Origin of the sequence: Micromonospora vinacea (genome assembly GCF_015751785.1) — a bacterium.
GTDB classification, from domain to species: domain Bacteria; phylum Actinomycetota; class Actinomycetes; order Mycobacteriales; family Micromonosporaceae; genus Micromonospora; species Micromonospora vinacea.
In genome coordinates this window covers 1,700,057-1,930,742 of the sequence record NZ_JADOTY010000001.1, presented here as the reverse complement: position 1 = coordinate 1,930,742, position 230,686 = coordinate 1,700,057, and the positions used below count along the sequence as shown (strand labels likewise).

Genomic DNA, 230,686 nt, shown 5'->3' with positions numbered 1-230,686 from the left:
CGAACAGCGAAGCGGTGATGACGTTCAGCGGCACGGCCAGCCGGACCGCCTCGTCGACCGTCCACCGACCCTCGCCGGTGTCCTCCGTGTAGCCGCTCAGGTCGGCCAGCTCCGGGTCCTCGTCAAGCGCCCGGTCCAGTAGGTCGAGCAGCCAGGAACGGACGACGGTGCCCTCCCGCCAGGACTTGATGACGCCCGGCACGTTGGTCACCAGCTCCGAAGCCGCCATCAGCTCGTAGCCCTCGGCGTAGGCGTGCATCAGGCCGTACTCGATGCCGTTGTGCACCATCTTCGAGTAGTGCCCGGCACCGACCGGGCCGGCGTGCACGAAGCCGAACTCGCCCTCGGGCTTGAGCGCGTTGAAGATCGGCATCAGGCGGTCCACGTGCTCCTGGGAGCCACCGACCATCAGCCCATAGCCGTTCTGCCGGCCCCAGACGCCGCCGGAGACCCCGACGTCCATGTAGCCGATGCCCCGCTGGTTGAGCCGTTCGGCACGGGGGGCGTCGTCGCTGAAGCGCGAGTTGCCGCCGTCGATGATGATGTCGCCCTCGCCGAGCACCTCGGCGAGCTCGTCGATGGTGGCGTCGGTGACACCGGCGGGCACCATGACCCAGACCGCGCGCGGCGACTCAAGCTTCTCCGCCAGGCCGGCGAGGGTCGTGACGTCGCTGATCTGCGCGTTGTGGTCGAAGCCGACCACCTCGTGCCCGGCCGAACGCAACCGCTCCCGCATGTTGCCGCCCATACGGCCGAGTCCTACCAGGCCGAGCTGCATGTGTTTCTACCTCCGTGGATCTGGTGTTGCTGGGCGCGATCAGCGCGAGACGCGGATCGGCATGATGAGGTACCGGTACCCCGGAATGACCTCGCCATCCTCGCCGGCGGGAGAGATCACCGCGGGCTTGAAGGCGTCGACGAAGGAAAGCACGGCCGTCTGGGCGCCCAGGTTTGCCAGACCGTCGATGAGGTACTGCGGGTTGAAGCCGATGGTCAGCGGGTCACCGGTGAAGGTGGCCTCCATCGCCTCGCTGGCCCGCGCCTCCTCGGAACCGCCGGCCTCGACCACCAGGCCGTCGGCGCTGAAGCTGAGCAGCACCGGGGTGGTCCGTTCGGCGACCAGCGCGACCCGCTTGACCACCTCGATCAGCGTGCTGACCGGCACCCGGGCCGCGGCGTTGTGGGTGGCCGGGAAGAGTGACCGCACCGGCGGGTAGTTGGCGCCGTCGAGCAGGCGGCTGGTGGTGCGGCGGGTGCCGCCGGCGAGGCCGACCATGCCCTCACCCGCAGCGCCCTGGGCGAGGGCGAGGGTGACCTCACCGCCGAGCGGGCCGAGGGCCTTGGCGGTGTCGTTCAGGGTGCGGGCCGGCACCAGGGCGTTGATGCTCACCTCGGGGTCGTCCGGCCGCCACTGGATCTCACGCAGCGCCAACCGGTAACGGTCGGTGGCGAGCATCGACAGCGTGTCGCCGGACAGCTCGACCCGGACACCGGTCATCATCGGCAGCGTCTCGTCGCGACCGGCCGCGATGGCCACCTGGGACACGGCGGTGGCGAACGCGGCGGCGTCGACAGTGCCGGCGCTCTGCGGCATCTCGGGCAGCGCGGGGTAATCCTCCACCGGCATGGTGGGCAGGGTGAACCGGGCGCTGCCACAGACCAGCTCCAGGTGCGCGCCGACCGCGGCGATGTCGACCGGCTTGGCCGGCAACGCCTTCGTGATCTCGGCGAGCAGGCGGCCGGAGACGAGCGCGGCGCCGTCGGCGTCGCCCTGCACCTCGACGGTCACCTGACTGGAGACCTCGTAGTCGAACCCGGAGACCCGCAGGTTGCCGTCGGTGACGCGCAGCATCACCCCGGCGAGCACCGGTACGGATGGCCGGTTGGGCAGGCTCTTCGCGGTCCACGCCACAGCCTCGGCGAGCGCGTCGCGCTCCACTCGGAACTTCATCAATGCCTCCGCGTCGACGTCAGCGACAACTCTCTCATGCCGACCGCTGCCTACCGTCCCGCCCGACCGTGCGGGTACCCATCGCACCTTAGGGCGCGGGGGTATCGGCTGTGCGCCCGACCCCATGGATCGTGTCGATGCTGACCGGCTGATCCGACAGCGTTCGGCCCGATCCACAGAAAGCCCAACGGTGATGATTGGTTTTTGTTCTCTTAGAAGAGATAACTCATCGTCTTCATCGCACCTGTGCAAACTGTGGAAAACCGAGGTCTGCGCAGGTCAGACAGGTTATCCACCGGTGATTTAGCTGTGGAGAACCGGGGGTACAACCGGCTTGTGTGTCCACAGCCCGGCGACGGCGGCCGGTTGTCCACCGTTGTCCACCGGTTGTCCACCGGTAATCCACCGACTTTCTCCCCAAGCCTGTGGATCGCGGGGAAGATCACCATTGCCGTCATCCCCAGAACCTTCAACAGCCCGTACACAGGTTGATGATGATCGGTGGATAACCCGACCGTCGTCCCCAGGCGTCCACAGCCTTGTACACAGGGTTTCTCCACAGCCTGTGGGTAACTGGCGGAGGACGGACCGTAGTTATCCACCGACGGTGGACAACGAGCTGTGGACAACGAGCGGGGATCGAGGCGGTCACGGCCTCGATGCTGTGGTCTCCACCATGTCGAGAGTCCAGCTGACTGACGGAAAAAGAACGCCCGACCGGAGATCCGGCCGGGCGTGTCCTGTGGCTGTGCGCCGCCGTACGGCGGTCGTACGCCTCAGCTGTTCTGCTTGATCCGGTTGGTCAGCTCGGCGATCTGGTTGTACAGCGAGCGGCGCTCCGCCATCTGCTGACGAATCTTGCGGTCAGCGTGCATCACTGTGGTGTGGTCCCGGCCGCCGAACGCCTGCCCGATCCGGGGCAGCGACAGCTCGGTCAACTCCCGACAGAGGTACATGGCCACCTGGCGGGCGTTGACCAGCACCCGGGACCTGGACTGCCCCCGCAGGTCCTCCAGGCTCACCCCGAAGTAGTCAGCGGTCGACGCCATGATCTGGTCGGCGTTGATCTCCGGGCCGGCACCGTCGGGCATGAAGTCCCGAAGCACCTCCTCGGCCAGCGACAGCTCGACCGTCGACCGGGTCAGGCTGGCGAACGCGGTCACCCGGATCAGCGCGCCCTCCAGCTCCCGGATCGAGTTCGACACCCGGGAGGCGATGAACTCCAACACGTCCGGCGGGGCGTACATCCGCTCCTGCGCGGCCTTCTTCTGCAGGATCGCGATCCGGGTCTCCAGATCCGGTGGCTGGATGTCGGCCAGCAGCCCCCACTCGAACCGGGTTCGCATCCGGTCCTCCAGGGTGGCCAACTGGCGCGGCGACCGGTCCGAGGTGATCACGATCTGCTTGTTGGCGTTGTGCAGGGTGTTGAAGGTGTGGAAGAACTCCTCCTGGGTGCGCTCGCGGTTCTCCAGGAACTGGATGTCGTCGATCAACAGGATGTCGACGTCGCGGTAGCGCCGCTGGAACGCGCTGGTCTTGTCGTCCCGGAGCGAGTTGATGAAGTCGTTTGTGAATTCCTCGGTCGAGACGTACCGGACCGAGCGGGCGTTGCCGAGCGTCGTGGCGTAGTGCCCGATGGCGTGCAACAGGTGCGTCTTGCCCAGCCCGGAGTGCCCGTAGATGAACAGCGGGTTGTACGCCTTGGCCGGCGACTCCGCCACCGCCACGCTCGCGGCGTGGGCGAAGCGGTTGGACGACCCGATGACGAACGTCTCAAACATGTACTTCGGGTTGAGCCGGTTGCCGCCGGTGTCGGAACCGGGCAGCCGGCGGTCGTCACGGCCACCGGGCCGATGGTCCACGGCGCTGCGACCCGGGCCGCTGTCCGTTCCGCTGTCCCGGGGGAGCGAGCGGATCACGTGCTGGTCGCGCGGGGACGCCGAGTCGTCCCGGTAGCGGGGCTCGTAGGGACGGGTGTCCGGGCCGGGCGGGTCCAGGCGGGCGGCCTGCTCGTCGTAACCGCGCCGGTCCGGGCCCGGTCGGGGCGACCGCATGGGCTCGGCGAAGGCCGTGCTGAACAACGCCTCCTGCCCGTCCCTGCTGGCGGGGATCAGCCCCGAGCGATGCCCGTCGACGGACGGCGCGAGCGGTGGTCCCGCCGGCGCGGGCGGCGGACCCGGATCGGGCGTACGCGGCGCGGGTGACTGCTCGGGGATCATCGCGTCGGCCGACGGCCGAGCACCCTGGTCGTCGTCGAAGGGCGCGACGCCCGGGCCGTCGATGTCGAGCGGCGCGGGCTCCGGGGCGCTGCGGTAAACGGTGCCGGCCGGTCGGCCGGTGGCGTCCTCGGCCACCCGGACGGTGACCGCGACCTGGATCGGTCGGCCGAGTCGGCGGGTGAGCGCCTCGGTGATCGCCGGGCGCAGGCGTGACTCGATCACGTCGCGGGTGAACGCGTCCGGAACGGAGAGCAGTGCGGTGTCCTCGACGATCGCCCGCAGCCGGGTCAGTCGGAGGTAGGCACGCTGCTGCGCGGAGATGATCTCGTCGGCGAGCTCGTCGGTCGCCGCTAACCACACTGCGGCAAGGTCGGTCGTACCGGCCACCGTCGTGCCACCCCCTCGCTTCTGCTCCCGGCCGCCGCTGTCTGCCAGCCGGCCGTCCCGGGCCCGCCGCGTTCGCGGGTGGAACAACACCCACCCGGACGGTCGACCGGTGGTCATCCACAAGTTATCCACAGCCTGTGTACCGACCGATTGTGGCCGCCGCCGGCCGCGGGTGGGACCTGCCCCCTGCCTGATCGGGCGCTGAAGCGGGTTCACCGTGCCGAACGATTCACTGCCTTGTCCGGTCTTGCCTGCGCGACGACCGGAGCTTCCGACGCTCACCGCAATCGGGCACGGTAACAGCGTTGTCCCTGCGCCATCAACCGGCGACGCGGCGGCGCCCTTGTCGGCATCAGCGAAAACCGCCCTCCGGCCTCGGGCGCGTCCCGTTGTCCCCTGCTCGGGGTGTTTGACGGTCATTGCCCCCCTGCGTAGGCTGGAACGGTTGCTTTCTCGCCCTCTGCTAGGGTGATGGGTGCTTGCTGTCCGCGGTCGCATCCCCGCGTCGTCGAGGTCCCGCTCCGCCGGACAGCACCGATCGTGGGCCACCGTCGAGGTGGCCTGGACCACCACACGACCCCGGCGATCCCGTCGCGCGGGGCGCGTACGAAAACGGAGAGCCTGACGTGAGCAAGCGCACCTACCAGCCGAACAACCGCCGGCGCGCGAAGACCCACGGCTTCCGGCTGCGCATGCGCACCCGTGCCGGCCGTGCCATCCTGTCGAGCCGTCGCGCCAAGGGTCGCACCACCCTGTCGGCCTGAGCCGACCGGGCCGGTCCAGGGGACGTGGGCAGTCGTGCTGGCCGCCGCGCAGCGACTGCGGCGCAGCACTGACTTCGCCGCAGCGGTTCGCGGTGGCCGACGTGCCGGACGTGGCGCCGTCGTGGTCCATCTGGCCGTGCCGGTGACCGTCGACCCCGACACACCGACCTCGCCGGAGCCGGTACGGGACAACAGTGCGGAGCAGTCGTCCGTACCGTCCCGTGCCGGCTTCGTCGTGTCCAAGGCGGTCGGCAACGCGGTGACCCGTAACCGGGTCCGGCGCCGACTGCGGGCGCTGGTCCGGGAACGGTTGACCGCCCTGCCCGCCGGCAGCACCCTGGTCGTTCGGGCGCTCCCCGCCGCGGCGCAGGCGTCGTACCCTCGGCTCGCCGCCGACCTGGACGCCGCCATCGCGGTCGCCCGGGCGCCCCGCGAGCGGCGGTCCCGATGAGCGGCACCGAGCAGAGCAGCCCACGCCCGTCGACAACCGGTGCCAAGGTGCTGATCGCGCCCATCATCGCGTACCGTCGGTGGATAAGTCCGGCACTGCCGGCTCGCTGTCGGTTCTACCCGTCGTGCAGTGCGTACGCCCAGGAGGCGGTCGTTCGGCACGGCGCGCTCCGGGGAGCCGTGCTGGCGGCCCGGCGGTTGTTGCGCTGCCACCCCTTTCACCCTGGTGGATATGACCCGGTGCCGGAGCCGGGCGGCCGCCGTCGTGCTGATGTGACTGGAGCCCCGAATTGAGTCTGAGTCTCGACTGGATCTACTACGCGATTTCGTGGATCCTGCTGACCTGGCACTCTGCCTGGGACGCCATCGGGGTGCCCGTCGGCGCGGTGATCGGCACCAACTTCGCCTGGATCCTGTCCATCATCTTCCTGGTGGTCACCGTCCGGGTGATCCTGTTCCCGGTCTTCGTCAAGCAGATCAAGTCGCAGCGGGCGATGCAGGCGCTCCAGCCCAAGGTCAAGGAGCTTCAGGAGAAGCACAAGGGTGACCGGGAGACGCTCCAGAAAGAAATGATGGAGCTCTACAAGAAGGAGAAGGCCAACCCGCTGATGGGTTGCCTTCCGATGTTCCTTCAGATCCCGGTCTTCCTGGGCCTCTTCCACGTGCTGCGCCGGCTCGACCCGGACAAGAAGAACCAGACCCTCTACGGCTGGACCGCCGACCAGTTCCAGAGCGCCTCGCAGGCGAAGCTCTTCACCGCCCCGATCGCCGGCAAGTTCGGCTCCACTGCCGACGAGCTGGCCAGCCTCGGCGCCAACGGCAGCACCGTGAAGATCATTGCTGGTGTCCTGGTGCTGGTCATGATCGCGACCACCTACCTGACCAGCCGTCAGATGATCCTCAAGACCGGCTGGGCCGAGGACCCGCAGCAGCGGATGATCCAGCGACTGATGCTCTACGGCATCCCCGCGTCGCTGCTGATCTCCGGCGCGATCTTCCCGATCGGCGTCATCATCTACTGGGTCACCAACAACCTCTTCACCCTCGGCCAACAGCAGTGGGTGCTGCGGAAGTTCCCGCCGCCGGTGACCGCCAAGAAGGCCGTGGCCCCCGCCGGCCCCCGCAACCCGGTGCAGCCCGCCAAGTCCGGCGGCCTGTTCGGTCGTGGCAAGGCGGCCCCGCCGGCGCCGGTCAAGGCGACCGCGCCGAAGGTGGCCGGCCCGAAGCCGGGCGCCAAGCCGATGAACAACCCGAAGAAGAGCCGCCCCGCCAAGCGGCAGGGCTGACCCGGGAGGGCCGCCGTCGGATCACCGGCGGCGGCCCGTTCCGCACCGCGCAGCCGCCGTATGGCCGGCGCCGGGCGGAACCGACCGCGCACCGCGCGGCCACGGGCGACACTGCCCGTACAGACGTGCCTGTGGGCACCGGCGACCTCCCGCCGGCCCCGGGAAACCAGTCGGACCCGACGGTCCGGCCGAGCGAGTACGGAGATGAGACCGTGACCGAGACCAGCATCCCCCGCGCCGAGCAGTCCCTGGACGAGGAGGAGACCACCACGCTCGCGGTGGACGGCGACGACACCGAAGCCGACGACACCGAGGCGGACGACGACACCGACACCGCCGCTGGCACCCGGGCGAAGAAGGCTGTGGGCGAGGGCGACCTGTTCCGGCAGAGCGAGATCGCCGCCGACTACGTCGAGGGCCTGCTCGACATCCTCGACTACGACGGCGACATCGACGAGCTGGTCGCCGCCGGCCGCCCGATGGTCGAGGTGGTCGGCGAGCGACTGCAGAACCTGGTCGGCCAGCGCGGGGCCACCCTGGAGGCGCTCCAGGAGCTGACCCGCCTCGCCGTCTTCCGGCAGACCGGTACGCCGAGCCGCCTGCTGCTCGACGTCGGTGGCTACCGGGCGAACCGCCGCAAGGAACTCGCCGCGGTCGCCAAGAACGCCGTCGAGAAGGTCAAGGAGTACGGCGAGCCGGTCCGCCTGGAGGCGATGTCCGCGTTCGAGCGCAAGTGCGTGCACGACGTGGTCAACGCCATGTCCGGTGTGGCGAGCGAGTCCGAGGGTGTCGAGCCGAACCGGCGCATCGTCGTACGGCCGGCGGACTGACCGGGTGACCCACGACGACATCACGGCCGACGCCGTGACCGGCCCGGGCGGCACGCCGCCCGGGCCGTCCGCTGTCCGCCCCGCTACCTCGTCCGACGCCGACGGCGGATCGACCGGGCCCGACACCGCCCCGTCACCGGCCGACGCGGCGTTGCCGCCCGAGCTGGCTCCGGCCGCGCTCACCCTCTTTGGTGACCGTCTCGACCTGGCCGCCGCGTACGCCGAACTGCTGGCCACCGACGGCGTGGTCCGCGGCCTGATCGGCCCCCGGGAGGCACCCCGCATTTGGGATCGGCACCTGCTCAACTGTGCTGCGGTCGCCGAGCGGATCCCGGCCGGCGCGACGGTGCTGGACGTCGGCTCCGGCGCCGGTCTGCCGGGTCTCGTCCTGGCCATCGCCCGCCCCGACCTCACTGTCACCCTGATCGAGCCGCTCGCCCGAAGGACGTCGTTCCTGATCGAGGTCGTCGAGCGACTCGGCCTGGCCAAGTCGGTCCGGGTGTTCCGTGGCCGGGCTGACGAGGCCGCCAGCGGTTCGAGCGGCCGGGAGCCGATCAGTGGGGACGTGGTGACCGCACGCGCGGTCGCGCCCCTGGATCGGCTCGCCGGCTGGAGCCTCCCGTTGGCGGTTCGCGGTGGTCGCCTGCTGGCGCTCAAGGGCTCGTCCGCTGCGGCCGAGATCGAGGAGCACGCCGAGGTGGTGGCGCGACTCGGCGGCGGGCAGCCGGGCGTGCACCTCTGCGGCGTCGGCGTGATCGACCCGCCCACCACCGTGGTGGAGATCGTGCGCGAGCGGATGGTCGGCCCGCGTCCGGCGGCCAAGAAGCGCGCCCGGGGCGGACGCTCCCGCCGAGGGTGACACTTCGCGCCATCGGGCTTCCGGCCGGTGGGTTGCCTCGTTGTACCGGTACGGATGGACGAGGGGATGAGAACCCGACGTGGACCGGCCGCGCCCGTCCGCCGTAGGCTGACCGCGCGTCGATAGTGTGAAGCGGGTGACGGACGTCGCGGGTCTCCGACCGCTCCCGTGGGCCGTACGCTCCGGGTTGCGGGCGTGGATGCGGCCAAGTTGACCGGGGCGCGGACCGACCATCCGAAGCGGGCAGGGATGACAGGTGCATGACGACGGCAGGTACGACGATCCACGCGTGACCGGGTCGACCAGCGATCCCGTTTCACGTGAAACCGACTACCCGAGCTGGTCGCCCGGCGCGACCGGGCCATCGACCCGACCTACCGACAGCGATCCGCCGGCAGCGCTCGACCCGCCGTCGGGCGCCGGGCGGCCGGAGGGCTCGGCCATTCCGGAGCCGGCGAGTGGTCGTCGCGCGCCGGAGGCGTCGAGTCGACCGGTGAATGCCGCCGAGGTGCGGGCGGCCCCGGGTCGCCGCAACACCGCCGCGGCGGTTCGTTTCGAGCCGGCCGTCCCGCACCAACCCACTGCGGCTGTCGTTCGGGACGCCGCGCCGGTGGTCGCCGACGCGCCGGTCGCTTCGACCGAGTCGTTGGCTGCCGTGGCGGCCGACCCCACGTACGTTTCACGTGAAACCCCGACGCGCGAAGAGGATGACCCACCGTTGGCTATGGAGGCGATGCGCGCCGTGCAGATCCTGAATCCCAGTGGCGAGGTGACCATGCCTCGGCCGGACCGGACCCGGGTCATGTGCGTCGCCAACCAAAAGGGTGGCGTGGGTAAGACCACCACCACCGTCAACCTTGCGGTGGCGCTCGCCCTGCACGGCAACCGGGTGCTCGTGGTCGACCTCGACCCGCAGGGCAACGCCTCGACCGGGCTCAACGTCCCACACCACACCGGAATCCCCGACGTGTACGACTGTCTGATCAACAGCGTGCCGCTGGCCGAGGTGGCACAGGCGGTCGAGGGCATCCCCAACCTCTGGTGCGTACCCGCGACCATCGACCTGGCCGGCGCGGAGATCGAGCTGGTGTCGGTGGTGGCCCGGGAGTCCCGCCTGGACCGGGCGATCGCCGCCTACCCGGGCGAGTTCGACTACGTCTTCATCGACTGCCCGCCCTCGCTCGGCCTGCTCACGGTCAATGCTCTGGTTGCCGCGCAGGAGGTGCTGATCCCGATCCAGTGCGAGTACTACGCGCTGGAAGGGCTCAACCAGCTGATCAACAACATCAACCTGGTACGCCAGCACCTCAACCCGAAGCTCGACGTCTCCACCATCCTGCTGACCATGTACGACCGTCGCACCCGGTTGGCCGACGCCGTCGAGCAGGACGTCCGGAACCACTTCGGCGACAAGGTTCTCCAGGCGGTCATCCCCCGCAACGTTCGGGTGTCCGAGGCACCGAGCTACGGCCAGTCGGTGATGACCTACGATCCCGGTTCGCGGGGCGCCACGAGTTACTTCGAGGCCGCCCAGGAGATCGCCGAGCGGGGCGTCAAGGAGCCGGTGGGCCGGAATGCGTAGTGCGGACAAGTCGCTGGGAGGCGTGGCATGAAGAACCGTCCTCGGGGCGGTCTGGGTAGGGGCCTGGGGGCGCTGATCCCGACCGGGCCGGCGCCGGGTGCCGCTGGCACCGCGACGGCCGAGCCGGAGTACGAGCAGACGGACGACGCGGGAACCGTCGCCGTCGACGCAGTACCCGCCGGAGCGCCGGTCCGCGAGCCGGAGCCTGTGCTCAGCCCTGTGCCCGGTGCGCGATTCGCCGAGATCCCGGTCGACGCGATCATGCCCAACCCGAAGCAGCCCCGCCAGGTCTTCGACGAGGATGCGCTGGAGGAGCTGAAGACCTCGATCCAGGAGGTCGGCTTCCTCCAGCCCATCGTCGTTCGGCAGCTCGACGACGAGAAGTACGAACTGGTGATGGGCGAGCGGCGCTGGCGGGCCGCCCAGGCGGTGGGGCGGGAGAGCATCCCGGCGATCGTCCGGGACACCCGTGACGACGCCATGCTCCGCGATGCCCTGCTGGAGAACATCCACCGGGCGAACCTGAACCCGCTGGAAGAGGCCGCCGCCTACCAGCAACTGCTGGAGGAGTTCGGCGCCACCCACGAGGAGTTGGCCCGCCGGATCGGCCGGAGTCGTCCGCAGATCTCCAACACGATCCGACTGCTGAACCTGCCCGCACAGGTGCAGCGCCGGGTTGCCGCCGGCATCCTGTCGGCGGGGCACGCCCGCGCTCTGCTGAGCCTCGACGAGGCCGAGGCGCAGGAACAGCTGGCCCTGCGGATCGTGGCCGAAGGACTGTCGGTTCGGGCGACCGAGGAGATCGTGGCCTTGGCACTGAACGACGGCCCGGCGAAGGGTCAGGCCGCGAAGCGGCGACCCAAGGCGCACGCGCCGGCCCTGACCGATCTCGCCGATCGGCTGTCCGACCGGTTCGACACCCGGGTGAAGGTCGACATCGGCCGCAGCAAGGGCAAAATCACAATCGAGTTCGCGACGGTGGACGACCTGGAGCGGATCGTCGGGATCATCGGAGTGCAGCAGGAGGAGAGCGGGGAGGACTGAGCCCGCCCGCTCGCCTACGGCCGCGCTACCCGCCGGGGGCGCGGCCGTTCTGCATCTCGGGGTCGTCGCGTTTCACGTGAAACAGCCGACAGCCGCCCTCGGTGGATCGGCGTGCGCGACCGACCGTCGCCGCCCTCAGCTCGCTCAACCAGTCGACGTCACCGCGACCACAGGGATGAGGACCCCGGAGTACGTGGCGGACGGCTCGCTCTGACCCTGCGCGTCCGAAAGCACGGTCGGCGGGCGGGGCGGTGCCAGGCGATGGGTCGGGTTGGCTCTACACGCCTCACAGAAGGCCCCGGCATGGTCCACTCGGCCACAACCACCCCTTGTGTCGCTCGAAGCGCCAGCGAGCCGCTGAGTGGCCGTAACGGGTCTCCGTGGTTATCCCCGGGCGGTCGGATCTTTGGTCGCGGTCGGTCGGCTCGTCGCATCCCGCGTCAGCGACCCCCGGGGCGAGTCAGTCGAGTCGCGAGCGCCAGGCGTGATGGCGTGCCCTGCGCCCTCTGTTTCACGTGAAACAGAGGCCCCGCCCCGGCTGGTGCCGATCGAATCCCTGATCTGAGTGAACGGTCCGACGGGGTCGTCGCGTCGTCTGAAACGGCGACGACCGGCACTGCGGTTCGATCTGGCCTCCCCGCCGAACGCTCCGAGCGGCACGGGCACCGGAGCCGAGGGTCAGAGCTGATGCCCTCCGGGCGTCCTGCGAGTGGACGAGGGTCGTCGCTGGCGCAACTCCTCGAATGGACAAGGGGTCAATGCGAGGCGCCCCCGTTGAGCCGATGAGCGGTCGGGGCGGTCGTGGGTTCCGGTGGCATCCGGAGCGATCGCGGCGCACCCGTCCACTGCCGGCCTCGGTAGCCACCGATTCCGCCGATTTGGCGGTTCGCGGACAACGACCGACCGGCCGAAAAGTTATCCACACCGGTTGTCCACAGGCACCCCCCGTTTCACGTGAAACAGCGCGTGGGAGCGGGTGTGAGCCTGTGGATGACGGGGTGTGTTGAGGATCTCGGCAGCCTGTGGATATCGCCTCTCGGTGCCCGCGCGACCACGCGGGGCCCGGTCGGCGGCGGGCACCGATCCGGTGGCCCGGACCGCTCAAACAGGTAGGGACAGCGGTGCCAGACTCGGTTAGGGTCAGCGTCGTGCACGACACCCCTCCCTCAGTCCCGGACTTCACCCAGTGGCCGTCATTTCCCTTCGAGGGTGACCTCCACGTGAAGCAACTCGATGATCCGGTCCCGGTCGAACCGCCCCGGAAGGGCGAGGGTCTCCGGGAATGCACCGCCTGCAACGCACCCGACGACGCCTACATCTGGGTGGGCGAGCGGTGGAGGGTCCGCGCCATGGACCGGCCCACCGGCCTGCCCATGGTGCTCATCCTGGAATCGCGGACCCACCTCGACCTTGGCGACCTGCCGAACCTGCTGGCTGCCGAGTTGGGGGTGATGACCGTACGTCTGGAGCGGGCTATCCGGTCGCTCGACGGCGTGGCACGGGTGCACGTCAATCGCTGGGGCGACGGCTCAGCGCATCTGCACATGTGGTTCCTCGCCCGCCCGTACGGCCGCCTTCAGCTGCGGGGCACGTTCCTGTCCCTGTGGGACTCGATCCTGCCGCCGATCTCCGAGGCGCAGTGGCGGGAAAATCTGGCGCTGGTCGCCGCCTGGCTGGCCGAGTTCGGTGGCCGTCCGCTCGCCGAGCCGCCCCGCATTCAATGGCAGGCGCCGTCCAGTCTGCTGGCCCAGTCCGCTGCCGCGGATGCTGCCGCGGCGGAGGCCGCCTCAGCGGCAGCGGCCGGGGTGGAGGCGGTCTCGGTCATCGAGGCGGCAGAGGAGATCCCGGAACCCGCGCTCGACTCCACCTCCGATTCGACGGATGCGGACAGCGCGCCTCCGGCCGAACCAGTCGTGGACCCGGGGGTCGGCGACGACTCGACGGCGACCACCGTCACCGACCGGACGGCTGCACCCGCTCGGGCGGCCACGGTCACCGGTCCGGCGACTGAACCCGCTCGAACGGCATCCGCCACCAACCCGCCCGGCACCCCGACGTCCGGCACGGCGGCGTCCACCGCCGGGAACTCCACCGAGCCAGCGTCAGGCAACGCCGCCAGGACGCAGACGCCGTCCGGCGGATCTCAGGTCGGCCCGGCGGAGACGCCGCCCACCGACGGCCCGGCGAGCGGAAGCGGCGACCGGGCCGGTCCCGGCAACCCGGCTGCGACAGTCCCCACCAACGGCGGCGCCTCCGGTGCGGCAGCCAGCAAGACCACCGCCGAGAGCGGCGTCGAGGGCAGTCCGGACGCGGTGGTTCGTACCAACGGCAACGACGCACCCGACGTACGCGCCAGCCACTGATCCGGAACCGGCCATGAGGTTGCCCTATGGGACCGACCTCATGGCCGATCCGCAGGCGGGGCGCTCGACCGAACGGGGTGGCGGGTAGGTCAGTGCTTGGTGAGGCGGGCCGCTGCGCGGCCGACCAGGGTGCCGAGGAGTCGGCCGAAGTCCAACCCGGCCGCCTGCACGGCGAGCGGCAGCAGTGACGTCTCCGTCATGCCTGGCGAGACGTTGACCTCCAGCACGTGGGGCTGGCCGTCCGCGTCCACGATCACGTCGACGCGCGAGAGGTCCCGTAGACCGAGTGCGGTGTGCGCGGCGAGGGCGACGTCCGCGACTGTGGCAGCCACCTCCGGGGCCAGCCGGGCCGGTGCGTGCCAGGTGGTCCGCCCTGCCGTGTAGCGGGCCGCGTAGTCGTACACGCCGTTGCGCGGCACGATCTCCACCGGCGGCAGCGCCTGCGGGCCGTCGCCGAGGTCGACGACGGAGACCGCCACGTCCATCCCCGGCACGTACCGCTCCACCAGCGCCGTGGAGTAGTAGGCGAAGCAGCCGACCATCGCGGCGGGCAGCGCGGAGGCGTCCCGGACCACCGCCCCGCCCAGCCCGGACCCGCCCTGCGCCGGCTTGACCATCAGGGGTACGCCCAGGCGGTCGACGATCCGGTCCAGGACGGCGACAGCGCCAAGCTCGGAGAAACGGTCGTGCGGAAGCGCCACCCAGTCCGGGGTGGGGATGCCGGCCTCTCGGAGCACCGCCTTGGCCGAGGGCTTGTCCCAGGCGACCCGGGAGGCCCGGGCGTCGCAGCCCACGTACGGGATGTCGCACAGATCCAGCACCCCGCGCAGTGAGCCGTCCTCGCCGGTCGCGCCGTGCAGCGCGATCACCACCGCGTCCGGCGGATCGGCCGCGAGCGCCGGCAGCAGGGCCACGTCCGCGTCTCGCAGCTCGGCTTCCACACCGACGGCGCGCAGCGCGTCGAGCACCCGACGACCGGAGCGCAGCGACACGTCCCGTTCATAGGAGAGCCCACCCGCGAGCACCACGACGCGGAGGTCGGCCGAGATGGCGGAATCGGTCACGAGGAGGTGCTCGGCGGTCGTAGCCATGCCGGCATCATGCCAAGTCGGGCCCGGGCACGTCGGAGCCGGCCCGGCCCCGTCGACCGGCGGCGCCACCCACGGCGCCGAAGACCCGGCGCATCGCGATCTCCTGCTCCATGACACCGGCGAGTCGGCGGACGCCCTCGCGGATCCGCTCCGGCGGCGGGAAGCTGAAGTTGAGCCGCATGGCGCCGGTGCCGGTGCCGTCGGCATAGAAACCCGTGCCGGGGACGTAGGCGACCCGGGCGGCGACCGCTCGCGGCATCATGGCCTTCGAGTCGAGCCCGTCGGGCAGGGTGGCCCACACGAAGAGACCGCCGGCCGGGGTAGTCCAGTTGGTGCCCTCGGGCATCAGGTCGGCCATCGCGTCGAGCAGGGCGTCCCGGCGTTCCCGGTAGACCTCGCGGTAGACCTTGAGCTGCTGCCGCCAGGGCATCGTGCCGAGATAGGTGGCCACCGCGGCCTGGGCGAAGCCGCTGGGGCAGAGGATCTGCGCCTCGCTGGCGATGACCAGCTTGTCGCGGACCGCGTGCGGCGCCAGGATCCAGCCGACCCGCAGGCCGGGGGCGAAGGTCTTGGAGAACGTGCTGAGGTAGAAGACGCCATCCCGGCGGCGGGCCCGCAGCGGGGCCGGGGCCTCACCCTCGAACCCCAGCTGACCGTACGGGTCGTCCTCGACGACGAGCAGGCCGGCGCGCTCGCAGATGTCGAGCACACGCTCCCGGCGCTCCTCGCTGAGCGTCACACCGGTCGGGTTCTGGTAGGTGGGGATCGTGTAGAGGAACTTCACCCGCTGACCCGCGCGGGCCAGGTCGGCGATGGCCGTCTCCAGCGCCTCCGGGATCAGCCCGTCCTCGTCCATCGGTACGTGGACGACCTGCGCCTGGGCGGCCTGAAACACTCCGAGCGCACCGACGTACGTCGGCCCCTCGGCGAGCACCACGTCACCCGGGTCGAGGAAGAGCCGGGCCACCAGGTCCAGTGCCTGCTGCCCGCCCACCGTGACCACGACGTCCTCCGGGGAGGCCCCGCACGCGGCGTCGATGCCGGAGAGCGACATCACCTCGCAGATCCGCTCGCGCAGCTCGAGGGTGCCCTGACCGATGCCGTACTGGAGGGTGGTCACGCCGTGCTCGGAGCCGAGCCGGCCCAGCATCTCGCCGACCGCGTCCAGCGGGAGGGCGGCGATGTACGGTGCGCCACCGGCGAGCGAGACGACCTCCGGACGACTGGCCACCGCGAACAATGCTCGAATCTCGGAGGCGGTCATCCCGCGTACCCGCCGGGCGTACCGGTCGGTGTAGTCGTCGAGTGTCGTGCCGGTCATGACCTCACCTCGATCGCTGCTCGGGTGGTTCCCGCCCCGGGTACCCCGCACACCGCTGACCATGGCCGCAGGCACACCGATTGTCGATCCTAGTCCGCCAGGGACGTGCTGCGGCCGTGCCGAGGCAGATCGACCACATGGCGGACCGTCCCCGCCGTCCCCCACTGGGGTGGGCATCTGCGCGTCCCCTCCCGTATCGCCGATCGGCGGCGTACGATCGCTCGTCGGGGGCAGGAAGGCGGCGCTGTCGTTCCATGCCGGTCTCACCACCGAGCCTATTGTGGGGATGCGCCATATGTCGCGACGTCTGGTCAGCCTGACCCTCGACACGTTGGAAGACCTCCCGAGCCCGTGCCGGCAGTGCGTCTACTGGGAGCTCGATCCGGTCTCCGCGGACCGGGCCTGCGCCGCCGGCGATCCGGGCCTGGAGAAGGAGGCGTGGGTCTCCCAGACGCTGTTGGAGTGGGGCTCCTGCGGCAAACTCGCGTACGTCGACGGCATGCCGGCGGGCTTCGTGATGTACGCCCCGCCCGCCTACGTGCCCCGTTCGATGGCGTTCCCGACCTCACCGGTCTCCGCCGACGCGGCCCTGTTGATGACCGCCAACGTGGTTGCCGCGTTCTCTGGCGGCGGGCTGGGTCGGATGCTGGTGCAGGGTGTCGCCCGGGACCTGACCAAGCGCGGGATCAAGGCCATCGAGGCGTTCGGCGACGCCAAGTTCGGCGACGCTGACGATCCGGCCGGCGGTTGCGTGGCCCCTGTCGACTTCTTCCTCTCCGTGGGCTTCAAGACCGTCCGTCCGCACCCGCGTTTCCCCCGGCTGCGCCTCGAGCTGCGGACGGCGCTGAGCTGGAAGTCCGACGTCGAGTACGCGTTGGAGAAGCTGCTCGGGTCGATGAGCCCGGAGACCCTGCTCCGGCCGGTCCGTCCGGCCCCGGCCACCCGCTCCACCAACGGCTGACGCTCGGCGGCGGATCAGTCCACGACGGTGCCGGCGGTCACCACGGCACGCAGTTCGCTGACGTCGAGCGATCCGGTCGGGACGTCCCGCTCGATCGGGTAGTACATCCGCTGCACCGCGGCCACGATCGCCTCCACCACCCGGTCCCGAAACCGGGGGTCGACGAGGTGGGCACGGTCGGTCGGCGAGGTGAGATAGCCGACCTCGACCCGGACGGCGGGCATCCGCGTCAGTCGCAGCAGCTCCCACGTCTTGGCGTGGGTACGGCAGTCCCGCAGCCCGGTGCGGGCGACGATCTCCCGCTGTACCAGCCCGGCCAGGCGTTCACCGGTCGCCGAGGTCACCCCGTTGTCGGTGCCGTAGTGGTAGGTAGCGACGCCCTCCGCTTCCGGGTTGGCGTGGCCGTCCAGGTGCAGCGAGATGAACACGTCGGCGCCGAGCGAGTTGGCGAGCAGGGCCCGGTCGGTGTCCGGCAGGCAACTGTCGGGCGACGGGCCCCGGGTGAGCTGCACCCGCACCCCGGTGGCGGCTAGTCGCCCCTCCAGCCGGCTGGCCAGGTCGTGCACCAGGTCCGCTTCCGTCCAGCGCAGCGATCCGTCGGGCACCACCATCCCGGGGTCGGTGCCCCCGTGCCCCGGGTCGATGACGACCGTCTTGCCGACCAGCGCCGGCCCGGACTGCCGGATCGCGTCGGATTCGCGGAGCCACTGCGGACGCCCACCGACCACCTTGCGGCCGATCCGGCGGAGTGCGTTCATCGTGTGTGGGCCGCAGGATCCGTCCGGGGTGAGCCCGACCTCGCGCTGGAACTGGGCCACCGCCCGCGACGTCCGGACACCGTAGATGGCGTCCGCGCGGCCCACGTCGTACCCCATCTCCAGCAGTCGCTCCTGCAGTGAGCGGACGTCCTCGCCGGTGAGCGGTTCGGGGACCCCGTGGTAGAGGGTGCGGGCGCCGAGCCGCCAGCGGGCGGCGTCCAGGGCGCGCCAGGTCTCCGCTCCGACCCGGCCGTCCACGCTGAGCCCTCGCGACTGCTGGAACGCGCGGACCGCCCGCTCGGTGTCCAGGTCGAACTCGTCGGTCTGTGGGCCGGCGGCCGCGAGCAGCTCAAGGCCGGTCAGGATGGTACGGATCTCCGTGACCGCTGGTCCCCGGTCACCGGGTCGGATCGGACGCACGCACGACCCCCTCTGCACGACGCTGGCTGGCCGGGCGGCCCAGGCTTGAGGCTATGCGCTCCGGGGCGGTGAGGTGGCTGGGGCCAAGAAATCCGTCACGGTACGGCCGGGAAGACACCGAACCCCGCACCCGGTGAGCGGGTACGGGGTTCGGTTGATGTTTCTACTGGTCAGAGGGCCGATTCGATGAGCCGGACCAGCTCGCCCTTCGGCTTGGCACCGGCGATCGACTGCACCGGCTGGCCGTTCTTGAAGACGGTGAGCGTCGGCACCGACATGACCCGGTAGGCCCGAGCGGTCTCCGGGTTCTCGTCGATGTTGAGCTTGACGATGGTGACCTGGTCACCCATCTCCCGGGCGATCTCCTCGAGCAGCGGCGACACCTTGCGGCACGGACCGCACCACTCCGCCCAGAAGTCCACCAGCACCGGCTTGTCGGCCTGCAGCACGTCAGCGACGAAGCTCTTGTCGGTGACCGCCTTGGTTGTTCCCACTATGCCCCTCCTCCGGGATGTTCCTTGTTTCAGCTGAGCGTCGCGATGAACCGCTCGGCGTCGAGCGCGGCGGCACAACCGGTGCCGGCCGCGGTGATCGCCTGACGGTAGGTGTGGTCGACCACGTCACCGGCGGCGAAGACACCGGGCACGTTGGTGCGGGTGCTCGGGGCGTGGACCTTCACGTAGCCCTCGTCGTCCAGCTCGACCTGGCCCTGGAACAGCTCGCTGCGAGGGTCGTGACCGATGGCGACGAAGACGCCGGTCACGTCCATCACAGTGGTCTCGCCGGTGTGCACGTTGCGGACGCGTACTCCGGTGACCTTGCCGTCCTCGCCGAGGATCTCCTCGACGGTGCTGTTCCACTCGACCTTGATCTTCTCGTTGCTCAGCGCCCGGTCGGCCATGATCTTGCTGGCCCGGAACGAGTCGCGGCGGTGGATGATGGTCACCGACTCCGCGAAGCGGGTGAGGAAGGTGGCCTCCTCCATCGCGGAGTCGCCACCGCCGACAACCACGATCTGCTGGTTACGGAAGAAGAAGCCGTCACAGGTGGCACACGCGGAGACGCCGTGGCCAAGGTATTCCTGCTCGCCGGGCACGCCCAGCGGACGCCACGCCGAACCGGTGGACAGGATGATGGATCGCGCCCGGTAGGCGGTCTCGCCAACCCAGACGGTGCTCACCGCGCCGGAGCCCGCGTCGCCGGTGTCCACCAGCTCGACCCGGGTCACGTCGTCGGTGAGGAACTCGGCGCCGAACCGCTCGGCCTGCTTGCGCATGTTGTCCATCAGCTCGGGGCCGAGGATGCCGTCGGCGAAGCCGGGGAAGTTTTCCACCTCGGTCGTGGTCATCAACGCACCACCGGACTGCACGCCCTCAATGATCAGCGGCTTCAGGTTGGCGCGTGCGGCGTAGACCGCCGCCGTGTATCCGGCCGGCCCGGAGCCGATGATGATCAGGTTGCGGACCTCGTCCACTGCCGTCTCCCGAGTTGTGTGTGTTCGGCGTCGGCGCGAGCACCGATGCTGATCCGAGTCGCCGACGCCTGGGTGGGGCCGGCAGCTGACTTCCAGAACGTCATCGTACGAACCGGGGATTCCCGAGCCGGGCATCCGGTGGGTCAGGTCACGTGGGCGGTCATCGTGCCATCGACCGTGGATTCACCCTACCCGCGCCGAATACCGGCTGTCCGAGCCGGACCCGGGCACTCCGCACTCCGGGCCGCTCACCCAGACCCACCGGGCGCCGGTCGCATCGGTGAAACGAATGACCAGCGCCTGATCGTCCTGGAACCTCGCGTAGTCGACCACCTCGACCACCAGTGGGGTCGATCCGTGCTCCGCCGCGACGCTGGCCAGACACGTGGTCAGCGCGACCTCGTCGCTCAGCCGGGCCAGTTGGTCCGACCCGTCGGGAGACCGACGGCGTTCGCCCTCGGCATCCACCTTCGGCTGCTCGCCCGGCGTATTGCCGGTCGCCCGGCTGGCAGCTGACGTGCTCGGCGCGTCAGTGCCGTACGCGTCGCCGAGGGTCTGCGGGGTGTAGTTCGTACCACTGCGCAGTGCCGGCCCGGTGGTGCGGACCGTTCCGGCCCCCGCGACGCCCTCGGGCGCGCTGGCCGGCTGGTTCATGGCGTTGTCGCCGCCGGAGTCGTCCGCCGCGCGCATCGACAGCTGGTTGAGGCCCAGTGCGACCGCGAGGACGGCGATCGTGGCGGCGGCCACCGGTGCGCCGCGGCGAGCCCAGCCACGCCGGCGGCGGCCCGGTCCGGTGGGCGCCCGGCGCCCCGACCCGACGGGTGTGCGGCCGGCCAACTGCCGACCGGCCTGCGCCGGTACGACGAACGATGTCGCCGCCTCGCCGTCCGGATCGCCGTTGGGCGCGTCGGCGGGTGCCTCCTCGGTCGAGGTGTCGTTCGACGGCTTCGCGGAGGCCAACGCGGCCAGGAGGCGGTCGGTGATCGCCGACGGCATCTCCGGGGACGGTTCGGCCCAGCGGGTCAGGTCCCCCCGGACCTCGGTCACGGCGGGGGCCAGCAGCGCGTACGCCTCGGCCCAGGACGGGTCCGCGACGACCAGTTGGGCGACCTCGTTCTGCTGCGGGGTGCCGTCCAACGCCCCGCCGAGGTAGTCAGCGAGGAGGTCGAGGTCGACCTCCCGGAACCCCTCGGTCGTCACGTGTCCTCCTGGTTGGCGTCCCGCCGGTACCGGCCCGACCCCGATCCGACGCCTTCCACCGGGCCGGGGTTCCCCGGCGTGACGCCGGGCACGCCAGTGATCGGGACGGCGTGGTCCGAAGGCGTCCCGACGACGGCGGGGCGGAGGTGCCCGAGCAGTACGGCGAGCCGGGCCCGGCCCCGGGCACAGCGGCTCTTCACCGTTCCCTCGGCGACGCCGAGGATGCGGGCGACCTCGGCGACCGGATAGCCCTGTACGTCGACCAGCACCAGTGCGGCGCGTTGCTCAAGGGGCAGCGCGGCGAGCGCCTCGCGGACCACCAGCACCGTGTCGTGGTCCGTTGCCGGTGCCGCCGGCTCCAGCCCGCCGGTGCCGTCCTCGGCCCGGTTGCCGTCCGGCAGCGGCACTGTGGGGTGCGCCTGCCGGCGTCGGATCCGGTCCAGGCAGGCGTTGACCACGATCCGGTGCAGCCAGGTGGTGACGGCGGAGTCGCCGCGGAACCGGCCCGCCGCCCGATGCGCCGACAGCAGGGCGTCCTGGAGGGCGTCGGCTGCCTCCTCGCGGTCGCCGAGCGTCCGCAGCGCCACCGCCCACAACCGGTCGCGGTGCCGGTGGAACAGTTCGGCGAAGGCGTCCCGGTCTCCGGCGACGTGCGCGCGCAGCAGCTCCAGGTCCGTTGCGGCGGCACGCCCGCCCATCACCGCGTCCAGCGAATGCGGTGCCCGGATCGTGGCGCCCGGCTCACGACCCCTGGACCGTAATCTCCTGCACCCCCAGCTTGAAGCCACCCTCGGCCGGAGCCAGCTCGGTGATCCAGAACAGCAGGTACTGGTATTTCTGGTCGGCGTCGAAGCCGTTGAATGTCATGGTGGTGCCGTCGTGGTCCTCGAACGGCTGGCCGATGGCGGTCTTGTAGTTCGCGACCAACTGCTTGTCACCGTTGGTGCTGGACGGCGGGTTGGTCGTGCCGGCGAGCAGTTGGGCGGACGCGCCGGTGGCCGACAGGATTGCCTGCACCGACTTGACGGTGCGCGGCTCGCCGAGGTCGATCCAGACGCCCATGCCCTTCTTCAGGTTGCCGAAGTTGGGCCGGTCCCGGTAGGTCTCGGTCTCCCAGCCCTTGTCCTCGTCACCGTCGATGACCTTCTCGGCGCCGTCGACCTCACTGCGGTTCTTGCTGTCCGGGTCGATGATCCGGACGTCCTTCACTGTCAGCTTGCGCGCCGCTGTGGCGGCCGGGGTGGCGTTGCCGGCCGGGGCACTGGAGGTCGGCGCGGCGACCGGGTTGGACTGCGGGTCCTCGTCGTCGCCGCCCAGCGCGATGATCCCGATCAGCAGACCGACCAGGGCGACGGCCAGCAGACCGGCGATGCCGACGGCGACCTTGCGGCCCCCGGCCGCGGCCAGGGGCGACGGCTCTTCCCCGGTGTCAGCGGCGAACCGCAGCGGCCCGCTGTTGTCGAGGTAGTGCTCATCCTCGGCGGGCACGTCCAGTCGCGCCAACTCGGCGGCGAGCACGTCGGAGGAGGGCGGCGCGATCTCGGCGTCGAGCAGATCCATGGTCAGGTCGTCCAGGTACGCCGGAACGCCCGCCCGAACCTGGCGGGGTGCGGCGATGGCACCTGCGGCGTCCCGAACGGCGTCCGGGATGGCGGCGCGGCCGTGGCCGGCGGTGGCGCCGTGCAGCGGTGCCTCGGCGTGCGGCCAGGAACCGGTCAGTGCGAAGTAGAGGACCCCGCCGACCGCGCGGATGTCGTTCTCCTGGCTGTCGGCGCCGTCGGTGCGGGCGTCAGCCAGGACCACCCGGCCCTCGTCACTGATCATGACGGTGCCGGGGTGGACGTTGCCGTGCACCATGCCGGTGGCGTGCACAGCGGCGAGCGCACTCGCGACGGCGTTGCCGATGGCGGTGGCCCGAGCCGGGTCCAGGGGGCCGTCGGTCGCCAGGTCCCGCAGGGACTGCCCGTCGACCCACTCGCGCACCACGTACGCCCGGTCGGCCTCGTCGATCGCGTCGTAGACCCCGACCAGGTTGGGGTGGATGACCCGGCTGGCCGCGACGGCGGCCTGAAGCATCTCGGTGGCGGAGTCGCCACCCGGGTAACGCAGCACCACGGCGACGGGACGGCGCAGGATGACGTCGACTCCGCGCCAGACCAGCCGACCCGCACTGTCGTTGTTGATGTGCTCAACCAGTTCGTACCGCTCGGCGAGGACTTCACCGGCCGTGGGAGCACCGAAGGTCATGACCGGAGGAGCGCTTTCGTCCGCCTCCTGACCCTCGCCGACCTGGGTCACCCGTCCTCCCTCGGTGATCGTGTCGATCGATGAACCCGAACTGCTGGGCATGTGGCTTCCCGCTCTGCCGTTGAAGGAACCGGCCGACCGGTGTCGACGCCCAGCGTCGGCCCCTGCCGTACCCGTCGAGAGCGACCTTACCCGGGTTGCCCGTCTCTCCGACATGTCATCTTCCCGCCGTACCTGGCGGGGTTCCGGCAGTCGGCGAACTCGTCCGGTTACGACCGTTGTCAGCCACGTTGCTGGCACATGTACTAGCTAATCTACGGCTTCACCGCAAGTGACCGACGCCGGGGCTGGGCTGGCGTGGCGCTCGCGTTACCTCGTACGTTCCCACCGATCGGGTTGCCACCCTCAGCCGTACGGCTGGTTATCCACAGCCTGAAGCGGTGGTTGACCGGCGAATCGCGGAGTTATCCACAGGTGCATCCCCAGCCTGGTGATCCGCAGTGACGGTCCGTATGAGTGTCAACTTGTTGTAATCGGGTGCGAACGTTCAGCGACCGAGGCGGCGGCGGACCATCCCGACCACCTCGGTGATCTCCCCGATCTTCAGCAGCATGGCCAGACCCAGGTAGGTCCCGCCGATCACCGCGCCACCGATCACCAACTGGAAGATCGCCTCCAGGCGGCTGGGGGTGTCGTCACCGGGCAGCAGCTTCACCACCAGAAGGCCGACCACTGCCGAACCCAGCGCCGCAACCGCGACCCTGCCGCCGGTCCGCATGATCTCGCCGAGGCCGATTCGACCGACGCGCGGCCGAAGTAGCCAGGCCGAGCCGATCGCGGCAGCCAGATAGGAGACCGTGTTACCGATCATCATTCCCGCACCGGCGAAGCTCGCCGAGAAGGCGACGTACAGCACGATCTGCACCCCGATCCGGAGTGCCACCACCGGGATGTTGATGAGAGCCGGCGTGCGGGTGTCGGGCAGCGCGTAGAACGCGAAGGTGAAGAGCTGGCTGACCGCGAACGGGACCAGCGCGAGCGCGGCGGCGAGCAACACGACGGACGTGGCGGTGGCGTTGTCCTCGTTGAAAGCGCCGAACCGGAACAGCGTGAACGCGATCGGGGTGGCGAGGACGGCGTAGCAGACCGCGATCGGGGCGAGCACCGCCGTGACCGTGCGGGTACCCCGGGAGAGATCGGCGGCGAGGTCGGCGTACCGGCCGTCGGCGGCGGCCGCGCTCATCCGGGGCATCAGTGCCGTGATGATCGAGACGGCGATGATGCCGTGAGCGGTCATCAGCAGCAGGAACACGTTGTTGTAGATCAGCGGGCCGGCGGCGTTCTCCTTGCCGGCCCGGTTCAGCAGGTTGAACAGCACGATCAGGCCGACCTGGCTCACCGCGACGTAACAGATCATCCAGGCTCCGAGCCGGCCCAGCTCGCGTAGCCCCAGCTCACGGAAGTCGAAGCGAAGCTTCCAGCGGAAGCCGACCTTGCGCAGCGCCGGCAGCAGGCCCATCGCCTGGATGGCGACGCCGAGCAGGGTGCCGCCACCGATCAGCAGGATCCGCCCGGTGGTCATGTCCTCCGGCTTGACGATCTCCGCACCGAAGATCGCGATGTAGAGGCCGGCGGTGCCGATCACCACCAGGTTGTTCAGGATCGGTGCCCACATCGGGGCGGCGAAGTGCCCCCGGGTGTTGAGCACCGCACTGATCAGCGCGCTCAACCCGGAGAAGAAGATCATCGGCAGCATCAGCCGGGCAAGCCCCGTGACCAGCCCCGAGTAGCCGTCGGCCGACTCTTCCCCGCCGTAGAGCCAGGTCAGCGGCGATGCCAGCAGGAGAGCGAGCAGGGCCGCCGCGCCGAGCGCGAGCACCGCGAGGGTCAGCAGTCGCTGCGCGTACGCCTGACCGCCATCTGTGTCGATCTTGCGCCGCCGCACCAGCACCGGGATCAGCACGCTGGTGAGGACGCCGCCGAGTAGGAACTCGTAGACCATGCCGGGCAGGATCTGCGCGGTGGTGTACGCGTCACCGACCAGTGCACCGCCGAGCGCGGCGCCGATCACCAGGTTGCGCAGGAAGCCGGTACCCCGGCTGACCAGGCTGCCGACCGCCATCACCGCGCTGTTGGCCGCCGCGCTCGCCTCACCAACCTGCTCCTGCGGTGGCGCGGTCGACTCCATGGCCGGCTGGTTCAGCGGCTCAGCGGAGATGAAGGTGGCGCCGTCCCCGGGACGGGCGTTGGCACCGCCATCGTTCGCGGCGTTGGCGCTGCGGTAGAGCCCGCCGCTCATCTCCAGCCTCCCAGGGGTACGTCGAGCCGGACACCGACCCGCACGCCACAGACCATAGTCAACCCCCACCCGTTACCCGCGCCCGGCGGATCGGATCACACCCCGGCCCGATAAGCTGGCGATCCCATGTCCGAAGCCTCCGCTCCTCACGCCGCCGACCGCCGCGAACTCACCGCCGCGCAGCGCAACGCCGTCGCCGAACTGCTCCGGGTGTCCCCGGTCGCCGACGAGTTGGGCCGCCGCTTCGTCCGCGCCGGTCACGAGTTGCACCTGGTGGGCGGTTCGGTGCGGGATGCCCTGCTCGGTCGACTCGGCGACGACCTCGACTTCTGCACCGACGCGCACCCCGACGAGACCCTGCGGATCATCAAGGGCTGGGCCGAGTCGATCTGGGAGACCGGTCGCGAGTTCGGCACCATCGGCGCTCAGCGCGACGGCCTCCGGCTGGAGATCACCACCTTCCGCGCGGAGTCGTACGACCAGGTCAGCCGCAACCCGGTGGTGGTGTACGGCACCAGCCTCGACGAGGACCTGAAGCGGCGCGACTTCACGATCAACGCGATGGCGGTCAGCCTGCCCGACCACCGGTTCACCGACCCGCACGGCGGGCTGGACGACATCTCGGCCAAGGTGATCCGTACCCCGAGCACGCCGGGTGAGTCGTTCGGTGACGACCCGCTGCGGATGCTGCGGGCGGCCCGGTTTGCCGCGCAGCTGCGTTTCGCCGTGCACCCGGACGTGCACCTGGCGATGACCGAGATGGCCGCCGACCTGGACCGGATCACCGCCGAGCGGATCCGCGACGAGTTCACCAAGCTGCTCTGCGGCGCGGACCCGATCACCGGGCTGCGGCTGCTTGTCGACACCGGGTTGGCCGAGCGGTTCCTGCCGGAGCTGACCGGGCTGAAGCTGGAGATCGACGAGCACGCCCAGCACAAGGACGTCTACGAGCACACGTTGACGGTCGTCGAGAACGCGATCTCCTACGAGGAGGAGGGCTGCGACTTCATCCTGCGGATGGCCGCCCTCCTGCACGACGTGGGCAAGCCGGCGACGAAGGCGGTCGGGTCCGACGGCCGGGTCAGCTTCCACCACCACGAGGTGGTCGGCGCCCGGCTGACCAAGGCCCGGATGAAGGCGATGCGGTACCCGAAGGAGGTCACCGCGAAGGTGACCGCGCTGGTCGCGCTGCACCTGCGCTTCTACGGGTACGGGCGGGGCGAGTGGACCGACTCGGCGGTGCGCCGCTACGTCGCTGATGCCGGTGACCTGCTGCCCCGCCTGCACAAGCTGACCCGCTCGGACTGCACGACCCGCAACCGGCGCAAGGCCGCCCAGCTCGCGGCCGACTACGACGCGCTGGAGGATCGGATCGCCCGGATCGCGGCCGAGGAGGACCTGGCGCGGGTCCGACCCGACCTGGACGGCAACGCGATCATGGAATTGCTCGGCGTACCGCCGGGGCCGGTGGTCGGGCGGGCGTGGAAGCACCTCAAGGAGCAGCGCCTCGAGCACGGCCCGCTGGATCGCGACGCCGCCGAGGCGGAGCTGCTGCGATGGGCCCGCGCCGAGGGCCTGATCACCTAGGGCTTCGAGCCCTGCGAAGACGCCGACGGGCGCCACCCCTGAACCGGGAGTGGCGCCCGTCGCGTACACGGTCAGCGGGTCTCGACGGCCTTCCCGTCGACGGACGCGGTGCCGTTGCCGGCCGGAGTGGACGCCGAGCCGAGCCTCGCCAGCAGCCCGGGCAGGTCGATCCCGGTGAGGTCGCTGCCGAGTTGGAGGCCCTGGGCCACGTTGCCGGCCACCGACCTGGTGAGCGACGACGCGCCGTCGGTGGAGATGACTGTCATCTTGTCGATCGCCCCGATCGGCGCACTGGCCGCCTCGACGACCTGTGGCAGCACCTTGACCAGCAGGTCCAGCACGGCCGCCTCGCCGTACGCGGCGAACGCCTCGGCCTTGCGCGCCATCGCGTCCGCCTCGGCCTCACCCTTCGCGAGGATGGCCGCGGCCTCGGCCTGACCTTCCCGCTCCACCGCCTCGGCGATGGCGGAGCGCCGCCGCTGCTCGGCCTCACCCTCCTTGGCGCCTTCGATGGCGTTCGCCTCGGCGAGCGCGGCCCGCCGGGCCCGCTCACCCTCACCGGTGAGGCGGGCCTGCTCGGCGGAGGCCTGCGCGGCGGCGATGACGGACTGCCGTTGCGCGTCGGCGTGCAGCACCGCAGCGTTGCGGGACGCCTCGGCCTCCTGCTCCACCTTGTACCGGGCCGCGTCGGCCGGCTTGCGCACCTCGGTGTCGAGTTGGCGCTGCTTCAGTTCGGCGTTGCGCTCGGCCACCTTCTGCTGCTCGGAGAGGATCGCCTGGTCCCGCTCGGCCTGGGCGAGCGGTCCGGCCGCCGCGGACTTCGCCTTGGCCGCGTCGATCTCGGCCTGGATGCCGGCCTGCTTGAGGGCCAGGTTGCGGTTCGCCTCGGCGATTGCCTCCTCGGCGAGCAGCCGCTCCTGTTCGGCCTGCTGCCGGGCCCGCGCCTCGGCGATCGCCGCGTCCTTGAGCACCCGGGCGGCCTCGGGTCGGCCCAGGTCCTGAAGGTAGGAACCTTCGGCGAGGATGTCCTGGAGCTGGAAGGTGTCCAGCACCAGACCCTGGTTGGTCATCGAGTGCTCGGCCTCCTCGGCGACCGCACTGGCGAACGCCGCCCGGTCCCGGATGACCTCCTCGACGGTGAGCCGACCGACGATCGACCGCAGCGCGCCGGCCAGCACCTCCCGGGTGAAGTTGTCGATCTCGTCCTGCTGGTGCAGGAACCGCTGTGCCGCGGCCCGGATCGCGTCCTCGGTGCCGCCGACCTTGACGATCGCCACGCCGTGCAGGTCGGCGCGGATGCCCTGCTTGCTCACCGCGCCCCGGATGCCGACGTCGATCCGCCGGCTGGACAGGTCGAGCGACTGGAGTTTCTGCACCACCGGCAGCACGAACACCGATGCGCCCAGCACGACCTTCTGCCCGGAGTTGTCGGTGGACCGCGCACCGTCGGCGGTCTGCGTGGTGCGGCCCTTGCGACCGGTGACGATGAACGCCTCGTTCGGGCCGGCCACCTTGATCCGGGAGAGCACGAAGAGCACCAGGATGAGCGCGAGGAGGACCGCGCCACCGACGGCGATGAGTAGGGCCATATGAGGAGTCCCGTCTACGAGGGGGAAGGTCAGTAGGTCTCTACGTGAACGCTGGTCTCGCTGAGCGCCTGCACGACGAAGACCTGGGCGCCGATCGGGATCGGCTGGTCCGCGCGGGCGCTGAGCTTGACCGGTTGGCCGGCGAGGCGAATGCGAACCTCGCCGTACCCGTTGGCCGGCACCGGGGTGACGACCAGGCCGAGCGCGCCGACCAGGTCGTCACGGGTGGGGGTGGGGTCGGTGCGCATGTTCCGCGCCGCCCGGCTCAGCCGGGACGCCAACCAGCCGGTGGGCACGGCCGCGAGCACGCCGCCGGCCACCGCCCCGACGACCATGCCAGGGGTACGCGCACCGAGCAGCTCGTTGACGATGGCCGCGCCGAAGCCGAACGCCCCGGCGAAGCCGGCCACCGTCTCGACCGAGATCGGCCCGTCCACGTCGGCGTGCCCGAAGTGGAGCAGCTCGGTGCCGAGCAGGGCGAGCGCGAGCACGCCGATGCCTGCCCCGCCGATGATCAGAAAGATGAGCGTCCCCGTTGCCACGACCTGCACGGTATCGACGCCGCGCAACGCCGAGCGGCCCACCGAGACGCGGAGATGATCTATCGATCCGGGCCGCCGAGGAGTGGCGTTCAGCCCGACGCTGGTAGCCGGGCCGGCGAAGGAGCCCGCACCGGGGAGAATGGGTGGATGCGCTGGACTGTGCTCGACTCGCCGATCGGTGAGTTCTCCGTCGCCACCGACGGCACGAGCGTGTGCGGGGCGCACTTCGGCCGGGTGGACGCGGCGGCCGACGAGCCCGGCGACGCGTTGTCCCGGAAGGCCGTCGACGAGCTGCGGGCGTACTTCACCGGCGAGCTGACCGCGTTCACCGTCCCGGTGTCGGCGCCGCGCGGCTCCGACTTCGAGCGCGCCGTGTGGCGGGAGATGACCCGGATCCCGTACGGGGAGACGCTGACCTACGGCGAGGTGGCGAAGATCGTCGGTGATCCGGGAGCGGCCCGGGCGGTCGGGGTGGCCTGCAACCGCAACCCGGTCCCGGTGATCGTGCCCTGCCATCGGATCGTCGGCGCGGGCGGAAAGTTGGTCGGCTTCGGTGGGGGCCTGCCCCGCAAGGTCAAGCTGTTGGAGTTGGAGGCCGGGGTCGCGCTGCGGCACGCCTGGTCGGGAGCCTGACGGCCGGAGTGGCGGCCTCCGGCCGCGCCTCTGCCCTGGACGTATGAATTCGACCGATCGGTCGATGTGGATGATCCGTCACAACAGCGACGATCGATCGTCAATGCGTCAACAACCTCGGGGGACCCATGACTGAGAACCAGGACAAGACCGTCGACCGCCGCCGTCTGCTGCGCCGAGCCGGCACTGTCGCCGCCGGCGTCGCCGGTAGCACAGTTGTTGGCGCTGCCGTCGCCGGCCCGGCCCAGGCCGCACCCGGTGACCCGGTGCTTCAGGGCAGCGCCAACAGCGCTGGCGCCGCCACCACGACCCTCACCAGCACCGCAGCCGGGCCGACGCTGCGATTGGCGAACCCGGCCATCATCAGCGAGGACGGCCTGGCTCTTGCCCGGCCGTCGCTGCAGCTGGCGCCGAGCGGCGACTACCTGCACCAGGATTCCCAGCCCGGCTCCGTCGGCATGGACAACTACGGCAACCTGCAAGTGGTCGCCGGGCAGTACAACGGCGAGGCCCTCGTCGATTACGTGCACACCAGCGGCAACTCGAACCGGATCGTGCCGATCATCCCGCAGCGGGTCATCGACACCCGCTCGGCCGCGGGGCGTGAGCGGATCGTCAACCCCTCGTCGACCACCCTGGACAGCACCGGTCGTCTGCGCGAGGGGCAGACCATCCACCTCGACCTGACGGATTTCGTCTTCTTCGGTGACGCGGTGTTCGGCAACATCACAGTGACGACCACCGCCGCCCCGGGTTTCGCGCGGGTCTTCCCGTACGGCGCCGGGGCGGGCAGCGTCTCGACGATCAACTTCCAGGCCAACCAGTCGCTGTCGAACGCGTTCATGTCCGGCATCGGCTTCGACGCGGACTACATCTCCGTCTTCGCGAACAAGACCACCCACGTCATCCTCGACGTGGTGGCGTTCGTGATCGGTATCGGCGCCGTCAACCCGGCGTACCTGCCGTTCTCGTCGGGCGCGCGTACCGCCGAGGCGCTCGCCGACCGTACGGCGCGGCGTGCCGCCAAGGCGAAGCAGGAGTCGCCGAGCTGGAAGTGAGTCGATCGCCGTACCCATCGGCGAGGCACTGAACGCGACGAAGGGCCGGGTCCGTACGGACCCGGCCCTTCGACCTGCTTGCTATGTCAGCGCGTCAGCGCGTGACCTCACCGGCGATGAACTCCTCGACGGCCTGGTGGGCGTCGTGGTCGGCGTACTGCACCGGCGGGGACTTCATGAAGTACGACGAGGCCGACAGGATCGGGCCGCCGATCTTCCGGTCCAGGGCGATCTTCGCGGCCCGGACCGCGTCGATGATGACGCCGGCCGAGTTCGGAGAGTCCCACACCTCGAGCTTGAGCTCGGCGTTGAGGGGGGTGTCGCCGAACGAGCGGCCCTCGAGGCGGATGTACGCCCACTTGCGGTCGTCCAGCCACGGCACGTGGTCCGACGGGCCGATGTGCACGTCGCTCTTGCTCATCTCGTGCGGGATCTGCGAGGTGACCGACTGGGTCTTCGAGATCTTCTTCGAGACCAGCCGCTTACGCTCCAGCATGTTCATGAAGTCCATGTTGCCGCCGAAGTTGAGCTGGTAGGTGCGCAGCAGCTCGACGCCGCGGTCCTCGAAGAGCTTCGCGAGGGCGCGGTGCACGATGGTGGCGCCGACCTGGCTCTTGATGTCGTCACCGACGATCGGCAGGCCCGCGTCCTCGAACTTCTTGGCCCACTCGGGGTCGGAGGCGATGAAGACCGGCAGGGCGTTGACGAACGCGCAGCCGGCGTCGATCGCCGCCTGGGCGTAGAACTTGGCGGCCTGCTCGGAACCGACCGGCAGGTAGCAGACGACGACGTCGACCTGCGCGTCGCGCAGCGCCTGCGCCACGTCGACCGGGGTGGCGTCCGACTCCTCGACGATCTCGCGGTAGTACTGGCCCAGACCGTCGAAGGTCGGACCGCGCTGCACGCTCACGCCGGTCGGCGGAACGTCGCAGAGCTTGATGGTGTTGTTCTCGCTGGCGACGATCGCCTCCGCGAGGTCCATGCCCACCTTCTTGGCGTCCACGTCGAATGCCGCGACGAACTCCACGGCGTTGACGTGGTAGTCGCCGAAGGCGACGTGCATGAGACCCGGGACGCGGTCGTTCGGGTTGGCGTTCCGGTAGTACTCGACGCCCTGAACCAGGGACGAGGCGCAGTTACCCACACCGACGATGGCGACGCGGACGGAGCCCATAGCGTCTGCCTCCTTCTTTTCTGTCACGGCCGCTCATTCCTGGTCTCTCCAGGCGGAGGCGGGCTGTTGTCTTCTCGTCGGCCGCCGGCTGTCCCGGTGTTCGGGACCGTCGGGGCTCGGCCGGAGCGCTCGTTGGCGATGAGCTCCTCCAGCCAGCGGACCTCGCGCTCACAGGCATCAAGGCCGTGGCGCTGCAGTTCCAGCGTGTAAGCGTCGAGGCGCTCGGCCGCCCGGCCCAGCACGTCACGAAGCCCTTCGCGACGCTCCTCGATCTTGCGGCGGCGACCCTCCAGGATGCGTAGTCGGGTCGCCTGGTCGGTCCGGGCGAAGAACGCGAAGTGCACCCCGAAGCCCGTGTCGTCGTACGTCTCGGGCCCCGCCTGTGCGATCAGTTGGGCGAAGCGTTCCTTGCCTTCCGCGGTGATTTTGTAGACCACCCGACCTCGTCGGCTGGTCAGCGCGGGAACCTCCTCGGCAGTGGCGGGTGTCTCAGCAGCTTCGGTGATCCATCCCGCCGCCTGAAGCCTGCGTAGCGTGGGATAGAGCGAGCCGTAGCTGATCGCCGCCCGGATCGCGCCGAGTTTGGCGGTCAACTCCTTGCGCAGCTCGTAGCCGTGCATCGGAGACTCCTGCAGGAGGCCGAGGATGGCGAACTCGAGCACTGGCCACCCTCTCTTTACCCTCCGGCGTGAAGTGGTAACCGCCGCGATGTATCGGACCGATACATCGCACGTTAGCGGGTCGCGCCGGCCAGGGCAAACCCCCGTTCCGAGGTGCTTCCGTCACGGATTGTGAGCGTGGTCGCCTGCTCGGGCCGGACCGCGTACCCTTCTCCGCATGCGTACGCAGCGCCAGGTCGTCGACTACTCGCTTCAGAAGCGAGCAGTGCTGCGTGAGCTCCTGGCCGGCCGAGTCGGCACGTACGACGTCTGCGACGCGTCGCCGTACCTGAAGAACGCCGCTCGGTTCCACGGCGAGCCGACCGACCGGCGCTGCCCGATCTGCCGGAGCGAAAACCTGACCCTCGTCCACTACATTTACGGTGACGAGCTCAAGCAGTCCGCCGGCCAGGCCCGGACACTTACCGAGTTGCCCGTGCTGGCGATGACGCTGCGTGAGTTTCAGGTGTTCGTGGTGGAGGTGTGCCTCGGTTGTGACTGGAACCATCTCGTCGAGCAGTACCTGCTCGGCCGGGACGGGCTGACCGGCGACAGCGACGGCACGAGCGAACAGGACGCGGCGGGCGCCGAAGGCACCGGCCGGCGGAGGCGAGAGGCGCAACGGTGATCTCAGCTGGTTGTACCGGCCCCGGGGCCGCAGGTGAAACCCGGGACGGTCGACCGCTTGTTGGTCCGATTGGCCCGATTGATACGGCAATGACCCTGGTCGGCTGGCACCCCCGTGCCGGCGCCCCGGGTGAAGCAACTCACGGCAACCCGGTGGCGGCGCAGCCGCGCCCCACCGCGACCGGCAGGGTGTGAGGAATGAACTCGTACGGCGATCCCAGTTCTGCGCGCGGACGGACCCAGCACATGGGTCCAGACGGTGACCCCGGACCGGGCGCGGACGACGCGTACCGCAGACCCGGCGGCAACTCCGGCGGAAGCGGCTGGTCAGCCCCGGAAGGCGGCGCGGCAACCCCGGGCCGCGCCTCGGTGACCCCGCGGGCGGCCGGTGGTCGCGCCGCGGTCGGCGGCTCGGCCTCGGTGCCGCCGCGTGGCGCTGCGGCCGCCGGGTCCGCCTCGGTGGGTACGGCAGCGGCCGGCCGGGCCGGTCGAGCCTCGGTCCCGGTGTCACCGGCACCGGGCGTGGCCGCTGGCCGCGCCGGCGCCGGTCGGGCCTCGGTTCCGGTCTCCCCGGCGCCGGGAGCACCGGCAGGCCGGGCCGCTGTCGGTGCCGCCGCTGTCGGTGCGGCCTCGGTCGGCACCGCCTCGGCGGGTCGGGCCAGCGTCGGCTCCGCATCGGTCGGTGGCCGTGCGGCGGTCGCCCGGGCGAGCGTCTCACCGGTCTCCGGTGGTCCGGGCGGTCCCGGTGGTCCGGGCGGTCCCGGGGGGCCAGGCGGTCGTGGGCCAGGCGGTCGTGGGCCGGGCGACTCGGGCGCCGCCGCAGCGCGGGCGAAGAAGCGCAAGCGGATGAACCTGCTGATCGCCGGGTTCGCCGTCTTCATCATGCTCGCCGGCATCGGCGTGGTCGGGTTCACCTACTACTCGACAAGCGTGGTGCTTCCGGACGAGATCACTCCGCCGCAGGCGACCACCCTGTACGCCTTCGACAACAAGACGATCATCGCCAAGGTGGGCGATCAGAACCGAACCCTGGTCACCATCGACGACATTCCGGAGTACGTGCAGAACGCGGTGGCCGCGGCCGAGGACCGGAACTTCTACCGGCACTCCGGTGTGGACTACAAGGGCATTGCCCGTGCCGGCTGGAACAACCTCTCCGGCGGCGACAAGCAGGGTGCCTCCACCATCACCCAGCAGTACGCCCGCAACGCCTATGACAACCTGAAGGACGACACGTACGCCCGGAAGGTGAAGGAGGCGATCTTCGCCTCCAAGCTCAACGACGAGTACACGAAGCCAGAGATCATGCAGCACTACCTCAACGTGATCTACTTCGGCCGGGGTGCCTATGGCATCGAGGCTGCGGCGCAGACCTACTTCGGCAAGTCGGTGAAGAAGCTCGATCCGGCCGAGGGCGCGGTGCTCGCGGCTCTGATCAAGCAGCCGGAACCCAGCTCCACCCACCAGGGGTACGACCCGGCGATCAACCCGACCGCGGCCCAGGATCGCTGGAACTACGTGATCGAGGGCATGGTCAAGGAGGGCTGGCTCGGTGTGCCCGGCAAGGAGCCGCGGCCGGCCGCGTACCCGACGAAGACCCTCAAGGCCCCGAAGAAGGGCGGCATCGGCGTCGACTTCGGCGTCGACACCCCGTACGGCAATGTCATCAACTACGTCCGGCAAGAGATGCGGGACAGGGGCATCTGTGTCGAGAAGGACACGGAGGTGACAGATGCCAAGCCGCTGTGCTCCCAGGCGTTGATGGCCGGCGGTTACCGGATCCGTACCACCGTCGACACCAAGATGCAGGCGGCGGCGGTCGCGACGGCCCAGCGCAAGTCCAAGGGCTCCGAGTTGGCCGGTGAGCGGAGCAACATGATGGCCGCGGTGGTGTCGATCGACCCCACAAACGGTCGGGTCGTCGCGTACTACGGCGGTGACAACGGCACCGGCACCGACTATGCCGGCAAGAACACCGACTCCACCGGGGCGATCAGCGGCGGTCACTCGCCCGGTTCAAGCTTCAAGATCTACACCCTGGCGGCCGCGCTCAAGGAGAAGAAGTCGCTCGAGTCTCGGTGGAAGGGCAAGGCATTCAAGCCGGAAGGCACCGAGTTCAAGGTCAGCAACGCGGGCGACGACAACCCCGACTGCGGTAACTCCTGCACGCTGCGGGTGTCCACGCTCAAGTCCCTGAACGTGCCGTTCTACTACGTCACCGAGGAGATCGGCGCGGACAAGGTCGTGGACATGGCCAAGCAGGCGGGCGTCACCACCATGTGGCGCACGGACACCAACCCGGCGAAGGCCTACGACCTGACCAAGACCGACCCGAAGGACATCACGCCGGAGCCGTTCTTCAACGTGGTCGGCTACGGCCAGTACCCGATCACGGTGCTGGACCACGCCAACGGCGTTGCCACCTTCGCCAACGGGGGCGTCTACAACAAGGCGCACTTCCTCTACTCGGTGGAGAAGCAGAACCCGAACACCGGTAAGTGGGACAAGGTCTACAGCGAGAAGCTCGACTCGAAGCGGCGAATCGAGAAGAGCGTGGTGGACGACGTGACGTCGGTGCTGAAGGACTACCCGGCGGCTGTCAACCACCGGCTCGACGACGGCCGCAAGGCGGCCTCCAAGACCGGCACTTGGGAGCTCAAGGGCGGTAGCGAGGACAACGGCGACGCCTGGATGATCGGTTACACACCACAGTTGGCCACCGCGGTGTGGGTGGGCAACCTGAAGGACCGGAAGCCACTCATCCTCAAGGATGGCCGTAAGGTCAGCGGTGGAAACCTCCCGGGCGAAATCTGGGAGCGGTTCATGGACGAGGCGCTGAAGGGCAAGCCCAAGCTCGACTTCCCGCCGGCGGCGAACATCGGCGATCCGGATTCCGGAAACGGTGAAGCGCCGCCACCGCCACCGCCACCGCCCAACCCGGGCGGCCAGCCCGGCCAGGGCACCCCCTGTAATCCGCTGATCGACCTGTTCTGCCCCGGTGGCAACCCTGGGGGCACTCCCGGCGGTAACCCCGGGGGCAACCCTGGCGGTAATCCCGGCGGTAACCCCGGCGGCGGTGGCACAGGTGGTGGTGGCGGCGGGCTGTTGCCCAGCCTGCCGCCCAACCGGGACTGAGCCACACCAACGCACGCCGCCGCCGGCCGGACGACCTGTCCCGGCCGGCGGCGGCGTTTTCGTACCCCGAACTCCGCGCCGGGACGGGACGGGCAGCCCTGTCGTACGGCAGGATGCCTCTTCATGAGCACCCAGTCGACGCCCGGCATCGACGACGCCGGAACCACCGATCACCCGTCCCGCTCCGACGGGTTCGTCCGCGGCATCTCCAGCGTCATCGGCGGGCCGTTGGGCGACCACGCGACCGCGCTGGACCGGCCGGCCGGTCGGGAGCGTCGCTTCTGGACCGCCGTGCGGATCGTGCTGGCGTTGGCGTGCCTCACGCTTGCGTTGCACTGGGTGCAGAAGTCGCCCTGCCAGGACGGCGCCTGGCAGAACAACGTCCAGTACACCCGGTTCTGCTACACCGATGTCCTTGCCCTCTACTACGCCGAAGGTCTCAACGAGGGCAAGGTGCCCTACCGCGACCACCCGGTCGAGTACCCGGTGCTGACCGGCTACTTCATGGGGGCGCTGGGCCTGCCGGTGCACGCCATCGGCGACGGCGACCCCAGCATCAACCAGGGTCAGTGGTTCTACAACCTCAATGCGCTGGTGCTGAGCGCGCTCGCGGTCGCCACGGTGGCGGTGATCCTGGCGTTGCGCCGACGACGACCCTGGGACGCCGCGCTGTTCGCACTCGCCCCGGCGCTGGTGCTCACCGCCACCGTCAACTGGGACCTGCTCGCCATCGGGCTGGCCGCCTTCGGCCTGCTGGCCTGGGCCCGTAAACGACCGGCCGTGGCCGGCGTGCTGCTCGGGTTGGCCGGCGCGGCGAAGCTCTGGCCGCTGTTCCTGCTCGGGCCGATCCTCATTCTGGCGCTGCGGGCCGACCGGGTTCGTGCAGCGCTCGTCGCCATCGGCACGGCGATCGCGGCAGTGGTGCTGGTGAACCTGCCGGCCGCGCGGGCGTACCCGGAGAACTGGGACCGGTTCTTCGAGCTGAACACCACCCGGCCGATCGACTGGGGCACGCTCTGGTACATCGGGCGCTACCTGGACGGCAAGGTCGGCAACGACCCCGCCAAGCTGGGCCCGTTCGAGTGGCTGAACGCCAACATCCCGACCCTCAACACCCTCTCGTACGCGCTGTTCGGGCTGGCCTGCCTCGGCGTGGCCGTGCTGGCGCTGCGGGCGCCGCGCCGACCGCGGCTGGCCCAGCTCGGCTTCCTGGTGGTGGCGGCGTTCCTCATCTTCAGCAAGGTCTGGTCGCAGCAGTTCGTGCTCTGGCTGCTCCCCCTGGTGGTGCTGGCCCGGCCGAAGTGGGGCGCGTTCCTGGCCTGGCAGATCGCCGAGGTCTGCTACTTCGTCGCCTTCTACGGGGAACTGCTCGGCGCGGCAACCAGCAAGCCGATCTTCCCGGAGGGCGTGTTCGTGCTGGCCGCAACGTTGCGACTGGCCACTGTGGTGGTGCTCTGCGTGTTCGTCGTCAAGGAGATCCTGCACCCCGAGCAGGACGCTGTGCGGGCCACCTACGCGGACGACCCGGACGGCGGGGTTCTCGACGGCGCACCCGACGCCCCCTGGATAGACCGATGGCGCCGCCCCGCAAGAAGCGAGCCCTCGGTGGAACCCATCACCACCTGACCCCTTGGGCCGAACGCGACCCGGACCAGGTCAGGGTTTTCGGGGAGCCCGCCCGGCTCCGGGCGGTCAGGCTTGATCCCTGCGCCGGGCGGTCTCCCCCGAAAACCGCCCTAAGCCTCAGAGGCGATAGACGACAGCGTCGCCGACGTCCTGCCGGCTGATCCCGAGCGACTCGACCGGCGCGTCGATGCTGATTTCCCACGGCGTGCCGACCACCTCGCCGCGCAGCAGCACCACCGTGCGGACGCCGAGCGTGCGCAGGTAGTCGACGCTCGTCTGGTCCGGGAACGACTGGCTCACCCGACGAACGTCGTCGAGCTGGCGCGGCGTGAAGCCGCTACCGCCGTTGACCACGTCCGGGAACCCGTCGGTCGACCAGAGCATCACATGCTGGTCCAGGCTCTGATTGCTGGGCAGCACCAGCAGCGGCCCCTGCGCCGACCGCATCGCGGCCGGTTGGGTCGGCACCACCGGATGCGGGGTGGTGTTCAGGCCCTCGACGGTGACCAGCAGCAGCGGCAGCAGGGTTGCCATCCGCAGCCACGGCCCCGGCCACGACGGGATCCGTTGCGCTGTCAACTCACGCACCCGGTCGGTGAGCGCGGTGACCGCACCCGCCGCGAGCAGGCCGAGCAACAACGTGGTCCAGAGCATCAACCGCCCGGGGGTACGCAACCCGCTCCAGCCCGGCAGATGCTCGAAGAGCGGCACGTAGGTGAAGGTCCCGTCGAAGAAACGGGTGCCCATCGCGAAGGCCATCGTCACCAGCACCCCGGCGAGCAGCAGCAGTCGGTGCCGCAGCCGCCAGACCGAGAAGAACAGCCCACCCGCGGCGAGCGCGTACAGCACGAAGCCCGGCAGCAGGGTCATCTCCGGATGCCAGGGCAGTGCCGCCCGGGCCCCCTCGTGCAGCCCACCCCAGATCCGCGACTCCCCGGGCGCCGTCACGAAGCCCGTCGCCGGCGGCGAGAAGAGGCTGATGTCGCCGATGGTGCGTTCGGCGTACGGGTGCAGCTCGGTCACCTTGAAGAACGGCACCGCCATCAGCAGACCGACACCGGCGAACAACACCCCGCCGAGCACGTCGGCGGCGAACAACCGGCGACCGAACGGAACGGCCTGCCCGGTGCGCAGCCGCCGCGCGTAGAAGAAGACGGCAGCGACCAGTACGGCACCGGCCAGGAAGTACGCGAAGGGCAGTCCGATGCCGAACCCGAGGCTGAGCTGCCAGGCCGCCACCAGCCAACCGGCGTAGACCCAGCCGTCGTGCCGGCGCTCCGGCCGGTACCCGTGTCGGAGGGACCACCCGTGCCCGCGCGCCAACATCGCCAGCGCCAGCGGGATCCCCCCGTTGGAGAGCACGTGCAGGTGCCCGGCCTGGGCCAACAGCCACGGCGCGTAGGTGTAGCTCACCCCGGCGACGGCCGCACCGATCCGGCCGGCCCCGAGCTGTCGGGCCAGCGCGTACGCCCCGAACGTGGCGAGCGCGTGCGCCAGCACGAACATGATGTTGTAGCGCAGCACGGCGTCCTCGGGACCGCTGCCGAGCATCCCAGCCGGGGCGTAGCCGAGCAGCGTGTCGGAGAACGCGAAGCTCCACAGCTCGGGGAAGAACGTGTTCGACTGCCACAGGCGCGCCGGGTCGGCCAGCAGGATGTGCCCGGACCAGGCCATCTGCCAGGCCTGCAGGCTCGGATCCCAGTAGTCCTGGGGAAGTGTGTAGCGCGGATAGCGCAACGTCGGCCAGGTCATCAGCACGGCCAGTGCCAACGCGCCGAGGGCGGCAAGGGTCCACTCGTGGATCAGGAACCGACCGACGGCCCGGCCCACCCGAGTGAAGATGGAGGGCCGCGGCTCCGGTGCGGAGGCGAACGCCTCCCAACGCTCCGGGCCGACCGGCTTCGCCTCACCGTCGGCCTTGTCCGTGCCGTCGGCGTCACCCGCCTTCGCGCCCTTGGCCGGTTCGCCGTCCTTGGTCGATTCGCTGTCCTTGGCCGGTTCGCCGCCGTCCTTGGCCGGTTCGCCGTCCTTGGCCGGGCTGCTGTTCTTGGCCTGGCCATCGTTCTTGGCCGGGCCGTCGTCCTTGGATGCGTCGGTGCCCTTGGCGGTGCGGTCGCTGGCTGCGGTGCCGCCATCTGCGCCGTCCTGCTTGGCCGTGGCGGCCTGCTTCGCTGTGGTGCCCTGCTTCGCCGCGGTGCTCTGCTTGTCGCCGCGCCGGGCCGCGTCCTTGGCGGGACCGTTCGTCGCGGGGCCGGCCTCGGGGCCGCCGTTCGAGGCGGCTCCGGTCGTTCCGCCGTCGCCGGGTGCTGGCTGGTCCGGGGTGGTCTCGGCGAGAGTCTTGTCAGAGGTGCGAGCCGGCTGGGTGGGGGTGCCCGCCGCGGCCGTGGTGGCCTGCCGGCTCTGGGCGCCGGTGGAGGTGGGCCGGGCGTTGCCGGTCCCGGGCTGTCCGCTCGTCATGCCGCCGGGCTCTCCGCTCCGAGTTGCTCACGCAGAAAGTCGATGTCGGCGGCCTGGCCGGCCACACCGCCCGGCGTCTCGACGACCACCGGCGCGCCGGCTGCCCGGATCACCGCGACCACCAGCTCCGGGTCGATCGTCCCGCCGCCCAGGTTGTCGTGACGGTCCTGGCCGGAGTTGAACGCACCCTTGGAGTTGTTGGCATGCACCAGGTCGATCCTCCCGGTGATCGCCTTGACCCGGTCGACCAGACCGAGCAGCTCCTCGCCGCCTGCGTACGCGTGGCAGGTGTCCAGGCAGAAGCCCACCTCGTAGTCACCGATGGCGTCCCACAGTCGGGCGAGTGCGTCCAGCCGTCGGGCGCAGGCGTTGTCGCCGCCGGCGGTGTTCTCGATCAGGACCGGTACGCCGAAGCCGCCGGAGTCCGCCGCGTACGCGAAGGTCTTGCGCCAGTTGTCGAAGCCGACGGCCAGGTCGTCGCCGGCGTTGACGTGCCCACCGTGAACGATCAGGCCCTTGGCGCCGATGGCGGTGGCTGCGGTGGCGTGCCCGAGCAGCAGCTTCCGGCTCGGGATCCGGATGCGGTTGTTGAGAGTGGCCACGTTGATGACGTACGGCGCGTGCACGTAGAGGTCGACCTCGGCAGCGCTCAGCCGCTCGGCATCTTCACGAGGCTTGGGCGCCTTCCAACCCTGTGGGTCGGAGAGGAAGAACTGCACGGTGTCGGCGGACCGGGCGGCCGCCTCCGCCAGCGGGTCGGTCGAGTCGACGTGGGCTCCGATACGCATGCGAGCGAGCCTACGTCGCGACCCCGACGGTCGGGGCGAGGGCCGGGGCGGTGTCGCGTCACCAGGCGGACCGACGATCGTTGATGGGTTTGAACCGGCGACCAGCACCCGGTGCCCGCCAGCGGCGCGAGCCTCGCACCTGGCGACCGGCGGTCGACGGCCGATAGCGAGGTCACCCCCGCCGCGCGGCCCGGCGCAGCGGGGGCGACCCCATCGCACACCGGCTACCGAGCGACGACGATTCTCGGAAAATTGTGCTTTTCCCCCCGACACGGTACGAGTGCTGTTGTATCGTCAGATAACAACACGATAAAGCTCCGCGGGGCGTCTTCGGTCCAACCTCATCGGTGTGGTCGTTCCTCCCCAGGTCCCACCCAAGGAATGCGGACCGGACGCCCCGCGGCCTCGTAGACGGGGGTTCACCACCGACCGGTTGACGGTCGGACGGTGGGCCCCCGTCGGCACGTCCGGGTACGGACCCGACCGCCCCGGGCATGATCGTTGGGACCGGGTATCCTGGTCAGGTTGTCCGCGTCCGGCCGGGTTCCCTCGGCGCGTGCGGGCGGCGACACAAGACCTCCTGCCACGGAAGGACCGTGGCCGCTTAGCCCACAGGAGGTGAGCACGTCTTGCGTCACTACGAACTAATGGTCATCCTCGACTCCAGCCTCGAGGAGCGCACCGTCGCACCGTCGCTCGACACGTACCTGAACGTGATTCGGACCGCGGGTGGCTCGGTTGAGAAGACCGACGTGTGGGGCCGCCGGCGCCTCGCGTACGAGATCAACAAAAAGGCCGAAGGCATCTACGCCGTCATCGACCTGCAGGCCACGCCTGCAGCGGTGGCCGAGCTGGACCGTCAGCTCCGGCTCAACGAGTCCGTGCTGCGCACCAAGGTCATCCGACCGGAAATGCGCTAAGAGCATCCAACCCCGGTTCGTCCGGATCAGCCTCCGCGACTCTGTCGTACTGCTCTGCGAGCCTGTACGACGAGACGCTGAGTGCGCGAGGAGATGGTCATGGCAGGAGACACCACCATCACGGTCATCGGCAATCTGACCGATGACCCCGAGTTGCGGTTCACCCCCTCCGGGGCTGCGGTCGCCAAGTTCCGAGTCGCTTCGACGCCCCGTTTCATGGACAAGGCGTCGAACGAATGGAAGGACGGCGAGCCGCTGTTCCTCGCATGCACCGTGTGGCGGCAGGCCGCCGAGCACGTCGCCGAGTCGCTGCAGCGTGGCGCTCGGGTGATCGTGTCGGGTCGGCTGCGTCAGCGGTCGTACGAGACCCGCGAGGGCGAGAAGCGCACTGTCATCGAGCTTGAGGTCGACGAGATCGGCCCGTCGCTGCGCTACGCCACGGCGAAGGTGCAGAAGATGTCCCGCTCCGGCGGCGGTGGCGGCGGCTTCGGTGGCGGCGGTGGCGGTGGCAACCAGGGTGGCGGCGGAGGCAACTTCGACGACCCCTGGGCTTCGGCTGCTCCCTCTCCCGCGCGTGCCGGTTCGGGCGCCAATTTTGACGAGGAGCCACCGTTCTAATGGCGCCTAGCGCTCGCGATCGCAAACCAGGAGCACGTGCAACGGCCAAGGCTGCGGCACTGCGCAAGCCGAAGAAGAAGGTGAACCCGCTCGACAAGGACGGGATCGCCTACATCGATTACAAGGACACCGCGCTGCTGCGCAAGTTCATCTCCGATCGCGGCAAGATCCGCGCTCGGCGGGTGACCGGCGTCACCTCGCAGCAGCAGCGGCAGATCGCCCGTGCGGTCAAGAACGCCCGTGAGATGGCGCTCCTGCCGTACACGGCCACCACCCGCTGAGAGGAGGCACCGATATGAAGATCATCCTGACTCAGGAAGTGTCCGGCCTCGGTGCCCCGGGCGACATCGTCGAGGTCAAGAACGGCTACGGCCGTAACTACCTGCTGCCGCAGGGCTTCGCGATCGCCTGGACCAAGGGCGCGGAAAAGCAGGTCACGGTTATCAAGCGGGCCCGTGGGGCCCGCGAGATCCGCGACCTCGACCACGCCAACGAGGTCAAGGCTCAGCTCGAGGGTCTCAAGGTCAACCTGAAGGTCCGCGCCGGCGACGGCGGACGGCTCTTCGGCTCGGTCACCCCGGCCGAGATCGTCGACGCCGTCAAGGCGGCCAGCGGCCCGGTCCTCGACCGGCGTCGGCTGGAGGTGCCCGGTCACATCAAGTCGACCGGCACCTACCCGGTGAAGATCAAGCTGCACCCTGAGGTGACCGCAGCGTTCAACCTGAACGTCGTTCAGGGCTGACGTCCGCAACACCACCACGAGGGCCCGCACCGAGCGATCGGTGCGGGCCCTCGTGTCGTACCTCGTCCAACCCGGCACCGCCGGTGGGCTGAGGCGGCCGTCCGCGCGCCTGCCCGGCTGCCCCGACCTGCCGTCCGTCCGGTCTGATCCCGGCCCGCCGACGCGTCACCCGATGGGCTGGCCGGTTACCGCGCTGATCAACACCGTGGAGAGGCCACCACCCACCACCGCGGCGGCAACCGCGATGGTCGCCGAGCGCCACGTCGTACCGACCCGCCGCAGCAGCGCCGCCACCACCAGACTGCTCACCAGTGCCAACCCGAAGCGCGGCGAACCGGCCAGGAGTGACTCCAAGGCGCGGGACCGGGCCGAGTCGCACCCGCCCCCACTGATGTCGGTCACACAACCAGCCGGCGCCTGGCTGTCCAACGTCAACAGCCACACGAAGATCAGCATTGCCGGCACCAGATAACAGGCGGCCGTGTACAGCAGTGGCCGGACCGACCCACCCGGATCTGGATCCAGAAGGTCGTCCTCCAGACGCCGCGCCCAGGCACCCGTGGCCGCCGACTCGACCCGCCGACGCACCGACGCCGTTCCCACCGCAGGCCGGTCCGCCCGACGACGAGGTGCACCCGCTCGCGGCACACCCGTACGCGGCGCAGGCGCGCTGCGCGGTCGCGGAGCGGTGTATCCCACCACCGGAGACCGGGGCGCCGACGTCTGAGGATCCATCCAACGCGGGTCGTCATCCGCCAGCCGAGTGCCGGACCAGAAGCCGTCCTCCCGGCTCGGCCACCCCTCGGCCGCCACCGGGCGATCGGAGCGCGGCGCCAACGTACGGTCCCACTGGTCGTCCTCGATCGCGGACCGCTCCCACTGGCCGGTGCGGTCCGACCGCTCCCAGCCACCGACGCTCTCCGCCGCCGACCACTGCCCGCTCAGATCCCCGCTGTCCGCGCCGCTCGCCGGCGGCCAGGCGTGCACGCCCGAGGCGTCCCACGGGTCCACCGCTGGCGGGTACGACGGTTCGGGTTCCGCCGCCCGGTCCGATCCGCGAACCCACGGGTCGGCCGCCGGACGGGACCAGGACTCCTCCGCCGCGCGGCGGCTCCGCCGGCTGCGACGACTCGGCTCCGGGTCCGGAACCTGCTCGGCAGGGGCGGCCTCCAGATCCCCGCCCGACCAGATCACCTGTGGACGGCCGGCGGGCGCGCGGCGGGGACGCCGGTCCGAGACAGCACCAGAGACCGGCTCGTCCTCCCCGGCGTCGGCCCGTCGGCGACCCGCGTACCCCTGATCCTGCGGCCGGTCGAGCGTCCACTCCCGGGTGTGGTCCGAATCCGGCGCCGGGCCGATCGCTGCCTGCTCACGCCGACGCGTCTCGCTGCCCCGCCGACGACCACCCGACGACTCGGCGGACCGCCGGCCCGCGCCGGAGGTCCGCTGCTCGGGCTCGTCCTCGTCGTCATCGTCCGGTGCCGCGTGCCGACCGCCGCCGTCCGCGTGCCGGACCCCTGACTCCAGCGCCCACCGGGGCAGGTAGGCGTCGACAGGCTCGTCCTGGCCGCGGTCCAACGCACGCCGTCGGCTGGAGGTGCGGTAGCGCCCGTCCTCGTCGTACGGATCAACCGGAACGGACGCCGCGCGCTCACCCCACGAGGCGGTTGGCTGGCGCTCGCGCGGGCTGCCATCGCCGCGTCCCCAGTCCCGGTAATTCACGGCCGGAGTGTGACCCTTCTGAACCGAAAGCGGAATCCGCTGTCCAGGTGTAGCCGTTCGCTGGAGATAGTACGGGACGATCGTGTCACAGGCCCGACCGAAATATTCTCCTCCACAGGCTGGGGAGCATGTTTACGCAGGTCAACGAGTTCTGGCCAAGAATTCCCCAACGGTTTTCCACAGGCTGTGCACACGCTGCGCACATGCTGTCCACCGGGATCCACAGGTTGTCCCGAGGCTCGTCCACCGGCGTTGTTGAGTCTCTGACCTCGGGGTCCGTATGGTTGGCCCTCGACCGCCGGCGATGGCCCCCGATCGACCGGCCCGGTCGGAGGAGAAGTGTCAGACCCCAGCGGTAGAGCTGGGACTGGATCCGGCGCAGTGGAGGGGGGACCCGTGTCGGTCACCGACGACATGCGGGCAGAGCCACGCTCCGGCGGAGGCCAGCCACCCGGGCAGCGGGATGGCCAGTTCGACAAGACCCCGCCCCAGGACGTCGCCGCCGAGCAGTGCGTCCTCGGCGGCATGCTGCTCTCCAAGGACGCCATCGCCGACGTCGTCGAGATCCTCAAGACCAACGACTTCTACCGGCCGGTGCACGCCACCATCTTCGACATCATCCTCGACATCTACGGTCGCGGTGAGCCGGCCGACTCGATCACGGTCGCGGCGGCGCTCGCCGACTCCGGGGATCTGGTACGCATCGGTGGCGCGCCGTACCTGCACACCCTGATCGCCAGCGTGCCCACCGCCGCCAACGCGGCGTACTACGCCCGCATCGTCAGCGAGCGAGCCGTGCTGCGCCGGCTGGTCGAGGCCGGCACCAAGATCGTGCAGCTGGGCTACGGCACCGCCAGCGGCGGCAGCCGCGACGTGGACGACGTCGTCGACCTGGCCCAGCAGGCCGTGTACGACGTCACCGAACGCCGGGTCAGCGAGGACTTCGCGGTTCTTGCCGACATGTTGCAGCCGACGCTGGACGAGATCGAGGCGGTGGGCGCACAGGGCGGCATGATGACCGGTGTACCCACCGGCTTCAGCGACCTGGACCGACTGCTCAACGGCCTGCACGCCGGACAGCTGATCATCGTGGCGGGCCGGCCTGGTCTGGGAAAGGCGCTCGCGCTCGACACCCCACTGCCGACCCCGGGCGGCTGGACCACGATGGGTGAGGTCGAGGCGGGCGATCAACTTCTGGCGGCGGACGGCAGACCCACCACCGTCACACACGCCTTCGACGTCATGCACGACCGCCCCTGCTACGAGGTGGAATTCTCCGACGGCACTGTCATCGTGGCCGACGCGGAGCACCTGTGGAAGACCACCAGCCGCGCGAGCCGACGGCAGGCCCCGGTGCGGCAGAGGCGGCACTGGCCCGAGTCGTCGCTCGCCAACGTGCGTGCGGCACATCAGCGGCTGAGCTCCCTGCGGAACCAGCCGATCACGCTCTTCGACACGATCGAGCAGGTTGGGCCGGAGTTCCGGCACGTCCTGCACACCGTCGCCCGTGGGGTCGGGTCGGTTGGCCGGATCAGCCGTCCCATCGTCCGCAACGGCAAGCCGCAGAACTGGACTGCACCCGGCTATCCGGCCGGTCCGCTTCTGAGCGCCCTTCTCGAGCGAGCCGAGCGAAAGGTCAATGCCGGCAGCCGGGTCGACCACGACGGCGTCGTCACCACTGCCGAGATCGCAGCCACGCTGCATACGGACACCGCCCAGCAGCGGCTCAACCACGCCGTACGGAACTGCGCTCCCATCCAACTCCCGGACCGTGAGCTGCTGGTCCCGCCCTACACCTTGGGGGCGTGGCTCGGTGACGGGCACAGCGACGCCAGCCGCTTCACCACGGCAGATCCGGAGATGGTCACGCACCTCGAGGCGGACGGCTTCATCGGGCTGTTGCGTCAGGTCGGGGTGGCGGGGAACAAGCACATCCCGGGCGCCTACCTGCGCGCCTCGGAGGCTCAGCGCAGGGCGTTGCTCGCTGGGCTGATGGACACTGATGGGACCGTCGCCCCCGCCGGCAACCTGCAGTACACGTCGACCTCGAAGCGGCTGGCTGACGACGTACGCGAACTCATCGTCAGCCTCGGCTACCGCTGCACCGTCAACGCGAAGCCGGTGCGCGGCCGCACCCGCGAGTCGTCGATCGCGTACACGTTGAACTTCTCCACCCCGGATGTCATCTTCCGGCTCAGGCGCAAGCAGGATGCACACGCCGAACGCCGCCGCACCGCCTCCGACGTTCGAACGAGCTCGCGCTTCATCGTCGACGTCCGGCCGGTCCCCAGCGTTCCGGTGCGGTGCGTGACCGTCGACAACGACGAACACCTGTACCTGGCCAGCCGGGCGATGATCCCTACCCACAACAGCACGGCAAGCATGGACTTCGCCCGAAACGCAGCGATCCGCGCCAACCAGGCGGCCGCCATCTTCTCGCTGGAAATGAGCAAGGTCGAGATCGTGATGCGACTGCTCTCCGCCGAGGCGCGGGTGCCGCTGCACGTGCTGCGCAGTGGTCAGCTCTCCGACGACGACTGGACCAAGCTGGCCCGGTGCATGGGTGAGATCAGCGAAGCACCGCTCTTCGTCGACGACACGCCGAGCATGAACCTGATGGAGATCCGGGCCAAGGCCCGCCGGCTCAAGCAGCGGCACGACCTCAAGATGATCGTGGTCGACTATCTCCAGCTGATGACCTCACCGAAGCGCACCGAGAGCCGCCAGCAGGAGGTCGCGGACCTGTCCCGTGGCCTGAAGCTGTTGGCCAAGGAGGTCGAGTGCCCGGTGATCGCGGTCAGTCAGCTGAACCGTGGCCCCGAGCAGCGCACCGACAAACGACCTCAGCTGTCCGATTTGCGTGAATCTGGCTGCCTCACGGCGGAGACCCGAGTGGTTCGAGCGGATGACAACACCGAGATCACTTTCGGTGAGCTGTTGTCCAGCGGCGCAAAGGACATCCCGGTCTGGGCGTTGGACGAGAGCCTTCGCTATACGCCTCGCACCATGACCCACGTCTTCCCGAGCGGCATCCGCGAGGTGTTCCGGCTGACCCTTGCATCGGGCAAGCAGATCGATGCCACAGCGAACCACCCCTTCCTCGCGTTCACCGGGTGGGTGCCGCTCGGTGAGCTGTCGCCCGGAGACCGCATCGCCACACCACGCCACCTACCGCCGCCAATGGTTACCCGCCCATGGGCCGACGCGGAGGTCGTCATGTTGGCTCACCTGTTGGGCGATGGCTCGTTCGTGCGCCGCCAACCCATCCGATACGCAAGCTGCGATGAGCTGAATCTGCAGGCTGTGGCGGAGGCCGCGAAGCACTTCGGGATCAACGCCGTGCGCGACGACTATGCGGCGGCGAGGGTGACGACCCTCAGACTGCCTGCGCCCTATCGGCTGGCTCGCGGACGGCGTAACCCCATCGCGGCTTGGCTTGACGACTTGGGCCTCTTCGGCCTGAGATCACACGAGAAGTTTCTCCCTTCGAGGGTTTTCAGCCTGCCCAAGGCGCAGATCACCGCCTTCCTACGGCACCTGTGGGCCACGGATGGTTCGGTGACCATCAACGGCTCGGGCCGCGGAGGGCGTGTCTATTTCGCATCCACCAGCCGACGAATGCTCGAGGACATCTCTCGACTGCTCCTGAGGTATGGCATTACAGCCCGGCTGAAGGTCGTACCGGTCGTGGGGCATCGCCCCCAGTACACGCTCGACATCTCCGGTCGGGACGACCAGCTGAGATTCCTGCGCGAGATCGGCGTCTACGGGCAGCGCTCGGAGGGCTGCGCCGCTCTGCTCGCTGCTCTGGAGTCGACGGAGAGCAACACCAACGTTGACACCGTGCCGCGCGAGGTGTGGACCAGGGTGAAGGAGATTCTGGTCGAGCAGGGCATGACTCACCGTGAGTTCGCCAAGGCCATCGGCACCCAGTTCTGCGGCAGCACCCTCTGGAAGCACGCGCCAAGCCGCTCCCGGCTCGCGGCCATCGCCGGCGTCCTCGACGCGGCCGACCTCGACCTGCATGCGACCAACGACATCTTCTGGGACTCGATCGTGTCCATCGAGTCGCTCGGTGAGCAAGAAGTGTTCGACGCGACTGTGCTCGGGAAGCACAACTTCATCGCCAACGGCATCGCCACCCACAACTCGATCGAGCAGGATGCCGACGTTGTCATCCTTCTGCACCGCGACGACTACTACGACAAGGAGTCGCCGCGGGCCGGGGAGGCGGATTTTATTGTTGCCAAGCATCGGAATGGGCCCACCGACACCGTGACCGTCGCAGCCCAACTGCATCTATCGAGATTTGTGGACATGGCCATCGGATGAGGTTTCGGCTGCCAGGGGCGCACATCGCACGAGCAACAGGATGATCAACTGCAGGGCTTCCACCTCGACACGTCAGCTGGTCGGCTGAGCCTTACCACTTAAGTCGTAAGTCGAATGTGGTCCTGCGCCAGATGGCGTGGCTGCGCTGCTGCAACAAGCTCTCGGGCATGAACCAGAACGATGCACCAGCGCAGACTCCTTCCCGGTCGTACCGGTCCCGGTCGGCATTCCGCCTGCGGCGTCTCGGTGCCGCCCTGGCAACCGCGGTCGTCGTCGGGACGGGCGTCGTCGGCTGCGGTGCCGGTGCCGGCCAGGAGCCGGCCCCGACGAGCGACGCCCCGGCAGCAGCCGTCGAACCGCGCGTGTTGAACGCCAGCGACGTGAACGCCTGGCTCGACGAGATGCTCCCGGCCGCGCTGGAAGCCAATGACATCGCCGGGGCGACGGTCGCCGTCGTCAACGACGGTGAGACCGTCACCACCCGGGGGTACGGCCACGTCGACACCGGCAGCGAGGGCACCGAGCCGGTGCCGGTCGACCCCGAGCGGCACCTGTTCCGGATCGGATCGGTGTCGAAGCTCGCCACCGCCACCGCCGCGATGCAACTCGTCCAGGACGGCAGGGTCGACCTCGACGCCGACATCGCCGCCTACCTCGACTTCACCATCCCCCGCAACTTCGACGAGCCGATCACCCTGCGCCACCTGCTGACCCACACCGCCGGGTTCGAGGAGCGGATCGCCGGCCTCATCGGCAAGGAAGGTACCCGGGCCGACCTGCGCGAGGCTCTGGTCACCGACCCGCCGGAGCAGATCTACCGGCCGGGCACCGTGCCGGCCTACTCCAACTACGGCAACTCACTCGCCGGGTACATCGTCGAACGGGTCAGCGGTATCCCCTTCGAGGAGTACGTCGACCGTAACGTCTTCGACCGCCTCGGCATGACGTCGTCCTCCTTCGAGCAGCCGCTCCCCGCGGACCTGGCGGGCCGCGTGTCGAACGGGTACGACAACGCGTCGTCCCCACCCGGGTACTTCGAGATCATCGGCACCCCGCCCGCCGGCTCGATGAGCGCCTCGGCCCCGGACATGGCCCGGTTCATGCTCGCTCACCTCGGCGAACCGGTCGGCGGCACCCCGATTCTGGACGAGCCGACGCTTGACCTGATGCACCAGCCGGCGCTTGACGCCACCACGCTCGGCACCCTCGCGGGTGCACCCCGGATGACCCTCGGGTTCTTCGACGAGAGCCGCAACGGCCGTCGAATCCTCGGCCACGGCGGCGACACCCCCTTTTTCCACAGCCACCTGCAGATCTACCCGGACGAGGGCGCCGGCCTGTTCATCTCGCTCAACAGCACCGGCACGTCGGGCCTGGCCAACCACCAGCTTCGGCAGAAGCTGACGAAAGCCTTCGCCGACCGTTACTTCCCGGCGGTGCCCGGCGCGGCGGCGAACAACGTGCCGGCGACCGAGCTGGCCCTCCCGACCACCGACGCCTCGGGCACGGCCGAGCGGGCCGCGATGGCCGCCGGCACCTACGAAAGCTCCCGCATGATCAAGAGCAATTTCCTGACCCTGATCGGCCTGTCCGGGCGTACCACGGTGAGCGTCCGCGATGACGGCCGGCTGCTGCTCGAACCGCGTCCGATGGCCGATTCCGCTGCCGTCTACGAGGAGATCGAGCCCTGGGTCTGGCGTGAGGTGGGCGGGCAGGAAACGATCGCGATGCGAGCGGTAGACGGCCAGGTCGAAGTTATCGGTTTCGACTCCGCGTTCGCCCTGGTGCCCGTCGGGGCCGCACGCAGCACCTACCTGGCCGTCCCGGTGATCGTCGGCTCGGTGGTCATCCTCCTGCTCACCGTCCTGGCCTGGCCGATCGGGGCGATTGGTCGCCGGCTGCGGCGGCGGGCACCGCGTGATCGGGCTGGACGCACCGCGCGCATCCTCAGCCGCGTCGGCGTCGGCTGCGCCCTGCTCGCGGTCGGCGGCTGGGTGGGCAGCTTCGTGCTCATCATCGGCCTGGAGGATCTCTCCACCGCCTCGTTGCGCACCGTGCAGGTGGCCCAGCTGATCGGCCTGCTCGGGGTGGTCCCCGCAGCGGTCCGGCTGGTGGACGACGTCCGCCGGCGGGTCGGCTGGTCGCGAACCGCCGGCGGCGCCCTGGTCCTGCTGGCCCTCGTCGGTACGGGATGGTTCGCCGTCGAGTTCATGCTGCTCTCGCCGAATATCTCCTACTGACCGTCCCGTCCCTACCCCTCCCGATCCGTCTCGATCTATGAGCAGAGGATGCTGACGCGGTGAACGATCACATCGGGGGCGGCCCGCTCACCGCCGAGCCGACCGATCCGGCGGGCGCGCCCCGACTCACGAAGCGGTTGGACGTACTGCTCGCCAACCTCGGGGCGACTGGGCCGTTCGCCCGGGACTGTCTGCTCGCGGTCTGCGTCGCCGGGGTGACGTTCACGTTGATGGCGGCTCTGTTCTTTGTCGTGACGTCACCGGGCGAAATCGTGGTCGACCCGGTGCGGGCCTGGCTGCTCGTCGCCCTCGGGGTCGGGCAGGCACTACTGCTCTGCCTGCGCCGGGTCCGCCCGCTGCTCTGCCTCGCCGGCGTCGTCGGCCTTCAGGTCGCCATGATCGCCTTGTCCCCACCAGACGCGACGATCCGGGTACTCGCGCCCTTCGTCGTCGCGTACACCATTGGGGTTCTGCTGCCGGCCCGGACGGCGTTCGTGCTGGTCGGCGCGGCGGTGGTGGTCGAGGCGGCAGCGGCATTCGGCACCGCCGCCGTGACGACGCCGGACCTTCTGCTGTCGGCTGTCGGCCCTGCCGGGTCGAGCGCACTGTCCAATCTCGGCGCGGTCGTCGTCGGTAACTACGTGGCGACCCGTCGGCGCTACACGCAGCTGTTGCGCCTGCAGGCCGCCGAGGCGGTCCGGGCCCAGCAGGCGAAGGTGCGGTCCGCGATCGAGGCGGAACGCGCCCAGATGGCTCGGGAACTGCACGACGTCGCCGCCCACCACCTGTCCGGAATGGTGGTGCAGGCGGCGGCGGTCCACCGGCTGATTGACCGGGACCCGGAGGCGGCGAAGGCCGGCGTGGCCTGGATCCGGTCCCAGGGCAAGGAGACCCTGAACAACCTGCGGCTGGTGGTCGGGGTGCTGCGAGGCACCCCGGCCGACGGCAGCGGAAGCGGCGACACAGCCGGCCACGACGGTGAGGGGAGCGTTCCGGTGCCGGGGCTGGCCGTGCTCGATGACCTGGTCCGGACCGCTCGGGACCTGGGCGCGCCGGTCGAGTTCGTGGGCGTTGGGTCGCCACGTCCGGTCCCGCCGATCGCCGACGTCGCCCTCTACCGGATGGTGCAGGAGTCGCTGTCGAACGCGCGGCAGCACGCGCCGGGCGCGCCCGTGCTGATCACCCTGCGCTACCTGCCGCGCGAGGTGTCGCTGGCGGTGGTGAATGGTCCGCCAACGCGGCGTCCCGAGCCGGCGGTGCGCACCAGCAGCGGGGTCGGGCTGATCGGCATGCGGGAACGAGCGCAGTTGATCGGCGCGCGTTTCGCGGCCGGGCCGACGAGCGAAGCCGGCTGGTCTGTCACAGTGACGCTGACATCAAAGGGAAGTGATTCGTCGTGACCGGTTCTGGGACTGGGGCTGACGCTGGGACGATTCGAGTGATGCTGGTTGACGACCAGGCGGTGGTGCGGGCCGGCTTCCGGGTGCTCCTGGAGCAGGCGGACGACATCGAGGTGGTGGCGGAGGCGTCCAGCGGATCGTCTGCGGTGGCGGTGGCCGCCCGGCTGCGTCCCGACGTCATCTGCATGGATGTCCGGATGCCCGGCGGTGACGGACTCACCGCGACCCGCGAGATCCTCGCCGACGCGCCCGAGTCGCCGCCAGCCATCCTGGTGGTGACCACGTTCGACCTCGACGAGTACGTCTTCGGCGCACTCGAATCCGGGGCCAGTGGCTTCATCCTGAAAGACTGCGAGCCCGAGGACCTGATCGATGCGATCCGTCGGCTGGCCAACGGCTACGGTCTCGTCGACCAGGTCGTGACCCGCCGGGTGATCTCGGAGTTCGCCAGGCGGCGACCGGCGGCACCGCCTGAGTCCGCAGCGGCGCGCCAGCTCACCCCGCGCGAAGCCGAGATCGTACGGCTGCTCGCCAAGGGTTTGTCCAACAACGAGATCGCCGACGAACTCTTCATCGAGACCAGCACGGTCAAGTCACACCTCGGGCGGGCGATGACCAAGATCGGCGTACGGGACCGGGTGCAGACCGTGGTGTGGGCGTACCAGAACGGGTTGGCCCCGAGCTGACTGTCAGCCGAGCAGTGGGAACCAGCCCGCCGACTCGCCCAGCTCCAGCCGGTCCCGGTCGGTCAGCGGGACGCGCCCGGTGGCCTTCAGCAGGAAGTCGTTGTCGTCCCACGCGGTGGGTCGAACGGTGTCGTCGCTGAGCAGGCCGTCCATCGTCGCCACCGCGACGCGTACCGCCAGTGGGCCGGGCGGCGGCGCGTCGGGCAGTTCCAGCGTCAGGTCCAGGTGGTGGACGGCGGCCTCGGTGGTCAGGGTGGCGAGGAAATCCGGTACGCGCAGCACGTGCCCCTGCGTGGTCACGTACCCCTCGGGGTCGGCTGACGTGGCGGCGCGGACCGCCGCCGGGGCGGTGTCCCGCCAGAGGTCGACGATCCCGGTCGGGCGGTCGAAGGCGGCAGCCGATCGGCGTACCCACCAGGCGTGCCGGGCGGCCTCGTCGCCGCCGCCGGGGAAGTCACGCCAGTAGCTCACGTCGTCGACGTCGGCGGGGCCGTCGGCGGGGCTGGCCAGTGTGACAAGTGCCCGCTGGGCGTCGCCAAGCACGTGCAGGAGCAGGTCGGCGATGAGCCAGCCCTGACAGCGGGTGGCTCGTTGCAGGCCGGCGTCGTCCAGGTGACCGACCACCGCGGTGATCCCGTCGTACGCCTGGGCCAGCGCCTCGTCCGGTCGGATCGCGGTCATGCGATTGAGCCTCGCATGAAGCGCCGCGCCCGCCAACGATCAATGGCCCGGGTGATGTGCCCGGGTCGATACGTGGATCGACCCGGGCGGAAGGTCGGCCTGGATCAGCCGAACATCTCGTCGAGGAAACCCTTGCGCTTCTTCTGCCGGTAGTGCCCGTGGTAGCCGTGGTGTTGCTGCTGCTGGTGGCCGTAGGCCGGCTGCGGCGGGTAGCCGTGGGCGGGCGGGGGCGGCGGCGGGACGGCGCCGTAACCGGGCTGGTGCGGCGGGGGCGGCGGGGGCGGGTAGCCGGCCGGCTGCTGCGCGGGCTGCCCGGGGGCACCTCCGGTCTGTTGGCGGCTCCAGTTGGCCTCCGCCTCGAACAGCTTCTCCAGCTCGCCGCGGTCCAGGAAGATGCCTCGGCACTCCCCGCACTGGTCGATGACGACGCCGCTGCGCTCGTACTGGCGCATTTCTCCGTGACACTTGGGACAGGTGAGGCTACTCATCGCCCGACGGTACCCGGTGGACCTATGCAGTTGCTGTGAGCGCCTCGGTGACTTCTTCGTCGGACACCTCGTGGAAGTCGTCGTAGTAGACGCTGACCGCGCCGAAGTCCGCCGGACGTTGGGCACAGATGATCTGGTCGGCCTCGGCGGCGAGCAGCTCGTACGCCTCCTGCGCGCCGACCGGGACCGCGACCACGACCCGGTGCGCCCCGAGGTGGCGGACGACCTCGACTGCGACGCGGGCGGTCGCGCCGGTGGCGAGGCCGTCGTCGACGATCACGGCGGTCCGCCCGGTGAGGTCCAACTGTGGGCGGTTGCCCCGGTAGAGCCGTTCCCGGCGTTCCAACTCGGCCTGTTCCCGGTGGCGGACCTCGGCGATGTCGTCGCTGCTGAGCCGGCTGGCCACCGCGTCGTTGAGCACCTGGACGCCGCCCGGACCGAGGGCGCCGAAGGCGACCTCCCGGGCCCACGGCATGCCGAGCTTGCGGACGACCAGCACGTCCAGTGGCGCGCCGAGCCGCTCGGCGACGACCCGGGCGACCGGCACGCCGCCACGGACGAGGCCGAGGACGACGACATCCGGTTCGCCGATGAGTGCGCTGAGCCGTTCGGAGAGCACCCGGCCCGCGTCGGCCCGGTCGCGGTACGTCGTCATGCCTTCAGGTTTACGCCCTGACGCGGCGTTCCGCCCGACAGTTACGCCGAAGTGGTCCGACCGGACCGCTCGTCGGGGACCGTGGCGGCCGCCGTGTCGTCCGGGCGGTGCAGGGCGGGGGCCCAGGTCAGCAGGGCCAGCGGGTACAGCAGGTAGCCGAAGCGGGTCGTGGGCATCAGGGCGATGGCGGCGAGCAGCCCGTACCCGCAGATGAGCGCGGTGGCGACGGCGGTGCGGGGCGGGCGGCGGGCGAGCCGGACGGCGATGGCCACGCCGGCGGCGACGAGCAGCGCGGCGGCGATCAGCCGGCCGGCGGGTAGCGCACTGGCGATCAGGTAGCCGGGGAACGGGGACTGCGCAGGGCTGGTGACCAGGCCGTGGCCGAGGGGGAAGCGCAGCACGTTCTCGGTGAGGGCGTCGCGGTCCACCAGCAGCGCCGGCAGTAGTGCCGCGACGGGCAGCCCGATGGCGCCTGCGGCGACCCGGGTGCCGGCGCGCCGGGTCAGACCCCAGACGATCAGGACCAGGGCCACCGGCCAGGCGAACAGCTTCAGCGCGCCGGCGAGCCCGACCGCGAGGCCGGCCCGGCCGGGTCGGTCGGCGGCGGCGAACGCGAGGGCCAGCAGGCAGAGCGCGAGTACGGGTAGGTCGTCGCCGCCGGTGGCGAGGGTGAGGGCGCAGATCGGCAGTACGGTGGCGGCCTGCACGCCGCGCAGCACTGCGGCGTCCCGTCGGTGGGCTGCGGTGGAGGTGGCCTGGCCGGTGGTGGCCGGTGTTCGGCGCAGGGCAGCCACGGCCAGGGCGAGCGCCAGCGCGGTGCCCACCGCGAACCAGACCCGGGAGTCGGTCCACCATGTGTCGAGCAGTGCTCTGGGCAGGCCGAACATCGCCATGCCGGGCTGGTACGGGGTGTAGCCCATCAGTTGCTCGCCGGGTGGCAGGGCGGCGATGGCATCGGGTCCGAGGTAGGGCGTGCCGTGCTCCAGGAGGCGGCTGCCGGCCTGCTCCACGACCAGCACCTCCTCCTGCGCGCGGTCGGTGCGCCCGCCGGCCCGGTCGATGCTCTGCCAGGCCAGGGGCAGCAGTGTGGTGGCCGCCCAGGCGAGACCGGTGACCGTCCAGCGGGCCGGCAGACCGGTCAGCCGGGAGGTCGGGGAGCGTCGACGCAGCAGGAGTTGGACGATCACCGTCAGTGTTGCGATCAGGTAGCCGACGGCGGCGACCGCGCCCCAGGCGCGGTGCGGCAGCAGTGTCGACGTGACAGCGGTGATCGCGGCGAAGATGGCCGAGACGGCGTAGAGGCCCAGGTCGAGGGCGAGTCCGCCAGCGGCGTTGTCGAGCGTCCGCCAGTGCCAGCGACGGCGGCGGGCGGTCGGGTCGTCGACGATCACGCGCGACAGTCTGGCAGACCGGGCTGGCCGCGTAGTGGGCCGATGCCTGCTCAGGCGGGCAGGTGTGGCAGGCGGTCCGGCCGGGAACGGCCGGCCTGGCGGCGGTTCTGGCTCAGCCGGATCACCGCCCCGGCGTCGTGCAGCGGCGCGGCCAGGGTGCCCGGTCGGCCGCCCGAACCGCGCTGCATCGCCGCGAGCAGGGTGCCGGACGGCACCGGCCGGGCGAACAGGTGCCCCTGGCCGGCGACGCAGCCCAACTCCCAGAGGGCGCGCCGCTGCGGCTCGCTCTCCACCCCCTCGGCCACCACGTCCAGGTCGAGGCTGCGACCCAGGTCGAGGGTGGAACGGATGACGGCGGCGGCCTCTGCCGAACTCTCCATCGTCGTCACGAAGCTCCGGTCGATCTTCAGCTCGTGTACCGGGATCCGGGAGAGCAGCGACAGCGAGGAGTAGCCGGTGCCGAAGTCGTCCAACGCCAACCGGACTCCCTCGTCGCGTAGCCGGCTGAGCACCCGGTCGACCACGTCGAGTTGGCTGAGGGTCAGCGTCTCGGTCAACTCCAGGACCAGCCGGTCCGGTGGTAGGTCGTGGGCGCGCAGACGGGCCAGCACCGAGCCGGGGAACCGCGCGTCGAGCAGGCTGCGCGGGGACACGTTGACCGCGACCGGTACGTCGAAGCCGGCGTCGCGCCAACTGACCGCCGCGATCAGCGCCTGGTCGAGGATCGCCTCGGCGAAGGCCGGTAGCAGGCCCGAACGTTCCACCGCCTCCAGGAACCGCAGCGGGTCGATCATGCCGTGGGTGGGGTGGTGCCAGCGGGCCAGCGCCTCCGCGCTGGTCACCTCACCGGTGCCCAGGTCGACGATCGGTTGGAAGTTGACCACGAACTCGTGGTCGGCGACCGCGCGCGGCAGGTCACCGCCGAGAGTGAGGCGGCCGAGATCGGCCGTGTCCCGGGTCGGGGCGTACGTGGAGATCCGTTGCCCGGCCCGCTTCGCCTGGTACATGGCCACGTCGGCGCGGCGCAGTAGCTCGGCCATGCCGCCGTTGGACGGGGCGCCGGAGATCCCGCCGCTGGCCTCGACGCTGATTCGCATGCCGTCCAACTCGAACGGCTCGTGCAGGGCGGCGAGCAGCGTCTCGGCCCGGTGCGCGGCCACCGCCGGGGCCGGCAGACCCCGCAGGAGTACGGCGAACTCGTCGCCGCCGAGGCGGGCCACCAGGTCGGTCGCCTGGGCCGCACCCCGCAGCCGGTTGGCCACCTGCACCAGCACCTGGTCGCCGGCGGCATGCCCGAGCGTGTCGTTGACCTCCTTGAAGTGGTTGAGGTCGATCAGCACCAGCGCGGTCACCCCGTCGGCGTGCCGGGTGCTCAACTGCTCGGTGCCCTCGTCGAGGAGGTGTCGGCGGTTGGCCAGGCCGGTCAGCGCGTCGTGCGAGGCCGCGTACGCGTGCTCGTCGGCGGCCCGGGCCAGCTCGGCGTACGCCTGGGCGTTGCGGACGGCCGTGCAGAGCGCCGAGGCGAAGGTGCGCAGGGTGTACTGCTCCCGCTCGGAGAGCTGCACCGGGCCGCGGAAGCGCAGTCGGAGCATGCCGACGTCGACGGTCCGGTCGTGTCCTTCCAGCGGCGCGGGGACGATCGTGCCGTCCACGTCGGTGGGCGTGCCGGTCGGCCCGTCGAAGGTGATGCCGCCGGTGCCACCGCGCACGGTGCGGCCGCCGTCGCGCAGCTCGATCTCGACCTCGTCGGCGGAGAACAGCTCGGCGGCCTGGATGACCGCGGTGGTGAGGACGTTGTCCAGGTCGACCACGTTGAGCGCGTCGGTGGTGCGGGCCAGCCGCTGCCACGCCTGCTGCTCGGTGCGGCCTCGAATGCGTGCGGAGTAGGCCAGGTGCAGGCTCAGGACCAGAGGTGGGACGGCGAGCAGTAGCCGGGGGTCCATCCGGATGATCAGCAGCGTGCAGGCCGCAACGGCGAACCGCACGGCGAAGCCAGCGAGCCGAAGGTCGAGATTGCTGCGGAAGTGCTTCGCGATCCTGGTCTGGGAGGCGAGTGCGATGACCGGGATGGCGAGCAGATCGTCCAAGAGCGCCGCGACCAGGTAGGCGAGCGCCAACGGCCCCAGCAGCATCAGGGGGGCCGTCCCGGTGGGCGGCCAGGTCCAGGTTGTCATCGCGAGTGCCGTGCCAGCGCCCCAGGCGACGATGACGTTCTTGCCGATACCGAAGGCCAGCTTTATCGGTGTGAGGCGAAGCGAGGCGAGGGCGATCCCGACTGCGGTGCAGAGCACGACCACAGAGGTCGGAGCGATGGCCGCACCGACGATGATCGCTGTCTCGTTCCAGCTGATCGACTGAGTCGTCGACCGGATCCGTACACGAGCCTTGACCAGCGTGCCCAACGCGATCATGAGCGTGAGCATGAGCAGGACTGCGGCGTCGCTCACCGTCTCCAGCTTCGCCGAACGCCATGCGGCCGGAAGTGACGTGGCGACGATGACCGCGGCAACAACGACGACGAGACCGACGAGCAGCAACAGCCGCCGATCGGTCTCAATCTCTCGTCGCTGAGGAAGGGTCATGCCGCTCCCGAAGGACTGCCTGCGCGTTCTCGCAGCCTACTGCTCGGGCCCTCAGAAGTCCTGTGTCGAACTTGTCAGTTCCAGTCGGTGCCACGCATCGCGTTGCCCCCTTCTCCCGCTGCGACAATTGGAGTACCTGTCCCGTGATGGGGAGGTCTTCCTCCGAAAGGCAGCTTAAGAGGCGGAAGGGCAGGCTAGAAGAAATAAATGTCGGTATGCGCAACATTAGCCAAGTTGACGCCCGTTTATCACGTTCTGTCCATCGTTACTGAACGGAGTGCGGTCGAGCTTGCCGGCGTTGGATTCAAGTGGCACCTTGCAACTGCGGACGGTATCTGACGAGGTTATGGGACTCCTTATTCGTTGAGTCTGAGGGCTCCTCAGGAGTTACCTCATCCGGAGTTTGGTCAAGCGTGAGGGCGGCATGGGCAGAGTTGGTGCGGCCGAGGGCGCCCAGCGGGGCAGGTAATGGCACCAGCCTTCGCCCGGGTTCTTGGCGACGACGGGTGGATAATCGCGTTTCGGCAGGCGGGGGTGCAACTTGCTGCCGGCACCGTGCGGTCCTGGACTGGCATTCGCGCAGCTCCTCCCGTCACTCCTACACGCCGAACCGTCGTTCGTATCGCCCCGTAAGCGGTGCGCCACCCCACGGGGTCGTACACTCCGTTGCGTGATCGGCTGAATACCTGATACGGCTGGCGGGGGCGGGTGGAGATTCAGGTTCTGGGCGGCCTTTCGGTGCAACTGTCTACCCGCACGCTGCGCCTTGGTACACCCAAGCAGCAGGCAATCTTCGCAATGCTCGCCGTTCAGCCCGGTCGACTGGTGACAGTGGACGACCTCGTCGATGAGTTATGGGCCGATCGCCCACCGCGATCGGCCGTAGCGAATGTGCGGACCTATGCCGCCAATCTGCGCCGGACTTTCGAGGCTCACCCGGCCGGTCGTGACGCCATCGCGCGCCAACGCAACGGCTATCGGCTCGTAGTCGACCCGGAACGGGTGGATGTCTTTCGCTTCGAGCTGGAACGGAACGCGGGTCGGGTAGCGCTGGCGGCTGGCCAACTGGACCGTGCCCGCGAGCTGCTGGGGCACGCCCTGGCTCGGTGGCGGGGGCCGATGCTCGCCGGTGTCCCGCTCGGGCCCGTCCTCACCTCCCGGACTATCGCCGCCGAGGAGGAGCGGCTGTTGACCGTGGAGCTTCTCGCCGACGTGCAACTGAGATCGCGCCGGGACGACCTGGCAATTTCGCTGTTGCGCGAAGTGGTGGCCCGCCATCCTCTCCGTGAGCCGACCCACGTCCTCCTCATGCGGGCCCTGCACGAGCGCGGGGACAACGCGGAGGCGCTGGCGGTGTACGAGGAGATCCGAACAACACTGACCACGGAGCTGGGTGTGGGCCCCGGGGGCAACCTTGAGGAGTTGCGCCGCTCCATCGTCACGGCGATGTCGCGCCCAGGTTCCGGGCGGGCCACCGTACGGGTTGCGGGAACTGGCCGGGCGCGCTCGGTAGCGGCCGGGGCGGGTGTGCCGGTTGGCGCGGCATCGGAGGAGGCGCATCGGGTCATCCCGGTGGATCACCTTCCCCGGGCGGTCACCGACTTCGTCGGCAGGGAGGACGTGGTGTTGCGGCTGCTGGCGGAGACCCGGCGGGTCGAGGAGCGGGTTCCGGCCGTACACATCATCGACGGCATGGCGGGCAGCGGGAAGACGGCCCTCGCCGTGCACCTCGCCCGTCGGCTGTCCGATCGATACCCGGACGCCGCGTTGTTCATCGACCTGTGCGGGCACGGTGACAAGAACCGGCTCGAGCCGGCGGGCGCTTTGTTCACCCTGCTTCGACAGCTTGGGGTGCCGGCCGACCGGGTTCCGGTGGAGTTCGACGACAGAGTGGAGTTGTGGCGACAGGAGTTGGCGCGCCGCAGGGCAGTGGTGGTTCTCGACAACGCCGCGAGCAGCGAGCAGATCATGCCCCTGCTTCCGGCGGAGCCGACCAGCGTCGTGGTGGTGACCTCGCGGCGACGGCTCTCCCATCCGGATGCCGGACCGTCGCGGACGCTGCCGGTGATGAGCCCCCACGAGAGCGTGGATCTGCTCCGTGTGAGCGTCGGCCGGGACAGGGTCGAGGCCGAACCGGAGGCGGCCGCCGAGGTGGTGCGTCGGTGCGGGTACCTCCCTCTGGCGATTCGGCTGGCCGGTGCCAGGCTGGCGCATCGGCGCGGCTGGCGGTTGGCGGACCTGGCCGGGCAGATGGCTGGCGACGCTCCAGTGCTGCACCATCTGGCTCAGGAGGAGAGCACCGTCACCGGGGCCTTCGCCGCTTCCTATGAGCCGCTCACGAGTTCGACCAAGCGTGTCTTCCGGTTCCTGGGTCTGTACCCCGGCAGTCGCTTCGGCGTGCCGGCAGTCGCCGCGCTGACCGGGCTGACGATCACGGAGGCTCGCGCGGCGCTCGACGACCTCGTCGACAGGAACCTGGTGGAGGACCTGGACTCGACGCGATATCGACTGCACGACCTCATGCGGCAGTACTCCATCAACCTGTGCTCGGGTACCGACTCCTCGCACGACCGTCGACTTGGACTGACTCGATTGTTCGACTTCACGCTGGAGGTCGTCCTGAAGGTCGCCGATCTGCTGGAGCCGGGCGTCATCAGATCCCAGGTAACGCACATTCCGTCCGGACAGGTTGAGCTCGTCGAGGCCATTGGAGAGCCGACCGCTGACTGGTTGGAGGCCGAGCGGACGGACCTGGTGACGATGGTGTTGTCGGCGCACGAGTCGGGGTTCTACCGGCACTGCTGGCAATTGGCCCGCGCACTCTGGCGTTTCTGCTACATCCGCGGCTACTTCGAAGACATCATCCTGACCCACCGTCATGGGCTGGAGGCGGCGGAGGCTACCGGAGACGTCGATGCGCTCGCACTGATGAACAACTACCTGGCATCCGCCTACGTCCGTACCGGGAACAAGCAGGGGGCACTCGATCACCTGACACGTTCGGTCGAGCTTTCCCGCGACTCGCCGGACCTGCTGAATCCGGCCCGGTACCGCGCGAACCTCGCCGCCGTCTACTGGTGGAGCGGTCACCTGTCCGAGTCGGTGAAGCTCGGTTTCGAGTGTTTGCGCGACTACAAGGTGTACGGGAATGTCGGCGGTTCGATCCTGCTGCCGAATCTGGGGTTGGCGCTGACGGCTCTGGGCCGCTACGAGGAGGCGCTTCGGATACACCGCCTGCATCTGTGGTGGGCCCGGACGAACTCCGACGAGTTCCACACGCTCAACGCGCTCAGCCACATCGGCGCCGTACGCCTCCGGATGGGTGACCTTCCGCAGGCGATCCGCATCCTTCTGGCCTCGTTGGCCTTACGTGATCGCACCGGCCACCGGTACGCCGAGGCTGAGGTGCGCAACGACCTCGGGATCGCCTATCGCGGTCTGGGTCGTCTGGTGGAGGCCCAGCAGGAGCACGAGTTGGCGCGGAATCTGTCGATCGGTTCAGGGGAGCGACACGTCGAGGCGGCCGCGCTGAACGAACTCGGGCGGACCCTGCTGGCGCAGGGGCGGAGTGGCGAGGCGTTCGAGGTGCACCAGGAGGCGTTGCGGTTGGCTACTCGGATCGCGCACCCACACGAGCAGGGTCGAGCCCTGGCCGGGCTGGCCGAACACTTCGTCCGCACTGACCCGGTCGAGGCGCGGCGGCACTGGGAGCGGGCGTTGGCGATCTTCCGGCGGATGGGTGTGCCGGAGCGCTTCGAGGCCGAACGCCGTCTCGCCGAACTGGCTTCCTGAACGGTGGATTCGGGGCCCTGACCAGGCAAAACGGCTCTTATCGATTTCTTATCGCCGGGCCCGGTAACTTCTCGGCCGTATCGGCGAACGGGGGAGGTTCTGCCCGTGGGCAGAACCGGGTCGTCGACACGCACCCGCTGCCGGGTCCCCCCAGCGACCTCGGCGGTGGGTTGGTGAGGGAGGAGCGGCGTCGGGGCCGTTGCGCCGTCAGCACCCGGTGCGGCCGTCAGCGTGACGCCGCTCCTTCCGACCACCGTCGTACCGCACCGATAGGCTCACGACCGTGACCGAACCTGCGCAGCTCAGCCACGTCGATCGCGCCGGCGCGGCCCGCATGGTCGACGTCTCCGCCAAGGCGGTGACGGGGCGGCTGGCCGTCGCGGCCGGCCGTTTGCGGACCACACCCGAGGTCATCGACCTGTTGCATCGCGACGGGCTGCCCAAGGGTGACGCGTTGGCCGTCGGGCGGCTGGCCGGGATCATGGGGGCCAAGCGCACTCCGGATCTGATCCCGCTCTGCCACCCGATCGCCCTGCACGGTGTCACAGTCGACCTGACGCTGACCGCCGACACCGTGGAGATCACTGCCACTGCCCGCACTGCGGACCGCACGGGGGTGGAGATGGAGGCGTTGACGGCGGTTGCTGTCGCCGGTCTCGCCCTGATCGACATGGTCAAGGCGGTCGACCCGGCGGCCTCGGTGGAGGCGGTCCGGGTGCTGCGCAAGGAGGGCGGCAAGACCGGCGAGTGGGTTCGTCCGGAGGACCGGCCGTGATCCGGGCTCGGGTGATCGTCGCTTCCAATCGGGCCGCGGCCGGTGTCTACGCCGACACCAGCGGGCCGCTGCTCGTCGCCGGCCTGCGCGAGTTGGGCTGCCAGGTCGACGAGCCGGTGGTGGTGCCCGACGGTGAGCCGGTCGGTGACGCCTTGCGGGCCGCCCGCGCTGACGGTGTCGACGTGGTGGTGACCAGCGGCGGCACCGGGGTGACCCCGACGGATCGGACACCTGACGTGACCCGTGGCCTGCTGGATTACGAGATCCCCGGCATCGCCGAGGCGATCCGCGCGCACAGCCGTGACCGGGTGCCGACGTCGGTGCTGTCCCGGGGCCTGGCCGGGGTCGCCGGCCGGATGCTGGTGGTCAACCTGCCCGGCTCGACCGGCGGCGCCCGGGACGGTCTGGCCGTCCTCGGGCCGATCCTCGGGCACACCGTCGACCAGCTTCGCGGTGGGGACCACTGACCGGTGCGCGCCAGGCCCGGGCGGGTGTCGGTCAGTGCCGATAGGCTCGGCCGGTGAGCACGGAAACCGCACCCACAGCGGATCGGGTCGCCGCACCTCCGCCAGCCGGGTGGGAGGAAGCGCGTTCGCGGGTCTACGCGGTCGGTCTGGCCGCCGCGCTGCCCGCCACCGCCCGACCACTCGTCGACACCGACGGGTCGACCCTGGCCGAGCCGTTGACCACCCGCACCGACCTGCCGGCGTTCCCCACCTCCAGCGTCGATGGCTGGGCGGTTCGCGGCCGCGGGCCGTGGCGCGTCGTCGGTCGGGTCCTGGCCGGCAGCACCCCCGCGCCGCTCACCGAGGACGACACCACAGTCGAGATCGCGACCGGTGCGATGGTGCCCGAGGGCGCCACCGCCGTGCTGCGCGTGGAAGAGTCGTCAATCGCTGACGGCCTGGTCAGCGGCGTTCCCCGGGAGGCGCCCGAGTGGCGGAAACCCGGCGAGGAGGCGTACGCCGATGAGGAGTTGTTGCCGGTCGGCACGCCGGTCGACCCGGCGGTGATCGGCCTGGCGGCCGCCTGCGGGCACGACACGCTGCGGGTCCGGCGGGCGCCGCGTGCCGCGCTGCTGGTCTTCGGCGACGAGTTGCTGACGGCGGGTCCGCCCGCCGCCGGTCGCATCCGCGACGCGCTGGGGCCCGCGGTGCCGGCGTGGCTGCGACGGTACGGCTGCCAGGTCCGCCCATCCGACGTGGTCGGCCCGGTGGCGGACACGCTGCCCGCGCACGTGGCGGCCCTGCGCTCGGCGCTGTCCAACGCCGATCTGGTCTGCACCACCGGCGGCACGATGAACGGCCCGGTCGACCACCTGCACCCGACCCTGGAGGCGCTCGGCGCCGACTACGTGGTCAACACCGTGGCCGTCCGCCCCGGCTTCCCGATGCTGCTGGCCCGGCTGACCGGCCCCGACGGGCGCGCCCGGTTCGTGGCCGGGCTGCCGGGCAACCCGCAGTCCGCCATCGTCGCGCTGGTGTCGTTGGTCGCCCCGCTGCTCGCCGGCCTCCAGGGCCGGTCGATGCCGCTGCTGCCGCAGGTCACGTTGGCCGAGGCGGTGCCCGGTCGCGGCGACCACACCCACCTGGCGCTGGTCCGACTGGACCGGGCCGCCGGCGTCGCGTTCCCGGTCCGCCACGTCGGTTCGGCGATGCTGCGCGGCCTGGCCGGCGCGGACGGGTTCGCGGTCATCCGACCCGGCACCAGCGGCGAGCCGGGCGACCGGGTGCCGATCGTGCCACTGCCGTTGTTTCCCGGGGAGCGTGCGTCGTGACCGCACCAACGATCACCTTCGGCGAGGTCACCGACCAGCCGCTGGACCTCGCCACGCACGAGGCGGCGGTCGCCGACCGCCGGGCCGGCGCCGTGGTGTCCTTCCAGGGCGTGGTCCGCGACCACGACCACGGCCGCCAGGTCACCAGCCTGGAGTACGAAGGGCACCCGAGCGCCGCACAGGTGCTCCGCGAGGTGGCCGCCGAGATCGCCGCTGAGCCCGACGTCTACGCGGTCGCGGTGTCGCACCGGGTCGGCCCCCTGGCGATCGGGGACGTGGCACTGGTCGCCGCGGTGAGCACCGCGCACCGGGCGGCGGCCTTCGCGGCCTGCGCCCGGCTGGTCGACGAGGTCAAGGCGCGACTGCCCATCTGGAAGCGGCAGGTCTTCACCGACGGCACCGAGGAATGGGTCAACTGCCCCTGACCGCTCAGCGGTGGCCGTTGACCACCACTGCCCTGGCGAGCCGGTCGCCGTAGAACGCCGGCTCCGCGCCGGGGCGCCAGGGCAGCGCGGCGACCAGCACGATCAGCGCGAGCGCCAGCGAGTTCTCCATCAGTGCACCGAACAGGCCGTCCTGGTAGTGCGACATCTCCGGCAGTTGGTGTTCGTACGGCCAGATCGGCGAGATCAGGAAGAGCAGGTAGAGCCCGATCGCGGCGACGCCGTGGCGGAGCCCGGTCAGCGTCGGGTACCAGATCGGCGGCCGTAGCCCGTTGACCCCGGGTAGACCGCCGAAGACCGGCCCCTGGCCGGTGCGCTGCGGCATCCCCCGGCTCGCCTCGCGGCGACGTACGGCGGCGTCGGCCAGCACGATGATCGCCGGGATCACCCAGACCAGGTGGTGCGTCCAGGAGATCGGGCTGATCACGTTCGCGGTGAGACCGACAAGCGTGAAGGCGGTCAGCTCGTCACCGTCGGCGCGGGAACTGGCCGCCCGGGACAGGCCCAGCGCCAGGACCAGGACCGAGAAGGCCAGCCACAGCAGCCCCGGGGTCTCGATCGAGTCGTACAGCCGGGCGAGCAGACCGGCGAGGGACTGGTTGGGAGTCATGTCGGCCGCGCCGACCCGTTCGGTCTGCCACAGCACGCTGCCGAAGTAGGTCCGCGACTCGTCACCGACGATCGCGAAGGTCGCCACCGTCACGCCGATCGTGGTGCCGATGGCGGTGGCAGCCACCCGCCACTGACGGGTGATCAGCAGGTACGCGATGAACAGCGCCGGGGTGAGCTTGACCGCGGTGGCGAGGCCGATACCGGCCCCGGCCCAGGCCCCGCCGTAGATGAAGCGCAACAGCGGGCCGTCGGTGGCGGCGTAGTGGGTGCCCCGGCGGGACCGCCAGCGGAGGCCGATCAGGTCAGCCATGATCAGGGCGAAGAGCAGGATGTTGACCTGGCCGTAGCCGAGCGTCTCCCGGGCCGGCTCGATGGCGACCGCGAGGGGCACCGCCACGGCCACCGTGAACCACAGCGGCCACCCCAGCCGGTCCACGATGGGTCGGAGCAGCCCGGCCAGCACCAGCGCCAACGCGGCGATGCTGGCGGCGGCGTTGACCATGCCGGCCGCGCCGATCGGCAGCTGCGCCATCGGCAGCATGACCAACCCGGCGAAGGGTGGGTAGGTGAAACCCAGGGTTGTTCCGGGCGCGATGAACTCGTAGAGCTCGTGACCGCTCGCCCACCACACCACGGCACCGTGGTAGATCTTCATGTCGAAGAAGTTGTACGGCCGCCCGAAGGTGCCGATGGCGAGCCATGCGGCATAGGCGACGGCGGCCACGATGGCGCCCCGTACGACGTTCCTGCGATCGATCCCGCGCGTCACGCGGTCGATCCCGCGTGTCACACGTTGGATTGGGGCGAGGCGGTCCGCCCGTCTACCGACAGCCGTCGGCATGGCGTGGCCACCCCCGTACCAAGGTCGTCCTACCCGTCCAGGTCCTGCACGGAGCCTAGAACGGCGCCTCACGTCAGTGCCTCCCGCGTTATGCGACCGTGTCCGATCCCACACATGTTTTTGACATTTCCACCGCGTTAACGCCTACCGGGTGGTTCAGGTAATTCGTCGCCTTAGCGGGGGGTGGGGGTGAGACAGAGACGGATCGACGCAGGTCAGCCGGGAAGTCGACGTGCGGTGGACGCCGAGCGGACGGCGATGCGGGCCTCGCGTCGGGCCGTCCGGACGGCACGTTGCATGGAACGTCGAGAGTGGCCGATGCGATGACCCGTCCGCCACCGCAGACCGGGCTTGCCGCCGGTGTCCGCCGCGGCGAGCAGCAGACCGCCGAGGAGCCCGAGGTTCTTCAGGACGTGAATCTGGTTGTTGTTCTTGGCGATCGGGTCGTCGTTGTTCCAGAAGGGATGCCCGGCGATGGTCACCGGCACCAGCGTGCCGGCGAGGACCAGCGCCGCCGGCCGACTGAACCGGCCGGTAGCCAGCATCAGACCCGCGCTGACCTGCACGGCCGCGTTGAGCCGGATCAACGTCTCGGTCTCGGTGGGGAAGCTCGGGTGCGCCTTCTTCAGCACGGGTGCGACCTTGTCGGTCACCGGTTTCGCGGCCACCGCCAGCCGGCCGGGGGCGCGGAAGTTGCGATACCCGCTGACCACGAAGATGCCGCTCAGCATGGCGCGGGCGAGGGAGCGTACGGGCGTCATGGATCAGTCATACCCCGTCGCGGCGTTTGCTACCCCGTCAACCGCAGGATCGGATTGGTGTTCGTACACGTACGCCACGCCGAATCGAGCGACAGTCACTGATGGACGGGAGCTGGCGGGTAACGTCGCGCGGGTGACCACGCTGCGGCTACGCCCCGAGGACCCGGCCGACGCCGGCCCGGTCCGCCGCGTCCTGGCCGCCGCCTTCGCCCGCCCGGACGTGGCGACGCCACCGGAGGTCAGCCTGGTCGACGAGCTGCGCGACACCACCGCCTGGTTGCCGGAACTGGCCATGATCGCCGAGTACGGCGGTGAGGTCGTCGGTTACGCGCTGCTCACGAGGGTGCGGCTGCGGCCGGAGCGGGGCTCGGACGTGCCCGCCCTGGCGCTCGGCCCGGTGGCGGTCGCACCGCACCGACAGCGAGTCGGGCACGGCACGGCGGTCGTGCAGGCCGCCCTGGACGCCTCCACCGAGCTGGGCGAGCGGCTCGTCGTCGTCCTCGGCGCCCCGGCCTTCTACCGCCGGTTCGGGTTCGGCCCGGCGAGTGAGCTGGGCCTGACCGGCCCGTGGGCCGGCCTCGGTGAGCCCTGGCAGGCGCTGGTGCTGCCGCCGTCCACCAGCGAGGAGGGCACGCCGCCGCGCGGTGAGGTGCTCTTTCCGGCGCCCTGGTCGAAGGTCTGACCGGGCCGGCCCGTGGTTGGCGGTCAGGCCGGCTGGGTCCGCAGGTACCGGCCGAAGTGCGGGACCGTGAAGGCGACAGTGCCCCGTTCCCCGGAGTAGATCAAGCCCTTCTTGATGAGCGCGTCCCGGGCTGGGGAAAGGCTGGCCGGTTTGCGACCCAGGGCACGGGCGATCTCCGCGGTGGGCACCGCGGCGTCCATGTCGTCGCGGACCACCGCGCCGGGCTCGCCCTCGACCGCTGACATCATGGCCATCGCGCGCATGTACTCGCGTTCGGCGGGAGTGGCCCGTTCGAACCGGGACCCGAAGAACCCGACCGCCAGTTCGGCCTCCGCCTCGGGCGCCGCGACCCGCACGTCGGCCGCGGTGATCGGCGAACGCGGCGCATGATCCCAGGTCGCCTTGCCGTACGCCTGCACGAAGTAGGGGTAGCCGCCGGACTTCTCGTAGAGCAGGTCAAGTGCCTTCTGCTCGTACTCGACCTCCTCGCGCTCGGCGGGCGCGCAGAGCGCCCGGTCGGCGGCGATCCGGTCGAGCCGGTCGATGCGTTGATAGCGGAACAACCGCTCGGAGTACGACTTGGCGGCGCTGAGCACGGCCGGCAGGTGCGGAAGGCCGGCGCCGACGACGATCAGCGGCGCGCCGAGCTGGGACAGCTCGTGACAGGCGGCGCAGAGCGCGGACACGTCCTCCGGGCCGAGGTCCTGCATCTCGTCGATGAAGATGGCGATGCCGGTGCCGACGTCGCTGGCCACGGCGGCGGCGTCACTGAACAGCTCGACCAGGTCGATCTCGATGTCGCCGGAGTCGGCCCGGCCGCTGGCGGCCGGCACGTCGATGCCGGGTTGCCACCGGTCGCGCAGTTTGGTGGCGGCACCGGACCGGCCGGTCGGGGTGGACCGCTGGGCGAACGCCTTGAGGACGCCGAGGAACGCGTCGATCCGGTCTGGTGCGCGGTGGCGGGGGGCGAGCTCCCGGACCGCCATGTGCAGCGCGGCGGCGACCGGTCGGCGCAGCGACTGATCCGGTCGGGCCTCGATCTTGCCGCTGCCCCAGAGTCGGTTGATCGCCTGCGACCGGAGGGTGTTGAGCAGGACCGTCTTGCCGACGCCCCGCAGCCCGGTGAGCATCAGGCTGCGCTCGGGTCGGCCCCGGGCGATGCGCTCGAGCACGATGTCGAAGACGTCGAGCTCCCGCCCCCGCCCGGCGAGTTCGGGCGGACGCTGGCCGGCGCCCGGCGCGTACGGGTTGCGGACCGGATCCACGCATCGCAGATTATCGGGCCATCTAGCTGCGAGGCTAGACATGGATAGATGGGGCTACCGGCGTGTCGAGACCATCGACCACAAACTAGGGCTGTCTAGCGTCCACGCTAGACAGCCCTAGTTTTGGCAATCGGACCCTATCGGCCGGATCGGGCTAGCGCTTCTTCAGACAGAGCACGTAGTCGAACAGGTCGACCGAGTTGTCGTGCACGTAGTTCGCTGTCGCCTGCGGCGCGAGCGTCTCGCACCGGTCGCCGTCGGTGGTCGCCGGAATCCGCAGCAGCACCTGATAGGTGTTCGGGCCGCACGGCACCTTGCGCAGCTCAGCGTCGTCCTCGCTGCCGTCGTTCACCACGCAGTCACCCCGCGCGAACTCCTCGTCCGGAGTCGGCGCGGCCGACGTCGGGGCGTCGCTGGGCAGAGCGGGTGGCACGACCGGGGCGCTCGTCGACGGGGTACGCGCGGCGTCGCTGCCAGCGTCGGCCACCTTCCAGACCGCCCAACCGGCCAGGCCGAGGCACGGGCAGAGGACGAGCAGCACCACCACAGTGATGATGAGAGCGACGTTGCGGCCGGTCTTCTTCACCGGCGCAACGGGTGGCATCCCGTAGCCGCCGGGCGGCTGCTGACCCCACGGCGCGGGCGGCTGACCCGGCATCGGGCCGGCCGGCTGACCGGGCATCGGGCCCGCCGGTGGGTACGGCCCGGGCGGTGGGAACGGCCCGGACTGCGGCGTCGGCCCGGCCGGCGGGTAACCCGGCCCCGACGAGGGCGGGGTCGGGCCGGCCGGTGGGTACGGGCCGGGCGGCGGGTATCCCGAGCCCGAGGTGGGCGGTGGCGCCCACATCGGCGTGGTCGGCGGCTCCGGGTCGGTGGGCGGCGGCGCCCACATGGGTGCCGTCGGTGGTTCCGCGTCGGTCGGCGGCGGACCCCACTGCTGCCGGGTCGGGTCCTCCGCGGCCGGCGGGGTGCTCCACTGGGGCAGAGTCGGGTCGACCGGTGGTGAGCTGTCCGGCCCGCTGGGCGGGCGCTGGGACTTGTCGTCCGGCTGATCGGAACCCGCAGGTCCGTAGGTCGTCATGTCATCCCCGGGGGTGGGTGGTCTCAGCGTTGCTTGAGGCAGAGGACGAAGTCGAGAGTGTCCAGCTCACTGTCGAAGAAGTACCAGTTGGTGTAGCCCTCTACCTTGCCGCACTTGGCTTCGGCGTCCCGCTCGCCGCTGGTCGGGCCGTCGATCCGGCTCAGCACCTCGTACGACTTGGCGGTACAGCCGCTGATCAGCAGCTTGGGCTTGCCGCCGGCGGTGCCGTCGTTACGGACGCACTGGCCGACCTTCGCGAACCGGGGATCTGCCGACGACTCCGGCGCGGCGGCGCTCGGCGTGGGCTCGACCGCGTCCGCGCTGGGCTCACCGGCGGCGGCCGAGTTGCTCGGCGCGGCTGCCGGCGCCGGGTCGCTCTGCCCACGGCGGAACCAGAACACGCCGGCGGCGGCCACCACCAGCAGGACGACGACGGCCAGTACCGCGATCAGCGGCCCTCCACCACGTCGGCGTGGTGCCGGAACCTCGCCGTACTGCTCGTCGGGCCGGTACGGCTGCCCGCCGTAGTTCGGGGTCGGCTGGTACGAGCCGCCGTAGGGCGCGCGGGGCTCGGGACCGTAGGGCGGGGTGGGTGGGCCGCCGTACGGCCCGGGTCCTCCCTGCGGTGCGGGTGGGTACGACGGGACCGCCGGCGGGTAGGACTCCGGCGCGGGCGGGTAGGGCTGCTGCCCCGGGTGAGCCGGCGTCTCGTCGGGTCTCTGCCCACGCCACGGCCCCGGGTGGCCGCCCCCCGGTTGTCCGTAGTTCGTCATGCCGCCCTCCTGCACGAGTGGTGAGAGGCCGGCCACCAAAGCGGGACGCGGACTCCGAGGTCACCGTAGCGTGGTCCACTGATGAGCTCACCTTCACCGAGCGCCACGGCCCTCGGCGGCCGTCGCGCCAGCGCCACGCCAACCCTGATCTGGACCGCGTTGATCGTGGTCTACCTGCTCTGGGGGTCGACCTACCTGGCCATCCGGATCGCAGTGGAGACACTGCCTCCGCTGCTGTCGGCCACCCTCCGGTTCGCCGTGGCCGGCCTGATCCTCGCGGTGGTGCTGCGACTGCGTCGAGGTCCCGGCGCGCTGCGGGTGGACCGACGGCAACTCGGCTCGGCCGCGCTGGTCGGGGTGCTCCTGCTCGCTGGTGGCAACGGTCTGGTGGTGCTCGCTGAATCGGGACCGCCGGGGGTTGCGGTGCCGTCCGGGATCGCTGCGCTGTTGGTGGCCACGGTGCCGCTGCTGGTGGTGCTGTTGCGCTCGGCCACCGGGGACCGGCCGCCGATCTGGACGTTCGCCGGGGTCACGGTGGGCTTCGTCGGCCTCATCCTGCTGGTGCTGCCCGGCGGTGGTTCGGCAGCGGTGCCGCTGCTCGGGGCGTTGACAGTGGTGGCGGCGGCCGCCTCGTGGTCGGCCGGGTCGTTCCTGTCCGGACGGATCCGGATGCCCGCCGACCCGTTCGTGGCCACGGTGTACGAGATGGTGGCCGGCGCGCTGGTGCTGGCGGTCGTCGCCGCCGGTCGGGGCGAACTGGCCGACTTCCACCCGGCGGAGGTCAGCACCCGGTCCTGGTTGGCACTGGTTTACCTCATGGTGGCCGGTTCGCTGGTGGCCTTCACCGCGTACGTCTGGTTGCTGCAGAACGCGCCGATCTCGCTGGTGTCGACGTACGCCTACGTGAACCCGGCGGTCGCGGTGGCGCTCGGCGCGTTGCTGGTGGCTGAGCCGATCACCGCACAGGTGCTGCTCGGTGGTGCCGTCATCGTCGTCGGGGTCGCCCTGGTGGTGTCCACCGAACGGCCGCGTCGGGCGGGCACGGGATCACGTTCGGGGGCCACGCCGGTGCGCGACCGCCAGTAACGTCCGGCCCATGTCGGCCGCCGCGCTGGTGTCGATCGCGCTGCTCGGTGCGCTGGTCGGCCTCGTCGTACCCCCGGTGTCGTGGCGCTTCACCACGCCGGACGCCCGGTCACGGGCGTTCCCGGGGCGGCAGCCGGTCCGGCGGCCCTGGGGCGAACCGATGGTCGCGGCCAGCGTCTTTGTCGGCCTCGCCGTCGGCGTGGGTGACGACCCGGCGTTGCCGGTCTTCCTGGCGGTCGCGGCGGTCGGTCTGGTGCTGGCCCGGGTCGACCTGGCCTGCCTGCGGCTGCCCGACCCGTTGGTCCTCGTCGCCGGGACGCTGGCCCTTGGTGGTCTGACCGCTGCGGCGCTGCTGTCCGGCACTCCCGGCCGGCTGCTCGGCGCGCTGGGAGGTGCGGCGGTCGCGGGCGTGGCGCACGTGCTGCTGGCAGTGCTGCCCGGCTCCCGGCTGGGTTTCGGGGACGTGAAGCTCGCCGCCGTCCTCGGCCTGCCGCTCGGCTGGTCGGGTCGGGATGCCCTGCTGGCGGGGCTGCTCCTGCCGCATCTGCTGCACGGCGGCCTGGTCCTCGGTCTGCTCGCCGCCCGGAAGGTGCACCGGAACACCCTGCTGCCCCTCGGCCCGGCCCTGCTGGCCGGCGCCTGGCTCGCCGTCCTCCTCGACTAACACACCCCGCCCCACCCCGCCCCCGCCCCCCGCCTCCGTCGATCTTGCAGTTTCTGCGCCGACATAAGGAGCATCCCACGCACAACGGCGACCGAAAGTGCAAGATCGACGGGTGCCGGGTGCCGGGTGCCGGGTGCCGGGTGCCGGGTGCCGGGCGGGGACGTCGGTCAGATCAGGCGGAGTTGGCGGTCCTTGGGGCGGCGGGGTTCGGCTTCGCCGAAGCGTTCGAAGAGGCCCGGGTCGATGGTGCCAAGGAACGGGGAGGGCGCGCAGTCGCGCTCGGTGCCGTGGCGGGTGCGACGGGCGGCGTGACTCACGTACAGCCGGTCCTGGGCCCGGGTCAGGCCGACGAAGAACAGCCGACGCTCCTCGGCGACGGCGTCCTCGTCAGGGGCCGAGCCCGGCCAGCGCAGCGGCAGCAGCCCATCCTCGACGCCGACCAGGAAGACCACCGGGAACTCCAGGCCCTTCGCGGCGTGCAGGGTGAGCAGCGTGACCGCCTCGGCGCGCGGGTCGAGCGCGTCCACCTCCGCGCCGGTGGCCAACTGCGACAGGAAGGTCTCCAGGTCGTCGCCGCAACGTCGGGCCAGCGGGGTCAGCAGGTCCACCGCCGAGCGGACGTCCTCGGGACGGACCGTGCCGCCCGCGCCGTCCAGGGTGGGCACTGCGAACCGCTCGGCGACCACCTGACCGGCCAGCCGCACCCGGGCGGCCAGCGAGCCGGCCAGACCGTCGGCGTGCCGTAGCTCGCGGGCGATGGCAGCCACCCCGGGCCGATCCCGCAGCCGGTCGTGGGAACGCTTCTGAACGGGGATGTTCGCCCGGGTCAGGGCGTCCACGATCGGGGCGGCCTGCGCGTCGGTGCGGTACAGCACGGCGATGTCGGAGAACGACAGCGAGGTGGACCGGCCGTCGATGCGACCCGAGTCCAGCGAGCGGTGCGACAGCCCACCGACCAGGTCGTCGACGGTACGCACCACGAAGTCGGCCTCCTCGGCCACCGACGCCGCCGGGTAGCGCCCGACCAGCGGGGCCTCCGGGTCGAGCCGGGCCGGGTCCAGTCGTCGGCCCCGGACCAGCGAGGACGGCGCGATGGCCTGCACGGCGGCGGCCAGGATCGGGGCCGACGAGCGGTAGTTGCGGTTGAGTCGGACCAGCCGGGCGTCGGTGAAGTCCTCGGAGAAACGCAGGAAGTAGCCGACGTCGGCACCCCGGAACGAGTAGATCGCCTGGTCCGGGTCGCCGATCGCGCAGAGGTTGCCGTCGGCCGGGCTGAGCAGCCGCAGCAGCTCGTACTGCACCTCGTCGACGTCCTGATACTCGTCGACGAAGATCCACCGCCAGCGGTCCCGGTACCGCTCGACCAACTTCCGGTCGGCCCGCAGCAGCTCCACCGGCAGGGTCACCAGTTCGTCCAGGTCGACCAGATCCTGCTTGCGGAGCAGCGAGGTGTAGGCGGCGCTGTCGTCGCCGGCCTCGGCGCGGGCTGCCGCCCGCTCGGCGTCGTCGGCGATCCGGAAGTCGACCGGAAGGCCTGCCGCGTCGGCGTTCTCCCGCAGGATGGTCAACCCCAGCGCGTGGAACGTACCCACTGTGACGTCCTCGGCGACCGGGCCGAGCAGGCCGTCGAGGCGGTGCCGCAGCTCCTCGGCGGCCCGGCGGGTGAACGTGATCGCCAGGCAGTGCTCGGGAAAGACGTTCAGCTCCGCGCAGAGGTACGCGATCCGGTGGGTGAGCGTCCTGGTCTTACCGGTGCCCGGGCCGGCCACGATGAGCAGCGGGCCGCCGGGTGCGGAGGCGGCCACCCGCTGCATGGCGTCCAGTCGGTCCAGCAGGCCGGTGCCGACCTCCTCCATGCCGGAGAGCATCGGCTCGAACGGCTCGTGCGGAGACGGCGGCGACGCGATCGGCGGCGCGGGTGCCGGGGTCGGCTTCCGCTTCGGCTCCGCCTTCGCCGCCGGGCGCTTGGCCGCGACCCGGGGAGCCGACTCCGCAGGCCGTCGCTGCGCCGGCACCGGTACGTCGAACAGTGTCTCCTGCGCGCCCAGCTCGGCCCTGTCGAAGAGCGTGATCACGCCGTACTCGCCGTCGTAACCGGGCACCCGGCGCACGTCGCCGCGCCGCAGCCGCCCGATGCCCTCGGCGAGCAGCTCACCACCGGCCTGCGCGATGTCGCTCAGCGGCGTGGTGGTCAGGATCTCCAGCTCCGGGCCGAGTGCGGCCAGCAGCTCGTTGAACCGCCCCTCGACCTTCTTCGACCGGGCACCCACCTTGTTGATCTCGCCGAGGATCTCGGCGAGCGGCACCAGGTGGGTGACGTCCCGCGCGTGCGCCGGCCGGTGCCCGTCCGGGCGGTCCGCCAGCTCCTCGATCCGGCTGAGGACACCCACGGTGAGGGGTTTGCCGCACTCGGGGCAGCGCCCGCCGGCGGCCCGGGTGCGCTCCGGAGACCAGTTGATCCCACACAGCCGGTGCCCGTCCGCGTGGTACTTGCCCTCCTCCGGGAAGAACTCGATCGTCCCGGCAAGGCCGTCACCGGTACGCAGCGCCTCCCGAACGGCGAAGTAGTTCCGTTCGGTGGTCAGCACTGTCGCCTCCCGACCGAGCGCCGGCGGCGAGTGCGCGTCCGAGTTGGACACCAGTTGGTAGCCGTCCAGGCTGCCGACCCGCCAGTTCATCGCGGGGTCGGAGGAGAGCCCGGTCTCCACGGCGAAGATGTGCTCGGCCAGGTCGGCGTAGCAGTCCGCGATCGCGTCGAAGCCGGACTTCGAGCCCAGCGCGGAGAACCAGGGCGTCCAGATGTGCGCGGGCACCAGGTAGCCGTCCGGGCTGGCCTCCAGGGTGATCTCCAGCAGGTCGCGGGAGTCCAGTCCGAGGATCGGTCGGCCGTCAGATCCGAGGTTGCCGATCCGGCCGAGCGCGGTGTTGAACCGGGCCACCGCGTCCAGGTCCGGTAGGTAGATCAGGTGGTGCACCTTGCGGGTCCGGTCGTCCCGCTTGTAGATGGTGGAGATCTCCACGCTCAGCATGAAGCGGACCGGGTCCGCCTCCGCCGTCCCGGCGAGCCGGGGTGGCAGCCGCCGGGCGATGTCCCGTTCCGCCTCCGGGTCGAGCCGGTAGAGCCCTGGCTCGGCCGGGCGCAGCGTCTCCCGCAGGTGGTCGTACCAGGCGGGGTGGGTGAAGTCGCCGGTGCCGAGCAGGCCGATGCCCTTACGCCGAGCCCACCACGCGAGGTTCGGCAGGGTGAGGTCACGGCTGCACGCGCGCGAGTACTTCGAGTGGATGTGCAGGTCCGCGACGAATGGCGGTAGGCCACCGGGGGGTACGGCGCTGAACGGGGGCACGCCGCATCCTGTCACGCCCGCCGCGCCGGCCACCCGCCGCCACGCGCGGACGTGACCTCCGCTATGCCGAGCGCAGCTCGACCAGACTGATCTGCGGCTCCGCCCCGACCCGGACCGGAGGCCCCCAGAAACCGGCGCCGTTTGTCACGTAGACCTTGGTGCCGTCGACCTCGCCGAGCCCGCTGACCACCGGCTGCTCCAGCCCGACGGCCAGGTTGAACGGCACCATCTGCCCGCCGTGGGTGTGCCCGGACAGTTGCAGGTCGACGCCGTAGCGGGCCGCCTCCTTGGCCGCCAGCGGCTGGTGCGCGAGCAGGACCACGGGGCGGCTCGGGTCGCGGTCACCGAGGGCGGCGGCGAAGTCCGGCCCGGCGGCGAGGCCGGTGCCCACCGCGGTGAGGTCGTTCACCCCGGCCAGGTCGAGCACACCGCCCCGGGCCTGGATCTCCTGCCGCCGGTTCTGCAGCACCCGCAGACCGAGCCGGTCGACCTCCTGGACCCACTCCTCCACGCCGGAGTAGTACTCGTGGTTGCCGGTGACGAAGAAGCTGCCGTAGCGGGAGCGCAGGTCGCGCAGGGGCGCGGCGGCCGAGCCGAGTTCGGCCACGGACCCGTCGACCAGGTCACCGACGACAGCGACGATGTCCGCGTCGAGCCGGTTGATCGCGGCGACGATCCGCTCGGTGTGCGCCCGGCCGCGCAGCGGGCCGAGGTGGATGTCGGAGACGGTGGCGATGCGCAGGCCGTCCATGCTGCGGGGGAGCTTGGCGAGCGGAATCCGTACCCGGTCGAGGTGGGGCGGGCCGAGCGCCGTGCGGATGCCGTACCCGGTGACGCCGGTGGCGGTGAGGCCGGCGAAGATGGCCGCCCCACGGGCCAGCAGCAACCGACGGGACGGGTCGTGGTCCGGTGCCGCGACAGCACCGGCGGCCGGCGGCTCGGTCGGCCCGGCGGCACCGACCAGCACCGGCTCGGGGGCGGCGGTGGTCGGCTCCGCGGCAACCACCCGGCGGCGCAGCACCAGCCGGGCTACCAGCATCGGGACTTCCAGCACGACCAGTACGACAAGCAGGTAGAACATCAGCGCGAGCCACAGGTAGCCCGGCCAGGCGAGCCAGTAGAGCCCGGCCTGCGTCCCGGCGAGGGTGACCGGAACGAGCAGGGCCAGCACCAGAGCGGCGATCCCGCCGATCCGTCGCCAGCGGCCCGGCGTGGTGGTGTCCCGAACGAGCCGCTTCCACAGGTAGAGGTGGATGAGACCGGTGACCAGCGCCAGGACAGCCACGAACCCCAGAACCGCCATCATGTGTGCGCCTCCCTCAGCCGCCCGCGAACGGGGGCAGGACATCGATCGTCGCCCCGGCCGGTAGGGGTGCCTGACGATCATGACAGGTGACGCCGTTCACGAGGAAACTCGCCACCCGCAGCACGGCGGCGAGTCGGTCGCCGTGGCGCTGGGTCAGCTCGGCCGTGAGGTCGTCGAGTGACCGCCCGGCGGGGACGGCCTCCTCGGTGCGGCCGACGGCGGCGCGGGCACCTGCGAAGTAGCGGACGGTCAGCGGTGTCCCCTCCACGCTCAGCCTCCGATCGCGGACATGGGGCGGGTCGGCTGGAGGAAGGTGGGATCGTCGATGCCGTGCCCGGCGCGCTTGCCCCACATCGCGGTACGCCAGCGCCGGGCCAACTCGTCGTCGTCCGCGCCGCCGCGCAGCGCAGCGCGCAGATCCGACTCTTCGGTGGCGAAGAGGCAGGCGCGGACCTGGCCGTCGGCGGTCAACCGGGTGCGGTCGCAGTCCCCGCAGAAGGGGCGGGTGACGCTGGCGATCACACCGACCCGGGCGGGGCCGCCGTCGACCAGCCAGGTCTCCGCCGGTGCCGCGCCACGCTCCGCCGGGTCGGGGCTGAGAGCGAACACGGTACGCAGGGACGCCAGGATCTCCTCGGCGGTGACCATTGTGTCGCGGGCCCAACCGTGCTGGGCGTCCAACGGCATCTGCTCGATGATCCGCAGCTGGTAGTCGTGATCGAGGGCGAAGCGGAGCAGCGCCGGCGCCTCGTCCTCGTTGACACCACGCATCAGCACTGAATTGATCTTCACGGGGCTGAGCCCGGCGGCCGCCGCCCCGGCGAGCCCGGCCAGCACCGCGTCGAGGCGGGGGCGGCGGGTGAGCTTGGTGAACCGGTCCGGGTCCAGGGTGTCCAGTGAGACGTTCACCCGATCCAGGCCGGCCGCCCGCAACGCCGGGGCCAGCCGGTCCAGGCCGATGCCGTTGGTGGTCAGCGAGACCCGGGGGCGCGGTGCGAGGGCGGCGACCTCGGTCACGATGTCGACCAGCCCGGCTCGGATCAGCGGTTCACCGCCGGTGAATCGCACCTCGGTCACGCCGAGCAGCTCGACAGCCACCCGGACCAGCCGGACGATCTCCTCGTCGGTCAGCAGCTCGGGGCCGGCCAGCCAGGGCAGACCTTCCGCCGGCATGCAGTAGGTGCAGCGCAGGTTGCACTTGTCGGTGAGGGACACGCGCAGGTCCCGGGCGACGCGGCCATACCGGTCGACGAGGACGCCGTCGGTCCCCGGGGCGGCGCTCACCTGTCGACCGTAGCGCGCTCGGCCCGGCCCAGGACGGCACGGGCGGTCTGGACGACCACATCTCGGTAACTGGCACCGAAGAGTGCGGTGTGCACGAGCAGCAGATGCAGCTGATGCACTGGCACGCGGTCACGCCAGCCGTCCGGCAGCGGCCAACTCTCCTCGTAGGCGGCCAGCACCCGATCCAGGTGGGGGATGCCGCCGAAGAGCGCGAGCTGGGCGAGATCCGTTTCCCGGTGCCCACCGTGCGCGGCCGGGTCGATGAGCCAGGCGCGGTCGTCGACCCCCCACAGCACGTTGCCCGGCCACAGGTCGCCGTGGATGCGCGCGGGCGGCTCGTCGCCGCCGAGCCCGTCGAGGCGACCGATCACCTGCTCGACCAGAGCGGCATCGGCGCTGGTCAGCGCGCCACCGTCGACCGAGCGTCGTAGGTAGGGGACGAGGCGGCGCTCGGCGAACCAGGTCGACCAGCGCCCGTCGGTGAGGGTGTTGTCCGCAGGGAGCGAGCCGATGAACCCGGGCCAGCTGGCACCGAAGGCGGTCGCGCCCGCCCGGTGCAGCCCGGCCAACTCCCGGCCGAAGCGCTCCGCGGCCTCCGGCGTCGGTTCGCCGGGCTCCACCCAGTCGAGCGCCAGCAGCTCCGGCAACACCACGATCACCTCGGGTACGCCGACAGTGCCCGCTTCCCGCAGCCAGCGCAGGCCGGCGGCCTCGGCGGCGAAGAAGCCCTCCGGCGCCGGTCGGTCGGCGCCCTCCGGCCAGGACTTGGCGAAGACGGAGTGGCCGTCGTCGAGGGTGAGCCGGGCGGCGGCGCAGATGTCGCCACCGGCCACCGGCGTCTCCCGGAGCCGCTGATGGGTCCGGAAGGTCGGGAGGTGTGCCGGATGCGCGCGCAGGTACGCCAGGTCCATCAGCGCACGGTAACCGCTCCTTACGACAGCCAGGTGTCGCCCGACGACATCGGCACTCTTTCCGCACTCGTAGGTGTGGCGTGAGCAGGGAAAACACGTTCAGTAACTGTGGATAAGTCGCGTGTCATCCACAGGGGTGGCAGGGCCAGATGCCCCCACCGCAGGCTTCCGACATGACCTCGACCGAACGCCCGCAGCTCGCCGTCCGCTCACCCGCCGACCTGATCGCCGCCGTGCCGTACCTCCTCGGGTTCCACCCCACCGACAGCGTGGTCGCCGTGGCGCTGGTCGGCCGGCAGATCATCTTCGCCGCCCGGGCGGACCTGCCCGACCCGACGGATACGGGCGGGCTGGCCGGGCATCTGGCCGGTGTGATCCGCCGGCAGGGCGCGGAGGCCGCCACAGTTGTGGGTTACGGGCAACCGGAGCGGGTCACCCCGGCGGTGGACGCGGTGCGCGACGCGCTGAACGACCTCGGGCTGCACGTGCTCGACGCGCTGCGGGTGACCGACGGCCGCTGGTGGTCCTATCTCTGCGCCGAGCCCGACTGCTGTCCACCCGAGGGCCGCCGCTACGACCCGACCGTCAATCGGGTGACCGCCTCGGCGGTCTTCGCCGGTCAGGTCGCACTCCCCGACCGGGCCGCCCTGGTGGCGCAGGTGGCGCCGGTGGACGGCCCGGCCCGGGACTCGGCCCGCGCGGCCACCGCCCGCGCCGAGGTGAGACTGGCCGAGTTGATCGAGCAGGCGCCCGAGAGTGACCTGCTCGGGGCGCGGGCGCTGCGCGCTGCCGGGGTGGCGGCGGTCCGCGAGGCCCAGCGCCGGCAGCGGCGTGGTGAGCGGCTCGACGACGACGAGGTGGCCTGGTTGAGCCTGCTGATGACCCACCTTCCGGTGCGCGATCACGCGTGGGAACGCACCGACGGCCGGGACCGGGACATCGCCCTCTGGACCGACGTGCTGCGCCGCGCCGAGCCGGAGGTTGCCGCCGCCCCCGGCGCGCTGCTGGCGTTCGCCGCCTGGCGCGCCGGACAGGGCGCGTTGGCGGCGGTCGCTCTCGAACGCACGCTCGACCTGCACCCCGACTACTCGCTCGCCCTGCTGCTGGACGACCTGCTCCGGCGCGGCGTGCCCCCGGCCGAACTGGACGGCTGGCCGTCGGTCGGGATGCCCGGGGTCATCCGCCCCCGCAAACGGAGTCGACGTGGCCGCCGCTGACCGACCCCGCCGCGCACGCGGTAATACCGACGGTGCCACCGGAATTGATACGCTGGCGAACATGACAGTGAAGCGCTCCGTGAGCCTCCCCGACGACGTCGCGGAATGGCTCGACCAGCAGCCCAACGTCTCGGCGGCCATCACTGCGGCGGTGCGGGCCCAGATGGACGGCACGCACCTTCATGAGGTGCTGCGGCGGGCCGGCATCGAGGTGACCGAGGCGGGTAGGGCGCGGTGGCGGGAGAGGCTGGCGACACCCATTCCGGCGGACGCCCTGGCCGAGGGGCGCCGGATGCTGGGCAGGGCCGGATGAGCGATGAGATCGCTGTCGTGTTCGACGCGTCGGCCTTGACGGCCTACCTCGAGGGCAACGTCTCGGTGGGGGAGTTGATGCTGGAGGTCGCCGACGAGGGTCGGCAGGTGGCCATTCCGGCGACCTGCCTGGCGGTTGCCTTCGCGAGCGTGGCCGACGAGATCGACGCCGCGTTACTGGGCGTGATGATGACCGCCCCGATGATCCGCCTGCTGCCGCTCGACGCCGAGGACGTGCGCGACACCGGCAAGCTGGCCCGCGCCGTGGACGGAGACATCTCGCTCGGCCATGCCGCCCGTGCTGCACTCACCCACGAGGCGCACTACGCGACCGTCCAACCCGAGGCGGCGGCGAAGGTCCTCCCCACCAGGTGGAGCATTCTCGACCTGGCGTGACGGGCGACCGGGCGAAGAAGCCGTCGACGCGCGGCGTCTCGACTCCGCTTCACGGATGTCGGGTTATCCCCGCTGGCGGGACACCCCGATATCAGCAAACCCGAGTCGATCATGGGTCAGTGCGTGCCGGGGCGAGACCTAGCCGACGGGGCCGATCTTCTTTGCCAGGCCGACGAAGCCCGCCCAGGCGGTCGGCTCGAAGGTCAGCGTGCCGCCGTCCCGGTCCTTGGTGTCGCGCACGAGCACGACACCGGGCAGGTTGTCGGCCACCTCGACGCAGTTGCCGCCGTTCGAGCTGCTGCGGGTGCTCTTGCGCCAGCGGGCGCCGGTCAGGTCATCCATGCTCGCGCTCTCATCAGGTCGATGGTCAGGTCTCGCGGTAGCGCTAACGACCTCACGCTATCCCAGACCGCCCAGAGTGGAGCAACCTCATTAGTGAGGCGTCCGGCCGCCTGGTCGTCGAGGTAGCCGACATCGCCGCCGTCCGGTGTGCTGGCGATGACGAACGGCCCGGCCTGGCCGGGGTGGAAACCGGCCGTCAGGGGGAGGACGTGGATCATCACGGCCGGCCGCTCGGCGAGCGCGATCAGATGGTCGAGCTGGGCGGCCATGATGTCGGGTCTTCCCCGACGCAGCGCGGCCTCGTCGATGACGAAGACACTCAACGGTGGCCGAGGCCGGTCGAACACGTCAGCCTGGCGGCGGAGGCGCGTCTCCACGTGGGCCTCCAGGTCGTCGTCGGCCCAGAGTCCGCTGCTCAACACGGCTCGCGCGTACGCCTCGGTCTGTAGGAGACCGGGGATAACCGCCGACTCGTAGTACCGGAGACCCACGGCCTCACGCTCGATATCCGTCCAGGGCCGGAACCACGCCGGCTCGCGCCGCTTGTACAGGTCGGGCCAGAGTTCGCCCTCGTCGCGGCCCAGGACCTCGGCGACCTTCGACCGGTGCCGAGTCTGCGGAATCCGTCCCGGGTTCGCCCACTTGGCCGCCGTCTTGGGATCAACCCCGATCTGGGCGGCGAGGCTGTCGGCGGTCAGGCCGGATTTCGACATCGCTTCAGCGACTGCGCGATTCATCCGTGTCCCCTCTAGTTCGTCCGAGACGTCCACAGGAGATATTGCTACGCAGTGTATTCGGCTGGCAACCCTTGGAAGTGTGCGTCTGAGACGGCGCGGCCGGCAGGGACTACCCGAGACCCGGCGGTCGCGTTCGTACCGGGGCCGCCTCGTGGGCGAGCACTCAGGGGCGGCCCCTCCCAACGACGAGGAGGAGACATGCCGGACAAGCCGGAGCCCACGACGCGGCGCGAACCAGTGCGGGCTGGCCGATGACCGACGACACGGAACACCCCCTGCTCAAGCCAGCCTGGCGCTGCCGCACCTGCGGGATCGCCTGGCCCTGCTCGGCCGCGAAACTGCGCCTGCTCGGCCGCTACCGCGGTCGACCCGACGAGCTGATCGAGCACCTGAAGGCACTGCAAGCCGAAGCAACCGAACACCTCACCGAGCTGTACGGCGGCAAGACTCCGGAGGGCCTGACCGAACGTTTCACCGGCTGGGTCAAGGCTCGATAGCCCCGCCGACTCCCGCCCCGGCGCTGATCCCTCGTCCCCCGAGGTCGATCGCCCGGGGCGGGTACCTCCGGCGTCGCCCTCCGTCGAAGGATGTACGCGTTGCTCCTGTCCACGGCCGACGCGGCAGGGCCAGCGCCGCCGGAGAATTGATCTCGTGGCTGTTCTCCGTGTTGGTACGACATGACCCCCGAGTTGCTGCTGTCGCTGGCCGGGCTGGCGTTGATCGACAGCACCAGCATCGGCACCCTCTTCATCCCGGTCTGGTTGCTGCTCGCCCCCGGGCCGGTCAACGTCCGGCGGATCCTGGGCTACCTCGCCACCATCGCGGCGTTCTACCTCGCTGTGGGGCTGCTGCTGGTCTGGGGCGGCAGCACGTTGGGCGACGCGCTGGGTGGCGCCCTGGACAACCGTGGTGTCCTCTGGGCGCAACTCGTCCTGGGCGTGGGGATGCTGGCGCTCAGCTTCCGCTACGACGGCAAGCGGCGTCCCCGTACCGGTGGTGTGTTGCGCTGGCGGGACCGGGCCACCGCCGGAGACTCCTCGGCCCGCTGGTTGGTCGGGCTGGCGCTGCTCGCGGCGCTCGCCGAGGTGGCGACCATGCTCCCGTACCTCGGTGCGGTGGGCCTGTTGGCCACCTCGGGGGTGGGAGCGGCCAGCGTGGTGGGGTTGCTCACCGGATACTGCCTGGTCATGGTGCTGCCGGCGGTGTTGTTGCTGGGTGCCCGGGTGGCCCGCCCGCGACTGGTCGAGCCGGTGCTGGCCCGCCTGAACACCTGGATCGTCACGAAGGCGGGCAGCGCGTTGGGCTGGATCCTCGGCATCGCCGGTTTCCTGATCGCCCGCGACGCCGCCGCACGGCTCTCCCTCTTCGACCTGATCGATCGGATCGGGCGATGACGGGCCGCTCGGGTCAGGCTGGCTGCTGCACAGTGATCCGGTGCGGCCCGGTGTAGACGTTCATGGTCCGCCCGCGCAGGAAGCCGACAAGTGTCATTCCCGCCTCGTCGGCCAGTTCGGCGGCGAGGGTGCTCGGGGCGGACACCGCGGCCAGCAGCGGCAACCCCGCCATCCACGCCTTCTGGGTCAGCTCGAAGCTGGCCCGCCCGGAGACGAGCAGCAGGTGCCCGGCGAGCGGCAGTCGTCGTTCCCGCACGGCCCAGCCGATCACCTTGTCCACGGCGTTGTGCCGGCCCACGTCCTCCCGGAGCACCACGAGCTCACCGTCGGGGGTGAACAGGCCGGCCGCGTGCAGCCCGCCGGTCCGGTCGAAGCCGCGCTGGGCGGCGCGCAACCGGTCGGGTAGTTCGGCGAGCAGCGCGGCCGGCACGCTGAGCGGGTCGGCCGCGACCGGGAAGAGCGACCGGGTGCGTACCGCGTCGATGCTGGCCTTGCCGCAGACCCCGCAGGAACTGGTCGTGTAGAAGTTCCGGGACGGGTCGGTGGTCGGTTCCGGTACGCCGGGGGCGAGCACCACGTCCACCACGTTGTACGTGTTCGGTGTCTCCGCGCCGGCGCAGAGCTGCGCGGTCAGCACGTCGTCGGTCGACCTGATCAGCCCTTCGGTCAACAGGAACCCGATGGCCAGGTCCAGGTCGTCGCCGGGGGTGCGCATGGTGACGGCGAGCGGCCGGCGTTTGCCGGGGCCGGCCGCGCCGACCCGGATCTCCAGCGGCTCCTCCACGGCGAGCGTGTCCGGCCGGCGGACCGAACCGCGCCCGGCGGTCGCCGCGTCCAGGTCGATCCGGAGTACGCCCCGTCGATCAGTTGCCCGTCCCATCCCGCCATCCTCCACCCCACCCCGACCCCACCCGCCCTCAACCCCGCGCGTTGATCATGAGGTTGTCCGCGCGTGTCGTCGGCGTGTCGAGCGACAACTTCATGATCACCAGGGCGAGGGGTCGGGCTGGCAGGGTCGGCGCGACCGAGCGGCGGCACGGCTACGGTGGCCGGATGGGGACGTACGCCGCCGTGGTGCTCGCGGGTGGGGCCGCCCGACGGATGGGCGGGGTCGACAAGCCCGCGCTTCCGGTCGGCGGCCGGCCGATGCGTGACCGGGTGCTGACCGCCGTCACCGATGCGACGCCGCGGGTGCTGGTCGGCGCGGCCGACGCCGTGCCAGCGGGTGTGCTTGTCGTCCGGGAGGACCCGCCCGGCGGGGGCCCGGTCGCCGCGGCGGCGGCCGGCCTGGCACTGCTGGATCCCGACGCCGGCCTGGTCGCGCTGCTCGCCGCCGACCTGCCGCTGCTCACCCGGGCGGCGATCGGCGACCTGCTGAACCACCTCGACGAGGAGAACGTCGACACCGAACCGGCGGGTGGCGGCTCTGCTCCGGCATCGCCAGCCCACAGCGGCCTCGCTCCGGCCCACGGTGGCTTTGCATCGCCGGCCCGCAGCGGCCCCGGCGACGGCGAGCGGAGACCTGACGGGGTGTGTTTCGTGGACGGGGACGGGCGGCGGCAGTCGCTCTGCGGTGTCTGGCGGGTCGCCGCGCTGCGGGCGGCTGTGGACCGGCTGACTGTCGAGCGGGGTGGCAGTCTGGCCGGAGCCCCGGTCCGGGCGCTGCTGGCCGGTCTCGTCGTACGGGAGGTGGCCTGGTCCGGCGAGGGCCCGCCGCCGTGGTTCGACTGCGACACTGACGAGGACGTACGCCGGGCGGAGGAGTGGGCGCGATGACGGTGATGGACGACTGGGTCACGGCGGTCTGCGCCGAGTTGGACCTGGACCCGGCCGCGGTGCCGGTGCCGGCGGTGCTGGACCTGGCCCGGGACGTCGCCCACCAGGTGCTGCGTCCGGGTGCACCGGTCACCGCGTACCTGATGGGGTTGGCGGTTGGCCGGGGCGCGGAGCCGGCGGACGCTGCGGCGCGGCTCAGCGCGCTGGCGGGCGCCTGGCCGGTCGGGTTGGACGCCGAGCCTGCGGACCCCACGGCCCTCTGACCGCCGCTGTCCGATCCCGGTCCGGGCTGATTCGACCTCCGGGCGGCGTGGGTAGGGTGATCGTGACGGACGGAGGCGATCATGACGGCTGACCACCCCTCGGCGCCGCACGGTGAGCTGCCCGGCGCTTCGACTGAGCCGGCGGAATCGATCCTGCTCGACGAGCCCAGCACCACCGACCTGCGGGCGAAGGTGACCGAGGCGTGGCGGGAGTTCGCCCGGGCGCTCGCCGTACGGCTGCGGGAACTTCCCGTCGGCGCGCACCTCGACGTGACACTGGACCCCACGGCCTCCGGCACCGGGGACGCCGTCTACTCGATAAGCGTCGACGTGGACGCGGACCGGGTGTTGTCCGCCCGCGCGGTCGGGAACGCAGCCCTGCCGGCGGGCTACCGGCTGGACCGGGGTGCGGTGGCGGACATGGTCGCGCTCGGTTGGTCTCCGCCCGGGGTGGTCGCCGGCTCCGGCGGTTCCTTCGGGCTGAACGCCACGACGGCCGAGTCGACCCAGGTCGCCACGCTGCTCTCCCGCACGCTGCGGGACGTCTACGGTGCTCCGCACCCGGCGTTCCTCGTCTACCTGGTGCACGACGCCGAGGGCGAGCCGCTGGCCGTGGAGCCGCTGGGCACCGCGCGCAGCGAGTTCGGTCCGGACGCCGACGTCGAGGCGGACCTTGAGGAGGCGTTGGCCGAGGCGGCCGCCGCGCAGGTCGAGCGGGACGACGTGCTCGACCTGGCAGACCGGGTCCGTACCGTGGTCTCCACGATGTTGAAGTCGGACACCGACCGGTTGCAGATCGACTCGGACGGCGACATCACCATCCGCGCCGGCTCGGCGATGGTCTTCGTTCGGGTGCGGGACAACCCGCCACTGGTGGACGTCTTCTCCCCGGTGCTCACCGAGGTGGAGCCGACCGAGCGGCTCTACGTGAAGCTCTCCGAACTGACGAACCGGATGCCGATCGGTCGCCTCTACTGCGCCGACGACACGGTCTGGGCGTCCATTCCGGTGTTCGGTCGCAACTTCCAGGCGACCCATCTGATGCTGGCGGTGCAGGTGATGACCGGCCTCGCCGACGAGTTGGACGACCGTCTGCACGGCGAGTTCGGCGGCAAGCGGTTCTTCGGTGAGGGTGACAAGCCGGTCCGACGCGACGAGTCGGAGCACCGCACCGGCATGTATCTCTGAGACTCGGTCAGGCCACGTCCAGCAGGGTCTTGCCGACCGTCGCGCGCGCCTCGATGGCGGCGTGCGCGTCGGCGGCGCGTTCCAGCGGGAAACGTTGGCCGATGAGCGGTCGGAGGCGGCCGGCCGCCGCGTCCGCCAGGGCCTGTTCGGTGTACGCCCGCAGCCGGGCGGGTGGCACGTCCGGGCGGATCACTGTGACCTGCCGTGCCGTGGCGGCCTCCGCCGACACCGGGGCCCACTCGCCGCTCGCCAACCCGAAGCTGACCATCCGGCCGCCCGGGGAGAGCAGGTCGAAGGCGGCCCGGGCCACCGGACCGCCGACCCCGTCGAGCACCACGTCGACCCCGCCGACCGCCGCGCGGACCTGCTCGGCCCACTCGGGCAGCAGGTAGTCGACGGCCAGCTCGGCGCCCAGGCCGGGTAGCAGGTCCACCTTGCGTCGCCCACCGGCCGCGCCGATCACCTGGGCTCCGGCCCGGGTCGCGAGCTGCACCAACAGGCTGCCCACACCGCCGGCCGCGGCTTCCACCAGCACCCGGTCGCCTGGGCGGACGCCGACCGCCTCGATCAGCATGGTGGCGGTCCGTCCGTCGGCCAGCAGCGCGACCGCCGCGTCCAGCGCAAGCCCGGCCGGCACCGCGATCGGCGCGGACGCGTCCACGGCCGCGCGTTCGGCGTAACCGCCGGAACCTCCGGTGGCGCTGACCACCCGTCGCCCGGTCAACGCCGGGTCGACGTCCGACCCGACTGCCGTGATCACCCCGCCGACGCCGTTGCCGGGGATCAGCGGTGGGGTGAGGCGGAACGGGCCGGGGCGACCGGCGCGCAGTTGCGTCTCGATGAAGGTGATGTTCGCGTGCACGACGTCGATCAGCACCTGGCCGGGGCCGGGCACCGGGTCGGGTGCGGGGCCGGCCACCAGCACCTCGGGTCCGCCGAACTCCCGTAACCAGATCGCCCGCATGACAGTCCCCTCAGCCTCGATGGGCCGTCTGCCCATTCGGGGTCAGTCCATCTCCTCAACCTCGGTTGAGGTCAAGAGGTGCCGGCGGACGGGCCGACGCCGGGCGATTCGACCAGCCGGGAGAGCACGATGGTGCTGCGGGTGGAGGTCACGAAGGACTCGGCCCGCAGCCGCTCCAGCGCGGCCTCCAGATGGGCGATGTCGGCGGCGCGCAGGTGCACGAGCGCGTCCGCCTCCCCGGAGACGGTGTACGCGCCGACCACCTCGGGGTGTCGGCGGGCGGCCACGCCGATCTGCGCGGGGGTGGTCCGGCCGGCGCAGAACAGCTCGACGAACGCCTCGGTGGTCCAGCCGACGGCGGCCGGGTCAACGACGGCGGTGAATCCCCTGATCACGCCGGTGGCGCGCAGTCGGTCGACGCGGCGCTTGACCGCTGGGGCGGAGAGTGACACCCGAGCGCCGATGTCGGCGTACGACGCGCGGGCGTCCGCGACGAGTAACGCAATGATCCGCTGGTCTACCGCGTCTATCTGCAACGTTCCGCCTCTGGGAAGCAACACTTGTGGCTGTTTTCAAAGTTCCACGGTACCTACTCTTGGTGACCGTGAACCAGCAGCGTTTCCCGCGAAAGCGGACATATCTCATGTGCTCGCCGGAGTACTTCGCGGTCGAGTACGCGATCAACCCGTGGATGGACGTCACCACCCCGGTCGACCGGGACCTGGCCGTCAAGCAGTGGGACCGGCTGCGCGAGACGCTGGTCGGCCTCGGCCACGAGGTGCACCTGCTCAGCCCCGAGCAGGGCCTGCCCGACATGGTCTACGCCGCCAACGGCGGCTTCATGGTGGACGGCAGCGTCTACGGCGCCCGGTTCAAGCACGAGCAGCGGGCCGCCGAGGCCGCCGCTCACCACGCCTTCTACGAGGCGCAGGGCTGGCGGTTCATCGCACCCAGCGAGACCAACGAGGGCGAGGGCGACTTCGCCTACGTGCCGGAGGCGCACGGCGGGCTCATCCTGGCCGGGCACGGCTTCCGCACCGAGATCCCGGCGCACGCGGAGGCGCAGGAGGCGTTGGGCCGCCCGGTGGTGTCGCTGCGCCTGATCGACCCCCGCTTCTACCACCTGGACGTGGCGCTCGCGGCCATCGACGACACGAACGTCGTCTACTTCCCGGGCGCGTTCTCCGCGGCCAGCCAGCGGGTGCTCACCCAGCTCTTCCCGGACGCGGTGATCGCCGACGACGAGGACGCCATGGCCTTCGGGCTCAACCTGGTCAGCGACGGCGCGAACGTGGTGCTCAACAGCGAGGCCACCCGCCTGGCCGGCAAGCTCAAGGCGGCCGGGTACACCCCGGTCCCCGTCGAGCTGGCCGAGCTGAAGAAGGGCGGCGGCAGCGTGAAGTGCTGCATCGCCGAGTTGCGGCACTGACAGGCGAACGTCTCGGGGCCGGTCTCCCAGTGGGAGACCGGCCCCGAATCGTGCTCCGGGTGGGCGTTCAGCCCAGCGTGGCCAGCTCGTTGATCAGCACGTTCGACATGACCTGACCGTCGCGCTGCACCTCGCGCAGGTACCACTTCTGCTGCGGGGTGCGCGGCTGGTTGAACTGCCAGATGCCGCGCGGGCTGTCGATCTGGCCGATCTTGCCCAGGGCCAGGTTGACCTGCTGCGGCGTGGGCTTTCCACCGGTCAGCTGGATGGCCTGGTCGAGCACCTGCGCCGCGTCGTACGACGCCATCGCGTAGGTGGTGGGGGTGACCTGGTACTTCTTGCGGTACGCCGAGGCGAAGACCCGGTTCGAGGTGTTGTTCAGGTCGGCCGAGTAGTTCAGCGCGGTCTGGATGCCCAGCGCGTTGTCCTTCAGGTTGTCCAGCACGGTGCCCTCGGTGAGGAAGCCGGGTGCGTAGATCGGCCCGGCGAACTTCTCGCGCAGCTGCTTGATGAACTCCACAGCGGCCGCCCCGGCGAAGAAGCAGAAGACCGCCGTGGGGTTCTTGGCCAGCGCCTTGGTGATGTCCGAGGAGTACGTCGTCTTGCCGGGGGTGGAGGTGGCGTTGGTGTAGGTCACCGCGTCGCGGATCCGGGAGTCGCTCGCGCCGAACTCCTGCCGGAAGCCGCGGACGACGTCCGGGCTGCCGACGTTCTCCGGCATGATGATCGCGATCCGGCCGTTCGCCGGCAGTTGCTCGCGCAGGTAGCGGCCCAGCGCCTTGCCGGCCTCGTCGAGCACGTACGAGGTCCGCCAGATGTAGAACACGCTCTGCAGGCTGCTCGGTGAGGCGTTGGAGCCGATCAGCGGGACCCGGGCCTGCTCCACGGTGTCCTTGATGCCGACCATCACCGCCGAGTTGACCACGCCGGTGAGCGCCAGCACGCCCTGCTTGAGTAGACCCTCGACGGCGGCCTTGCCCGTCTTCGCGGTGTCGCCCTCGTCGGCGGTCAGCAGTTCGACCGGGTGGCCGCCCAGCCGCTGGTCGTGCAGGTCGAGGAAGAGCTGGAAGCCATTGGTGATGTCGTCGCCGATGCTCTTGAAACCACCGGCCTGCGGCGTGATCAACCCGATCTTGATCGGGCTGCGGTCGGCCGTCGACTCGGCGTCACTGTCTGAGCCACACCCGGCGACGAACCCGGTGGTACCGAGCGCGGCCAACAGTTGGAGCGCCCGCCTGCGATTCATCTGCGACACCGAGTTCCTTCCAAGGAGCGTTACAGGGCCGAACACCGCCCCTCCGGCGTTCTACCTGGTCCGCGACGCTGCGTCAATGGCTAGTGATCATCGTGCAAGGACCGCAACACAGCAAGCACGTGAGGCCAGGCGACGGCCTCCGGGTCGATCAGCCCGAAATGCTCGCATCCAGGCAGTTCAACAAGGGAGATATCGGAACCGGCGGCACGCGCCTCCGCGACGAAATCCCGGCTCATCTCCACCGGAACCTGGAGATCGTCCGAGCCGTGCACAACCACTGTGCGTGTTCGTATCGGTACCAACATCCGTGGATCCGCCGTCGCGTACCGGTCCGGGACCTGCGCCGGGCCGCCGCCGAGCAGCGCGGCGACCGCGCCCGAGTCCAGATCTCGCCGGTACGCCTCGCTCAGATCGGCCACCGGCGCCAGCGCGAGCACCCCGCTCACCGTCGTCGGGGAGGTGGCCGCCGCGAAGAGAGCCAGGTGGCCGCCGGCGGAGTGCCCGACCAGGATCGGCGCGGCCCGGCTCACCCGGCCGGGCAGGGCCTCGGCAGCCAGCGCCGGCAGCTTGGCCACCCCGGCCAGTACGTCGGTCAGGGTGCCCGGCCAGCCCCCTCCGGGCTGCCCGGTGCGGCGGTACTCCAACTGCGCCACCGGGTAACCGGCAGCAGCGACGGCCGCAGCCAGCGGGCCGGTGTGCCGCCGGTCGTACTCGGCCCGCCAGAACCCACCGTGCAGCACGACGACCAGCGGTCGGGCCGGCCCGGTTCCCGGCGGGAGGCGCAGATCGGCCACCTGATCCGGGTCGTCCCCGTACGCCACCGTCTGGTCGGGCTCCGGTGCGGGCCGGGTCAAGACGGCGCGCGGGTCGACAGGCATGGCGCGACGGTAGCGCGCCCCGCCCGGGTGGTTCGGCCCCGGGAGTCGGTCCCGGCCGGCATGGCTCGCGCCCGCTGGGTAAAGATGGACCCCATGACCGAAGCGCGCTCCGCTGGACAGAACGACGAGCCCGGCCCCGACGACTCCGGCCACTCCGGCACCGTTGTGGTGGTCGGTCCGGACGGCCGGCCGATCGGCACGATGCAGACCGACGAGGGCCAGGGTGAGGACCCGACCCGCCTGGTCGAACAGCCGGCCAAGGTGATGCGGATCGGCAGCATGATCAAGCAGTTGCTGGAGGAGGTGAAGGCCGCACCTCTCGACGACGCCAGCCGCAGCCGGATGCGGGAGATCCACGAGCGGTCGATCGTCGAGCTCAAGGAGGGCCTCGCCCCCGAGCTGCGCGACGAGCTGGAGCGCATCTCGCTGCCCTTCGCGGAGGACAAGGCTCCGAGTGAGGGCGAGCTGCGGATCGCGCACGCCCAGCTCGTCGGCTGGCTGGAGGGCCTGTTCCACGGCATCCAGGCGGCCCTGGTGGCCCAGCAGATGGCCGCCCGGGTGCAGCTGGAGCAGATGCGCGGCGGCCGGCAGGCGCTGCCCAGCGGCCCCGGCGGGGTCGTCCCCGGGATGCCGGGCATCGGCCAGCCGGGCGGCGGCGAGGGTCACAACACCGGTCAGTACCTCTGACCTCAGTCCACCCCGAAGACCTTCTCCAGGTACGCCGCCACGCCGTCCTCGGTGTTCGCCGTCGTCACGTCGTCGGCGACCGCCAGGACGGCGCGGTGCGCGTTGGCGACCGCCACGCCACGACCGGCCCAGGTCAGCATCGGGACGTCGTTGGGCATGTCACCGAAGGCCAGCACGTCCGCCGCGGCCACCCCGAGCTGGTCGCAGTACCAGGCCAGCCCCGCCGCCTTGGTCACCCCGGCCGCGGAGATCTCCACCAGCCCGGAGGAGGACGAGTGCGTGGCCTCGGCCAACCCCGCCACCGCCGTGGCGATCAGCTCGGCGAAGGCATCCGGGTCCTGCTCGCCCGCTCGGGCGAGGAGCTTCACCGCCGGCGCCGAGAGCAACTCCTCCGGCGTCGCGATCGGCCGGATGCCGTTGGCGTCGGCGTCCCAGCGCAGCGGGTAGTGCGCCTCGTGCCGCATCTCCCGGCTGTCCAGGATCTCCACAGCGAAGCTGATCCCGGGCACCTCGGCCCGTAGCCTCCGGGCCACCTCGGCCAGGTGGTGCGGGGCGAGCGGGTCCGCCCGCACCACCTCGTCCTCGAACGGGTCGTAGACCACGGCGCCGTTGGCGCAGACCGCCGGCAGCGGTCGGGCGAGCTGGTCGTACACCATCTTGAGCCAGCGGACCGGACGGCCGGTGACCAGGACGACCGGCGTGCCTCGCGCGGAGATCCGCGCGAGCAGGTCGGCGGTGCGAGGGCTGACGGTGTGGTCGTCGCGGATCAGCGTGCCGTCGATGTCGGTGGCGATGAGGCGGGGCGTGTCTCCCATTACCGGGACAGTAGCCGGTCCAGGTACACCGCCACCCCGTCGTCGTCGTTGCGCAAGGTCACCTCGTCGGCGACGGCGCGCAGCGTGGGGTGCGCGTTGGCCACGGCCACCCGCGACCAGCCGGCCCACTCGAACATTGGCAGGTCGTTGGGCATGTCACCGAAGACCAGTACGTCGGCCGGGTCGACCCCGAGGGTCTGCGCCACCACTGTCAGCCCGGTCGCCTTGTCGACGCCGGGCGGGCAGATCTCGATGAAGCCGAGCCCGGCCTGGGTGAGCGTGGCGACCTGCGGCGGGACGATCCGGCGGGCCACGGCCAGCAACTCGTCCACGTGGTGGTCGGCGGTCCGGGCGAACGCCTTGATCACGTCGCAGGCGAGGCACTCGTCGCGCGTGCGCGCCTCGAAATGGTCCTGGTAGGGCCAGTTCTCGTGGTAGTCGCCCCACAGCGGGGCGTCGTGCTCGTCGGACGCCTCGACCATCACGGTCAGCGGGCCGACCTCCGCCTCAAGGTCGGCGAGGAGCCGGGCCAGCACCTCGGCGGGCAGCCGCTCGTCGCGGAGCACCACCGGGCCGGTCGGGTCGCTCTGATCGACCACCCGGCCACCGCCGGCCATCACCAGGAAGTCGGCGGCGCGGATGTCGTTGCGGGTCAACTCGGTCAACCGAGGGCCGCGTCCGGTCGCGCCGACCACCGGAATCCCGGCGGCGCGCACCCGGTCGAGCACCCCATGGGTGTACGCGGAGACGGTGTCATCGCTGCGGACCAGCGTCCCGTCGAGGTCGGTCGCGATCAACTTGGGCAGTCCCGGGCGGGTCATGGTTCCTCCTTCGCCCGCCGCCGTCGCACCTGCCACGGCCAAGGAAACCGAGGCCCGGGCGTGACGGCGGGCAGCAACCGTACCTCGCGGAACGGGTCGCATCCATGGCTTCCAGGCGAATCGGGCGCCAACCCCGGGCACCCACAAGATGTCCTCCACCGTCCGCGCGATCTTGCACTTTCAGTTGCCGTTTTGCGGGTTTATGCGCCCTGTGTCGGGACAGCAACTGCAAGATCGACGCGGTATGGGGTGGGGGTGGGGGTCAGGAGTGGGGGTCGGGGCGGGCGAAGGGGGCGGCTGGGGTGACCGTCAGGTCGGCTGGGGCCGGGAGGCCGTCCTCGACCGGGTGGTGGTCTCGGCGGCGGCGCCAGGGGCGCGCTGCCGGGGCGTCGGCGGGACGGTCGTCGTCTGCTGGCCCGGCGAACGCGCCAGCGGGTGCGGCGGGCGCCAGCCGCAGGGCGGCGGCGAACAGCACACAGGCGGCGAACGCCATCACCAGCCCGCGGCCGTACTCGACCTGGAAGCCATCCTGAGGTGAGTAGAAGAAGTTTCGCTGACCAGGGTTGTCGAAAGAGGCGGTGGCGGCCACCAGCAGCGCCAGCAGGGCACCGGCCACTGTGAGGCCGGCCAGCCGGGCGTTCGGCCGCACGGCCGCCGTGCCGCGCAACGCCAGCGCCACGGCGCAGACGAGGGCGAGGAGCCCAACCAGGTAGCCAACCCCGAAGCCACCGACCTCGGACACCCCGGCGGGCACCTCGATCGTCGCGTTCCCCTCGGGCCCGCCGTTCGGCAGGCTCATCACCAGCCACTCACCGACCAGCGAGGCGATCGCGGCCACCGCGCCCAGACCGGCCAGCAGCAGAGGCAGTCGCGGATCCCGCGCGAAGTCGGCCAGGGACCAACCGAAGCGGCGTCGCGGGGCCGGGTCGACGGCACCCCACTCGATCACGGCCGGGGACTCGGACCGGTCGCCCTGCCGCGGGATTGGAAGCTCCTCGGACATCGGCCACCCTTCCGCCGGTCACGGACCTGGGTCGCATCATGGCACAGCAAGCTGGTGGTGACAGGGATCGCAGGGCTGGCGAGCGCGCCGGTCTGTCGCTCGGCGGTCGCCTTTCCGCTAGCGTTTGCCTCATGCCTATCCGTACCGCTTCAGCACAATGGCAGGGCAATCTCACCGAGGGCGCGGGCACCATCCGCACCGGTAAGGGCGGCCTGTCCGGCAACTACTCCTTCAAGTCGCGCTTCGAGGAGGGTGAGGGCACCAACCCCGAGGAGCTGATCGCCGCAGCGCACGCCGGCTGCTTCTCGATGGCGTTCTCCAAGGGGCTTGCCGACGCGGGCTCCACGGCCACCTCGGTCGAGACCACCGCCAAGGTGCACCTGGACAAGACCGACGCTGGCATGACCGTGACCCGGATCGAGCTGGAGACCGTCGGCCAGGTCCCGGGGATCGACGAGGCCGAGTTCCAGAAGCTCGCCGAGGCCGCCAAGGCCAACTGCCCGATCTCCCGCCTGCTCTCGCCGGGTGCCGAGATCACCCTCAACGCCCGCCTGGCCGCCTGAGCGGGCAGACCCAGACCGTACGTCCACGGAAGGAGCCTCCGCCCGGTCCCGGGTGGTCGCTTCTTCCGTGCATGTGCGGGTGACGGCCCCGGTCGTCCAGCAGGACCGGGCCCCGTGCCCCCGCGTCGGGCACAATGGGCGAGGTGCCGGTGGAGATGAGCCGTGAGCGCTTCGAGGAGTTGGTCGGCGAAGCCCTCGACGAGGTGCCCGAAGAACTGCTCGGCCTGATGAACAACGTGGTGATCCTGGTCGAGGACGACCCGCCACCGGGCGAGGTCGACCTGCTCGGCCTCTACGAGGGGCATGCGCTCACCGAGCGCGGTTGGGACTACTCCGGCGTACTGCCCGACCGGATCTTCATCTATCGCCGTCCGATCCTGCGGATCTGCGACAACGACGAGGACGTCATCGACGAGGTGGCGGTGACAGTGGTGCACGAGATCGCCCACCACTTCGGCATCGACGACGCGCGGTTGCACGCGCTCGGCTGGGGCTGAACCCCGCCGCTCGACGCCCGCCCGTGCCACACGAACGCGCCGCGCCGCGCCGCCCGGTCGATGGCCGGTGCTTGCCGAGGTCGCCTACCGTCGGTGCAGCGAACGCGACCCTATTCAGGAGGCCCTTTCATGCGCAGCGAGCTGTTCTCCGCGGAGAATCTGGAGAAGGAGTCCGCGCAGCCCGGCATGCGGTTGCAGAACTCCAAGATGTTGAAGATCGAGCTCAACGGCGAGGCGATGGCCCGGGTCGGGTCGATGGTCGCCTACCAGGGGAACGTGCAGTTCCAGGCACTGGGCTCAGGCGGGCTCGGCAAGTTCCTCAAGCAGAAGCTCACCGGCGAGGGCGTCCCGCTGATGAAGGTCTCCGGCCAGGGTGACGTCTTCCTCGCCGAGCTGGCCAAGGACGTGCACATCATCGACCTGGAGCCGGGCGACGCCCTCTCCATCAACGGCAGCAGCGTGCTCGCCTTCGACTCCACCCTCCAGTACGACATCAGGATGGTCGGCGGCGCCGGGATGGCGTCCTCGTCCGGTCTCTTCAACTGTGTGTTCAGCGGCTACGGGCGGATCGCCATCACCACCAAGGGCACCCCGGTCGTGCTGAACGTGGACGCCCCGACGTACGTCGACCCGCAGGCCGCGGTCTGCTGGTCGGCGAACCTCCAGACCGGCTACCACCGGGCCGAGCAGCTCGGCCTCGGCACACTGCTCGGCCGTCGCACCGGCGAGTCGTTCACGATGAGCTTCGCCGGTCAGGGCTTCGTGGTGGTGCAGCCGTCCGAGGAACCGCCGGTCCTGGGCAGCGGCCAGCAGCAGCAGGAGGGCGGTCTGCTCGGCGGTCTGCTGAGCTGATCGGCAGTGGCGCGGGGCGCTCCGATCTTCGGGGGCGCCCCCGCCCCGCTCAGGTCAACTCACCGGTACGCAGGCGGGCCAGCCAGGCCGCCGCGTCGGCGTAGTCGACGTCGGAGAGGCCCGCCGGCGCGGGCACCGGGCGTTCGCCCGCCTCGGCCCACCGGTGCCGGGGATAGGAGCCCAGGAAGCGGACGTCGGCACAGACCCTCCGGAGCCCCTGCAACGCCTCGCCCAGGCGTACGTCGGCCACGTGACCGGTGCAGTCCAGGAAGAAGACGTACCGGCCCAGCGCCTCGCCGGTCGGACGGGACTCGATCCGGGTCAGGTTGACCCCCCGGACGGCCAACTCCATCAGCACGGACAGCAGCGCGCCGACCCGGTCGTGGGCGATGTAGACGGCGAGCGAGGTGAGGTCGTCACCGGTCGGCGGCGGTGGCGGCCCGGGGCGGGACACCAGCGCGAACCGGGTCACCGCGTCAGGGTGATCGGCGATCTTGTCGGCAAGTGTGGTGAGTCGGTGCCGTGCGGCTCCGATCGGAGCGCAGATCGCCGCGTCGTACTCACCCGCGCCGGCACCGGCGGCGGCCGCGCCGTTGGAGAGCACGTCGACCACCACGGCGTCGGGCAGGTGGTCGCGCAGCCAGCCCCGGCACTGGGTGGACGCCTGTGGATGGGCCGCCACGGTGCGGATCGACGTCAGCGAGGTGCCGGGCCGCGCGGCGAGCACGAACTCCACCGACAGGATCACCTCCCGGGTGATCACCAACGGCTCGCCCTCGGCCATCTCGTCCAGCGTGACGCCCACCGCGCCGCCAATCGAGTTCTCCAGTGGCACCAGCGCGGCGTCGGCGTCGCCGGCGCGGACGCTGTCCAGCGCCTCTCCGACGCTGCGGGCGGGCGTACGGGTGCCGCGCTCGGCGGCGGGTACGGAGCGCAGTGCCTGCTCGGCGAAGGTGCCCTCCGGCCCGAGGAAGACGAAACGTGTCGGCGGTGTTCCCGGCATGCCGATCAGCCTACGCACCCGGCCCGATGGCCGGGCCGGCGTCGCAGGCGAGGGTGCGGATCCCGGCCGGGCTGGTGGCGCGTACTTCGATGGTGCAGACGTCCGTGCCGGCGGTGACCAGCACCGGGGCGGTGGGTTTGCCCCGGGTGACCACCTGGAGTTCCTCGTGCCCGGTCACCGCCAGCACCGTGAACTGCCAATCAGCGGCACAGAGTGGCCCGGTGCGGACCTGGACCCGGACGTTCGCCGGTAGCACTCCGGCCTGGCCACGCAACAGTTGCAGCACCCGCTGGCCGGTCGGCCCGTTGCGGCAGGCCGTCGCGACCAACCCGGCGTCCGGGGTGGGCGTGACCGTGCCGGGAGAGGGCGCGGTGGCCGGCGGGGTCGTCGGCGTGGTGCTCGGGCCGGGCGTCGTCGGGGTCGCGCTGTGGGTGGGTACGCCGTTTGGCTCCCCCAGCCCGGGTGGGGCGCCACAGCCGGCCAGCGCCGTGACGACGAGCGCCATCGGCAGGACTCGGGAGATGGTCCGCGTGGGAAGACGGTCGGCTGCCCGGCCGGGAGCCGCAGGTGGGGTGTGGATCGCCCGCGGTGCGAGGGGCGCGGGGCGGGGTGGGGTGAACGGCACGGGCCGATCCTCGGGACATCGGAGAATTCGTCGCGGCCGGGGGTGGCCGAGCCCATCGTAGGGTGAGCGGCCGGTCGGGTGAAGGTCAGCCGGTGACGCGATGCCCGGCGCGCTGGAGCGCGGCGGTGCCCTCGGCGAGCCGGACGGTCGGCACCAGCAGGTAGTCGGTGTCGAACGTGGAGAAGGTGACGGCGCTGACCCGGGCCTCGGCGAGCGGGTCGACGAGCGCGGCCAGGCTGCCGGTGGCGGCCAGCGCCACCGGGGCGGTGACCCGGAGGCAGCGCCAGGTCGTTTCCAGCACGGCCTGCGCAGGTGCCCGGTCGGCCGGGCAGATCACGGAGATCCCGTCGGAGGTCCAGCTCACCGTCACCACGTCCGCGCCGCGCAGCCCACTCGACAGCGCGTACGGCACTGTGGTGCCGGCCGGCAACCGGCACACAGCGTATTCCCCCGGCAGCAGAGCGATATCGAGCATGAGGGCACCCTACGGCCTTCGTGTGGGCCCACCCCGGCAACGCCGCCTGCGGCGAAGGACACACTCCGCCGCAGGTCAGACCTCGGAGAAGAAGGTGAGTGAGCCGGCGACGGTGCCGTCGGTGAGGACCGGGGTGGAGATCGCGTCGACTGTCGCGTCGGAGCTGTTCGCCGTGGCGGCCTGCACCCGGAGTAGTCCACGGGCGAGGCGGCCGGAGGAGAGCGCCAACAGGGGCGGGATCTTGTCGATCTCGGCTTCGGTCAGCTCGCCCCGGTTGGCGGTGAAGTCGAGCAGGCGGAGCCCGCCGTCGAGCAGCGGTCGCCCGATCAGCCTGTCCGGCTCACCGAGACAGAGCAGTTCGCAGCCGGCCGTGGAGATCGCCACCACCCGGGTGTCGGCGTCGATCAGCAGACACGGCTCGTCGGCCCGGGAGACTGTCGACGACCATTGGCCGACGTTGTCGGACTCCGGCTCTGTCGAGGCCCGCGCCGCCGGCACGAACGCTTCCGAGAGCGAAAGTTCGACGTGGGCCACCGCGCCTCCTATGTGCACCGATCGACTGTCCACGCTAGCGGGTCGCCGACGGAATCACCGAGCGCACCGGGTCACCGGGGCGCGCAGCGTGAGCCGAGGCGACCGGTGACGGCGCGGAGACCGGTGAGGTGTACGGGGGGACCGGAGCCGCGTGGCGTCGCCGGTGACGTTACCGGCGGTGGGCCGGCTTGTCAGCGGCCGTTCGGCCCTCGTCGTACCACCGGTAGTCGGCTGTTGGACGGTACGTGCCGTTCAGCCAGGTCCCGGGGTGCTGTGCGACCCGGGAAAGCTTCTCGGCGGTCGCGGGGCTGATCCGGCTGCCACCGGCCACGAGCAGCCGGTCGAGTTCCCGGTGGGTGGCCATCAGACAGTCCTTCGGAAGGCCGTAGACGCTGATCACGCCGGAGCCGACGAAGGTCAGCACCGGCGTCACCGGAACCGGTAGCCCCACCGCCTCGGAAAGGGCCTTGCTGGCCCGCTTGGCGTCCCGGCGGGACTCGGCCACGTACGGGGGCCGCTTGCCGTTGATCTGCACCACGTCGCCGGCGACGAGCACCCTGGCCCGGCCGTGGTCCGCGATGGTCACGGCGAAGAGGCCGCTCGGCCCGATGGCGAGGAACCCGGCCCGGTCGTCCTGACCGCGGTCGAGGACGTCTGTCACGTCGGTGCGCGGCCACTCGATGACGTGCCAGGCGGGCCCGAGATGGTCGAGTTGGCCCAACGCCCGTGCCCCGGCCGCCTCCAGGCGGCGTGCACCCCGCTCGGCCCGACGGCGGCGGGCCCATTCGAGTGGTGTCGGACGGGCCGGTTCGAGAACCCCCGGCGCCTCGACGCGGGGGTGAGGCACCGCGACGGGCGGCAGTGCCCGAGCGGACGGTACGGCTCGTCGTGCGGGAAAGACAGTCATCGCGACCTCCGGCAAAAGGTCCCTCGAAGTTATGTCCTCACTACCCTACGTTGCCAGTACCGGTGTTCGGCAAGCCGGAGCGCCGGAGTGACTGTGGATGAATGCCATATTCATCCACAGTTCTTTTCTCGGATGCCGCTAAACACTGCCCTACGCTGCGGGAGTGACCCACTACGTCGACAGCGAAGTCGGGCGGCTCGGCACCGTACTGCTGCACCGACCCGGCCCCGAACTGGCCCGGCTCACCCCCCGCAACAACGACTCGCTCCTGTTCGACGCGATCCCCTGGGTGGGACGCGCCCAGGAGGAGCACGACGCGTTCGCCGCCGCCCTGCGCGAGCGCGGCGTCGAGGTGCTCTACCTGGCCACCCTGCTGGCCGAGACGCTTGCCGTCGCGGACGCCCGGGCCGAACTCACCGAGCAGGTGCTGCGCTCCCGACGGCTCGGTGACACCCTGCGGGCCCGCGTGGCGGACCACCTCTCCTACCTGGACCCGGCCGCCCTGGCCGACGTGCTCACCGCCGGGCTGGCCCACGAGGAGTTGCGGATCAGCTCGGAGCGCCCGGGCGGCTTGGTCTACACGCTGATGGACCGCCACGACTTCGTCATCGACCCGTTGCCCAACCTGCTGTTCACCCGCGACTCGTCGCTGTGGATCGGCGACCGGGTCGGTGTCACCAGCCTGGCCATGCCGGCCCGCCGCCGCGAGACCACCCTGACCGACGCCATCTACCGCCACCACCCCCGGTTCGCCGGCACCGAGTTCGTCTACCGCCCCACCCTCGAGCACCTGGAGGGCGGGGACGTGCTGCTGCTCGCACCCGGGGTGCTGGCGGTCGGGGTGGGCGAGCGGACGACCCCGGCCGGCGCCGAACGCCTCGGCCGGCAGGTCTTCGCCGCCGGCCTGGCCCACACCATCCTGGTGGTGCCGATCGCCCAGAAGCGCGCCACCATGCACCTGGACACCGTGTGCACGATGGTCGACGTGGACGCCGTGCTGATGTATCCCAACATCGCGAGCGCGCTCTCCGCGTACACGGTGATCGCCGGCGCTGACGGCGAGGACCCGCGGGTGGACGGGCCGGCACCGTTCCTGCGGGCCGCCGCCGACGCGATGGACCTCGACCTGCTCCGGGTCATCGACACCGGGCTGGACCCGGTCACCGCGGAACGCGAGCAGTGGGACGACGGCAACAACACCCTCGCCCTGGCCCCCCGGCTCTGCGTCGGGTACGAGCGCAACACCGAGACCAACGCCCAACTGGAGCGGGCCGGCATCGAGGTGATCCCGATCGCCGGCTCCGAGTTGGGCTCCGGTCGGGGCGGACCGCGCTGCATGTCCTGCCCGATCACCCGCGACCCGCTGCCCGTCGCCGGCTGAAACGCGCGACGACCGGCCCGTCACCCGGCCGAGCGGGACGACAGCGTCCGGGTCAGCGCAGGGTGAGCTGGCGGCCGAGCAGACCCTGACGGGCCCGGCGGCCGGCGGCGTCGAGTGGGTCGGTGACGGTGAGCGCCTCCGCGTACCGCTTGGCGAACTGCGCCACCGGCTCCTCCCACTCGGCCGCCGGGGTGTCCTCCGGCAGGTCCCAGACCGGCACGAGTCGGCCGTGCGCGCGGAACATGCCGGCGAACTTGGTCTGCTCGCCGAGCGTCAGCGTGCCGGCCGCGCCGAGGCGGGCCAGGGCGTCCAGGGCGGCGTCCTCGTCATCCGGCAGGACCCAACGCACGTGGGCCTTCTCCGGGACCTGACACCAGTACGCGGCCTTCGCCGCGGTCAGCCGCACCGTCGGGTAGATGGCCGCGTTCGCCCGCTCCAGCGACGCCTGGACGGTCGGATCGTCGGCGGCCCCTGGGTCGAGCCAGAAGTCGAAACCGTCGTGCATGGTGATGTCCAGCGGACCGTCCACGAGGATGTCCTGCAGCCGGGGCCCGGGGCCGGGCAGTGGCGCCACGGAAACCTGACCACCCGGCTCGGCGCGCAGCGCGCTGAGCAACGCGTCGGCCAGGTCCCGGGAGACGTCGCCGGACTGCTGGTGGCGCTGGAGACCGATGAGCACCCGACCGTCCGGCTTGGTGATCGCCGGGGCGGCCATCGGCAGCACCGTGGCGAGCGTCGCCGCCCGGTCACCGAACTCCTCGACCAGGGCGGGCGCCAGCCGCAGCGGGGCGGAGGCGGCGGGCACCAACTCGCGCAGCGCGATCCACTCGGACTCGTCGACCAGCCCGTCGAACGGACGCGGCACGAAGACGTCCCGCACCTTGTCGCGACGGGGGGTGGTCTCGGCGGCGGTGCGCTGGCTCTTTCGACGCTTGCTCACGGCGTCACAGCCTAGAGCCCCGAGCGGCACGCCGTGGTCGGGACCCGCCCGAGCCGTCCTCAGCCGGCCGGCACCAGGTCGGGTCGGGGTGCCGGCGCCCCGTCGAACTCCGCCCAGACGCGCTGGCCCATGCCGTCCTGCTCGACGCCCCACCGGGTGGCCAGGCCGGCCACGATGTGCAGGCCACGCCCGTCCGCGGCGTCCGGGCTGGCCGTCCGGAGTCGTGGCCCGGTGCTCGCGCCGCCGCCGTCGGTGACCCGAAGCTGGATCTGTGCGCCGTCGGCCGAGGGCCGCAGCCGCCAGGCGACCCGGATCACGCCGCCGGGCAGCGGCCGGGCGTGCCGCACCGCGTTGCCCACCAGCTCCGCGAGCACCGCGATCAGGTCCGCGAGGAGCGTCGGGGGTACGACGTCCGTCAGCTCGGCGGCGAGCCGGTGTCGGGCCAGCCGTGCCCCGCCCGGGTGGTGGGGAACCACCACGCACCAGGCTCGATCCCTCGCTGCCGCTGCCGCTGCCACCGTCGCCTCCACGTCGCGCCACCCCTGTCAACCGCGTGGTAGCCGCACCTCTGCGACCGTACCGCCGCCGGTCCTCGGACGTAGGGATACCCATCCATTCTGCTGTTCAACGATCCGGCGGACGAGATAGAGGCCGAGCCCGGCCCCCGGGTAGCCGCGACGGTCGCCGGACTCGCCCTGCCAGAACCTGTCGAATGCCCGTTCCACGTGCTCGGGTCGGATGCCGATGCCCTGGTCGCTGACCCGGAACGCCACCAGTTGGCCGTCGCCGCAGGCGGTGATCTCGATGGGCGAATCCGGTGCCGAGTACTTACCGGCGTTTGTCGTCAACTCGGTCAGCACGGTGGCCAGGCTGGGCCGGTGGCCGAGCGCCTTGGGTAGATCGCCCGGGAGGCGGAGCACCAGCCGGCGGCGCAGCTCCGCCGGCAGGTCCACGACGGCGGAGCGCAGCGCCTCACCGAGGTCGAACGGGGTGGGCGGGTCGTCGCCCGGCCCCACCTCGGCCGCCGAGCTGAGCAGGCGGTCGACCAGCCGGGCCAGTTCGTTGGCGCGTTGCCCGATCACCCGGGCCGCCTGCCGTCGGTCGACGTCGGTCAGCGACTCCCAGTGGTCGGTGAGGGTGTCCGCGTACCCCTTGATGACGGTGACCGGGGTGCGCAGCTCGTGGCTGGTCACCGCGACGAACAGTTCCCTGTCGTGGTCGCGGCGCTGCTGGTCGGTGATGTCGCGGAAGGTGACCACCCGCAACGTGCCCGGGCCGGGCAGATCGCCGGAGGTGATCCGCAGCCAGCGGCCGTCCGGCATCCGATGGTCCCGGACCTGCCCGGAAGGTGGCAGCGGGAACGGCAACGGGCGGCTCAGCGCCTGCTCGACCGTCCGGCCGGTGACCTGGGCGGCGGCCGGGTTCCAGAGCCGGACGTGCCCGTCCCGGTCGACGACGGCCAGCCCGTCGGCGAGGGCCGCCACCACCGGGCCGTCGCCGTGCACCGGCAGGCCACTCTGGTCGCCGTACATGTGCCCGACGCAGGACGCGAGGTAGGCGACCACCCCCTGCTGCTCGGCGCCCGGCTCGTCGTCGCCCGGATAGAGCGCGTGCAGGCTGCCGACCGTGTGACCGCCGATCTCGGCCCGGGAGACCACCATCCGGCGCAGCCCGCTGCCGGCCAGTTCACCGGCCAGCTTGCCGTTGAGGTCACCCACCCGCACCTGACGCACCCGTGGCCCGGAGAGCAGGCAGACGGTGTCCGGGTCGTCGACCGCCAGCGGTCGGCCGAGGGCCCACTCCGCGACGCCGGTCGCGGCGATCACGCGACCACCTGTCGGACCGAACTCGACGAACGCCATTCCGGTCGCGCCGAGCGCCGGCTGGGTCACCCGGAGCAGTTGGGTGAGGACCGGCAGGCCCGCGTCCCCCGAGTTGATCATCTCGATCACTACGGTGTGGCCGGCGAGGAGAGCGGGGAAGTCGATTCGCTCCGGCATGTGCCGAGTCTGCCCCGCCGACAGGGTTTTGGCACCCCCGCCCGACGGACGGGGTCAGCGGTCCAGCCGGGCGAGGGCGTACGCAGGCCGATCGGTGATGATCCCGTCCACCCCGGCGGCCAGCACCAGTTCCAGGTCGGTCGGTTCGTTGACCGTCCAGACGTACACCTGGTTGCCGGCCGCCCGCAGTGCGGGCAGCAACTGCGGGCGGGCCCGGACCAGGCCGATGCCGGGCCCGGCGATCCGGGTGCCGAACGGCAGCCGACCCAACCGCAGCCAGCGCGGCAACACCTCCAGCAACAGCACGGTGGGCAGCGTCGGGGCCAGCTCGCGCACCCGACGGACCGCCAGCGGGGAGAACGACATGACTGTCACCTGCACCGGGTCGTCCGGCGCGGGGTCGGCCAGCCCGTACCGGCGCAGCAGGCTGACCAGTCGCCGTTCCACGTTCGAGCCGTAGCGGGACGGGTGCTTCGTCTCCACCAGCAGCCGGACCGGCCGCCCGGCGGCGAGTACCGCGTCCAGGAGCCGGGCCAGGGTCAGCAGCCGGGTGTGCGACTCGTCCGGCGGCAGGTCGCCGTTCGGCGCGCTGCCCGGGTGCCACGAGCCGAAGTCCAGGGCGTCCAGCTCGGCGAGCGTACGCGCGCTGACCAGACCGCGACCGTTGCTGGTGCGGTCGAGTCGTCGGTCGTGCACGCAGACCAGGTGCCCGTCCCGGGTCAGCCGGACGTCGCACTCCAGGCCGTCGGCACCCTCGTCCAGGGCACGCAGGTACGCGGCGAGGGTGTGCTCGGGTAGGTCGTACGAGGCGCCGCGGTGCGCGAAGACCAGTGGCCCGCCCATTCCGCCGGCCTCAGATGACCTGGCCGGGCTGCCCGTTCGCGTCGACCACCGGTCGGCCGACAGCAGCCCACTGGCGCATCCCGCCGTCGGCGTTGCGCACCTGCTCCCAGCCGTTGTTGATCAGGTAGGCGACGACCTGGGCGGAGCGCCCGCCGGAACGGCAGACGACCGCCACCTCCCGGTCGGTGGGCACCTCGGCCAGCCGGGCCGGCAGCTCCATCATCGGCAGGTGGTGAGCGGTGGGCGCGTGGCCGGCCGCCCACTCGTCGTCCTCCCGCACATCCAGCAGGTAGGTCTCGTCGGCGATCTCGGTCACGGGCACGGTGGGAACCTGGGGTCCGAACACAGGAAGCAACACTAGATCCTCATGGCCCGGTTCGGCACCGACCGGGCCGTCGGCACTGTCACAACCGGGTCACCCAGCGCGGGTTGGCCTGCGCCCAGGCCGGCACCCGCGTGCCGCGAAGCGCCTCGAAGAGCCCGTTGCCCCCGTTGTCCAGCACCACGTACGAGACCTCGTCGATGGTCTGCGGCGAGGAGGGCACCTGGACGCCGCGCATGCCGTCGGGCGGCAGCGCGCGCAGCGCGAGGAGCAGGTCCTCCAGGGGTACGCCGTTGGTGTCGACTGTCAACGAGCCGCCGACCGCCCGGAGCACCTGGTCCAGTTTGACGGGGTTGCTCCGCAGGTCCGCCCTGCCGGCGCTGTCCAGCATCGCCCTGAGCAACTGCTGCTGGTGGTGCTGCCTGTCGTAGTCCCCGCCGGGCAGGTCGTAGCGCTGTCGGACGTAGTCCAGTGCCTGCGCCCCGTCCATCTGGTGGCAGCCGGTGGAGAAGACACGGTTGGTGTGGATCGAGCGGACCTCGGTGTCCACGCACATCTCCACCCCACCGAGCAGGTCGATGACCTTCCGGAAGCCGGAGAAGTCGATCAGCGCGGCGCCGTCGAACCGGATTCCGGTGAGTCGGTTCAGGGTGGCGGAGAGCAGTTGGGCGCCGGCCTGTCCGCCGCCGCCGTGCTCGTACGCCGCATTGATCTTGTCTTGGCCGCCGCCGAAGCCGTTCGCGGGCGGGATGGCGACCAGCAGGTCGCGCGGGATGGAGACCAGGTACGCCTCCCGCTGACCGGCGGGGACGTGCACGATGAGGATGGTGTCCGAGCGTTGGTCCGGGCCGCTGTCGCCCGGGCGTCGGTCGGAGCCGACCAGGAGGTAGTTGAGCGGCCCGTCCAGGTCGGTGCGGTCGGTGCGGGCGTCAGCGTCGAGCAGTTGCTCCTTGGTCACCGTGCGGTCGTACCGGTGGCTGAGCATCTTGAGACCGGCCACGGCGAGCCCCGCCAGCAGGACGAGGACCAGGCCGACACCGAGCAGGATCCGCGGCCCACGGGCGCGAGGTGACCGGGCGGGCGGGGCCGCTCCGGCCCGGCCCGCTGCGTTCCGTCCCCACCTGGACGTGACCGCCTCCCCGCAGCCGATACGTGAACCCTGCTCACGTCAGGCTACGGGCGGTGACGAGGTCGTCGCTGGGTTTCCCCGACTACCGGCCCTACTTGCGGGTAGAGATCACCTCGGGGTGGGTGAAGACGAACTCGGCGAGCTTGTCCTGCTTGACGGCCTGGAACATCGCCATCGTCTCTTCGCTCAAGCCCTCGGTGTTGTTGTTGTTGGCGTGGAAGGTGCCGTTGTTGGTCTTGAGCATGGTCAGTTCGTTGCCGGTGACCCCGCGCATGGTGAAGATGAAGTCCTCGATCGGCACGCCGCCGGTGTCCAGCACGAACGCCTTGCCCGCCGCCTTGATCAGGTTGTTCATCTTGGCCGGGTTGGACAACATCCCGCCCTCGGTGGCCTTCTTGGCCATCGCCTTGATCAGCTGCTGCTGGTTCGCCTGCCGGTCGTAGTCGCCGTTCTTGAGCGACTTGCGCTGGCGGGAGTAGTCGAGCGCCGCCCAACCCTCCATCTCCTGGCAGCCCTTCTTGTGCACCACCGGAGTGCGCTCCTTGCCGGTCTTCTTGGCGTCCGCGTTCCACATCGGCTTGCCGTCGACGTACGACATGTGCAGCGACTTGACCTCCTGGCTGACACAGATCCGCACAGTGCCAAGGGTGTCGATGACGTTCTTGAAGCCACCGAAGTTGATGATCGCCGCGCCGTCGAAGCTGATCCCGGTGAGCCGCTTGATCGTCTGCGCCATCAACTGGGCGCCACCCTCCCAGCCGCCGCCGTTGGCGGCACCGGCCTGGAACGCGGCATTGATCTTGCCGCTGCCGCCGCCGTAGCCGCTCTTCTTGAACGGAGGGATCTGCGCCTCGGTGTCCCGGGGGATCGAGATCAGGTACGCCTGGTCGTGCGTGGCCGGAATGTGCAGGATGATGATGCTGTCCGAGCGGACGTCGTCGGCAGCCCAGCGCTCCCGCGCGTCCACGCCGAGCAGCAGCATGTCGATCGGGCCGTCCAGGCTGGCGCCGCCCTCGGCGTCGGACTTGCCGGCATCACCCAGCAGGTTGCCCTTCGCGATGCCCCCGGTCGCCTGCCCGATCAACGCCTTGCTGCCGACGATGGCCACGCCGCTGCTCAGCATCAGCACGGCACCGAAGACCACTGTCAGCCTGGCCCAGAGCGGGTCCTTGCGCTTGGTCCGCTTCTTCGACCCACCGCCACCCGGGCGGTCCCCACCGCCACCACCGCCGCCGCCGGGCGGACGCGAGCCCGGCCCGCCACCCGAGGGGCGTGCCTGCGCTGGTATGGCCGCGGCGACTCGACCGCTGGGGGCGGCGGACCCGGAGGAAGAAGGGCGACGACTGGCCTGAACCGGCATTCGTGCTCCAGCTCGTGATCAGGAGGGGGCGGCACCACTGTACGTACATCAAATCGACTTGGCGAGTTCATCCCGGGTCAATCCGGACGTCGAATTTCACCGACTCAGTCGATCGTCGCCGCTCGATGACCCGAACGGCTGGTGCCCGTCGGACCGGGGTCAGCCGCCGTCGTTGCTCTTCGGCGGGTTGGCCTTGACCCAGTCGGCCATCGTGTCCGCCGACATGGCCTGGTACATCGCGAGGGCCTTCTCCCGGTCCGATACCACCACCGACTCGCCGTTGATCGTGTCGCTGCCCGAGTTCGGGCTGGTCACAAAGGTGAGGTTCTGGCCGCGCAGGTTACGGAACTGCAGCGCCATGTCTGTAACCGAGAAAGACTGGTCGACGGTTACGGCCGCGGTCACCGACTTCAAGAAGTCGTTCAACTTCTTCGGGTTCGCCAGCGTGCCGGTGCTGGCCGCCTTGTCCATCAGTGCCCGAAGGAACTCCTGCTGGTGCCGCATCCGGGCGAAGTCCCCGTCCGGGAACTGCTTGCGCTGCCGGATCCAGTCCAGCGCCTCCGCGCCGTCCATGTGGTTGGTGCCCTTGGTGAACGTCCGGTACGGCTTGTGGATCGAGGTGACGGTCCGCTCGACCTTCAGGTCCACCCCGCCGAGGGCGTCGGTGACCTCCTTGAAACCGCCGAAGTCGATCGCCATCACGTGGTCGATCCGAACGTCGGTGAAGCACTCGACGGTGCGTACCGCCAGCGGCAGCCCACCGAACGCGAACGCTGCGTTGATCTTCGCGCGGGAGCCGGAGCCGCAGTCCGCGCCGGCGCTCTCCGGGATCGGCACGTACAGGTCCCGCGGGATGGAGACCAGGTATGCCTCCTGGTGGTCGGCTGGGATGTGCATGACGATGATCGTGTCGGCACGCCACTGACTCTTGCTGTCGACCGGAGCGTCCGGGTCCCGCGAGTCGCTGCCGACCAGCAGGATGTTCAGCGCGCCATCGACTGTCTTCGCCGGCCGGCCACCGGTGATCTCCGCGAACGGGTCGGTGCGGGCCAGGTCACTGTTGAGGTTGCGGGCGTACAGCCAGGCGCCGACGCTGCCGAGCAGCGCCAGCACCAGCACCGCGGCCCCGGCCACCAGGGCGATCCGGCCCCAGCGCGGTCGCGGCCCGCGCCGCCCCGGCCCACCGGCGCCACCCGGGCCGCCGGGCCCGGTCGGCCCCGCCGGGCCGCCGGAGCGAGGCTCCTCCTCGTCGTACGACGGGTAGAAGCGCGCCTCGGTCGGACGGGCACGCCCGGAGGCGCCCCGGTCGGGGCCAGGCACCGACGCGCGCCCGGCGCTGCGGTGCAGGTACGGATGCGGGACGCCGGCAGACGAGGTCGCGGACATGTAACTCAGGGTACGTAGCGAGAGCCACCGCCGCCTTCAGGCGACACTCAGCGGCTGGCCTACGCGAGGAACTGGTTACCCTAGCCGCGTCCGGAAGTACTCGATCGTGCGTCGCAGGCCATCTTCGGGCGCCACCGACGGCTCGTATCCGAGCAGTTCACGAGCGAGGGTGAGATCCGGCCGGCGCATCTCCGGGTCATCCGAGCTGCGGGTGACATAGGTCACCTTCGAGGTGCTGTCGGAGAGCGACACGATCAACTCGGCGAGTTGCCGCATGGTCAGCTCGTGCTCGGTGCCGCAGTTGACCGGGCCCGTCTCGGTCGAGTCGAGCAGCAGCAGGATGCCGCGCACCAGGTCCTCGACGAAGCAGATGGACCGGGTCTGGTTGCCAGTGCCGTGCACGGTGATCGGCTCGCCGCGCAGCGCCTGGGAGATGAAGGTGGGGATGGCGCGGCCGTCGTCCGGACGCATCCGCGGGCCGTACGTGTTGAAGATCCGGACGATCGCCGCGTCGAGCCCGCGGTAGCGGTGGTACGCCATCGTCGCGGCCTCGGAGAAGCGCTTGGCCTCGTCGTAGACGCTGCGGACCCCGATCGGGTTGACGTTGCCCCAGTAGGTCTCCCGCTGCGGGTGCTCCTTCGGGTCCCCGTACGCCTCGGAGGTGGAGGCCATCAGGAACCGGGCGCCGTCGGCGACCGCACGCTCCAGCAGGTGCAGGGTGCCCACCGAGCCGACCCGGAGGATCTCCACCGGCAGCTGCGCGAAGTCGGTGGGGCTGGCCGGAGAGGCCATGTGCAGGATCGCGTCGAACCGCTCGGTGAGCGCCGGGTGGTGGGTCGGCAGGCCGTCGGAGATGTCCGCCTCGACGAGGGTGAAGGTCGGCCGGTCCAGCAGGTGGGCGACGTTCTCCTTGGAGCCGGTCACGAAGTTGTCCAGCGCCACCACTGTGCAACCTCGGGCGATCAGGGCATCCACCAGGTGCGACGGGACGAAGCCAGCTCCGCCGGTGACGAGGACGCGGTGACCGGAACCAAAGCGCTCAGCAACCTTCATACCGCTCAGCCTACCGACAGCCGAATTCGCGGACGGGGTCCCCTGTTGACGTCGCGCGTCAACAGGGGACCCCTCTGCAGAGGTGGCGCTGTCAGTGGGCGCCGGCGCCGGTGAGGGCGCGCACCTCCAGCTCCGCGTACTTGTCCTCGTCGTGCTCCTTGGAGATGACGGTGCCGATCCACCCGCAGAGGAAACCGAACGGGATGGAAAGGATGCCCGGGTTGGACAGTGGGAACCACTGCCAGTCGTGGTTCGGGAACATCGAGGTCGCCGCACCGGAGACCACCGGCGAGAAGAACACCAGCAGTACAGCCGAGAGCAGCCCGCCGTAGATCGCCCACACCGCGCCGGACGTGTTGAACCGCCGCCAGAAGAGGCTGTAGAGGATCGCCGGCAGGTTGCCCGAGGCGGCGACCGCGAAGGCCAGCGCCACCAGGAACGCCACGTTGAGGTTCTGCGCGAAGATCGACAGGGCGATCGACACCGCACCGATCGCCAGCGCGGAGATCCGGGCGACCCGTACCTCCTGCCGCTCCGACGCCTCACCCTTCTTCAGCACGTTCGCGTAGAAGTCGTGCGCCAGGCTGGACGACGAGGCCAGTGTCAACCCGGCGACCACCGCGAGGATGGTGGCGAAGGCGACCGCCGCGATGATCGCCAGCAGGGCTGCCCCACCGAGTTCGCCGCCGAAGAAGTCGAGGCCGAGCGCTTCGGCCAGCTGCGGCGCGGCGGTGTTGCCGGCCTTGTCCTGTGCCGTGATCGCCTGGCTGCCGACCAGCGCCGCCGCACCGAAGCCGAGGGCCAGGGTGAGCAGGTAGAAGGTGCCGATGATGCCGATCGCCCAGAGCACGCTCTTGCGGGCCGCCTTCGCGGTCGGCACCGTGTAGAAGCGGATCAGGATGTGCGGCAGACCGGCGGTGCCGAGCACCAGGGCGATGCCCAGGGACAGCAGGTCGACCTTGTTGTAGAAGGTCTGTGTCGAGTTGCCGGCCACCTCGACGCCGTACCGCAACCCGGGTTCGAGGAACGCGTTGCCCTTGCCGGATGCCGCGGCCGCCTGGCCCAGCAGCTCCGACAGGTTGAAGTTGAACTTCGCCAGCACCAGGATGGTCATCAGCAGCGCGCCGCCCATGAGCAGGAACGCCTTGACGATCTGCACGTAGGTGGTGCCCTTCATGCCACCCACGGTGACGTAGATGATCATGAGTGCGCCGACCATGATGATGGTGGCCACCTTCGCGGTGTCAGCGTCCATGCCGAGGAAGGTCGTCCCCGGCCGGATACCGAGCAGCAGCGCGACCAGCGCGCCGGCGCCCACCATCTGCGCGAGCAGGTAGAAGATCGACACCGTGATGGTGGAGACCGCCGCCGCCGTCCGCACCGGACGCTGGCGCATCCGGAAGGCCAGCACGTCCGCCATCGTGTACCGGCCCGAGTTCCGCAGCAGCTCGGCGACCAGCAGCAGGGCCACCAGCCAGGCGACCAGGAAGCCGATCGAGTAGAGGAAGCCGTCGTAGCCGTACAGCGCGATGATGCCGGCGATACCGAGGAACGAGGCGGCCGACATGTAGTCGCCGCCGATCGCCATGCCGTTCTGGAAGCCGGAGAAGGACCGGCCACCCGCGTAGAAGTCGGTCGCCGTCTTGGTCTGCCGGCTGGCCCAGATGGTGATGCCCAGGGTCACCGCCACGAAGACCAGGAAGAGCGTGATGGTCAGGTTGCGGGCGGTGTGATTGCCCGCCTCAGCCGCGAGGAACGTCTCAACCGCGAGGACCTTGCTCATGGGTCACCTCCCCGATCTCGGCGCGGATCCGGTCCGCGACGGGGTCGATCTTGCGGTCCGCGTACCGCGAGTAGAGCCAGGCGATCAGGAACGTGGAGACGAACTGGAGCAGGCCGAAGACCAGTGCGACGTTGATGTTGCTGCCGAACAGCTTCGTGCCCATGAAGTCCCGGGCGTACGCGGAGAGAATGACGTAGAGCGCATACCACAGGAAGAACGCGACGGTCATCGGGAAGACGAAGCCGCGCAGCGCACGCCGCAGCCCGGCGAACTCGTCCGACCGTTGTACGGCCAGGTACTTGTCCGACTGGGAAGCGGCCGGAGCGGGTGTGTCCGTGGACATCTGTGGATCACCACCTTCACAGGCGTCAGAGGAGTTTCGCGCACCGTAAAGAGCGCACTCCCCGGCAGGGAAGGCTGAGATCGACGCTGGTCGGCGAGTGCGCCGAGCGGTTGGCTGGCTGCGCCAAGTGACTCAGGTCACTGCGATGATCGGTCGCCTCCAGGCGGGGCGGCAGTTCAGGCCGGCAGCTCGTGATAGCGACCGCGGTAGTGCAGCAGCGGAACGGCCTCCTCGGCCAGGTCGACCGCCTCGATGGTGGCCTCGACCAGCAGGCCCCAGCCGTACTCCCGGGCGGTGTCCAGCCGGCACCCGGCCCAGCCGCCGGCGTCCCCCGGGACCGGCCCGTACGGCGTCTCGACCCACGCGCCAGTGGCGAAGAGCCCGCCCGGGGCGGGGAAGAGGCCGGCGAACCGGTCGGCGAGTTGCCGGTGCGGCGGGCCGAGCGGCGTGACAGCGAACCGACCCGACTCCTCGACGGCCGCCCAGAGGTCGGACTCCGGGTCGATCAGCCCGAGCAGCCGGTCCGGTTCCCCCTCGGCCACCAGGGTCGACGAGACGGTCAGACCGGCCGGACCGGGCGCCGTCCAGAGGGTCACCGGCGCGGCGAGGCGACCACGCAGCCGGCGTACCGGTGACCGCTGCCCGGTCGGCACCGCGAACGGATCGGTGTGGTGGATCTCGGCACCCGGCTCATGATTCACGTGAAACATTGTGCCGCCCCGGACCCTCGCCCAACCAAGGAAGCGCTCGTGCAGATCGGCGGGTCGTCCGCCGAGCCGGGCGAGCTGATCACCGGCCTCCGCCATCATCGTGGCCAGGTAAACCAGCAGCCCCGACACCGCCACAGCGGCCGCATTGGCAGGTGTGGCCGGCTCACCTTGGCCCTCCGGCCGTCCGGGGCCTTGGAGTCGCCCGGCTGCGGCGCGGTCCGCTCGGCGGAGGGCCATGGCCGAATGACCGTGATGCCTCTGAGTCATATTGATGCCTGAGAGTCATCACGCTCGCGGTGACACACCGATCCCTGGTGCGATGCGCCGTCCGGTCGCTTGCGTGGTCTGAGGTTCGATCCGCTGGCCGGGCTGCGGGCTTCACCAGCGGCCACCGACCGACAGCGGCTGCCGACCTGGTTCGTCCCGTGGCGCAACCATGAGGAGCAGGCGATCCGGCTCTGCGGAATTCGAGCCGTGCCTGATTCCCGGACTCCTGTAAACCGAGGACTATGCCCGCGCGGTCATTTCCGCTGCCCAGGACCCCGGCCGACGCGCCGGTTAGCGGCGCGGCGTGACAGTGGCCAGCAGCTCCGGCTGGCGGCGGTCCAGCACGTCGCCGGCCAGGTACGCGCCCAGCAGCGCCGCGCCCAGCCCGTACGCGACGCCGACCGGCAGGGCCAGCCAGAGCCACGCGTCACCGAGCAGCGCGGCGGCCACCACCATCGGCACCGCGGCGACCACCGAGGCGAGCATGGCCAGCAGGGTCAGCAGCCCCTTCGCCAGGCCCGCGCCGCTGTTCATGGCGAACGGGTTGCTCGTCTCCGGCAGTGAGTACGCCCCGAGCACCGAGACCAGGCTGTTCACCGCCAGCCCGGCACCGTAGGTCGCGACCAGGCCGCCGATGGTGAGCCCGATCCACCCCGGCCGGGCGAGCACCAACGACAACACCACCGAGACGACGCCCAGCATCGGCAGCACGTACAGCGAGAAGGCCGTCATCCGGGCCCGCAACTCGACCCGGCCGGGCACTCCGGCCACCACGTTCGCGGCGTACGCGCTGCCGTCGAAGCCGAACTGGTTGGCCAGGGTGACGGCGGCGAGCACTCCCACGAGGAGCATGGAGATGGTGACCACGACAGGTGAGCTGTCGCTGGCAGCCGCCGTGAACCCCTCGTCGCCCATGGCCGCGAAGTCCCCACCGGTCACGTTGATCATCACTGGCACGAAGATGCCGACCACCGCGATCGTGATCAGGTTGGCCCGGCGTCGCGCGTCCCGCCACCAGTAACGGGCCTCCCGGGCGACCAGGGCACCGAACCGGTCCCGGCCGGCCCAGCTGGCGACCCGGGGAAACAGTTGGGCGACAGCGCCGCCGGTGACCCCGCGCCGCACCGGGGCCTTACCGGCGCTCGCCGCACCCACCATCGCCGACTCGATCGACCGGGACCACCAGGCCAGCAGGGCGCCGAGCGCCACCACCGTGATCAGCAGCTTGACCGGTGCCGCCCACACCCGCCCCTGGGCCACGTCGATGCCGACGGTCCACGGAGCGCCGAGCGGGGTCCAACCGATCACGGTCGCCGCACCGGTCAACCGGGTCCAGTCCGCCTCGCGCAGCGCGGCGAGGCCGAAGACCTGCAACGGGCCGAGCAGCGCGGCGGTCACCGCCAGCAGCACGGCCGCCAGGTCGCGGACCCGCCGGGACCGCAACATGGTGGCGAAGGCGCTGGTCACCGCCCGGCTGGCGGCCACACAGAGCAGTATCCCGGTGAGCACACCCACGACGGCGACCAACCCCGCCGCCCAGCCACCCAACGACCAGGCGGTCAGCACCAGCCCGAACGACGCGATGAGCACCGCCAGCACCGGCACGCTGATCAGGGCCGCCACGAACAGGCCGGTCACCAACGTGCGCCGGGGCAGCGGCAGCAGCGCGAACCGGGCGGGGTCCAGTGTCTCGTCCACACCGAAGAAGACGAGTGGCAGGAACAGCCAACCGAGCACCAGCAGCCCGCCACCCGCCGCAGCGATCAGCACCGCGTACCGGCCGTCGCCGCTCAGGCCGGGGGCGGCGAAGAGGAAGAACCCGGCGGCGGCGAACCAGAGCCCGAGCAACGCGCCGCCGACGAACATTGCGATCCGCCAGCCCTGGCCCCGGAAGTTGTTGCCCATCACCCGCAGCTTGAGCCGCACGAAGTGTCGAGCGGAAACCGACCGTACCGGCGCGGCGGGGCTGGCGTCCGCGCTCACTGGGAGAGCCACGACAGCTCCTCGCCGGTCGCGGTGCGGCCGCCGACCACCTCGACGAAGACCTGCTCCAACGAGCGACCGCCACGAACCTCGTCGATGGTCCCGACCCGCTTGATGGTGCCGCCGGCCAGGATCGCCACGTGCGAGCAGAGCCGCTCGACGACCTCCATCACGTGACTGGAGAACACCACAGTGCCGCCGCCGGCCGCGTAGCGGGTGAGGATGTCCCGGATCAGCGCGGCGGAGACCGGGTCGACAGCCTCGAACGGCTCGTCCAACACCAGCACCCGAGGGCCGTGCAGCAGCGCGCAGGCCAGGCCGATCTTCTTCTTCATGCCAGCCGAGTAGTCCACCACCAGCGTCCGACCGGCGTCGCCGAGCGCCAGCACGTCCAGCAGCTCGGCAGCCCGCTGGTCGACCACCGCCGGGTCCATCCCGCGCAACAACCCGTTGTACGCCAGCAGCTCCGCCCCGGTCAGCCTGTCGAACAACCGCACCCCGTCGGGCATCACGCCGAGCAGCCGCTTGGCGGTGACCGGGTCCTGCCAGACGTCGTGCCCGAGCACCCAGGCCGAGCCGGCGTCCGGCCGCAACAACCCGACAGCCATCGACAGGGTGGTCGTCTTGCCGGCACCGTTCGGGCCGAGCAGGCCATAGAAGGAACCGGCGGGAACGTCCAGGTCGACGCCGGCCACCGCGATCGTGCCGTCGAACCGCTTGGCCAGGCCACGCAGTGCGAGCGCGGGGTGCTCAACAGTCATGCGCCGACGCTATCCGCCGATCGCCAGTTCCGCCGTCCGGCGACGGGCGGACCTGCGATCATCCCCGAGGCGGACGACGATCGCGCCGATCTTGCAGCTTCTGTTGTCGAAATGGGTTGATATGGCGCTTGCGTCGGGACAGAAAGTGCAAGATCGCGGGGGAAGGCTCGGATGCTGTTGATCACTGCATCCGGAGGGCTTCCGGGGTGTGCAGGCGGAGCATGGTGGCGGCGACGTCAGCGGGAGCTCGGCGGCGGGTCGCCATCGACACGGCGACCATCACCGTGAAGGCCAGCGGCACCGTCCAGGCGGCCGGCTGCGCGATGAGCGTGGCCGGCCAGCCGGACAGCGGTGGGCCGAGCACGGTGACCAGCACCGCGCCGATCGCCGCGCCGCCGCCGACCACCACGCCGGCGGTGGCGCCCACGTCGGTCAGCCCGCGCCACCAGATGCCGAGCACCAGCAGCGGACAGAAGCTCGACGCGGCGACCGCGAAGGCCAGCCCGACGACCTGCGACACGTCCAGTCCGGAGACGTGCAGCGAGAGCACCGCCGGCACACCACCGGCGATGACCGTGGCCAGCCGGAACCCGCGTACCGAGCCGCGACCGAGCACGTCCGTCGAGATCACCCCGGCGACGCTGGTCAGCAGCCCGGACGAGGTGGAGAGGAACGCCGCGAACGCGCCCGCGGCGACCAGCGCGGCGAGCAGTCGCCCGGTCAGCCCGTCGCCCAGGGCCGCGCCGGGTAGCAGCACCACCACCGCGTCGGTCTGGCCGCTGAGCAGCAGTTGCGGGGTGTAGATCCGGCCGAGCACCCCGTACAGGGTGGGCAGCAGATAGAAAGCGCCGACCAACGCGAGCACGACCAGTGTGGTCCGGCGGGCCGCCGCGCCGTCCGGGTTGGTGTAGAAGCGCACCAACACGTGCGGCAGGCCCATGGTGCCCAGGAAGGTGGCCAGGATCAGCGAGTACGTGGCGAAGAGGCCACGGTCGTCGTCACCTGCGGCGCTGGGCAGCAACCAGTCGTTGGCATCGGTGGCCACCCCGGACACCTCCGGCACCGGGTCGCCGGCCGCGAAGGTCAGCTCGTCGCCGGGGCGTACCTCCCGGATGTCACCGTCGGGCAGGGTGAGGGTCGCGCGGTGCTCGACCACGACTGTGGTCGCGGCCCGGAACGTCGGCCCGTCGGGTGGGGTCACCGCCGGTCGGCCGTCGGCCTGCCACTGCAGGGCCAGGAAGACCACCGGTACGGCGAGAGCGGTCAGTTTGAGCCAGTACTGGAACGCCTGCACGAAGGTGATCGCGCGCATTCCGCCCAGCGCCACGTTCGCGGTGACAACGGCCGCCACCAGCAGAGCTCCGAGCGGGTACGGGGAGCCGGCCACCGTGGCCAGGGTCAGCCCGGCGCCCTGGAGCTGCGGCACCAGGTACAGCCAACCAATGAAGATCACGAAGGCGGTGGCCAGGATGCGGAGTCGACGCGACCCCAGCCGCAGCTCGCAGAAGTCGGGCAGTGTGAACGCCCCGGAGCGGCGCAGCGGAGCGGCCACGAAGAGCAGCAGGGCCAGGTAGCCGGCGGCGAACCCGACCGGGTACCAGAGCACGTCCACGCCGTACTTGAGGACCAGCCCCGCGATGCCGAGGAAGCTCGCCGCCGACAGGTACTCCCCGCCGATGGCGGCGGCGTTCCACGTCGGACTGATCGCGCGGGACGCCACCAGGAAGTCGGACGTGGTCCGGGCCAACCGCAGCCCGTAGAAGCCGATCCCGACGGTGACCAGGGTGACCGCCACGATGGCCGGGACCACGAAGTCGTTGCCCACTCAGCGCTCCGGCCGTTGGACCAGGTCGGTGAAGTCCTGCTCGTTGCGCTCGGCCAACCGCACGTACGCCCAGCCCACAGCGATCAGGAACGGGAAGGAGGCCACCCCGAGCAGCAGCCACGGCAGGTTGACACCGGCGACGGTGGTCCGGCCGAGCGACGGCGCGATCGCGAACAGCCAGGGCAAGCCGCCCAACCCGATGGCCACCACCAGGGACAGCCGCAGCGCCAGCGCGAGTTGGGCCCGGACCAGGCCGCGGACCAGCGCCTCGCCGACCTGGGTCTGCTGGGCCAGCTCGGCGCGGGTCCGCTCGGCGCGGGTGTCCTGCCGGGTGATCTCGGCCAGCACGATCCGGGACCGCCGGGGCGGCGGTACCGCACCGCCCGACCCCACATCAGGGAGTTGCTTGGCCACCCCGGCAGTCTCGCCCGCCGTACGCGATTGTCAAGCGCTCACGCTCACCAGCGTTGCAACCCGAGGCAGTCGGTCACGCTGGCGCTCACCGGGGTCGTGTCGAGAACCCGCCGGGCCCGCTCCCTACCGAGGTTCGTCGCGAAGAAGCCGTCCCGGGGCAGCTCGGCGGCGATCTCCCCCAGCGCGCAGGAGCGCATCGGTTCGGGCAACCGGCTCAGGGCCGGTACGGCGTCGGCCGACAGGCCGGACAGGTAGCTGACGTCCAACCGGCCGGTTTCCAGGTACCTGTCGACGTTCCGTTCGGCGATCAGGCGATCCGGGTTGAGAACGGCCAACCCGAGCAGCGCCAGCACCGCCGTGCCGACCACCAACCGGGGGAGCCAGTCGGCCCGCAACCGCACCACGGCCACCCCGACCAGGACGAAGAGCAGCCCGAGCCAGAGTTCGACAGTCGACACGACGAGCCGCAGCCGGGTGGCGCCGTACGCGTCGGCGTAGACCTGCATCCGGTAGAGCGCCGAGGCGACGATCACCAGACTGAGCGCGGCGAGCGTGCCGAGCAGCACGCGGACCAGCAGCCGGTCCGCCCGGGTGGCCTTCGGCGCCCGGCGGGCGGCGATCGCGATCACCAGCAGGGTGAGCGCGGTGACGGCGAGCAGTTGCCAGAACCCGCCGCGGGCGTACTGGGCGTAGGTGAGACCGGCCGTCCGCAGCACGTGCCCCGCCCCGCCGAACAACACAGTCAGCTGGACCAGCACGAACACGGCGAACAGGGCGTCGAGCAACACCAGCGGGAGGGTCCACTCCAACCGGTGGGCCGGCCGTGACGACGCCGGTCGCAGGCCCTCCAGGTCGGGTGGGCGGCTGACCAGGTACGCGCCGCCGAGCAGACCGCCGCCGATCAGGATGAGCCGCAGCAACCAACCGATCACACCGGCCGGCGCGATGTCGGGCAGCAGACCGCCGACCAGGTTGGCGAAGACCGCGTCGGCGGAGGAGAAGAGCAACCCGAACAGCGTCAGCAGGACGGCGGACATTGCCAGGCTGGTCAGGATGCGTCCGAACCCGATCCCCGAGCCCGCCGGGCGGTTGTGGCGCACTCCGCGTACGGCCCACGGGAGCGCCCGTACCGTTGCGGCCGGTGGCAGCGTCGCGGCGACAAGCATTCCGAGCGGGCTTCGCCCGCCGGTCACCGTGAGCGTCCCGGTCGCCACCGCGGCGAGCACGCAGAGCGCGAAGAGCCAACCGGCGGCCCGGAACGTGCCGACGGCGACCAACGCGACAGTCGCCGCAGCCCAGGCGACCTGCGCCACCCGCCCCGGTGCCCCCGTGGCACCGGGACGGGCGGGTTCGGCGCCGGCTGCGGTGCCGGGCTCGGTCGGCTCGCTGCGGACCGCAACCGGGGCTGACGTCCCGGACCTGACGACGGCGGCGGTGCCGAGGGCGGCCGTGCCGGCCAACGCGGCGACCAGCCAGCCGAGGCCAGGACGAACTGTCGTGAGCACCGAGGCGCCGACGACTGCCGCTGCCATCGACGCCACCAGCACCATCGGACGCGCATCGCCGGATGGTCCCGGCCAGCGCCGCGCGATCATCGATGGTGGCCGGGGCAGGGCCGGTGCGGCCGGAGCCGCCTGGGGCCAACCCGCCGCCGGCGGTGCCGCCGGTCCGGGCCTGACGGTTGGGGCGACAGGCGCCGGCCCGGTCGGCCCGGTGGCCGGGAGTGGGGTACTGCCGGGGCTGGTCATGCGGCCTCTTCTCGGTATGGCCCGTGGCACGGGATGGTGACCTGAATGCGGCAGCCGGGCCGGTCACCCTGCTCTGGTCCGGCGGGATCGAGGACACCGATCTGACCGCCGTGGAGTTCGACGACCCACCGGGCGATGGCCAGGCCGAGCCCGGTCCCGCCTCCGGCGGACCGGTCGCCGCGGGTGAACCGCTCGAACACCCGGGAACGCTCGGAGGGCGGAATGCCCTGGCCCTCGTCGCTCACCTCGAAGCGGAGCTGGTCGCCGTGTTCCTCGGCGCTCACCCGCACCGTGCCGCCGGGTGGGCTGTGTCGCGCCGCATTGTCGAGGAGGTTCGCGAAGACCTGGTGCAGCCGCCACGGGTCCGCGTTGACAGTCAGCGGTGCCGGCAGGTCGCGGAGCTGGAAGCGGACGTCCAGGCCGGCGCCGGACGCACTGGCCGTGGCGTGCTCCACCGCCTCGTCGAGGAAGTCCCCCACGTCGATGCGTACTCGCCGCAGCGGCACCACCCCGGCGTCGAGTCGGGACAGGTCGAGCAGGTCGGCGACGAGGTGCCCGAGCCGTTCGGTCTGGGCCAACGCCGAACGCAGCGCCGCGGGTTCGGGGTCGGCCACCCCGTCCACCATGTTCTCCAGCACGCCCTGCAACGCGGTGATCGGCGTACGCAACTCGTGCGAGACGTTGGCGATCAGCTCCCGTCGACGCTGGTCGGCGGCGTGCAGGTCCTCGGCCATCTTGTTGAACGCCTGGGCCAGCTCGCCGACCTCGTCCCGGGAGGTGGCGCGCACCCGACGGGTGTAGTCGCCGCGGGCCATCGCGCCGGCGGCGGCGGTCATCTCGCGCAGCGGCGAGGTCATCCCGTGAGCGAGCACCTGCGAGGTGACCAGCGCGATGCAGATGACCGTGATCGAGGTGCCCGGTGGGAGCCAACCGATGCCGTACCAGAAGTAGCCGATGGCCACGGCCCAGGAGGCAACCAGCAGAACGCCGAGCTTCATCTTGATCGAGCGGACCGGGTCCAGCGGGCGGGGCAGCACCCGATCCAGCCAGTTCACCAGCCGGCCGGTCACGCAGGCACCTCCAGGGCGTAGCCGACCCCGTGCACGGTGCGGATGAGATCCGCACCCAGCTTGCGGCGCAGAGCCTTGATGTGGCTGTCCACGGTGCGGGTGCCGCTCCCGTCGCCCCATCCCCAGACGTCGGCGAGCAGCCGTTCCCGGGGGAGCACCGTGCGGGGTCGACCCGCGAGGTGGACCAGCAGGTCGAACTCGGTCGGGGTGAGGTGCACGTCCGCCCCGGCCCGGCGGACCCGTCGCTCGGCCTCGTTGATCTCGATGTCGCCGAGGCGGATGGCGGGCGGCGCGGGGGTGGCGGCGGCCCGCTCCATCCGACGCAGCAGGACGTGCACCCTGGCGGTGAGTTCCCGCATCGAGAACGGCTTGGTGAGGTAGTCGTCCGCGCCGACCGCCAGCCCCACGAGCAGGTCGGTCTCGTCGTCCCGGGCGGTGAGCATCAGCACCGGCACCGGCCGGTCGGCCTGGATCCGGCGGCACACCTCCAGGCCGTCGAAGCCGGGCAGCATCACGTCGAGGACGACGAGATCCGGCTGCCCGGCGTGGAACTGCGCGACCGCGCTGGGCCCGTCCGCCGCGATCTCCACGGTGAAACCCTCGGCCCGTAGTCGGGCGGCGATGGACTCGGCGATGGTCCGTTCGTCCTCGACCACCAGTACCCGGCGTTCGTTCATGGGTCCTGACTGTAGGGAGCGGCCGTGGAGATCAGTGGTTTGCGTTGTGAACAACCTGTGGAGAACCGCTCACGCCTGTGGATAACTCCGGGATCATGCCGGCTGGCGTGTGGGAACTCCGGAGGCTCGTTGTGGACAACCGACCGAGGTGTGGAAAGTCGGGCCATCCGGGTTGATGGGATGGCCCGACTTTCCGGAACCCGAGTCGATCAACGGCGGCCCGTTGTCACTCCAGGCCGATGCGCTCCGGTCGGGCCGAGGCGGAGCCGAGCCAGGTGTGCGGGTTGCCGTACCAGCACCAGCCCAGCTTGGGTGCGCCCTGGCTGATCCAGAGCGCCGGCACCCGCTTGTCGCCGCAGCGGGAGCCGATCAGCGAGAAGCACCTGTTGCTCGCCAACGCGGCCGGGTGCAGCGTGATGAAGGCGAGCCCCTCGTCGATGCTCAGCGGCAACCGGCCCTGCGCGGTGATCCCCTCCATGGCGGTGGCCGGTGCCAGGTTGCGGAACTCCTCACCCCGGTCGACGTCGAAGAGCAGGTAGGCCGGCCCGGCCGGCACCTCCAACTCCTTGATCGGGTCGAAGCGGGGCAGGTCGTCCTCGGCGTAGTTCCGGTCGACGACGCCGGGCTTGCGCTTGCCGGCGAGGGTGGTCAGCTCCACCCGTTCCGGCACCCCGATGAGGTCCCGGGTGATGACCAGCAGGAACGGCACCCGGGCGTCGGTGGGGGCGGGTAGCCCGGCGGTGCCCTCGGCCGCTCGGGCCCGCAGTGGCGCGACCAGGTTGCGGAAGGCGCTCTCGGTCAGCCCGGCGAGAGCGGGGTAGCCGAGCTGCACCAGTCGGTCGAGTTGGCTGTCGAACTCGGATTCGGCGTTGAACGGGGTCTCGGTCACGGCAGGCCTCCCGGAAGTCGTACGTACTAGCGTACAACGTACGGTAGGATTGGCTTCATTCCCGGCTCAGCGACTCCAATCCTGCTTCGCGGCCCTGACCAGCTTGTCCTTCAGCTCTCGGGTGTGCCGCCGGCTCACCGGCAACTCGGTGGAGTCGATCACCACCACGTAACCGGAGTTGACCAGCCGCAACTCCGCGATCAACTTCAACTGCACCAGGTACGAACGGTGCACCCGGACGAACCCCGCATCGGCCCAGCGCTCCGCGAGCGTGGCCAGCGAGACCCGCACCAGATGCGACCCCTCCGCGGTGTGCAACCGGGCGTAGTCACCCTGCGCCTCCACCCACCGCACCGCCGAGCGGGGCAGCATCCGGGTGGTGCCGGCCAACTCGATGGGGATGGTCGGGTCCTCCTCGGCGCGGGCCAGCGCCGCCGGGTGCGACGACACCACCCGCGAGCCGATCACCCGGCGCAGCGACTCGGCCAGCCGATCGGCGCGAACCGGTTTCCGCACGTAGTCGGTGGCGCCCAGGTCGAACGCGTCCACCGCGCCGTCGTCGTACGCGGTGACGAACACGATCGCCGGTGGCCGGGCGAAGCGGCGCAGCACCCGGGCCAGCTCCATGCCGTCCAGGCCGGGCATCCGGATGTCCAGGAAGACCACGTCCACGTCGCCGTCGCGCAGCAGCCGCAGCGCCTCGGTGGCATCCCCGGCCGTGTGCAGCCGGGCCACCCGGGGGTCGGCCCGCAGGTGGTACGCCAGCTCGTCGAGCGCGGGCGGCTCGTCGTCCACAGCGAGGACCCGCAGGAAACCGGTCGCGTTCACCGCACCCGTCGCGGTTCGCTCGCTCACGACCCTGCCCGTACGCCGGGATGGAACTTCGGGACCCGCATGCTCACCTTCGTGCCCGAGCCCAACCCGGTCTCCACGACCAGGCCGAACCGGTCCCCGAAGACCGACCGCAGCCGCTCGTCGACGTTGGAGAGGCCGACGTGCTGGCCCGTGTCGTCACCGGGGTCGCCGGCGCCGCGGGCCAGCTCGGCGATGCCGGCGGTCAGCGTGGTCGGATCCATTCCCACTCCGTCGTCCTCCACCGTGATGTGGCATTCGGCGCCCGCGTCCCGGGCCTCGATGCTCACCATGCCCGTGCCCGGCTTGCGGGACAACCCGTGGCGGACCGCGTTCTCCACCAACGGCTGGAGGCAGAGGAACGGCAGCGTCACCGGCAGCACCTCCGGAGCGATCTGCAGCCGCACCTGCAACCGGTCCCCGAACCGGGCCCGCTCGATGGTCAGGTAGCGGTCGATCGACCGCAGCTCCTCGGCCAGGGTGGTGAACTCCCCGTGCGCCCGGAACGAGTACCTGGTGAACTCCGCGAACTCCAGGATCAGCTCCCGGGCCCGCTCCGGATCGGTGCGCACGAACGAGCCGATCGCGGTCAGCGCGTTGTAGATGAAGTGCGGGCTGATCTGCGCCCGCAACGCGCGGATCTCGGCGCGGGCCAGCCGCTCCCGCGACGAGTCCAACTCGGCCAGGGCGAGCTGGTTGCCGGCCCAGTGCGCCGTCTCCAGGGTGGCCTGCACCAACCCCGGAGGCGGTGGGCTGTCGGCGACCGCCACCAGCGCGCCCACCACCCGGCCGTCCGCCCCCAGCAACGGTGCGACCACCGCCCCCCGGATCGGGCAGTCGACCCGGTCGCAGTGCAGCTCCTGCTCACCCAGCACCGTCGAGCGGCCGGAGTCCACAGTCCGCTGGGCCGCCGCGAGCAGTTGCTCCCCGTGGTGCGTGCCGCGCCCGTCGAGGGCCAGCAGCCGGTCGGCGTCGGTGAGCGCCAGCCCGACCGCGCCCACCAGCGCCCGCAGATGGCGTACGGCCTTCGTCGCGCCCGCCTCGCTCAAGCCCGCGCGCAGCGGCTCGGCGGCCAGGCCGGCGGTGTGCAGCACCTCGTAGGTGGCCCGCTGGGTGGCGGTGGCGATGCCACGGCGCGCCCGCAGCCGCAGCACCGCCAACAGGGCCGCGGTCAGCGCGGTGACGAGTGAGGCGACGCCGACCACGGCGGAGAGGTTGGCAGCCACGCAGCGATCCTCGCCCCTGCGAGCCGGCGCGCCAACCCTCTAGTACGCGCCCTTGCGGGCGAGCACCACCCCGACAGTGCGCCACAGGATGCTCAGGTCGTACGCGAGCGACCAGTTGTCGACGTAGTAGAGGTCCAGTCGGACCGACTCGTCCCAGGACAGGTCGGAGCGGCCGGAGACCTGCCACAGACCGGTCATGCCGGGGCGGACCAGCAGGCGGCGGCGTACGTCACCCAGGAAGTCACCGTCGTCGGCCGGCAGCGGGCGGGGCCCGACCAGCGACATCTCGCCCCAGAGCACGTTGATCAACTGCGGCAGTTCGTCCAGCGAGGTGGCCCGGAGGAAACGACCGACCGGGAAGACCCGGGGGTCCTCCTTCATCTTGAACAGCATGCCGTCGGTCTCGTTGCGGTCGACCAGGCTCGCCAACCGGTCCTCGGCGTTGACGTACATCGTCCGGAACTTCCACACCCGGAACGTGCGCCCCTCGTGCCCCACCCGGGGCTGGCGGAAGAAGACCGGCCCGGGATCGGAGATCCGGATCGCGACGGCGATGGCCAGGAAGAGCGGGACCAGCAGCAGCAGGCCGAGGCCGGCGGCGACCCGGTCCATCAGGTTCTTCGCCAGCAGCGCCGGCCCGGAGAGGGTCGGCTCCTCGACGTGCAGCAGCGGCAGACCCTCGATCGGCCGGATGTGCACCCGGGGGCCGGCGATGTCGGTCAGCTGCGGGGCGACCACCAGGTCGACGCCGGAGCCCTCCAACTGCCAGGCCAGCCGACGCAGCTCGCCCGGCTCCGCGCTCGCCGACCCGCAGACCGCGATGGTGTCCCCACCGACCTCACGGACCAGGGCCAGGACGTCGCGTCCGGCGTACACCGGAACCGGGGTCGGCATGCCTCGGGCAGCCGCGTACCCGTCGGTGATGTGGATGGCGACGGGCATCAGCCCGGCGGCCGGGCTGCGGGTGACCGCCGCGTAGACCTCCAGGCACTCCGGCAGGGTGCCGACCAGCACCATCCGGTGCGCGGCCTGGCCGGCCCGCCGCCGGATGTAGTGCAGCGCCCAGCGGGCCACGAAACGGCCCCACAGGATCAACAGCAGCGCGCCGAGCAGGGCCGTGCCGACCGTCCACCGGGACAGCGCGGTCTTGGTGGCGAACGCGAGGAACGAGACGCTCGCGGCGACCGTCACCGCGGCCCTGATGACCCGCTTGAACTCGTCCGGGCCGAGGCCCAGATAGCGCCGGTCGTAGGCCCGGTTGCTCCAGAGGATGACCACCCAGCCGAGCGGCAGCAGCAGGTAGGAGACGGTGTGGAACCAGGTCGGGTCCTGCTTGAGGTCGTTGAACCCGGAGGCGGCCTGGTCGAACAGCTGGATCGCGATCCAGCTGGCGAACGCCGCCGCGCCGAAGTCGAGCAGCAGCAGGATCGCCGTGTACGGGCGGTGCCAGCGGGAGACGCGGCGTCGCGCTCGGGCCCAGGCCGACCGGGGTACGCCGTTGTGGGACGGCGGCGTCGGCGGCTGGATCTCGAAGCTGTCGACGTGCCGCACGAGTCTGCTCCGGCCTTCGTTGGTTACCGGGCGCTGGAGGCTTGCCGTCACCTCACCCATGTCCTCCCGCATGACACGGGCCGCTCACTCACCGTGAAGGCCCGGTCGCCCACCGTCCCAGTCTCCCACGCGGGCTCCGACCGGTCGCCGCCCCGAAGGAGATTGGCGACTGACGGTGCTGGCAGGATCTGGCCGGCTCCGCACCATTTCAGAAGCCGGGGACCGGGCCACTATACCGATGGATGCGCGCCTGACCAGAACGGCGGACCGGAGCTTCCACTCAGTGAGGGCGATTCCGCTCCGTAGTCGTGGAGTGGAATTACTCACCGTACGAGACGGGACAACCGACGGTCAGCGAGCGGCTTTCCGCCGGTCTGGCAGGTCGGGCAGTACTGGAGGCTGGAGTCGGCGAACGACACCTCGCGCACGGTGTCCCCGCACACCGGGCAGGGCAGCCCGGTGCGGGCGTGCACCTTCAGCCCGGAGCGCTTCTCACCCTTGAGTTCCGCGGCCCGCTGACCGAGGGACCGCTCGACCGCGTCGCCGAGGACCTGTCGGGTGGCGGCGTGCAGGGTGGCGATCTGGTCGTCGGTGAGCCGATCGGTGATCGCGAACGGGGACAGCTTCGCGGCGTGCAGGATCTCGTCTGAGTACGCGTTGCCCACCCCGGACAGCACCGACTGGTCGGTCAGCACCCCCTTGACCTGCCCCCGCCGGCTCCGCAGCCGCTCGGCGAAGGTGGGCAGATCCGAGGCGAGCGCGTCCGGGCCCAGCTTGGCCACCCCGGGGACCTCCGCCAGGTCGGTGACCAGGTACGCGGCCAGCTTCTTCTGCGTGCCGGCCTCGGTGAGGTCGAAGCCGGAACCGTCATCCAGGCGTATCCGAACAGCGATCGGGCCCTTGCCGGGACGCAGCGGGGTGGTGGAGGGGAACGCCTCCCGGTAGTGCAGCCAGCCCGCCCGCGCCAAATGCACCACCAGGTGCAGGCCACCCTCGAACAGGACATCGAGGAACTTGCCGTGCCGAGTGGCGTCGACCACCGCCCGGCCGGCGACCTCAGCCGGCGCCAGCTGGTACGTCTTCAGGGCGCTGATCGCGGCGATCTCCAGCCGATCGACGCGCCGCCCCACCGCGCGCTGACGCAGGTAACCCGCGAGCGCCTCAACCTCCGGTAGTTCGGGCACGACACAACGGTAGCCTTCTTTCCCGTGAGAATCGTGGTGGCACACAACCGGTACCGGGAAGCCCAGCCCTCCGGTGAGAACACGATCGTCGACTCGGAGATCGCTCAGCTCACCGCCGCTGGCGTCGAGGTGCTGCCCTTCATCCGCAGCTCGGACGAGATCCCCTCGATGTCGAAGTCGGCGAAGGCGCTACTGCCGATCTCGCCGATCTGGGCGCCGCGCGCCCAGCACGACCTGAGCCGGCTGCTCACCGAGCACCGACCGGACGTTCTGCACCTGCACAACCCGTACCCCCTGATCTCGCCCTGGGTGGTGCGGACAGCGCACCGGCACGGCGTGCCGGTGGTACAGACGGTGCACAACTACCGGCAGGTCTGCTCGTCGGGGATCTACTTCCGCGACGGCGTGATCTGTCAGGACTGCAAGGGCCGGGCGTTGGGTGTGCCGGCGATCAAGCACCGCTGCTACCGCGACTCGACGGTGCAGAGCGCGCTGATGGCGACCACCCTGGCCGTGCACCGCGGCACCTGGCGCTCCGTGGATCGGTACATCGCGCTCACCACGGCGATCGCCGACCACCTCAGCGACTACGGCATTCCGGACGAACGCATCGTGGTGAAGCCGAACTCCGTACCCGACCCGGGCCGGCCGGCGCCGCTCGGTGACGGGTTCCTCTACATGGCCCGGCTCTCCCCCGAGAAGGGCGTCGACCTGCTGCTGGACGCCTGGCGCCGGCACCCGGTGGGTGCGTTGGGCACGCTGCGGGTGGCCGGCGACGGCGAGCTGCGCCACCTCGTGGAGGCAGCCGCCGCCGAGCGACCCGACGTGGTCTACCTCGGCCAGCTCGACCGGGCCGGTGTGCAGGCAGCGGTCGAGGCGAGCGCTGTGGTGATCGTCGCCGCGATGTGGCACGACGTGCTGCCCACCGTGATCATCGAGGCGTTGGCGAACGGCCGGCCGGTGCTCGGTACGGCGTTGGGCGGCATTCCGTACCTGGTCGGTGCCGACGCCCCGCACGAGCCCGCCGGCACCGGGCCCGCCGAGAACGCCTCCGCGGTGGCCGGGGGCGGCGGGTCACCCATGCCGGCGGGGATCGCCCTGGGCGAGGCCGGTTGGGTGGTCGCCCCGGAGCCCGCCGCGCTCGCGGCAGCACTGCCGGTCGCCCGCGCCGGTGCGTCCGGGCTGACACTGGCCGCCCGCGCCCGCTACGAGCGCATCTTCCACCCCGACGTGGTCACCAAGCAGCTCATCGACATCTACGCAGGCCTGGCCCGAACCCCCAACCACGTCTGAACCCCGCACCGCCCGCCCCACCTCGCCTTGGCCGGGACGGCTCGGCCCCGCCCTGCCCTGCATGATCGCGCTCGATCCAGGATGTAGTCCCCTCCGGCTGCTCCGAGGCCACTACATCCTGGATCGAGTGCGATCTTGTCGGCGGACGCCGCCACGCCGCCACGCCGCCGCCCCTCCGCGCGGCGCTGCGGATGGGCCAGGCGGATCTGCCCGCAAGATCCGCGCAACATCAGGGATGTTGGGGTCTCCCGCCGGTCGGAGGCAGCAACTTCGGGGAAGTTGGATGGATCTTGCGGGCGGGCGGCGGGCAGGTGAGGATCTTGCGGACGGGCGACGCGCGGGTGAGGGTCAGCGCAGGGAGGCGCTGGCGGAGAAGGCGATGCTGGCCAGCAGGAAGCCACCGTTGACGATGGTGAAGGCGACCATCACCCAGAGGACCAGCGCGGGGGCCACGGCGAGCACCAGCGCGGCCACGAACACCACAGCGCCGTAGTCGCGGACCAGCTTCACCAGGCGCACCGGCAGCGAGGTCGAGGTGACCATGCTGGCCGCGTTCGGGCCGGCCTGCATCACCGACGTCACCAGGTTGACCATCCAGGTGCCCGCGAAGGTCGCCACGAGCCAGGTCGGCGTGGCCGGCTCCTGGGCCACGGCGGTGGCGGCCAGGGCGGCCACCAGGGCGATCTGCGCGGCCACGTCGCAGAGCACGTCGACGCGGGCCCCGGCGGCGCTGCCCTGGCCGGTCACCCGGGCCAGCTGCCCGTCGGCGCAGTCCAGGGAGTACGCCACCTGCCAGCCGATGAGGGCGAGCAGGCCGACCACCCAGGCAGGTACGTCCCCGGCGGCGACCGGGCCGGCGAGCGCCACAACGGTGACCGAGGTGGCCAGCCCGAGCACCAGGTTGGTGATGGTCAACGCGGTCGGTCGAAGCCCGAGCCGCTGGGCGACGAGCGCGAAGACGGCCCCCAGCCACTGGCTGATCGACTCGCTGAACAGGCCGCCGCCCCGGTTCACCCGGTGGAAGTCGGCGACGGTGGGACGGGGGTCAGCCAAGCTGGTCGCGGATTGCACCGGCGTAGTCTGCCAGCCGCTCCCGGGTCTCGGTAGGCGACAGTGCCAGGTGTTCGAGGATGGTGTACCGGTCCGGCCGGGTACGCGGCGCGAACTGCACCGCCTCGATGAACTGGTCGTCGGTGAGCGCCACCTCGGCGGGGAGCCGGGGCAGACCGTGCCGGGCCAGGCAGGCCGACATCTCCCCGAAGCGGCGGAGGTCTCCGCGCAGCCAGGTGCAGAACAGCGCGCCCAGCCCGGCCAGCTCACCGTGTGAGGCGGTGCCGGGGAAGAGCGCGTCGACCGCGTGCATGATCTCGTGGCAGCCGCCGCTGCACGGACGGCTGGTGCCGTCGACAGCCATCGCCAGGCCGCTGGAGATCAACGCCTCGGCGAGGACGATCACGAAGGCGTCGTCGCTCATGTCGCCGGGGTGGTTGAGCACCGCCTCGGCGCCCGCCCGCGACAGCGAGGCGGCCAGCCCGTCGACCGGCTCACCGCGTGCCTGCCGGGACAGCTCCCAGTCGGCCAGCGCGCTGATGTTGCTGATCACGTCGCCGATACCGGCCCGGTTGTGCCGGTCCGGGCCGCTCTCCACGAAGTCCAGGTCGACGATCACCCCGATCGGGATGTGTACGCCGTAGGAGCCCTTGATCCCGTCGGTGATCAGGCTGGCCACCGGGGAGGCGATCCCGTCGTTGGCGAGGCTGGTCGCCACCGACACCATCGGCAGCCCTCGGCGGGTCGCCGCGTACTTGGCCACGTCGATGGTCTTGCCGCCGCCGATGCCGACCACCGCGTCGTACGACCGGGCGCGGAGTTTGCCGCCCAGGTCGTCGGCGGCGTCCAGCGTCCCGCCGGAGACGGTGAAGACGTCCGCGGAGCGCAGCGACGGTCGGATCAGCTCCGCGATCTGGGCGCCCTGACCCGGGCCGACCACCACCGCGACGTCACCCCCGGAGGAGATCCGCCCGTCGGCCAGGATCGCCCCCAGGTCGGCGACCGCCCCGCGTCGCACGTCGATGTGCAGCGGGGTGAGGACGCTCCGGGCTAGTAGAGGCACGCGATCTCCCGCGCCCGGGCCAGGTCGGCGTGGTTGTCGACCTCGACCCAGGGGACGTCACCGATCGGCGCCGCCCGCACCTCCCCGCCCCGGTCGGAGAACTCCTGGTAGCCGTCCTCGTAGTAGAGGTTCGGGTCCCGTTGCCAGGTCGCCTCCAGCGCGTCGGCGAGGGCGTCGGCGACCTGCGGCTCGATCAGGGTGGCGCCGATGTACTCCCCGTACGCCTCGCCCGGGTCCATGATCTTGGTGATCCGGGTGAGCTGGCCGGCAGCGTCGAAGGTGGTCTTCATTTCCTCCTCGGCCAGCGGCTTGAGGGTGTCCACGGCGAGCAGGATGCCCGGGCCACGCTCGGCGAGCAGGGTCTTCTCCACGCTCACCGGGTGCACGGTGTCCCCGTTGACCAGCAGCACCCCGCGTGCGAAGTACTCCCGGGCGAGCCAGAGCGAGTAGGCGTTGTTCCACTCCTCGGCCTTGTCGTTGTGCACCAGGGTGAGCGTGACCCCGTACCGCTTCTCCAGGTCTGCCTGCCGCTCGCGGACCGCGTCCGCCGCGTAGCCGACGACGATCACGATGTCGGTGAGCCCGACCTCGGCGAGGTTGCCCAGCGCGATGTCCAGGATCGTCGTCTCGCCGTCCACCGGCACCAACGCCTTGGGCAGGGTGTCGGTGTACGGGCGCAGCCGTCGTCCCGCTCCGGCCGCGAGCACCATTCCGATCATCGCGACATCCTCCCTAGTCCTGCTCCCGTCACCGCTGGAGGATAGCGCCGGCTTGGTGCGCCGCTCCGGCCAACCGGGTCAGCCGGGCAGGGCCGCCAGGTCGGCAAGCATGCTCAGGCGCTCCTCGGCGCTGAGCACGGCGTACGGTTCGGCGGCCCGCCGGTCGGTCTCCAACTCGATGGCGAGCCGTTCGGGACCGGTCGGCAGGGCGGCGATGCTCGACGCGGTGTGCCCGGCGGCAGTCCAGGCGGCGGCGTGCGCGTCGGCCCGGTGGTGGCGCAGCGTGCCGAGCCGGTTGAGCAGGAGCACGCCCGACGGGGTGCCGTCCGGTTCGTACGGGGGCGCCAGCGCGGCGAAGGCCGAGCCGCCCCGGTCCTCCTCCTCGTCGGCCAACACGAGGGCGTACGACAGCAGTCGGCCGAGCAGGGCGACCAGCCGGGCCACCCGGTCGTCGTGCCCGGCCCACAGTTCCTCGGTGACCTCGGCGTGCACCTGGTACAGCTCGGCGAGGAAGGCGCCGCCCCGCTCGGTGGCGGAGAGGGCGCCGTCCGGGCCGCGGTAGATCATCCCGTGCGCCACCTGCTTGTCCACTGTCCGCCGGCAGACGACCGGGTCCTGGTAGCGGGTGATCGCCGCGAACCCGGGCCCGTCGACAGTGCCACCGGGTGCGGCCAGCCGGGTGCGCAGGTCGACCAGGAAGCCGGTGGCCGTCACTCCGCCGTAACGCTGGGACAGTTCGGCGCCACCGCCGTCCCGGCCGGCCAGCATGCCGGCGCGGAAGGTCCGGTCCACGGCCGGCGCGAGCAGCCCGGCGATCCGGTGCGGCGCCAGTTCGATGGTGTTCACAGACCGATCGACCGCAGGACGGCGAAGCCCTCCTCCGCGATCCGTCGGATCAGCCCGTCGTTGACGTCGCGGTGCTCGTCGAGCACTGTCACGTCGTGCTCCGCCAGCCAGCGGTACTCGGTGTGCTTGCCGGCCTCCAGGGTGGGGCGGTCGAGGTCACCGTCGACGCGGACCAGGAAGTCGTACTCGGTCCGGGCCAGGCCGTCGTCGCCGACGTAGCTGTACTCGCCCACCTGGCCCAGGACGTGGGAGAGGACCCAGCCGGTCTCCTCGGTGATCTCCCGGCGTAGCGCCTCGTCGATGTCCTCGCCGGGCTCCACGTGGCCGCCCACGATGTCCCAGCAGTTGGGAAACAGGCGTCGGTGTGGTGAGCGGCGCTGAAAGAAGATGCGGCCGTCATGGTCGACGATCAGCGCGCCGGCGCAGCGCAGGGGCTCGGTGGACACCATCCGACAGTAGCCAGCGGCCGCAGCTTGTGCGATGCCGCTCTTGTCCTGGAAACATCCACCGACCACCATGTCCGTACCGAATGCCACCGTCCCAAAGGGGTGATGTGTGATGCAGGTACGGGATGCGATGTCCAGCCAGGTCCTCGTCGTCGGTCCGGAGCACACGCTCCGCCAGGCGGCCCGGATGATGTCGGCCCGCGGTGTCGGGTCGGCGGTCGTGATCGACCCGGATTCCGAGGGCGTGGGGATCATGACCGAACGCGACGTGTTGAAGGCCATCGGCGCTGGCCTGGACTGCGACGTGGAACGCACCGGCGCTCACCTGACCTGGGACGTGGTCTACGCCGGGCCGGAGTGGACGGTGGCCGAGGCCGCCGCCGCGATGGCCCGGGGCGGGTTCCGGCACCTGGTGGTGCTCGACGGCCGGGAGGTGGCCGGCGTGATCTCCGTCCGGGACATCATGCGGGTCTGGTCGGAGAGCCAGGCGGTCGCCACGACCTGACCGGGGGTGGTGTACCGGGCCGGATCGATGGGTAGGCATCCCTTGCGGGCGCGGAGATGCCGTGGCCCGTTGGGGAGGTCCCGATGCGCGACGCGGAGCGGCTGGTCGAGATGCAGTACGCCATGCTCCTGCGTCGGGACGTGGCCCGGCTGCCGGATCTCTACGCCCCGGAGGCGTTCTACGCCATGCCGGGCGTGACGGTCCGGCCGATCGAGCTGCCCGCGCTGCTGCGCACCTGGACCGGCGCCTTCGGAGACCTGCGGGTCGACCCGATGGGCGCGGTCCGCACGGGTGGTGGCGCCGCAGTCGAGCTGCGGCTGACCGGCACCCACACCGGCACCCTGCATTCGCCGTACGGCACAGTGGCGCCAACCGGCCGCCTGGTGAGCTGGGAGGTGGCCGACGTGGTCCGGGCCCGCAAGGGCCGGATCACCGCCTGGCGTTCCTACTTCGACTGGAGCCAGCTCCTCGACGCGCTCGGCGTGCAGCTGGAGGGACTTTCCCGGGCCGCGCAGCACGACGCGCTCGCCCTTCCGGTCTGATCTGCCGCCGACCGGTGGAGTGCTGTCACCCGACCCGGTGGCTCAGGATGCGGACATCGCCGTGCCGACCGCGCGTTCCCCACCGCCGCCCGTACGCTCAACATCCATGACCGCCGAGCAGTTGATCTCCTTTGCCCGTGGGGCTCCCTCGCTGGACATCGTCGATGTCGAGGGGCTCAAGGCCGCCGCCGTCCGCGCCTTCGACGCCGACCCCGCGGGGGTGACGGCGTACGGCACCTCCGTCGGGTACCTTCCGCTGCGAAAGTGGATCGCCGAGAAGCACGGGGTCGAGGCCGACCAGGTGCTGGTCACCAACGGGTCGCTCCAGGCCGACGCGTTCCTCTTCGACCACCTGGTCCGCCCCGGCGACGCGGTGGTGGTGGAACGCCCGACGTACGACCGGACGCTGCTCAACCTCCAGCGGATGGGCAGCGAGCTGCACGGCGTCGCGGTCCAGCCGGATGGCCTGGACACTGCCGAGCTGCGCAAGCTGCTGGAGTCCGGGGTCCGACCCCGGCTCGCGCACGTCATTCCGAACTACCAGAACCCGGCCGGCATGACGCTCTCCCTGGAGAAGCGCCGGGAGCTGCTCGACCTGGCCGCCGAGTACGAGTTCACGATCTTCGAGGACGACCCGTACGCGGATGTCCGCTTCCGGGGCGAGGCGCTGCCGTCGATGCTCTCGCTGGACACCCGCAACGTGGTGGTGCACGCGTCGAGCTTCACCAAGACGGTCTGCCCGGGTGTGCGGGTCGGTTACCTGGTCGGCCCGGCGGACCTGATCGCCTCCATCGCGAAGAACGCGACGAGTCTCTACATCTCTCCGGGGATGGTGTCCCAGGCGATCGTGCACCAGTTCTGCGTCTCCGGTGACATCGACCGCTCGATCGAGACGGTCCGGGCGGCGCTGGGTGAGCGGTCGCAGGTGCTCGCCGAGTCGTTGCGCCGGCACCTGCCGCAGGCGCGGTTCGTAGAGCCCGACGGTGGTTACTTCCTCTGGGTGGAGTTCCCCGAGGACGTGCTCGTCGACCGGCTCGCCCCGGCGGCGGCCGAACGCGGGGTCGCCGTGGTCAAGGGCAGCGACTTCATGCTGGACGGCGGGCGGCACGCGCTCCGACTGGCTTTCTCGGCGGTGACCGCCGACAAGATCGACGAGGGTGTCCGGCGGCTCGCGGAGGCCGTCGAGGCCGTCCGCAGCTGATTTAACTGTCGGGTTCCTGACAGAACGACGATGCCGGCCGTCCCGGGGCTCCCCTCCGGGCGGCCGGCTGGCCCACAATGCTGCGAGCGTCACCCCGTCGGCTGCGGAGTTCACCGCCCGGCCTCCGGGCCGGCCCCGCCCGGGTTGACGCGGCAGCACAACCTCCCGCCCCCACAGGTGCCGGGTGGGCCGTGTCGTTCCCCGCACACCCCCCGATGCGGCCCGGCCCGCCCGGCGCCGCCCCCCACGCGACCGCCGTCACACCGGTCCTCGACCGCAGTCGGCGTAGCCTGCAAGCCGCAGCTGAGCGCGGGAGGTGACGCGATGACGGATCGGACAGAGCGGGACCGGACGGCACCGTCGACCACCGGTCGGGTGTTGCGACCTCGGGCGTGGCCTTCCCCGGTCCGGGCGATGACCCGGATCCTCAACGCCGACGGCTCGCCGCCCGTCCCGGCCCCGGCGGGCACGGGCACCGGCCGCAGCGCGGTGGTCGACTGCGCGCTCTACGTCGACGGCAAGCGGCAGCCCGGCGACTGGACGTACGCGGAGGCGCTGGCCGCCGCCCGCCGCGAGGAGCACGGCTTCGTCTGGATCGGCCTGCACCAGCCGGAGCTGGCCGAGATGACCGCCATCGCGGAGACGTACGGCCTGCACGAACTGGCGGTCGAGGACGCGGTCAAGGCCGAGCAGCGCCCCAAGCTGGAGCGGTTCGGCGACGTCGTCTTCCTGGTGCTGCGCACCGCCCGTTACTGCGAGCACACCGAGCTGACCGAGAACTCCGAGGTGGTGGAGACCGGGCAGGTGATGCTCTTCATCGGCCCGAACTTCGTGATCAGCGTCCGGCACGGTGATGCCTGCCGGCTCGCCCCGATCCGCGCCGACCTGGAGACCAAGCAGGAGTTGCTGCTGCACGGCCCGTGGGCGGTGGCGTACGGGGTGACCGACCGGGTGGTCGACCTCTATCTGGAGGTGGCCGACCAGATCGAGGACGACCTGGACATGCTGGAGGCGGAGGTCTTCGACAGGCACGGCCACGGGCGGATCCAGCGGATCTACCAGATGAAGCGGGAACTGGTGGAGTTCAAGCGGGCCGTGGTGCCCTTGCAACGGCCGCTGATGACGCTGACCTCCCAGGTCAACCGGGACGTGCCCAAGGAGATCCGCAAGTACTTCCGGGACGTGCAGGACCACCTGAGCCGCACCGTGGAGCAGGTGAACTCCTACGACGACCTGCTGAACTCGATCCTCCAGGCGCGGCTGGCCCAGGTCACCGTCGACCAGAACAACGACATGCGCAAGATCGCCGCCTGGGCCGGCATCGCCGCGGTCTGGACCGCCATCGCCGGCATCTACGGGATGAACTTCGAGAACATGCCCGAGCTGAAGATGACGTACGGCTATCCGGTGGTGCTGGCCCTCATGCTCGGCGTCTCACTGGCCCTCTACCGCTGGTTCCGCCGCAACGGCTGGCTCTGACCGCTCACGCGGAAGCGCCGACGAGCGGGGTCAACCCACTCGTCGGCGCCCGATGCGCTGCTGCTGACCTCAGCGGCGGCCGTTGGTGCGGGCCGTGTCCTTGCCCAGCGCCTTGGTGAGGTCGTCGGTCGGCCGGCCGGAGACGTCGGTGGCACCCTCGGCGACCGACGGGACCTTGTCGGTTGGGCGGACACCGGTCTGCTTGGCCGGGGCGGTGGTGCTGGCGCTGGAGCCGCTGGCTACCGCCGAGCTGCCCGCGCCGGTCATCCCCGCCGCGCCGGACATGGCGGAACCGTCGGACCCCCGGGCGGCGGACGGCGTACGCACCTCGATCGAGTCGACCTCGTCGCGCATCGGCTCCAGGGTGCTGCGGGTCGGGTCGTACTCGGCCCATTCCTGCTGCTCCCGGCGGCGACGCAGCGCCACCGCGCCGGCCAGGCCGGCGATGGCACCCGCCGCCAACAGGCCGGTCATCATCGAGCCGCGACGACGCGGCTGCTTCTTCTTACCGGTGATCCGCATGGTCTTCGACTTGGCCTTCCTGGTCAGCGGCCCTGCCTGCGCGGCGCCATCACGAGCAGCCGCCGCCAGTGGTGCCAGCGTGGTGAGAGTCGTCCCCCAGCCGGTCGACGCGCGGTCGCGTACCTTCGCGGCGGTCGGTCCGACGTAGCCCCGGGCCACCTGGACCCGCGGGCCGACGGTGGCGCCAGCGCCCTTCGCGGCGTGGTTGGCTGCCAGCATCAGGTGGCTGATGCTCTGGTTCAGTTCGGCCTTGGCCAACTGCCCCTGGGACTTACGCCGCCCGAATCCAAACACGGTCCTACCTCCTGGGAGTTGTTCCTTCGTCATCCTCCACCTTCGGATGCCTCCGCGATGCCAGATCGGGCACATGGGAGGATCCGCATGGAACTGACCAACGAGTGAGGAGTACCCGTGGCCGAGGCTGTCTACGCCACCCTGCACACCAACGCTGGCCCAATCCGGCTGGAGCTCTTCCCCAACCACGCGCCGAAGACCGTCCGTAACTTCGTCGACCTGGCCGAGGGCAACCGTGAGTACACCGACCCGCGCACCGGTCAGCCGGGCAGTGGTCCGTACTACGACGGCACCATCTCGCACCGCGTGATCAGCGGTTTCATGGTCCAGATGGGCGACCCGACGGGCACCGGTCGGGGCGGACCGGGCTACAAGTTCGCCGACGAGTTCCACCCGGAGCTGCGGTTCGACCGTCCGTACCTGCTGGCGATGGCGAACGCCGGACCGGGCACCAACGGTTCGCAGTTCTTCATCACCGTGTCCCCGACGCCGCACCTCAACAACCGGCACACCATCTTCGGCCAGGTCGCCGACGAGGAGTCGGTGAAGGTCGTGGACTCGATCGCGAACACCCCGACCGGTCCGAGCGACCGTCCGCTCCAGGACGTCGTCATCGAGCGGGTCGAGATCGAGCGGTCCGGTTCCTGAGCGACCGGCGAGGTACCTTTGCTCGCATGATTGAGCGCTCCGGAGCACGGCCGGTGCCGGTGGACCGCGCGGTGGTGGCGGGAGGGTCGGCCCGGTGAGCGAGTCTCCGCCGACCACCCCGGTCTGCTACCGGCACCCCGGCCGGGAGACCTACGTCCGGTGCACCCGCTGCGACCGGCCGATCTGCCCGGACTGCATGCGGGAGGCCTCGGTCGGGCACCAGTGCCCGGAGTGCGTCAACGAGGGACGTCGCAGTGTCCGGCCGGCGCGTACCGCCTTCGGCGGCGGTACGGCCGGCCGGCACGGCTATGTCACCAAGGCACTGATCGCCGTGAACGTGCTGTTCCTGCTGCTCTCCATCGCCTCCGCCCGGGGCGGGGACGCGGCGGTCGGCGGCGCCGGCTTCGGTGGTCTGATGGGCGGCAGCACGCCGCTGACCGAGTGGGGCGCGGTGCTCGGCCGGGCCTACCTCTCCGACTACACGCTCGGCGGGATCGCCGAGGGTCAGTGGTACCGCCTGGTCACGGCGATGTTCCTGCACTACGGCGTGCTCCACCTGCTGCTCAACATGTGGGCGCTGTGGGTGCTCGGCCGGTCGCTGGAGGCCAACCTCGGGCGCGTGCGGTTCGCCGCGCTCTACCTGATCGCGGGCCTCGGCGGCAACGTGGCGGCGTACCTGTTCAGCAGCCCGCGGGCGGCCACCGTCGGTGCGTCGACCGCCGTGTTCGGTCTCTTCGCCGCGCTGATCATCATCGAGCGCAGGTTGGGCCGGGACATCTCCCGGATCATCCCGATCCTGGTGATCAACCTGGTGTTCACGCTGGCCGTGCCGGGCATCTCGATCCCCGGGCACCTGGGTGGGCTGGTGGTCGGCGCGCTGATGGCGTTGGTGCTCGCGTACGCGCCGCGGAGTCGGCGGACGCTGGTGCAGGTCGCCGGTGGGGCGATCATCCTGCTGGTCCTGCTCGTGCTCGTCCTCTTCCGGACCGCCCAACTGCTCACCTGACCGGGCGGGCGCTCCGCAGCTCGGCGGCTACCTCTTCCGGGGTGGTGCCCAGGTCGTAGCGGCTGAAGAGGTGCAGTGACTCGCCCGCGTCGATCTCCAGGACCTCGGACGTCAGCCCCAGTCGCGGTCGACGGTCCACGGTGATCGCCTCGATCGCCGACCAGGGCAGCAGCCGGCGACCGGCGAACCCGCGGATGACGGTGAGTCCTGCCGGGTCTACCGCCAGTCGGACCGGTGCGATCAGGTCGCGTACCGCCCAGCCGGCCAGGACGGCGGCGGCCAGAATGGCCAGCACCAGCCGGACCGCGTCGCCGTCGGCGAAGAGCAACCCGAGCGCGATCAGCAGAACCGCACCGGCGAGTTTCGCCGCCGGCAGGCTCGCCGGGACCAGCCACTGCCGGGCCGGGGAGATCTCATCCACCCACCCAGCATGCCAGCGGTCCGTCGGATCGAAGCCTCGCGCGGGTCGATCATGGAGTTGTGCTGCCCCACATATGGTGCGAAGTGGAAACTTCTGCCCACCACAACTCCTTGATCGATGCGGGAGAGTCCGGGGGCGGTGCCGTGGGCGCTGGTCGGCGTAGGATCGGGACAGCCCAAGTTACCGGGGAGTAAACATGAGTGACGCGGTCATCGTCGGCGCGGTACGTACCCCGGTCGGGCGGCGCAAGGGCAGCCTCGCCAGCGTCCACCCGGTCGACCTCTCGGCGCACGTGCTGCGCGCCCTCGCCGAGCGCACCGGGCTCGACCCGGCCCAGGTCGACGACGTCTTCTGGGGCTGTGTGTCCCAGGTCGGCGAACAGTCGTGGAACATCGCCCGCAACAGCGTGCTCGCCGCCGGCTGGCCCGAGACGGTGCCCGGCACCACACTGGATCGCCAGTGCGGCTCCAGCCAGCAGGCCCTGCACTTCGCCGCCGCGACGGTGCTCTCCGGCCAGGCCGACCTGGTGGTCGCCGGCGGCGTCGAGTCGATGACCCGGGTGCCGATGGGCTCCAGCGTGGCTGGCGGCATGCCGTTCAGTGACCAGCTGCGCGCCCGCTACCGGGGCGTCGAGGGCTTCGCCGACGACGCGCCGCTGCCGTTCAACCAGGGGGTCGGGGCCGAGCTGATCGCCCAGCGGTGGCGCCTCTCGCGCACCCAGCTGGACGAGTTCGCGCTGGCCAGCCACGAGAAGGCAGCCGCCGCACAGGACGCCGGTGCGTTCGACAGGGAGCTGACCCCGGTGCCGCTCGCCGACGGGGGGAAGTTCGCCGCCGACGAGGGCATCCGCCGGGAGACCTCCCTGGAGAAGCTGGGCGAGCTGGCCACCCCGTTCCGCGCCGACGGCGTGGTGACCGCCGGCTCCGCGTCGCAGATCTCCGACGGCGCCGCCGCCCTCGCGGTGACCACCTCCGACTGGGCCAGCCGGCACGGCCTGCGCCCGCTGGCCCGGATCCACACCGCTGTGGTCGCCGCCGACGACCCGGTCACCATGCTCACCGCGCCCATCCCGGCCACCGCGAAGGCGCTGCGCCGCGCGGGGCTGGGCATCGAGGAGATCGGGGTGTACGAGGTGAACGAGGCGTTCGCCCCGGTGCCGCTGGCCTGGCTGGCGGAGACCGAGGCGGACCCGGAGCGGCTCAACCCGCGTGGTGGGGCGATCGCCCTCGGTCACCCGCTCGGCGGCTCCGGTGCCCGGATCATGACCACGATGCTCCAGCACATGCGGGACAACGGCATCCGCTACGGCCTGCAGACCATGTGCGAGGGCGGTGGCATGGCCAACGCTACAATCGTCGAGCTGGTCTGACACTGGCGGGAAAACGCCTCGCCTCGATGCGGGACGGCCGCCTAAGGTGCCCAGCGTGACGACGATCGCCGGTGAGCGCGCGCCCGACTGGTCCAGCGAGCAGTGGCAGGTGCGGGCCCGATCCTGGGTCGACGCGCAGCTCAGCCGGGCCGGCCGGCGGGTGACCGGGCTGGTGGAGCCGAGGGTGCGTCCCTGGTCACTGGTCTGGCGGGTGCCGACCGACGACGGGCCGGTCTGGTTCAAGGCCAACAACCCGGGCACTGTGCACGAGGCGGTCCTGATCGCGGCGCTCGCCGAGTCGACGCCCGACCGGGTGCTGACGCCGATCGCCGTGGACCCGGCGCAGGGCTGGTCGCTGCTGCCCGACGGCGGCGAGTCGTTGCGCGACGTGTTGGGGCGCGACCCCGATCTGGCGCACTGGGAGCGGGCGCTGCCCGGGTACGCGCAGCTGCAACTGGCGAGCGCGTCGCGCGCCGACGACCTCGTCGCCCTGGGGGTGCCGGATCAGCGCCCGGAGGTGCTGGCCGGCCTCTTCGCCGAGCTGCTCGACGATCACGCGGCGCTGCTGGTCGGCGTGGAGGGCGGGCTGAGTCCGGAGTTGCACGAGCGGCTGCGGGCCGAGCTGCCGTCGTACGCGCAGCGGTGTCGCCGGCTCGCCGACCTCGGCATCCCGGCGACAGTGCAACACGACGACCTGCACGACGGCAACGTCTTCGCTGGCGAGGCCGGGTACCGCTACTTCGACTGGGGTGACGCCTCGGTGGCGCACCCGTTCGGCACGCTGCTGGTGACCCTGCGGTCCATCGGGCACGAGAGGAAGCTCGCCGCCGACGACGCCCAACTGGTGCGGTTGCGCGACGCCTACCTGGAGGCGTGGACCGACCGGTACGACCGCCGGACCCTCGTGGAGGCCGCCGACCTCGCCATCGGCCTGGGGCCGGTGAGCCGGTCGCTCTCCTGGCGTCGGGCACTGGACACCGCCGAGGAGTCCCGCGCCGAGTACGCCGACGCGGTCCCGGGCTGGCTGGGGGAGCTGTTCGCCGCCAGTCCACTTCAGCCCAACTCCTGACCATGATCCGTCCGAGTCGGAAGTCGGACAGGCAGTGCGACATGCGGCGTGGAACTTCCAAAAAACATCCGTGACCCACGTCACCCCGCTGGGGAGGTCGTTGGGCAGGTCATGGACGTCTTCTCCCGAACGTTCCTTCCGGCCGCCGCTGAGGCTGGCCTGGCCGTGCAGACGGTGAGCCGGCACATGCCGGTCTTCCGGCGCTGCGTCGGCTCCGGTGACGCCACCATCCTGGTCACCCGTTGCAACCGCCCCGACCGTCCGGTCACCGGCGACTACCTGTTGCTACTCACGCACCGCCGCCTGGTGGTGACCCAGCAGACCCGCCTTCTGCACCGACTGCGCCTGCACCTCAACACCGAGTTGCGCGAGCTGAGCAACGTCACCTGGAGCCCGGACCCGCGGCTGCAGTCGGTGGAGATGGCGGCCACCGCGATCGACGGGATCCGTGAGCGGTTCCTGATCCGGACCAGCCACCCGAAGCAGGTCTGGCAGCTCGACGCGCTGCTCAACCAGGCGTTCCGGACCCGCCTGCGGCCGCCCGGCGCCCGGGTCGTCGCCAGCATCGGTGACGCACCGGCCGTCGCACGGCCCGGCATGTTCGCTCCGTCCTGGTGAGCTGACCCCGACCGGGTGTCGCACCGCCTTTACCGAACTCGAACACGTACCGATCGCGCCGAGCCTTCGCAGTCGGCAATCATGGGCCGGTGACCGTCGAACCACCGCATCGCGGGCTCGTCCTCGTCGTGGAGGACGAGCCGGCCATCGCCGACCTGGTCCGGCTCTACCTCGCCCGGGACGGGTTCGGCGTCCACCTGGAACGTGACGGCGAGGCCGGTCTGAGCGCGGCCCGCCGGTTGCGTCCGGTGGCCTGCGTCCTGGACATCGCGCTGCCGGGCCTGCCCGGCACCGAGATCTGCCGCCGGCTGCGCGAGGCCGGCGACTGGACCCCTGTCATCTTCCTCACCGCCCGGGACGACGAGGTGGACCGGATCGTCGGCCTGGAGTTGGGCGCCGACGACTACGTCACCAAGCCGTTCAGCCCACGGGAGCTGGTCGCCCGGGTGCGCGCGGTGCTGCGCCGATCCGCCGGCGGCCCGGAGGGCGCGGACCGGCCACGGGTCGTCGGGCCGGTGACGCTCGACCCGGCCCGCCGCACGGTCACCGCCGCCGGTGCCCTGGTGCAGCTCACGTCCACCGAGTTCGACCTGCTGGCCCACCTGATGGCCCGGCCGGGCCGGGTCTTCACCCGGGAGGAGCTGCTGGCCGGGGTCTGGGGTTACGCGGCGCACGCCGGCACCCGAACGGTGGACGTGCATGTCGCCCAGGTGCGCGCGAAGCTCGGCCCGGCGAGCGTGATCCGGACCCATCGCGGTGTGGGGTACGCGGTCGATGCCTGACCACCACGGGCACGTCGAGTCGCCGACCATGGCCCTGCCGGTGGTCGGCGCCACCCCACCCGCCGCACCTCGACGAGGCCGATTCGGTCGTACGCTGACCGCCCGCGCGGTGCTCGTCACCTGCGCGGTGGCGCTGGTGTCGGTGCTGGTCACCGCCATCGTCGCGGTGCCGTTGGCGATCCGGGGCGCGGAGCGCAGCGAGCAGGAGGCACTCGCCGCCCAGGCCCGGCTCGCGGCCGAGGTGCTGCGGACCCGCCTCGACCGGGGCCGCAGCGCCGACGAGGAGCGGCTCATCCAGCAACTGCGCGACCAGGGCATCGACGCGTACCTGATCCGGCGTGGGGCGGTCGACCGGTCGGGTCTGCCACCCCGGGTGGTGCAGCGGGTCGGGCAGGGCCGCAACGTGTCGGCCCGCCGCGCGGTCAACGGTGAGCGGGCCCTGGTCGAGGGTCGGGCCCTGCCCGGCGGCAACGGGGTGGTGCTCTCCCGTCCGCTGGCCAACGGGCTGTGGGCCCGGGTGCTGCTCAGCCTGTGGTTGCCGCTGCTGGCCGGGCTGACCGCCGGTGTGGTGGCGGGGCTGCTGCTGGCCCGTCGGCTGGCCCGGCCGATCCGGGTCGCGGCCACCGCCGCCGCCCGGCTGCGAGCGGGTGACCGCGCCGTCCGGGTGCCGGTCGAGCCGCCGGACGAGGTCGCCGACCTGGCCGAGGCGTTGAACGGGCTCGCTGCCGCACTGGCCACCAGCGAGGGTCGACAGCGGGAGTTCCTGCTCTCCGTCTCGCACGAGCTGCGCACCCCGCTGACAGCGATCCGGGGGTACGCCGAGGCGCTCGCCGACGGGGTGCTCGGTGCCGACGACACGGTGGACACCGGCCGGACGATGCTGACCGAGGCCCAACACCTGGACAGGCTGATCGGCGACCTGCTGGCACTGGCCCGGCTGGAGGCCGCCGACTTCCCCCTGGAACCGGTGCCGGTCGACCTGACCCGACTGGCGGTGGACGCGGAGCCGACCTGGTCCGGTCGGTGCGCTGCGGTGGGCGTGCCGTTCCGGGTGGAGACGCCGGGTCGGCCGGTGCCCGCGTACACCGATCCGGGGCGGATCCGGCAGGTGCTGGACGGGTTGCTGGAGAACGCGCTGCGGGTCGTACCCCCGGGGTCGCCGGTGGTGCTCGCGGTCCGGCCGGCCGGCGCGGACCCGGCGCACGGCGGCGTGTTGGAGGTTCGCGACGGCGGGCCCGGCTTCACCGACGACGACCTGGCGGTGGCCTTCGAACGCGGTGCCCTGCACGAGCGTTACCGGGGGGTGCGCAAGGTGGGCAGCGGACTGGGGTTGGCGCTGGCCGCCGGGCTGGTCCGCCGGTTGGGCGGGGAGATCGCCGCGGGGCACGCGCCGGAGGGCGGTGCCGCCTTCACGGTCCAACTGCCCGGCGATCCTTACCTGACCCGAACATCGGCCTGACGCTCCGCTCGTCGTTCCCGGGAAGGCTGAGGGCTCCACTGACGAGAGGGAGAGTCATGCCACGTTGGGGTATCGCCACCGGCACCACGGCACTGCTCGCGGCGGTCGCGCTGGGCGTCAGCGGCTGCGGGGCGGCCGAGGTGGCCAGCCAGCCCGCCCGGGACGTCGCCGTCGAGGTCGCCGCCGCCATGGGCGTCGAGGGTCAGGCGCTGACCGCGATGGGCTTCGACGCCGACGACCTGGATGTACTGACCGTCGCCGCACCGGCCACCCCGACGCCGGGTGCGTCCCCCAGCGCGCAGGAGAAGGGCCGGGAGAAGCGCGGCGAGGAGTGGCGCAAGCGCCGCCAGGCCCGCGTGCTGCTGCGCAAGAACACACTGCACGGTGAGGCGGTGGTGAAGACGAAGGACGGCGGTACGCAGACCGTCGCCGTGCAGCGCGGCGAGGTGACCGCCATCGACGGCGACTCGATGACCGTCAAGTCCACCGACGGCTTCACCATGACCTGGACCTTCGGCGACGACCTGCGGGTGGTCGAGCGGCGGGCCACCGTGCAGCCGAGCGAGGTGAAGGTCGGCGCGACGCTCGGCGTCGCCGGAGCGAAGGACGGCGACAAGGGCGTGGCCCGGCTCATCCTCATTCCCCGCGCCAAGTGAGCGCAGGGGCCCTGGTCGACGCCAGGGCCCCTGCCCACCTCAGTAGACGCGGGAGCCGATGAAGTCGTCGTGACCGTAGCCGACCGGGTTGGCGGCGGTACGGGCCTCGAACGACCACTGCTGCCGGGTGCTGGTGGAGCAGTTCGCCAACCGCAGGCGAGAGCTGCCCAGCAGCGGGTTGTCGAACGCCACGCAGAGGTTGGTGGCGCTCGCCGGCCTGATCTGGTTACCAACGAAGACGAACTGCTGCGCGCCGGTGCCGTTGCAGTCGTAGATGTTGACAGCGGTGCCGGCGTTCATCGAGCTGTTGGCGACGTCCAGGCACCGGTCGTGGGACAGCTCCGAGTGCAGCGACCGCCGGGCCGAGTCGTACCAGAAGCCCTGGTTGCGCCCACCGTGGCAGGAGTACGGCTGCTGCGCGGTGCCGTTGCGGGAGTCGTACCCCTTGCCGTCGACGCAGGTGCCGGTGGCGAGGTTGCGCAGCTGCTTGAACTCCAGCAGCCCCGGGTAGAGCACGCCGCCGCCGGTGCTGGCCGGGTCGACGCAGCTTGCCCGCGTCTGCCCGGAGTTCCAGAACTGTGTGATGCACTGGGCGAACATGCCGTGCCCACGGGCGTTGGGGTGGAACGACTGGCGGGCGGCGTTCTCGTTCCAGATGCCGACCTCGATGAAGAGGCCACGGACCGAGGTGTTGTCGGTGCACACCTCGTGCCCGTGGAAGAGCCGGCTGGCGTCCAGGTAGCGGGTGCCGGTGTTCGCCGCTGCCGAGCGCAGCGCCGACTCGAACATCGGCACCGCCTTGTTCCGGGCGAACGCCGCGTCGGCCAGGTAGAGCAGACAACCACCGGAGTACCAGCCGGGGAAGTTGGGGTTGTCCTCCACGTCTGGGCTGCCGGGGCTCGGGTACGACATCAGCACCAGCTCGTAGTCCGACCGCAGGTAGCCGGCGTTGGTCATGGTCTGCCGGATGTCGGTGAGCGCCGACTCCACGGCCTGCCGGCTGCCGTCGGTGCGGATCGTCCACTGGTCGGTGTAGGTGGGGTAGCAGGCGCCCTGGAAGAAGACCCGGCGGACGGCGCAGTCGGTGGCGACCGGACCGAACTGGATGGTGCCGTCACCGTTCGCGCCGACCACCACCCAGATCAGCTTCACGTGCGTGTTGCGTGCCTTGATGCCCAGGTGGTCGCCCTGGTTCAGCTCGTTGTGCTGGGTCGGGCCGCCGGCGATGAGGTTCCAGGGGGTGGCACCGGAGCAGGCGATGTTGTACTGCGCGTCCGACGTGATGCCGGTGCGGAACACCGCCTGGTCGTACGAGCGGTCGCACCAGTTGCCGTCCTGGTGGGTGCCGGGGACGTAGTTGCCGACCCCTTCACCGGAGATCTCACTGTCACCCATGGTGACCAACGCGGTGCGGCGCTGTTCGATCGGGCGGATCGCCGGGCTGCCGTAGAGGGCGGTGGCCTCGGCGGCCCGGATGGCTTCGAGGTTGGCGGGGAGTGGTTGGACGGTCGGCCGGTCGGCGGCGGTGGCGGGGGTGGCCGGTCCGGCGAGCATCGGTAGGACGAGAGCGGCGACGGCGACGACGACGGTGATGGCCCGTCGTCGGGTCGCGCGTTCGGGCCTGGCGGGGATTGCAGGCATCGACGCACTCCTTTCGGCTCAATCGCGGGACGTCGATTGAGTTACCCGACGGTAACGTGCGGATCAACAGATGTGAATGCGCCTCAGATCCTTGCGCGCGGGATGCAGAACCGCCCGGATCGGACTATCCGGGCCTGCGGTTTGGCGCCAGGGCGGCTCTGGGCCGGCTCCTGGTTCAGCGGCCCGGTGGCAGGGCGTAGCCGACGTAGCCGCGGAACTCCAGCCGCCAGCCGGCCGGGACGAGCTTGGCGCAGGCCGCCTTGTTGCCGGTGCAGACGATCGCGTCGACAGAGGAGGGCTCGGCCGGCGGTCGCTCCGGCAGTACGGACTGCAACGCCACCAGGTCCGGTGAGCCGCCGTCGGGCTGCCGCAACAGCAACCACCACGGGTACTCCCAGTTGTCGTTCTGCTGCGCCAGCCCGATCCGGCGCGCACCGCTGTCCTGGACCGCTGTCGCCGCCCAGCGGAACTCGTCGGCCCACTGCGGCCGGCGCAGGAACCGGGTGTCCCAGTCCGAGGTGGTGAACACCGAGCCGGCCCCGACCAGTCGGCGCGGGAAGCCGTACGACAGTGCGAGCACTCCGGCCAGCGCCGAGGTGGCCAGCACGGTGACGGCCGCCACGGTGGCCACCGAGCGACGCCCGCCCGCGCGGTCACGCAGGAGCGCGTCCAGCCAGAGGCCGGCGAGGGGCACGGCCAGCACCACGGCGTAGAGCAGCAGCCGGTTTCCCCACGGCTGCCACTTGATCATCGCGGTGTGCAGCAGTGCGGCGGTCAGCACCACCGCGGCGTACGCCCGCAGCGACCCGGCCCGCTCGGGTGCGATCCGTCGTGGTCGGGCCAGCGCGATCACCGCGCCGATCACCGCCAACGCCCCGGTCAGCGGAAACGCCACCCGGTCCTCGTCCGGATACCAGGCCGGCTCCGGAAACAGCTCCCGACCAAAGGTGATCGCGCGGTCCTGCGGGTCGACCCCGACCGCCTCGGCGCCGCTGATGATCACTTCGGCTCCGGCCCGACGCAGCGGTGCCAGCGGGGTGTCGAACGCGGTGTGTCCGATCCGCAGCGCGTTGACCACTATCGACGCCGGGTCGTGCCGTTCCATCGGGATGGACTCGCGCAGCCGGGGTGGCCCCAGCGGGTGCCCGAACTCGGCGGTCACCCGCGCCAGGAACGGGCCGACCACCACGGCCGCGACCACCAGGATCAACACCGAACCGCCAACCGTGCGGGCCAGCCCGCCGACCGACCAGGACCGCCGTCCCCCGCCCGCCGCCGCCGGGCCCGCCGGTGCCGGTTGATCGGCCCGGGCCAGCCTCAGCTGGGCCAACCCCCAGAGCACCAGCAGCGGGCCGACCGCGATCAGGCCGCTGGTCTTGGTCACCGCGGTCAGCCCGGTGGCCGCCCCCAGCCCGAGCAGCGTGCCCCAGCCGGTCCGCCGACGCAGCCCGTCCAGCACCAGCGTCGCCGCGCAGGCCACCCACGCCGCGCAGATCAGGTCGGTCTGCGTGCTGGTCGCCTGGAGCGCCACCATCGGCGTGGTCGCCAGCACGAACGCGGTGAGCAACTGGGCCCGCCGGCCGTCGCCGAGCTGCGCGGTGATCCGCGCGGCCACCAGGAGGCAGACCACTCCGGCCGCCCACTGCACCAGGTTGTACAGCTGGTCCCCGCCGGTGAGCAGACGCAGGTGCAGCAGCAGGTACTCGGCGCCGGGCGGGATGGTCACCTGCCGGTGGATGGCGGTGGGCCAGAAGTCCAGGTCGCCCTGGGCGACCCAGTGCTCCACCTTCGGCAGGTGATAGGTCTGCGAGTCGAAGTTGTTCGGCTCGGCCAGCAGCGCGACAAGCAGCTCCACCAGGACCAGCCCGCCGATCGTGCCGGCGAGGAGCCGCTCGCCCGGTCGGGCCGTACGCCAGGTGCCGACCGCCACGGCGAGCAGGCTGGCGGGCCCCCAACCGGCCCGAGCCGGCGCGGGGTCGGGCTCAACGCGCTCGGCGGCCGGGGCGGAAACGTCGGGGCCGCCACCGGACACCACCGCCCCCACCGGAACCTGTCGCGGCACGGCACCGACTGTCACCGGCGCGTTGCCGACTGTCACCGACGTGGCTGCGAACTGCTGCCCGAGGCCGGCTTCGCGTCGCCACCGCAGACCGGCCGCTGTCGCGGCAGCGGCCAGGAAGAGCAACCAGGCGACGGCGAAGGCCTGTCGGGTCAGTGCGTGCGACGCGCCGAGCACCTCGACGACGAGCACCGCGTACGCCCCGCCGAGCAGGACGGCGCGCACCACGCCGAGCCGCAGCGGTGCCACTGCACCAACCTCGCGTGGCCGCACCGCGACGGTGAGCAGGAGCAACGCGGCGGCGGGAACCGCCGCGAGCAGGGAGCCGGCAGCCGACATGGCGGAAGTAAACACCATGGATCTGAACCCGCCGCGCCGACTGCCCACGGTGGCGGTATGTGGTTAACAAATCAACCAGGCTAGGCTATGGCCGTCGTGTTGCCGCCACCGTGGAGATTCCCGTGAAGCTCTCGATCCTCATGCCGGTCTACAACGAGGAAGAACGCATCGCGGATGCCCTCAAGCAGGCATTGGCGGTGGACTATCCCTGTGAGATCGAACTCGTCGTCGTCGACGACGGCAGCCGCGACGGCACCGGCGAGGTCCTCGGTCGCGCCGACGACGCGCGCCTGCGGGTCATCACCCACCAGCGCAACGCCGGCAAGGGTGCCGCCATCAAGACTGCTGTCGACAGCGCCGAGGGCGACTACATGGTCATCCTCGACGCCGACCTGGAGTACGACCCGCAGGACATCCCCAAGCTGCTCGACCCGGTGCTCGACGGGCGGGCCACGGTGGTCTACGGCAATCGCACCTTCGGCAGCCACAGCGCCTACAGCTTCTGGTACGTGATGGGCAACAAGGGCGTCACGATGGCGGCCAATGTGCTGTTCAACTCGTACATCGGTGACCTGGAGACCTGCTTCAAGCTGATGCCGGTTGCGCTCTACCGCTCGCTCGAGGTGCGCTCGCGCGGCTTCGGCATGGAGGCCGAGGTGACCGGCAAGCTGCTGCGTCGCCGGATCCGGCCGTACGAGGTGCCGATCAGCTACCGGGCGCGGGGGCGCGAAGAGGGCAAGAAGATCACCTGGAAGGACGGCGTCGAGGCGATCTGGATCCTCGGTCGCGAGCGCGCTCGCCGCCGCCCCGCCGTCTCAGCCGCCAACTGACCCCAGGAACGCGCTGATCGACCTACGCAGGCCGTCGGCGTCCAGACCATGCCACCGGGCGTGGTCGGCCGGGTCGCCGTACCGTCGCAGGTCGGTCTGACCCACCCCGAGGGCGAGCAGTCGGTGCGGTACGTCCGCCAGTGCCCGGCTGACGACAGCGCTCGACGTTCCCGCCAGGTACGGCTCGACAAGCACCACGTCGGTGCTGGCGAGCGCCCGCAGCCCACGGCTGTCGAACGGCCGGGGCGTGTGGGTGTACGCCACAGTCACGTCCATCCCCTCGGTCGCCGCCAGTGTGGGGTCGAGCATCGGTCCGACCGCCACCACGAGCGGCGCGTCCGCCAGGCCCCGCCGGAGCACCAGTAGCCGGCTGGCATCCGGGTACGCCTCCGTGTTGCGCTGCTCGGAGAGCCGCAGGTAGACCGGATCGTCGGTGGTCGCGGCGTTGCGCAGCAGCGGCGCCACCTCGTCCGGGTGGCCGGGCACCCGGACCGTCCAGCCGTCGCCGAGGGAGTCGAAGAGCGCCACGTCCCCGGGTGACTGGTGGGTGCGGCCCTCCGCCGACCCGTCGTACGACGCGCCGATGCTGACCAGGACCGCGCCCACGCCCTGGTGATCCAGGTCCAACTTGATCTGCTCGTACGCCCGGTCCACCAGGAACGTCGCGTACGAGTGCGCGATCGGACGCAGCCCGGTCAGGGCCAGCCCCCCGGCCACGCCGATCATCAGTTGCTCCCGGATGCCCACGTTGAGCACCCGGTCCGGGTGCCGGTGCCCCGCTGGGGCGAACTGGGCCGCCGATATGTCGGCCAGCACCAGTGCGGTACGCGGGTCCTCGTCGAGGAGCGCGGTGGCGGTGTCGATGAAGGCGGTACGCATGTCGGTCATCCCTTGCTCTCGGTGCGGGCTACCACCAGGTGCGGGTGTCGTGGCCGGTGCCCGGTCAGCGCCGCGTACAGGGCTTCGTGGTCCCGGCCGTCGACGGTGTCGGCGGTCCAGCCGTTGACTGTGAACCGGCTGGCGATGCCACCGGCCCACCCGTAGCTGGCCGACTCGTTGTCGACCACGACCGCTGTGAGGTTGTCCAGGCCTGTCGCTCCCGCGTACGCGATCGCCTCGTGGTTGGAGCCCTCGTCGAGTTCGGCGTCGCCGAGCAGCACGTACACCCGGGGTTTCAGCAGTCCCTGGGCGCGCAGGCCGAGCGCGGTGCCGACGGCCAGCCCGAGCCCGTGCCCGAGCGAGCCGGAGCCGATCTCGACGCCGGGCACCAGGAGTCGGTCCGGGTGGTGGCCGAGCCGGCTCTCCGGGCCGGCCAGGTCGTCGAGCCAGGCGTCCGGGATGAAGCCGTGTGCGGCGAGCACCGCGTAGTAGGCGGCCGGTCCGTGACCCTTGGAGAGCAGGAAGCGGTCCCGCTCAGGGGCGTCGACCGTGTCGGGGGTGACCCGCAGCACCCGGTCGTAGAGCACCTGGAGCACGTCGATGGTGGAGTGCGCGCTCGGCGCGTGCTTCTCGTCGCCGGTCAGTCGTCGGATCAGCCCGGGCAGGCGGGCGCCGCTGTCGGTGGGCAGTGTGGTGGTCATGCCACTACTGTGTGAGTTGAAGTGGACTTCAACTCAAGGACCTGGTGATGCCGGATCTATTGACGATCGGTGAGCTGTCCGCCCGTTCCGGGGTGGCACCGTCGGCGCTGCGCTACTACGAACGGCTCGGTCTGATCCGCGCCGACCGTACCGGCGGCAACCAGCGCCGCTACGCCCGCGCCGAATTGCGGCGGGTCGCCTTCATCCGGATCTCCCAGCAGGTCGGCGTCTCGCTCGACGAGATCCGGGAGGCACTCGACTCGCTCCCCGAGGCGCGCACCCCCAGCCCGCAGGACTGGGCGCGACTCTCCGCGAGCTGGCGGAGCCGGCTGGACGAGCGGATCCGGCTGCTCACCAAGCTCCGCGACGACCTGGACGGCTGCATCGGCTGCGGCTGCCTGTCCTTGCAGCGCTGCACCCTCAACAACCCGGAGGACACCCTGGGCGGGGAGGGCCCGGGCGCCCGGCTGGTGCTGCCCCGACCGACCGACGACCCGAACCTGGCAGGCGCGCTCAACTGACGGCCGACCGGATGGGCGCGCTCAACTGACGGCGAATCGGGTGGGCGCGCGGCTCAACTGACGGCCGCTCCTCCGCCCGGAGGGCGGGTGAGCAGCACCTTTCCGAAGTGATCGTTCGACTCGACGAGCCGGTGCGCCTGCGCCGCCTCGGTCATCGGCAGCCGCCGGTCGACGATCGGCCGGATCCGGCCCGCCTCGACCAACGGCCACACCTCGTCCCGTACGCCCTGGACGATCTCCGCCTTCTCGGCGAGCGGACGGGACCGTAGCGACGTCGCTGCGACGCTCGCCCGCTTGGCCAGCAGCGCACCGAGATCCAATTCGGCCTTGCGCCCACCCTGCATACCGATCACCACGAGCCGACCGCCGGTGGCCAGCGCGGAGACGTTCCGCCCCAGGTAGGACCCACCCATGATGTCGAGGATGACGTCCACGCCGCGCCCGTCGGTGACCCGCCGGGCCTCCTCGACGAAGTCCTGCTCCCGGTAGTCGATCAGGTGCGCCGCGCCCAACTCCCGCAGCCGGGCGTGCTTGCTCTCCCGCGCGGTGGTCAGCACTGTGACGCCGAGGGCCGCCCCGAACTGCACGGCGAAGGTGCCGATCCCGCTGCCACCGCCGTGCACCAGCAGCGTGTCGCCCGCGCCGAGCCGCGCCACCTGGACCAGGTTCGACCAGACAGTGCAGGCCACCTCGGGCAGCGCCGCCGCGTCGACCGGGTCGCACGCCGGCACCGGCAACAGTTGCCCGGCGGGGACCGCGACCCGCTCCGCGTACCCGCCGCCGGCCAGCAGCGCGCAGACCTGCTGCCCGACCGCCCAACCGGCGACCTCCGCGCCAACCTCCGTGATCACCCCAGAGCATTCCAACCCGGGGTACGCGGGCGCACCCGGCGGCGGCGGGTAGTGCCCCTGCCGTTGCAGCAGGTCAGCGCGGTTCACCCCGCTGGCCCGCACATCCACGATCACCTCGTTCGGACCCGGCGCCGGGTCGGGCACCTCGGCCCAGACCAGCGCGTCGGGTCCACCGGGCTGCGGAATCGTGATGGCTCGCATGGGCCCAGTCTTCCCGATCTTCCCGGGTGCCGCAGGCGCACCGTCCAGCCCACTGTGGACACCTCAGACCGCCTGGCTGGCGTACCGGGGAGGGACGCCGGGCCGTCCGAAGCGAGCCGTGGCACACTATGCGTGGCCGTACGCCCACGGGTGGCGGCCCAGGAGGGTTCGCCTAGTGGCCGATGGCGCTGGTCTTGAAAACCGGTAAGGCAGCGATGTCTTCGTGGGTTCGAATCCCACACCCTCCGCCCACCTTGATCCACTCGGCTTCCCGGAAATCGGGGTGTCGGACCTCCTGCGACACCCCGACATCACTGAACCCGAGTCGATCGTCTCGTCCGCGCCTCGCAGCTGAGCAGCACGACGAGAAACGCGGTGAGCAGGCCGAGAGCGGCCAAGCCGGGCAGGTGCCGGCCGACGGGGAGCAGCAGAAGCGCCACGACGGGTGCGACGAACTGCCCCGGTCGTACGCACCGGACGCTGAGACTCAGGAACGCCGCCCGGCCCCCGAGGAACAGGGCGGCCCCGCCGAACAACGCGACGACCGGCATCCACTCCGAGATGCCGTGGGACTCCTCATGTGCCAGGCCGGCCAGCACCTGCTCGACCCCCAGTGCCACGTAGATGGTCCCGGCGAGTACCGGGAAGTGGGCAACGCTGTAGGCGTTGGCACCCACGTGGGCCCGCCGCAGCCCGGACTCTGTCGTCAGCGCCTGCCTGGAGGTTGCTGCGCTCGCGGAGTAGAGCCAGTACAGGCACACAGTGACGGCCAGGGTGAGGAGCGCGGCCAGCAGGATCGGTCCACGGATCCGCTGAGTTCCGACGCCGGCGGCGACCGAGATCAGGGATTCCCCGAGCGCAATGATCACCACGAGGCTGTGCCGCTCGGCGAAGTGGCCGGGGCTGCGTACGGGCCACCCGCTCAGCATCGAGGAGACCACCCCGCCGCCCATGTCGATGGTGAGGGCCAGCGCCCAGAGCAGGATCTGTGCGGTGCCGCCGAACACGGCGCCGAGGACGAGCGGAATCCAGGACAGCGCGGTGGAGAGGGTGTAGAGGCGAATGGTCCTGCGTACCTGCCGGTTGCCAGCCGCCACCCAGCGGAAGAGAACCAGATCGACAACTCGAAGCACGATGTAGGCCAGCACCAGGATCAGCCGGGATCCCGTTGTACCCGGTCCGGTCCTCCAGGCGTCGGGGATGACGAGGGCGGCGACGAAGACGGCCGCCATCGCGACTGTGACGCCGGCGCGGATCAACCCGACATCGATCCGGACGTGGTTGCCCAGCCAGGAGTAGACCAGCCAGGAGATCCAGAGCAGCAGGAGTACGAGGAATCCCTGCATCAAGGTCACCGGCGCGGGCCGCTGGCTCATGAACGTGGTGACCCGGATGAGCCCGAAGACGAAGACCAGGTCAAAGAAGATCTCGAACAGAATGGGTCGGTGTGTCTCCGGGGTCACCATCGGTCGTGCCCCGAAAATCCGCCCCATCAGGTCATCTTGACGGTCAGCGGCGAGGTGGTCCGCTGCGCCGCGTCCCGGTCACTCCGGCGGGTCGCTGGTCCGCCGCTCCCGGCGGATCGTCTCCTCGGCCAGTCGCTCGACCGCTCGTCGGCGCTCGTCGGCGATGGCTCGCTCGTCCCGGCGGCGGAACGCGGTGAAGACGGCCACCACGAAGTCCTGCCAGATGCCGGCCACGATGTCCCCCTGAGGAACGCTGCCCGACCTCAAACGTAGCTCTGCGAAACCACACCGGGTCAGCGCGTGCTTCCGGTCGTCGGGACGGCCGTGGCGGGGTAAGAAGGGGCTGGTATCTCCGCACATCGGAAGGACGCGTCCCCATGACCCTGGAACGACCGATCGCCCCGGACCCGTACGAGCTGCTGCCGACGCTGCCCTCGTTCACGCTGACGAGCGACGACGTGCAGAACGGCGAGCCGATGGACGCCCGGCACGCGCATGGCAGCACCGGGGGCGACAACGTCTCGCCGCAGCTGACCTGGTCGGACTTCCCCGCCGACACGAAGAGCTTCGCGGTGACCTGCTACGACCCGGACGCGCCGACCGGCAGCGGTTTCTGGCACTGGGTGCTGGTGAACGTGCCGGTCAACGTCACCCAGTTGCCCACCGGTGCCGGCGGCGCTGCGGGCACCGACCTCGGCGGGGCGTTCTCGGTCCGCAACGACTACGGCGAGCAGGGGTACGGCGGGGCGGCTCCGCCGCCCGGTGACCGCCCGCACCGGTACGTCTTCGCGGTGCACGCCCTGGACGTCGACCGCCTGGACCTGACCCCGGACGCCAGTCCCGCCTACGTCGGCTTCAACCTGACGTTCCACACCCTGGCCCGTGCGGTGATCCGCCCCACGTACCAGATCAAGGAGTAATCCCGCCCCCAGCTCCCGCGATCTTGCACTTACTGTCCCGACATCCCTGGCATAACGGGGCATAAGGACGACAGGAAGTGCAAGATCGCCGGGGCCGGGGCCGGGGCCGGGGCCGGGGCCGGGGCCGGGGCCGGGGCCGGGGCCGGGGCCGGGGCCGGGGCCGGGGCCGGGGCCGGGGCCGGGGCCGGGGCCGGGGCCGGGGCCGGGGCCGGGGCCGGGGCCGGGGCCGGGGCCGGGGGTGGGTCAGGCTGGGACGCGGGCCACGGCGAAGACCGACTGGCCGAACGGCGGGAACACCAGCTGCTCGGCGGCCTTGGTGGCGGGCAGCACGAGGGTGTCGTACACCTTGACCATCGGGCCCTCCTTCGGCATCAGCCGGAAGACCTTGGTGGCCATGAAGTAGCCGATCAGCCCGAGCGCGTTCGCGTAGTGGATCTTCTCGATGGTCAGGCCGGCCTCGGTCATCGCCGCCCCGAGCGTCTTCTTCGTGTAGCGGCGGACGTGCCCGGTGGCGATGTCGGCCGGGCCCATCGCGAACTGGAACGCCGGCACGATGATGATCACGGCACCGCCGGGTCGGACCAGGTCGCGCATGCTCTGTAGCGCGCCCACGTGGTCCTCGATGTGCTCCAGGACGTTGTACGAGACGGCGGCGCTGTAGTCGCCGCGGTCGTTGTGCGGCAGCAGCATCTGCCGGACGTCGATGTTCGGGCGGTCGGCGAGGCGCTCCTTGAGCTGCACCAGCCGGTCCGGGTTGGCCTCGGTGGCGGTGAACCGGGGCAACCGCTCGGACCATTCCAGCGCGTAGTCACCGAGGCCGCTGCCGATCTCGATCGGGTCGTCGCCGAGGTACGGCACGGCCAGTTCGATGAACCAGCGACGGTGGTTGACAGCGGTTGCCAGGCCTTCCAGGACCTCGGACTGCACGCGCTGATCCCCAGTGATTTCTGCCATGCGTCGATTCCTCACGATATGAACTCGACCCGTGCCTGGACCGACAGAGTGAATCATCCGCTGGGACGGCGAAAGAATCGGGGCATCGGGGTGGCCGAATTGTGGTCGGGGGGTGGGTTCGTGATCGGCGGTCGGCGAACCCGGCACATAGTACGGCAGTACCCCGAAACATGTCACGGCGGTGCCATACGCTGACTACCCTATGAATTGTCATGACTACTCCTGAACCGGACGTGCCCAGCGACAGTGGCGGCCCGGCCGCCGCTTCGTCGGCGGAGGGGGCCTCCGGTGCCGTTCGGCCTTCCCGCAGGGGGATGTGGGCCGATCTGGCCGCCGTGCTGAGTTTCGTGCTGCTCGGCTTCTGGGTCACCGGTCGGCTCTGGCTGGACCCGAGCAGTGATGTGCGGGACAACCAGACCGATCAGTCACAGTTTGAATGGATGATGGCCCACGGTGCGCGAGTAGTCACGCACTTTGCGTATCCGTTCCATTCCAATCAGATGAACGTCCCCGACGGCGTGAATCTGATGGCCAATACGTCCGTATTATCCATTTCATTGCCAATGACGCCGATCACCCTGTTGTTCGGACCTCGGGCGTCATTTCTGCTCTTCCTGACCGTCGGCATGATTGCCACCGCCACGGCCTGGTATTTCCTGCTCTCCCGGGTCGTGATCGGCAGCCGGGGGCCAGCGTGGCTGGGCGCGGGCTTCTGCGCGTTCGCGCCGGCCATGGTGTCGCACGCCAATGGGCACCCGAACATCGTGTCGCAGTTCGTCGTCCCGTTGATCATCTGGCGCACGCTGCGACTCGGCGAACCAGGCCGCTGGCTGCGCAACGGGGCCCTCCTCGCGCTGGTCATCGTCTGGCAGGCATTCCTCAACCTGGAGATCCTGCTGATGACCGCGATCGGGCTCGGCGTGGTCGCCGCTGTGCTCGCCCTCGGTCGCGCGGATCTGCGGTCGCGGGCCCGACCCTTCCTCGCCGGCCTGGCCGTCGCCGCCGTCGTCGCCGGACTCCTGCTGGCGTACCCCCTGTACGTCCAGTTCTTCGGACCGGACGCGTACTCCGGGCTGTCCCGCCTGATCCGCGGCTACTCCAGCGACCTGGCCTCGTTCGTCGCGTACTCCCGGGAATCACTCGCCGGTAGCGCGCGCACCGCCGCGGGCCTGGCCAAGAACCCGACCGAGGAGAACAGCTTCTTCGGCTGGGGGCTGCTGGTGCTGGTGATCGCCCTGGTCTGGTGGCTGCGCCGTTCGATCGTGGTGCTCGCCCTGGCCGCGCTCGGGTTGCTCTTCGCGGTGCTCTCGCTGGGACGGGAGGTCCGCTTCGACAACCGGGGTACGGGTGTGCCGGGCCCCTGGGCGGCGCTGGAGAACCTGCCCATCCTGCACTCGGTGGTGCCGACGCGCTGGGCGTTGGCGATCACCCCGATCATCGGGCTGCTGCTCGCCTACGGTGCCGAACGTGCCCGAGAGTTGACCGGCGCACACCCGGCCGCCCGGGGGCAGGTCCGCTTCGTCACCGCCACAGTGCTGACGATGGCCCTGCTGCCGATCGTCCCCACCCCGCTGCCGGTGGCCCGCCTCGACCCGGTCCCCACCTTCGTGACCAGTGGGGCGTGGCGGCCGTACGTGGCCGGTGGGCGCAGTGTGGTGACCCTTCCGTTGCCGGACAGCACGTACGCGGAGCCGCTGCGCTGGTCGGCGGCGACCCGGCTGGACATGCCGCTGGCCCGTGGTTACTTCCTCGGCCCGGACACCCGCCCGAGCGCCGACCCGCCGAAGGTCGCACTGTTCGGTGCGACTCCACGCCCCACCAGCAGCTTCTTCGCCACCATCCGGCGTACCGGGGCGGTGCCCCCGATTACCCCGCAGAGCCGGGTCCGAGCGGTCGATGACCTGCGCTACTGGCGGGCGGGGGTGGTCATCCTCGGGCCACACGAGCACGAGGCGGCGCTGCGCCGGGGGATGACCGAGCTGACCGGGATCCAACCGGTCTTCACCGGCGGCGTGTGGGTGTGGGACGTCCGGTCGTTGACCGACTGACCCGTGCGGCCCAGCGGCCTAGCGGACGCAGCAGCCCTGGCAGACCTTCGGCCGGGGCAGCGTGAAGGCGAGGCAGCAGGTGCGGCGTTGCACTGTGGGCTCGCCGGTCGGCCCGGGCACCAACTCGATCAGGTCGGTCAGGTCGAGTGCGCCGAGCAGTGTGTCGATGCTCTGCACCGTGGAGCCGGGCAGGCCGTCAGCAGCCCGCAGGATGCCGTGCGCGATGCCGGAGGCGACCGAGCCGAGCAGCGTCCGGGTGCCCACCCGGACCTCGGACTGGATCGCCGTGATGAGCGGTGCCAGGTGGGCGTCGAGCAGCGAGGCGCGCAGTGCGGCCAGCAGCTCGGCCTCGTCGGCGACGACCCGTACCTCCGGCAGGCCGGCGAGCGCCAGCGGATCGTTCGGCAGCACCGCCACCGTGGTGCCCCGGCGCATGCCCATGGTGAGCAGCTGCCGGTGGTCCTCGAAGTGGATCAGCAGGTTGGTCGGATCGAGCAGCGGCACCCGCCGGGCGGAGGCCCAGCCGAGCACGACCGGCAGCGCGGCCCAGTAGCTGTACGACTTCCAGGCCAGCGCCGCGCAGGCGTGCGGGGTGCCGCCCCAGCGGACGGCGGCGCCGTTCAGCAGCTCCGGCAGTCGGCTGCCGTCGATCAGGGTGGTGGCGGGCGCCCAGCCGAGTTCGTCGTCGACCAGCAGGCCCCGGGCGAGGCCGGGGAGGTCGTCGGTGCCGAACATGGCCCGGAGCGCCGCGGTGACGGGGGCGAGCGGTGTGGTGGCGGCCTCCCGCCTCGGCATCACCGCTGTCACCTGAGTCGTCCCCTGTCTGTGTGACCGAGGAGTGCGCCCCGGCGGACGAACCAGTGCCGTCCTGAGCTAAGGCTAGCCTAACCAGACCCCTGGCCGTAAGGGAAGCCTCACCTTGGTCACATCCCAGACGCCCAGGTCACCCCGTATTCGACGGGAGTAGCGCTTCGCGTACTACCCGGAGTCAGTGCTGGGAAACGCGGTCGCACGATCGATGGTCATCGGTGGATTGTCAAGCGGTGTGTCGAAAACATGCCACATGCGTGTGTGCTCAGGCACGGAACGTGAAAACTTATATCCCCGGCCCCGAGGAAGCTGATGACGACCTCACCCCTCGAACGGGCTGCCGACTCCTTCGCGGCCGAACTCGCCCGGCAACGAACCGGGCGCGGGTTGTCCAAGAAGCAACTGGCCGTCCTGATGGGGTTCGACCCGTCCTACGTGAGCCACGTCGAGGGGCGCCGGCACCGCCCGACCGAGGATTTCGCCCGCCGCGCGGAGGCCGTCCTGGAGGCCAGCGGCGCGATCTGGCAGCGCTTCCGGGAGTACGACGACCTACGGCACGCCCGGACGGGTCAGCCGCAGCGCGAGCCGCACCTGCCGGGACAGTGGCTGCCACCCGGCACCGGCCTGGTCGTGGAGCGGGAGCTGGCCACCCTCACCCACGCCGACGACGGCTACCGGTGCGTCATCCACCGTGAGCTGTACAACGCCGGCACCGAGCCGGTCACCCGCTACCTGGCTCGGGTCGCCGTCGACCGTTACCCGAACGACCCCGGCCGCTCCAACCGGCACCACCGGGAGCATCCCCTCACCTTCGCCGAGCTGCAGATCCAGGCCCACCGAGACGACGGCGGTGGCGACCCGGAGCCGATGCACTGGCGAGCCAAGCACGATCGGGACGCGTTCAAGGAGATCTGGCTGCTCTTCGAGAACGGGGAGAGGCGCTTCCCCCTCTACCCGGGCGACCGGGCCACCATCGAGTACGCGTACAGCGTCGGGCAGGAGAAGTGGGGCCCCTGGTTCCAGCGGGCCGTCCGACTGCCCACCCGGCAGCTCGCCGTACGCCTGGACCTGCCGGCGGCCCTCGACCCGCAGGTCTGGGGCGTGGAGACCTCGCTCAGCGCGGAGGAGGGCCCGCTGCGGACGGCGCCGCAGCGTCACGACGAGGGCGACCGGGCGATCTACGACTGGCAGACCGACGACCCACCGTTGAACGCCCGGTACCGGATGCAGTGGCGGTTCCGCGCCCGCCCGGACAACGAACCGGACCTCGGCCCCGGCGGCGCCAGGGTCCGACCCAGCGACCGGATGCGCGGCCTCGGCATCGTGCAACGCGGGGACGACCTGCTCCGTCAGCGGGCCCGCCCGTTCGACCTGCCCGCTGAGGAACACGTCGCCCGGGACGTGGTCGACCGGCTCACCATGGCCCTGGCCCGGCTCGACGAGCTGCACCCGTTCAGCAAGGGGGTGGGTGTCGCCGCGCCGCAGTTCGGCATCGGCCGCGCGGCGGCCGTGGTGCGGCCCCCCGACCGGTCGGCGGAGCCGGTCGTTCTGCTCAACCCCCGGGTGGTCGACGCCGACCTGGAGACCGACGAGCAGTACGAGGGCTGCCTCTCCTTCTTCGACCACCGAGGTCTGGTGCCCCGACCGCTGCGACTGGACGTGGAGCACGCCCAGTGGGACGGCAGCCGGGTCATCACGTCGTTCGAGTTCGGCATGGCCCGGCTGGTCGCACACGAGATCGACCACCTGGAGGGTCGGCTCTACGTCGACCGGATGGCACCCGGCGTGCCGTTGGTGCCGGTGGAGGAGTACCGGGAGTCCGGGCACCCCTGGCGCTACTGAAAAGGAAGGGGCCGGGGCGCGTGCCCCAGGGGGCAGGGGCACGCGCCCCGGCGTGGGGGGAGGAACGTCTAGAGGTCACCGAAGGTGTCGTAGCGGATGTGCGGCGGCGCCACATCGTCCGCGGCGAGCACCCGCAGGGTGGACCGGACCATCCGGGCGGCACCGGAGACGTAGCAGTCGTGCGTGGTCCACGGGCCGTACCGGGCCACCACGTCCGGGATCTCGCCCTGCTCGCCGTCGAAGTCCGGGTCCTCACTGCACGCCGCGGTGACCGACAACCACGGGTGTACGGCCACCAGCTCCTGCAACCCGTCCAGGCCGTACAGGTCGGCCGCCTGCCGGGCGCCGTAGAAGACGTGCACCCACCGGGTCCGGTTGAAGGTGGCCAACTCCTCCACCAGCGCCTTGATCGGCGCGAGCCCGACGCCGCCGGCCACGCAGAGGATGTCCCGTTCCGAGGCGCGGTCCAGTGTCATCGACCCCATCGGCGCCGCCAGACGCAGCAGGTCACCCGGCCGCACCCGACGCACCAGCGCGCCGGAAACCCAGCCGGCCCCCGGAGACCGGACGTGGAACTCCAACACGTTGTCGTCGTTCGGGGCGTTCGCCACCGAGTAGTTGCGCCACACCCGAGGGTGGTAGCGCGGCACCTCCAGGCTCACGTACTGCCCCGCCTGCCAGCGCAGCGGGTGCTGCAACGCCCGGCAGGTCAGCACGGCGGTGTCCGGGCCGTACCGCTCGTGGGTCAGCACCTCTGCATGCCAGAACGGCGGGTCGTCGTCGGAGGCGGCGCCGGCCACCATCAGGGCGGCGATCGCCGCGTACGCCTCCCGCCACGCCTGGTCGTACTCCAGGTTCCAGCCGTCGCCGGCGGTGCTACGCAGCGCGTCCAGCAGTGCGACGCCCATCGTGGCGTAGTGCCGCTCGTCGACGTGGTACTTGCGGTGGTCGCGGCCGAGCGCCCGAAGGAACTCGTCGAAGCTCTCCGGATCGTCGACAGTGTGGATCGCCGTGATGATCGCTTCGAGCAGGCGGTCGCCCTGGCCGGTCATCTGCACCGGGAAGAGTTGCCGCAGGGCGGGGTCGAGCAGGAACAGGCGAGCGTAGAAGTGGCCGCTCAACCGGACCCGGTCATCCTCGACCAGGGTCCAGCTCTCCTTCAGCAACCGCGCGAGGTTGTCCACTGACGCTCCTTCTCCAGACGGCAACGGATCGGGCGCCCATAGAATCTCCACGGAGAGTGTCGACTGGTCGCACAGAATGTGCGATCGGCTCATGCTGGCCGGTCGGCCATGTCCCGGGTGCCGCCCGTCGGGCAGAGTGGTGCGGTGACCGTTGAGCTGACCCGCCCGGTGTCCCGCCGAATGCTCGGCACCGAGACGCTGCTGGTCCTCGGCCTCTCCCTCGGCCAGTCCGCGATCTACGCGGTGGTGTCGATCATCGCGAAGTTGACAGCCGACGGTCCGCTCTCCAAGCAGACCGCCTCGCTGAACACCTCGGCGTCGGCCCGCCCCTGGCTGGACCTCACGTACCAACTGCTCGGCATCGGTTTCGCGTTGCTGCCGGTGCTGCTCGCCGTACACCTGCTCAGCCGTGACCCCGGCGACCCGGCGCGGACCCTCGGCCTGGACGCCCGGCGGCCCGGTCAGGACGTCGCGCGCGGGGCCGGCCTGGCGGCGCTGATCGGCCTACCCGGGCTGGCGCTGTTCTGGGTGGCGGCCCACCTGGGCCTCAATGCCACGCTGGTGCCGGCCGCGCTGCCGGACGTCTGGTGGGCGGTCCCGGTGCTGATCCTCGCCGCCGTGCAGAACGCCGTGCTGGAGGAGGTGATCGTGGTCGGATACCTGGTCACCCGGCTGCGCCAACTCCAGTGGCGGCTCGCCGCGATCATCGCGGCCAGTGCGCTGCTGCGCGGCTCGTACCACCTCTACCAGGGCTTCGGCGCGTTCGTCGGCAACGCGATCATGGGCGTCGTGTTCAGCCTCTTCTACCTGCGCACCCGGCGGGTGATGCCGCTTGTCATCGCGCACACCCTGCTCGACGTGTTCGCCTTCGTCGGCTACGCGCTGCTGCCCAGGGAGTGGTTCGACTGGCTCTGACCGGTCAACGCCGGGCGGCGGCGGATTCCAGGCCGACGTACAGCTCGAACCAGTGCCGGCTCCACTGCATCGCCTCGGCTGCGCCGTCCAGCGTCATCCGCGCCTCGGTGCGCATCTCGCGCAGCGCCCGCCCGAGTAAGGGGTGAGAGGCTCTCGACGACCCGTACCCGATTGGGCTCGCCGCCCGCTTTCCGGTGGTCGTCCCGGTACGAAGACCACTGGGTAAGCGGGAGCACCGAATCCGGGAAGGCAGAAAACGGCGGGATTCAGCAGGCGTGCGTCCGCCAACTCACCTTCGTCACGGTCATGGGAACGTAGAAGAATCCGTCACCAGGAGGAGCGCAGTCCGTGCCGGTGAGAGTCATTCCCTGGGTGGTGAACGACCAGCTAATCTCGGCGTTCCGGTTCGTGTAGTTGTAGTAGTTGAAACCCGTGATGTTGCCGTTCCACTCCGTGGTGGTCACCAGGGACGGAGTCGCCGTAGGAACCCCGTTCGGGTGATCCCAGTGGGGCCAGACGCAGAATGTGCCCGGCTGGCAGTTCCCGGGCGGGTAGACGCCGGCCCCCGACTGGGGTGCCGCCGAGGCAGGAGGGGCAACAGCCAGCACACCTGCGATGACCCCGGCGATGGCGAAGGGTTTCAACAGCACGGCTACCTACTTCCATTGATAAACATGAATTGACTCAAGCTATCGTGGGAAAGTTGCACCGTCAAGGACCTGCGGCCGCCGGTCGATCCGGCCACCTCCGAACGCCCCCGCGACTCGGGTGGCAGGCGGCCAGCTCGTAGCCAGCTCTGCGTTCGGGCCGCTCAGCGACAGTGATCAGCGGCGGGTTGCTTGACACGGGGAACATAATCGATGCAAGTAAATCTATCCCTGGCTGAACGAGCTCCGGTCCCGTCCCTGAACACCGTTAGGAAGGGGAAGCTCATGCGCAGATTTACCAGCCGAATCGCTGCGGCTCTCGCCGCCGCCTTGATCACCACACTGGCCGTGACGATACCGGCGTCGCCCGCAGCCGCTGTCGAGACGCTCAAGGTTCCCGACACCGGCCTCGTCTTCTACCAGGCCTACACGCAGATCATCGTAGGCAGGCAGGCCACGCCCGACGGTATCTGCCGCCCGGTCCCGGCCGAGGCGATCTGGGCGATCGGTTGGAACGGCTTCGGTTCCGTCTCTGGCTACCGGACCTCCGATTGCACCGGCGCTGCGTCCGAGCTCAACAACTTCCACAGCTGGCCGTACGAGGGCTACTACCTCTCCTACCGGGCCGGTTGACCAGCGTTCCCGGTGGTCGATCGCGGACGGCCACCGGGAAAGCACCGATTCCAACACGTGGGCAGGAGGCCCTGTCGTTCCCCGCGAGCAGGGTGCCCCCGGACCGAGGTGATCAGCGACGCCCGTGATCGAGGGCTGCACTACGTGGAGAAGCTGATTCGGGACGCGGACAGTGAGTCCGGTGATGGTGGCCGCCGATTCAAGCGGGCCGCCGGTCGGGTCGGTAGACGGCCATCGTTCGGGCCGCGAGCCGGTCCGCCGCCGCCGCGTCACCCAACGCCGCCGCGAGCACCGCCGCACCCGGCAGCAACCGGGCCACCAGCCGCAACGCCACCCAACCGCCGGCCTGCGCCGTGAGTGGCGCGGCCAACCGCCAGGCCGCCTCCGCCGCGCGCGGCCACGCCCCCTCGACCGGGTCACCCGCCGACTCGGCGGCGGTCAGGGCCGCCGCCGCGCTCGCCCGATCCGGGTGCACCTGGGTCAGCACCAGCAGGTCGACGGCCCGGTCGGGATGCGTCGGATCCTTGCCGTACGCGGCGGCCAGGTGCAGCACCAGCGCCGAGTGCGTCCACAGCACCGCCGCCAACTCGGCCACCGGCGCGAAGAAACCGGCCAGCGCGGCGGTCGCCCCGCCCGCACCCGCCGAGCGGACGAACCGCCGGGTCGCCAACCGGGCCAGGCCGTCCGCCGAGGCATCCGGATACCGGGTGCGCAACCCCAGGGCCCATCCGGCCGCGCCGGGCCCAAGCGACCGCACCGCCGCCAGTGCCAACAGCTCCGGCGCGAAGCCCGGGTGGTCGAGCACCTGCGCGGCGACCGCGCGCAGCTCCGATTCCGGGGTACGCCCCAGAGCAGGCTCAAGCTGCCGCGCGGCGGGTTCTGCCGGAGTCAGCTGCTGCTCAACGGGTGTCGTCTGCTGCGCGGCGGGTGTCGTCTGCTGCCTGGCTACGGTTTCGGGGGCGGGTTCTGCCGGCGTGGTGCTCTTTCGTGGGGTGGCCGCGCGCTTGGTGGTCTTTGCCGCTTTGGCCGGGGTTGCCGGTGTGGTGGTACTCGCCTCTCCGGTGGTGCTCGCGGCTTTGGTGGAGTTCAGGACGCGCTTGCGGGGTGCCGGCGTGGTCGGGGTCACCTCGGCGGGCGCGTCGGCTGCCTTCCGAGGGGCAGCCTTGCGAACGGGGGCGGTCCGGGCCTTCGGCGGTGTCGATGCGACCCCTGTGGCGGGGCCCGGTTGGTCGCCGTTCGGCTCCTCGGGCTGCTCGGTGGTCAGCTCAGCCGGTGTGGGCCGGGGCTGTCGAGGCAGAGGGCGGTCCGGCTCCGGTGGTTGGAAGAGCACCGCCGGGGCAACCTTGGCCCGTCGGCTCGCCGGAGCGGCTGCCGGCGGCGCCGCCGCCTCAGGCTCCACCACCTCGGCGGGCTCCTCGGCCACGATCGGCGGCCGGAAGGTGGCCCGCGGGGAGCGCCGGCGCGCTCGTTCAGCAGGCTCTCGACGGGTCGACTCGCTGGGCGGCTGCTCCTGCATATCGATGGAGCGTAGTCCCGATCACGCCGACGCACAGCGTTGAAACACGGGGGCGGGCCGACCCTGGTGGGCGTACCCCGGAAGTCGTTTTGCTCCCGGTGGGTGGCGACCTGTATCCTCGGGCGCGGTGGTCTGAGGATCACCAGGGAGACTTCGCCTAGTCTGGTCTATGGCGCCGCACTGCTAATGCGGTTGGGGTCTTAAAGCCCCTCCCGGGTTCGAATCCCGGAGTCTCCGCGCGAAAGCCGGGTGTGTACACTGGCTGAGCACAAGCGCCCGTAGCTCAATGGATAGAGCATCTGACTACGGATCAGAAGGTTAGGGGTTCGAGTCCCTTCGGGCGCACATAGCATGGGGAAGCCCTCGACCAGCCGAAACGGCAGGGTTGGGGGCTTTTTCGTGTCCGCCATAATCAGCCTTCGAGCGGACGTGGGAGCCAAGCTGGGAGCCACCGGGTTCCTCACTGCCCGAATAGCGCACGGGACATGGCCGCCGCCCGACGAGGAGATCCGCTTGAGTCCGCAGGGACTTGAGCCGCAGGCACTGGAGTCTTGCTGTAGCCGAGCGAGAGGAGTCCCTCGGCCCGCGCGAATCATGGTGCTGAGCTTCGCTAGCCTCGGCACGTGATCTCCTACCGCGCTGCCGCCCCCGCGGACCTCGACCGCGTGACCCCGTGGATCGTGACCGAGCCCGTTGGGTGGATCCCCGCCGACCGTTACCTGGCCGAACTGGCCGAGGACATGTACCGGCCGGAATGGACGTGGATCGCCGAGCAGGACGGCCAGGTCGTGGGACGGGCATTGTGGTGGGGGCCGAAGGGCAGCCCGCATCCGGTCGCGCTCGACTGCCTCGACGTGGATCCAGCCGTGGGCGACCGTGCCGCCGTCGCCGCCGAGCTGATCAGGGCCGCGCTGGCCGGGTTCCCGGAGCCGGTGCAGTACATGATCGAGGTCACCGGTGGCTGGCGTGACGATCCGGCCACCTCGGCGGCCGTGGAGTGGCGGCGGGCGGCGGCGCATGCGGCGGGCCTCATCCGCGAGGTGGAGCGGCTGCAGTTCGAGTGGGCACCCGCCGACGGGGTGCCCCCCGCAGCCGGCAGGCTGCGGTTCACCGAGGCCTCCGACGAGGAGTTCCTCGCGGTGTTCAGGAGAATCGCCCAGGGCAGCCTGGACGCCCAGACCCGTGCGAACCTGGCCGCCAAGGGCGTGGACGCGACCGCGCGCGAAGAGATGGAGTTCTATCTCAGGGCGCCGGGCAAGCGGGAGTGGTGGCGAATCGCCTACACGCACGAGGGCGAGGTGGCGGGCATGGCGATTCCCTCCGCGACCCCGTACAACGTGAACGTCGGCTATCTCGGGGTGGTGCCGGAGTTCCGCGGGCGCGGCTACGTGGACGAGGTGCTCGCCGAGATCACCCGCCTTCACGCGACCAACGGGGAATCGCGCATCACCGCCACCACCGACATGGGCAACGCGCCTATGGCGGCCGCTTTCGGTCGCGCCGGATACCGCAACACGGGGATCCGGATCAACCTTTCCAACGACGTCCAGCCCTAGACGAGAAAAGGCGGGTGCCGACTTTGCAACGCACGAGCTCGGACCGCCTCGCCGAAGCTATGGATCAGATGGTCTGACTGTTTGAGGACGCCCACTGGTCGTGCTGTACCCGGCGATGAGTTGTGACGCGCGGCGCGAGATGAGTACGCGTGCGGATGGCAGACGCGGCCGCGGCGACCAGAATTTCTCCCCATGCGAACGCGAATCATGATCGCCCTGGCCGCGGCCGGCATGGGTGGGCTGATGGCCACCACCGGCTGCTCGTTCCGGGAGAACATCTGCGCTGGCGGTGAGTATCCGGCGATCGCGGTGGGCGGGCAGGGCGGCAGCGCCTGCTTCCCGGACGGGCAGGAGCCGACCCCGCCGTACGTCCGCTACCCGGAGGGTAAGGTTCCGCAGCACGTCGACGACGAGTGGGACGTCTACTGGCGCAGCCACGGCATCGACGAGAACAACAACATCATCGAGACCTGAGCCGCCCAACCCGGAGAACCGTCGCCCGGTGGACGGCATCCGGTCCCGCCGCAGGTCCGATCTTCGTGACCGAACCTGTGCGGGACCGGATGCGTTACCTGCTCTGTTACCTCTTGCTACCCGAGCGCCGGGGCGGTCGGACGATCAGCCGAAGCAGTTGGGCACCGGCGGTGAGCTGGGTGTGCAGTTGGTGGGCCGGTTGCCGCTGATGACGGTCTTCTGGTCCACGGTGACCTGGCCGCCGTCGTTGAAGATTCCGCCGGGTGCCAGTGTGGAGATGTTGTCGGTGACCTTGCTTTCGGTGAGGTTGAGTGTGGCGTTGTTGTAGATCCCGCCGCCCTGCGAGCTTGAGCCGATGGCCCGGTTCCGGTCGACGTGGCTGCGCCGCAGTACGACGGTGCCGCTGCCGTTGTAGATGCCACCGCCGTGTTCGATGGTGCTGTTCGTGCTCGCGACGTTCTCGCTGATCCAGCTGTCTTCGGCCACGAACTCGCCGATCTGGTTGTAGACGCCGCCGCCGCGTTGGCCGGCCTCGTTGTGGTGGACCTTGCCGTGGTAGAGGTGGAAGACGCCGTCGGCGAAGATTCCGCCGCCCTCGCTGCCGGCCCGGTTGTCGTTGACCTCGACGTTCCTGGCCTCGGTGGTGGAGTTGATGCCGCCGCTGATGCCGCCGCCACGGAAGCCCGCGGTGTTGTTGTCCAGGTGGACGTTCTCGAGCACGGCGACCTGGCTGTTCGACAACCCGCCGCCGGTGCCGCCGATGGGCAGGATGTTGACGACCCCGATCGTGTTGTTGTAGCTCAGCCGGGTGTTCTGCACGGTGAGGTTGCCGTTGTTGTGAATGCCTCCGCCACTGAACACGGCGCTGTTGTTGCTGATGTTGCTGCCGCCGTCGTCCTTTTTCTTGTCCTTGCCGTGGTCGGTCCCGCCGAGGATCTTCGTGACGCCGAAGTTGGCGATCCCGCCACCCGGGCCGTTCGTGTGGTTGTAGACCACGTTGGTGTTCTCGATGACGGACCTGCCGCCGATGTCGATCCGGATGCCACCGCCGCCGGCGCCGAGCCCACCCTCGGCCAGGCCGCCCTTGATGGTGGCGTCGCGCAGCGTCAGGTCGCCGCCGGCGCCGACCTCCAGGATCCGGAACGGCGTGGCGTTGGCCGCGCGGACGATGGTGGACCCGTTTCCGTCGATCACGACCTGCTGGGTGATGATCGGCAGGCCGACCGCACCGAAGGGCACCGGTGGCTGGGGTGCGGACCTGGTGAGCGTGTAGGTGCACTTCTCGGCGAGCCGCAGCTTCGCCCCGGAGCCGGCGTTCGCGCGGACGATCGCCGCGATCAGCTCGTCGGCGTTGCAGGGCACCGACCGGAAGTCGTCGCCCTTGTCGTCCCGACGGTCGTCGTCCTTTTTGTGGTCCTTGCCGTCGCGGCCGCCCGGGTCCTGGCCTCCGTGGTCGTCGCCGCTGTCCCGGCTGCCGTCGGCGAGGACCTGCGTTCCGGCGTTGGAGGGGTTGCCGCTCTTCCCGGCCGCTCCGCTGACTCCCGCCGAGGTGAAGGCGGCCAGGCCGACCACTCCGGTTAAGCCGGCCACCCCGGCGACCAGCCAGCGCGCCCGCCGCCTCTTCGACGGTCGGGCCTGACCTGCCGCTACTTCGCTCATGTTCGGGTGTAGATAGTTGGACATCGAGCTACCTGGCCCTTCTCCGCGCGCCATGTCTCCGCACGTCACAGTCGGTGCAGAAGGCGACAAATCGGTTGTCGCCACCAAGGCGAAGGTAGTCGAGCGATCCTCACATCAAACGGTCTTATGCGAAAAAGACCTACATTCGGCGTACGTGTCACTCGGGCCCCTGAGACACCGCCCTGCCCTTCCGCCCCACCCGCTCGGCCCGCCGGGTACGGGAGGGCGGGGCGAATGAAGGCGGCAAGCGGCACTGACGACGAGGGGCAGCCGGCGACGCTGGTTCGGCGCACGGAGACCAGTTGCTGGCGCTTGACGCGGGCCAGATCAGCGACAAGAATTTACATAGATCGCTGTTAGCGTTAACAATCCGTCCCAGTGCTGCGACGGCATCGTCATGCCGATGTGGCAGCGGCCGCGACGGCCTGACTCCTCGGTCAGCACTAAACCGCAGGGGAGAAATCTATGCGAACGAGGGCAAGATGGCTCGCGGCGACCGCCGCACTCGGTGTTGTCCTCGCCGGGGTGCTGACCTCGACGGGCCCGGCCAACGCGGAATCCAACGGCGGGGTGCGGGTGATGCCTCTCGGCGACTCCATCACCGAGGGCACCCAGGTGCCGGGCGGGTACCGCATCGGGCTCTGGCAGCGCCTCGTCAACGGTCGATACACAGTGGACTTCGTCGGGTCGCAGTTCAACGGGCCAGCCAGCCTGGGTGACCACGACCATCAGGGACATCCCGGCTGGCGCATCGACCAGATCGACGCGAACATCGTCGGCTGGCTGAACACCCAACGGCCGCAGACCGTCCTGCTGCACATCGGTACCAACGACATCCTGCAGAACTACAACGTGAGCACCGCGCCGAACCGGCTCTCCACGCTGATCGACCGGATCACCACCACAGCTCCCACCGCGGAGGTGTTCGTCGCGCAGATCATCCCGCTCTCCAACAGCAACCAGGAGGCCGCCGCACGAACCTTCAACGCGGCGATCCCCGGCATCGTGCAGAGCAAGGTGAACGCCGGCAAGCGGGTGCGCCTGGTCGACATGCACAGCGCCCTCAGCACCGCCGACCTGATCGACGGCGTCCACCCCACGTCCGGCGGCTACGACAAGATGGCCGCCCGCTGGTACAGCGCGTTGCAGTCGGTGCCCGGCAGCATCGGCAACCCGGGCAGCGGCACCGGGCAGACCACAGCAATCGTTGGTGCCTTGTCCGGCCGCTGCGTCGACGTCCCCGGCTCCTCCACCACCAACGGCACCCAGGTGCAGTTGTGGGACTGTCACGGCCGCACCAACCAGCAGTGGACCTACACGAGCAGCAGGACGCTGACCGTGTACGGCAACAAGTGCCTCGACGCCGCCGGCTACGGCACCTCCCCGGGCACCCAGGTCACCATCTACGACTGCCATGGCGGAACGAACCAGCAGTGGAACGTCAACGCCAACGGCACCATCACCGGGGTGCAGTCCGGGCTCTGTCTGGACCCCTACAACGTGGGCACCGGCAACGGGACGAAGCTCGTCCTCTGGACCTGCACGGGCCAGACCAACCAGCAGTGGAGCCGCCGATAGCTCGTACGGTCGCGGCGGGTGGTCGGACCGCAGGTGATCCGACCACCCTTCCTGGTCGGCGCATCCGACCGCCCGTCGGCGCCTCCGCCACAGGTGAAGGGTCGTTCAAATCGGGCGCGACTTTGGGCCGACCGGTGGACGGCATCGACGGGATTCGGTGGGCGGGCGATAGGCTGCGGCCGGCGTCCGACTGACCGAAGGGGAACGGGTGATAGGCGGAACGGTTCGCGCTGTGGTCGCGGTCTGCGGGCCTCTGGCGTGAGCACGGGATTACGTCCCGGTGACCCGGCACGCCTCGGTGGGTACGAGGTGCTCGACCGGCTCGGCGACGGGGGCATGGGCAGTGTCTTCCTGGCCCGCTCGCCGCAGGGACGGCTGGTGGCGATCAAGGTCGTCCGTGCGGAACTCTCGCACGACGAGGAGTTCCGGGGTCGGTTCCGTAGTGAGGTGAACCGCGCCCGCCAGGTTCCACCGTTCTGCACGGCCGAGGTCCTGGACGCCGACCCGGACCATGAGCCGCCGTACCTGGTGGTGGAGTACGTCGAGGGTCCCAGCCTGGCCGAGGTGGTCCGGAGACAGGGGCCGCTGGGGGCGGCGCAGCTGCACAGCATCGCGGTCGGGGTGGCCACCGCGCTCACCGCCATCCACGGTGCCGGGGTGATCCACCGCGACCTGAAGCCGGCGAACGTCCTTGTCGCACCGGGTGGGATCAAGGTCATCGACTTCGGCATCGCCCGCGCGTTCGAGGCGACGAGCCAGCACACCCGGACCAACCAGATGGTCGGGACCGTGTCGTTCATGGCTCCGGAGCGGTTCGACACGACCTCCGGCCGTCCGGTGGGCCCGGCCGCGGACATCTTCGCCTGGGGTGCCCTGGTCGCCCAGGCCGCGACCGGCCGCAACCCGTTCGGGGGCGACTCCGTTACCGCGACCGCGATGCGGATCCTCACTCAACCGCCGGACCTGACCGGGCTCGGTGGACCGTTGCGGGAGTTGGTCTCCCGGGCCTTGGAGAAGGACCCCGCCGTCCGGCCCACCGCCCGGGAGTTGCTCGACGGATTGTTGACCGCGGCGCAACCGGGCGCTGCTGGCGGCCCGGCCCAAGGTGTGAGCGGGACGCCGTCGGTGCCTGGGTCGCCCGCTGCCGGTGGTGATGATCAGGGCGCGCGCTCGATGCCACCGGGTCCGGCCACGGCCGGTCGCGCGGGTTCACCCCGGCGTCGCTGGCTCACCGCGCTGGGGGCGACTGCCGCGGTGATCGCGGTGCTGGTGCCCGCTTTCCTGTTCGGGCCGCAACTGCTGCGTGATGAGTCCAAGCCGGATCCGGCGGGCTCGCCGGCGAACGGCAGCCCGGCAACGAGCGGGCCGACGGCCAGCGCGTCTTCGTCCGCATCGGGTAAGCCGGCCGCGTCACCGTCGGCCAGCGTGGACCCCACCCGGGCCATGCTGGCCGGTCAACGGCGAATCCTGCTGCACCTGGTGGAGATCGACCGTGACCTGTCGCTGCCGTCTCACGGTGAGCTTGAGGTCGGCAACGGGACCGGCAAGGATGCGCTCTTCGTGCTCGAACCGGTCGGGGTCGACTACATGATCAAATCGGTGAACCCGGAGATCGCCCACCGACCGTGCCTCGGGGTCAAGCTCGATTCAGAGGGGTACAAGTCGCTGGTGGGAGCCGACTGCCGGCCGACCAAGGCAACCGTGTTCGCGATATCCCGTGAGGGCCAGGACGACAAAGGGCGTACCTCCTACGCCATCACCAACGACGAGTACGGCCCGGTGCAGTGGAGCCCGACCAAGAGGGAGATCTACGTCGAGTTTCTCGGCGACGCCCCGCTCGACACCACGTTCAGCCTGGTCGATCGCGGAGCGGTCTGACTCGGACGTACCGCGCCGCCACGGGCGACGTAGTGCCCCGAGGGACCGTTGGCGGGTTGTTATGCGTTTCGTCCGTCGATCAGCGTCTGGGCGGTGAAGGGCCGCATACAGTACGGGCACGGCGGTGCCGGATGGCAGCTGAAGCTCGGATGACAGGGGCAGGTATGGGCGAGGCACCGCTGGCGCAGCCGCTGGCGGCCCGGTTCGGTCGCGGGCTGCCGACGCTGGCCGATCGGTTCGACCCTCGCGCCAACAGCATCGGGCTGCTGCGGATGGCCCTGGCGTTCGCGGTGCTCGTCGCGCACTGCTGGCCTCTCGCGCTGGGGCGGTCGATGCTCGGCAGCAGCGAGACCATGCGGCAGGCCGATGTCGGCAAGCTCGCGGTGTACGGCTTCTTCGTGCTCTCCGGCTTCCTCATCACCAGCAGTGCGCTGCGCTTCAGTGCGCCGCGGTATCTCTGGCACCGCGCGCTGCGCATCCTGCCTGCCCTGTGGGTGTGCCTGCTGGTGACCGCGCTGGTGGTGGCCCCGGCGATCGCCTACTACGAGCGGGGCACCCTGGACGGCTTCTGGGGCCACCCGCAGGGTCCGTTGCAGTACCTGAGGGCGAACTGGCTGTTCGCCATGGACCAGTGGACGATCTCCGGCATTCTGCGTGACGTGCCCTACGGGCGGGGCATCGAGAGTGGCGGTCCGGTGAACGGCTCGCTGTGGACGCTGCGGTACGAGGTGCTCTGTTACTTCATGCTCGCCGCGCTGGCGGCGACGGCGGTACTGGCCCGGGCACGCGGTGCCATGGTGTTGCTGCTGCTCGGGGTGTACGGGGTCATCATCGAGGACTTCGTCCGGGGTGACGGGCTCGCCGTCCTACCGGCCAAGCACGGGGTCCTGGGTCCGTACCCGGTTGTCGGAACCTTCGAGAAGCACCTCGTCATCTACCTGACCTTCGCGTTCCTGCTCGGTGCGGTCGCCAAGCTGTACGCGCACCGGGTGCCGATGACCGGCTGGCTGGCGGCGCTCGCCGCCGTCGGGGTCGCGGTGACCGCGCGGGTCGGCGGCTTCTACGTCGTCGGGGTGCCGCTGCTGGCGTTCCTGCTGCTGTACCTGGCGGTCGGGCTGCCCCGGTGGCTGCACTCGATCGGTCGTAAGCGGGACTACTCGTACGGCGTCTATATCTACGCGTTCCCGGTTCAGCAGGTCGTCGCCCTGCTCATCGGCGTGCGGTACGGCTTCGTCACGTACCTGGCGGTGTCGTCGGCCGGCACTCTGGTCCTCGCGGCGCTCTCCTGGCACCTGGTCGAGCGCCCCGCGATGTCGCTGAAGGACGTGGTGGTGCCGCTGCCCCTGTGGCGGGGCGATGGTTCTCCGGCCGGCGGGGACCTCGGCCCCGAGCGAGCGACGAGGGCTGGCGTGTCCGCTACCGACGCGCCCGCTCCACCGGCCGTCGCCGCACCGGCGCTCCAGCCGGTCGAGGTTCAGGGCTGAGATCGCCGGCACCGCCGGCAATGGGCAAACGTCGATGTTAACGCGCTCGCGAGGCCTCCTCAAGGGCTCGGCCGGAGTGCGCGCCGGGCATCTGGGGTGATGCCTGCGGGAAGTCGGTGGAAGACGTCCCGCCTCAAGATCTGCGCTCGGACAGCGGCTGATGTTCCCAGCACATTACGTCTTGACGAACGGCATGTTATCGCTCACAGTCGATGCCTAAGGACGACGACACCTCGGCTTTCCGGGCAAGCCCTGCTTCGTCGATCTCGAATCAGGCGTGCGCCACGGCTCGCCGGCGTCTTGTTAACGCTAACTATCTGACGCCTGCGCGCTCGGCCACGCGTCGCGGTACGCCCACCCTCGGGCAGGCCGTTCGGCTCTTGGTCACTGGAGGAGGATCATGTCTGCCCTCGATAGGTCTCCATCGATCGCAACGCCGTCGCGGCGGCGTTGGTGGTTGCCCCGCCTTCTCGCCGCCAGCGCGGCGGCGCTGATGGTCGGCGGCGCCGCCGTAGCAGTGGTGTCGTCACCCGCCGCCGCGGCGACTGTCGACACGAGCGCGTGGTACGTGTTGGTCAACCGCAACAGCGGCAAGGCCCTGGACGTCTACAACCTGGCCACGAATGACGGGGCCCGGATCACCCAGTGGGCCCGCAACAACGGCAACCAGCAGCAGTGGCAGTTCGTCGACTCCGGTGGTGGTTACTACCGGGTGAAGTCGCGGCTGTCCAACAAGGTGCTGGACGTCTCGGGCTTCTCGACCGCCAACGGCGGCAGCATCGTGCAGTGGAGCGACAACAACAGCACCAACCAGCAGTTCCGGCTGGCCGACTCGGACAGCGGCTACGTCCGGCTTATCAACCGGAACAGCAACAAGGTGATGGAGGTGCAGGGCGCCTCGACCGCCGACGGTGGCAACATCGTGCAGTACGACGACTGGAACGGCACCAACCAGCAGTGGCAGTTCGTCCGCGTCGATGGAACCACGCCGCCGACGACGACTCCGCCGCCGGGCGGCACGTGTGACCTTCCCTCGACGTACCGGTGGTCCTCCACCGGGGTGTTGGCGAACCCGAGGTCGGGGTGGGTGTCGCTGAAGGACTTCACCGTCGCCCCGTACAACGGCCAGCAACTGGTCTATGCCACCACGCACGACTTCGGGTCTAGCTGGGGTTCGATGAACTTCGGCCTCTTCTCGAACTACTCGCAGATGGGCTCGGCCAGCCAGAACGCGATGAACTCCGGAACTGTCGCGCCGTCGTTGTTCTACTTCGCGCCGAGAAACATCTGGGTGCTCGCCTACCAGTGGGGTGGGCCGGCGTTCTCCTACCGGACCTCGTCCGACCCGACCAACCCGAACGGTTGGTCGTCGCCGCAGACGCTGTTCAGCGGAAGCATCACCGGTTCCGGTACCGGCCCGATCGACCAGGCGGTCATTGGCGACGGTACGAACATGTACCTGTTCTTCGCCGGTGACAACGGCAAGATCTACCGGGCGAGCATGCCGATCGGGAACTTCCCGGGCAGCTTCGGCTCCAACTACACGACCATCATGAGCGACACCACCAACAACCTCTTCGAGGCCGTTCAGGTCTACAAACTTCAGGGTCTGAACAAGTACCTCATGATCGTCGAGGCGATCGGCTCGACGGGCCGCTACTTCCGTTCGTTCACGGCGACCAGCCTGAACGGTTCGTGGACGCCGCAGGCCGCTTCCCAGAGCAACCCGTTCGCGGGCAAGATCAACAGCGGCGCGACCTGGACCAACGACATCAGCCACGGTGAGCTGCTGCGCACCAACGCCGACCAGACCATGACCGTCGACGCCTGCAACCTGCAACTGCTCTACCAGGGGCGTTCCCCCAGCTCCGACGGTGTCGACTACGGCCTCCTGCCGTACCGGCCGGGTCTGCTGACCCTTCAGCGCTGACCCAATCTGATCAAGCTCGACTGACCCGGAACGGGCGGGCTCGGCGTCACGCCGAGCCCGCCCGGCTCAGGTCAACGCTGCGATCAGCCCAGGCTCACCGGATCGGCGTGCCGATGACGCAGGTCAGCACCTGGCCCTGACCGCGGGTGGCGCTCGATGTGGTCGTGGCGAAACCGTGGGTTTCGAGCAGCACCTCGGTCGCGGCGAGGTTCGCGGTGGCGTGTGCTTCGGTGGGCCGCTCGCCGAAGACGTAGAGCCGTCCTCCCGGCGCAAGCAGGCTGCGTATCCGAGCGATCTGCTGCGCCGCGTCGCCCAACCAGAAGAGGCTGACGTTCACCGCGAAGATCTTGGTGAAGTGATCAGTCGGAAGGTCGGCCGACTCGAACCCTGCTCGCCGGATCTCGGCTCGGCCGGCGTCGATGTGGCTCAGGTTCCGTTGGGTCGCGAGCCGCACCATCGTCGCGGCACGGTCGATCGCGACGATCCGACCGTTCGTGAGGTGTTCGGCGACCAGGGAGACGGCAGATCCCCGACCGCAGCCGATCTCCAGCACCTGGTCGTCGGGTGTGACAGCCATGGTCTGCACCGCCCAACGCTGCCGGTGGGCGGCCGTCACCCGAATCGGTTCGGTCGTCGCGGGCGTCGTGCCAGCGTCGGACGAACCCGGATCGCGGGCCGAAAGAGTGGACCTCACGACGTCACCCGCCGGTGCCTTCTCTGCTCACACCCCTGATTCCACCCTCTCGGCGGAGTCGGTGCACCGTGTCCTCGGTCACGGCGCCGGATCGACAGGCGCGACAGTGATCAGTGGACGGGCACCGGGGTGACGTCCCCGAGGGCGTCCGCCGGGGCCGGGACGTGCTTCGGAGCACCGGCGTTCACCATGACCGCGGAGACGAGGGCCGCCGCGACCACGAATCCGACGGCAACCCAGTACGCGACCGAGTAGCCGTGCATCAGCGCCTCGTTCCGCTCCTGGGCTCGCGCCGCCGGCCCGCCGTGCGAGACCAGGTAGGTGGCGGCCGAACTGGTCGCGATGGTGTTGAGCAGCGCGGTGCCGATCGACCCGCCGACCTGCTGCGACGAGCTGATCATGGCGGAGGCGACACCGGCGTCCTTGGGCTCGACGCCGTGGGTGGAGATGCTCATCGCGGGCATGAAGGCGGTGCCGATGCCGAGCCCGATCACCGCTTCGGCGAATGCGATCTCCAGGAAGCCGCTGTCCGCGTCGAGCAGAGCCAGCAGCACCAGACCGACAGCGGTGACGAGGTACCCGCCGACCATGATCGGCCGGGGTGCGATCCGGTGCGCGAGTCGGGCGCCGATCTGCGTGGCACCGATGGCCTGCGGCACCGCCATCGGCATGAACGCCAGACCGGCCAGCACCGGCGACCATCCCTTCACCTGCTGGAAGTAGTAACTGAGCAGGAGGAACATCCCGAACATGCTGACGATCGCAAGGCCAACCGAGAGGTACGCGGCGGCCCGGTTGCGTTCGGTCAGGACGCGCAGCGGCAGCAGCGGGGACGTGACCCGCGCCTGAACCACGACGAAGGTCGCCAGCAACAGCACCCCGGCGGTGAACGACCCGATGGTCACCCCCGCCGACCATCCGTGGCTCTCGGCGACACCGAACCCGTAGACGAGGCCGACGAGCCCGGAGCTGGCCAGCAGCACGCCGGGCAGGTCGAGCCGGGCGCGGTGCCGCTCGCCGTCGTCGTGGACGGTGCGACTGGCGCCCAGGATCCCGACGACCGCGATCGGCACGAGAACGAACATCGCGAAGCGCCAGTTCAGGTACTGGGTGAGCAGCCCTCCCACGATCAGGCCGACAGCGCCGCCGGCGATCGAGACCGCGCTGAACACGCCGAACGCCTTCGCGCGTTCCCTCGGCTGCGTGAAGGACAGGGAGAGCAACGAGAGCGCGGCAGGCGCGAGCAGGGCCGCGAACACGCCCTGGAGTGCCCGGGCGAGCAGCAGCATCGCGGCGTTGACGGCCAGGCCGCCGATGGCCGAGGCGATCGCGAAGCCGGCCAGCGCGATCAGGAAGGTGCGCTTGCGCCCGACCATGTCGCCGATTCGGCCGCCGACCAGCAGCAGGCCGCCGAAGGCCAGACCGTACGCGGTAACCACCCACTGCCGGCTCCCGTCCGTGAAGTGCAGCGCCTGTTGCGCCGAGGGGAGCGCGATGTTCATGACCGCCCCGTCGAGCACCACCATCAGTTGAGCGATGGAGATGAACAACAGGGCCTTCCACCGCTGAGAACCCGGGGCGGCGCGACCTGTGGGCATGACTGTTCCTTAAGAGTGATTTGCGCGGATTCGTTCAACGCGGCCAACGCTATCGACGTTATGGAACGACCACCACAGAATGTGCCAGTGGTTACAGCGGCCTGAGCGCCGTTCGGTCGGGTCCAATGAGTGGTTTAGCGACGAAAGTCGGCACCTTGAGTCGCGGCGGGCACTGGGCCGCCGCCACGTTGTGAGTGGCGTTACTTTGTCGATCGTTCCAGAAAAGGTTAGCGTTCCGTCTCATGAAGCCCCGCGGGTCCCGTGGCGGCTCACCAGTCGAAGTGGATGGGAGACGAGATGTCTGGGCGGTTCGAATCAAAGGTGCTGGTCGTGACCGGCGGTACGCAGGGCATGGGTCTGGCGTTCGCCCAGCGGGCCGCCGCCGAAGGGGCCCGCGTCGTCATCGGCGCCCGGGACAAGGACCGGGGCGAGGAGGTCGCCGCGCAGATCAGGAGCGCGGGCGGTAGCGCCCTCTTCGTGCCCACCGACGTGACTGTCGAGGAGGACATGGCGCGTCTCGTCGACGCGGCGGTGACGGAGTACGGGCGGCTGGACGGCGCGTTCAACAACGCCGGCGGTGGCCCGATGGCCAGCGTGCGCGAGACCGACAGCGACAACTGGCACCGGTCGCTCGCCCTCAACCTGACGAGCGTCTTCTACGGCCTGAAGTACGAACTCCCGGCGATCATCGCCTCCGGCGGTGGCGCGATCGTCAACAACGCCTCCGTCTCCGGTGTGAAGGGTGACGGGACCCAGGCCGCCTACAACGCGGCGAAGCACGGCGTCATCGGGCTCACCCGCTCGGCGGCCCTCGACGTGGCGCGCTCCGGTGTGCGGGTCAACGCCCTGGTCACCGGTCTGATCGACACCCCGCTCTGGCAGGGCGTGGTCAGCCAGGCCCCGGAGATCGCGGAGCGCTACCTGTCGGCGCAGCCGACCGGACGAGCGGGCACCTCCGAAGAGGTCGCCGCGCTCACCGCGTTCCTGCTCAGCGACGAGGCCACCTTCATCAGCGGCGCGTCCATCGCCATCGACGGCGCCCTCACCGCCTGAGGCACTGAGGCACTGAGGCACTGCGGTCCGGTCCGGGGCGGCGGCTCGAGCGGCCGCCCCGGACCGGGCGATGCGTCAGGCGATCCGATAGGCCCGCTGGATCGTCTGGGTGACCGTGTTGCCGGCGGTGTCGGTGGCGGTCAGTCGCAGCGAGACGAATCCGGCCCGTCGTGGGTGACTGATCAGGGCGACGTTCCGGATCACCGGCAACGCGACCCACGTCTGGCCGCCGTCGAACGACGCGGACACGCCGAGCGTGCGGTTGGGCGCGGCCTTCGAGCCGGCCTGGCGGTCCAGCGCCACCGGAATCGTCGTGATCCGGCCGGCCCGTGCGGTGTTGGTGTCGTCGAGCAGTGGCGTCGGGCGAGCCGTGGTCAGGGGCAACCGCTCCGGCGATGTGGTGTGCGCCGAGGTGAAGGTCCAGGCCACCGAGACCGACGTCGACAGGGTGTCCGGTGCGCCTCGGGTGGCGGTCGCCTCCAGACGGTAGGTGGCCTTCCCGGCGGGCACCGCGAACTCGGCCCACGGGCTGTCCGAGGTGCCGATCTCCTTACCGTCGCGCAGCAGCCGGAACCGCACCGGCTGGTCGTCGCGGCTCGCGGGGCGACCGGCAGCGTCGCCGAGCAGGGGCACCGACGCGATCGAGATGGTGTCGCCGTCGCGGCCCGCGTACCCCAGGGGTGACAGGGTCGGCGCCTGGGCCACGGTGGGCCCGAAGGGTGCCGCGTTCCAGGTCTGGGTGTACGTCCGCCCCGACCTGAAGGTGGAATCCTGCGTGGTGAGGTTGTCCCCCTCGACGAACGTGGACGTCCAGACGATGCCGCCGTCGGTGTTGTAGTACTCGGTGCCCTTGAACGGCAGGTCGATCGGCGTGTTCGACCCGATCGGGCCCGCGCCTCCGGGGGCCGACGCGCGGTGGAACCGGGTGGCCGTCGTCGTCGCGGACTGGCTGCGGTAGGTCGTCCTGACAGTGGCGAGGTTCTTCGGTGACAGCTTCCTGGTCAGGCCGGTGAACATGTCGCCTTTGGCGACGTACGCCAGGTCGTAGGTGTAGGGGCTGTTCCGGAAGGTGCGGTCCTTGCCCGGTCGGGCGAGCCCCACGCCCAGCGTCGCGGTGAACTCGGGCGCCGCGACGGCGGGCCCGAGCCGGCCGAAGAAGACGTCAGCGACTGACACTCCGCTGAGCTGGACGCCCGGGTAGCGCAGGCCGTCGTCCCAGTTGGCGCTCACGTTGATCGAGATCGGTGCGGCGTCGCGCTGCGGCACTGTCAACGCGACCGGCTTGGCGGTGCGGGCGTCGACCGCCTCGGTGACCGGGCCGCGTACGTCCAGGACCGGCTGTGCGAGCAGGGTCGACACGGAAGCCTCGTGGATGGTGCTGTACAACGCGTACCGACCCTTGGGCAGCCGCAGGATCCCGCCGCCCGGTGTCGTGGCGAGGGTGCTGAACTCGCCGGTGGTCAGGTTCGCCGCCACTGTCGTGTACTCGGTGGCCGGCTTGCCGTCGCGTCCGATGTGGTCGAGCCGTACGTCGTAGCTCTCGATCTCACGGTTCAGCACGAAGGGCGTCCGTACCCGCAGGTCGCCGGCGCCGGTCGCGGTCAGCGCCCCCTGGTAGACGCCGTCCGGGGCGTGCACCCTGGTGTCTACGGTGATCGTCGCCTCGGCGCGGCCACCGGCCGGCACCACCAGCGTGGCCGGGCTGACGGTGAGCATGCCGGCGGGGGCCGGAGCGATCGCCAGCGTCACTGTGACCGGCGCGGTGCCTGTGTTGCGGTAGCCGACGACCTGGGTGATCGGGCTGTCGTCGGCGTGCGGCCAGCGCTGCACCGGAAAGTCGATGGCGGCGACGTCGGCGGCGACCGGTTGGGCGACCGCGCGGGCGATGTCCACCCGGCCGGCGCCCTGCTCGTAGATGGTGTCCTCGCCGGTCGGCTTTGCCGAGTCCATCAGGGCGGCCTTGAGCTGCGGGCCGGTCCAGTCCGGGTGCTGACCGGCGAGGATCGCGGCGGTGCCGGCCACGTGCGGGGTCGCCATCGACGTACCCGACATGGTGGCGTAGTCACCGCCGGGGGCGGCGGCCACGATGTCGACACCCGGCGCGCTGATCTCGGGCTTGATGTGGTTGTCGCCGACGCGCGGACCTCGGCTGGAGAAGTAGGCCCGCTGGTCGTCGGCGTCGACGGCGGCGACGGCGAGGGCGTCGTCGGCGGAGGCCGGCGAGGAGACCGACTTCGGCTTCCCCTCGTTGCCGGCCGCGACCACGAAGAGGGTGCCGTACTGGTGGCTCAGCTCCTGGACCGCTGTCTCCAGCGGGTCGAGGCCGGGCGCGTCGTCGCCGCCCACGCTCAGGTTGACCACCCGGGCCTGCGGCGCGAGCCACTGCATGCCGGTGATGATGTCCGAGTCCTGGCATTCGGTGGTGGCGCAGACCTTGCCGACGAGCAGCTTCGCCCCCGGTGCCACCCCGCGATACCTGCCACCGGAGGCGGCGCCGCTGCCGACGATCGTCGACGCCACGTGGGTGCCGTGACCGACCGCGTCGCTCGGGTCGTTGCCGCCGGTGAAGTCCCGGACCTCGGTGAGGTGGCCGGCGAAGTCGGGGTGGCTGGCGTCGATCCCGGTGTCCAGCACGCCGACGGTGATGCCGGTGCCGTCGAAACCGGCCTGCCACGCCGCCGGGGCACCGATCTGCGGCACGCTGCGATCGAGGGAGACCGTGCGCTTGCCGTCCAGCCAGATGTGGGTGACCCCCGCGGCGAGGGTGCGCGCGGACGACGTACCCCTGGTGAGCGACGCCCAGAGCGTCACCCGGTCGTCCCGGTCCGCCCGGACCGCGAGCGCGTGCGCGGCCGGGAGGTCGGCCCGCACCCGCCCGGCACCCCCGGTGGTAGCGGTCCGCGCCCGCGCCGCCATGTTCTCGGGGTACGCGACCAGCAGCGGCAACTCGGCGGCCCGGTCGTCGTAGCCGAACTCGCCGAGCGTGGTGAGGTCGAACAGGCGCCGATCGAGTCGCCCGTCCCGCACCAGCGGCACCGCGTCCACCGGGATGACGTACTGGTGACCGTCCTCCCGGCTGCTCACGAACCGCATGGCGGCCCGATCCGGCCCGCGCTGGATCTGCGGGCGGCCCGCCGCGTCCAGCGACACCCGGTCCCCGGTGATCAGGGTGAAGGTTCCGTGGGTGCCGGGAGCCGCAGCCGCCGGTCTCTCCTGCGCGTTCGCCGGTTGGGCGGTCAGGCCCGCCGCTACCAGCGCGGTCGCGAGTACGCCGGCTGTCAGGGCGCGTCGTTGCCGTCGTCGCACATCGTCCTCTCCGCCACGGGCGTCTCCCGGGTCGGCACGATGACGCCTGGCCAGGTCGTCAGGTTGATCACTGCGGTGTGACGGAGGCCACAACCGCGCCCCGCGCCGACGTGACCGGTCCACCCATGCGAGTTCCATGCGGCGGTGACCAGGGGACGAGGCAGGGGAGGGCACCGGTCGGATGCGTGACGCCGAAGAGTTCGACGCTCTCTACGCGGCCTGCGCGGGTCGGGTCGTGGGTCACGTGTACGCGCTCACCGGCAACCGCGCCGAGGCGGAGGACGCCGTCGCCGAGGCGTTCATGCGGGCCTGGCAGCGGTGGGCGACGGTGCGGGAGACGGACAGTCCGGAGGCGTGGGTCCGCCGGGTGGCCTCCCGGATCGCGGTGAGCAGCTGGCGCAAGGCGTTCAACCGCGTACGCGCGCACCGCCGGGCCGCGGTCGACCAGGGCGTGCCCGGGCTGAACGAGGACCACGTCGCGCTGTTGCAGGCGCTGCAACGGCTGAGCGCCAACGAGCGGCGGGCCGTCGTTCTGCACCATCTCAACGATCTCAGCGTCGCGGAGGTGGCAGCCGAGATGCAGGCGCCCGTCGGAACGGTGAAGACGTACCTCGCCCGAGGTCGCAGAGCGATGGCCGGGTTGCTGACCGATGCGCACCAGGAGGAGAGCTCCCATGGCTGATCCGCGCGACGATCTCACCGCGATCGTGGACGAGGTCCGGCGAGTCGCCACGCTGCCGGGGGCACAGACGTTGCGGCACCGCAGTGACAGGCGTCGGCGGCGTCGGGCGGCCGTCGGCGCCACGGGGTTGGCCGTGCTGGCCATCGCCGCTGGCACCACCGTCTTGCAAGCGCGGAACGACGTCGAGACGCCGGGTGTCGGCCCGGCCACCCAGGTCGCGCCGTCCGTGACCCCGTCCGCGACCGCCTCGGCGGGACCGCAGGAGATCCTCGCCGGCCGGCGGCAGGTCCAGATCGTGCTGCCCGGCATGCGCGGAGCGACGTTGGCCATCGACAGCGACGGCGACCAGGTGCGGGCCACCACCGAACAGGGCATCGACGATCGGGCGCTGTGGGTGCTGCGCCCCGAGGGCGACAGGTACCGGATCCTCCGGGCGTCCGGTGCCGACACGATCTGCATGACAGTCGTGCACGACGCCGCGCCGGGCAGCGTACGCGGCCGGCCGTGTGACCCGGCCGCCTCGACGCAGCTCTTCCGGATCGATCAGGTTCCCGACGGCAGCTACTCGATCTTCCAGGGCAAGCGCTACGTCCAGGTGGTGGACGGCACCAACGCCCTGGTCCCCGACCTGCCCGAGGGCCTGACCACCACGTACGAGTTCGAGGACAAAGGGCCGGCCCCGCGCTGAGCGCGAGGGCCGGCCGGGTCGCGTTCGTTCCGGTCAGGTCGGGGGACGACGCGTTTTCGACCACCTCGCGTCCGGGTCCAATGTCGGCGGGTGCGGGAGCCCGATCGTCCTGCCGACCGCGACGGCGGCCGAGGTGACAGTGGTCGAGGTGTAGCGGTCCCGGCTGGCCGTGACCGCTACCGTCAGCCGCTGCCCGACCAGCGCCACAGGGATCGTGAACGTCGAGTCGTTCGCGTTCCAGATATCGACACCGTTCGCCGACCACTGGTACCAGTAGCCCTCCGCGCTGGGCGTCCATTCGCCCGGGTCCACCGTGGCGGTGCCACCGGCCGCCACCGTCCCGCTGATGGTGGGCGGCTTGACCGACTGCAGTGCTGGGGGTGGGCCGATCGTGAACGCGTTGGCCAGGACCACCGGCTTGAGCGTTCCGTACGGGTGCAGGGTCAGGGTGGCCGGACCGAGCAGTGCGTGGCTGAGATCCACCTCGACGGTGAGCGTCCTGCGGTCCGCCGAGACCGTCTTCACCCAGGCCCGGATCGGCACCGTGCGGTAGGGGGTCACCTCGACCTTGTCGTCCTGGTGCAGTTGGGTGCCGTCAATGGTGATCGTTCTCAGGTCGCCGGACGGCACGGTGCCCGGAGCGACGGATGCGACAGTGGTGACAGCGTTGGCGACCGCGAACAGGTGGTCCTTGAACGTCCGGGACCAATGGGTGTCGGCTTTGATCCGGAAAACCCTGAGACGGTGGGCGCCCTCGGCCGTCGGCGTCCAGGTCACCTGCGCGGTGCCGTCGGCGCGGGCCGGGACGGTCACGTACGACCCGCTGTTCATCGAGTAGTGGTAGCCCACGGTGTCGGGCAGGTACGAGCTGAAGGTGAACGTGCCGGTGGCCAGTCGGCCGCTGCCGTTCTCCGGGAACTCGACGGAGCTGACCTGCGGCTCGTCCGTCGTCGTCCAGACCTGGGCGCCCCTCTCCGTCTGCACGCCGGCGGCGTTACGGGCAACGACGTTCACGTAGTTGTGGCCGATCACCATCGTCTTGAAGCTGAAGGTGACCTTGCCGTTGGCCGCCGGACGGAGAACCTGTTTCGTGCTGTCGTCGCTGTTCAGCGTCGCCACGTAGTCGACGATGTCGGCCATCGAGCTGTGCGCGGTGAAGGTGGACGAGGTGCCGGCCGCGGTGCTGCCGGTGCGGGTCACGGTCGGTGCCGCATCGTCGACCGAGACTCGCAGCCAGCGAGGGGTGGACAGGGTGCCGTCCGCGCTCCGGCTCTGGATCCACAGGCCGTCGACGCGGGTCTCGGTGGCGGTCCAGACGAGGTCGGCGCTGCCGTCCGGGCGGGCTGGCACCGTGGTCGTCACCACCGGCCGCTGGTCACCGCGCGGGTATTCCGGCCAGTACAGGTACTCCACCACCTGCGGCGCGCGCGGGGCGAGGTGGATGGTGAGCGAGGAGCCGATCGTCACCTCCCCCCGGGTGTCACCGGTGAGGACCGGGGCGTCGTCAACCGCGAACGTGTAGGCGCGAGGGGCGTGCGCGGTGCCGTCCTGGGTGACGCTGTGGACGTACAGGGTCTGCTGGCCGCCGCGGGTCGGGGCGATCATCGCCGTCGCCTTCCCGCTGGCGTCCGCCGGCACGGCGCCGGACGGTCCGCCCTCGTCGATCCGCCACGCGAAGGACGCCGTGCCGGCAACCGTGGCCCGAAAATCGAACGCGCCCGGTACGCCGACGTTGTAGTCCTGGTTCGGCAGGTAGGCCGGGTAGGCGGCGGAGAAGACCTCCGGTCGGGTCTCCTTGACGTAGAACGGGTGAGTCGTCCGCTCGGACCTGTTTCCCGCGCGGTCGACGGCATAGACCGTCACTGAGTGGGAAGTGGCAGCCTTGGGCGTGAACGTGACGACCGCCGGCCCCCCGAGTCCGACAGCATCCACACTGGATTCCTGGTACTCGTCAGGTAGTTCGCTCGAGTGGAACTCGTAGAGGTAGCTGACGGTGTCGGCGGAGGCCGGGGTCAGGGTGAACGTGCCGGGGACACCGATCGCGCCAGTGCCGCCCCAACTGCTGACGGGGTAATCGGTCGAGGTGACTGTTGGTGCCGGGCCTCCGCTGCGATCGACAGTGAAGTGGCACGTGTTGCTCCACGGCGACGCGTCCGCGCCGTCGAGGACCCGCACCCGCCAGGCGTACGTGACGCCGTCGAGTTGCCGCGAGCTGTCCTCGAGTTGGACGTAGACGGTGTTGCTCTCCTCGCCCATCTCGATGAGCCACTGCTGCGGTCGTGCCGGGTCGGTGACGTCCCACACCTGGAAGTCCGCCTGCCGTCCGCTCCGGGGGGTACCGCTGTGGGTGCCCTGTAGCGAGACGGCCTCGGCGCTGCCGAAGTCCGCCGGGTTCAGGTACGGCCCAGGGGCGGCGCTGGCGCAGGGATTACCGGCGGTCTTGAGATCGGTCGGTGCGCTCGCCGCCGCGATGGCGGTGGCGGAGGTGAGCCCCACCGCCGCGCCGCAGACGAGCGTCACGGCGACGCCCAGCGACACCATCCGTCGGTGAATGCGCGAAGCGGTACCCAAACCCTGCCCCCACTACCGGTCCCGATCATGATCAACCGGCAAAGGATCGCACGCAGGACCAATCCACGCAGCTCGTCTTTCCGGCCCGAAAATCAGCCGAACGGATGCGGCGACCGGGGTACCCGCGCGGGAGCCCAGCCCTCCGGTGTCAGAGCCAGACCACGAGCCCGGTCAGGTCGTTGAGGACGGCGGCCACGCCCGCCCGGATGGCCGCCGCGCAGCGGTCCGCGGTGAACGAGTTCGGGTCGTACGTCGAGGACATCCCCAGCCCTTCGCCACGGAACGACGCGCCTTCCCAGTCGACAGCTGTGACGTTGTGGGTGGGCTCGGCCAGTTCCGCGCCGACCACGAGGAACTTCTCGTCCAGGTGGTTCGGGGTGACCAGCGCGAGCCCGTCGATGAGGTCGTTGCCTGCGCTGACGATGAGGTCCGGGCCCATCTCCATCGCCTTGGCGATGCTGGGAACGGTGTCGTGCGCACTGCCGACGGCGATCGTCCTGAGGTCGACATCCTCGTCGTCGGCCCATTCCTTCACCGCCGTCACCAGGGCCTTGGTCGGGTTGTCCGTACCGCTGGTCAGCAGGACGACGCGGTAGTCCTTCGGCGGGTGGACGCCGGCCCACGAGCCGGGTTGCGGGGTGATGGTCGCCTCCGGCGCGGGCTTCGTGGAGGGGTCGACGAACCCCGGGCCGAGAGTGCCGATGGCGCTGGGCGCCGGACGGGGCTCGGACCAGTCGTCGCTGGAGTTGCAGGCGGTGACCAGCGCGGCGGTCGCGGCCAGCATGACAACGGCCCGAAGCGGGGGGCGCAAGGTGATCGTCCTCCGGGTGGTGGCGGAAAGTGCGCGTACTTCTTCGTATTCCTATCTCAATTCCGGTCACCGGTAATCGGTGGGCCGCCGTTCGGGGACTTTGTTTTCCGGCGGTTCGTCGGTACGCGGGTTGGTGTTCACCCACGACATGCAACGTGCACTGGCCAACCGAGGGAGTCGAATGTCAGGCCGGATCCGCCGTACCGTTTTCGTCGCCGCTGTCGGTTTCGCAGCGGCAGTGGTTCCGTTTCTGAGCACCGAACCGGCGTCCGCGCACGGCTTCTCGTCGACTGTGTACGCGAAAATTGCAGCGGGAGATGAGGGTCACATTCGGACCGGGGTGGAGCTCGAATACGACCTCCTCGTGGTGTCCGCCGCGGATGCCGGCGACGACGACCCGCTCTTCCAGGTGGGAACCGCCGCGTTCGAGGCGGGCGACAGCGCCGCCCAGGCCGCCGCCCTGAAGGGTCACGCGTCGGCGGTCCTCGGATACGTCTCCGACCGGTTCTCGGTGAGTTCCCGGGGTGCGGCCTGCCGGCCGACGCAGGTGGGTGACGCGACGATCGGGGAGCGCGAGGGCGTGCCGTACGCGAACCTGCTCCTCGACTGGACCTGCCCCGAGCCTGTCGACGAGCACGTGGTGCGCAGCGGCCTCTTCCCGGATGACGAGGGCTACGTCAAGGGCACGAAGACGATCGTCACCTACGAGATCGACGGCCGTTCCGGCAGCGCGGCGCTGGACGCCGCCAACCCGTCCTTCTCGACCGCGCAGGCCTGGTACGAGCGGTTCGGCGAGTTCTTCCTCCTGGGCGCCGAGCACCTGCTGACCGGGGTCGACCACATCCTGTTCCTGCTGGCGCTCATCGCCGGGTCGCGGCGGCTCCGGGAGATCGTGCTCGCGGCCACCAGTTTCACCCTGGCGCACTCGGTGACGTTCATGCTGGCCGCGCTCGGCCTGGTCGAGGTTCCGGGGGTGATCGTTGAGCCGATCATCGCGTTGTCGATCGCCGTCGTCGCCGGCTGGCACCTGTGGGGGATCTGGCGACGTGGTGAACACGCGGCCGACCTGGAGACGGCCGGGCGCGGTCACTTCAGCCTGGATCGGGCCGGCTGGATCCGCCTCGGCGTGGTGTTCTGCTTCGGCCTCGTGCACGGCCTTGGCTTCGCGGGCGCGCTGGGTATCGACGAGGCGTGGTCGTGGACCCTGCTGTGGTCGCTGCTGGTGTTCAACGTCGGCATCGAGGTCGTCCAGTTGACGATTATCGCTGTCGTCTTCCCGCTGCTGTTCGTGCTGCGCCGTCGTGCGCCGAAAGCCGGCCTCTGGGCGACGGGAGCCGTTTCCGCAGCCGTGTCCATTATGGGGTTGATCTGGTTTGTGCAGCGCGTTTCTGGATCATGAGTAGGGCTAAGTAGTTCGTGAAGTGCAGTCTTTCGCAAGATCACGTTCACGGTTGGTTCATCGGGCGGCGAAAGCGTGGAATTGCTTCCCCAGCGTCGGGTGAAGGCACAATCCATTTCTCTATTTGAAAAGGGAACAATGTCGATGACATTGAGCACCTCGACACGGGCCTCCGCGCTCGTGCGGCGGCGCCTGGTCGCCGGGGTCGCAGCCGGTTTCCTCGGAATGGGCGCGGCTCTCGGTAGTGGCCTGATGGCCACCGCGAGCGCGGCCGAGTCCACCACGATCACCGGTGTGGTCCTCGGCGTCGGCGCCAACGAGACCCAGCGCATCGTGAGCTGGTACTCCTCGGCCGACACCGCGCAGAAGATCCAGCTCGCCCCGACCGCCGAGATCGTCAACGGCGAGTTCCCGGCCGGCGCCCTCAGCTTCGACGCCGTCGGTGCGGCGAACACCTCCACCACCGGCTTCAACCGGCACGCCACGATCAGCAACCTGCGGGAGAACACGGCGTACTCGTACCGGGTCGGCGCCGAGGGCAGCTGGTCCCCGGCGTACGCCTTCAAGACCCAGGACTTCGAGGGCGACTACGACTTCCTGTTCTTCGGCGACCCGCAGATCGGCTCCTCCGGTGACCGGCTGAAGGACCAGGCCGGCTGGGAGGACACCCTGAAGGTGGCCACCGCGGCCAACCCGAACGCCGAGCTGCTGGTGTCCGCCGGCGACCACGTCGAGAGCGCCAACGACGAGGGTCAGTGGACCTCGTTCCTGGCCCCCGACCAGCTGCGTCAGATCCCGCTCGTCGCCACCATCGGCAACCACGACGTCGGCGGCAAGTCCTACGAGCAGCACCACTTCACCCCGAACACCGACCGCTCGTCTGCGTACTACAACGGGGACCAGGCGACCCGGTCCGGCGGTGACTACTGGTTCATCCACAAGGATGTGCTGTTCATCGACCTGAACAGCAACAGCTACGCCAACCCGGCGGACGGCTCCGCCGGCGGCGACGCGGCGCACGTCGCGTACGTCACCGACGTCATCAACAAGCACGGCTCCGAGGCCAAGTGGAAGGTGCTGGTCTACCACCACTCCATCTACTCGCCGGCCAGCCACGCGACCGACACCGACAACAAGCAGCGGCGGGAAGACTTCACCACCGCGTTCTCCAACCTCGGCGTCGACATGGTCCTTCAGGGCCACGACCACAGCTACTCCCGTAGCTACTCGATCAAGAACGGTCAGAAGGAGAACCCGGCCGAGCAGCCGGGTGCTGCCGAGGTGTTCCCCGGCCCGGGCGGCGTCATCTACGTGACTGCCAACTCGGCCTCCGGCTCGAAGTACTACGACATCAAGAAGCCGGACACCACCGGCACCGGCATCCGTGGCAACGGCCCGGACCCGCTGGACCCGAACAAGTACTGGTACAACTCGTCGCAGAACCAGGAGCACGTGCGCAGCTACGTCAAGGTGCAGGTGCGCGGTGACAAGCTGGTCCTGGCCAACGTTCGCAGTGGCACCTGCGCGGCGCCGAACGCGGCTGTCGAGAAGGGCCTCTCCTGCGTCAACACCCCGGACGGTCAGCCGGTCGGCTCGATCACCGACAAGGTGACAGTGCACCCGTACAACGGTGACGGCCAGGCCATCCAGGTCAACGTGCCGAACCCGGCTCCGGGCGAGTTCGGGTGGACGATCGACGGCTACAACGGTCTGGTCGACCTGGGTACCGCGCAGGAGCGCGACGGCACCTACTTCCAGGCCAACGGCAAGATCAACCCGATCCTCGTGTCGGACAGCCGTCGCTCGCTCGCCCCGTGGTCGATCTCGGCCAACGTCGGCGACTTCCAGGACGCCGACAAGAAGTTCTCCGGCTCCTACCTCGGTTGGAACCCGTACGTGCTCGACGCCGGCGCGGGCGCCGAGGCCGGTGCTCCGGTCCTGTCGTCGTTCGACGACCAGGGCAAGGGCCTCTCGGTCTCCAGCGGGCTCGCCGCGGCCGCGCAGGGTCACCCGCGTGGCGGCGCCAAGCTCGGTGCTGACCTGGACCTGAAGATCCCGGACAGCATCGCGAAGGGCAGCTACCGCACCACCCTCACGATCACCGCACTGAGCAGCTGACCGGACTGTTCCATTCGGCGGGGTAGGCACCTTCGGGGCCTACCCCGCCACCGGTTCACCCACTACCAAGATCACCACAAGGACTTGAGATGCAACCGTCCGTAACTCGCTGGAAGACCACGACCGCCGCACGCCTCCGTACGACCGCACTGTCCCTGCTCGCCGTCGTCGCGGCCGTCGGTGTCGGTGCCGGTCCCGCAGTGGCGGCGGACGGTAACGTCGCCTGGACGGTCCGGACTGCCTCCAACGGCTACGGCGAGGCCCGGTCCAGCTACAGCTACAACGTCAACCCGGGTGGCGCCGTCGAGGACGCCATGGTCGTGGCCAACCGCGGCCCGGCGCCGCTGACTCTCTCCGTGTACGCGGCCGACGGCTTCACCACCGACGCCGGCCAACTCGACCTGCTCACCAGGGACACGAAGTCCATCGCGGTCGGCGCCTGGGTGAAGCCGAACGCCGGCAGCGTCGTCATCCAGCCCGGAAAGACCGCCCAGGTGCCCTTCAAGGTCAGCGTTCCGGAGAACGCCACGCCCGGTGACTACGTCGGTGGCATCCTCACCACGCTCACCCAGGCCGACCAGGCTGAGGGGATCAACGTCGACCGGCGCCTCGGCATCCGGATCAAGTTGCGGGTGGGTGGCGAACTGAGGCCGAACCTCGCGATCGAGAACCTCCACGTCACGTACGCCGGACCGACCAACCCGTTCAGCAAGGGTGACGCCACCATCACCTACCAGGTCCACAACGTCGGCAACGCGGCCCTGTCCGGTAAGCAGGCGGTGACCGTCTCGGGCCCGTTCGGCCTACTGCGGGTACGGGCCGAGGACGTCGCCGCACCGCCGGAGCTGCTGCCGGGTGAGAGCTGGAACGTGACGGTGCCCGTCCACGGGGTGGCTCCCGCCATCTCGCTGGCCGCTACCGCGACAGTGACACCGCTGCTCACCGACGCCTCGGGTTCCACCACCCCGCTCAAGCCGGTCCAGGTCACCGCACACGGTTGGGCCCTGCCCTGGACGCTGGTGCTGGCGCTCGTCGTGCTGATCGCCGTACTCGTCGGGGCGTACCTCTACCGGCGCCGCAACCGGGCGCAGCGCAAGGCGCGCGAGGATGCCCGGGTACGCGACGCCGTCGAGCAGGCGCTTCGCGGACCGGAGCCGCAGACGTCCTAATCGCCGCTCCGGTCAACGCGGCCGGCGCCGGTCGTCGCGCGCTGGGTCAGGCCGACCGCGAACGCGATCACGGCGACCACCAGCACCGCTGCCGGCACGGAGGCCCAGGTCGGGGCCGTACGCAGCACCACGGTGCCGAGTACGGCGCCGACCACCAGCCCCGCGAGCCGGCCGACGCCGCCCACGTCGGCGAACCGGTGCGGGTCGACGACGCGCCGCCGGACCAGCTCGGTCAGCGAGCCGGTCAGGTAGGTGGTCGACGCACCCCGTACGCCGGCGGCCACTGTGATCACGCTCTGGATGCCGCTCGACAGGGCGGCCATCGCCAACAGCACGAGCCCGAAGCCGTACCCGGGACGTGCCGAACAGGCCAACCAGCCCACAGTGAAGCCGAGCAGCAGCACCGCCTCGACCGACGTCACCACAGCGGTACGGCGGTTCCAACCTGGTGGGGTGTGACGCAACGGCACAGTGGCACCGGCCACGCCCACCGCGTACCCGCCGACCGCCACCACCGCACCCGCGAGCGAGCGGGTGTCCGCCGTGGCGAGCGCGTGGCCGAAGTGCACCAGGTTGCCGGTGACGACGCTGGCGAAGTAGCCGTTGAGTTTGGTCAGACAGATCACGTCGATGCAGCCGGAGGCCGCGGCCAGTGCCACCAGGAGCCAGGCCGTGGCCCGCGTCGACCGAGCGCGCACGATGCCCCTTCCGGTCGGTCCCGTGGCCAGCGCGACGCTCCCGCGCTCGCGCCCGGGGCGGTACGCGGACATTCCCGTGCCCGCCCCGGCTACGCCGGGCGGGGCCCGCCGAGCGCGGGCGTTCGTCCTTGTGGGTGAACGACGCTCAGCTCCGGGCCACGCCTGGTCCCGAGCCGGCATGCTGCGACGGTGACGCCGGCACGGAGAGGGAATCCACATGGTTGACGGGGATGTGCCAGAGCGGATGCAGGCTGCGGCCTTGGACGAGTTCGGCGGGCCGGAGGTGATCACCCTGCGGAAGTTGCCGATTCCGCAGGTTGCCGACGACGAGGTGCTGATCAAGGTCTGGAGCGCCGGCGTCGGGGTGTGGGACGTGTACGAGCGGGAGGGCGCACTGGTGCCGGAGGGCTCGGCGCTCCCGATCGTGCCCGGCTCCGACGGCGCCGGAACCGTCATCGCGGCCGGCAGCACTGTGACGAACGTGGGAGTGGGTGACCTGGTCTACGTCTCCGCCACCACCCGGCCGAAGGGCGGCTTCTACGCCGAGTACGCGTCGGTCAAGGCGGAGTACGCGGCGAAGGTGCCCGACGGTGTGCCGCCGGAGCACGCCGGTGCCATGCCCACCGACGCGCTGACCGCGCTGGCCGGGCTCGACGCGCTCAGCCTGTCGGCCGGCGACTGGCTGTTGATCTTCGGCGCGAGCGGCGGTCAGGGCCACCTGGCCGTGCAGTTGGCGAAGCGGCAGGGGCTGAACGTGATCGCCGTGGCGTCCGGGACGGACGGCGTCGCGCTGGTGACCCGGCTCGGGGCCGACGTGTCAGTCGACGGCCACGGCGACATGACCGACGTGCTGGCCCGGATCCGGGACACGGCGCCGGGCGGGGTGAACGCCATCCTGGCCATGGCCGGCGGCGCGACACTGGACCGGCTCACCGAGGCGCTGACCGACGGCGGGGTGGTCGCGTTCGCCCACGGGGTGCGGCCCGAGCCGCAGGAACGGCCGGGTGTGACGGTCCGCGCGTACGACGGCGAATCGAGCCCTCGACAGTTGCAGCGCCTCAACGAACTCATCGAGGCGGGACCGTTCGTGGTGCACGTCGCGGAGAAGTTCCCGCTGGGCAAGGTGCGGGATGCGCACCAGCGCCTACAGACGTCCTTCGCCGGAAAGCTCCTGCTGACTGTGGCCTGAGACGTCAGGGCGTGCGCTGTTGCGGCACGCGTACCGAAGCCATGCCGGCCGCCGTCGCGGCCTGGATGCCCAGGTCGGTGTCCTCGAAGACCAGGCAGGACTCCGGGGGTACGCCGAGCTGCTCCGCCGCGAGCAGGAACGCCTCCGGGTCGGGCTTCGCCCGGGTGTAGTCGTCGGCGCAGACCAGCACGTCGAACCGGTCCAGCAGGCCGAGCGCGTCCAGGGAGGCGGTGACCGACGCGCGGGTGCTGCCGGAGACGACGGCGAACGGGACCCGCCGGTGCGCGTCGTGGATGTGCGCCAGCACCTCGGGCACGGCGGCGAGCTGCGGCAGCAACTCCTGGTAGTAGCTCTCCCGGCGCTCGACGACGGCAGCCACCGGCATGGCCAGACCCTGCTGCTCGTTCAGGGCGACGATGATGTCGGCGGTGGGTCGCCCACCCCAGGCGTAGAAGAGGTCCTCCGGGAACTCGCAGCCCCACTCCTCAAGGGCCTGCTGCCAGGCCAGGTAGTGCAGCGGCATCGAGTCGACGATGGTGCCGTCGCAATCGAACAGGTACGCGGCGAACGGCCCGGGAGGCAGAGGCAGACTCACCCGGGAAGGGTACAGCTCACTCCGTCGTGACGGCTTTCAGCTGTCTGAGCAGGTACGCGCGCTCCGGTTCGGTGCCGACCAGCGTCAACGCGCTGCGGTACGCGGCCGCGGCCTCGTCGTACCGGCCGAGCCGGCGCAGCAACTCGGCCCGCGCCGCCGGATAGGGGTGGTGACCGCGCAGCCGCGGCTCGTCGGCCAACTCGTCGAGCAGCGCGAGCCCCGCCGCCGGCCCGTCCCGCATGGCCACCGCGGCGGCCCGGTTCAACGCGACGATCGGTGAGGGCACCAGGCCGAACAGCACGTCGTAGAGCGCCACCACCTGCGGCCAGTCGGTGCTGGCCACGTCCGCGGCCTCGTCGTGCAGCGCGGCGATGGCGGCCTGCACGCCGTACGGGCCGGGCGCTCGGCCGGTCAGGGCGACCACCACCAGGCCGCGCCCCTCCTCGATCATCTGACGGTCCCAGCGTCCGCGGTCCTGGTCGTCGAGGAGGACCATGGCGCCGTCCGGCCCGGTACGCGCGTCCCGTCGGGCGTGGACCAGCAGCATCAGACCGAGCAGCCCGGCGACCTCCCGCTCGGCGGGCAGCAGCCGCCGCAGGATCCGGCCCAGCCGGATGGCCTCCTCGGCCAGGTCGATCCGTTGCAGATCCGGGCCGGAGCTGGCCGCGTACCCCTCGGTGAAGACCGAGTAGACGGCCTGGAGCACAGTGGGCAGACGACCGGGCAGCTCGTCGGGCCCGGGCACCCGGAACGGGATGCGTGCGTCGCGGATCTTCCGCTTGGCCCGGACGAGTCGCTGGGCCATGGTGGCGGGCGGCACCAGGAAGGCCCGCGCGACCTCGACCGTGGTGAGGCCGGCCAGGAACCGCAGGGTGAGCGCGCCGCGATCCGCCGCGGCCAGGGCCGGGTGCGCACAGGTGAAGAAGAGCGCCAGCCGGTCGTCGGGCAGATCGCGGTCCGCGTCGGCGGGCGGCGCGTGGTCGGCCCGCTCGGCCTCCGCCCGGAGTACGGCGAGCCGCGTCGCCAGCACCCGGTCCCGACGCAGCCGGTCCACCGCTCGACGCCGGGCCGTGGTGAGCAGCCAGGCGCCCGGCCGGCTCGGGACGCCGTCGGTCGGCCAGTGCGTCAGCGCCGCCTCGATGGCCTCCGAGGCGACCTCCTCGGCCAGGTCGAGGTCGCCGAAGCGGCGCACCAGCGAGGCGAGCAGTCGGCCGCGTTCCTCCCGGAACACGGCCTCCACCGACGACCCGACGGCTGCCTCCTCACCCGGCATGGTCAGGCCTGCACGTCGATCTCGAAGATCGGACGGACCTGGACCGATCCGGTGCCGATGGCCCCGGGGCTGCGGGCCGCCCAGTCCAGCGCGGCGTCGAGGTCCGGCACGTCGATGACGTCGTACCCGCCGAGCAGCTCGCGGGTCTCGGCGAACGGCCCGTCGGTGATCGTGCGCTCGCCGTCCGGGCCGACCTGCACCGTGGTGCAGGTGGTCAGGTCCTGCAAGGGATGCCCGGAGACCCAGACCCCGGCGTCCTTCATCTCCCGGTCGTAGCGGATCCAGTCCTCGAAGCTGCACCCGTTGTCGACGACCTCGCCATCGACCATCGGGCTCATGAACAGCAGCATGTACTTCACGTTTCGGCTCCTCTCGGTGCGGCGTGTCGCCGTACAGCATGACGACGAACGCGGGCCGGGGATATCGACACGGCGCGGCAGATCTTTTGGCCGGGCCGCACCAGAGGGCTCAGGGAACGCCCGGGAGTGCTGAGTCGCGTCGTTCGTCGCGTCGGTCCATCCGTCGCTCGAACCAGGTCACCCCGATCAGGAAGGCGGTCAGCACTGTGAGCGCCGCCAGCGGTGACAGGGATCGGCCGATCGGCAGCAGGGCCAGCGGCAGCAGCGCGGCGACGACCTGCGTCGGGTACACCGCGCCAACTGTCAGCCGACGGAAGACCAACCTGCTGAGCAGGTAGAGGGCGGCACCGCCGTAGAGCGCGACCGCGGCCTCCCAGCCCAACCGGCCGGGGTGCGCCGACTCCTCGGTGAGCTGGGCGATCACCTCCTCGATGCCGAGCGCGACGTAGATGGCGCCGATGATCAGCGGGGAGTGCCCGATGCCGTACGCGTCGCCGGCCACGCTGGCCCGGCGCTCACCCGGCGCGTTGCTGACGGCCTCCCGGGCGGCGGGGGCCAGCCGATCGAAGTAGAGCCACCACAGGCAGACCGTGCTGGTGAGCCCGAGCAGCGCCGCCAGCACTGCCGCACCGACCGGTGCCATCGTCCGTGGCCCTTCGCCGGCCGAGATCAACGACTCGCCCAGCGCGATGATGAGCACCAGGCCGAACCGCTCGGTGAAGTGGTCCACGCTGCCCAGTTGCCACGGCCGGAAGGCGGACGCGATCCGCGCGCCGCCGATGTCCACCAGCAACGCGGCGGTCCAGAGCGCCGTCTGGGCCACGCCCCCGAGCAGCGCGCCGCCGATCAGCGGGAACCACGCCAGGATCACCGGCACGCTGAAGAAGCGCAGCGTCGAGCGCAGCGGTGGGTTCGTCGCGCTCACCCAGAACAGGACCACGAGCTGCACCGCCCGGCCGACCACGTAGGCCAGGGCGAGGGTGAGTGGCGCGTCGAGCAAACCCGGGCTCTGTTTCCAGGCGTCCGGCAGCACCAGCGCGGCCACGAAGATCGCCGCCATCGCGACAAGGGTGGCCGCGCGGACCAGGCCGACGTCCGGGCGCACCAGGTTTCCCACCCAGGTGTACGGGCCCCAGGAGTACAGCAGCAGGAGCAGGAGCAGGAGCCCCTGGGCCAGGGTGAGCGCGCTCGGCGAGCCCGCCATGAACGTGATGACCCGGGTGAGCGCGAAGACGAAGACCAGGTCGAAGAAGATCTCGAACATCGTGGTCCGGTGCGTCACCCCCGCCGGCACCAGACGAATGTCGAGAATCCTCCTCACCCTCGCATTCTGCGCTATATCGGTCGGTGGTTCATCCGGTCCACTCGCCCGGCGTTGCTCCGAAGAGCAGGAAGAACCGCTCGGCCGCCGCGGTGTCGCCGTGCACCTCGATCTCGCCCGTCGAGACCGCCGACCGCAGCGGTGTGCCACCGAACATCAGCTCGCGCAGCGCTCTGACCGTGCCGGTGACCGTGACGTCGACAGGGCCCGACCGGCCACGGGCCACGCTGATCCCACTCGAAGACACCCCCACCTCGAAGGCGTCGGAGCCCACCTGCAACCGGAGCCGGGCGGTCACCGGCGCGTCGGTCGGTGGCCGATAGAGGGCCTTCAGCAACAGCATGAACGCGTCGGTGCTCATCTCGACGTCCGGCTCCGCGGGCAGGCCGGCGCCCCACCGCGACAGCTCGATCAGTGTCGGCTCCAGTTGCTGACCCCGTTCGGTCAGCTCGTACGCGTGCACGCTGGCCGGCGGCCCGAGCTGCACCCGCCGGACGATGCCGGACTGCTCCAACTCCCGCAGTCTCTGGCTGAGCACGTTCTGGCTGGCCTTCGGCAGGCCGGCCCGCAGATCGCCGAAACGCTTCGGGCCGAACACCAACTCTCGGACGATCAACAGCGCCCAGCGCTCGCCGACGATGTCCATCGTGCGCGCCGCCCCGCAGGCGTCCTGGTAAGTCCGCTGAGTCACATCTCCATCGTAGTCGGCGTCCACCGAGCGGTGCTAACGTGACACCATCTAGTCCTAACTTAGGAGTAAGCAATGGATGCACTGCTCGCCAAGGTGATCGAGCGCCACGGCGGCCTCGATCGCTGGAACACCGCGTCGACCCTCACCACCCGGCTCACCTACGGCGGCCCGTTCTGGGCGTTCAAGGGCCGCCCCGACTTCGACAGCACCGAACTGGTCGAGGCCGACCTGCACCGGGAACGGATCCGCCACGTCCAGGAGGGCACCGGCCAGATCACCGAGTACGACAGCGACACCGACCGGGTCACCGTCAGCGCGGCCGACGGCAGCCTGATCGACGAGTTGACGAACCCCCGGGCCAGCTTCGCCGGCTACACCCAGGAGAGCCAGTGGACGCTCGCCCAGGCGGCCTACTTCCGTGGCTACGCCACCTGGCACTACCTCGTCGAGCCGTTCCTGTTCACCTGGCCAGGCGTCGAGGCGCACGAGATCGAGCCGTGGACGGAGGACGGCGAGTCGTGGCGCGTACTGCGCGTCACGTTCCCCGAGAGCGTGCACACCCACACCGAGACCCAGCTGTACTACTTCGACGACAGCGGGCTGTTGCGCCGCATGGACTACCAGCCGGTCGTCAACGACTCCTCCCCGGTCGCGCACTACGTCAGCGGAGCCACCGAGGTCGACGGGCTGGTCGTGCCGACGCGACGCCGGATCCACATCCGCCAGGAGGACCGCACCCCGGACCTCTCCTGGACGCCGATCACCCTGGATCTGGCTGACGTCCGGATCCGCTGAGACCCCGAAGGTGTCGCAGCGGACCCGACGTCACGTCGCCGACCGGACGCCCCGGCCTCAGATCGAGGCGTCCGTTCGGCGCCGGCTCCGCTCAGCCCGCCGCCGCACCTGCTGGTACGCGCCGGTCAGCCCCATCGCCCGGCGTACCTCGAGCACCGTCTGGCGTACCTCCAGGCGGGTCCGTTCCGTACCCTCGACGATCAGTCGGTCGACCAGACCCCGGTCGGCCTCGATCTCGGCCCGGCGCTGCCGGATCGGCGCCAGGAACCCCTCCAGCGCGACGATCAGCCGCTCCTTGACCTCGACGTCACCCACCCGCCCGGCCCGGTACCGCCCTGCCAGATCGGCGACCTCGTCGCGGTCCGGATTGAAGACCTCGTGGTACGCGAACACCGGGTTGCCCTCCACGGTGCCCGGCACGTCGGCCCGCACCCGATTCGGGTCGGTGTACATGCCGAGCACCTTGCGACGTACCGTCGCCGCGTCGTCGGAGAGTGCGATCGAGTTGCCCCGGCTCTTGCTCATCTTGGCGGCGCCGTCGGTCCCCACCAGGCTCGGTGTGTCCGCCGGGATCAGCTCGGGCACCGGGAAGACCGGACCGTACAGGTGATTGAACCGCCGGGCGATCTCCCTGGTGACCTCGACGTGCGCGGCGTTGTCCCGGCCGACCGGGACCACCTCCCCCTTGACGCAGAGGATGTCCGCGGCCTGGAGCACCGGGTAACCCAACAGCCCGTACGGCATCTCCTCCTTGCCGGCGTCGCGGGCCATGTCCTTGAGCGACGGCACCCGTTCCAGCCGGGGAACGGTCACCAGGTTCTGCAGGAGGGTGTTGAGGTCACCGACCTCGGGGATGGCCGACTGGAGGTAGAAGGTGGCCCGGTCCGGGTCGACGCCGGCGGCGAGGATGTCGGTCACCATCTCCCGGGCGTTGCCGGAGACCTGGTCGATGTCCTCCCGGCGGTTGCGGGTGGTGAGCATGTGCAGGTCGGCGATGATGAAGAAGCTCTCGTAGCTCCGGTGCAGCCGCACCCGGTTGGCGATGCTGCCGACGTAGTGGCCGAGGTGCAGGCGGCCGGTGGGCCGGTCGCCGGTGAGCATTCGTGCGACGGACATGGTGGTGCCTCTCGTTATCCGAAGGTGGGTCACGCGTGGGCGCGCGCCGAGCAGGGCTGGCTCAGCCCTGCTCGGTCAGCGGGATCGACTCAGCGAGTCGCCCGCCATCGCGCGCCGGCACGAAACCGCAGACCACCGGCACGGAGGACGTTCAGAAGTTGCTCACGGCCGTCGCCGGAGCTGGGCGGGATCTCGGGCGCGGCACCGAGGAAACGGCCGTCGACAAGGTCGACCGCCTCGGATGCGCAGTTGCCCGTCCGGACCACGGCCTCACATTACCTGCGGTCCGTTGCCGGCGGGGACAGGTAGCTGTCGGCGTAGTAGGTGCCGACACGTTCCCGATATTCCTGGTCGGCCGAGTCCGGGTCGAACGGTGGGGCGTCCTTGATCTCCTGGCGGGTCCGGTCGACGTGCACGACGCGTTCCTGGTGATCCACCCGTTCCACAGTTCCGGCCGGCAGCAGCACCTTCTGGCCGAAGATCCAGGGCCCGGTGTCCACCACCAGGTGTCCGGCGTCCGCCTCGTCGCTCGTCTCGTCGATGCTGCCGATGCGCCCGTCGCTCGCCCGCACCTGATAGCCCACCAGGTCGACAGGCGTGCCCGGACCGGGCGCGTCCGGGCCGTCGTGGCCGCCCTCCTGCCCGTCCGGCGGGCTGACCGACGGTGTGGTCTGGGTGTAGCCGCCGGCCAGGGCGGACGGGTCACGCCAGGCCCAGGGGTTGAAGATCGAGGGTTGCACGGGGCACCTCCAGGGGGACGGTCCTCAGCTGTCCCCCTTCGCAGTGCCCATCACCCTGACGCCGGAAACAGCCCGCGCTCTGCGCGGCGCCGCTCCTGCCGAGATGTGGCGGTCCGCCAGGCGTTCGCGTCGCCGCCGGTTCCGCTGTTGCGGTGGCCGGCGCGAGCCCGATGAGCAGGTGCGCTGGCATACTCGGCTGCCATGGTGCTGTCGCGAGGGTGGAGTCTCTTCCTGGTCGGAGTCGGCGTCTGGACCTGGGTGATCTGGCCGAGGTTCGCGGTGGCCATCTGGCAGGACCCGCGGTCCTGGGCGTCCGGCACGGTCGCCGACGGTGCGGCCACCAGCTTTCTGTGGGTGCACGCGCTGTTGATCGCCGCGTCCCTGGCGATCGGCACCACAGCTGGCGTCCTCGGCGTCCGGGCGTGGCTCGCCACCCGGCGGCGGCAGCCCTCCTGAGCCCCGCCGCTCCTACGGATCAGGCCGGTCGGCGCCCGCACTGCTGATGGTCGCCAAGTCCCCGCTGCTTCCCGAACGCTTCTGACCTGCGAAAACCGTGCGGACGAGCGAATGTGACGCGCGCCGCTACCCGTGGATTTGACGATCAAACCCGCAGACGCGTAACTTTCTCTCTGCCAGCGCGGAACGGGGCAAACGGGACGAAGGTCCTAGAGCACCGAAACGGGATGGCAACCGGGTCAACCAGGGGTTCGCTCCTGCGAGACACGGTCCGGGCGGGGCTCGCCGGATCGGCCGCGAGGCGGATTTGGTGCGGCGAAGCCGACCGGGTAAGGTTCACGACCGGCAGGGAACCGGGCGAGACTGCGGGAAACCGCAGCGGCCGGTCTGCTGAATCCGACGACCTGACGCAGCGGTTCGCTGCTGCGTGAGTGCGCCGGCGCTGATCCGTACGAAGCATGACAGACCGGGACACACGGTTTGACACGGCGAAGACGGTGAGGTAACGTAGTAAAAGTGCCCGGCGCGAGAGCGGCGGGGACACGGTACGGAAAACCCCGGTTGGGGTTCCACTTGGGTGGGGCTTCTGGTCGGTGTGTGGTTGTTCTTTGAGAACTCAACAGGGTGCTTGTAAAGCCAGTGCCAATTATGATTTATACCCCGGACTGGTCAGTTTTTGCTGGCTGGTTGGGATTCCTTTGGCAACATTTGTTTGTTGCCGGGATAGCTGTTCAACTAATTTTTTGTTGGAGAGTTTGATCCTGGCTCAGGACGAACGCTGGCGGCGTGCTTAACACATGCAAGTCGAGCGGAAAGGCCCTTCGGGGTACTCGAGCGGCGAACGGGTGAGTAACACGTGAGCAACCTGCCCCAAGCTTTGGGATAACCCTCGGAAACGGGGGCTAATACCGAATAGGACTGCTGGCCGCATGGCTGGTGGTGGAAAGTTTTTCGGCTTGGGATGGGCTCGCGGCCTATCAGCTTGTTGGTGGGGTGATGGCCTACCAAGGCGACGACGGGTAGCCGGCCTGAGAGGGCGACCGGCCACACTGGGACTGAGACACGGCCCAGACTCCTACGGGAGGCAGCAGTGGGGAATATTGCACAATGGGCGGAAGCCTGATGCAGCGACGCCGCGTGAGGGATGACGGCCTTCGGGTTGTAAACCTCTTTCAGCAGGGACGAAGCGAGAGTGACGGTACCTGCAGAAGAAGCACCGGCCAACTACGTGCCAGCAGCCGCGGTAAGACGTAGGGTGCGAGCGTTGTCCGGATTTATTGGGCGTAAAGAGCTCGTAGGCGGCTTGTCGCGTCGACCGTGAAAACTTGGGGCTCAACCCCAAGCCTGCGGTCGATACGGGCAGGCTAGAGTTCGGTAGGGGAGACTGGAATTCCTGGTGTAGCGGTGAAATGCGCAGATATCAGGAGGAACACCGGTGGCGAAGGCGGGTCTCTGGGCCGATACTGACGCTGAGGAGCGAAAGCGTGGGGAGCGAACAGGATTAGATACCCTGGTAGTCCACGCTGTAAACGTTGGGCGCTAGGTGTGGGGGGCCTCTCCGGTTCCCTGTGCCGCAGCTAACGCATTAAGCGCCCCGCCTGGGGAGTACGGCCGCAAGGCTAAAACTCAAAGGAATTGACGGGGGCCCGCACAAGCGGCGGAGCATGCGGATTAATTCGATGCAACGCGAAGAACCTTACCTGGGTTTGACATGGCCGCAAAACTCGCAGAGATGTGAGGTCCTTCGGGGGCGGTCACAGGTGGTGCATGGCTGTCGTCAGCTCGTGTCGTGAGATGTTGGGTTAAGTCCCGCAACGAGCGCAACCCTCGTTCGATGTTGCCAGCGCGTTATGGCGGGGACTCATCGAAGACTGCCGGGGTCAACTCGGAGGAAGGTGGGGATGACGTCAAGTCATCATGCCCCTTATGTCCAGGGCTTCACGCATGCTACAATGGCCGGTACAATGGGCTGCGATACCGCGAGGTGGAGCGAATCCCAAAAAGCCGGTCTCAGTTCGGATCGGGGTCTGCAACTCGACCCCGTGAAGTCGGAGTCGCTAGTAATCGCAGATCAGCAACGCTGCGGTGAATACGTTCCCGGGCCTTGTACACACCGCCCGTCACGTCACGAAAGTCGGCAACACCCGAAGCCGGTGGCCCAACCCTTGTGGAGGGAGCCGTCGAAGGTGGGGCTGGCGATTGGGACGAAGTCGTAACAAGGTAGCCGTACCGGAAGGTGCGGCTGGATCACCTCCTTTCTAAGGAGCACCTTCACCTGAAAGGGTGCAAGGAGCCCGCGGCCTACGAATGTTGGGTCGGGGTGCTCAGATGGCGGAGACACTGGCAAGTTTTGCCCTGGCAACGGCCGGCGGCGCCTAGTACAGCCACCCTTCGGGGATGGTGGGAATGGTTGCTTCTGGTGCGGCTGGGGGGAGATGTAGGCACCCTGTTGGGTCCTGAAGGAACAACCCGTGTGGTTGTTGTTTCAGAGACGTGGCCGGCCTCCTGTGTGGGGGCTGGCAGTCTGCCAGGCATGGCCTGGCCCCACATACCGCTGGTCCTGAGAGGGGCTGGGTTTTGGTGTGGGGCGGATCGGGTTGTGGGTTGGTCGTTTGTTGAGAATTGCACAGTGGACGCGAGCATCTTTGTGGTCAAGTTGTCAAGGGCGAACGGTGAATGCCTTGGCACCAGGAGCCGATGAAGGACGTGGGAGGCCGCGATAGGCCTGGGGGAGCTGTCAACCAAGCTGTGATCCCAGGGTGTCCGAATGGGGAAACCTGGCACCAGTCATGTGGTGTCACCCACACCTGAACACATAGGGTGTGTGGAGGGAACGCGGGGAAGTGAAACATCTCAGTACCCGTAGGAAGAGAAAACAATTTAGTGATTCCGTGAGTAGTGGCGAGCGAAAGCGGATCGAGGCTAAACCGGCTGCGTGTGATACCTGTCAGGGGTTGCGTGGTCGGGGTTGTGGGACCCCGCTGAACAAGCTGACACTTGTTCGAGGAGTTACAAAGTCAGTGGCTAGTCGAACAGTCTGGAATGGCTGACCGTAGACGGTGAGAGTCCGGTAGGTGAAAGTTGCTGACCTTCTGTGGGTGTTCCCGAGTAGCGGCGGACCCCTGAAATCTGCCGTGAATCTGCCAGGACCACCTGGTAAGCCTAAATACTTCCTGGTGACCGATAGCGGACAAGTACCGTGAGGGAATGGTGAAAAGTACCCCGGGAGGGGAGTGAAATAGTACCTGAAACCGTTCGCCTACAATCCGTCGGAGCCTTGCGGGGTGACGGCGTGCCTTTTGAAGAATGAGCCTGCGAGTTAGTGGCATGTGGCGAGGTTAACCCGTGTGGGGGAGCCGTAGCGAAAGCGAGTCTGAATAGGGCGATTCAGTCGCGTGTCCTAGACCCGAAGCGGAGTGATCTAGCCATGGGCAGGCTGAAGCGCGGGTAAGACCGCGTGGAGGGCCGAACCCACCAATGTTGAAAAATTGGGGGATGACCTGTGGTTAGGGGTGAAAGGCCAATCAAACTCCGTGATAGCTGGTTCTCCCCGAAATGCATTTAGGTGCAGCGTCGCGTGTTTCTTGCCGGAGGTAGAGCACTGGATGGTCTAGGGGGCCCACAAGCTTACCGAAATCAGCCAAACTCCGAATGCCGGTAAGTGAGAGCGCGGCAGTGAGACTGCGGGGGATAAGCTTCGTAGTCGAGAGGGAAACAGCCCAGATCACCAGCTAAGGCCCCTAAGCGTGTGCTAAGTGGAAAAGGATGTGGGGTCGCATAGACAACCAGGAGGTTGGCTTAGAAGCAGCCACCCTTTAAAGAGTGCGTAATAGCTCACTGGTCAAGTGGTTCCGCGCCGACAATGTAGCGGGGCTCAAGCACACCGCCGAAGCTGTGGCATTCACATTTTATCCTCGCTTGGACTTGATTCCTTGTGCAGGTGTGTGGATGGGTAGGGGAGCGTCGTGCCGCGAGTGAAGCAGCGGGGTGACCCAGTTGTGGACGCGGCACGAGTGAGAATGCAGGCATGAGTAGCGAAAGAAGGGTGAGAAACCCTTCCGCCGGATGACCAAGGGTTCCAGGGCCAGGCTAATCCGCCCTGGGTGAGTCGGGACCTAAGGCGAGGCCGAGAGGCGTAGTCGATGGACAACGGGTTGATATTCCCGTACCCGCGAAAGAGCGTCCCTGATGAACCTCGTTGTGCTAACCATCCGAACTTGGTGAGGTCTTCGGACTGAGTTGAGGGAGCGTGGGAACCTGATGGGTAGTAGTCAAGCGATGGGGTGACGCAGGAAGGTAGCTGAGCCCGGCCGGTGGTTGTGCCGGGGTAAGCGTGTAGGCCGTGTTGTAGGCAAATCCGCAACACATGAAGGCTGAGACGTGATGCCGAGCCGATTCAGGTGAAGTCAGTGATCCTATGCTGCCGAGAAAAGCCTCTAGCGAGTTCTTAGCGGCCCGTACCCCAAACCGACACAGGTGGTCAGGTAGAGAATACCGAGGCGATCGGGCGAACTGTGGTTAAGGAACTCGGCAAATTGCCCCCGTAACTTAGGGAGAAGGGGGGCCGGAGACGTGAAGCCCCGCGCGGGTGGAGCGTTGTATGGCCGCAGAGAGCAGGGGGAAGCGACTGTTTACTAAAAACACAGGTCCATGCGAAGAAGTAATTCGATGTATATGGACTGACGCCTGCCCGGTGCTGGAACGTTAAGGGGACCTGTTAGCTCTTCGGGGCGAAGCGGAGAACTTAAGCGCCAGTAAACGGCGGTGGTAACTATAACCATCCTAAGGTAGCGAAATTCCTTGTCGGGTAAGTTCCGACCTGCACGAATGGCGTAACGACTTCCCCACTGTCTCAACCACAGGCCCGGCGAAATTGCAGTACGAGTAAAGATGCTCGTTACGCGCGGCAGGACGGAAAGACCCCGGGACCTTTACTATAGCTTGACATTGGTACTCGAATTAGCTTGTGTAGGATAGGTGGGAGCCGGTGAAGTCCATACGCCAGTATGGGTGGAGGCAATCTTGAAATACCACTCTGGTTGATTTGGGTATCTAACTTCGGACCGTTATCCGGTTCAGGGACAGTGTCTGGTGGGTAGTTTAACTGGGGCGGTTGCCTCCTAAAAGGTAACGGAGGCGCCCAAAGGTTCCCTCAGCCTGGTTGGCAATCAGGTGTTGAGTGCAAGTACACAAGGGAGCTTGACTGTGAGACTGACAGGTCGAGCAGGGACGAAAGTCGGGACTAGTGATCCGGCACTTGCGAGTGGAAGCGGTGTCGCTCAACGGATAAAAGGTACCCCGGGGATAACAGGCTGATCTTCCCCAAGAGTCCATATCGACGGGATGGTTTGGCACCTCGATGTCGGCTCGTCGCATCCTGGGGCTGTAGCAGGTCCCAAGGGTTGGGCTGTTCGCCCATTAAAGCGGTACGCGAGCTGGGTTTAGAACGTCGTGAGACAGTTCGGTCCCTATCCGCCGTGCGCGTAGGATACTTGAGAAGGGCTGTCCCTAGTACGAGAGGACCGGGACGGACGAACCTCTGGTGTGCCAGTTGTCCTGCCAAGGGCACGGCTGGTTAGCTACGTTCGGAAGGGATAACCGCTGAAAGCATCTAAGCGGGAAGCCTGCTTCAAGATGAGGTATCCCACCCACCTTGGTGGGGTAAGGCCCCCAGCTAGACGACTGGGTTGATAGGCCGGAAATGTAAGCCCGGTAACGGGTTCAGTTGACCGGTACTAATAGGCCGAGGACTTGACTACTAAGCTGCTACGCGTCCACTGTGCAACTCTGAACAAGCGAACACCCGTGTTTGTGTGCCGGGGTTGTTTGATATGTTCATAGAGTTACGGCGGTCATGGCGGAGGGGAAACGCCCGGTTACATTCCGAACCCGGAAGCTAAGCCCTCCAGCGCCGATGGTACTGCACTCGTGAGGGTGTGGGAGAGTAGGACGCCGCCGGACAATCTTCCAGAAAAGGCCACCCCAATGGGGTGGCCTTTTCTGCGTCTACCCCCGGCTTGAGCCCGAGCCCATCAAGGTCATGCTCGAACCAGGACGTAGTGGCCTCACCGACTCGTTGACACCACTACAACCAGGATGTTGCGCGATCATGCGGCCCGCGGTCCGGCTGGGCGGACGGTGTGGGCAGCAGCTGGTGCGGGGGCGGCCTGGGACTGGACCCCGGGCCTAGGCTCGGGCTGTGGATGAGGTCCTGATCTTTCTGGTGTTCGCGGGCTGTTTGGCGGCAGTCCTGGGCGCCCTCTGGTGGCTCGCCTCCCGGGTCCGTCGTCGCGGCATCGGCGGCGAGGTCATGGGCCCGTTCGAGGAGATGTGGCACCCTGCGGCACACCGCTTCCGGGCCGAGATCCGGGTGCAGGAGACTCGCACGGTGCCGATGCCACCGCAGGGCGGCAAGCGCAACGGACACAACGGCAACGCCGCAGCGCTGACCCCAGACCTGGGCTGACCCCAGAGCAGAGCAGGATCACCCAGGAGCCGGAGTCGACCAACAGAACGATTCGGAACTCAGGACGTCTTCGGCCCGCAGACGTAACGGGGTTCCGCGTCGTAGCGCCAGGTGAACTTCTCCCGCTTGACCACCGCGCCGCCCTTCTTGATGACCCGGAAGGCGTCCTGGGTGAAACCGTTGATGCCGTTGGTCTCGATGCACGACGGGCCGGGAGCCAGGTGGATCTGCTTCGGCGTCGTGATGTTGCGTCGCGGCCCGTACTCCGTCTTCACGCTGTCGTAGATCTTCGTGCTCCAGATCGACACGGTGATCGTGCTGGACGTGTACGACGTGTCGATGAGCACGCCGTAGTCGGTGTTGTTGCGGAACTTGAAGTCCAGACTCGGCCAGAAGATGGTCGACTCGATGACCGCCGGGTACCTGTCGAACCAGTACGAGTGCGGCTTGTGCTCGACGTCCTCCAGACCGGCGTAATAGGTCGCGTTGAACAGCGTGGTGGTGAACTGCGAGGTGCCGCCGCCGACGCCCGGCACCAGTTTGCCGTCGAGGATGACCGGCGCGTCCCGGTAGCCCTGGGCGTAGCCACGCTCGCCGGTGTGCCCGTTGAGCGAGAACGTCTTCCCCGGCAGCACGACAGTGCCGTCCACCTTCCTCGCGATGGTGGCGATGTTCTGGCTGCGCGACGAGGCCATGCCGCCGGTGAACCGGGTCGTGAAGGTCGACACCCGCTCCTTGATGCCCAGGCCGGCGAGCTTCTCCCCGGTCAGCTGCGGCGGGGTCGGCTTCAACTCGCCTGTCACCTCGCGGCCGTCCGCCTTCGGTAGCACGGCCAGCAGGTCTCGACTGAGGGCCGCCGTGTCCAGCTGCTGCCCGGCCCGCCCCTCCTTGGCGGTGGGCCGGCCACCGGAAATCGTCATCGTGGCGTCCTTCGGCGGAACCTCGATGGCGGTCAGCTTGTCGCCGAGCGCCGCGCGCAGCCGCTTGACGTCCACCGACGGGGTGAGCTTGCCGGTCTTGTCGGCGCCGAACCGGAGGCTCTTCGCGATGGCGGCGGGTGGGATCGTCAACTGGCCCTTGTTGGTGCGCAGGGTGACCGGTGCGGCGACCGCCGGCTTTGCCAGCTCGCTGACCATCCGGTCCAACTCCTCCGCGGTGGTCGCCGGGTGGGTCTCCACCAGGGGCACGGTGACCGGGGCGCCGGCCAACCAGCCGGCACGGACCACCTCGGCGGAGCGCTGCGGGTTCAGAGCCAGCCCGGGCTTGGGCTGTACGACCTTCGGCGTGGTGCCCTTGTAGGTGATCGCCGGCATCGTCATGCCCTGGGCCTGGTCGCCGAGCACCTTGCGGAGCGCGTCGTCCAACCGGCCCTCGTCGACGGTCACCACTGGCTCGACGGTGCGGGAGCCGACCAACCGGCTGACCGGGTGCGCGTCCGCCTCAGCCGCTGCCGCGACGGTCGCCGGCACGTCGACGGCCAGCCCCACGTCGGCCGGGTTGATCTCGGCGGTACGCCCGTCGACGGTGACCTTCAGCGGCGTGGCGAGCGTTGCCGCACGTCGGTCCAGCTCCGCCCGCAACTCCCGGTCGGCGTCCGCGCGGCTCCGGCCGCCCAGCTCGGTGCCGAGCACGCTGGTGCCACGGGGGACGTCACCGGCGTACGCCCAGGCACCGGCGCCCGCCACGGCGGCGAGGACGCCACCAGTGATGCCGGCGGCGAGCAGTATCCGCACCCGACGCGGGCGGCGCGGGCCGCCGCTCAGCTCGCCGGGAGCGGCTGTGGTGACCGGCTCAGATCCGTCGTCCGGCCAGGTGACCGCGGTGACCTGCACTGTGGGCCGGTCGTCGGCGGGTGGACTGTTTTCGCCGTACAGCGTCACTGCAACCTCGATCGCCAGGGTGCCGCGGGAGGTCCTCCCTCCCGGAGGCACCTACGGTAACGAATGCCCGGCCGTCCTCGTCGGCTGCGCCCACCAGGCGCAGCTACCGCGTGTCGTTCGGCGTGTCGCACGGTGCGGGGGCGGTGCCGACGGCCGACCACCGACGTGGCACGGTGACCGGGTGGACACTGCGGAGCGGGTGTTGGCGTACGGGGGCGGATCGCTGGACCGGGCGGGACCGTTGCGCACCGATCCGACACGGTTGGACGCCCTGCTCACCGAGTCGACCACGGTGCTGCTGCCGATGTGGCGGGACCGTTGTCTCGTCGACGGCCACGGGCCGGTTCGACTCGGCGCGGAGCGCGCGGCGCTGGTCCGGTCCGCCGCCGGCGAGACAGTCTTCCTGGGGCTCGACGGGAGGGTCGCCGTGTTCGCCGCGGACCTCTCCGCGCTCCCCGAGCGGTCCGCCGTCGAGATGGCCGGTGCGGTGCGGTCCGTCGACGTGCGGGCACTGGTCGGGCGGCTCGAACCCGGCGACGCTGCCGTCCAGGCGTACGCCAGGGGTTTGTTGCACTGGCACCGGCAGCAGCGATTCTGCGGGACGTGCGGCGCGCCGGCCGTCGCGGACGGCGGCGGGCACCTGCGGACCTGCACCGGGGCTGAGTGCGGACGTCTGCTGTTTCCCCGGATCGAGCCGGCCATCATCGTGTTGGTCGAGGCACCCGGTCGGTCGGGGCGCTGTCTGCTGGCCCGGCACGCGGGCGCGGCCGAGGACGCGTACTCGACGCTGGCCGGCTTCGTCGAGATCGGCGAGAGCCTGGAGGACGCGGTCCGTCGGGAGATGGGCGAGGAGGCGGGCGTGACGGTCACCGACGTGACCTACCAGGGATCGCAGGCGTGGCCGTTCCCCGCCGGCCTGATGGTGGGCTTCCGGGCCACCGCCACCTCCGACGAGGTACGTGTCGACGGCGAGGAGTTGCTGGAGGCGCGCTGGTTCACCCGGGCGGAGCTGCGGGACCGGGTGGCCTCGGGTCGTCCGCTCGGTCGGGTGGACTCGATCGACCACCGCCTCCTGACGGAATGGCTCGCGGAGGGCTAGTCGGGCTCAGCCGCCGGTGCCCGAGCGGGGTGACGGGCCGCCACCGCCATCATCGCGGTGGTGACCATCGCCGTGCCCAGGGCCGCGAGGAGAAGACCGCTGACGGTGTGGGGTCGGAGGATCGCGGTGCCGGCCACCAGGCCGGCCACGCCCACCCACAGCGGTGCCGCCGCCCACCGTGCGCCGGCCGCGAGACGGTCGTTGAGCAGTACGAACGTGACCGCGTAGAGCGCACCGACCGCCGCGAAGAGGGGCGCGTAGCGGCCGAGGTGGTCGTAGTCGGGCCCACCGGCGAGGCGGAAGGCGAGCCCTCCGGCGAGCGTCGAGGCGAGGACCAGCACCACGCCACACCCGCCCGTCACCGCGAGCGCAACCGTTCGGCTGCGCCGGTCGCCGCGGGCCAGCTTCGGTAGGGCGAGGACGGCGGCGACCTGCGGCGCCCAGAGCGCGCCCTTGCTGAGGACGGTGCCGACCGAGTACGCCCCGGAATCCGACGGGGACAGCAGTTGCCGGGCCAGCAGCAGGTCGGCGTAGGACACGACGAGCATCGCCAGCGTCGCACCGCAGCCGGCAACGACCCGAGCGGCGCTCAGCCGTGGTGCGGTGGACGACCGTCCGGGCTCGCGGGCGAGTCGGGCCAGCACCGCCGGGGCGAGTGCGGCGGTCAACGCGCCGACCGCCAGCGCGCCGGTCGGTCCCGCGCCGAGCAGCAACCCGGCGATCACACCGCCGTAGCGGCCGGCGGCGAGCACTGTCATCCCGACGGCGAGTCGCACGAAACGCTGGCCGCCCTGCAACTCGCCGAGGGACCGGGAGGAGAGAACGATCGCCGCAGTGGTGACCGCCAGCAGCGCGGGCATCTCCACCGGAAGATGCAGGGCGGCGACCAGCAGCGGCGTCGCCGCGACGAGGGTCACGGCGCACACGGCGGCGGTGACAGCTGTGAGCCGGCGGGTGTCGGAGGGTCCGTGCCGGGCGTGGTGCACCGCCACTGCCAGTTGCAGACCGAGCCCGGGCACACCGACGATGGCCACCAGACCGAGGGCCGCGGCGAGCGCGCTGAGGTCGGCCGGGTCGAGGCGCCGGGCCGCCAGCACCGGCACCAGGTAGGCCAGGCCGTTGACGAGAACCCCGGCCAGGGTCACGCTGACCCCGGCAGCGCCGAGGCCCGTGCTCCATCCGCGTGTCAGCTCCGTCTGCGCCGTCCCCTCCCGACGGACGGTTCGTCGGCGGCTCACGTGATCTCGGAGAAGGTCGGGCGCTGCCCGTCGGCTGGCCCCGCCGCCTGGCCCGGCGTCGGCGCCTCAGCCGTGTCCGGCGGGGTCCGCTCGGCCGTCTCCGGCGTCGGTCCCGCCACGACCAGCGGAACGGCTGGGGTCCCGGGGGTTGGCGTGGCGCGGCGTACGGGCCGTCGTCGGGCGGCGGTGGAGAGCCAGAGGGCGCCCAGGGCAACGACGATCGTGAGCTGCACGAGCGCGTCGGTGTTCCGTCGTGTCGAGTCGAGGTACAGCCACCCGGCGAGCAGGACCAGCGCGCCCGGGAGCCAGGTCTCGACCGCCCGACTGATCGTCCTGGCCCGACGTGGGTCGGCTGGCCAGGGCAGGCGGCGCGGGCCGGGCACCGCCAGCATGAACCCCGCCGCGACCAGTAGACCGCCGATGAGGCCGCTTGACAGCACCAGCGCGGCGGCCCCGACAGCCAGCAGCGGCAGCGAACGGGTGACCCGGCGTCGGCCGCGCGGCACGACGGTCGCCGGGGTGCGCCCGGTGGGCTGTCGGGCGGGCAGCACCGCGAGCAGGACCACCACCGCGAGCAGGATGCCGCCGAGGAGAAGCCCCGCCCGGTACGGGGTGTCCGGGGCGAAACGCAACAGCACCTCTCCGGAGGCGCCGGCGGGAAGGATCCAGCCCTGCTGCCATCCGTCCACCACAAGTGGTTTCAGCGTCCGCCCGCCGAGGGTCGCCTGCCAGCCGGTGTTGGTGTTCTCCCGCACGGCGAGCACCCGGTCGACGGGGTGACTGGCCACCCGTACCCGTCGTTCGGTGGCCGCCCACGTTTCGATCTCGGTGGTACTGGCGGTCGCCGCGGTCGTCGAGGCCGGAGTGGATGTCCGGGGCACCAGGGCGACCCGGGTGGGCGAGGCCAGCTGGCTCGGGGTGGCGACGAGGCGGTGCTCTCCGCTGCCCAGGTCGAGCTGTCGGGGCGTTTTCCGGCCGCACAGCGTCACCGGCATCTCGCGCATCTCGAGCAGGTCGCGGAGCGTGCCGCGCAGCGAGGTGGTCACCCGGGCCGCGCCGACCTGCAGCGTCGGACCCGATCCGCAGGCCAACGACACTGGTGTGTCGAGGCTCGGCCCGACGGTGGGCGCTCCGGGTAGCACTGTCACCTCACCGACCGCGATGGGCAGCTTCTCCGGCAACCGCAGCTTGTACGGGTCGGTGCTGGTGGCGGACGGCTTGTCGAGGAACTGGATGGTGATCTCGTCGGTCCGCATCGGCGGGTCCAGGCGGAGCAGCCCGTCGTCGCCCAGCAGGCTGCTGCGGAAGCCGTCGTCGCCAACGACGCGGACGCTGCCGAGGCGTGTCGCGGCGATCTTGTCGTCGACCGAGAAGCGGAGCCCGGTGATGGTCTGCGGCTTGAGCCACTTGAGTCGCAGGATCGGTGCCTCGTCGTCGATCGCCGGCGACCAGCTGGTGGCCGGGTTTCCGTCGAGCGCCGCGCCGGCCCGGCCGGTCGGGTCGGGCACGGCCGTCGAGGAGGCGCTGATCTGCGCCGCGAGGCGCAGCGGCTGCGCGTCGGTCACCAGCTTGTCGAGGGCGTCGTCCAGGGCAGGGCCGGGCGTCGGCCCTGCCCACAGCTTGGTGTCGTACGCGGCGGCCGCCGGCAGGGTCAGCGTCCGGTCGATTGTTGACGCGTCCTCGGAGCCACGGATGGCATCGGTGGAGCAGCGGGGGTGCCCGTCGACGGAGAAGCAGGCCGGCGTGGTGGGTGCCGCCGACACGACGACGGTCGCCGGCCGGTCGGTGACCGGTGCGGCGGGAAGGACCAGGGTGCGGCTGGTCTGGATGCCCGGAATCTTGATCTCGGCGATGCCGACCGAGCCGTTTCCGAACGGGCGGAGGTCGTACGCGCCGTCGACCGAGACCCGGACCTCGCGGGTGGCGTGGACGCTGGGCAGCTCGAACACCATGTGATCGCTGAACTGTTCGACTGTGCTGCTCTCGTACCCGGCGCTGACCGTCACCGTCGTGGGCAGGGCGTCGGCCTTCAGGTCGAACCACACCTCGACCCGGGTGACAGTCGTCGGGTTGGCGAGGCCCACCTCGATCCACTGTTGGTCGCTGGGCGAGTACGGCGCGGACTGCCAGGAGGTCGCCGGGTTGCCGTCCATCGCCGCGTACGGCTGGTGCTCGGGGCGGGCGCCGCCGGGGGCGTCCACCTGCGAGCGGGAGGTGGAGGTGCGAACCGTTGTGATGCCCTCGAAGCGGGCGACCGTGGAGTGCTGTGCCCCCCACTCGGGCAGGTAGTCGTGGGCGGGGGCGGTGACCTCGAAGGTGTCGTCCGCGGTCAGCGTCTGGGAGGTGTTGTCGCGCAGTCCGCCGAACGACACGTCGCGCCTGCGCAGACCATCGGTCATCGCCACCGGCCCGGTGACCTCGGCGGTCGACGCGTCGCCGGCCAGGACGGTGGGCGCCGAGCCGAGTTGCCCCGCCGCGGCGAGGTCGAGGAGGGATTCGGGACCGCCCACCACAGTGGTCACGTCGGCCCTGTCGTAGGCGACCACAGGCTCGACGGGCCGGTCGACCCGGTAGACCTCGAGCGCCCGAACGGGCACGTCGAGCCCATGGTCACGGAACTCGTCGGGGGACGAGGGGCCGCCGCGCAGCGGGCCGAAGGCCGTGACGAGGGTCAACCCGGGTGAACGCTCCAGCGCCTGGCGGACCACAGCGGGGCGGGCCGTGTCGGAGCGGCCGTGGTCGAGGTCGGCGCGGAACAGGACGTGGCTGATCCCGGATCGGGCCAGCAGGTCCGCCAGGCCGGTCGACCCGGAGCCGGTGGCGAGCGTCGACTCGATCACGTCCAGCAGCCGGATCGTTGTCGGTGGGGTGAAGGGGATGGCGTTGCGTACCGCCCACCGGCTGTTGAGCAGCGGCTGGGTGATCTCGTCGGTGGTGTTGCCCCAGTCGTACGACGGGAAGCGCGCTCCGGGCACGACGAGCACCCGCCCGCGCCCGGTGTTCGCGTCGAGCCAGTCGGTGGCTTCGTGCCAGTAGCCGGGCACCTCCTTGACGCTGCCCGGGGTGGCGAGACCGCCCGCGAGGGCGGGCGTGGCGACCGCCGTGACGGCGACGATGGCGGCGCCGGCGGTCAGCCAGGCGCGGGCGACGGTTCGCGGACGGTGCCGCGCGGGTGCGGTGCGCGCCGCCCGGACGGCCAGCCCGATGAGGTGCGCCATGCCCAGGCACAGGGGTAGGCGGAGCAGGACGTCGAACTTGTGCACGTTGCGCAGGGGTGCGCCGACACCGTCGAGGAACTCCCGCTGTGGTCCGGCGAGGAGGTTCGGCAGGTCGCCGACGTGTCCGAGACCGACGAGCGCGACGCCGAGCACCAGACCGGTGATGAGGAACCGGCGGTGCGGCATCCCGCGTCGGGACAGCCCGAGCACACCGAGGGCGGCGACCGCCAGGGTGGCGGCGACAAGTACCGCCTCGTTGGCGAGTCGCGCCCCGGACGGGATGGTCGGTCCGAACGGGGAGGCCAGGTAGGCGACCCAGTAGGAGGCGCCACGCAGCGTGGTCGCCGCGTCGGTGACGCTCGTGGTGTTCCGAGCGGTCTCGATGTAGTCCAGGAAGGGCGGGCTGTACCGGCCGAGGACCAGCAACGGGACCAACCACCACGCGGTGGCCAGAGCCACCGCGCCACACCAGGCGGCGATGGCGGTGACCCGGCGGCGGACGGGCTGGATGGTGGCGAGCCAGAGCACTGCCAGTGGCACCACCGCGAACACGGCGGTGGCGTTGACCCCGCCGGCGCAGGCGACGGCGAGGGCTGACGCGGCGACGGCGCGTCGCAGTCGCGTGCCGGCGGCGAGACCGACGAGCGGAATGAGCACCCAGGGGGCGACGGCGCTGGGCCAGGCCTCCACCGAGGACCAGCCCAGCTGGGTGAGGATGCGCGGTGACAGCGCGAAGGCGACGCCGGCGATCATGCGCCCGGCGGGCGTTCCGATGTTGAGCCGGCCCGCCAGGCGCACGGCGCCCAGGTAGGCGACACAGAAGAGCAGTGCCCACCACAGCCGCTGCACCACCCACGGCGCGAGGCCGGCCTCCGACCCCAGCAGGAAGAACGGGCCCATCGGCCAGAGATAGCCGTACGCCTGGTTCTGTAGTTGGCCGAACGTGCCGGTGGGGTCCCACAGGTGCAGCGAGCGGAGCAGCCACCCGGCCGGGTTGACGTTCAGGTCGACCTTGGTGTCGGGGACCACCTGTCCCGGGGCCTGCTGGAAGGCGAGGGCGGTGAGCGCGATGCAGATGACCAGGTGCCGGAACCGCCGGGCCGTGTGCCGGCTCCGGCTGGACCCCGGAGCGGCACCACTGGCCACCTCTGCACGCATTTCGGCTCCTGTCTTCACCGGCCGGACGCGCACCTGCAGCCGACGACTGTCGCGCGACGTTATCCGGACCGGGCACGGGCGGGCGACCAGGGGCGCTGCGGTGGCGTTATCGGGAGAACGGCCGTCCCCACGGCGTGTAAGCGTGTGGCAGGCTGCCGACCATGTCAATGCCAGAAGCTGAGGCCGAGACGCATCCGGAACGCGTCGCGTCCGATGGCGACGGGCCCGGGCCGATCGGCCGATGGCTGCGCGCCGACCCCGTTCGCGCCGTGGCGATCGCCCTCATCGCCGTGTCCGTAGCCTGGCGTGCCGGCCTCGCCACCCGTGGCTGGTTCTCGCAGGACGAGTTCGTCATCGCCGCGCAGGTTCTCGACACCGGGCTGGACGCGGACTACCTGCTGCGTACGTTCAACAACCACCTCATGCCCGGCGGCCTGTTGGTGGCGTGGGCGATGGTGCGGGCGGCCGGCTTCGCCACCTGGCCGTGGGTGTTGCTGCTGGCCGTTGGTCAGGCGGCGACCGGGATCGCCCTCTATCGGCTGCTGCGCGATCTGCTCCGGCCCGGTTGGGGCCTGCTCATTCCGCTGTGCCTGTTCGTGTTCAGCCCGCTGACGCTCGAGGTCTCGTCGCTGTGGTTGGTCGGGCTGCTCGTGCTGCCGATGCAGTTGGCCCTGGTCATGGCGGTGGCGGCCCAGGTCCGGTACGTGCGGACCGGTCGCCTGCGGCACCTCGTGGCGGTCGCGCTCTGGCTGGTGTTCGGCCTGCTCTTCGACACCAAGTCCCTGCTGATCGTGCCGCTGCTGTTCCTGCTGACCGTCTTCCTCTTCACCTCCGCTGGAGTGTGGCGCAGTCTCGCGACGGCGATCCGCCGGCACTGGCCGGCCTGGCTGATGCTCAGCGCGCTGTCGGGGGGATACCTGGCGTTCTACCTGTCTCGTCCCTCCGGTGAGCTGAGGGATCCGACCTCGGTCGGTCCGGTCCTCAACTTCCTCGGTGACCTGGTCGGCGAGACCATGGTGCCGGGTCTGCTCGGAGGACCGTGGCGCTGGACCTACGCCGGTGACGGTCCCCCGCTCGTCGACCCGTACGACATCGCCAAATGGTTGTCCTGGGCGGTGCTGGCGACGCTGGTAGTGGTCACCGTCCGGCGGCGTCCGTCGGCCGGGCGGGCCTGGCTGCTGCTCGCCTCCTACCTGGGGCTGGTCGCCGCGCTCTTCGCCGTCACCCGGCTGGGCGGACCGCTCGGCCCACTGGTCGGCGTCGTCCCCCGGTACGTCGCCGACGTGGTGCTGGTCGCCGCGATCTGCGTCGGTGCGGCCCTGCTGGGGATCAAGGACACCGACGAGGACGAGGTGTCGGCGTGGCCGGTGCCGACGGTCCTGCGGGAGCCGGGCGCCTTCGCGGTCGGCCTGGTCTCGATGATCGTCGTCCTGGCGACCATCGGCGTGGGCACCCTGTGGAGCACTGCCCGTTTCGGGGACAACTGGAGCACCAAGTACGGGCGGGACTATCTCGCGACGACTCAGACGGAGCTCGCCACCGCGCCGCCGGGGACCGTCTTCTTCGACACCGCCGTCCCGGACCGGGTCGTCGCCGGGTACTTCTGGCCGGACAATCTCCAGTCGCACTTCTTCCGCCCAGCCGAGCGTCGCCCCACCTTCGTGACGGAGGCCGCGCGACCGTCGACGTTCGACGATCTCGGCCGGATCCGCCCGGTCGTGGTCCAGGGGCGGAAGATCGTGCCCGGCCCGGTGGACGGCTGCGGGCACCTGGCGGAGGGCGGTCGACCCACGCGGATCCCGCTGGACGGGTACCTGGTGGAGTGGCCGTACGTGGTGCACTTCGGCTACCTCAGCTCGGGTGACTCGACAGCGCTCTTCCGGCTCGGGGACGCCACCCGCGAGATCACCCTGCGGCGCGGGCTGAACGACCTCTTCTTCCTGTTGGAGGGTGCGGGGGACGCCGTCGAGGTCACCGTGCGGACGCCCGGGGTCGGGGTGTGCACCGAACTGATCACCGTCGGCCGGGCGGTGCCGGCGTCGTGAATGGTTGACCCGACCGACGGCGTGGGGGCCGCACCGGTTCGGCGGGGGCGGGACACGCTCCCGCTGTACGCGGTCGCGGCGGCGGTCACGGTGCTGGTTCTGGCCCCGCTGGCCGCGCCCGGCTACGCGTTGCTGTACGACATGGTGTTCGTACCCCGGCAGCCGTTGACCTGGGATCTCGTCGCCCCGGCGCAGAGCCTGCCCCGGGCGGTGCCGATGGACGCGGTGGTCTCGCTGGTCACCCAGCTCGTGCCGGGCTGGGTGGTGCAGCGGCTGGCGCTCGCCGGGGCGGTCTTCCTCGCGGCGGTCGGCGCCGGCCGGTTGGTGCCGACCGACCGGCGTGTGGTCCGGCTGTTCGCCGCTGTGGCGTACGCGTGGACGCCGTACCTCGCCGAGCGCTTGCTGATCGGGCAGTGGGGGCTGCTGCTCGCGTACGCCGCGTTGCCGTGGCTGGTGCGGGCGGGGCTGGACCTGCGGGCGGGGCGCACCGGCGCGCTCGCCCGGGTGGTGCTCGCCGCCGCTCCCGCCGCCATCACGCCGACCGGTGGGTTGATCGCGCTGGGCACGGTGCTGGTGCTGACGTCGGACCGGATGCGCGCGCCCCGGTCGCTGCTGGTGTCGCAGCGGATGCATCCGCTGCGGTCCCGGCAGGCGTTGGCCGCGGTCGGGGTGCTCAACGCCCCCTGGGTGGTCGCGGCCCTGGTCACCGGTGCCGGGGGTTCCTCGGACCCGGCGGGGGTGGCGGCGTTCGCGGCGCGGTCGGAGAACTGGGCCGGCCCGCTGGTGGCGTTGGCCGGCACCGGCGGCATCTGGAGCGCGCAGGCCACCCCCGCGAGCCGCGCCACGCCACTGGTGCCGGTGGCGACAGTGGTGCTGCTGATCCTGGCCGGTGTCGGTGCGGGGCTGCTGCGGCGGCGGCTGCCCCCGGGTGGGGCGCCGCGGCTGGCCGTGCTCGCCGGGGCCGGTTGTCTGCTCGCCGCGCTCGGGGTGCTCCCCGGTGGGGATGCCGCGCTGCGCTGGGCGGTGGTGAACCTGCCGGGCGCGGGGTTGCTGCGAGATGGCCAGAAGTTCCTGGCCCCGTACGCCCTGCTGCTGGTGGTGTGTGCGGCGTTGGGGGCCGAGCGGCTGGTGGCCCGGGTCGACCGGGAGGTGGCCGGGGTGATCCTGGTCGGGCTGCTGTTCCTGCCGGTGGCGGTCCTGCCGGACCTCGCCTTCGGCGGTGCCGGTCGGCTGCGTCCGGTGAGCTATCCGGCGGAGTGGCAGCGGGTGGCCGAGTACATCGACGAGGAGCCGGGGGAGATCCTCGCGTTGCCGCTGAGCGCCTACCGCGCGTACCCGTGGAACCCCGGCCGGGTGGTCCTGGACCCGGCGCCCCGCTACCTGCCGGGGACGGTCCTGACCGACGACACGCTCCGGGTCGGCGACGTCGCCGTGGCCGGCGAGAATCCGCGCGTCCGCGAGATGCGCCGGGCGTTGGCCGAGGGTCGGCCGGTCTGGACCACCGGTGTGCGCTGGGTCCTGGTGCAGCACGAGGTCTCCGGGGAGGTGGACTCTCAGGTGCTCGGTGGCCTGGTGCGCGTCCACGACGGACCGTCCCTGACGCTGTACCGCAATCCGGCGACGGTGCGCGAATCGAGCCCGTCCGGGCCGGCCCGACTGGCCGTGGTGGCGGCGCTCAGCGCTGCCCTTCTGGTGGTCATCGCTGCCGCCGTTTCGGCACTACACCGGCGAGCTACCGCGTGGTAACGTCCGCTCGCACGTCTCGCCATTGGAGGATTGGCATGCGTAGAGCTCTGACCCTGGTCGTGTCTGGCCTGGTGGCGGCGTTGCTGGGGATCCTGGCTCTCGGCGGGATCTCGGCCGCCGCGACCGCCACCGACGAGGAGGCCGCAAAGGAGGCCAAGCTCGTCTCGGAGGCGGCCAAGCGGGCCGGAAAGAAAGACCCGTACGCCCCCGCGGTTTACGGCGACAGGTAGGACGGCTCGCCCCGCTGCTGCACTGGGCGGGGCGACTCCACACCCTTGAGGATCGCCTCGAAGCGCCCACCCGCGGCCTGCCACGTGAAGCTGGCCGCGTGCTCCCGGGCCTGGGCGCCCATCTCCCGCCGCAGCTCATCCCGGTGCAGGAGCGTGCGCACCTTCGTCAGGTAGTCGTCGATGTCGTCGGCCAGCAGGCCCGTACGCCCGTCGACGACCGCTTCGGCGACTCCGCCCGCTCCCCGGAACGCAACAGTCGGGGTGCCCGCCGAACCCGCCTCCACGATGGTGAGCCCCCAGCCCTCCTTGAGCGACGGGGTCAGGGCCACCCAGGCCGAGGCGAGCAGGGCGGCCTTCTCCTCCTCGGTCACGAAGCCCCGGAAGTCCACCCGCTCGGTGATGTCCAGTTCTGCGGCGAGTTCACGCAGGTGCGACTCCCACCAGCCCTGACCGGCGACGACCAGACGTAGTTGCGGCAGTTCGTCGGAGAGGGCAGCGACGGCCCGCAGCGCCACCTCCACCCGCTTGTGCGGCACCAGCCGGTTCAGCGTCACGAGCAGCGGGAACGTCGCCCGCTCGACGTCGGTGTGCGGCAGCGTCGGGGTGCCGTTGTGCACCACTGAGACCTGCTCCGGCGGCACGCCGAGCTGGGCCAACTCTCGGCGGGTGGCCTCGGAGACGGTGACGTACCGGCACCGCTGGTAGAGGCGTACGGCGAGCGACGACTCGATCCACCAGCCGAACCGGGCCGCCCACTGGGGAAGCACCACCGGCCACTGCTCGCGGTGCACATGGTGGATCAGCTTGACCACCGGGCGTCGGGCCCACAGCGGGGCGAGGAACGGCAACCCGTTGCAGACGTCGACCAGGACATCGGGCCGGCCGCCCCGGCGGGCCGCCAGCGGGCCGATACCCAGCGCACCCGCGACGTAACAGAGCGCTGCCCACAGGTAGACGGTGTGTCGGCCGCCGCGCCGCACCACCCGTACGCCCGCCTCGTTGACCTCGTCGGCGGGGGCCTGACCGTGGGCGGCGCAGAAGAGGGTGGCGCGGAAACCGCGCGCCACCAACTCGGCGGCGATCCGCTCGACGTACACCTCTGAACCGCCACCTTCGGGGTTGCGGGTGTCTCGCCAGTTGAGGAACAACACGTGTCCGGGCATGCCGAAGCGACGCTCCACGCGAACCCTACTCTCAAGTAATTTAGCGACCCGCGTCACATTAGGGGCTGGTGTGCCGGCCGGCAATGCCCCGATGGGCCAGCGCTGGGCGCTACCCGCCGACCGTGGGCACAGGCGTGCCAGCCGCGACGGTCGGCGGTGTGGTGGCCGGTGCGGCCACGTCGGTGGCGGAGGTCCCGGATGCCTGCCCACGTCCGGTCGATCGGCGGCGACCCTGCGACCCGAGCAGTTGCAGGGGCCGCTCGACGCCGTAGTAGCTGACCGCGGCGTACACCAGACCGAAGGCCATGGTGAGGGCGAAGGTGTTGAGCAGCCCGCCGGTGAAGAGCGGTCGGTCGTCGACCAGGTAGATGAGTTCGATGACCATGGGGTGCCACAGGAACAGCCCGTACGAGACCGCGCCGAGCCATCGAGCGGACGAGCTGCCGAAGACCTCCTTGGCCCGGCTCGGCCCGCCGAAGGCCACCGGGATCAGGATCAGCGCCGCGATCGCCAGGTACAGGGCGAGCTTGACGCCGAACTCGGCGGCCGTCGGCTCGGCGAGGTCGCGGGGGCCGGCGATGGGCGTCGTCGCGATCGCCATCAGGCCGACAGCGGCGGCCCAGCAGGTGACCGGCGCCGAGGCCAGGTCGTCCAGGATCCGGAAGGACGCGGGCGCGGTCCCGGTGCGCAGGGCGACGTGCGCCGCCGCCAGTGCCATGCCGGCACCGAACCAGGCGGCGTACGAGGGGAACCACATGGTGTGCAGGGCCCTGTCGAGCTGGCCGAGCCCCATCAGGGTGAGCCACCCGGCGGTCAGCAGCGCACTCCCGCTGACGATCACGATGGTCCGGACAGGACGCCAGGACCGGCCGACGGCGAGCGCGGCGATCAGCGGCAGGAGCAGGTAGAACACGACCTCGGTGGCGAGACTCCAGGTCTGGCTGAGCCCGGCGCGCAACTGCCCCGGTTGATAGATCTGGGTGAAGGTGAGGTGGCGGATCCAGTCGGCCACGGACGCCTGCCCGTTCTGCGGCAGGACGATCAGGCAGACCGCGATCGCCAACCAGTAGGCGGGCAGGATGCGCAGGGCTCGCCGCCACAGGTAGCGCTTGGCGCGGGGTCGGGCCCGGCCGGTCGCCGCGTTCAGCGCCCACGGCCGGAACAGCAGAAACCCGGACAGTACGAAGAAGATGGCGACGCCGACGTCCAGCCGAGCCAGCCAGCCGCCCCAGGTGGTGTTCATGGTGACGGCGGTCTGGAACCCGACGTGGTGACCGACGACCGCCACCGCGCCGATTGCTCGCAGCGCGTCGAGGGCGGGGAGTCGGCCGGTTACCGAAGGCTCCGAAACTGTTGGCGCGGCGGCTGTGGACATCTGGACATCCAGGGGGTCGCTTTGAAGGTGACCGGGGAGTAACCTCCCGCCATGTTAAGGATCGGGTGCCCCGGACAACAGGTCGTAGGGCGGCAGGTTACAGGAGGATGAGTGAAGCTTCGCGTGGGCGCCGCGCTCTTCGGGCTTGGCGTCTTATTGCTGGTCTTCGCGGCCGGGCTGCCGTTTTATGTGGCCCCCGCCGTGACCAAGCTCCCCTACGATCTTGAGCCAACGACGTCCGTCGCCGAGGCGAAGAACGCCAGGTTCCTGAAGATCACGGCAACCGGGAGCTCGGTGAGCATCGAGGTTCCGCAAGGCGATCTGGTGTCCAATGTCGAGGTCATTCCACAGCCCGACGACACCAAGGATCGGCTGCCCAAGGACCTCAAGGGCGACGCGGTGATCTGGGACGTCTACCAGACGGTCCGGCGCGTCGACAACCAGGACGTGGTCAGCCAGTACAGCACCGAACTCGCTCTCTACCGGATCTCCGGCGCGGCCGCCTCGTGGAAGGAGCAGTGGCTCAACGAGACCGGGGCGGACGGGACTCCGGTCGGCAACGTGAAGTACTCCGGCCAGATCTACAAGTTCCCGTTCGGCACCGACAAGCGCGACTACCAGGTCTTCGACCGTGACCTGAAGCGGGCCGTCCCGGCCAAGTTCGTCGGCACCGAGAAGATCAAGGGCATCGAGGCGTACCGCTTCGAGCAGCGGATCGAGAACGAGGTGCTGGCCACCCCGGAGAGCAGCATCCAGACGCTGGTCGGCAAGTTCGCGCCCGGCGCCACCAGCGGCCAGATCGTCTACAGCAACATCCGGACGCTCTGGGTCGACCCGGTCACCGGCTCCTACGTGAACGTGCGGGAGCAGCAGCACAAGGAGTTGCGCCCCAACACCGGCACCCCCACGGTGCTGTTGGACGCGGACTTCAACTACACCGACGACACGGTGAGCCGCAGTGTCGAGACGGTCAAGGACAACCGCTTCAAGATCGGCCTGATCAGTTTCTGGGGTCCGATCGTCGCCGGTGTCCTCGGTCTGCTCGCTGTCGTCTTCGGGGTGTGGCTGGTGACCCGACCCGAGGGCGGGTCTGCCCGGCACCGCGCCGAGCCGGCGGTCGCCGACCCGACGCCCACCCGGGTGGACCAGGAGCCGGTCCGCGACACGGATACCGTCGAGCAGCCCAGGCCGCAGCCGGTCGGCGGGCCACTGACCGACGAGATCCCGCCGGCTTCGACGAACTGGAAGTCGGAGGACCCGACGGTGCCGACCCAGCGTCCGGCTCCGGGCGAGGTGGAGCAGCGCTGACGCGCGTACGACCGGATGTGTGATCGAGGGGCGGGCCGCGATGCGGCCCGCCCCTCGATCATGTGGCAACCTGCGCCACCTGCGTGCTTTACATTTGTTACTTGATTGTAATTAGTCAATGTAGCGTCACTCTGCGCTGCTTATCCGCAGCGATCTGCCTGCCTTGTGGTCATTTCGGACGGTCATGACGGTGAATGCGTTGACGATCCGTGATGCCGCGCTTTCGTCTGGTCGCTCGACTGTTATCGCCCGGTAATCAGGGGGTTGTGACCTGCGCCGCAACGGGTGCACCATCAAGCCCGATGGTTACCAGCCGGTAACAGATCGCGGGCTCCCAGTGCGGGCCGCCCGTAACGGACCGGCCACTCGCGCGCACCGACCCGAGGAGGAACCCGTGCAGGATCGGTTGGACAGTCAGGGTCGTACCCGATGGTGGCGTTTCGCCGCCATGATGGTGCCCGCCACGGCGGCTGCCGGCGCCATCCTCTTCGGAATGTCGACCGGCGCTATCGCCTCCGACATCACCGTCTCCGGGCAGACGTTCAAGATCGGCGCCGACCGCCTGGAGGGCGACGGCTTCAAGCAGTACGGCGGCATCGTCCGCGAGAAGGGCAAGGACGGCAAGTCCGGCCAGGTCCACCCGATCGCGCTCTCCGAGATCAGCAGCGCCGAGCTCTACAGCCTCTGCCAGTCCGTCCGCGCCGACCTGCCGGGCCTGCCGGTGGTCCTCACCATCAACGCCGGCGAAGGCAAGGAACCCGCCCGCGCCAAGGACCTGCTGATCGCGATGGACTCGTTGAACGGCAACGCGACCTTCACCAACATCAAGATCGGTCGGGACGCCACCGACCTGAACCCGAGCGCGCAGTCCGGCTCGTTCGGCCAGAACTCCGACCACGTCACCATCACCAACCTGCAACAGGTGTCCCGCTACACCACGGCGGCCACGTTCAACCTGGTCGGCCTCCGGCTCAAGGTCAACGTGGGTGACGACGCCAAGGGCAAGGAGTGCTTCTGAACTGAGCCACGGCCCGCGGTGGTCAGCGCCGCGGGACGGGCCCATGCCCCCGCTCGGTTTCGTCCCCGCTCGGCCAGGAGGAGTACGTGACAACCGCGAACCCGTCCCACGCCCGGCCCAGTGGTCCGGCTCAGGCGTGGCGGCTCTTCCGCCGCTGGCAGCGCAGCCGGCCGTTCTGGGGCGGACTGCTCATCGCCCTGGCCGGGCTGGAGATGTTCGCCTCCACCCGGATGACCCTCAACGGTCTCAGCTTCCACAGTGGCGCGACCGGCCTGCTCTCGCTGCTGATTCCGATCATCCTCGTGACCTGTGGCCTGCTGCTCTGGTTCACCCCGGCGCAGCGGCTGTTCTACTCGGTCGTCGCGGCGGTCACCGCTGTCTACTCGCTGATCGGGCTCAACCTCGGCGGCTTCTTCGTCGGTCTGCTGCTCGGCATCGTCGGCAGCGCGCTCGCCTTCGCCTGGACGCCGATCCACCCCACCCCACCCAGCCCACGACAGGCCGAGATCGAGCAGGCCGATACCGGGCAGGCCGATACCGGACAGGCCGAGACTGCCGGGGCGTCCGACGAGGGTGCGCCGCCCGGGTGGCCGGGACGTTCCGCCGACCCGCGAGCCTTCGCCATCGCTCTCGTGGTCCTCGGGCTGGCGGCCGTCGGCCTGGCCAGCCAGCCCCGAGCGGTGCAGGCCGCACCGAGCCGACCGACTTCGACCGGCTGTCCCACCCCACCCCGGGCCGTCACCCCGTCGCCCAGCCGCAGCGCGGCCACGCCGACGCCCACCCCGAGCCCGGCGCGGGGCGGCAACGTGATCACCGACATCCTGGACGGAATCGGCGATCTGCTCGGCGTCGGCGGCCAGGAGGACCCCGCGCCCTCGGTGTCCCCCACGGCCACCCCGACAGCCCGGCCGACCAGCACGGCGACGCCCCGCCCCGGCCCCGGCGACTGCCCGTCCCAGCCACCGGGCAAGCCGGCCCCGGGCAAGCCCGGCACGCCGGCACCCGGCAAGCCGGGAACGGTGCAGCCGGGCAAGCTCCTGCCGCGGATCGCCGCCGATCCGGCCCTGCCGACGGTGGCCCGGACGCCGTCGAAGCTCACCGGATCGTCGGTGCGGATGACCGGGCTGCGGTTCGACGGGGTCACGGACCTGCACACCGTGGCGGGCGACCTCAAGGTGCTGAAGTTCAGCATGCGGGAGGCGGTGACCAGCGACTTCCTGCTGCGGGCCGACGGCCCCGCAGGGCGCAACCAGCGATACGCGACCAACCAGCTGACCGTCCGGGGAGACGTGGCCTTCTACGCGACCCGGTTCGTCGGCCGGCTGCTCGGCATCAAGATCACGCTGACTCCGGACCTGCCGCTACCGGACGGCCTTCCGGTCACCTCGCCCATCCCGATCACGTTCACCGACCCCGCCATCGACCTGGCGTACGTCACCAGCGACACGCTGACCGCCCGCCCGGGACTGGCACTCACCCTCGGCTGAGCGCGCAACCGCGCGAGCGGCCTCGACTCGGGGCGTGGCTGCGCGCGGCGACGGACTCGTCGCACCGGCGACGCGCGCAGCCGTACCCGGTCAGAGCCGGGCCAGCGCCCGGCGCAGCGGGTCGAGACCCAGCGCACCCAGGTCCAACGCCTGCCGGTGGAACTCCCGCAGGTCGAAGTCGGCGCCCTTGCGGGCCTTGGCGTCCTCGCGGGCCTGGAGCCAGATCCGCTCACCCACCTTGTACGACGGCGCCTGCCCCGGCCAGCCCAGGTAGCGGTTCAGCTCGAAGCGCAGGTTCTCGTCCGGAACCCGGCAGTGCGCCCGCATGAACTCCCAGCCCAGCTCCGGCGTCCACCGCTCGCCCGGCCGGAAACCGAAGGGATTGTCCTTCGGGATCTCCAGCTCCAGGTGCATGCCGATGTCCACGATCACCCGTGCCGCGCGCATCGCCTGGCCGTCGAGCATGCCCAGCTTGTCGCCCGGGTCCTCCAGGTAACCCAGCTCGTCCATCAACCGCTCCGAGTAGAGCGCCCAGCCCTCGCC

At 70.5% G+C, this 230,686-nt stretch carries 197 protein-coding genes, 3 tRNA genes, 3 rRNA genes and 6 pseudogenes (2 of these 209 cut by a window edge); 96 read left to right on the top strand and 113 right to left on the bottom strand.

Going from position 1 to position 230,686, the window contains the following annotated elements; all coding sequences use genetic code 11:
- From gnd to IW249_RS35395, 4 genes and pseudogenes are all read right to left on the bottom strand, one after another.
- Nucleotides 1-778, bottom strand: partial view of a phosphogluconate dehydrogenase (NAD(+)-dependent, decarboxylating) gene (gene gnd / locus IW249_RS09300; RefSeq protein ID WP_196920368.1) — the 5' portion only. The gene continues 95 nt to the left of window position 1, outside the view; 778 of the gene's 873 nt are visible here — the first part of the coding sequence; the start codon lies at nt 776-778; its stop codon lies off the left edge, out of view.
- Between the two features lie 39 nt (nt 779-817).
- Nucleotides 818-1,951, bottom strand: coding sequence for a DNA polymerase III subunit beta (gene dnaN / locus IW249_RS09295; RefSeq protein ID WP_196920367.1), 1,134 nt, complete (start codon nt 1,949-1,951; stop codon nt 818-820).
- Between the two features lie 776 nt (nt 1,952-2,727).
- Nucleotides 2,728-4,050, bottom strand: a pseudogene (gene dnaA, locus IW249_RS09290) (chromosomal replication initiator protein DnaA); the annotation flags it as partial.
- 177 nt (nt 4,051-4,227) lie between these two features.
- A pseudogene (locus IW249_RS35395) lies at nt 4,228-4,557 on the bottom strand (chromosomal replication initiator protein DnaA); the annotation flags it as partial.
- A 626-nt stretch (nt 4,558-5,183) separates the two neighbouring features.
- Here IW249_RS35395 and rpmH point away from each other — a divergent pair.
- The 9 genes and pseudogenes from rpmH (at nt 5,184) to IW249_RS35200 (ending at nt 13,735) form a co-directional block, all read left to right on the top strand.
- Nucleotides 5,184-5,321 (top strand): 50S ribosomal protein L34, encoded by a 138-nt coding sequence (gene rpmH / locus IW249_RS09285; RefSeq protein ID WP_007453904.1) that lies wholly within the window; start codon nt 5,184-5,186, stop codon nt 5,319-5,321.
- 34 nt (nt 5,322-5,355) lie between these two features.
- Nucleotides 5,356-5,772, top strand: a complete 417-nt coding sequence (gene rnpA, locus IW249_RS09280) for a ribonuclease P protein component (protein ID WP_196920366.1) — start codon at nt 5,356-5,358, stop codon at nt 5,770-5,772.
- On the top strand, nt 5,769-6,065 hold the full coding sequence (gene yidD, locus IW249_RS09275; protein ID WP_091396555.1) for a membrane protein insertion efficiency factor YidD: 297 nt from the start codon (nt 5,769-5,771) through the stop codon (nt 6,063-6,065). The genes rnpA and yidD overlap by 4 nt, the downstream gene beginning before the upstream one ends.
- A 2-nt stretch (nt 6,066-6,067) precedes the next feature.
- Entirely contained in the window at nt 6,068-7,057 is a 990-nt protein-coding gene (gene yidC, locus IW249_RS09270) for a membrane protein insertase YidC (protein WP_196924709.1), read from the top strand.
- Between the two features lie 212 nt (nt 7,058-7,269).
- Nucleotides 7,270-7,887, top strand: a complete 618-nt coding sequence (locus IW249_RS09265) for a Jag family protein (RefSeq protein ID WP_196920365.1) — start codon at nt 7,270-7,272, stop codon at nt 7,885-7,887.
- A 151-nt stretch (nt 7,888-8,038) separates the two neighbouring features.
- Nucleotides 8,039-8,746: a 16S rRNA (guanine(527)-N(7))-methyltransferase RsmG gene (rsmG, locus tag IW249_RS09260; protein ID WP_231393245.1), complete on the top strand. Its 708-nt coding sequence runs from the start codon at nt 8,039-8,041 to the stop codon at nt 8,744-8,746.
- A gap of 493 nt (nt 8,747-9,239) precedes the next feature.
- A complete protein-coding gene (locus IW249_RS09255) occupies nt 9,240-10,328 on the top strand; it encodes a ParA family protein (protein WP_372432949.1) in 1,089 nt (362 codons plus the stop codon).
- Nucleotides 10,329-10,502: 174 nt separating this feature from the next.
- A pseudogene (locus tag IW249_RS09250) lies at nt 10,503-11,372 on the top strand (ParB/RepB/Spo0J family partition protein); the annotation flags it as partial.
- A 1,373-nt stretch (nt 11,373-12,745) separates the two neighbouring features.
- Complete coding sequence (locus IW249_RS35200; protein ID WP_231393243.1) at nt 12,746-13,735, top strand: RodZ family helix-turn-helix domain-containing protein; 990 nt, start codon at nt 12,746-12,748, stop codon at nt 13,733-13,735.
- An 89-nt stretch (nt 13,736-13,824) separates the two neighbouring features.
- Here IW249_RS35200 and IW249_RS09240 read toward each other — a convergent pair whose 3' ends face one another.
- Nucleotides 13,825-14,826, bottom strand: a complete 1,002-nt coding sequence (locus IW249_RS09240) for a D-alanine--D-alanine ligase family protein (RefSeq protein WP_196920362.1) — start codon at nt 14,824-14,826, stop codon at nt 13,825-13,827.
- Between the two features lie 7 nt (nt 14,827-14,833).
- The gene (locus tag IW249_RS09235) at nt 14,834-16,147 is read right to left on the bottom strand and encodes an aminotransferase-like domain-containing protein (RefSeq protein ID WP_196920361.1); all 1,314 of its coding nucleotides are present in this window, start codon (nt 16,145-16,147) and stop codon (nt 14,834-14,836) included.
- 295 nt (nt 16,148-16,442) lie between these two features.
- Here IW249_RS09235 and IW249_RS09230 point away from each other — a divergent pair, with 295 nt between their 5' ends.
- Nucleotides 16,443-17,108: a GNAT family N-acetyltransferase gene (locus tag IW249_RS09230; protein ID WP_196920360.1), complete on the top strand. Its 666-nt coding sequence runs from the start codon at nt 16,443-16,445 to the stop codon at nt 17,106-17,108.
- Between the two features lie 14 nt (nt 17,109-17,122).
- On the opposite strand, the gene IW249_RS09225 is transcribed toward IW249_RS09230, so the two are convergent.
- The 7 genes from IW249_RS09225 to murJ all read right to left on the bottom strand — a co-directional run bounded on the left by IW249_RS09225 (nt 17,123) and on the right by murJ (nt 25,506).
- On the bottom strand, nt 17,123-18,286 hold the full coding sequence (locus IW249_RS09225) for an N-acetylmuramoyl-L-alanine amidase (protein WP_196920359.1): 1,164 nt from the start codon (nt 18,284-18,286) through the stop codon (nt 17,123-17,125).
- A gap of 170 nt (nt 18,287-18,456) precedes the next feature.
- Entirely contained in the window at nt 18,457-18,780 is a 324-nt protein-coding gene (gene trxA, locus IW249_RS09220; protein WP_030331849.1) for a thioredoxin, read from the bottom strand.
- Between the two features lie 29 nt (nt 18,781-18,809).
- Complete coding sequence (gene trxB, locus IW249_RS09215; protein WP_196920358.1) at nt 18,810-19,760, bottom strand: thioredoxin-disulfide reductase; 951 nt, start codon at nt 19,758-19,760, stop codon at nt 18,810-18,812.
- Nucleotides 19,761-19,943: 183 nt separating this feature from the next.
- Nucleotides 19,944-20,960, bottom strand: coding sequence for an RsmA family anti-sigma factor (locus tag IW249_RS09210; RefSeq protein WP_196920357.1), 1,017 nt, complete (start codon nt 20,958-20,960; stop codon nt 19,944-19,946).
- Nucleotides 20,957-21,658 (bottom strand): RNA polymerase sigma factor SigM, encoded by a 702-nt coding sequence (gene sigM, locus IW249_RS09205; protein ID WP_196920356.1) that lies wholly within the window; start codon nt 21,656-21,658, stop codon nt 20,957-20,959. The genes IW249_RS09210 and sigM overlap by 4 nt, the downstream gene beginning before the upstream one ends.
- 43 nt (nt 21,659-21,701) lie before the next feature.
- Nucleotides 21,702-23,309, bottom strand: coding sequence for a protein kinase family protein (locus tag IW249_RS09200; protein ID WP_196920355.1), 1,608 nt, complete (start codon nt 23,307-23,309; stop codon nt 21,702-21,704).
- A 445-nt stretch (nt 23,310-23,754) separates the two neighbouring features.
- Nucleotides 23,755-25,506 carry a murein biosynthesis integral membrane protein MurJ gene (gene murJ, locus IW249_RS09195; protein ID WP_196920354.1) on the bottom strand — a complete coding sequence of 584 codons (1,752 nt, stop codon included), beginning with the start codon at nt 25,504-25,506 and terminating at the stop codon, nt 23,755-23,757.
- Nucleotides 25,507-25,632: 126 nt separating this feature from the next.
- On the opposite strand from murJ, the gene IW249_RS09190 reads away from it, so the two are divergent.
- Entirely contained in the window at nt 25,633-27,093 is a 1,461-nt protein-coding gene (locus tag IW249_RS09190; protein WP_196920353.1) for a CCA tRNA nucleotidyltransferase, read from the top strand.
- A 71-nt stretch (nt 27,094-27,164) separates the two neighbouring features.
- Here the strand turns inward: IW249_RS09190 and IW249_RS09185 are convergent, their stop codons facing one another.
- Both IW249_RS09185 and IW249_RS09180 read right to left on the bottom strand, forming a co-directional pair.
- A complete protein-coding gene (locus IW249_RS09185) occupies nt 27,165-28,682 on the bottom strand; it encodes a flotillin family protein (RefSeq protein WP_196920352.1) in 1,518 nt (505 codons plus the stop codon).
- Between the two features lie 29 nt (nt 28,683-28,711).
- Complete coding sequence (locus IW249_RS09180; RefSeq protein ID WP_307788552.1) at nt 28,712-29,233, bottom strand: NfeD C-terminal domain-containing protein; 522 nt, start codon at nt 29,231-29,233, stop codon at nt 28,712-28,714.
- Nucleotides 29,234-29,371: 138 nt separating this feature from the next.
- Between IW249_RS09180 and IW249_RS09175 the strand changes: the two genes are divergently transcribed.
- Both IW249_RS09175 and IW249_RS09170 read left to right on the top strand, forming a co-directional pair.
- Nucleotides 29,372-29,857, top strand: coding sequence for a methylated-DNA--[protein]-cysteine S-methyltransferase (locus IW249_RS09175; protein ID WP_196920351.1), 486 nt, complete (start codon nt 29,372-29,374; stop codon nt 29,855-29,857).
- Nucleotides 29,858-29,985: 128 nt separating this feature from the next.
- Nucleotides 29,986-30,915, top strand: coding sequence for a hypothetical protein (locus IW249_RS09170; RefSeq protein ID WP_196920349.1), 930 nt, complete (start codon nt 29,986-29,988; stop codon nt 30,913-30,915).
- A 94-nt stretch (nt 30,916-31,009) separates the two neighbouring features.
- Here IW249_RS09170 and IW249_RS09165 read toward each other — a convergent pair whose 3' ends face one another.
- Together IW249_RS09165 and IW249_RS09160 are read right to left on the bottom strand one after the other, a co-directional pair.
- The gene (locus IW249_RS09165; RefSeq protein ID WP_091396616.1) at nt 31,010-32,089 is read right to left on the bottom strand and encodes an inositol-3-phosphate synthase; all 1,080 of its coding nucleotides are present in this window, start codon (nt 32,087-32,089) and stop codon (nt 31,010-31,012) included.
- 23 nt (nt 32,090-32,112) lie between these two features.
- A complete protein-coding gene (locus IW249_RS09160) occupies nt 32,113-32,751 on the bottom strand; it encodes a PadR family transcriptional regulator (RefSeq protein WP_196920348.1) in 639 nt (212 codons plus the stop codon).
- Between the two features lie 175 nt (nt 32,752-32,926).
- Here IW249_RS09160 and IW249_RS09155 point away from each other — a divergent pair, with 175 nt between their 5' ends.
- The 3 genes from IW249_RS09155 (at nt 32,927) to IW249_RS09145 (ending at nt 38,136) form a co-directional block, all read left to right on the top strand.
- On the top strand, nt 32,927-33,376 hold the full coding sequence (locus IW249_RS09155) for a DUF5318 domain-containing protein (RefSeq protein ID WP_196920347.1): 450 nt from the start codon (nt 32,927-32,929) through the stop codon (nt 33,374-33,376).
- 197 nt (nt 33,377-33,573) lie between these two features.
- Nucleotides 33,574-36,510 (top strand): transglycosylase domain-containing protein, encoded by a 2,937-nt coding sequence (locus IW249_RS09150; RefSeq protein ID WP_196920346.1) that lies wholly within the window; start codon nt 33,574-33,576, stop codon nt 36,508-36,510.
- Nucleotides 36,511-36,633: 123 nt separating this feature from the next.
- Nucleotides 36,634-38,136, top strand: coding sequence for a glycosyltransferase family 87 protein (locus IW249_RS09145; protein WP_196920345.1), 1,503 nt, complete (start codon nt 36,634-36,636; stop codon nt 38,134-38,136).
- A gap of 117 nt (nt 38,137-38,253) precedes the next feature.
- Here the strand turns inward: IW249_RS09145 and IW249_RS09140 are convergent, their stop codons facing one another.
- Together IW249_RS09140 and IW249_RS09135 are read right to left on the bottom strand one after the other, a co-directional pair.
- The gene (locus tag IW249_RS09140; RefSeq protein WP_196920343.1) at nt 38,254-40,593 is read right to left on the bottom strand and encodes a hypothetical protein; all 2,340 of its coding nucleotides are present in this window, start codon (nt 40,591-40,593) and stop codon (nt 38,254-38,256) included.
- Entirely contained in the window at nt 40,590-41,381 is a 792-nt protein-coding gene (locus tag IW249_RS09135) for a deoxyribonuclease IV (protein ID WP_196920341.1), read from the bottom strand. Before IW249_RS09135 ends, IW249_RS09140 begins: the two co-directional genes overlap by 4 nt.
- Nucleotides 41,382-42,010: 629 nt before the next feature.
- On the opposite strand from IW249_RS09135, the gene rpsF reads away from it, so the two are divergent.
- The 4 genes from rpsF to rplI all read left to right on the top strand — a co-directional run bounded on the left by rpsF (nt 42,011) and on the right by rplI (nt 43,661).
- Entirely contained in the window at nt 42,011-42,301 is a 291-nt protein-coding gene (rpsF, locus tag IW249_RS09130) for a 30S ribosomal protein S6 (RefSeq protein WP_036391391.1), read from the top strand.
- Nucleotides 42,302-42,382: 81 nt separating this feature from the next.
- Nucleotides 42,383-42,919, top strand: coding sequence for a single-stranded DNA-binding protein (locus IW249_RS09125; RefSeq protein ID WP_181518404.1), 537 nt, complete (start codon nt 42,383-42,385; stop codon nt 42,917-42,919).
- On the top strand, nt 42,919-43,200 hold the full coding sequence (gene rpsR, locus IW249_RS09120; protein ID WP_051723758.1) for a 30S ribosomal protein S18: 282 nt from the start codon (nt 42,919-42,921) through the stop codon (nt 43,198-43,200). The genes IW249_RS09125 and rpsR overlap by 1 nt, the downstream gene beginning before the upstream one ends.
- Before the next feature lie 14 nt (nt 43,201-43,214).
- Nucleotides 43,215-43,661 (top strand): 50S ribosomal protein L9, encoded by a 447-nt coding sequence (gene rplI, locus IW249_RS09115; RefSeq protein ID WP_112583905.1) that lies wholly within the window; start codon nt 43,215-43,217, stop codon nt 43,659-43,661.
- 165 nt (nt 43,662-43,826) lie between these two features.
- Here rplI and IW249_RS09110 read toward each other — a convergent pair whose 3' ends face one another.
- On the bottom strand, nt 43,827-45,383 hold the full coding sequence (locus IW249_RS09110; protein WP_196920340.1) for a hypothetical protein: 1,557 nt from the start codon (nt 45,381-45,383) through the stop codon (nt 43,827-43,829).
- A gap of 414 nt (nt 45,384-45,797) precedes the next feature.
- Here IW249_RS09110 and IW249_RS09105 point away from each other — a divergent pair, with 414 nt between their 5' ends.
- The 4 genes from IW249_RS09105 to IW249_RS09090 all read left to right on the top strand — a co-directional run bounded on the left by IW249_RS09105 (nt 45,798) and on the right by IW249_RS09090 (nt 54,041).
- Nucleotides 45,798-49,715, top strand: a complete 3,918-nt coding sequence (locus IW249_RS09105; protein ID WP_231393238.1) for a replicative DNA helicase — start codon at nt 45,798-45,800, stop codon at nt 49,713-49,715.
- A gap of 167 nt (nt 49,716-49,882) precedes the next feature.
- Nucleotides 49,883-51,955 carry a serine hydrolase domain-containing protein gene (locus IW249_RS09100; protein WP_196920337.1) on the top strand — a complete coding sequence of 691 codons (2,073 nt, stop codon included), beginning with the start codon at nt 49,883-49,885 and terminating at the stop codon, nt 51,953-51,955.
- A 59-nt stretch (nt 51,956-52,014) separates the two neighbouring features.
- Nucleotides 52,015-53,355 carry a sensor histidine kinase gene (locus IW249_RS34970; RefSeq protein WP_196920336.1) on the top strand — a complete coding sequence of 447 codons (1,341 nt, stop codon included), beginning with the start codon at nt 52,015-52,017 and terminating at the stop codon, nt 53,353-53,355.
- Nucleotides 53,356-53,396: 41 nt separating this feature from the next.
- Nucleotides 53,397-54,041, top strand: a complete 645-nt coding sequence (locus IW249_RS09090; RefSeq protein WP_196920334.1) for a response regulator — start codon at nt 53,397-53,399, stop codon at nt 54,039-54,041.
- A gap of 3 nt (nt 54,042-54,044) precedes the next feature.
- On the opposite strand, the gene IW249_RS09085 is transcribed toward IW249_RS09090, so the two are convergent.
- The 5 genes from IW249_RS09085 to IW249_RS09065 form a co-directional block, all read right to left on the bottom strand.
- On the bottom strand, nt 54,045-54,722 hold the full coding sequence (locus IW249_RS09085; protein ID WP_196920333.1) for a maleylpyruvate isomerase N-terminal domain-containing protein: 678 nt from the start codon (nt 54,720-54,722) through the stop codon (nt 54,045-54,047).
- 104 nt (nt 54,723-54,826) lie between these two features.
- Nucleotides 54,827-55,210 carry a TFIIB-type zinc ribbon-containing protein gene (locus IW249_RS09080; RefSeq protein WP_091396643.1) on the bottom strand — a complete coding sequence of 128 codons (384 nt, stop codon included), beginning with the start codon at nt 55,208-55,210 and terminating at the stop codon, nt 54,827-54,829.
- Between the two features lie 22 nt (nt 55,211-55,232).
- Nucleotides 55,233-55,865 carry a phosphoribosyltransferase gene (locus tag IW249_RS09075; RefSeq protein ID WP_196920332.1) on the bottom strand — a complete coding sequence of 211 codons (633 nt, stop codon included), beginning with the start codon at nt 55,863-55,865 and terminating at the stop codon, nt 55,233-55,235.
- 41 nt (nt 55,866-55,906) lie between these two features.
- Nucleotides 55,907-57,256: a glycosyltransferase 87 family protein gene (locus IW249_RS09070; RefSeq protein ID WP_196920331.1), complete on the bottom strand. Its 1,350-nt coding sequence runs from the start codon at nt 57,254-57,256 to the stop codon at nt 55,907-55,909.
- A 50-nt stretch (nt 57,257-57,306) separates the two neighbouring features.
- Nucleotides 57,307-59,838: a putative bifunctional diguanylate cyclase/phosphodiesterase gene (locus IW249_RS09065; RefSeq protein ID WP_196920330.1), complete on the bottom strand. Its 2,532-nt coding sequence runs from the start codon at nt 59,836-59,838 to the stop codon at nt 57,307-57,309.
- A 708-nt stretch (nt 59,839-60,546) separates the two neighbouring features.
- Between IW249_RS09065 and IW249_RS35195 the strand changes: the two are divergent.
- The 6 genes and pseudogenes from IW249_RS35195 to IW249_RS09040 all read left to right on the top strand — a co-directional run.
- A pseudogene (locus tag IW249_RS35195) lies at nt 60,547-60,810 on the top strand (AfsR/SARP family transcriptional regulator); the annotation flags it as partial.
- A 30-nt stretch (nt 60,811-60,840) separates the two neighbouring features.
- A complete protein-coding gene (locus IW249_RS09060; protein ID WP_307788551.1) occupies nt 60,841-63,630 on the top strand; it encodes a BTAD domain-containing putative transcriptional regulator in 2,790 nt (929 codons plus the stop codon).
- Between the two features lie 283 nt (nt 63,631-63,913).
- On the top strand, nt 63,914-64,405 hold the full coding sequence (gene moaC / locus IW249_RS09055; RefSeq protein ID WP_196920328.1) for a cyclic pyranopterin monophosphate synthase MoaC: 492 nt from the start codon (nt 63,914-63,916) through the stop codon (nt 64,403-64,405).
- On the top strand, nt 64,402-64,872 hold the full coding sequence (locus IW249_RS09050) for a MogA/MoaB family molybdenum cofactor biosynthesis protein (RefSeq protein WP_196920327.1): 471 nt from the start codon (nt 64,402-64,404) through the stop codon (nt 64,870-64,872). The genes moaC and IW249_RS09050 overlap by 4 nt, the downstream gene beginning before the upstream one ends.
- A gap of 53 nt (nt 64,873-64,925) precedes the next feature.
- The gene (locus IW249_RS09045) at nt 64,926-66,182 is read left to right on the top strand and encodes a molybdopterin molybdotransferase MoeA (protein WP_196920326.1); all 1,257 of its coding nucleotides are present in this window, start codon (nt 64,926-64,928) and stop codon (nt 66,180-66,182) included.
- A complete protein-coding gene (locus IW249_RS09040; RefSeq protein WP_196920325.1) occupies nt 66,179-66,607 on the top strand; it encodes a molybdenum cofactor biosynthesis protein MoaE in 429 nt (142 codons plus the stop codon). The genes IW249_RS09045 and IW249_RS09040 overlap by 4 nt, the downstream gene beginning before the upstream one ends.
- A gap of 4 nt (nt 66,608-66,611) precedes the next feature.
- On the opposite strand, the gene IW249_RS09035 is transcribed toward IW249_RS09040, so the two are convergent.
- Together IW249_RS09035 and IW249_RS09030 are read right to left on the bottom strand one after the other, a co-directional pair.
- Nucleotides 66,612-68,078 (bottom strand): glycosyltransferase 87 family protein, encoded by a 1,467-nt coding sequence (locus IW249_RS09035; RefSeq protein WP_196920324.1) that lies wholly within the window; start codon nt 68,076-68,078, stop codon nt 66,612-66,614.
- Nucleotides 68,079-68,293: 215 nt separating this feature from the next.
- Nucleotides 68,294-68,839 carry a DoxX family protein gene (locus IW249_RS09030; RefSeq protein ID WP_196920323.1) on the bottom strand — a complete coding sequence of 182 codons (546 nt, stop codon included), beginning with the start codon at nt 68,837-68,839 and terminating at the stop codon, nt 68,294-68,296.
- Nucleotides 68,840-68,972: 133 nt separating this feature from the next.
- Between IW249_RS09030 and IW249_RS09025 the strand changes: the two genes are divergently transcribed.
- Complete coding sequence (locus tag IW249_RS09025) at nt 68,973-69,521, top strand: GNAT family N-acetyltransferase (protein WP_307788550.1); 549 nt, start codon at nt 68,973-68,975, stop codon at nt 69,519-69,521.
- A 23-nt stretch (nt 69,522-69,544) separates the two neighbouring features.
- Here IW249_RS09025 and IW249_RS09020 read toward each other — a convergent pair whose 3' ends face one another.
- The 3 genes and pseudogenes from IW249_RS09020 to IW249_RS34960 form a co-directional block, all read right to left on the bottom strand.
- On the bottom strand, nt 69,545-70,786 hold the full coding sequence (locus IW249_RS09020) for an ATP-binding protein (RefSeq protein ID WP_196920321.1): 1,242 nt from the start codon (nt 70,784-70,786) through the stop codon (nt 69,545-69,547).
- A 154-nt stretch (nt 70,787-70,940) separates the two neighbouring features.
- Nucleotides 70,941-71,390 (bottom strand): LppU/SCO3897 family protein, encoded by a 450-nt coding sequence (locus tag IW249_RS34965; protein ID WP_196924707.1) that lies wholly within the window; start codon nt 71,388-71,390, stop codon nt 70,941-70,943.
- A gap of 500 nt (nt 71,391-71,890) precedes the next feature.
- Nucleotides 71,891-72,352 (bottom strand): annotated as a pseudogene (locus IW249_RS34960) (LppU/SCO3897 family protein); the annotation flags it as partial.
- 369 nt (nt 72,353-72,721) lie between these two features.
- On the opposite strand from IW249_RS34960, the gene IW249_RS09005 reads away from it, so the two are divergent.
- Nucleotides 72,722-73,726 (top strand): EamA family transporter, encoded by a 1,005-nt coding sequence (locus IW249_RS09005; RefSeq protein ID WP_196920319.1) that lies wholly within the window; start codon nt 72,722-72,724, stop codon nt 73,724-73,726.
- 10 nt (nt 73,727-73,736) lie between these two features.
- Nucleotides 73,737-74,390, top strand: a complete 654-nt coding sequence (locus tag IW249_RS09000; RefSeq protein ID WP_196920318.1) for a prepilin peptidase — start codon at nt 73,737-73,739, stop codon at nt 74,388-74,390.
- A gap of 167 nt (nt 74,391-74,557) precedes the next feature.
- Here IW249_RS09000 and IW249_RS08995 read toward each other — a convergent pair whose 3' ends face one another.
- The 5 genes from IW249_RS08995 to IW249_RS08975 form a co-directional block, all read right to left on the bottom strand.
- Nucleotides 74,558-77,734, bottom strand: coding sequence for a UvrD-helicase domain-containing protein (locus IW249_RS08995; RefSeq protein WP_196920317.1), 3,177 nt, complete (start codon nt 77,732-77,734; stop codon nt 74,558-74,560).
- A 61-nt stretch (nt 77,735-77,795) separates the two neighbouring features.
- On the bottom strand, nt 77,796-79,040 hold the full coding sequence (locus IW249_RS08990; RefSeq protein WP_196920316.1) for a metallophosphoesterase: 1,245 nt from the start codon (nt 79,038-79,040) through the stop codon (nt 77,796-77,798).
- A 13-nt stretch (nt 79,041-79,053) separates the two neighbouring features.
- Nucleotides 79,054-79,308 carry a MoaD/ThiS family protein gene (locus IW249_RS08985; protein ID WP_196920315.1) on the bottom strand — a complete coding sequence of 85 codons (255 nt, stop codon included), beginning with the start codon at nt 79,306-79,308 and terminating at the stop codon, nt 79,054-79,056.
- 2 nt (nt 79,309-79,310) lie between these two features.
- Entirely contained in the window at nt 79,311-80,324 is a 1,014-nt protein-coding gene (gene moaA, locus IW249_RS08980) for a GTP 3',8-cyclase MoaA (protein ID WP_196920314.1), read from the bottom strand.
- Entirely contained in the window at nt 80,321-81,235 is a 915-nt protein-coding gene (locus tag IW249_RS08975; RefSeq protein WP_196920313.1) for a fructosamine kinase family protein, read from the bottom strand. The genes moaA and IW249_RS08975 overlap by 4 nt, the downstream gene beginning before the upstream one ends.
- 173 nt (nt 81,236-81,408) lie before the next feature.
- Here IW249_RS08975 and IW249_RS08970 point away from each other — a divergent pair, with 173 nt between their 5' ends.
- The 3 genes from IW249_RS08970 to IW249_RS08960 all read left to right on the top strand — a co-directional run bounded on the left by IW249_RS08970 (nt 81,409) and on the right by IW249_RS08960 (nt 83,160).
- Nucleotides 81,409-82,452 (top strand): DUF4192 domain-containing protein, encoded by a 1,044-nt coding sequence (locus IW249_RS08970; protein WP_196920312.1) that lies wholly within the window; start codon nt 81,409-81,411, stop codon nt 82,450-82,452.
- A 61-nt stretch (nt 82,453-82,513) separates the two neighbouring features.
- Nucleotides 82,514-82,765: a hypothetical protein gene (locus IW249_RS08965; protein WP_091396709.1), complete on the top strand. Its 252-nt coding sequence runs from the start codon at nt 82,514-82,516 to the stop codon at nt 82,763-82,765.
- Nucleotides 82,762-83,160, top strand: coding sequence for a hypothetical protein (locus IW249_RS08960; protein ID WP_196920311.1), 399 nt, complete (start codon nt 82,762-82,764; stop codon nt 83,158-83,160). Before IW249_RS08965 ends, IW249_RS08960 begins: the two co-directional genes overlap by 4 nt.
- Before the next feature lie 138 nt (nt 83,161-83,298).
- On the opposite strand, the gene IW249_RS08955 is transcribed toward IW249_RS08960, so the two are convergent.
- Together IW249_RS08955 and IW249_RS08950 are read right to left on the bottom strand one after the other, a co-directional pair.
- Complete coding sequence (locus IW249_RS08955) at nt 83,299-83,493, bottom strand: DUF397 domain-containing protein (protein ID WP_196924706.1); 195 nt, start codon at nt 83,491-83,493, stop codon at nt 83,299-83,301.
- Nucleotides 83,490-84,239 carry a Scr1 family TA system antitoxin-like transcriptional regulator gene (locus IW249_RS08950; protein ID WP_196920310.1) on the bottom strand — a complete coding sequence of 250 codons (750 nt, stop codon included), beginning with the start codon at nt 84,237-84,239 and terminating at the stop codon, nt 83,490-83,492. The genes IW249_RS08955 and IW249_RS08950 overlap by 4 nt, the downstream gene beginning before the upstream one ends.
- A 251-nt stretch (nt 84,240-84,490) precedes the next feature.
- On the opposite strand from IW249_RS08950, the gene IW249_RS08945 reads away from it, so the two are divergent.
- Both IW249_RS08945 and IW249_RS08940 read left to right on the top strand, forming a co-directional pair.
- Nucleotides 84,491-84,736, top strand: a complete 246-nt coding sequence (locus tag IW249_RS08945; protein ID WP_196920309.1) for a flavin reductase — start codon at nt 84,491-84,493, stop codon at nt 84,734-84,736.
- Nucleotides 84,737-84,916: 180 nt separating this feature from the next.
- Complete coding sequence (locus IW249_RS08940) at nt 84,917-85,633, top strand: GAP family protein (protein WP_196920308.1); 717 nt, start codon at nt 84,917-84,919, stop codon at nt 85,631-85,633.
- Nucleotides 85,634-85,646: 13 nt separating this feature from the next.
- Here IW249_RS08940 and fdhD read toward each other — a convergent pair whose 3' ends face one another.
- Complete coding sequence (fdhD, locus tag IW249_RS08935) at nt 85,647-86,513, bottom strand: formate dehydrogenase accessory sulfurtransferase FdhD (RefSeq protein WP_196920307.1); 867 nt, start codon at nt 86,511-86,513, stop codon at nt 85,647-85,649.
- Nucleotides 86,514-86,614: 101 nt separating this feature from the next.
- Here fdhD and IW249_RS08930 point away from each other — a divergent pair, with 101 nt between their 5' ends.
- The 3 genes from IW249_RS08930 to IW249_RS08920 all read left to right on the top strand — a co-directional run bounded on the left by IW249_RS08930 (nt 86,615) and on the right by IW249_RS08920 (nt 88,860).
- Nucleotides 86,615-87,409, top strand: a complete 795-nt coding sequence (locus IW249_RS08930; protein ID WP_372433033.1) for an NTP transferase domain-containing protein — start codon at nt 86,615-86,617, stop codon at nt 87,407-87,409.
- Entirely contained in the window at nt 87,406-87,672 is a 267-nt protein-coding gene (locus IW249_RS08925) for a DUF6457 domain-containing protein (RefSeq protein WP_196920305.1), read from the top strand. Before IW249_RS08930 ends, IW249_RS08925 begins: the two co-directional genes overlap by 4 nt.
- An 81-nt stretch (nt 87,673-87,753) precedes the next feature.
- The gene (locus tag IW249_RS08920; RefSeq protein WP_196920304.1) at nt 87,754-88,860 is read left to right on the top strand and encodes a T3SS (YopN, CesT) and YbjN peptide-binding chaperone 1; all 1,107 of its coding nucleotides are present in this window, start codon (nt 87,754-87,756) and stop codon (nt 88,858-88,860) included.
- A 7-nt stretch (nt 88,861-88,867) separates the two neighbouring features.
- Here the strand turns inward: IW249_RS08920 and IW249_RS08915 are convergent, their stop codons facing one another.
- The gene (locus tag IW249_RS08915; RefSeq protein WP_196920303.1) at nt 88,868-89,824 is read right to left on the bottom strand and encodes a zinc-binding dehydrogenase; all 957 of its coding nucleotides are present in this window, start codon (nt 89,822-89,824) and stop codon (nt 88,868-88,870) included.
- A 71-nt stretch (nt 89,825-89,895) separates the two neighbouring features.
- Nucleotides 89,896-90,360, bottom strand: a complete 465-nt coding sequence (locus IW249_RS08910; RefSeq protein ID WP_030331732.1) for an Lrp/AsnC family transcriptional regulator — start codon at nt 90,358-90,360, stop codon at nt 89,896-89,898.
- Nucleotides 90,361-90,419: 59 nt separating this feature from the next.
- On the opposite strand from IW249_RS08910, the gene ddaH reads away from it, so the two are divergent.
- Nucleotides 90,420-91,253: a dimethylargininase gene (gene ddaH / locus IW249_RS08905; RefSeq protein WP_196920302.1), complete on the top strand. Its 834-nt coding sequence runs from the start codon at nt 90,420-90,422 to the stop codon at nt 91,251-91,253.
- A gap of 67 nt (nt 91,254-91,320) precedes the next feature.
- Here ddaH and IW249_RS08900 read toward each other — a convergent pair whose 3' ends face one another.
- Nucleotides 91,321-92,508, bottom strand: a complete 1,188-nt coding sequence (locus IW249_RS08900; RefSeq protein ID WP_196920301.1) for an ABC transporter substrate-binding protein — start codon at nt 92,506-92,508, stop codon at nt 91,321-91,323.
- Nucleotides 92,509-92,588: 80 nt separating this feature from the next.
- The gene (locus tag IW249_RS08895; RefSeq protein WP_196920300.1) at nt 92,589-93,386 is read right to left on the bottom strand and encodes an alpha/beta hydrolase family protein; all 798 of its coding nucleotides are present in this window, start codon (nt 93,384-93,386) and stop codon (nt 92,589-92,591) included.
- An 84-nt stretch (nt 93,387-93,470) separates the two neighbouring features.
- Here IW249_RS08895 and IW249_RS08890 point away from each other — a divergent pair, with 84 nt between their 5' ends.
- Complete coding sequence (locus tag IW249_RS08890) at nt 93,471-94,073, top strand: bacterial proteasome activator family protein (RefSeq protein ID WP_196920299.1); 603 nt, start codon at nt 93,471-93,473, stop codon at nt 94,071-94,073.
- A 2-nt stretch (nt 94,074-94,075) separates the two neighbouring features.
- Here the strand turns inward: IW249_RS08890 and IW249_RS08885 are convergent, their stop codons facing one another.
- The 3 genes from IW249_RS08885 to IW249_RS08875 form a co-directional block, all read right to left on the bottom strand.
- Nucleotides 94,076-94,888: an HAD family hydrolase gene (locus IW249_RS08885; protein ID WP_196920298.1), complete on the bottom strand. Its 813-nt coding sequence runs from the start codon at nt 94,886-94,888 to the stop codon at nt 94,076-94,078.
- Entirely contained in the window at nt 94,888-95,709 is an 822-nt protein-coding gene (locus IW249_RS08880; RefSeq protein WP_196920297.1) for an HAD family hydrolase, read from the bottom strand. Before IW249_RS08880 ends, IW249_RS08885 begins: the two co-directional genes overlap by 1 nt.
- A gap of 262 nt (nt 95,710-95,971) precedes the next feature.
- A complete protein-coding gene (locus IW249_RS08875; protein WP_196920296.1) occupies nt 95,972-96,712 on the bottom strand; it encodes a hypothetical protein in 741 nt (246 codons plus the stop codon).
- 131 nt (nt 96,713-96,843) lie between these two features.
- Between IW249_RS08875 and IW249_RS08870 the strand changes: the two genes are divergently transcribed.
- From IW249_RS08870 to IW249_RS08860, 3 genes are all read left to right on the top strand, one after another.
- Nucleotides 96,844-97,275, top strand: a complete 432-nt coding sequence (locus IW249_RS08870) for an OsmC family protein (RefSeq protein ID WP_196920295.1) — start codon at nt 96,844-96,846, stop codon at nt 97,273-97,275.
- A gap of 149 nt (nt 97,276-97,424) precedes the next feature.
- On the top strand, nt 97,425-97,772 hold the full coding sequence (locus IW249_RS08865) for a metallopeptidase family protein (protein WP_196924705.1): 348 nt from the start codon (nt 97,425-97,427) through the stop codon (nt 97,770-97,772).
- A gap of 129 nt (nt 97,773-97,901) precedes the next feature.
- Complete coding sequence (locus IW249_RS08860; protein ID WP_196920294.1) at nt 97,902-98,624, top strand: AIM24 family protein; 723 nt, start codon at nt 97,902-97,904, stop codon at nt 98,622-98,624.
- A 49-nt stretch (nt 98,625-98,673) separates the two neighbouring features.
- Here IW249_RS08860 and pheA read toward each other — a convergent pair whose 3' ends face one another.
- From pheA to IW249_RS08835, 5 genes are all read right to left on the bottom strand, one after another.
- On the bottom strand, nt 98,674-99,627 hold the full coding sequence (gene pheA / locus IW249_RS08855) for a prephenate dehydratase (RefSeq protein ID WP_196920293.1): 954 nt from the start codon (nt 99,625-99,627) through the stop codon (nt 98,674-98,676).
- Between the two features lie 10 nt (nt 99,628-99,637).
- The gene (locus IW249_RS08850; protein ID WP_196920292.1) at nt 99,638-100,132 is read right to left on the bottom strand and encodes a hypothetical protein; all 495 of its coding nucleotides are present in this window, start codon (nt 100,130-100,132) and stop codon (nt 99,638-99,640) included.
- Nucleotides 100,133-100,337: 205 nt separating this feature from the next.
- Nucleotides 100,338-100,727: an ACT domain-containing protein gene (locus IW249_RS08845; RefSeq protein ID WP_196920291.1), complete on the bottom strand. Its 390-nt coding sequence runs from the start codon at nt 100,725-100,727 to the stop codon at nt 100,338-100,340.
- 75 nt (nt 100,728-100,802) lie between these two features.
- Complete coding sequence (locus IW249_RS08840; RefSeq protein ID WP_196920290.1) at nt 100,803-101,261, bottom strand: hypothetical protein; 459 nt, start codon at nt 101,259-101,261, stop codon at nt 100,803-100,805.
- A 169-nt stretch (nt 101,262-101,430) separates the two neighbouring features.
- A complete protein-coding gene (locus IW249_RS08835) occupies nt 101,431-102,168 on the bottom strand; it encodes a hypothetical protein (RefSeq protein WP_196920289.1) in 738 nt (245 codons plus the stop codon).
- A 163-nt stretch (nt 102,169-102,331) separates the two neighbouring features.
- On the opposite strand from IW249_RS08835, the gene IW249_RS08830 reads away from it, so the two are divergent.
- Complete coding sequence (locus IW249_RS08830; protein WP_196920288.1) at nt 102,332-103,549, top strand: arginine deiminase; 1,218 nt, start codon at nt 102,332-102,334, stop codon at nt 103,547-103,549.
- Between the two features lie 52 nt (nt 103,550-103,601).
- Here the strand turns inward: IW249_RS08830 and IW249_RS08825 are convergent, their stop codons facing one another.
- The 24 genes and pseudogenes from IW249_RS08825 to IW249_RS08710 form a co-directional block, all read right to left on the bottom strand.
- The gene (locus IW249_RS08825) at nt 103,602-104,489 is read right to left on the bottom strand and encodes a DUF5926 family protein (RefSeq protein ID WP_196920287.1); all 888 of its coding nucleotides are present in this window, start codon (nt 104,487-104,489) and stop codon (nt 103,602-103,604) included.
- 59 nt (nt 104,490-104,548) lie between these two features.
- Nucleotides 104,549-104,968 (bottom strand): ATP-binding protein, encoded by a 420-nt coding sequence (locus tag IW249_RS08820; RefSeq protein WP_196920286.1) that lies wholly within the window; start codon nt 104,966-104,968, stop codon nt 104,549-104,551.
- A gap of 66 nt (nt 104,969-105,034) precedes the next feature.
- Complete coding sequence (locus IW249_RS08815) at nt 105,035-106,489, bottom strand: PAS domain-containing sensor histidine kinase (protein WP_196920285.1); 1,455 nt, start codon at nt 106,487-106,489, stop codon at nt 105,035-105,037.
- 54 nt (nt 106,490-106,543) lie between these two features.
- Entirely contained in the window at nt 106,544-107,332 is a 789-nt protein-coding gene (locus IW249_RS08810) for a glycerophosphodiester phosphodiesterase (protein ID WP_196920284.1), read from the bottom strand.
- A gap of 10 nt (nt 107,333-107,342) precedes the next feature.
- On the bottom strand, nt 107,343-107,678 hold the full coding sequence (locus IW249_RS08805; RefSeq protein ID WP_030487745.1) for a rhodanese-like domain-containing protein: 336 nt from the start codon (nt 107,676-107,678) through the stop codon (nt 107,343-107,345).
- Nucleotides 107,679-107,736: 58 nt separating this feature from the next.
- Entirely contained in the window at nt 107,737-108,654 is a 918-nt protein-coding gene (locus tag IW249_RS08800; RefSeq protein ID WP_443673246.1) for an LCP family protein, read from the bottom strand.
- 220 nt (nt 108,655-108,874) lie between these two features.
- Nucleotides 108,875-110,143, bottom strand: a complete 1,269-nt coding sequence (locus IW249_RS08795) for an LCP family protein (RefSeq protein WP_196920283.1) — start codon at nt 110,141-110,143, stop codon at nt 108,875-108,877.
- A 159-nt stretch (nt 110,144-110,302) separates the two neighbouring features.
- Nucleotides 110,303-111,529 carry an LCP family protein gene (locus tag IW249_RS08790; RefSeq protein ID WP_196920282.1) on the bottom strand — a complete coding sequence of 409 codons (1,227 nt, stop codon included), beginning with the start codon at nt 111,527-111,529 and terminating at the stop codon, nt 110,303-110,305.
- A gap of 75 nt (nt 111,530-111,604) precedes the next feature.
- Nucleotides 111,605-112,582, bottom strand: a complete 978-nt coding sequence (locus tag IW249_RS08785) for an NAD-dependent epimerase/dehydratase family protein (RefSeq protein ID WP_196920281.1) — start codon at nt 112,580-112,582, stop codon at nt 111,605-111,607.
- A 91-nt stretch (nt 112,583-112,673) separates the two neighbouring features.
- Nucleotides 112,674-114,365: a monocarboxylic acid transporter gene (locus IW249_RS08780; RefSeq protein ID WP_196920280.1), complete on the bottom strand. Its 1,692-nt coding sequence runs from the start codon at nt 114,363-114,365 to the stop codon at nt 112,674-112,676.
- A complete protein-coding gene (locus tag IW249_RS08775; RefSeq protein WP_196920279.1) occupies nt 114,343-114,708 on the bottom strand; it encodes a DUF485 domain-containing protein in 366 nt (121 codons plus the stop codon). The genes IW249_RS08780 and IW249_RS08775 overlap by 23 nt, the downstream gene beginning before the upstream one ends.
- 176 nt (nt 114,709-114,884) lie before the next feature.
- Nucleotides 114,885-115,564, bottom strand: a pseudogene (locus tag IW249_RS08770) (flavin reductase family protein).
- Nucleotides 115,565-115,976: 412 nt separating this feature from the next.
- Nucleotides 115,977-117,668, bottom strand: a complete 1,692-nt coding sequence (locus IW249_RS08765) for an ABC transporter permease (protein ID WP_196924702.1) — start codon at nt 117,666-117,668, stop codon at nt 115,977-115,979.
- Nucleotides 117,665-118,429 (bottom strand): ABC transporter ATP-binding protein, encoded by a 765-nt coding sequence (locus IW249_RS08760; protein ID WP_091396824.1) that lies wholly within the window; start codon nt 118,427-118,429, stop codon nt 117,665-117,667. Before IW249_RS08760 ends, IW249_RS08765 begins: the two co-directional genes overlap by 4 nt.
- Nucleotides 118,430-118,610: 181 nt before the next feature.
- Nucleotides 118,611-120,254, bottom strand: coding sequence for a sodium/solute symporter (locus IW249_RS08755; protein ID WP_196920278.1), 1,644 nt, complete (start codon nt 120,252-120,254; stop codon nt 118,611-118,613).
- Nucleotides 120,255-120,668: a DUF485 domain-containing protein gene (locus tag IW249_RS08750; RefSeq protein ID WP_307788549.1), complete on the bottom strand. Its 414-nt coding sequence runs from the start codon at nt 120,666-120,668 to the stop codon at nt 120,255-120,257.
- Between the two features lie 44 nt (nt 120,669-120,712).
- Nucleotides 120,713-122,200, bottom strand: a complete 1,488-nt coding sequence (locus IW249_RS08745; RefSeq protein ID WP_231392458.1) for a DUF4153 domain-containing protein — start codon at nt 122,198-122,200, stop codon at nt 120,713-120,715.
- 212 nt (nt 122,201-122,412) lie between these two features.
- Nucleotides 122,413-123,486, bottom strand: coding sequence for a sensor histidine kinase (locus IW249_RS08740; protein ID WP_372432948.1), 1,074 nt, complete (start codon nt 123,484-123,486; stop codon nt 122,413-122,415).
- Nucleotides 123,483-124,163 carry a response regulator transcription factor gene (locus IW249_RS08735; protein WP_196920276.1) on the bottom strand — a complete coding sequence of 227 codons (681 nt, stop codon included), beginning with the start codon at nt 124,161-124,163 and terminating at the stop codon, nt 123,483-123,485. The genes IW249_RS08740 and IW249_RS08735 overlap by 4 nt, the downstream gene beginning before the upstream one ends.
- Nucleotides 124,164-124,389: 226 nt before the next feature.
- Nucleotides 124,390-125,052, bottom strand: coding sequence for a DUF5701 family protein (locus tag IW249_RS08730; RefSeq protein ID WP_196920275.1), 663 nt, complete (start codon nt 125,050-125,052; stop codon nt 124,390-124,392).
- Nucleotides 125,053-125,118: 66 nt separating this feature from the next.
- Entirely contained in the window at nt 125,119-125,880 is a 762-nt protein-coding gene (locus IW249_RS08725) for a LytR/AlgR family response regulator transcription factor (protein WP_196924699.1), read from the bottom strand.
- A 23-nt stretch (nt 125,881-125,903) separates the two neighbouring features.
- Nucleotides 125,904-127,130 carry a sensor histidine kinase gene (locus IW249_RS08720; RefSeq protein ID WP_196920274.1) on the bottom strand — a complete coding sequence of 409 codons (1,227 nt, stop codon included), beginning with the start codon at nt 127,128-127,130 and terminating at the stop codon, nt 125,904-125,906.
- A gap of 39 nt (nt 127,131-127,169) precedes the next feature.
- A complete protein-coding gene (locus tag IW249_RS08715; RefSeq protein ID WP_196924698.1) occupies nt 127,170-128,741 on the bottom strand; it encodes a sugar transferase in 1,572 nt (523 codons plus the stop codon).
- A gap of 263 nt (nt 128,742-129,004) precedes the next feature.
- Complete coding sequence (locus IW249_RS08710; protein WP_196920273.1) at nt 129,005-129,865, bottom strand: Fpg/Nei family DNA glycosylase; 861 nt, start codon at nt 129,863-129,865, stop codon at nt 129,005-129,007.
- 24 nt (nt 129,866-129,889) lie between these two features.
- Here IW249_RS08710 and IW249_RS08705 point away from each other — a divergent pair, with 24 nt between their 5' ends.
- Entirely contained in the window at nt 129,890-131,158 is a 1,269-nt protein-coding gene (locus IW249_RS08705; protein ID WP_196920272.1) for a glycosyltransferase family 4 protein, read from the top strand.
- A 348-nt stretch (nt 131,159-131,506) separates the two neighbouring features.
- On the opposite strand, the gene IW249_RS08700 is transcribed toward IW249_RS08705, so the two are convergent.
- From IW249_RS08700 to IW249_RS08680, 5 genes are all read right to left on the bottom strand, one after another.
- Nucleotides 131,507-132,229 (bottom strand): CDP-alcohol phosphatidyltransferase family protein, encoded by a 723-nt coding sequence (locus IW249_RS08700; protein WP_196920271.1) that lies wholly within the window; start codon nt 132,227-132,229, stop codon nt 131,507-131,509.
- Nucleotides 132,204-133,271, bottom strand: a complete 1,068-nt coding sequence (locus tag IW249_RS08695; RefSeq protein WP_196920270.1) for an iron-containing alcohol dehydrogenase family protein — start codon at nt 133,269-133,271, stop codon at nt 132,204-132,206. The genes IW249_RS08700 and IW249_RS08695 overlap by 26 nt, the downstream gene beginning before the upstream one ends.
- Nucleotides 133,259-133,990, bottom strand: a complete 732-nt coding sequence (locus IW249_RS08690; protein ID WP_196920269.1) for a phosphocholine cytidylyltransferase family protein — start codon at nt 133,988-133,990, stop codon at nt 133,259-133,261. Before IW249_RS08690 ends, IW249_RS08695 begins: the two co-directional genes overlap by 13 nt.
- Nucleotides 133,991-134,068: 78 nt before the next feature.
- Nucleotides 134,069-134,836, bottom strand: a complete 768-nt coding sequence (locus IW249_RS08685; protein WP_196920268.1) for a hypothetical protein — start codon at nt 134,834-134,836, stop codon at nt 134,069-134,071.
- Entirely contained in the window at nt 134,833-135,285 is a 453-nt protein-coding gene (locus IW249_RS08680) for an NUDIX domain-containing protein (protein WP_196920267.1), read from the bottom strand. Before IW249_RS08680 ends, IW249_RS08685 begins: the two co-directional genes overlap by 4 nt.
- Before the next feature lie 109 nt (nt 135,286-135,394).
- Between IW249_RS08680 and IW249_RS08675 the strand changes: the two genes are divergently transcribed.
- The 4 genes from IW249_RS08675 (at nt 135,395) to corA (ending at nt 139,009) form a co-directional block, all read left to right on the top strand.
- The gene (locus IW249_RS08675) at nt 135,395-135,787 is read left to right on the top strand and encodes a CBS domain-containing protein (RefSeq protein ID WP_030487774.1); all 393 of its coding nucleotides are present in this window, start codon (nt 135,395-135,397) and stop codon (nt 135,785-135,787) included.
- An 83-nt stretch (nt 135,788-135,870) separates the two neighbouring features.
- Entirely contained in the window at nt 135,871-136,329 is a 459-nt protein-coding gene (locus IW249_RS08670; RefSeq protein WP_196920266.1) for an ester cyclase, read from the top strand.
- 106 nt (nt 136,330-136,435) lie between these two features.
- The gene (locus IW249_RS08665; RefSeq protein WP_196920265.1) at nt 136,436-137,530 is read left to right on the top strand and encodes an aminotransferase-like domain-containing protein; all 1,095 of its coding nucleotides are present in this window, start codon (nt 136,436-136,438) and stop codon (nt 137,528-137,530) included.
- A 324-nt stretch (nt 137,531-137,854) separates the two neighbouring features.
- Complete coding sequence (corA, locus tag IW249_RS08660) at nt 137,855-139,009, top strand: magnesium/cobalt transporter CorA (RefSeq protein WP_196920264.1); 1,155 nt, start codon at nt 137,855-137,857, stop codon at nt 139,007-139,009.
- Nucleotides 139,010-139,078: 69 nt separating this feature from the next.
- Here corA and IW249_RS08655 read toward each other — a convergent pair whose 3' ends face one another.
- Nucleotides 139,079-139,858 (bottom strand): hypothetical protein, encoded by a 780-nt coding sequence (locus tag IW249_RS08655; RefSeq protein WP_196920263.1) that lies wholly within the window; start codon nt 139,856-139,858, stop codon nt 139,079-139,081.
- 84 nt (nt 139,859-139,942) lie between these two features.
- Between IW249_RS08655 and IW249_RS08650 the strand changes: the two genes are divergently transcribed.
- Both IW249_RS08650 and IW249_RS08645 read left to right on the top strand, forming a co-directional pair.
- Entirely contained in the window at nt 139,943-140,473 is a 531-nt protein-coding gene (locus tag IW249_RS08650) for a peptidylprolyl isomerase (RefSeq protein WP_196920262.1), read from the top strand.
- Between the two features lie 94 nt (nt 140,474-140,567).
- Nucleotides 140,568-141,479: a rhomboid family intramembrane serine protease gene (locus IW249_RS08645; protein WP_196920261.1), complete on the top strand. Its 912-nt coding sequence runs from the start codon at nt 140,568-140,570 to the stop codon at nt 141,477-141,479.
- On the opposite strand, the gene IW249_RS08640 is transcribed toward IW249_RS08645, so the two are convergent.
- Nucleotides 141,472-141,900, bottom strand: a complete 429-nt coding sequence (locus IW249_RS08640) for a PH domain-containing protein (protein WP_196920260.1) — start codon at nt 141,898-141,900, stop codon at nt 141,472-141,474. The two genes, IW249_RS08645 and IW249_RS08640, sit on opposite strands and share 8 nt — an antisense overlap.
- Before the next feature lie 196 nt (nt 141,901-142,096).
- On the opposite strand from IW249_RS08640, the gene IW249_RS08635 reads away from it, so the two are divergent.
- The 6 genes from IW249_RS08635 (at nt 142,097) to IW249_RS08610 (ending at nt 147,853) form a co-directional block, all read left to right on the top strand.
- Nucleotides 142,097-143,269 (top strand): thiolase family protein, encoded by a 1,173-nt coding sequence (locus IW249_RS08635; protein WP_196920259.1) that lies wholly within the window; start codon nt 142,097-142,099, stop codon nt 143,267-143,269.
- 55 nt (nt 143,270-143,324) lie between these two features.
- Entirely contained in the window at nt 143,325-144,338 is a 1,014-nt protein-coding gene (locus IW249_RS08630; protein WP_196920258.1) for an aminoglycoside phosphotransferase family protein, read from the top strand.
- Between the two features lie 111 nt (nt 144,339-144,449).
- Entirely contained in the window at nt 144,450-144,956 is a 507-nt protein-coding gene (locus IW249_RS08625) for a hypothetical protein (RefSeq protein WP_196920257.1), read from the top strand.
- A gap of 89 nt (nt 144,957-145,045) precedes the next feature.
- Nucleotides 145,046-145,738: a response regulator transcription factor gene (locus IW249_RS08620; protein ID WP_196920256.1), complete on the top strand. Its 693-nt coding sequence runs from the start codon at nt 145,046-145,048 to the stop codon at nt 145,736-145,738.
- Nucleotides 145,731-147,197: a sensor histidine kinase gene (locus IW249_RS08615; RefSeq protein WP_196920255.1), complete on the top strand. Its 1,467-nt coding sequence runs from the start codon at nt 145,731-145,733 to the stop codon at nt 147,195-147,197. Before IW249_RS08620 ends, IW249_RS08615 begins: the two co-directional genes overlap by 8 nt.
- Nucleotides 147,198-147,253: 56 nt before the next feature.
- Entirely contained in the window at nt 147,254-147,853 is a 600-nt protein-coding gene (locus IW249_RS08610) for a hypothetical protein (protein WP_196920254.1), read from the top strand.
- Nucleotides 147,854-147,892: 39 nt separating this feature from the next.
- Here IW249_RS08610 and IW249_RS08605 read toward each other — a convergent pair whose 3' ends face one another.
- The gene (locus IW249_RS08605) at nt 147,893-149,494 is read right to left on the bottom strand and encodes a ricin-type beta-trefoil lectin domain protein (RefSeq protein WP_196920253.1); all 1,602 of its coding nucleotides are present in this window, start codon (nt 149,492-149,494) and stop codon (nt 147,893-147,895) included.
- Between the two features lie 175 nt (nt 149,495-149,669).
- On the bottom strand, nt 149,670-151,892 hold the full coding sequence (locus IW249_RS08600) for a glycosyltransferase family 39 protein (RefSeq protein ID WP_231392457.1): 2,223 nt from the start codon (nt 151,890-151,892) through the stop codon (nt 149,670-149,672).
- Between the two features lie 122 nt (nt 151,893-152,014).
- Between IW249_RS08600 and IW249_RS08595 the strand changes: the two genes are divergently transcribed.
- Nucleotides 152,015-152,722 (top strand): glycosyltransferase family 2 protein, encoded by a 708-nt coding sequence (locus IW249_RS08595; RefSeq protein ID WP_030487790.1) that lies wholly within the window; start codon nt 152,015-152,017, stop codon nt 152,720-152,722.
- Here the strand turns inward: IW249_RS08595 and IW249_RS08590 are convergent.
- On the bottom strand, nt 152,708-153,601 hold the full coding sequence (locus tag IW249_RS08590) for a transketolase family protein (protein ID WP_196920252.1): 894 nt from the start codon (nt 153,599-153,601) through the stop codon (nt 152,708-152,710). The two genes, IW249_RS08595 and IW249_RS08590, sit on opposite strands and share 15 nt — an antisense overlap.
- 5 nt (nt 153,602-153,606) lie before the next feature.
- Entirely contained in the window at nt 153,607-154,302 is a 696-nt protein-coding gene (locus IW249_RS08585; RefSeq protein ID WP_196920251.1) for a thiamine pyrophosphate-binding protein, read from the bottom strand.
- 47 nt (nt 154,303-154,349) lie between these two features.
- On the opposite strand from IW249_RS08585, the gene soxR reads away from it, so the two are divergent.
- Nucleotides 154,350-154,823 carry a redox-sensitive transcriptional activator SoxR gene (gene soxR / locus IW249_RS08580; RefSeq protein WP_196920250.1) on the top strand — a complete coding sequence of 158 codons (474 nt, stop codon included), beginning with the start codon at nt 154,350-154,352 and terminating at the stop codon, nt 154,821-154,823.
- A gap of 53 nt (nt 154,824-154,876) precedes the next feature.
- On the opposite strand, the gene IW249_RS08575 is transcribed toward soxR, so the two are convergent.
- Nucleotides 154,877-155,875: an NAD(P)H-quinone oxidoreductase gene (locus tag IW249_RS08575; RefSeq protein ID WP_196920249.1), complete on the bottom strand. Its 999-nt coding sequence runs from the start codon at nt 155,873-155,875 to the stop codon at nt 154,877-154,879.
- A gap of 161 nt (nt 155,876-156,036) precedes the next feature.
- Here IW249_RS08575 and IW249_RS08570 point away from each other — a divergent pair.
- Nucleotides 156,037-156,123: transfer RNA gene (locus IW249_RS08570), tRNA-Ser, on the top strand.
- Nucleotides 156,124-156,186: 63 nt separating this feature from the next.
- On the opposite strand, the gene IW249_RS08565 is transcribed toward IW249_RS08570, so the two are convergent.
- Both IW249_RS08565 and IW249_RS08560 read right to left on the bottom strand, forming a co-directional pair.
- Nucleotides 156,187-157,368, bottom strand: coding sequence for a low temperature requirement protein A (locus IW249_RS08565; RefSeq protein ID WP_196920248.1), 1,182 nt, complete (start codon nt 157,366-157,368; stop codon nt 156,187-156,189).
- Between the two features lie 51 nt (nt 157,369-157,419).
- The gene (locus IW249_RS08560; RefSeq protein ID WP_196920247.1) at nt 157,420-157,575 is read right to left on the bottom strand and encodes a hypothetical protein; all 156 of its coding nucleotides are present in this window, start codon (nt 157,573-157,575) and stop codon (nt 157,420-157,422) included.
- Nucleotides 157,576-157,718: 143 nt separating this feature from the next.
- Here IW249_RS08560 and IW249_RS08555 point away from each other — a divergent pair, with 143 nt between their 5' ends.
- Entirely contained in the window at nt 157,719-158,261 is a 543-nt protein-coding gene (locus IW249_RS08555) for a YbhB/YbcL family Raf kinase inhibitor-like protein (protein ID WP_196920246.1), read from the top strand.
- Nucleotides 158,262-158,504: 243 nt separating this feature from the next.
- Here the strand turns inward: IW249_RS08555 and IW249_RS08550 are convergent, their stop codons facing one another.
- The gene (locus tag IW249_RS08550; RefSeq protein WP_196920245.1) at nt 158,505-159,215 is read right to left on the bottom strand and encodes a class I SAM-dependent methyltransferase; all 711 of its coding nucleotides are present in this window, start codon (nt 159,213-159,215) and stop codon (nt 158,505-158,507) included.
- Between the two features lie 212 nt (nt 159,216-159,427).
- On the opposite strand from IW249_RS08550, the gene IW249_RS08545 reads away from it, so the two are divergent.
- The gene (locus IW249_RS08545) at nt 159,428-161,263 is read left to right on the top strand and encodes a DUF6311 domain-containing protein (RefSeq protein WP_196920244.1); all 1,836 of its coding nucleotides are present in this window, start codon (nt 159,428-159,430) and stop codon (nt 161,261-161,263) included.
- Nucleotides 161,264-161,281: 18 nt separating this feature from the next.
- Here the strand turns inward: IW249_RS08545 and IW249_RS08540 are convergent, their stop codons facing one another.
- Entirely contained in the window at nt 161,282-162,058 is a 777-nt protein-coding gene (locus IW249_RS08540; protein WP_196920243.1) for an IucA/IucC family C-terminal-domain containing protein, read from the bottom strand.
- A 327-nt stretch (nt 162,059-162,385) separates the two neighbouring features.
- Here IW249_RS08540 and IW249_RS08535 point away from each other — a divergent pair, with 327 nt between their 5' ends.
- Nucleotides 162,386-163,915: a peptide deformylase gene (locus tag IW249_RS08535; RefSeq protein ID WP_196920242.1), complete on the top strand. Its 1,530-nt coding sequence runs from the start codon at nt 162,386-162,388 to the stop codon at nt 163,913-163,915.
- Nucleotides 163,916-163,983: 68 nt separating this feature from the next.
- Here IW249_RS08535 and IW249_RS08530 read toward each other — a convergent pair whose 3' ends face one another.
- The gene (locus tag IW249_RS08530; RefSeq protein ID WP_196920241.1) at nt 163,984-165,099 is read right to left on the bottom strand and encodes a globin domain-containing protein; all 1,116 of its coding nucleotides are present in this window, start codon (nt 165,097-165,099) and stop codon (nt 163,984-163,986) included.
- Nucleotides 165,100-165,243: 144 nt separating this feature from the next.
- Between IW249_RS08530 and IW249_RS08525 the strand changes: the two genes are divergently transcribed.
- Nucleotides 165,244-166,014, top strand: a complete 771-nt coding sequence (locus IW249_RS08525) for a CPBP family intramembrane glutamic endopeptidase (RefSeq protein ID WP_196920240.1) — start codon at nt 165,244-165,246, stop codon at nt 166,012-166,014.
- A gap of 266 nt (nt 166,015-166,280) precedes the next feature.
- On the opposite strand, the gene IW249_RS08520 is transcribed toward IW249_RS08525, so the two are convergent.
- Nucleotides 166,281-166,664, bottom strand: coding sequence for a hypothetical protein (locus tag IW249_RS08520; protein ID WP_307788548.1), 384 nt, complete (start codon nt 166,662-166,664; stop codon nt 166,281-166,283).
- Between the two features lie 282 nt (nt 166,665-166,946).
- Here IW249_RS08520 and IW249_RS08515 point away from each other — a divergent pair, with 282 nt between their 5' ends.
- The gene (locus IW249_RS08515; RefSeq protein ID WP_196920239.1) at nt 166,947-167,294 is read left to right on the top strand and encodes a hypothetical protein; all 348 of its coding nucleotides are present in this window, start codon (nt 166,947-166,949) and stop codon (nt 167,292-167,294) included.
- Between the two features lie 199 nt (nt 167,295-167,493).
- On the opposite strand, the gene IW249_RS08510 is transcribed toward IW249_RS08515, so the two are convergent.
- Nucleotides 167,494-168,810 carry a hypothetical protein gene (locus tag IW249_RS08510; RefSeq protein ID WP_231392454.1) on the bottom strand — a complete coding sequence of 439 codons (1,317 nt, stop codon included), beginning with the start codon at nt 168,808-168,810 and terminating at the stop codon, nt 167,494-167,496.
- A 146-nt stretch (nt 168,811-168,956) separates the two neighbouring features.
- Between IW249_RS08510 and IW249_RS08505 the strand changes: the two genes are divergently transcribed.
- The 4 genes from IW249_RS08505 to IW249_RS08490 all read left to right on the top strand — a co-directional run bounded on the left by IW249_RS08505 (nt 168,957) and on the right by IW249_RS08490 (nt 170,840).
- Nucleotides 168,957-169,047, top strand: a tRNA-Ser gene (locus IW249_RS08505).
- A gap of 35 nt (nt 169,048-169,082) precedes the next feature.
- Nucleotides 169,083-169,155 (top strand) — tRNA-Arg (locus tag IW249_RS08500).
- Nucleotides 169,156-169,433: 278 nt separating this feature from the next.
- Nucleotides 169,434-170,366, top strand: coding sequence for a GNAT family N-acetyltransferase (locus tag IW249_RS34955; RefSeq protein WP_307788547.1), 933 nt, complete (start codon nt 169,434-169,436; stop codon nt 170,364-170,366).
- 192 nt (nt 170,367-170,558) lie between these two features.
- Nucleotides 170,559-170,840 (top strand): SCO0607 family lipoprotein, encoded by a 282-nt coding sequence (locus IW249_RS08490; RefSeq protein ID WP_196920238.1) that lies wholly within the window; start codon nt 170,559-170,561, stop codon nt 170,838-170,840.
- 144 nt (nt 170,841-170,984) lie between these two features.
- Here the strand turns inward: IW249_RS08490 and IW249_RS08485 are convergent, their stop codons facing one another.
- Nucleotides 170,985-172,523, bottom strand: coding sequence for a hypothetical protein (locus tag IW249_RS08485; RefSeq protein ID WP_196920237.1), 1,539 nt, complete (start codon nt 172,521-172,523; stop codon nt 170,985-170,987).
- A 462-nt stretch (nt 172,524-172,985) separates the two neighbouring features.
- Here IW249_RS08485 and IW249_RS08480 point away from each other — a divergent pair, with 462 nt between their 5' ends.
- The 4 genes from IW249_RS08480 to IW249_RS08465 all read left to right on the top strand — a co-directional run bounded on the left by IW249_RS08480 (nt 172,986) and on the right by IW249_RS08465 (nt 179,390).
- Entirely contained in the window at nt 172,986-174,098 is a 1,113-nt protein-coding gene (locus IW249_RS08480) for a ricin-type beta-trefoil lectin domain protein (RefSeq protein WP_196920236.1), read from the top strand.
- A 258-nt stretch (nt 174,099-174,356) separates the two neighbouring features.
- Nucleotides 174,357-175,976, top strand: coding sequence for a serine/threonine protein kinase (locus IW249_RS08475; protein ID WP_196920235.1), 1,620 nt, complete (start codon nt 174,357-174,359; stop codon nt 175,974-175,976).
- Nucleotides 175,977-176,140: 164 nt separating this feature from the next.
- Nucleotides 176,141-177,460 carry an acyltransferase family protein gene (locus IW249_RS08470; protein ID WP_196920234.1) on the top strand — a complete coding sequence of 440 codons (1,320 nt, stop codon included), beginning with the start codon at nt 176,141-176,143 and terminating at the stop codon, nt 177,458-177,460.
- Between the two features lie 400 nt (nt 177,461-177,860).
- Nucleotides 177,861-179,390, top strand: a complete 1,530-nt coding sequence (locus IW249_RS08465; RefSeq protein WP_196920233.1) for a non-reducing end alpha-L-arabinofuranosidase family hydrolase — start codon at nt 177,861-177,863, stop codon at nt 179,388-179,390.
- A gap of 94 nt (nt 179,391-179,484) precedes the next feature.
- Here IW249_RS08465 and IW249_RS08460 read toward each other — a convergent pair whose 3' ends face one another.
- Entirely contained in the window at nt 179,485-180,006 is a 522-nt protein-coding gene (locus IW249_RS08460; protein WP_307788807.1) for a class I SAM-dependent methyltransferase, read from the bottom strand.
- 188 nt (nt 180,007-180,194) lie between these two features.
- Nucleotides 180,195-181,682 carry an MFS transporter gene (locus IW249_RS08455; RefSeq protein WP_196920231.1) on the bottom strand — a complete coding sequence of 496 codons (1,488 nt, stop codon included), beginning with the start codon at nt 181,680-181,682 and terminating at the stop codon, nt 180,195-180,197.
- Nucleotides 181,683-182,012: 330 nt separating this feature from the next.
- On the opposite strand from IW249_RS08455, the gene IW249_RS08450 reads away from it, so the two are divergent.
- Complete coding sequence (locus IW249_RS08450; protein WP_307788546.1) at nt 182,013-182,735, top strand: SDR family NAD(P)-dependent oxidoreductase; 723 nt, start codon at nt 182,013-182,015, stop codon at nt 182,733-182,735.
- A gap of 75 nt (nt 182,736-182,810) precedes the next feature.
- Here the strand turns inward: IW249_RS08450 and IW249_RS08445 are convergent, their stop codons facing one another.
- Nucleotides 182,811-186,041: a S8 family peptidase gene (locus IW249_RS08445; RefSeq protein WP_196920229.1), complete on the bottom strand. Its 3,231-nt coding sequence runs from the start codon at nt 186,039-186,041 to the stop codon at nt 182,811-182,813.
- Between the two features lie 181 nt (nt 186,042-186,222).
- Here IW249_RS08445 and IW249_RS08440 point away from each other — a divergent pair, with 181 nt between their 5' ends.
- Both IW249_RS08440 and IW249_RS08435 read left to right on the top strand, forming a co-directional pair.
- Nucleotides 186,223-186,723: a sigma-70 family RNA polymerase sigma factor gene (locus IW249_RS08440; RefSeq protein WP_196920228.1), complete on the top strand. Its 501-nt coding sequence runs from the start codon at nt 186,223-186,225 to the stop codon at nt 186,721-186,723.
- Entirely contained in the window at nt 186,716-187,411 is a 696-nt protein-coding gene (locus IW249_RS08435; RefSeq protein ID WP_196920227.1) for an RICIN domain-containing protein, read from the top strand. The genes IW249_RS08440 and IW249_RS08435 overlap by 8 nt, the downstream gene beginning before the upstream one ends.
- A 33-nt stretch (nt 187,412-187,444) precedes the next feature.
- Here IW249_RS08435 and IW249_RS08430 read toward each other — a convergent pair whose 3' ends face one another.
- Both IW249_RS08430 and IW249_RS08425 read right to left on the bottom strand, forming a co-directional pair.
- A complete protein-coding gene (locus IW249_RS08430) occupies nt 187,445-189,952 on the bottom strand; it encodes a hypothetical protein (protein WP_196920226.1) in 2,508 nt (835 codons plus the stop codon).
- 178 nt (nt 189,953-190,130) lie between these two features.
- The gene (locus IW249_RS08425; protein ID WP_196920225.1) at nt 190,131-190,793 is read right to left on the bottom strand and encodes a type 1 periplasmic-binding domain-containing protein; all 663 of its coding nucleotides are present in this window, start codon (nt 190,791-190,793) and stop codon (nt 190,131-190,133) included.
- A gap of 340 nt (nt 190,794-191,133) precedes the next feature.
- Here IW249_RS08425 and IW249_RS08420 point away from each other — a divergent pair, with 340 nt between their 5' ends.
- The 3 genes from IW249_RS08420 to IW249_RS08410 all read left to right on the top strand — a co-directional run bounded on the left by IW249_RS08420 (nt 191,134) and on the right by IW249_RS08410 (nt 195,479).
- Nucleotides 191,134-192,192 carry a HupE/UreJ family protein gene (locus tag IW249_RS08420; RefSeq protein WP_307788545.1) on the top strand — a complete coding sequence of 353 codons (1,059 nt, stop codon included), beginning with the start codon at nt 191,134-191,136 and terminating at the stop codon, nt 192,190-192,192.
- Between the two features lie 144 nt (nt 192,193-192,336).
- Nucleotides 192,337-194,310: a purple acid phosphatase family protein gene (locus tag IW249_RS08415; RefSeq protein WP_196920223.1), complete on the top strand. Its 1,974-nt coding sequence runs from the start codon at nt 192,337-192,339 to the stop codon at nt 194,308-194,310.
- A gap of 89 nt (nt 194,311-194,399) precedes the next feature.
- Nucleotides 194,400-195,479, top strand: a complete 1,080-nt coding sequence (locus IW249_RS08410; protein ID WP_196920222.1) for a COG1361 family protein — start codon at nt 194,400-194,402, stop codon at nt 195,477-195,479.
- Here the strand turns inward: IW249_RS08410 and IW249_RS08405 are convergent.
- The gene (locus tag IW249_RS08405) at nt 195,476-196,177 is read right to left on the bottom strand and encodes a YoaK family protein (RefSeq protein WP_307788544.1); all 702 of its coding nucleotides are present in this window, start codon (nt 196,175-196,177) and stop codon (nt 195,476-195,478) included. The two genes, IW249_RS08410 and IW249_RS08405, sit on opposite strands and share 4 nt — an antisense overlap.
- Nucleotides 196,178-196,394: 217 nt before the next feature.
- Here IW249_RS08405 and IW249_RS08400 point away from each other — a divergent pair, with 217 nt between their 5' ends.
- Nucleotides 196,395-197,366 carry a quinone oxidoreductase family protein gene (locus IW249_RS08400; RefSeq protein ID WP_196920220.1) on the top strand — a complete coding sequence of 324 codons (972 nt, stop codon included), beginning with the start codon at nt 196,395-196,397 and terminating at the stop codon, nt 197,364-197,366.
- Between the two features lie 4 nt (nt 197,367-197,370).
- On the opposite strand, the gene IW249_RS08395 is transcribed toward IW249_RS08400, so the two are convergent.
- The 5 genes from IW249_RS08395 to IW249_RS08375 all read right to left on the bottom strand — a co-directional run bounded on the left by IW249_RS08395 (nt 197,371) and on the right by IW249_RS08375 (nt 201,605).
- Nucleotides 197,371-197,961 carry an HAD family hydrolase gene (locus IW249_RS08395; RefSeq protein WP_196920219.1) on the bottom strand — a complete coding sequence of 197 codons (591 nt, stop codon included), beginning with the start codon at nt 197,959-197,961 and terminating at the stop codon, nt 197,371-197,373.
- Between the two features lie 16 nt (nt 197,962-197,977).
- Nucleotides 197,978-199,234 carry an RNA polymerase sigma factor gene (locus tag IW249_RS08390; protein ID WP_196920218.1) on the bottom strand — a complete coding sequence of 419 codons (1,257 nt, stop codon included), beginning with the start codon at nt 199,232-199,234 and terminating at the stop codon, nt 197,978-197,980.
- 2 nt (nt 199,235-199,236) lie between these two features.
- Nucleotides 199,237-199,584: a YciI family protein gene (locus IW249_RS08385; RefSeq protein WP_196924694.1), complete on the bottom strand. Its 348-nt coding sequence runs from the start codon at nt 199,582-199,584 to the stop codon at nt 199,237-199,239.
- A 118-nt stretch (nt 199,585-199,702) separates the two neighbouring features.
- Entirely contained in the window at nt 199,703-200,914 is a 1,212-nt protein-coding gene (locus IW249_RS08380; protein WP_196920217.1) for a low temperature requirement protein A, read from the bottom strand.
- Between the two features lie 31 nt (nt 200,915-200,945).
- On the bottom strand, nt 200,946-201,605 hold the full coding sequence (locus IW249_RS08375; RefSeq protein WP_196920216.1) for a winged helix-turn-helix transcriptional regulator: 660 nt from the start codon (nt 201,603-201,605) through the stop codon (nt 200,946-200,948).
- A 72-nt stretch (nt 201,606-201,677) separates the two neighbouring features.
- Between IW249_RS08375 and IW249_RS08370 the strand changes: the two genes are divergently transcribed.
- The gene (locus IW249_RS08370; RefSeq protein WP_196920215.1) at nt 201,678-202,400 is read left to right on the top strand and encodes a hypothetical protein; all 723 of its coding nucleotides are present in this window, start codon (nt 201,678-201,680) and stop codon (nt 202,398-202,400) included.
- Between the two features lie 57 nt (nt 202,401-202,457).
- Here the strand turns inward: IW249_RS08370 and trpS are convergent, their stop codons facing one another.
- Together trpS and IW249_RS08360 are read right to left on the bottom strand one after the other, a co-directional pair.
- Complete coding sequence (gene trpS, locus IW249_RS08365) at nt 202,458-203,516, bottom strand: tryptophan--tRNA ligase (protein ID WP_196920214.1); 1,059 nt, start codon at nt 203,514-203,516, stop codon at nt 202,458-202,460.
- Between the two features lie 275 nt (nt 203,517-203,791).
- Nucleotides 203,792-204,256, bottom strand: a complete 465-nt coding sequence (locus IW249_RS08360; protein ID WP_196920213.1) for a PRC-barrel domain-containing protein — start codon at nt 204,254-204,256, stop codon at nt 203,792-203,794.
- A gap of 201 nt (nt 204,257-204,457) precedes the next feature.
- On the opposite strand from IW249_RS08360, the gene IW249_RS08355 reads away from it, so the two are divergent.
- The 5 genes from IW249_RS08355 (at nt 204,458) to IW249_RS08335 (ending at nt 211,178) form a co-directional block, all read left to right on the top strand.
- Entirely contained in the window at nt 204,458-204,712 is a 255-nt protein-coding gene (locus IW249_RS08355) for an SCO4848 family membrane protein (RefSeq protein WP_196920212.1), read from the top strand.
- Nucleotides 204,713-205,455: 743 nt separating this feature from the next.
- A 16S ribosomal RNA gene (locus IW249_RS08350) occupies nt 205,456-206,970 on the top strand.
- A gap of 391 nt (nt 206,971-207,361) precedes the next feature.
- Nucleotides 207,362-210,471 (top strand): 23S ribosomal RNA (locus tag IW249_RS08345).
- An 85-nt stretch (nt 210,472-210,556) separates the two neighbouring features.
- Nucleotides 210,557-210,673 (top strand): 5S ribosomal RNA (gene rrf, locus IW249_RS08340).
- Together the 16S, 23S and 5S rRNA genes form the textbook arrangement of a ribosomal RNA operon.
- A 238-nt stretch (nt 210,674-210,911) precedes the next feature.
- Nucleotides 210,912-211,178: a hypothetical protein gene (locus IW249_RS08335; RefSeq protein ID WP_196920211.1), complete on the top strand. Its 267-nt coding sequence runs from the start codon at nt 210,912-210,914 to the stop codon at nt 211,176-211,178.
- Between the two features lie 59 nt (nt 211,179-211,237).
- On the opposite strand, the gene IW249_RS08330 is transcribed toward IW249_RS08335, so the two are convergent.
- The gene (locus IW249_RS08330; RefSeq protein WP_196920210.1) at nt 211,238-213,058 is read right to left on the bottom strand and encodes a VanW family protein; all 1,821 of its coding nucleotides are present in this window, start codon (nt 213,056-213,058) and stop codon (nt 211,238-211,240) included.
- 181 nt (nt 213,059-213,239) lie between these two features.
- Between IW249_RS08330 and nudC the strand changes: the two genes are divergently transcribed.
- Nucleotides 213,240-214,157 (top strand): NAD(+) diphosphatase, encoded by a 918-nt coding sequence (gene nudC, locus IW249_RS08325; protein WP_196920209.1) that lies wholly within the window; start codon nt 213,240-213,242, stop codon nt 214,155-214,157.
- Here the strand turns inward: nudC and IW249_RS08320 are convergent.
- On the bottom strand, nt 214,154-215,395 hold the full coding sequence (locus IW249_RS08320; protein ID WP_372432945.1) for a polysaccharide biosynthesis protein: 1,242 nt from the start codon (nt 215,393-215,395) through the stop codon (nt 214,154-214,156). The two genes, nudC and IW249_RS08320, sit on opposite strands and share 4 nt — an antisense overlap.
- Nucleotides 215,392-219,771, bottom strand: coding sequence for an alpha-(1->3)-arabinofuranosyltransferase (locus IW249_RS08315; RefSeq protein WP_196920208.1), 4,380 nt, complete (start codon nt 219,769-219,771; stop codon nt 215,392-215,394). The genes IW249_RS08320 and IW249_RS08315 overlap by 4 nt, the downstream gene beginning before the upstream one ends.
- Before the next feature lie 167 nt (nt 219,772-219,938).
- Here IW249_RS08315 and IW249_RS08310 point away from each other — a divergent pair, with 167 nt between their 5' ends.
- Genes IW249_RS08310 through IW249_RS08300 form a run of 3 tightly spaced genes read left to right on the top strand, consistent with a single transcriptional unit; the run spans nt 219,939 to nt 223,792 of the window.
- Nucleotides 219,939-221,816: a hypothetical protein gene (locus tag IW249_RS08310; protein WP_372433032.1), complete on the top strand. Its 1,878-nt coding sequence runs from the start codon at nt 219,939-219,941 to the stop codon at nt 221,814-221,816.
- Nucleotides 221,817-221,837: 21 nt separating this feature from the next.
- Nucleotides 221,838-223,562 (top strand): MmpA family trehalose lipid delivery protein, encoded by a 1,725-nt coding sequence (locus IW249_RS08305; RefSeq protein ID WP_372433031.1) that lies wholly within the window; start codon nt 221,838-221,840, stop codon nt 223,560-223,562.
- Nucleotides 223,563-223,597: 35 nt separating this feature from the next.
- On the top strand, nt 223,598-223,792 hold the full coding sequence (locus IW249_RS08300) for a hypothetical protein (RefSeq protein WP_196920206.1): 195 nt from the start codon (nt 223,598-223,600) through the stop codon (nt 223,790-223,792).
- On the opposite strand, the gene IW249_RS08295 is transcribed toward IW249_RS08300, so the two are convergent.
- Together IW249_RS08295 and IW249_RS08290 are read right to left on the bottom strand one after the other, a co-directional pair.
- A complete protein-coding gene (locus IW249_RS08295; RefSeq protein ID WP_196924691.1) occupies nt 223,777-224,955 on the bottom strand; it encodes a glycosyltransferase family 4 protein in 1,179 nt (392 codons plus the stop codon). The genes IW249_RS08300 and IW249_RS08295 overlap by 16 nt on opposite strands.
- Nucleotides 224,956-225,064: 109 nt before the next feature.
- Nucleotides 225,065-226,330 (bottom strand): acyltransferase family protein, encoded by a 1,266-nt coding sequence (locus IW249_RS08290; RefSeq protein WP_196920205.1) that lies wholly within the window; start codon nt 226,328-226,330, stop codon nt 225,065-225,067.
- A 111-nt stretch (nt 226,331-226,441) separates the two neighbouring features.
- Here IW249_RS08290 and pgfA point away from each other — a divergent pair, with 111 nt between their 5' ends.
- The 3 genes from pgfA to IW249_RS08275 all read left to right on the top strand — a co-directional run bounded on the left by pgfA (nt 226,442) and on the right by IW249_RS08275 (nt 230,143).
- Nucleotides 226,442-227,638: a cell envelope lipid trafficking protein PgfA gene (gene pgfA, locus IW249_RS08285; RefSeq protein ID WP_196920204.1), complete on the top strand. Its 1,197-nt coding sequence runs from the start codon at nt 226,442-226,444 to the stop codon at nt 227,636-227,638.
- Nucleotides 227,639-228,032: 394 nt separating this feature from the next.
- Nucleotides 228,033-228,656 (top strand): DUF6230 family protein, encoded by a 624-nt coding sequence (locus IW249_RS08280; RefSeq protein ID WP_196920203.1) that lies wholly within the window; start codon nt 228,033-228,035, stop codon nt 228,654-228,656.
- 86 nt (nt 228,657-228,742) lie between these two features.
- Nucleotides 228,743-230,143: a DUF6114 domain-containing protein gene (locus IW249_RS08275; protein ID WP_196920202.1), complete on the top strand. Its 1,401-nt coding sequence runs from the start codon at nt 228,743-228,745 to the stop codon at nt 230,141-230,143.
- Nucleotides 230,144-230,233: 90 nt separating this feature from the next.
- Here the strand turns inward: IW249_RS08275 and IW249_RS08270 are convergent, their stop codons facing one another.
- On the bottom strand, nt 230,234-230,686 hold the end of the coding sequence (locus IW249_RS08270; RefSeq protein ID WP_196920201.1) for a DUF885 domain-containing protein. The gene runs 1,218 nt beyond the window's last position; 453 of the gene's 1,671 nt are visible here — the last part of the coding sequence; its start codon lies beyond the right edge, outside the window; the stop codon is at nt 230,234-230,236.

Excerpts from the sequence above, each read along its gene's own strand:
- IW249_RS09135 (WP_196920341.1), bottom strand. The coding sequence starts at position 41,381 with ATGCGTATCGGAGCCCACGTCGACTCGACCGACCCGCTGGCGGAGGCG.
- IW249_RS08565 (WP_196920248.1), bottom strand. The coding sequence starts at position 157,368 with ATGGGGCGGATTTTCGGGGCACGACCGATGGTGACCCCGGAGACACAC.
- IW249_RS08290 (WP_196920205.1), bottom strand. The coding sequence starts at position 226,330 with ATGTCCACAGCCGCCGCGCCAACAGTTTCGGAGCCTTCGGTAACCGGC.
- dnaN (WP_196920367.1), bottom strand. The coding sequence starts at position 1,951 with ATGAAGTTCCGAGTGGAGCGCGACGCGCTCGCCGAGGCTGTGGCGTGG.
- IW249_RS08315 (WP_196920208.1), bottom strand. The coding sequence starts at position 219,771 with ATGCGTGCAGAGGTGGCCAGTGGTGCCGCTCCGGGGTCCAGCCGGAGC.
- IW249_RS08480 (WP_196920236.1), top strand. The coding sequence starts at position 172,986 with ATGCGAACGAGGGCAAGATGGCTCGCGGCGACCGCCGCACTCGGTGTT.
- IW249_RS09030 (WP_196920323.1), bottom strand. The coding sequence starts at position 68,839 with ATGACGCCCGTACGCTCCCTCGCCCGCGCCATGCTGAGCGGCATCTTC.
- IW249_RS09090 (WP_196920334.1), top strand. The coding sequence starts at position 53,397 with ATGCTGGTTGACGACCAGGCGGTGGTGCGGGCCGGCTTCCGGGTGCTC.
- IW249_RS08925 (WP_196920305.1), top strand. The coding sequence starts at position 87,406 with ATGACGGTGATGGACGACTGGGTCACGGCGGTCTGCGCCGAGTTGGAC.
- IW249_RS08895 (WP_196920300.1), bottom strand. The coding sequence starts at position 93,386 with ATGCCTGTCGACCCGCGCGCCGTCTTGACCCGGCCCGCACCGGAGCCC.
- IW249_RS09035 (WP_196920324.1), bottom strand. The coding sequence starts at position 68,078 with ATGCCGACGGCTGTCGGTAGACGGGCGGACCGCCTCGCCCCAATCCAA.
- IW249_RS08665 (WP_196920265.1), top strand. The coding sequence starts at position 136,436 with ATGACCGCCGAGCAGTTGATCTCCTTTGCCCGTGGGGCTCCCTCGCTG.
- rpsR (WP_051723758.1), top strand. The coding sequence starts at position 42,919 with ATGGCGCCTAGCGCTCGCGATCGCAAACCAGGAGCACGTGCAACGGCC.
- IW249_RS08810 (WP_196920284.1), bottom strand. The coding sequence starts at position 107,332 with ATGGGCGGGCCACTGGTCTTCGCGCACCGCGGCGCCTCGTACGACCTA.
- IW249_RS08455 (WP_196920231.1), bottom strand. The coding sequence starts at position 181,682 with ATGCCCACAGGTCGCGCCGCCCCGGGTTCTCAGCGGTGGAAGGCCCTG.
- trpS (WP_196920214.1), bottom strand. The coding sequence starts at position 203,516 with ATGTCCGTCGCACGAATGCTCACCGGCGACCGGCCCACCGGCCGCCTG.
- IW249_RS08430 (WP_196920226.1), bottom strand. The coding sequence starts at position 189,952 with ATGGTGTCGCTGGGCGTCGCCGTGACGCTCGTCTGCGGCGCGGCGGTG.
- IW249_RS08575 (WP_196920249.1), bottom strand. The coding sequence starts at position 155,875 with ATGCGAGCCATCACGATTCCGCAGCCCGGTGGACCCGACGCGCTGGTC.
- IW249_RS08370 (WP_196920215.1), top strand. The coding sequence starts at position 201,678 with ATGGATGCACTGCTCGCCAAGGTGATCGAGCGCCACGGCGGCCTCGAT.
- IW249_RS08550 (WP_196920245.1), bottom strand. The coding sequence starts at position 159,215 with ATGGCAGAAATCACTGGGGATCAGCGCGTGCAGTCCGAGGTCCTGGAA.
- IW249_RS08590 (WP_196920252.1), bottom strand. The coding sequence starts at position 153,601 with ATGCGTACCGCCTTCATCGACACCGCCACCGCGCTCCTCGACGAGGAC.
- IW249_RS08715 (WP_196924698.1), bottom strand. The coding sequence starts at position 128,741 with ATGGGTGAGGTGACGGCAAGCCTCCAGCGCCCGGTAACCAACGAAGGC.
- fdhD (WP_196920307.1), bottom strand. The coding sequence starts at position 86,513 with ATGGGACGGGCAACTGATCGACGGGGCGTACTCCGGATCGACCTGGAC.
- IW249_RS08950 (WP_196920310.1), bottom strand. The coding sequence starts at position 84,239 with ATGAATCGCGCAGTCGCTGAAGCGATGTCGAAATCCGGCCTGACCGCC.
- IW249_RS08490 (WP_196920238.1), top strand. The coding sequence starts at position 170,559 with ATGCGAACGCGAATCATGATCGCCCTGGCCGCGGCCGGCATGGGTGGG.
- IW249_RS08510 (WP_231392454.1), bottom strand. The coding sequence starts at position 168,810 with ATGCAGGAGCAGCCGCCCAGCGAGTCGACCCGTCGAGAGCCTGCTGAA.
- IW249_RS08835 (WP_196920289.1), bottom strand. The coding sequence starts at position 102,168 with ATGACTGTCTTTCCCGCACGACGAGCCGTACCGTCCGCTCGGGCACTG.
- IW249_RS09235 (WP_196920361.1), bottom strand. The coding sequence starts at position 16,147 with ATGACCGGCACGACACTCGACGACTACACCGACCGGTACGCCCGGCGG.
- IW249_RS08670 (WP_196920266.1), top strand. The coding sequence starts at position 135,871 with ATGCGCGACGCGGAGCGGCTGGTCGAGATGCAGTACGCCATGCTCCTG.
- IW249_RS09000 (WP_196920318.1), top strand. The coding sequence starts at position 73,737 with ATGTCGGCCGCCGCGCTGGTGTCGATCGCGCTGCTCGGTGCGCTGGTC.
- IW249_RS08815 (WP_196920285.1), bottom strand. The coding sequence starts at position 106,489 with ATGCCGGAGCGAATCGACTTCCCCGCTCTCCTCGCCGGCCACACCGTA.
- IW249_RS09185 (WP_196920352.1), bottom strand. The coding sequence starts at position 28,682 with ATGGCCCTACTCATCGCCGTCGGTGGCGCGGTCCTCCTCGCGCTCATC.
- IW249_RS08845 (WP_196920291.1), bottom strand. The coding sequence starts at position 100,727 with ATGCTCGATATCGCTCTGCTGCCGGGGGAATACGCTGTGTGCCGGTTG.
- IW249_RS09065 (WP_196920330.1), bottom strand. The coding sequence starts at position 59,838 with ATGACCCTTCCTCAGCGACGAGAGATTGAGACCGATCGGCGGCTGTTG.
- IW249_RS35200 (WP_231393243.1), top strand. The coding sequence starts at position 12,746 with ATGGTGCTCATCCTGGAATCGCGGACCCACCTCGACCTTGGCGACCTG.
- IW249_RS08875 (WP_196920296.1), bottom strand. The coding sequence starts at position 96,712 with ATGTCCGAGGAGCTTCCAATCCCGCGGCAGGGCGACCGGTCCGAGTCC.
- IW249_RS08795 (WP_196920283.1), bottom strand. The coding sequence starts at position 110,143 with ATGCCGGTTCAGGCCAGTCGTCGCCCTTCTTCCTCCGGGTCCGCCGCC.
- IW249_RS09155 (WP_196920347.1), top strand. The coding sequence starts at position 32,927 with ATGCGTACGCAGCGCCAGGTCGTCGACTACTCGCTTCAGAAGCGAGCA.
- IW249_RS09240 (WP_196920362.1), bottom strand. The coding sequence starts at position 14,826 with ATGGCTACGACCGCCGAGCACCTCCTCGTGACCGATTCCGCCATCTCG.
- IW249_RS09145 (WP_196920345.1), top strand. The coding sequence starts at position 36,634 with ATGAGCACCCAGTCGACGCCCGGCATCGACGACGCCGGAACCACCGAT.
- IW249_RS08920 (WP_196920304.1), top strand. The coding sequence starts at position 87,754 with ATGACGGCTGACCACCCCTCGGCGCCGCACGGTGAGCTGCCCGGCGCT.
- IW249_RS09140 (WP_196920343.1), bottom strand. The coding sequence starts at position 40,593 with ATGACGAGCGGACAGCCCGGGACCGGCAACGCCCGGCCCACCTCCACC.
- IW249_RS08295 (WP_196924691.1), bottom strand. The coding sequence starts at position 224,955 with ATGCCCGGACACGTGTTGTTCCTCAACTGGCGAGACACCCGCAACCCC.
- IW249_RS08390 (WP_196920218.1), bottom strand. The coding sequence starts at position 199,234 with ATGCCGGGTGAGGAGGCAGCCGTCGGGTCGTCGGTGGAGGCCGTGTTC.
- IW249_RS08555 (WP_196920246.1), top strand. The coding sequence starts at position 157,719 with ATGACCCTGGAACGACCGATCGCCCCGGACCCGTACGAGCTGCTGCCG.
- IW249_RS08515 (WP_196920239.1), top strand. The coding sequence starts at position 166,947 with ATGCGCAGATTTACCAGCCGAATCGCTGCGGCTCTCGCCGCCGCCTTG.
- IW249_RS08385 (WP_196924694.1), bottom strand. The coding sequence starts at position 199,584 with ATGCTGCTGTTCATGAGCCCGATGGTCGATGGCGAGGTCGTCGACAAC.
- IW249_RS08540 (WP_196920243.1), bottom strand. The coding sequence starts at position 162,058 with ATGCCGAGGCGGGAGGCCGCCACCACACCGCTCGCCCCCGTCACCGCG.
- IW249_RS08975 (WP_196920313.1), bottom strand. The coding sequence starts at position 81,235 with ATGGACCTGGCGTACCTGCGCGCGCATCCGGCACACCTCCCGACCTTC.
- IW249_RS08960 (WP_196920311.1), top strand. The coding sequence starts at position 82,762 with ATGAGCGATGAGATCGCTGTCGTGTTCGACGCGTCGGCCTTGACGGCC.
- IW249_RS08680 (WP_196920267.1), bottom strand. The coding sequence starts at position 135,285 with ATGGTGTCCACCGAGCCCCTGCGCTGCGCCGGCGCGCTGATCGTCGAC.
- IW249_RS08585 (WP_196920251.1), bottom strand. The coding sequence starts at position 154,302 with ATGACCACCACACTGCCCACCGACAGCGGCGCCCGCCTGCCCGGGCTG.
- IW249_RS09165 (WP_091396616.1), bottom strand. The coding sequence starts at position 32,089 with ATGGGCTCCGTCCGCGTCGCCATCGTCGGTGTGGGTAACTGCGCCTCG.
- IW249_RS08890 (WP_196920299.1), top strand. The coding sequence starts at position 93,471 with ATGGACCCCATGACCGAAGCGCGCTCCGCTGGACAGAACGACGAGCCC.
- IW249_RS08970 (WP_196920312.1), top strand. The coding sequence starts at position 81,409 with ATGACCTCGACCGAACGCCCGCAGCTCGCCGTCCGCTCACCCGCCGAC.
- IW249_RS09100 (WP_196920337.1), top strand. The coding sequence starts at position 49,883 with ATGAACCAGAACGATGCACCAGCGCAGACTCCTTCCCGGTCGTACCGG.
- IW249_RS08355 (WP_196920212.1), top strand. The coding sequence starts at position 204,458 with ATGGTGCTGTCGCGAGGGTGGAGTCTCTTCCTGGTCGGAGTCGGCGTC.
- murJ (WP_196920354.1), bottom strand. The coding sequence starts at position 25,506 with ATGAGCGGCGGGCTCTACCGCAGCGCCAACGCCGCGAACGATGGCGGT.
- IW249_RS08535 (WP_196920242.1), top strand. The coding sequence starts at position 162,386 with ATGACGACCTCACCCCTCGAACGGGCTGCCGACTCCTTCGCGGCCGAA.
- IW249_RS09200 (WP_196920355.1), bottom strand. The coding sequence starts at position 23,309 with ATGCCCAGCAGTTCGGGTTCATCGATCGACACGATCACCGAGGGAGGA.
- IW249_RS08790 (WP_196920282.1), bottom strand. The coding sequence starts at position 111,529 with ATGTCCGCGACCTCGTCTGCCGGCGTCCCGCATCCGTACCTGCACCGC.
- soxR (WP_196920250.1), top strand. The coding sequence starts at position 154,350 with ATGCCGGATCTATTGACGATCGGTGAGCTGTCCGCCCGTTCCGGGGTG.
- IW249_RS08965 (WP_091396709.1), top strand. The coding sequence starts at position 82,514 with ATGACAGTGAAGCGCTCCGTGAGCCTCCCCGACGACGTCGCGGAATGG.
- IW249_RS08470 (WP_196920234.1), top strand. The coding sequence starts at position 176,141 with ATGGGCGAGGCACCGCTGGCGCAGCCGCTGGCGGCCCGGTTCGGTCGC.
- IW249_RS08545 (WP_196920244.1), top strand. The coding sequence starts at position 159,428 with ATGACTACTCCTGAACCGGACGTGCCCAGCGACAGTGGCGGCCCGGCC.
- IW249_RS08880 (WP_196920297.1), bottom strand. The coding sequence starts at position 95,709 with ATGACCCGCCCGGGACTGCCCAAGTTGATCGCGACCGACCTCGACGGG.
- IW249_RS08760 (WP_091396824.1), bottom strand. The coding sequence starts at position 118,429 with ATGACTGTTGAGCACCCCGCGCTCGCACTGCGTGGCCTGGCCAAGCGG.
- IW249_RS08990 (WP_196920316.1), bottom strand. The coding sequence starts at position 79,040 with ATGATGGCGGTTCTGGGGTTCGTGGCTGTCCTGGCGCTGGTCACCGGT.
- IW249_RS08615 (WP_196920255.1), top strand. The coding sequence starts at position 145,731 with ATGCCTGACCACCACGGGCACGTCGAGTCGCCGACCATGGCCCTGCCG.
- IW249_RS08870 (WP_196920295.1), top strand. The coding sequence starts at position 96,844 with ATGCCTATCCGTACCGCTTCAGCACAATGGCAGGGCAATCTCACCGAG.
- IW249_RS09005 (WP_196920319.1), top strand. The coding sequence starts at position 72,722 with ATGAGCTCACCTTCACCGAGCGCCACGGCCCTCGGCGGCCGTCGCGCC.
- IW249_RS08415 (WP_196920223.1), top strand. The coding sequence starts at position 192,337 with ATGACATTGAGCACCTCGACACGGGCCTCCGCGCTCGTGCGGCGGCGC.
- IW249_RS08860 (WP_196920294.1), top strand. The coding sequence starts at position 97,902 with ATGCGCAGCGAGCTGTTCTCCGCGGAGAATCTGGAGAAGGAGTCCGCG.
- IW249_RS08625 (WP_196920257.1), top strand. The coding sequence starts at position 144,450 with ATGGACGTCTTCTCCCGAACGTTCCTTCCGGCCGCCGCTGAGGCTGGC.
- IW249_RS08435 (WP_196920227.1), top strand. The coding sequence starts at position 186,716 with ATGGCTGATCCGCGCGACGATCTCACCGCGATCGTGGACGAGGTCCGG.
- IW249_RS09230 (WP_196920360.1), top strand. The coding sequence starts at position 16,443 with ATGTCGCGACGTCTGGTCAGCCTGACCCTCGACACGTTGGAAGACCTC.
- IW249_RS08485 (WP_196920237.1), bottom strand. The coding sequence starts at position 172,523 with ATGTCCAACTATCTACACCCGAACATGAGCGAAGTAGCGGCAGGTCAG.
- IW249_RS08915 (WP_196920303.1), bottom strand. The coding sequence starts at position 89,824 with ATGCGGGCGATCTGGTTACGGGAGTTCGGCGGACCCGAGGTGCTGGTG.
- IW249_RS08675 (WP_030487774.1), top strand. The coding sequence starts at position 135,395 with ATGCAGGTACGGGATGCGATGTCCAGCCAGGTCCTCGTCGTCGGTCCG.
- IW249_RS08940 (WP_196920308.1), top strand. The coding sequence starts at position 84,917 with ATGACCCCCGAGTTGCTGCTGTCGCTGGCCGGGCTGGCGTTGATCGAC.
- IW249_RS08440 (WP_196920228.1), top strand. The coding sequence starts at position 186,223 with ATGCGTGACGCCGAAGAGTTCGACGCTCTCTACGCGGCCTGCGCGGGT.
- IW249_RS08885 (WP_196920298.1), bottom strand. The coding sequence starts at position 94,888 with ATGGGAGACACGCCCCGCCTCATCGCCACCGACATCGACGGCACGCTG.
- IW249_RS09190 (WP_196920353.1), top strand. The coding sequence starts at position 25,633 with ATGTCCGAAGCCTCCGCTCCTCACGCCGCCGACCGCCGCGAACTCACC.
- IW249_RS08605 (WP_196920253.1), bottom strand. The coding sequence starts at position 149,494 with ATGCCTGCAATCCCCGCCAGGCCCGAACGCGCGACCCGACGACGGGCC.
- IW249_RS08930 (WP_372433033.1), top strand. The coding sequence starts at position 86,615 with ATGATCACCAGGGCGAGGGGTCGGGCTGGCAGGGTCGGCGCGACCGAG.
- IW249_RS34965 (WP_196924707.1), bottom strand. The coding sequence starts at position 71,390 with ATGCCACCCGTTGCGCCGGTGAAGAAGACCGGCCGCAACGTCGCTCTC.
- IW249_RS08775 (WP_196920279.1), bottom strand. The coding sequence starts at position 114,708 with ATGTCCACGGACACACCCGCTCCGGCCGCTTCCCAGTCGGACAAGTAC.
- IW249_RS08410 (WP_196920222.1), top strand. The coding sequence starts at position 194,400 with ATGCAACCGTCCGTAACTCGCTGGAAGACCACGACCGCCGCACGCCTC.
- IW249_RS08400 (WP_196920220.1), top strand. The coding sequence starts at position 196,395 with ATGGTTGACGGGGATGTGCCAGAGCGGATGCAGGCTGCGGCCTTGGAC.
- IW249_RS09170 (WP_196920349.1), top strand. The coding sequence starts at position 29,986 with ATGACTGAGAACCAGGACAAGACCGTCGACCGCCGCCGTCTGCTGCGC.
- IW249_RS08745 (WP_231392458.1), bottom strand. The coding sequence starts at position 122,200 with ATGGCAGCGGCAGTCGTCGGCGCCTCGGTGCTCACGACAGTTCGTCCT.
- IW249_RS08600 (WP_231392457.1), bottom strand. The coding sequence starts at position 151,892 with ATGTCGGCTGCCGGCTCCCTGCTCGCGGCGGTTCCCGCCGCCGCGTTG.
- IW249_RS09175 (WP_196920351.1), top strand. The coding sequence starts at position 29,372 with ATGCGCTGGACTGTGCTCGACTCGCCGATCGGTGAGTTCTCCGTCGCC.
- IW249_RS08780 (WP_196920280.1), bottom strand. The coding sequence starts at position 114,365 with ATGAGCAAGGTCCTCGCGGTTGAGACGTTCCTCGCGGCTGAGGCGGGC.
- corA (WP_196920264.1), top strand. The coding sequence starts at position 137,855 with ATGACGGATCGGACAGAGCGGGACCGGACGGCACCGTCGACCACCGGT.
- IW249_RS08655 (WP_196920263.1), bottom strand. The coding sequence starts at position 139,858 with ATGACGAAGGAACAACTCCCAGGAGGTAGGACCGTGTTTGGATTCGGG.
- yidD (WP_091396555.1), top strand. The coding sequence starts at position 5,769 with ATGAGCGGCACCGAGCAGAGCAGCCCACGCCCGTCGACAACCGGTGCC.
- rplI (WP_112583905.1), top strand. The coding sequence starts at position 43,215 with ATGAAGATCATCCTGACTCAGGAAGTGTCCGGCCTCGGTGCCCCGGGC.
- IW249_RS09085 (WP_196920333.1), bottom strand. The coding sequence starts at position 54,722 with ATGACCGCGATCCGACCGGACGAGGCGCTGGCCCAGGCGTACGACGGG.
- IW249_RS08610 (WP_196920254.1), top strand. The coding sequence starts at position 147,254 with ATGCCACGTTGGGGTATCGCCACCGGCACCACGGCACTGCTCGCGGCG.
- IW249_RS08945 (WP_196920309.1), top strand. The coding sequence starts at position 84,491 with ATGACCGACGACACGGAACACCCCCTGCTCAAGCCAGCCTGGCGCTGC.
- IW249_RS09075 (WP_196920332.1), bottom strand. The coding sequence starts at position 55,865 with ATGACGACGTACCGCGACCGGGCCGACGCGGGCCGGGTGCTCTCCGAA.
- IW249_RS08310 (WP_372433032.1), top strand. The coding sequence starts at position 219,939 with ATGCCAGAAGCTGAGGCCGAGACGCATCCGGAACGCGTCGCGTCCGAT.
- IW249_RS08635 (WP_196920259.1), top strand. The coding sequence starts at position 142,097 with ATGAGTGACGCGGTCATCGTCGGCGCGGTACGTACCCCGGTCGGGCGG.
- sigM (WP_196920356.1), bottom strand. The coding sequence starts at position 21,658 with ATGGGCGGGCGTGCCGCCGCAACGGACCTGGAGCTGCTGCGCGCGCAC.
- IW249_RS08690 (WP_196920269.1), bottom strand. The coding sequence starts at position 133,990 with ATGATCGGAATGGTGCTCGCGGCCGGAGCGGGACGACGGCTGCGCCCG.
- IW249_RS08735 (WP_196920276.1), bottom strand. The coding sequence starts at position 124,163 with ATGAACGAACGCCGGGTACTGGTGGTCGAGGACGAACGGACCATCGCC.
- IW249_RS09080 (WP_091396643.1), bottom strand. The coding sequence starts at position 55,210 with ATGAGTAGCCTCACCTGTCCCAAGTGTCACGGAGAAATGCGCCAGTAC.
- IW249_RS09150 (WP_196920346.1), top strand. The coding sequence starts at position 33,574 with ATGAACTCGTACGGCGATCCCAGTTCTGCGCGCGGACGGACCCAGCAC.
- IW249_RS08300 (WP_196920206.1), top strand. The coding sequence starts at position 223,598 with ATGCGTAGAGCTCTGACCCTGGTCGTGTCTGGCCTGGTGGCGGCGTTG.
- pheA (WP_196920293.1), bottom strand. The coding sequence starts at position 99,627 with ATGCCGGGAACACCGCCGACACGTTTCGTCTTCCTCGGGCCGGAGGGC.
- IW249_RS08785 (WP_196920281.1), bottom strand. The coding sequence starts at position 112,582 with ATGAAGGTTGCTGAGCGCTTTGGTTCCGGTCACCGCGTCCTCGTCACC.
- IW249_RS08465 (WP_196920233.1), top strand. The coding sequence starts at position 177,861 with ATGTCTGCCCTCGATAGGTCTCCATCGATCGCAACGCCGTCGCGGCGG.
- IW249_RS08850 (WP_196920292.1), bottom strand. The coding sequence starts at position 100,132 with ATGGCGCTCGTCGTCACGGCGCTGGCCGGCTGTGGCGCCCCACCCGGG.
- IW249_RS09105 (WP_231393238.1), top strand. The coding sequence starts at position 45,798 with ATGCGGGCAGAGCCACGCTCCGGCGGAGGCCAGCCACCCGGGCAGCGG.